Below are 178,607 nucleotides of genomic sequence, written 5' to 3'. Positions count from 1 at the left end.
CCGGCCTTCAGCACAGCGCCGCCCTCACCCGCCTGGTAACCGGAGCCCTCACGCCCTCGATCGGCGTGTCATCCCATCTGCCAGCACGTTCCCGTCACCAGGCCGACAGCTTGCTGCGGAAGTCAGGGAGGAGGGGCCTCAACTTTCGTATGGCTCCCGGCGAAGCGTCGGCCCCGCTCTCGGGCCGATGGTAGGTCCGCCTGCGTTCGTCGCCACCGGTTCGACCGCACGACTGGTCGTCCTGACCCACGATCGACCGTCTGACCAGGACATTCTCCCGGGCTGGCGCCCGGAGCGCTGACGCGCTTGCAGCGGCTGGGGCATTCACGGGTCTGTAACGGTTGCGATTTTGATCGCTGCCCTTGGCGATGAGAATGCTGCAGAGGTCCGGCGACGTCGCGACACAGTGGTGCGGGAGCCCGTAAATCTGTATGGCGCGGGGCTCTCGGGTGCCCCTTGATCGCTGCCGTGAGCGCGTGGGTCTGTGTCCTGGCAGAGGGCCCTCCGGACGACACCCCATCGGTGGCGATGCAGGGAAGGGTCGACATGGAGGTCGTCCACGAGCGGGTCGCCGGGCTGGACATCGGCAAGGCGACGCTGACCGTCTGCGTGCGCACGTCCGGCCCGCGGGGCCGGCGCAGTGAGACGCGCACGTTTCCCCACCACCCGCGCGCTGCTCCACACCGTCGCTGGCGCGGCCACGGTCCGGCGCCATTGCTGCCCACGCTGGCCGGAGGAGCGAGTCTCGGTCGTCCTCCCCGTCCGGGACGCCCCACCTGGACGGTCCTACCGGACGGTGACCGACGGCGTGGGCACGTCCAGCGATGCTCCCGGCTGGTTCCTCTGCCGAGACGAGCGTCAGTCCGCACAGTCGACCGCGACGGCGAGGGCTCGGAGATCTGCCGCATGCGCCCGTCGGCCAACCGTCCGAGCCGGTCGACGAGGACCGCGACAGAGACGCTCTCGACCGAGTCCATGTTGACCACGCAGCGGCGGGGTACCGGGCCCTCGCCGGACTCGAGGCCGACTTCGCTGACGAGGCCGCGGATCGTGGTGGTGCACGGTGCCACGAGTGCCCGCCGGTGCCGGGGGATCACTGCGTCGCGGGCGAGGACGACGACCGGGCGGCACCCGATCTCGGCCATCTCGCACCACCAGACCTCGCCGCGCGCGGGCAGCGCGGTCACGACCGTCCGGCGGCTTCACGGAACGACGCCAGGTCGCCCCACTCGTCCGGTTCGTCGAGCGGGTGTTCGTCGTACGCGGTGTAGCTCGCCTCGACTTGGGCTCGGCACCACGACGACGTCCGCACACCCGCGCCACGTGAGCTGCGTCGTGTCGAACCCCACCCGTCACCACGGTTGATCACAGATGTCGCAGCTCCTCCGCAGCTGTTCTGTCGCCGGCGGATCGATCAGGCTGCTCCGCTTGGGCGGACGGCGCCCATACCTGGCGGACCGCAGGTGGCCGGGCGGCCGGGCAACCAGCAGCTTCGCCATCAACGAAGCCGTTGACGCGACTCTCCGAACCCTGTCATCGTGACGCGGGACACGGCTCCCGACATTCCATTCTGGACGATCCACCCCGATGCCTTGGAGGCCTGCATGACCACGATCACCCAGCCCTCGCAGGAGGTCAGCGGTTCGGTCCAGGACCGGACCCGGCTCTACGTCGACGGGCAGTGGGTGGCCTCCGCGGGTGAGGGCACGATCGACGTGCTGAACCCCGCCACCGAGCAGGTGATCGCGCGGGTGGCGGAGGGCGACCCCGCGGACGTCGACCGGGCCGTCGCCGCGGCGCGCGCCGCCTTCCCCGCGTGGTCAGCGCTGCCGCCGGCCGAGCGCGCCGTCTACCTGCGGCGGATCGGCGAGGAGCTGGCCGCACACACCGACGAGCTCGCGGAGCTCATGTCGGCCGACGTCGGCACCCCGGTGGAGATCGCCAAGGCCGTGCAGGTCGGGCTGCCCACCTTCACGTTCGGAAACTTCGCCGACCTCGCCGAGTCCTACGACTGGGCCGGCCGCGAGGTGGGCAACTCGCTCGTCGTCCGCGAGCCCGTCGGCGTCGTCGCCGCCATCACGCCGTGGAACTTCCCGATGCACCAGGTCGCCCTGAAGGCGGCGGCTGCCCTGGCGGCCGGCTGCACCGTGGTGGTCAAGCCCTCCGAGGTGGCTCCCCTCGGGATCTACGCCCTCACCGAGATCGTCGACCGGGTCGGGCTCCCTCCGGGTGTCTTCAACCTGATCAGCGGCCCGGGCCCGGTGGTGGGAGAGGCGCTCGTCGCCCATCCCGGCGTCGATGCCGTCTCCTTCACCGGCTCGACCCGCGCGGGCCGGCGGATCGCCGAGGTCGCCGCGGCCGACGTGAAGCGGGTGAGCCTGGAGCTGGGCGGCAAGTCCCCGAACGTCGTCCTGGACGACGCCGACTTCGAGGCGGCCGTGGCCGACACGTTCGGCATGTGCTTCCTCAACTCGGGGCAGACGTGTGCCGCCCTGACCCGGCTGCTGGTGCCGGCGAAGCGCCTCGAGGAGGCCGAGCAGATCGCGAAGCGGGTCGCGGAGACCTGGACGGCCGGCGACCCGGCCGAAGCGACGACCCTGATCGGGCCGCTGGTCAGCGAGGCGCAGCGGGAGCGCGTCCGCTCCTACATCCGGACTGGGGTGGAGGAGGGGGCTCGCCTGGTGACCGGCGGCGAGGGCAGCGACCAGGCCACCGGGTACTACGTGCCACCCACGGTCTTCTCCGGCGTCACCGCGGACATGACCATCGCGCGCGAGGAGATCTTCGGGCCGGTGCTGTCGATCATGCCGTACGAGGACGAAGCCGACGCGGTGAGCATCGCCAACGGAACCGACTACGGACTGTCCGCGCGGGTCTGGTCGGGTGACCCCGACCGCGCGATGCGGGTGGCCCGTCAGCTCCGGGCCGGGCAGGTGACGATCAACGACGGTGCCTTCAATCCCGCCGCGCCCTTCGGTGGCTACAAGCAGTCCGGCCTCGGCCGCGAGGGGGGCGAGGACGGCCTGGCGGAATTCCTCGAGACCAAGGCCATCCAGCGCTGACCTGCGTCACGAAGCGCCTCACCGCCGGGCCGGCGCGTCCCCGGCGGTGAGGCTCGGCCTGTCCCACGCGCGGGCCGTCGTGGCCTTGCGGGCGGGGGTGGGTGGGGAGCCGTCTCGCAAGATGGGGGCACGTTCCAAGAGTCTGCCGAGGCCGAGCCCAGCGGGATCGGACGTCGCCGCGCGGCAGCGCAACGCGAAAACCGGGTGGCCGACCGCGAGCGCCGGCAGGAGGTCATCGCCGTCGCCGCCGACCTGTTCGAGGCGCGGGTTCCCGGGGACGAGCATCGGCCAGATCGCCGAGGCCCTCGACATTGACGAGGCGATGCTCCACTAGTGCATCGGCAGCAAGGAGGAGCTGTTCGACGAGGTCGTGACCGACGCGGTGCGCGCCGACGTCGACGTCGCCCTGGCGATCAGGGGCGGCGAGGGGGTGACTTCGGACGAGCTGCGCAGGCTGCTGATCTCCTCGATGGAGTCCCGTGCCGCGCGCTGTCCGTTCCTGTACGTCTACATCCAGGAGAGCCTGAGTCACATCGGGGGCACCCGCGCCGACTGGTCCCGCGAGATGCGGCAGCTGAACAAGGCCTACGAGGACGGCCTCGTCTCGATCATCCAGGCCGGCATCGGCGAGAGCACGATCCGGCCGGTCGGCGAGCCTGGGTGATGGCCCACGGGGTGATCGGGGTGTTCGGGTGGACCGGCGACCGGTTCGACCCGGCGACCTCGCCCGTGGACGCGGCCGCCAGCTGAACGTCCTGCGCCGACATCCCGCTGCGGGGGATGACCACCGATCTTGCGTAACAGGGGCCTCCCCGGAACGATCGTCAACGGCTATGTTGATGGCCAAAGGCCAGGCCGGAGGGGACCAACATGGCGAGCAACGTCGGAGTGATCGGCGGCGGGACGATGGGCATCGGGATCGCCTACGTCTTCGCCGTCGCCGGTGCCACGACCACCGTCGTGGAGCCGGACGACGCGAGGATGGCCACGCTCCGGGCGGAGGTCGAGCAGGCCGCGGCCGGTGGCGTCGCTCGGGGGAAGCTCGCGGCCGAGACGGCGGCGGCCCTGAGGGAGCGGATCGGGCACGTGACCTCTGCCGAGCAGCTCCCGGGAGGACTCGACCTGGTCGTCGAGACCGTGCCCGAGTCGCGCGAGCTGAAGCGCTCGGTGCTGGTCGCCGCCGAGTCCCGCGGGCCCGCGGTGCTGGCCAGCAACACCAGTGCACTGTCCATCGACGACCTGGCCTCGGCACTGGCGGCGCCGGAGCGCTTCCTGGGCCTGCACTTCTTCAACCCCGTCTGGTCGATCCCCGTGGTCGAGGTGGTGCGGGGTGCGGCCACCAGCGACGAGACCCTCGAGGCGGCGCTGAGCGCGGTCGCCGGCATCGGCAAGCAGACCGCCGTCGTGCGCGACGTGCCGGGCTTCGCCACCAGCCGGCTGGACGTCGTCGCCGCGCTGGAGGCGATCCGGATGGTGGAGTCGGGGGTCGGCGAGCCCGCCGAGATCGACCGGGCCATCCAGCTCGCGTACCGGCACCCCGTCGGGCCGCTGCGGCTGAGCGACATCGTCGGTCTCGACGTCCGGCTGCACATCGCCCGCAACCTCGAGCGGGCCCTCGGCCCGCAGTTCACGCCGCCGCAGCTGCTGATCGAGAAGGTCGAGGCAGGCGAGCTGGGCCGCAAGACAGGGCGCGGCTTCTACGACTGGGACCGGTCCGCCTGAACGCGTTGACGTGGAGCAGCTCACCGCCCTATCGTCAACTGCACTGTTGACGACCGGCCGGGACGGCCGCGGACGAGGGGGTTCGACGTGGGCGGGCAGCCGATCGGACTGGGCCGGACGTCGCTGATCTGCGACACCAGCGACGAGCACCGTGACCTCCGGGACAGCGTCGCCAAGCTCGTCGGGAGCTACGGCCGCTCCTACTTCCAGGACGTCGTCGCCAAGGGGGAGAAGGCCGACGCGCTGTGGGCGGACATGGGTGCGGCCGGCTTCCTCGGCGTGCACCTGCCCGAGGAGTACGGCGGCGGAGGCGGCGGCCTGGCCGACCTCGCCGTCGTCATCGAGGAGATGGCCGCGCAGGGCTGCCCGATGTTCATGATCGTCATCAGCCCAGCGATCTGCGGGTCCGTCCTCGCTGCCCACGGCACCGCCGAGCAGAAACAGAAGTACCTCCCCGGCATCGCCGACGGGACCTTCCGCATGGCCTTCGCCATCACCGAGCCCGACGCCGGCTCCAACACCCACAAGATCACCACGACGGCACACAGGGACGGCGACGGGTGGCGGCTGCGCGGGCAGAAGTACTGGACGTCCGGCGTGGACGAGTGCCAGGCGCTGCTCGTCGTCGCCCGGGACGCCGAGCCCGGCCCCGACGGCCGGCACACGCTCTCGCTGTTCATCGTGGGCACCGACGCCCCGGGGCTGACCTTCCAGCAGCTCGACTCGGCGCTGCAGTTGCCCGAGAAGCAGTTCACCACCTTCTTCGACGACGTCCCGGTCGAGCGCGCCGGCCTGGTCGGGGTGGAGGGCGAGGGCCTCAAGCAGGTCTTCGCCGGGCTCAACCCGGAGCGGGTCGCCGCCGCATGCATGGCCAACGGGCTCGGGCGCTACGCGCTGGCCCGGGGTGCCCAGTACGCCCGCGAGCGCACCGTGTGGAAGACGCCGATCGGCGCGCACCAGGGGGTGGCGCACCCCCTGGCCAAGGCCTACGTCGACGTGGAGCTCGCCCGCCTGATGACCATGCGCGCGGCCACGATGACCGACCAGGGGCTCGACGCCGCCGAGGCCGGCAACATCGCCAAGTTCGCCGCCGGTGACGCCTGCGTGCAGGCGCTGGACCAGGCCATCCAGGTGCACGGCGGCAACGGGCTGTCCAACGAGTTCGGGTTGGCCGACCTCTGGTTCATCGCCCGGATGTTCAAGACCGCACCGGTGAGCCGGGAGATGGTGCTCAACCACGTGGCCCAGCACAGCCTGGGCCTGCCCAAGAGCTACTGACCACCGACCGCAACAGGAGTGCCGTGTCCGCCGCCGTGCCCGCTCCCGCCTCCACCACCCTGGCGGGGCTGATCCGCGACCTGGCGGCCGGCCGGCCGCAGGCGCCCGCCGTGACCCTGGGCGAGGTCACGCTGAGCTTCACCGAGCTGGACGCGCGCAGCTCCACCGTCGCCCAGGCGCTGCTACGGGCCGGTGTCGGCCCCCAGGACCGGGTGGCGATCCTCGACAAGAACGCGCCCACCTTCTACGAGGTCGTGTTCGGCGCGGCCAAGCTCGGCGCCGTCGCCGTCGGGCTGAACTTCCGGCTGGCGGCCCCGGAGATCGCCGCGATCGTGGCCGACGCCCGGCCTCGCGTGGTGGTGGTCGCGCCGGAGTTCGGCGAGCTGCTGGGCGCCGCCCCGGACGGTGTGCGCGTCGTGGAGCTGGGCGAGGACTACGAGGCGTGGCTCGCGAGCGCCCCGGCCGAGGATCCGGGAGCGGGGACGAACCCGGACGACGTCGTCCTGCAGCTGTACAGCTCCGGCACCACGGGCCAGCCCAAGGGCGCCATGCTCACCTCGGCCAATCTGGTGTTCACCCCCCGCATGGGCCGGGAGTGCTACGGGATGGGCCCGGACACGGTGAACCTGGTGGCCTCACCGCTGTTCCACATCGGCGGGGTCGGTTACAGCCTGACCGCCATGGGGCAGGGCGGGCACACCGTCTTGGTCCGCGACGTCGACCCGGTCGCCCTGCTGGGGCTGATCGAGCGGCACCGCGTCACGCACACCTTCCTGGTGCCCGCGGTCGTGCAGCTGCTCGCCGAGAGCCCGGCGCTGTCGGGAACCGACCTGTCCAGCCTGCGCCGGATCGCCTACGGCGCGGCGCCGATGGGGGAGACCCAGCTGCTCAAGGCGATCGCGCTCTTCGGCTGCGACTTCATGGGCGTCTACGGCATGACCGAGACGGCGGGCAGCGTGACCGCGCTCGCGCCGGAGGACCACGACCCGGGCGGACCCCGGGCCACGCTGCTGCGGTCCGTGGGTCGGCCGCTCCCGTGGGTGGAGCTGCGGGTGGTGGACCCGGCCACCGGCGAGGACGCCGCCATCGGAGGGGTCGGCGAGATCTGGGTGCGCTCCGGCCAGAACACCGTCGGCTACTGGGGGCAGCCGGCCCTCACCGCCGAGACCCTGGTGCAGGGCGGCTGGCTGCGGACCGGCGACGCGGCGTACCTCGACGACGAGGGCTACGTGTACATGCACGACCGGATGAAGGACATGGTCGTCTCCGGAGGGGAGAACGTGTACCCGGCCGAGGTGGAGAACGTCCTCTACGCCCACCCCGAGGTGCTCGAGGCCGCGGTGATCGGCGTCCCGTCGGACCGCTGGGGTGAGACGGTCAAGGCCGTCGTCGTCCGCCGCCCCGGGTCGGCGCTGGACGAGGCGTCGCTGATCGCCTTCGCCCGGGACCGGCTCGCCCACTACAAGTGCCCGACCACGGTCGACTTCGCCGACGAGCTGCCGCGAAACGCCTCGGGGAAGGTGCTCAAGAAGGTGCTTCGCGAGCCGTTCTGGGCCGGCCTCGGCCGGAAGGTGCACTGATCGTGGACGACGCTCCGGACGGATCCGTCCACCCGCTCGTCCGGCTGGCCCAGCGGTTCACCATCGACTGGCTCGACCGTGCCGACAGCGCCGTGCCGCCGCAGATCATGACCCCCGACTACCAGGTGCACATCGGCGGGATCGACCTCGACGGGCTCGAGGCCTACGCCCCGGCGACGCTCGGGCAGCTCACCCAGTTCCCGGGCCTCCTGCTGACCGTGCACGACCTGGTGACCACCGGCGACCGGCTGGCCATCCACTTCAGCGAGCACGGCGCCTCGGCCCGGCACGAGCTGCGGACCGCCACCTGGAACGGCGTGGCCCTCTTCCGGTGGGACGGCGAGCGGCTGACTGAGAACTGGACCCAGGAGGACTACGCGGCCCGGCGACGGCAGCTCGCCGACGGGCGGCCCGACGTCGTGGGGTCGCCGATGGTCGCCCCCTGGACGGTGCGCCCGGCCGGGCCCGACCCGGCGGCCGAGGACGTCGTGCGCCGATGGCTGACCGGGGCAGCTCCCGGGGTGGACGGCGTCCGGTGGGACGACGGGCGGGACGGGCCGCTGATCGGGCCGGACTCGGCCGAGGTCGCCGAGATCTTCTCCGCCGGTGACCAGGTCGCCTTCGCGGCCACCCAGTCCGGTCGGCTGCGGGGCGACGCGTCCGACGCGGAGGGGATCCCGATCCCCGACGATCCGGTCCGGCTCGGCCTGGCCGGCCTGGTCTCCGTGGCCGGCGGCGCCGTCACCGGCGGCGTCGTCATCAGCGACCGGCTCGGGCTGATGCGTTCCCTGTCCCGCCGCTGAGCGACGCCCCGACGACCCTCTGGCGGGCGGAGGAGCCGGTGGCTCGTCCCGGGCGTCCGGCGTTCCCGGAGAGCCCGCCGTGACCTCCCCGGACGGTGTATCAACTACCCTGTTGACAAGAAAACGTGATGTGCGCCACGCTTGCTCCGTCGAACGAGGGAGCTGCCGGCGACCTGGCGGCGCCTCGAACCACCTGGTCAGAGGAGTTCGCGTGTCACGACTGCGTTTCGGGGCTTTCGTTCCGCCACACCACGTCCCCACGAACCAGAACATCACCTACTCGTTGCAGCGCGACACCGAGCTCGTGCAGCACCTCGACACCCTCGGCTTCGACGAGGCGTGGTTCGGCGAGCACCACTCCGGTGGCGTCGAACCCATCAACGACCCGATGATGTTCATCGCCCACGTCGCCCAGGTCACGCGGCGGATCAAGCTCGGCACCGGCGTGGTGTCGCTGCCCTACCACAACCCGCTGTGGGTCGCCGACCGCTTTGTCCTGCTCGACCACCTGACGCGTGGCCGGGCCACGCTGGGCGTCGGGCCCGGCGCCCTGGCCACCGACGCGAAGATGATCGGGCTCGACCCGGCCAACCTCCGCGAGTCGCTCGAGACCGACGTCGACGTGCTGATGCACCTGCTGAGGTCCGACGAGCCGATCTCCATCGAGACCGACCGCTACAAGCTCGTCGAGGGCCGTCTCCAGCTGGACAACTACACCTACCCGCACCCCGAGGTGGCCACCGCGGCGATCGTCTCGCCCTCCGGACCCCGCCTCGTGGGCAAGCACGGCCTCGGCATGATCTCCGTCGGTGCGACGCTCACCGCCGAGGGGTTCGACGCCCTCGGCTACCACTGGGACGTCGTCGAGGAGCAGGCCGCCAAGTACGGCCAGACGACGAACCGGGACAGCTGGCGCCTCGTCGGCCTCATGCACCTGGCCGACACCAAGGACCAAGCCATCGAGGACGTCAAGTACGGGCTCAGCGCCTTCTGCGACTACCTGCAGCACACCGCATCCACCCCCCAGATGCAGGTCACCGGCACCGACTTCATGGGCCACCTCGAGTGGGTGCTCGACAGCGGCGCCGGCGTCATCGGCACGTACCAGGACGCGATCGACAAGATCCAGGCGCTGTGGGACCAGTCCAACGGCGGCTTCGGCTGCTACCTGAACTTCGACCACAACTGGGCCGACTTCCGCGCGAAGAAGCACAACTACCACCTGTTCGCGAACCATGTGATGCCGTACTTCCAGGGCGGCAACAAGAAGGTGCAGAGCAGCGAGGCGGCCCTCCGCCAGGTCCGCGACCCGCTCGCCGCCGCGCAGTGGGACGCCATCCAGGCGTTCACCCAGAAGCACGCGGCCGAGAAGAACGTGCCGGCGGTCGGCGCCACGTCGAGGTAGTCCCGCGCCCGCCGCGGGAGGGTGAGTGCGCGCCCTCCCGCGGCGGTGCTCCCGCGGCGGTGCTCCCCCGGCGCGCACGAGTCCGTGCCGATCCAGCGACAGGCGGAGGTCCCAGCCGTGTCCACTGACGCCATCGACCCGCAGCGCTTCCGGCACGTCCTCGGTCACTTCCCAACGGGTGTGGTCGTCGCCACCGCGCTGCAGGAGGGCGGTACGCCGGCGGGGATGGCGGTCGGGTCGTTCACGTCGGTCTCGCTCGACCCGCCGCTCGTCGCCTTCCTCCCAGACAAGAGGTCGACGAGCTTCCCGAAGATCCGGCAGACGGGATCGTTCTGCATCAGCGTCCTGTCCGGTGACCAGGAGCAGGTGTGCCGCGCGTTCGCGGCCCGTGGCGGCGACAAGTTCGCCGACGTCTCGTGGCACTCCGCCGGCAGCGGCTCGCCGATCATCGACGGTGCCGTCGCCTGGATCGACTGCGAGATCCAGGAGGTCCTCGAGGCCGGCGACCACTACATCGTGCTCGGCCGCGTGCTCGACCTGGCCGTGGGCACGAACGCGGCGCCGCTGCTGTTCTTCCGCGGCGGCTACGGGCAGTTCACCGCCGCGTCGCTGTCCGCGCCGGCCCGTCCCGATCTGCTCGCCCACCTGCGGGTCATGGACTGCGCGCGGGCCGAGATGGAGCAGGTGGCCCAGGAGTCCGGCTGTGAGTGCCTCGCCGTCAACGTCGTGGGCGACGAGATAGTCACGATCGGCAGTGCGGGCCAGTCGTACGGCCAGGCGCCGGCCGACCGGATCGGCCAGCGCATGCCGTTCGTCCCGCCGCTGTGCGACCTGTTCGTGGCGTGGGCGGGGGAGGACGTCCGCGAGCAGTGGCTGCGCCGCCTGGGTCCCGACGTCCCGGCGGAGGACCTCGCCGCCTACCGGGACATGGTCAACCGCGTCCGCGCGCGCGGCTGGTCGATGGCGCTGGGCGGTCGGTCGCACATCGCCTTCGAGCTCGCGCTCGCCCAACTGTCCATGCCCAGACCGACCCCGGAGCAGCAGCGTGCCGTCCGGGAGGCGGCCAGGCAGGTCGGGCCGCACAGCCACGAGCCCGACGAGCTCGTGGACGACCAGCCCTACCGGGTGCGCAACATCAGCGCGCCGGTGTTCGACGTGAGCGGCGACGTCGTGCTGATGCTGACGCTGATCGGCCTGCCCCGCGTCTCGCGCCTGGAGGAGCTCGCGTCCTACCGCGACCGGCTCTGCGCCGCTGCTGATCGGATCACGCGGCGCCTGGGTGGACGCACGCCGGTCGCGGTGGAGGACCCGCTCCGCGGCAGGAGTGCCGCGTCGACGGGCTGACTCCGGCCTCCTCACGAACCGCCACCCGCCCCGGTCGCTCCGCCTCGACGACGTCCTGCTGCGGCGGGCGCAGGTGCCGGGCGATCGCCCCCGACGACGTCCTGCTGCGGCGGGCGCAGGTGCCGACGAATCGTCTCAACACAGGCGTTGACAAACGGGTCAGGCGTCGCCATGCTCGATTCCCGGGCCCGGCTACCGAGGACGGACAGCTCATGGCGTTCGCAACCATCCCGAGTGCTCTCGAGGCCATCCGCCGCGGCGAGATGGTGGTCGTGGTGGACGACGAGGACCGTGAGAACGAGGGCGACCTCATCATGGCGGCGGAGCTCGTCACCGCCGAGGACATGGTCTTCATCGTGCGCAAGGGTGCCGGCCTGGTCTGCACGGCGATCGAGGCCGGGCGCGCCGACGCCCTCGATCTGCCGCTCATGGTGGAGCGCAACACGGAGCGGGAGCGCACCGCCTTCACCGTCACGGTGGATGCGCGCTCCGGCACCACGACGGGCATCTCGGCCGACGACCGGGCGACGACCGCCCGAGTGCTCGCGGACCCGGAGACACGGCCCGCGGACCTGCTCCGCCCGGGGCACATGAACGTCCTGCGCGCACGGTCGGGCGGTGTCCTGCAGCGGGCCGGGCACACGGAGGCTGCTGTCGACCTCGCTCGGCTCGCCGGGCTCCACCCCGCCGGGGTGCTGTGCGAGATCCTGAGCGAGACCGGTACCGGGATGGCCCGTCGCCCCGAGCTGGAGGAGTTTGCCGCGCGCCACGGGCTGCTGATGATCAGCATCGCCGACCTCGTGCGTCACCGCCGGGCGTCGGAGTCGCTCGTCTCCCACCGCTCGCGCGGCAGGATCCCCACCCCTTGGGGCACGTTCACCTGCCACGCCTTCGAGAGCCGCGTCGACGGCCTCACGCACCTGGCCTTCGTCCACGGAACCCCGTCGGAAGCCGAGACCTCGCTCGTGCGGGTCCACAGCGAGTGCCTCACCGGTGACGTCTTCTCCTCCGAGCGGTGCGACTGCGGGAATCAACTGCACAGGTCCATGGAGATGGTCGCGGCCGAGGGTCACGGCGTGGTGGTCTACCTGCGCGGTCACGAAGGACGCGGGATCGGCATCTCGGCCAAGCTCGCGGCCTACGAGTTGCAGGACCACGGCATCGACACGCTGGACGCCAACCTGGCCCTCGGACTCCCCGTCGACAGTCGCGAGTACGGGGTGGGCGCCCAGATCCTCGCCGCGCTCGGCGTCTCGCGCATGCGGCTCATCACGAACAACCCGCAGAAGCAGCTGGGGCTCGAGGGGTACGGCCTCGTGGTCGACGCCATCGTGCCACTGCCCACCGTTCCGACGGTGGAGAACATCCGGTACCTGCGGACCAAGCGCGATCGCATGGGGCACGTGATGGCAGATCTCGACGCGGCTGCCGCCGCCGTGTCGACGGCGTCGGCACGCCGCTAGACGGTCGGGTCGCTCCCGCGTGACGCCGACACCACGGCGGCTCGTCCACGTCCTGCTCCGCGACAGAGAGGTGCTGCGCATGCGAACCCCGAACTTCCGGCTCGACGGCGGCACCGCCGTGGTCACCGGTGCCGCCGGTGGCATCGGCGCCCGCGTGGCCCTGGGTCTGGCCGCGTCCGGCGCGGACGTGGCGTGCATCGACCTCTCGGCCGAGTCGCTGCAGGAGACGGTCACCGCGATCCGCGAGGGCGGCGGGCGGGCGGTCGCGATTGCAGCCGACACGACCGACCACGACCAGATGTCCGACGCGGTCGCGACGGCGCAGGGCGAGCTCGGTCCTGTCCGGTATGCGGCGAACTGCGCGGGCATCAACAACGGGGCGCCGGCGGAGGAGATGCCTCTCGAGCAGTGGCGTCGGCTGATCGACGTCAACCTCACCGGCGTGTTCGTCTCCTGTCAGCTGGAGGGTCGCGCCATGCTCCAGGCCGGCGGCGGGTCGATCGTCAACATCGGCTCCATCTCCGCGCTGATCGCCAACCGCGGTCTGACGCAGGCGCACTACAACGCGTCGAAGGCGGGCGTCGTCCACCTCACCAGCTCCCTGGCGCTCGAGTGGGCCCGGCGTGGCATCCGGGTGAACACGGTGAGTCCCGGATACACGAAGACGCCCATGGCGACCCATCCGGACGTGTGGGAGCACGTCAAGGCCTACGCCGACGACATCCCGCTGGGCCGCTGGGCCGAGGCCGACGAGATGGTGGGTCCGGTGACGTTCCTGCTCAGCGAGGCGTCGTCGTACTGCACCGGGAGCAACCTGATGGTGGACGGCGGCGCGATCTGCTGGTGAACCCCCGCTCCCGCGTCCCCTCCCGGAGCACGAGTCCCTAGAATCGCGGGAATGACAGCCGGAGCTGCGGGTGGGCCGGAGGAGGCGGCGCCGAGCGGTATCGGGCGTCGCCGTGCGGCGGCGCAGGGCGAGAACCGGGCGGCTTATCGCGAGCGCCGGCAGGAGATCATCTCCGTGGCGGCGGACCTGTTCAAGGCCAACGGCTTCAGGGGCACGAGCATCGGCCAGATCGCAGAGGCGCTCGACACCGACCGGGCCACCCTCTACTACTACATCGGCAGCAAGGAAGAGCTGTTCGACGAGGTCGTGACGGACGCCGTGCGCGCCAACGTCGAGGTCGCCCGGTCCATCCGGAGCGGTGACGGGACGGCGCCGGAGAAGCTCCGACGGCTGCTGATGGCGCTGATGGAGTCCTACGCCGTCCACTATCCCTTCCTGTACGTGTACATCCAGGAGAACCTGAGCCACGTGGGCGGGACGCGTGCCGAGTGGTCCCGCGAGATGCGGCAGCTCAACAAGGCGTACGAAGAGGCGCTCGTCGCGATCATCCAGGCCGGGGTGGACGAGGGCACGATCCGTCCGGTCGCCGACGCCTGGGTCATCGCCTACGGCGTCCTCGGGATGTTCGGGTGGACCAATCGGTGGTTCAACCCGAACACCTCGCCGGTGGACGCGACCACCATCGGCTCGGCCTACGTCAACATCCTCCTGCGCGGAATGGTCACCGACGCCTCTTAGCTTGTTGTTTAACCCTTGACCTGCTTACCGCTGGTGGGTGCGGCCCTGGCGGCGGGCTTTCCGACGTCGTAACGGGGAGCGCGCTGCCGGTTGGGAACCCCCGGCGGGCGTCCGGGTCCGGGGTGGGTGGGTTTCGGTGCACCGGCCGGAGAAGGGGTCTTCGCGCGCAGGTAGCGAAATCCGCGGCGGACCCGAGCCGGGGTCAGCCGCTCGGCCGGCAGCGGTCTCTCCCAGGGCCGGCGCAGATCGGCCGCCAGCGGGCGGGCCAGCCGCAACTGGGTATGCGCGGCGACGACCAGCCAGGTCCAGCGGTCGGCCGCGGCCGGCGAGTGCAGCTTCGGGCGGGTCCAGCCCAGCACCTGCTTGGCGAAGCGGATGGTGTGTTCGGCGTCGAAGCGGCGCAGGTAGGCCTGCCAGCAACGGGTGACCTGATCGGCGTCGGCATCGACCGCCGAGGTCCACAGCCAGATCGGCTTGGCCGCTCGAGCCCCGGGCAGGTGGTCGACGGCCAGCCGGATCAGCGTGCCCTCCACGATCGGCAGCTGGCCGGGATGGGTGGCCCAGGCGCCGCGGTGGGTCAGCCGCGGATGCATCCGATCCCAGGAGCGGGCCTGTGCGCGCCCGTAGCGGGCCGTCTCGTGCGTCGACTCGGTCGTCGGCGCCGGCCAGCTGCCCGGATCGGCCAGCGTCATCACCGCTCCGTGCCGGCGGGGCCGGCCGGCCCGCCGCCCGCCGAAGGGAGGCGGCACCGGGCCACACAGCACCCGGTCGGCGCGGATCCGCCCGATCAGCTCGATCGGCAGGTCGGCCAGCACAAAGGCCAGCCGACACACGTCGTAGCCGGCATCGCACACCACCAGCATCGGCGGATCACCGGGCGACCAGTGCCCGGCCGCGCACAGCCGGCCGACCACCTGCCGCAGCTGGGCGGCGGTGACCGCGGTGGCGTCCTCGGCCGGGGACAGCCGGCGCGCGTCCAGTAACGCCGTCCAGCTGGTCGGCCCGCTCTCCAGCGCGGCGACCAGCTGATACGGCCAGCCCGGCACGAACTGGTCGCTCTGGCGGGTACGGCCATAGACGTGGCAGAACGACCGCTCCGGGGAGGTCTCGGCGTCCGGACGCAGCCACGGCGTGGCATCGACGGCCAGCACGATCCGCCCGCCGAACATCCGCGAGATCGGCAGGCAGGCCAGCACCGCCCGCAGCCGCTCGACGTCCACCGTGCCGGCGTTGACCGCGTCGTAGAGCGCGCCGTGCCCGCGGCGGTGCTCCGGCGCCAGACACAACCCGACCAGCGTGGATACCGGCCCCTCGGCGCACAACAGCGCGTCGGTCAGCTCGAAGAGCTCATCGCGCCGCCGGCCCAGGCATCGGTACAGCTCGGCGCGGAACCCCTGCAGCTGCTGCCCGGCCGCCATCACAGCCTGGTCAGCGCCGTCGACCCGGGCCACACTGTCCATCACGGCCACCGCCGTTCGCTTCGAAGCTCGCAACTCCGAAGGATCTAGCGGTGGTCGCCCTTTTGCCATAGCCGGAACCACAACCGTGCAACGCACCGGTCCAGAGGGGTTAAACGACAAGCTTAGGGCGTGTCTGACGGATCTCCAGCCTCGGTAGCACCGCCCAGGCGGCGCCCCACTGCGTTGGCGAAGCCGCTGGATGGAAGCCCGGTATCCAGCGGCTTCGCCGCCTTGCGGCGCATCCGCCTGGACGGCGCTCCCTTCAGCATTGATCCGTCAGACACTCCCCAGGGCCCGGTGCCCAGCGCGCTCCTGACGCCCGGACGGCCGCCGACCCGGGCATCGTCCCGGCGGCAGGGCTGTGCACGCCTGTGGCCCGCGGAGCCACGGCGGGGGCGCCGATGACACCTGGGCGGATCACGGGCAGGCAATGACTCGGCCAAGCGTCAACGGAGCAGTTGACCTCCGTGACTCGTGTCACCTAGGGTCCCTCAACAGCGCTGTTGACAGCGTGACGACCAAGGCGGCTGACCGGAGGAGTTCCCGTGACGGAGATGCGGTCCGGCGCCGTGCTCGTGACGGGTGGCGCTTCGGGCATCGGCGAGGGCGCTGCCCGTGTGCTCGCAGCACGGGGAGCCCAGGTCGTCGTCGCCGACCGCGATCTCGACGGGGCCTCGGCGGTGGTGTCGGACATCCGCGCGCACGGAGGAACGGCGCGGGCGCTGCACGTCGACGTCGCCGAGGCGGGGTCGGTGGAGGCCGTCTTCGAGGAGCTGCGCTCCCTCGGCGTCCAGGTCGACGGGCTGGTCAACAGCGCCGGAGTGGCCAGCCGGTACCCCTTCGCGGAGATGCCCGCGGGGGAGTGGGACCGGGTGCTGTCGATCAACCTGACCGGGACGATGCGCATGACCCAGCTCCTGGTCCAGGACCTCCTGTCCCGCGGCGCCGGAGGGGCCGTCGTGAACGTGGCCTCCGTGATGGCGCACTTCGCGGCGCCGAACCTCGCCTCCTACGTGTCGTCGAAGGGTGGGGTCGCGATGCTCACCCGCGCCACCGCCCTCGAGTTGGCGCCCCACCGCATCCGGGTGAACGCCGTGAGCCCCGGCTACGTGACCACCGCCCTGACGGCACGCGGTCTCCAGGTTCCGCGCTTCCGCGACGCGGTCCTCGCCCGCACCCCGATGGGTCGCCTCGGCAGGCCCGAGGACATCGGCCGGGTGATCGCCTTCCTGTTGTCCGACGACGCCGCGTACGTGACCGGCCAGGTCCTCGCGGTCGACGGCGGGATGACCGCGGGCGACGCCTCGCTCGCTTCGCCGTCGGCCGACGAACTGGCCGCCGTGCCCCTCTGAGTCCCGCAGCACGCCGATCCGACCCACCGCGAGCAGACGCGGTGCGACCCATCGAGGAGCAGGTCATGAGCAGGTCCACTCGGTTCGCGATCGGTATCGCGGTCACTGCCACGGTCGTGAGCGCGTGCGGCGGGGGATCCGGGGACGGCGGCGGAGGCGCCGCGGAGGCATCGTCCGATGAGCCCATCGTCATCGGCGCCTCGGTCTCCCAGACGGGGGCGTACGCGTCCAGTGGCACCAACGTCGCCAACGGCTACGAGCTGGCGGTGCAGCAGATCAACGAGAACGGCGGCGTCCTGGGGCGGCAGCTCGAGCTGCGCCTGGAGGACGACCAGAGCGACGCAGGCATCGTCGGCCGCCTTTACACTGAGTTCCTCGGCGCCGGTGACGTCGACGCGGTCCTCAGTCCGTACGGCAGCGCTCTGGGTGGCCCGGCCGCGCAGCTCGCCGAGCGTTACCAGACCCCCATGGTGCACAGCCAGACCTCCTCCCCGGCCGTGTTCGAAGGCACCGAGTGGAACGTGATGGCTGGCCTCGGGCCGGGCCGCGACGTGCTCGCCCAGGTGCCGCAGTTCGCCGTCGATGCCGGCTACGAGACGATCACCCTCGTCCACAACGACCTCGACGCGTTCAAGGGCATCTGCGACGGCGTCGAGGACGCGATCGCCGACGCCGGGGCGACCCTCGTCGACCGGATCGAGTACGCCGCCTCCACCAGAGACTTCTCCTCCACCGCCCTGAGGGTGGCCGAGGGCGCCCCGGAGGTCGTCGTGGAGTGCTCGGCGATCCAGGACTCGATCGGCGTGACCCGCGCGCTCGACCAGCAGGGCTTCCGGCCGGCCGTGATCGCCTCGCCCACCGCCGTCGACCCGGCGTTCCTCGACTCGCTCGGCCCCCTCGCCGAGAAGGTCGTCGGCTACACGCAGTTCTCCGAGGCCCTCGGTTACGAGGGCACCGAGGAGTTCGTGTCCGGCTACGACGCGGAGTACGGCACCCCGGTGAACGCCCAGGCGGCCGGCGCGTACGCGTCCGTCCAGGTGCTGGCCGCCGCCATGGAGGAGGCCGGGTCCACCGACAAGGCGGACGTGAACACCGCCCTGCACGAGGGGACGTTCGACACGGTCATCGGCACCTACGAGGTCGACGAGAACGGGGTCCAGACCGGATACTCGCCCGTCCTCTTCCAGTGGCTCGCCGGCGAGCAGGCGATCGTCTTCCCCGAGGACTCGCCGGGCGCCGTGGCACCCCAGCTGCCGTACTGACCCTCGAGAGGCGGGGAGCGGGCCGTGACCTATCTCCAGGTGGTGCTCAACGGCATCCTGCTGGGTGGCTTCTACCTGCTGATGGCACAGGGACTGAACCTGGTCTTCGGTGTGATGGGGATCGTCAACCTGGCGCACGGCGCGTTCATCGTGCTGGGCGGCCTGGGCGTGTGGAGCCTCCACGGTGCGGGGGTCAACCCGTTCCTGGGGCTCCTGGTCGTCACGGTCGCGGGCGCGGCGCTGGGCGCCGTGGTCCAGTGGGCGGTCATCGAGCGGATCCGCGGGACGGCGAAGCAGCACGAGCTGCTGACCCTGATGGCGACGTTCGGGCTGTCCTACATCCTCATCAACGTCGGGCAGCAGGTGTGGGGGTCGGACTTCCGCACGATCCCCTACCTGCAGTCCGCGGTGACCGTCGGCCCGTTCCGCTTCTCGCTCTCGCTGCTGGTGGGGGTCGCGCTCGCCGCGGCCATCACCCTGGGTCTCGCCGCCTGGCTGACCCGGACCCGGTCCGGCAAGAGCCTGCGTGCCCAGGCGCAGAACCCGCTGGGGGCCGGGGCCTGCGGGATCAACCCCCGCAGGCTCCGGCTCGTCGGGTTCAGCGTCGGGGCGGCGGTCGCCGCGGCCGCAGGCATGCTCCTCGTGCTGACCCAGCCGATCGCCCCGCAGGCGGCCACGAGTTTCACCATCGTGGCGTTCGTGGTCATCGCCCTGGGCGGCCTCGGCAACTACAAGGGCGCCGCCCTCGGTGCCGTGCTGGTCGGGGTCGTGCAGACGGTGGCCGGCTACCAGCTCGGCGCGGTCATCCAGGCCGCCGCGCCGTACCTGATGCTCATCCTGGTGATGCTCTTCCGGCCCGAGGGGCTCCTCTCGAGGAAGGTCTCCTGATGGCGCACGACCCGGTACCCGGGCCCGAGGCCGAGCCGGCCGGCGGTTCCCTCGTGGCGTCCCTCATGGGGCGTGGCCGCACGGCGCGGTCGGCGGGGTCCACCGGCGGGCGGCTCCCCTCGACCCGCAGTGACGTCGTCCAGGTGCTGGTACTGGTCGCAGTGGTCGGGGCCTTCCTGGCGTGGGGCCTGCTGGGCACCCCGGCCAGAAACCAGCTGGCCATCGACGTGGCCATGTTCGTGGCGCTGGCCTACGCCTGGAACATCATCAGCGGTTTCACCGGCTACGTCTCCTTCGGCCAGGTCGTCTTCTTCGGCATCGGTGGGTTCGTCACCGCCGAGCTGATCATCCACCTGCAGGTCCCGTGGTTCCTGGCCACCGTCCTTGGTGGCCTGGCCGGCGCACTGCTCGCCGTCCCGATCGGCTGGGTCATGCTGCGGCTGCAGGGGATCTACTTTGCGCTCGGCATGTTCGGGCTGGCCTTCGTGGTGTCCCTGCTGCTCTCGCAGTGGGAGTTCACCGGCGGCTCGACCGGGCTGGTGGTACCCGGGGTCATCGCGCAGCAGGAGGTGCTCCTCGGCGTCACCGGGGTCGCGGTGCTGGCGTTCCTGATGAACGCCTTCCTGGCCCGTTCGCCGTTCGGCCTGCGGGCGATGGCGGTGCGCGACGACGAGCAGGTCGCCGAGGCGATGGGCGTGCCGACCACCCGCACCAAGGTCCTCGCCTTCACGCTCAGCGCGGTGTTCCCGGCGCTGGTCGGCGGGATGGTCGCCTACAACCGTGCGTACATCGACACCTCGACGATGTTCAACCCGGCGATCGACCTGCAGGTGATCGTGCTGGTCCTAGCCGGGGGCATCGGCACCCTGTGGGGGCCGCTCATCGGCGCCGTCCTGCTCACGCTGGTCAGCCACGAGCTGGCCACCGCCCTGCCGGACCACCAGCTGGCCCTCTTCGGCGCGCTGGTCATCCTGGTGACGATCTTCCTCCCCGGGGGCCTGGTGTCGCTGGCCAACCGGTTCGGCTGGCTGCGCCGGGAGATCGTGCGCGGGCCGGCCGAGCTGCCGCCCGAGGACGAGCTCGAACGGGCGCTGGCCGCGGCCCACGCCCCCCGGGACGCGGACCGCCCGGCCGGCGAGGAGCTGCTCGTCGCCAGTGGCGTCGGGGTCACCTTCGGCGGCGTACAGGCCCTGCGCGACGTGGACTTCACGGTCCGCCGGGGTGAGACGGTGTTCATCATCGGCGCCAACGGCGCTGGCAAGACGACCCTGTTCAACGCGATCACCGGCATGGTCCGGACCTCGGCGGGCACGATCAGCTTCGACGGCCTCCCCGTGCAGGGGGTGCGCGCGCACGTGCTCGCGCGCCGCGGCCTGGCCCGCACCTTCCAGATCCCGCGGCCGTTCGGCTCCATGACGGTGTGGGAGAACGTCTACCTCGCAGCGCTCGGCGGGCGGCACCGCCGGCAGGCCCACGCCCAGGCGGCCTGGGTCGTCCAGGTGCTGGGCCTGCAGGACATCCGGTTCGCCGCGTCCGACACCCTCGCCGTGGGGCACCGCCGGATGGTCGAGCTGGCGCGGGCGCTCGCGCTGGGCCCGTCGCTCATCCTGCTCGACGAGGTGATGGCCGGGATGTCGGACGACGAGCTCGAGCGCGTCCGGGAGGCCATCCGGCGCATGCCGTCCTTCGGGGTCGACGCGGTCGCCGGGATCGAGCACGTCATCAAGGCGATCGTGGACCTGGCCGACGAGATCGTCGTCATGGACAGAGGAAGCAGGATCATCTCCGGCGAACCGAACGAGATCCTCCGGCACCCCGAGGTCATCCGGGCCTACCTCGGCTCCGGTCCGGGGCTGGGCGCCGGCACGACCGCCACCGCCACGGACGGCAACCCGTGACGCCGGGACGCCCAGGTCCGCGAGGCGACGACGGCAACGCGCCCGCCCTCGAGGTCACCGACCTGCACGCCGGCTACGGGGCGCTGCGGGTGCTGCACGGCGTCACGATGACCGTCCGGCGCAACGAGGTGGTCGGCGTCCTCGGGGCCAACGGTGCCGGCAAGACCACGCTGCTCCGGGCGATCGCGGGCGTCGTGCGTCCGCAGTCGGGTGCCGTCGTGCTCCACGGCCGGACCGTCACCGGACTGCCCGACCACGCGATGACCCGCGCCGGGGTGGGACACGTGCCCAGCGGCCGCGAGCTGTTCCCGCAGATGAGCGTCGAGGACAACCTCGCGATGGGGGCCATCGCGGTGGACGCCGTCCGGGCCGCGGAGCTGCGGACACGGGTCCTGGACCTGTTCCCCGCCCTCGGGCGGATGCTGGAGCGCCGCGCGGGGGCGCTGTCCGGGGGCGAGCAGCAGATGCTGGCCTTTGGGCGGGCGCTCATGACCGACCCGACGCTGCTGCTCCTCGACGAGCCGTCGACCGGGCTGGCCCCGGCCATCGTGGCCGCCCTGTTCGACGCCCTGCGGCAGCTCATCGCCGAGGGCGGCATGAGCGTGATCCTCGTGGAGCAGAACGCCGGCCTGGCCCTGCAGGTGGTTGAGCGCGCGTTCGTCCTCCGGCAGGGCCGCATCGTCCTGTCCGGGCCGGCGGCCGAGCTGGGCGACGACGCCGACCTCGTCGCCGCCTACCTCGGCGCCTGACGCGCCGCGGCAGGCGGAACGCCACAGGGGCGGGTGCGGATCACGGTCCGCACCCGCCCATTCGGCGTCGTGCCCGGCGGCTCGGGGCCGCCGGTGCGGCTCAGGGCCGGCGGTGCAGGCCGCGGTACCCGTCCTTGGCCACCTCGTCGCACTCGCGGCGGTAACGGCGCAGCCCGCCGGCGTACGGCATGAACACGCGGGGCTTGCCGGGGATCTCGGCGCCCAGGTAGTAGGACGCCGCCTCCATGTACAGCGTGTTCGCGGCGGTGTCGTTGACGCGCTGCACCCACTCGACCTCGGCGTCGGCGTCCGCCTCGATGGTGGGTACGCCCTCGGCCATCGAGCGGACCAGCAGGTCGGCCACGAAGGCGACGTGCTGCTCGATCGACACCATCACGTTGCCGAGGAGCGAGGGGCTGCCCGGTCCGGCGACGATGAACATGTTGGGGAACCCCGAGGTCATGAGCCCGAGGTAGGTGAGCGGGCCGGCGCTCCAGTGGTCGCGCAGGGTCCGGCCGTCCCGGCCCCGGATCTCCGGCCGGAGGAGGGCGCCGGTCATGGCGTCGAAGCCGGTGGCGAAGATGAGGACGTCCAGTTCGTACTCGGCCGTCATCGTGTGCAGGCTGGTCTCCGTGACCTTCGCCAGGGGCGACGCCGAGATGTCCACCAGCGTGACGTTGGGGCGGTTGAAGGTCTCGTAGAACCCCGTGTCCACGCACGGGCGCTTGGCGCCGTACGGGTAGCTGCGCGGGGTCAGCAGCTCCCGCACCTCCGGGTCCTCGACGCGCTCGGCGATCTTCGACCGGATGAAGTCGGCCGCGGTGTCGTTGGCCTCCCGGTTGGTCAGCAGGTCGGCGTAGGCCAGCAGGAAGCCGAACCCGGCCGACTCCCAGTACTCCTCGTAGTGCGCCTGGCGCTCCGCGTCGTCGACGTCGAGCGCCGATTGCCGGGTGACGGGCACCGACAGGCCCGTGGGGGAGTTGCGCAGCATCTCGCGGCGCTCCGGCAGCTGCGCGCGGATCGCCGCCCGGTCCGAGTCGGTCAGCACCTGGTGCTGCGCCGGCACGCTGAAGGTGGGCGTGCGCTGGAAGACGTAGAGGTGCTCGACCAGCGGGGCGATCGTCGGGATGACCTGGATGCCGGAGGAGCCCGTGCCGATGATGCCGACGCGCTTCTCCTGGAGGTCCACCGGCCCGGCCGGCCAGTCGGCCGTGTGCAGGACCTGCCCGCGGAAGCTCTCCAGGCCGTCGATCTCGGGGCGCTTGGTCGCTGACAGGCAGCCGGTCGCCATCACCAGGTAGCGGCCGCGGGCGGTCACACCGTTCCCGCACCGCACGTCCCAGTGCCCGGTCCCCTCGTCCCAGACGGCCTCGGTCACCCGGGACCCGAGGGAGATGTCGCGGCGCAGGTCGAACTTGTCGGCGACGTGGTGGACGTACCGCAGGATCTCCGGCTGCGTCGCGTAGCGCTCGCTCCAGTCCCACTCCTCGTCGAGCTCGCTGGAGAAGCTGTAGCAGTAGTCGGTGCTGTCGACGTCGCAGCGGGCACCCGGGTACCGGTTCCAGTACCAGACGCCGCCGACGTCGTCGCCGGCCTCGAGCACGCGGACCGACATGCCCCGTTCGTCGCGCAGCTCGCGCAGCATGGCAAGGCCGGCGAAGCCCGCGCCGACGACGACCACGTCGACGTCGAAGTCGGGCGCTGAGGCGGAGCTGGTGTCGATGGGGCGGGCGGGGACGGTCATGTCGCTCCTGTCGTCGCCGGGTCGTGCCGGATCGACGGTAGGTGTCTCACCTTCCTCTGTCAACGTTGGTGTTGACAAAATGGTGCGTTCGCCGTGGGTCGGCGTCCGCCAGGTGCACGGCACCGTCGCCCCGCCGTGCCGCCGACGCCGTCAACACTACTATTGACGCGGCTGTCGAGGCGCCCCTAGGGTCGCGTCACTGTTATCTGGATCACAGTCCTAGGAGGCCGTTGTGGTGGCTGATCCCTCGATCGAGAGCCGGGTCTGCCCGCATGCGGAGTGGCACGACCGGTTCGACATGACCGCTCCGGCCTTCGGCGACGACTTCGACGAGATCGCGGTCGACCTCGTCGAGCACTGCCCGGTGGCCCGGACGGTCGACGGCGAGTACGTGGTGAGCCGCTACGCCGACGTGAAGCGCGTGCTCCTGGAGTCGGATCTGTTCTCCAGCGGCACCGGCATCCGGGGCAAGAACTACTTCCCGAAGTCCGAGGAGATGTTGCGGCCGAACGAGATGGACCAGCCCGAGCACGCCTGGCTGCGCCATTCCTGGGACCGCTTCTTCACGAAGGAGGCCATCGCCGTCCACGAGTCGGAGATCCGCAGGATCATCGACGGCCTCATCGACACCTTCCTGGCCGACGGCGAGGTCGACCTCGTCGCCCAGTTCGCCGACCCGCTGTCCTGCCGGTCCTTCTGCCAGGCCGTGGCGAACATGCCGGTGGAGGACATGCCCTTCCTCCAGAGGGCCTTCCAAGCCGCGCTGACCGCCGGCTCCATGCAGGAGCGGACGGAGAACTGGATAGCCACGCACCAGTACGTCAGTCGGTTCCTCGAGCAGCGCAGGAGCGAGCCCCGGCGCGACGACATCGTGGACGCCATCCTGCACTTCGAGTACCCGGACGGGCGGCCGTTCTCGATGGGGGAACGGGCGTCGGCCCTCATGCAGGTGACCGCTGCCGGGCTGGTCACCACCGGGGCGGTCGTCACCGGCGCCGTCTACCACCTCGCCTCGCACCCCGAGGACCGGGACCGCCTGGTGTCCGACCGCTCCCTGATCCCGCGGGCGATCGAGGAGTTCCTGCGCATCTTCGTCCCGGCCCCCATGGTCGGCCGGCGACTGACCGGTGACACGGAGCTCGCCGGCGTGCGCATGACCAAGGGCGACTTCGTCTGGTACAACCTCGGCGGCGCCAACCGCGACCCGGCGGTCATCGACCGACCGGAGGTCGTCGACCTCTACCGCGAGTCGAACAGGCACCTGACGTTCGCGACCGGCCGGCACCGCTGCCTCGGGCCCGAGTTCGCCCGGATGAACATCCGTGTGGCGCTCGAGCAGTTCCTCGATCGGGTGCCCGACTTCCAGATCCAGCCGGGGTTCCAGCCGCACTTCGAGGCCGGGATGACGCGGCGGATGACGTCCCTTCCCCTCACCTTCGACGCACCCGGGTCGCGCTGACCCGCGCACGTCGATCGCGCGGCGCTCTGGGGCCGGTCCCGGAGCGGGCCGGCTCCGGCGTGCTGTGGTCGTCCGGGACAGGTGAGCGATCGCGGTGGCCGGGTCCTCGGTCGGTCGGAGGAGGTGGCGTGGACGAGACCGTGGCAGGGATGACGTGGCCCGGACAGCTCCATCCGGAGGCGCGGGCACTGCTGGCGCAGTTCGACGCAGCGGGCGTCCAGCCCTACGACCGGCTCAGCGTGCTGGAGGCGAGGGCGGTGGTGGCCGGCTCCACCCGCCTCCAGGGTCCGCGCATCGAGCTCCCCTCCGTCCGCGACCTGCTCGTCCCCGGCCGCTCCGGCCGGCTCCCGGTGCGGGTCTACCGCCCCGAGCCAGGGCAGGAGCTGCCCCTGGTCGTGTACTTCCACGGCGGGGGCTTCGTCACCGGCAGCGTCGCCGTGGCCGACCGGCCGTGCCGGCTCCTCGCCCGTTCCGCTCGGTGCGTCGTCGCGTCGGTGGAGTACCGGCTGGCGCCGGAGAGCCCGTTCCCCGCCCCGCTCGAGGACGCGCTGGACTCCGTGCGGTGGCTGGCCGGCCACGCCGCCGAGCTCGGTGCCGATCCGGGCCGGCTGGTGGTCGCCGGTGACAGCGCGGGCGGGAACCTGGCGGCCGCCGCCGTCCAGCAGCTCGTCGCCGGGGGCGGACCCCCGATCGCCCACCAGCTGCTGCTCTACCCGACGCTCGCCCCGACCCGGGGCAGTGCCTCGGCGTCGCTCGTCGAGAACGGCGAGGGGTACCTGCTGACGCGAGGGTCGCTGGACTGGTTCTGGGACCACTACCTGGCCGACCCCGCCGACGCGTCCGATCCGCGGGCGGCGCCGCTGCTGGCCACCGAGCTGGGGGGCCTGCCGGCCGCGACGATCGTCGTGCCGGAGTTCGATCCGCTCCGGGACGAGGGCGAGGCCTACGGCGACCGGCTGCGAGCGGCCGGGGTCGAGGTCGAGGTGGTCCGGGTCCACGGCGCCGTGCACGGCTTCTGGTGGATGGCCGGCGTCCTGGCGCAGGCCGGTGAGTTGACCGAGCGTCTCGGGGCCCGGCTGCGGGACCTGCTGGGCTGAGCGGGGCGGGGGTGCGCGCACCCCCGCCCCGCTCGCTCACAGCAGCTCGAGGATGGTGGCGTTGGCCTGGCCGCCGCCCTCGCACATCGACTGCAGCCCGTAGCGGATCTGCTCGTCGCGCATGTGGTGGACCATCGTCGTCATGATCCGGGCGCCGCTGCCGCCCAGGGGGTGTCCGAGGGCGATCGCGCCGCCGAGCGGGTTGACGGCCTTGTCGTCCGCGCCGATGTCGTGCAGCCAGGCGAGCGGCACGGAGGCGAACGCCTCGTTGATCTCGAAGACGCCGATCTCGTCCAGCCGGAGGCCGCTGCGGTCGAGCACCTTGCGGGTCGCCGGGATGGGCGCGGTGAGCATCTTGATCGGGTCGTCGCCGGCCAGCGCCACGCTGTGGACGCGGGCGATCGGCGTCAGGCCGAGCTCCCGCGCCTTCTCGCTCGTGGTCATGAGCAGCGCCGCCGAGCCGTCGGAGATCTGGCTGGCGTTGCCGGCGCTGATCACGCCGTCGGGCTTGAACGGCGTCTTCAGGCCGGCGAGGGCCTCGACCGTGCCGCCCCGGCGGACGCCCTCGTCGACCTGCACGACGGTGCCGTCGGGGGTGGTCACGGGCGCGATCTGGGCGGTGAAGCGACCCTCGTCCTGGGCGGTGGCGGCGCGCTCGTGCGAGCGCAGCGCGAACTCGTCCAGCTGCGTGCGGGACAGGCCCCACGCCTCGGCGATCAGCTCGGCGCCGATGCCCTGGTTCGGGAAGACGCCGTAGCGGTCCAGGAAGCGCTCGCCGAGCGGGCTCTGGTCGGCCAGCGAAAGGCCCATCGGCACCCGGCTCATCGACTCGACCCCGCCGGCCACGACGACGTCGTAGTGCCCGGCCACCAGGCCTGCGGCGGCGAAGTGCACCGCCTGCTGGGAGGAGCCGCACTGGCGGTCGACGGTGGTCCCGGGCACGCTCTCCGGCCAGCCCGCGGCCAGGACGGCGTTGCGGGCGATGTCGTAGGTCTGCTCGCCGACCTGCGACACGCACCCCCAGACGACGTCGTCCACGTGCACCGGGTCCAGGCCGGCGCGCGCGACCAGCGACTCGAGGACATGGGCGGACAGGTCGGTCGGGTGGATGCCCGACAGGCCGCCGTTGCGCTTGCCGACCGGCGTGCGCACCGCCTCCACGATGATTGCGTCGCGCATCTGGCGACTCCTCTCGGTTCGGGAGTCCGGCTGCCGCCGGGGGAGCTCCGTCAACACTGCAGTTGACAATGGCATGGTGCGCCGCGGGGCGGCTTCAGCGCAAGGGGCGGACCGGAGCGGCCGGCGCGATGACGGCCTCGATCGCCCCGAGCAGGTCCACCTCGAGCCGCACCCGGTCGCCCGGCCGGAGGTACGGGCGCGCGTCGGCGCCGTGGACGGCGGACAGCTCGAGGATGCACCCGGTGCCCACGGTGCCGGTGCCCAAGACGTCGCCGGCCCGGAGCTCGGTCCCGCGCGAGGCGTAGGCCAGCAGCTGGCCGACCGACCAGTACAGGTCCGAGAGCCGCCCACTGCTCCAGAGCTCGCCGTTGACGAGGGCGCGCATGCCGAGGTCGGGGGCGGTGGCCCCGCCGTGGCCGGCGAGCTCGTCGGGGGTGACCAGGTACGGGCCGAGGCTCGTGGCGCCGTCCTTGCCCTTGGCCGGGCCCAGCCCCAGGGCCATCTCGCGAGCCTGCAGGTCCCGGGCGCTCCAGTCGCAGAAGATCGTGTAGCCGGCGACGTGCTCCTCGGCCGTGGCGGGGTCGAGGTCCCGGCCGGGGGTGCCCACGACGATGCCGACCTCGAGCTCGTAGTCGAAGGCCGTCGAGCCGGGGGAGACGGGCACCTCGTCCGCCGGGCCGCACACCGCCGCGGGGTTCGTGAAGTAGAAGACCGGGAGCTCGTACCAGTCGGGGTGCATCTCCCGGCCGAGCGCGGCGCTCGCCGTGACCACGTGCTGCTCGAACGCCATGAAGTCCCGGATCGACGGGGGCTCGGGGATCGGAGCGCGCAGTAGCACGGTTCCCTCGGCCAGGACCTCGACCGGGGCCCGCAGCGCGCGCTCGGCGGCGTCGGCCAGCCGGTCGGGGGCCAGCAGATCGGCGAGCCGGCGGTCGGGCAGGCCGTGCAGAGCGCCGTCCACGACCAGCGCAACGTGGTCGGCGCCGTCGCGCGGTGAGAGGTAGGTGGCGAACCGCACGTCAGGCCCGGCAGGTCAGGGGCCGGCCGCCGTTGTAGGCGACCATGTCCGTGAGGGCCGCGTCGACGTCGATGCGGGCGCCGCGCGCCGCTCCGTCGAGCTCGGCGTAGGCGCGGTGCAGGTTGCCGACGAGGCGCTCGGCGTCGCTCCAGTCCGCGTAGGGACCGAGGTCGGTGCCGCGTGCGGCCTCCAGGGGCGGGACGCCGGCGGCGTGGGCGTCCCGTGCGACGCCGTCCAGCCAGCGCAGGTAGCCGAGCACGTCGTCGACCACGCCCGGTCCGGAGACGGGGCCGTGCCCGGGGACGATCGTCTCGGCGCCCAGTGGGGCGACCACCTGTTCCAGCACCTCGATCGCGCCGGCGAGCGACCCCATGACCAGGAACGGTGTACCGCCCGCGAAGAGCAGGTCGCCGGCGAAGAGCGTGCGGCGCTCGGGGATCCAGACGACCGAGTCGTTGGTGGTGTGCGCCGGCGTGCCGACGTGCCGGACCTCGCAGCGCAGGTCGTCCACCCAAAGCGTGACGCCGTCGGTGTACGTCAGGAACGGCGGTGCCAGCCGGACCTCCCCGAAGTCGAAAGGTGTCCAGAACTCCTGCGTGGCCATGACGCCGGACGCCAGGACGCCGGTCCGCGTGTCCTCGTGCCCGACGACGGTGGCGTCCTCGAACAACCAGTTGCCATGGGTGTGGTCGCCGTGGTGGTGCGTGTTGATCAGCGTCCGTACCGGCCGTGGCGTCACGTCGCGGATGGCGTCGAGATACGCGCGGGTGCGCCGCTCCGTCGCGCAACTGTCGACGCTGGTCGCGCCCTGACTGCCGACGAGGAGGCCGGTGTTGTTGATCCACCAGGTGCCGTCCGGCTGGACGTAGGCGTAGACGCCGTCGCTCACCTCCTGCAGGGACGCCGGGGGGAGGGCGGGGTCGAGGGTCGTCGCGCTCATCAGCCAGTCCTCACGTCGGTCCTGCGGTCCCGTCGACGTCCTGCCGACCGCCCCGTGCCGAGCCGCGGTGCCGAGCGCGGAGCTCACCCTTGAGGATCTTGCCGGAGGCGTTGCGCGGCAGCGTGCCGACGAAGTCGACCGAGGTGGGGCACTTGTAGTGCGCCAGGGTCTGCCGCGCGAACGCGATGAGCTCCTCGCCGGTGGCCGACGCCCCCTCCTCCAGGACGACCACTGCCCGCACGGTCTCGCCCCACGTCGCGTGCGGAACACCGATCACGGCAACCTCCGACACCGCGGGGTGGCGGGAGAGCACGCGGTCGACCTCTGCCGGGTACACGTTCTCGCCGCCTGAGATGATCATGTCCTTGTACCGGTCGTGGATGACGACGTAGCCGTCGCTGTCCTGGGACGCCGCGTCCCCGGTCCGCAGCCAGCTGTCGTCCGTCAGCACTGAGGCGGTCTCCCCGGGGCGCCTCCAGTACGCGGTCATGGTGGCCGACGAGCGGACCCACAGCTCGCCCACGTCCCCCGGAGGGGTCGGCCGGCCGGACGCCGGGTCGAACAGGGCCACCTCGGCCCACGGGACCGGCCGGCCGCACGACCGCAGCAGGCCGGCGCGGGGCCCGCCGGGGTCGTGGTCCTCCGGCGGGAGCGAGGTGACCGTCCCGCCCGCCTCGGTCAGCCCGTAGGCGTGCTGGAACTCGCAGCGGAGGGTCGCCATCGCGCGGAGGAGCACCGTTTCGCTGATGGGCGCCGCGCCGTAGACGACCCGGCGGAGGCCGGACAGGTCGATCTGCTCGACCTCCGGGACGGCCAGCAACGACTGGATGACCGTGGGGACGAAGAAGGCGTGGGTCACCCGGTGCCGCTCGATGGTCCGGAGCACCTCGACCGGCCGCGGCTGGGCCATGAGGACCGCGTGCCCGCCCTGGAGGAGCGGCCCCACCAGGTGGGCCAGCCCGCCGACGTGGAACAGCGGCATCGCGACCAGCATCGTGTCGCCGGCCCCGAAGTCGTACACCTCGCCGGCCAGTCGGCGCGCGTGGCCGACGGCCTCGTGGGTGAGCACCACGCCCTTCGGCCGCCCCGTGGTCCCGGACGTGTACAGAAGGGCGGCGACGTCGGACGGACGGCTCCCCGGCACGTCGCCCGGGGCGTCGGTCGCCGCCACCCAGGAACGGTAGGACGGGCCGAGCAGCACGACCGGGACGGCGCAGTCCTCGACCAGCGGCGTGAACTCGGCTGCGGTGCACACGAGGACCGGCTCGGCATCCTGGAGGATGTCGGCGATCTCGGGGCGGGACAGCCGCCAGTTCAGGGTGACGGCAACGGCTCCCGCGCGGGCGCAGGCCAGCAGCAGCTCGACGTACTCGAGCCCGGTCTGCGCGAGGACGGCGACCCGGTCACCCGGCCGAACCCCGGCCCCGACCAGCGCGAGGGCCGCCGCGCTGCCGGCCCGGTCGAGCTCGGCGAAGGTGACCGTGGTGCCGTCGTGGGTCACCGCCGGGGCATCGGGGCGCAGGACCGCCTGCGCCCCGATGCCCCCGCCGAGGGTGGTGACCGTCGTGCTCACGGTCGTCGCGCTCACCGTGGCCGCGCTCAGTAGCTCTTCGGCAGGCCCAGGCTGTGCTGGGCCACGTAGTTGAGGATCATCTCCCGGCTCACGGGAGCGGTCTTGTGCAGACGGGCGATGAACCAGAGGTCGGCGAGCCCGTACTCGTTGGAGAGCCCGTTCCCGCCGTGCACCTGGATGGCCCGGTCGAGTGCGACGAGGGAGGCGTCCGCCGCTGCGAACTTCGCCATGTTGGCGGCCTCGGCGGCGTCCTGGCCGGCGTCGTACAGCTCCGCGGCGCGGGCGGTCATCAGCCGGGCCATCTGCACCTGCACGTAGGCCTCGGCCAGCGGATGGGCCACCCCCTGGTGGGCACCGATCGGCGTCTTCCCGACGACGCGGTCCTGTGCGTACCGGGCAGCCTGGTCGAGGGCGAACCGGGCGATCCCGTTGTTGAGCGCGGCGGCGGCCACCCGCTCCGGGTTGAGGCCGACGAAGACCTGGCGCAGGCCCTCGCCGCTGCGTCCGACCAGCGACTCGGGGCCCAGCCGGACGTCCTCGAAGAACACGGTGAACTGCTTCTCCGGTACCTGGAGGGCAGCGTCGATCCGCTGCGTCACGATGCCCGGTGTCGACGTCGGGACGACGAACAGCGACAGCGGGTGGCGGCCGTCGCTCCCGGTGTCGGAGTTGCGGGCGACCACGAGCACGGCGTCGGCCTCGTCGATGGCCGACGTCCAGTACTTGGTCCCGCTGAGCGCCCAGCCGTCGCCGTCGGGGCGCGCGGTCGTCGAGACGTTGTGCGTGTTCGACCCGGCGTCGGGCTCGGTGATCGCGAACGACATCTTCCGGCTGCCGTCGGCGAGTGCCGGCAGCCACTCGTGCTTCATCTCCGCGGAACCGAACCGCTCGATCATGGGGGCGCAGATGGAGTTGATGACCAGCGAGAGCATCGGGCAGCCCTGTGCCGCGACCTCCTCGACGACGACGTTGAGATCACCCAACCCGCCGCCTCCGCCGCCGAACTCCTCGGGGATGTGGACGCCGAGGAAGCCCGCGTCGCCGAGCGCCGCCCAGAGCTCGGCCTGCTTCTCGTCGGTGCGGACCTTCCCCTGGAAGTAGGGCCGGCCGAAGTCGCTCACCAGCGCGGCGACGCTCTTCCGGAGGTCGCTGTGGTGATCGGCCCGGTCGACGAGCAGCGTGGCGTCCAGCGAGGTGCGGGCCATGGGACTCCTCGGTGCAGCGACGGGTGCTCCGGACCGTATCGACGACCTCGCAGTGGCGTCAACCAAGGTGTTGACTGCGCGGGGTGGCCCTCGGCTACGGTCCTCCCCACGACTTTCCGGACGGCCCGAGGAACCTGGAGGAACTGTGTCCACGCCCTCCGCGGACGGCTGCGTCCTCACCGCCGTCGACGGCCCGGTCCTGACGATCACCCTGAACCGGCCGCACGTGCGCAACGCGATCGACGCGGCGCTCTCCCGGGCGGCTGCCGCGGCGTTCCGGGACTTCGACGACGACCCGGGCCTGTCGATCGCCGTCCTGACCGGCGCCGGTGGCCACTTCTGCGCGGGGATGGATCTCAAGGCGTTCAGCCGCGGAGAGGCGGTCGGGGCCGAGGGCGGCGGCCTCCTCGGGCTGACGCGGCAGCCGACCCGCAAGCCGGTGATCGCGGCCGTCGAGGGATATGCGCTCGCCGGTGGGTTCGAGGTGGCACTGGCCTGCGACATGGTGGTGGCCGCTGAGGGTGCCCGCTTCGGGATCCCCGAGGTGAGCCGGGGTCTGATGGCGGGATCCGGCGGGCTGGTCGCCCTGGCCACGCACCTGCCGCGGGCGGTGGCCGCCGAGATCGCCTTCACCGGCCGGCAGCTGTCCGCTCAAGAGGCCGCGCGATGGGGGTTGGTCAACGCCGTGGTCGCCGACGGCGGCGCCGTGGCACGGGCCCGGGAACTGGCGGCGGAGATCGCCGCCAACTCGCCGAGCGCGGTGGCCGCCAGCAAGTCGGTGCTGCTCGCCGCACTGCCGATGCCGGGCGACGCGCTCTGGTCACACCAGGACGCCCTGCTGGAGCAGGTCCTCGCCTCGGCCGACGCGCGCGAGGGGGCGCTGGCCTTCGTGGAGAAGAGAGCACCCGTCTGGGCGCCGCTGACAGCGCCCTGACCACGCCCTCCGCCGGTGCAGCGGTGCCCGACCTGTCCGATACCTCACGCCCCGGCACGGGCACATGTGCCGCAGTCGCCCTTGGGGATGAGGTGTGATGCCCCGTGATCTCGGAGACGTCCAGGTGGGTGGGAGCTCGCGTGGGGGCGCCCTCGCCATCTCGTGACCACCATTGGACGCCGTTCGGGTCGGTTCGTCAGGGTTCGCCGTGGTTCCGCATGCCGGTTGACCGGGATGGATGCACTGTGGTGGACGTCCGTGAAACCGCGGCCGACGGCTGGGGGTCAAGCGGTCGCGGGTGCTGTTCTGCGCAGCAACTCTGCGACAGGTGGTCAACGGCCGGAGCGATACGCATCTCGGCGGTGGGCGACATCGACGACGGTCACCGTGTGGATGTCGTCGTCGATGCGGTAGATGACCCGGTAGGTGCCGCGGCGCGCGCTGTGCCGGTCCTCCAGTGGAGGACGGAGCTGCTTGCCGACCCGGTGCGGGTTGCCCAGCAGTGGGCCGGTGATGAACTCGTACGCGGCCGCGGCGACCGCCTCCGGCAGGTTGTCGGTGAGCTGGCGGCGGGCGGTCGGCGTGATCGCCAGGTCGTAGGGCGCTGCCTGCTCGGTCACGTACCGGAGCCGAGGCGGCGGCGCATGGCCGCGTCCAGCTCCTCGCGCGTCTCGACCTCGCCGCGGGCCAGCTCGGCATCCGAGGCGTGCAGCCGCCGCATCGTGTCGGCCTCGGCCAGGATCTCGATCGTCTCCTCCAGCGACTCGAGGTCCTCCGTGGCCACCAGGACGGCCGAGGGCTTGCCGTGCACCGTCACGTAGACCCGCTCGTGCTGGCGACTGACCCGGGCCACCAGGGCAGACAGGTGCGCCTTGGCGTCCGCCAGCGACAGCGTCGTCATGGTCACGAGTATGACCAGATCGCCTTGCATTGTCCAGGTGAGCCCATCACGAGCCCCCGAGGCGAGAGGCCGTCCGATCATCGGCGCGCAGGCGGCGCTCAATGAGCCTGTCCGAGAATTGGTTCAGGGCCAGTCCGGTCGGCGGTGGCCGTAGGTCTGCAGCCCGACCAGGACGGCGCTGGTGATGGCGTGAATCTTGACCAGCGGCGTGATCCGGGTGCGATCCATGATCCGCCAGGACTTCAGCAGCGCGTGCGGGCGTTCGTTCTCCGCCCGTGCTCGGGTGATCTCGCGGTCGCCGGGCTGGGGCGTCTTGTGGTTGCCGGCCCGACAGATCACGTGCAGATCGGCGCGGGCGGAGCGGAAGCCGGCGTCGGTGACGATCGCCACCTCGGAGGCCAGCACGGCGCCGATGAAGCTCGAATGGCGCGCCTGGTCGGCCTCGGGCACCGAGCCGGGCCAGCCGCCGTGCACGGCCAGCAGGTCACCGTGTTCGGTGGTCAACGTCTCGGTGTTGGTCGCGTGACAGCGATGCTTGGCGTCCCACATCGGCTTCTGCGCCGCCCAGCTGGCACCGGGCCGGGGGCAGCGGGTGGCGGTGCCATCGAGCAGCACCAGCTCTCCGTGTTCGGCCATCTCCGCACACCACTGCTGGAGGTCTTCCTCGCGCAGCAGAGTTCCGTCGGCCTGGCAGATGCCCAGCTCGGCGATCATGGCCACGATCGGGCCGAAGGCGTCGTGCAGGGTCGAGCGCGGCAGGTGGGCCGCCGCAGCGGCGGCGCGGAAACTGGTGCTTTGGCGCAGGTAGACCAGCGTGCCGGCGAGCAGATCGACGAACGACGCGCGTCGGCGTCCCCGCCGGCGCTGTGGGTGCTCACCGCGCCAGCGCGGACCCAACACCGCGATCAGGTACCACAACAGGTCGATCGACACGTTGAGCGTGCAAGATAGGTCCCGGAGCCCGGGGAGGAGCTCTGTAGGCATACACACGCACTGCCCGGGCTCCCCCCCAGCCGCACCCAGCCAAATTTTCGGACAGGCTCAATGGTCGGTCAGGCGGCTGCCGTGTGGTGCCACCATGGTGGCCCAACAATGGTGTTCATGGTCGTCCGCTGGAGTCCGCCGACGACGATGTCCCCTCCTGACCTGCGTAGATGAACTCTGGCGCACCGCCCCGGACCCCCCTCAGCCGCCCTGGCAGTGTGGGGGGTCCGGGGTTCGAGTCCCCTCAGCTCCACTGGGGCCGACCGCGTGCGAAACGCACGTGGTCGGCGCTACGGATGACCAGCACATAGTAGGGCCGGGCTCAGACGAGCCCGGCCCTACTGCGTGATGGAGCTGCCGTTCTCACTCCGTCGAAGGAGCCCCTGATGGTGCGGCGAGCGTCGACGAGTTCGTGCGGCAGGAGCGGATCCGCTTCGAACTCGGCCTGGAGCACTTGGCCTTGGCCGTCGCTGAGGACGACCTCGACCAGATGACGACGGCCATGCGCGCCGCGAGCAGCATGTGGGGCGGCCGCCGGTTCCCCCTGCTGATGGTCGAGAAGAGCGGAGACGCCACCGACGCCGCAGGCGGGCTGCAGCTCCTGGACGTCCTGGACGTCACGACCGTCATCGACTTCACCGGGAAGCTCACCGCGGCCGGCTCCGTTCGATCACACGAGGGTCGGCCAGTCCGTGTGGAAGCCGCCCGTCCGCTCGAGGACGCCCGGCAGTGGGCGCCGTCCGCCCTGGTCAGTCACACGCTGGCGGAACTCGACGGCCGGATGTTCATCGAGGCCGGCGCGGAGAACGCCTTCCAGGTCGCGGCCGTCGGCCGTCTGGCGACCCGCGAGGAACTCGACAGCTGGGCGAAGTTCGGTGCCGAGCTTCGCTCCGTCACGGACGCCAACTTCTTCGAGGCCCAGGTCGGGGCAGCAGCGTCATCGACGACACCGTGCATGGGCTGACCACCCTGTACGCGGAAGCGCCGTTCGCGAAGTCCCTGGTTCTGCTGTACGTGGTGGGCGCTGAGGCGACCTTCGAGGACCTGCTGTGGTTCTGGAACGCCCGGGCCATGCGCCCCGGAGAGGAGGGCGCCTCGCTGCTCCTCGGCTACGACCAGGTGCTGCCGAACCGAGACGCCCTGGTGGAGTTGGTCCGGCAGACCGCCCGCGGCACGCCGTCCTTGTCCGTGGTCAGCGCCTCGTTGCCGCGCGCGGACCTGGAGACTCTGCTCAAGTCGGTGATCGGCATCTCCCCTCACGAGGGCACGGAGTGGAAGGAAGGCCTGTTCCGCACGCAGGCGGTGGAGCCGACAGCCGTCATCAACGGCGACCCCCGGCAGTTCTGGAGCGGCGCAAGGCATGTTGGGGCCGCAACCGACCAGACGACGGCTCTCTACCGACCGCGGACCACGGTGACGTTCCTGGGACCGCTGTCCTTCGCGCCCGCGTTCACCGGCCAGCGGGTAGACCTGCGGTTGCGCTCGAAGCTCTTCGACGTCCCTCGACGACCCGCCGTCGCCGAGCTCTTCGATGCGAGGGCCACGTGGACGGGTGATGCCCTACGGCTGCGATCTTGGCTGCAACGCCGCTACGAGCTTCCCCTCGCCGTGCCCTCACCGGAGCAGGTGCTGAAGGCGGCCGTCGCCCTGCCCTACGAGCCCTCAGACAAGGCCCGGCAGCTGCGGGCCGTGCTCGCACGGGAAGCCGGCCAGCTGGAGCTCTACCGGGACCCGGTGGTCGTGTCGGTCATAGACGCCCTCACGCCCGACGACACCCGCAGGGTCAAGCGCGAACTGCAGAAGCTCGATGCGCCCGACCGCGAGTCCGTGCTCGCGATGCTCGCCACGCTCCGCCCGCCCCAGCCGCGGACCCTCCATGACCTGGCGTCCAACCTGCCGCCGCCGGCGTCGGCGGTGCCAGCATCGCGCGTTGCAGCGGCTCTGGCGGAACTGGTGGACCGGGGTCATGTCCAGAGGGGGTTGCGCGCGGACTGCACCCTCTGCGACGCCCACGACCTCCGGCAGCTCGACGACGCCGCGGCCCAGGTGACCTGCCGAGCGTGCGGCGCCCAGGCCGTGTACGACGTCGGATATCATGGGGAACCCCGGCTGTACTACCTGCTCGCCCCGGTGATGCGTCTGATCAGCAGGAATGGGGGTCTCCCCGTGCTCGCGGCCGCTGCCGTTCTTCAGTCGGAAGGGCTTCACCTCGTAGCCGGAGCGCAGTTCGTCGGTCCCGACGAGGAGTTCGAGGTGGACCTCCTGGGCTGGGGCGGCACGAAGGTCTACGCCGGCGAGGTGAAGAAGCAGCCTGCGGGCTTCACCGACGTCGAAAGCGACGTCCGCAACAGCGTCCGCTTCGGCGCAGACGTGCACGTCGCGGCGACGTTCGGCACCGTCGACGAAGCGCTGCGCGCCCGGCTCGAACAGGTGTGCGCGGCGGAGAACGTCGAGCTTCGAGTCCTCGACGCCGAGACGCTGTTGACCCCCTGATCCGCGCCAAACCGTTGCGTCCCCGGTGGGGGATCGGTAGAGCGGCGGCGGACGACCTGAACGAGGACCGGGCGTCGCGTAGGAAGATCATGCGGAGTCCCATCCCGTCGTCGAAGGACGCCAGTGCAGCTCCCGCTTCCGAGGATCGACTTCGATCGCATCCGTGAGCACGAGGGCAGTCAGCACCGGGCGTGGGAAGAACTCACGTATCTCCTCGTGCCGGACATCGAGCGCCTGCCCGTCCACGCTCAGCTGGAGAGGCGCGCTGCTCCCGACGGCGGCATCGAGTTCTCGTGTCCGGCGCCGACTGGCCGGGGTGACGGCCTCTGGGCGTGGCAGGCGAAGTACCTCGACGAGCTCGACGACTCCGCTCTCCAGCAGATGCGCCGGAGCTTCTTCGACGCCCTGGAGAACACCCCCACCCTCACCCGGTACGCCTACATCCTGCCGATCGACCGGAGTGCCGCGGTCATACCGGGCCGAATCAGCGCCCTGGAAAAGTGGAACCGCGCCGCGGAGCGGTGACGCAACGAGGCCGAGAACCGTGGCCGTACGATCGAGATCGTCTACCTCGGGCACAGCGACGTGCTGGCGGCGTTGCAGCTCGACCGACATGCGGGTGCCGTCCGCTACTTCTTCGACGAGACCCTGTTCACGGTCGACTTCTTCCGCCATCAGGTCGAGCGGGAGATCGCCAACCTGGGTGAGCGGTACGACCCCGAGGTCCACGTCGACGTGGACCTCGGCGACTACCTGGAGGCGGTGGCCCGAACGCCGGCGTTCGCCGCCCGAGTCGCCGAGGCCGTCGAGGAGGCCGCGACGGCGGCCCGCCGGCTGGTCGACGCAGGCGCTGCCCCAGACGAACGCGAGAATGGCGTCGACCGGGCAACAGCGACGGCCACCGCGCTCGCGCAGACGCTGCGGGCTGGCTCCCCGCGGCTGACCGAGCCTGACGACACCGTCGTGGCTGATCTGGTCGCCGCTCTCGACGACGTGTCACGCGCACTCGACGAGATCGACACGACCACCGAGACGGAGCTCAACGCTCTCCCGGTGACTCCTGCGCGGCCCCCTGCCGCCCGCAAGGGACGGGGGATCCGACCGACGGCCCGCGCCGACGACCCGGAGGCCGGCACCCGACGGCGCCTCTACGAACTCCGGGCACGCCTTGCCCGCGCTCAGGACGCCGTCGTCCACGCGCGGACTCTGCTGACCTCCGACGCGGCGCGGGCCGCGGCGGAGGCGGCGTTGCTCTTCACCGGTCCCGCGGGCTGCGGCAAGAGCCACTTGGTCGCCGACGGCGCCCGCCGACGCGTGGACCGCGGACATCCCACCCTGCTGTTGCTGGGTCAGCACCTGGTAGGCGGGAACGTCTGGCCCCAGCTGCTCGGCCAGCTCGACCTCGCCCTCAGCGGACGCGACCTGCTCGCCACGCTGAGTGTCGCCGCGCGGGTGCGTGGAGAGGGCCGCGCGCTGCTGATCGTCGACGCGATCAACGAGGGCGCCGGCGCGGACCTGTGGCGGGACCAGCTGGCTGGGTTCCTCGCCGACTGCGCCGCCTACCCGTGGGTGGCGGTCGTGCTCACGGTCCGCGACACCTACCGCCGCGAAGTCCTACCTCCCGCGGAGTTGCGGGTCACCGAGGTGATCCACCGGGGACTGGCCGGCCACGAGGAGGAGGCGCTGCACCGGTACGCCGCTCACTACGGACTGCGCCTGCCGGACTTCCCACCCATGCTGCCTGAGCTGACCAACCCGCTGTTCCTCCGGAGCCTGTGCCGGTCGGTCCGCGCCCGCGGGCACGACGCCATCCCGCGGGAGGCGGTCAGCCTCAGCTGGGTCTTCGACGGGTTGCTCACGGCGGCCAACGCGGCGGTGTCCCGGCCCCAGCGACTCGACCGGGAAGTCAGCGATCACATCGTGCAGCGCGCGGTCACCGCGCTCGCCGAGGCACTTCTCGACGCAGACGACGAGCACCTGCCCTACGAAACGGCTCGGGACCTCTGCCAGACCATCCACCCCGAGCCCCGGGCCAGCCGCTCGCTGCTCAACGCGATGGTCGCCGAGGGCCTCCTGCTGCGGGAGCGAGTCAGCCACGGGGCTCAGGCTGAGCCGTCCGATCGGATCCGCGTCACCTACCAGCGCATGGCCGACCACGTCCGAGCCGAAACGCTGCTCGCGCGGCATCCCGAAAACGTCGATCTGCGCTCCGCCGTTCTGGACCTCTGCGCGGACGGCGTCCCGTGGCGCCGCCGAGGGCTGTTGGAGGCCCTCGTGTTGCTCACCGGGGAGCGACGCGACGTCGAACTGGCGGTGTTGCTGGAGCTGGACCCATCCCACGATGCGGCAACGGATGACCAGCGACTGCTGTCCAACCTCCTTGCCGACGCCTTCTTCGCCACCCTCGTGTGGCGCGACCCGGCCACGCTCGACGACGCCGCGCTCGAGCTGCTGCAGGGATACCTCGACGCCCGCGCCATCGACGCCACCCAATGGCTGGCCCTGTTGCTGACGGTCGCGTGCGTCCCCGGCCATCCGCTCAACGTGCACCGGCTCGACCGGGCGCTGCGCGGCATGCGCCTGGCCGAGCGCGACTTGCTGTGGTCCCGCGACGTCCTGTTCATCGCTGACGAGGAGGGCAACCCCGTCTCCCGCACGATCGACTGGGCGTGGTCGTGCCCCTCGACGGTCGGCGCTGACGTCGTGGAGCTCACCGCGACCTTGCTCTTCTGGCTGCTGACCAGCCCCAACAGGCGCATCAGGGACACTGCAACGAAGGCCCTGCTGCACCTGACCAGCGATCACCCGATGGCGCTGACCCGGCTGATCCGCGGCCTCGACGGCGTAGACGCCCCGTACGTCGTCGAGCGGGTGATCGCCGTCGCCTGCGGCCACGCCGTGCGCCACGCCCACGACCGGCTCGACACCGAGGCGCGGGGCGGACTCCTCGAGCTCGGGCGTGCGGTCTTCGACATCGTCTTCGGCACGGCAGTGCCGACCCACCTGCTGACGCGGCACTACGCCCGGACCGCCGTCGAGGTCATCGACGCGACGCTGCGCGGCCACGGTGAAACCCTTGACCGGGACCTGACGGCGGCGCGGCCTCCGTACTCCAGCCCATGGCCGCTCGTCGCTCCGTTACACCGTGCACTGGCCACCGCGTACGAGCGCCGGCCCAGCCGGTACCTGACCGCGGTGAGCGAGTTCGGCATGGACTTCGAGGAGAAGACGATCCGCCACCTGGTGGACGACTTCGTCCTGCCGGGCCAGGGGCGGTTGCAGGCCGCGCGCCGCGCCGGGCTGACCCGTCGCCGCAACCGCACGTTCGAGCAGCTCAACCCCGGGCTGCGGCAGCACGCGGATCTGGCGCGCCGGGTCGACGCGTTGCTGGGCGAGGCCGACGCCAGGCGGCAGATCCGCGGCTGGCAGGAGCTCATCCCGCTGGCCCCCAAGGAGCTGCGACCCCAGCTGGAGGACCTGGAGCGCCTGGCGCGGCAGGCAGCCGGCGCCCGGGACAAGCCGGTGCGGCCCGATGCCGACCTCGTCGGCCGCTGGATCGCTCGCCGTGTGCTGGAGCTGGGCTGGAACCGGCAGGAGTTCGGCACGATCGACCGAAACCTCGCCGAGGTCGGCAGCAGGCGTGCCGCAGAGGTCGAGCGGTACGCCGAGAAGTACGCGTGGATCGCCTTCTTCGAGGTCGCCGGTCACCTCGCCGACCACTGCACGGTGCAGCAGTTCTGGTCTGACACCCCCGTTGCGTACGACGGCCCCTGGCAGCTCGGCTATGTCGAGGATCTGGACCCCACCAGCACGTTGCGGGGGGACCAGCCGCCGGACGACAGTGCGGCCGGTCGCCTGCGCGCGCAGCAACTCAGCACGGTCCGGCGCGCGGCCTGGTGGCTTGCCGGAGACCACCACGAACTCCACGTGGGGGGAGCGGACGAGGACTGGCTCCGCGACACCACCGACATGCCGGACCCCATGTCGCTGGCGTCGGTCACCGACGGCCATGGCGATGCCTGGACTGTCCTCGAGTTCGCGACCACCTGGCGGGTACCGATGCAGCCGGGGGCGCCGGGGTCCTCGTGGCAGCAGGACCGCAGGCAGTTGCCCGTCCACTTGAAGTCGATGTTGGTGCCTGCGTCCCAGGTAGACCTCGTGCTGGGCTGGGCGGCGCGGCAGCGCTGGGACACCGTCCGGGAACCGGAGTCGGTTCATCCGCACGCGCCCTTCCTGAAGGGCTACCCCGACATCGAGCGGTGGCCGCGCCTGCTGCAGCAGGTCTTCGACGAGTACCGGACCCCGGGCGGGTGGACGACGCTGGACGTCGGCGGGTCAACGGTCGAGGTCGCGCCAGCCACGGTGTCCTGCGCCAACCGGGCGGACAAGGACTTCTCCAACCGGGACTACGGAGCCGTGCTCTTGCCGGCGCCACAACTGTGCACGGCGCTGCGGGCCGGATGGTGCGCGGCGCCCGGTCCAGACGCGGATCGACTGCGCCTCGGCGCCTACGAGGCCGAGCACGCATGGTGCGCCGATGGGCAGGTCGTGACCTTCGCCTCCGATACGCCCAGCTGTCGAGGCACGGCGGGCATCTTCATCCGGCGGGGCGCGCTGCATGCCGCGCTGGCCGCGATGGACGCCGCGCTGGTGACAACCATCTACGCCGAGAAGATCTTCTTGCGCGGGCACGACCCAAGCCATGACCGCGGAGAACTGCACGCCGTCATTGCGCACACGGCGATGGGGCCACGGGTGTTCTCCGTTGCCCATGTGGCCCAGGTATGGCGCGGCAACGAACGGGTCGAGGAGCCGATCGGGTAGAACCGGCGCGGTCACCCAGGCCCGCATGCACATGAACGTGGGGGGAGGAGCTGTCGCTCCTCCCCCCACGTGGCGTCTAGGCCTTGGCCTGCAGCGCGCGGGCGGCTTCCTGCAACTGCGCCGCCAGCGCCGCCCGCAGGCTGTCCGCAGTGCTGCGGATCCCGGTCAGCGCGCGCTCGGCGGCACCGGTGTGCTTCGTGACCTCGTCGAATCGGGACAGAAGCTGGACCCCATGACCGATCGCGGTCTGGGCCCGACCCAGGTCAACGGCAGGATCACCGTCGCTCTGTGCCGTCGCCAGGAGGGTGAGCTCCCGGACGACGGCGAGCACCAGCCGGAGCAGCTCGGGGTCGTCGGCGGAGACGACCCAGGCGTTGGGGTCGACCCGGTGAATCGGCCCGGCCCCGGCACCTGGTCCGGCGTCGGGACGACCGCGAGGGCGGCCCGTGCGCGGCGAACCCGCATGGCCTCGGCCAGCTCCTCGCGGTGCTGCCGCGCCGTGAGCGCCCTCGCCCGCCGCTTCGCCTCGATGGCGATCGTCGGCTGGTTGCTGCCGGACGAGAGCACGCGGACCACGACGTCCCCGGTCTTCCTCGTGGTGCCGGCTCCCGGGTGAGCACCGACGTGCTCGACGCAGTCGCCGGTGGCCTTCGCCCACTCGTCGACGATGTCGGCGACGGCGTCCTCGAAGTCCTTCCCCGCAGCACTGGACTTGCTGCGCGCCGCGGCCTGGGCCTGATCGGCCTGTACCAGCGCGCGCACTGCGGCGAGTCCTTCGACCAGCTCCCGTCGGGTGTTCTCGACGGTCGCGGTGAGATCCCGGCGCAACGCCGCGATCGGCGAGCTGGGGTTCTCGGTGCTGACGACGCTGCGCACCTCGGCGGTGTGCGAGCGCACGACCCGTTCGAGCTGGGCCAGCGCCTCAGCCTGCGCCGTGGCGACGGACTGTCGGACGGCCTCGCGGACGTTCCCGGCGCCGCCGGCGAGTACGGCGGTCAGGCCCTGCTCGATCCGGGTGGGGAGCGCGGCCAGCACGTCCGTTGCGGCCTGCCGGGTGGCGGCTTCGGTGGCGTCGACCCGGGCGAGCAGGCCATCGAGCTGCGCGACGGTGGCCGTCGCGCGTGCCTGCACCGCCTCGTCGAAGCCCGCGAGGGCGCGCTCCATCACCGCGGTGGTGTCGCCGGTGCTGCGCTGCAGCCGGCCGGCGATCATCCCGATGACGACGGCGGTGGCGACGTCGTCGGCCAGCGCCGCGGGCCCGTGCTTGGCGAGCACATGGCGGGCGAGCGTGACCGTCTCCGGATGCGCGACCCGCAGGTGCTGGATCTCGAGCACGTCGCCGTTGACCGTGACGCCCCCGGAGCGGGACCGCTGAACGGGGACGGCGGTCATCGCGCCTCCTCCGTCAGCCGGACCGGCTGCCCGATCGAGATGGGCAGGCCGTCCGAGATCCGCCGGCAGACCACACAGTCCGACGACGGTGTGACGGCGTCACCGGAGTGCTCCGCCTCGACCAGGGCGACGTGCAGATCTCCCTGCAGCGCCTGCCAGGCCGCCGGGTGCCGAACCTCCAGAGCGTGCTCGATGCCGGCCAGTGCGTCGGCGAGCTCCAGCTCATCGGCGCCGCCGTGCGCCTGCGCGGCGATGTACCGGGCGCCGAGGGCTCGCCACACGGCGAGCAGTCGGCGCAGGTCGCGGTCGCGATGGGCGGCGTCTCCGGGGAGCCGCCGCGCCGGGACCGCGCGGATGGATTGGTATGACACGGGACCCTCCATGGGTCGCCGCGGCGCGGAGGACGACCCCCCGCTGTCCCGCGGGGGTGGCGCACGTCCACCGCGGCGTCACCGTGGGGGCGTGGTGGCCGGGCGCAAGCGCTGAGCAACATCGGAGTTCAGCCCTGCTGATGCCGCACCCACAGAAGGGCCACCACGCCGCCGATCCAGAACTGGTCACCAAGAGCCAGCAGCTGCTGCCACCCCGACTCGTCGATGTCCGTGGGGCCACCGGCATCCTGGATGGTGGCCAACGCATCGACCGCTTGAGACGTCAGCAGCCATGACGGCCGACTGCAGCTGACCTCGAACCGTGCGCATGCACACGCAGTCCCGGGGACGGTGAGCGAGCAGGCGTAGCAGGTACAGCACACGCCCAGCTCAGGGACGAACATCGGCTCGGCAGCGGGAAGACGGTCGACCACCGCGACGAGGCAGATCTCGTCGCACACCATGACCACCGCGCCGCCGGTTGCTGGCAGGAACAGCACAGGAGCCTCCAGGGCTCGGCCGGCTACCCGCCGGCGGGGGGCGGCACCGTGGGCAGCGCCGCGGACGGACACGTGCCGGCGGCCGGTGCCCGTGCATTCGTCGCCAGCATCGAGGCCCGACGTCGACGTCCGCGTCAGTCGCGGTCAGGCCAGCGGGGTCCTCGCTACTGCGAGCGCAGCGCCGAGGACCGGTCGGTCGGTTGCTCGCCGTGGGAACCCGACGGCCCCGGGTCCTCCCGGCTGCGATGGCAGCATCGGGGACCGCGGGCAGGGCACTCGCTGGTGCCTCACCGTCTGCGCCTTGGTCCTCGTTGCTCCGATGGCAGCGGCGAGGACGGCGGGTGACTTCTCCTGCGTGGAGTCCTGGTCCTCCTGGCTGCGGTAGTAGCGCGGAGGACCGGACGAGGTCGTTGCGCGTGGGGTCATGGTCGGATACCGGACCCCGCTGCTTCTGTGGCAGCGGCGAGGACCAGGCGGAACCGGGGGGGTGCTGGCCGTTGAGAAGACGGCCGTCCGTCCTCGCTGTGCCGCTCAGGCGGTGGGTGCCGCGGCGGCCTCGGTGGGCAGGTGTTCCTGCGAGGCAGCCCAGGAGGCGAGCAGCTTGAGGCCATCGGCACTCGGCGTGCCGGTGGCGGCGGTGTACACGTTCATCGTCAGCCCGGGTGCTGAGGGCAACTCCATCGACTCGAAGTCCAGGTCGAGCTGGCCGACGACGGGGTGGCGTAGCCGCTTCTGGCCGCTGCGGTGGAACTTGACGTCGTGCTGGGCCCACCGTCGGCGGAACAGCTCCGAGCGGGTGGACAGCTCGCCCACCAACTCGATGAGCGCCTTGTCCCCAGGGTTCTTGCCCGCTTCCAGCCGGAGCATGGCGGCGGCGTCGTTGGCGATCCGGTCGTAGTCGACGAAGAACTCCCGCGCCGCTTCCGAGTTGAGGTAGACGAAGCGGGTGGTGTTTGCCGGACGACGAGGGGCGGCCAGGACGGGGGAGTACAGGGCCCGCGCCAGCTGGTTCATCGCCACGATGTCGTGCCGGCCGTTGCGCACCCAGGCCGGGGCATCGGCCATCGCGTCCAGGACCTGTTGGACGGCCGGGCGGACCGCGGTCGGCGTGGCCCGCTTGCGCTGGGCGCTGTGTGCACCGCTCTCCCGGGCGAGGGCGAACAGGTGGTCACGCTCGGCCTCGTCTAGCCGCAGGGCCTCGGCCAGGGCGTTGAGCACGCTCTCCGAGGCGCCGGCGAGGCCGCCCCGCTCCATACGCACGTAGTAGTCGACCGACACGCCGGCGAGCATCGCCACTTCTTCGCGGCGCAGGCCCTTGACCCGGCGGTTGCCGCCGTAGGCCGGCAGGCCGGCCTGCTCGGGGGTGATCCGGGCGCGCCGGGTGCTCAGGAAATCGCGGATCTCCGCGTTCAGCTCGGCCTTGCTCACGACTCCACGGTAGGCAGCCGTCGGGGAAGCTGGGAGGCACTGCCAGTACCCGGAACGACCGTCACTCCCGCGCCCGCGCCAGACGCCGTGCACTGGGTGCGTGCCCCGCAACAGCAGGCCAGCGGCGATCCTGGCCATCATCCTGATCAGCTACTTCATGATCCTGCTGGACAACTCGGTCATCTTCACCGGGCTGCCCAGCATCCGTGCCGGCCTGGACCTGAGCCCGACCGGCCTGTCCTGGGTCCAGGACGCCTACGTGCTGGTGTTCGGGGGCCTGTTGCTGCTGGGTGCCCGGGCTGGGGACCTCATCGGCCGGCGGCGGCTGTTCGTCATCGGGTTGGCCGTCTTCGGCACCGCGTCGCTGCTGATCGGGCTGGCACCGACCGGCTGGTGGATGATCGCCGCCCGCGCGCTGCAGGGCGTCGGCGCCGCGATCGTCGCCCCGACGTCGCTGGCGCTGATCACCGCCTACTTCGAGGGCGAGGCGCGCACCCGCGCGGTCGCCTGGTATGCCGCCACCGCCGGCATCGGGGCCAGCCTGGGGCTGCTGGTCGGCGGCGCCCTCACCGACCTGATCTCCTGGCGGGCCGCATTCCTGGTCAACGTCCCGATCGCGGCCGCCATGATCGTCGGCGCCCGGGCGGTGCTGACTGAGACGCCGCGGCAGCGCGGACGCTTCGACCTCGTCGGCGCCCTGTGCGCGACGCTGGGCATGGGTGCGCTGGTGTTCGGGATCATCGAGTCCGGCGAGGCCGGCTGGGGCTCGGCCCGGGTGGTCGCCGCCCTCGTCGTCGGTGTCCTGCTGCTGGCCGCCCTCGTCCTCACCGAGTCCCGGGCCGCGCAGCCGGTGATGCCGCTGCGGCTGTTCGCCAGCCGCGAGCGCAGCGGCGCCTACGCCGCCCGCGCGCTGTACATGGGCGCGATGATCGGCTTCTTCTTCTTCACCACCCAGCTCATGCAGGACGCGCTCGGCTTCACACCGCTGCAGGCCGGTCTGGGCTTCCTGCCGATGTCGCTGGTCAACTTCGCCGTCGCGCTGGCCATCCCGCGGCTGCGCACCCGGATGCCCGACGCGCTCCTACTCGCCGCCGGCGTGCTGCTCACGCTGATCGGCATGGTCTGGCTGAGCCGGGCCGGCCTCGGGGGCGGCTACCTGATCTCGGTCGCGCTGCCGATGGTGGTGGTCGGGGTGGGGCAGGGCCTGGCCTTCGCGCCGCTGACCACCGCCGGGATCGCCGGTGTCGCGCCGCAGGACGCGGGTGCCGCCTCGGGCCTGCTCAACACCGCCCACCAGCTCGGGATGGCGCTCGGGCTGGCGGTGCTGTCCGCGGTGGCCGCCGGCGCGGGTGCCGGCCTCACCGGGCCGGCGGCCGTGGCCGAGCACGTCGGCGCCGCGCTGACCGCCAGCAGTGTGCTGCTGGCCGTGGCGCTGCTCGTGGTCCTCGTCGTCCTGGTGCCGACCGCCCGTAGCCACCGCCAGCAGCGCTCGACCGCCGCTGAGCAGCCGGCCGTCCGCGCGACCGCCTGATGGCGCGCCCGCCTCAGCACCACTGACTGCAGCGGTGATAGTCCTCGCCGCCGTCTACGTCGGCGACATCTGGTCGGCCGCTCCACGGCCGGGCTCATGACGGCACTGACCCTGTCGCACTCCGGCCCGGACGCCACCGCCCCGGAACGCCAGTGCCCCAACCCCGCAACGAGCGCCAGCTCCTCTCACCGAAGGAAGATCATGCCCACCACCGTCCGCGCCTACGGAGTCCTCGAGACCAACGGCACCATCCAGCCGGTCACCATCGAGCGTCGGGATGTCGGCGCCCATGACGTGCAGATCGCCATCAGGTACTGCGGCATCTGCCACTCCGACATGAACTTCGTCGCCAACCCGCTGCCCGGCTCGCCGCTCGTGCTCGGTCACGAGATCGTCGGCGAGGTCACCGCCATCGGCGACCAGGTCACCAAGCACGCCGTCGGCGACCGCGTCGGCATCGGCTGCATGGTCAACTCCTGCCGAGAATGCGCGAACTGCCTCCGCGGCGAGGAGCAGTACTGCCTCACGGGCCACACCCTCGTCTTCAGCAGCCCAGACCGAGACGGCACCATGACGCAGGGCGGCTACTCCGAGCAGATCGTCGCCAACGAGGACTTCGTCGTGAGGGTGCCCACCTCTCTCGATCCAGCCGCAGCGGCTCCGCTGCTGTGCGCCGGCGCCACCGTCTACGCACCCCTGAAGGACTGGAACGTCGGTGAGGGCAGCAAGGTCGCCGTCGTCGGTCTCGGCGGCCTCGGGCACCTCGCGGTCAAGTTCGCCAAGGCCAAGGGCGCCGAGGTGACCGTGCTCTCGCGCAGCGACCGAAAGCGCGCCGACGCCCTCGCGCTCGGCGCGGATGCGTACTACGCGACCGCCGAGAGCGGCACGTTCGCGACCCTCGCAAACACGTTCGACCTCATCATCAACACCGTGAGCGGCAGCATCGACGTCGACGCGCATCTGTCGCTCCTCGCGCTCGGCGGTGCGCTGGTCAACGCCGGCATCGACCCCAACCCGGTGACCTTCAACGCCTACAACGTCATCCGGAACCGGCGCAGCTACACCGGCACCCACTTCGGCAGCATCCGCGAGACCCAGGAGATGCTCGACTTCGCCGCCGAGCACAGCATCACCGCCGAGATCGAGATGATCGCCGGGAACCAGATCAACGAGGCCTACCAGCGGATTCTCGACGCTGACGTCCGCTACCGGTTCGTCCTCGACAACGCCACCCTGGCCGACTGAGCGTCACGACGAACTCGATCACGACGGAGCCCCGGCCGACCGACGGTCGCGGGGCTTCGGCGTTGCGGTGAGCCGCTGAGCCGGACCCACGCTCAACACCGCCCACCAGCTCGGGATGACGCTCGGGCTGGCCTTGCTGTCCGCGGTTGCCGCGGCGCAGGTGCCGACCCACCCTGCGGGCGGCCGCCTGACCGGTACGCACCGGCCGGGGGGCACTGCCAGTACCCCGAACGACAGGCACTGCCAGGCCCGCGTCAGCGGGCAGAGGCTGGAGTCATGAGCAGCACTTCGTTCACCCTGAACAACGGCGTGCAGATCCCGTCTGTCGGGTTCGGCGTCTTCCAGACCCCGCCGGACGAGACGGTCACCGCCGTGCAGACCGCGCTGGAGGTCGGCTACCGGCACATCGACACCGCCGCGGCCTACGGCAACGAGCGGCAGGTCGGTGAGGCGCTGCGCCGGTCCGACGTCGACCGGTCGGAGGTCTTCGTCGAGACCAAGATCTGGATCAGCGACTACGGCTACGACGAGACGCTGCACGCGTTCGACAAGAGCGCCGGGAAGCTGGGACTCGACCAGGTCGACCTGCTCATCCTGCACCAGCCGCTGCCGGGTGAGTTCGAGCTGACCATCGGCGCCTACAAGGCGCTGGAGAAGCTGGTGGCCGCCGGTGACGTTCGCGCGATCGGGGTCTCCAACTTCATGCCCGAGCACCTCACCCGGCTGCTGGCCGAGACGACCGTCGTTCCCGCCGTGAACCAGATCGAGGTGCACCCGTACTTCCGGCAGTCCCAGCTGCTCGACCTCGATGCCGAGCACGGGATCCTGTCCCAGGCGTGGTCGCCGATCGGCGGCATCACGTTCTACCGCGACGGCTCGCACGGCAGCACACTGCAGGACCCGACCATCGGCAAGATCGCGGCCGCGCACGGCAAGACGCCCGCCCAGGTCATGCTCCGCTGGCACATCCAGCAGGGCCGCCAGGTGATCCCCAAGTCGGTCACCCCGTCCCGGATCCGCGAGAACTTCGACGTCTTCGGCTTCGAGCTCACCGGCGAGCAGCAGGCCGCCATCGACGCCCTCGACACCGGGGTACGCGGCGGGCCGGAGCCGGCCGACATCACCCGCGCGAACTTCGGCCGCGAGATCCCCGAGGCCTGAGCGTGGACAACGGCAACACCGAGACCGCGACCGGCATCCGCGACGCCGTCCTCACCAACTACGCGGCGCAGCGCCAGGCGATGGTCGCCGGGGACGCCGACGCGCTCGGCGCGCTGCTGGCCGAGGACTTCACGCTGGTGCACATGACCGGCTACCGGCAGCCGAAGGCCGAGTGGCTCGCCGACGTCCGGTCCGGGCAGATGACCTACCACTCGGTGGAGGACGTCGACGTGTCCGTCGACGTGTCCGGGGAGGCCCCGGTGGTCACCGCGCGCACGCGCACGGCGGCCACCATCTGGGGCGCGACCGACACGTGGCCGCTCCAGCTGCGCATCTCCTTCGCCCATGACGGCTCCGCATGGGTCGCGGCCGGGACCGTCGCCTCCACCTGGCACTGACCGCCAGCGGCCGCACACCGTCGACAAGAACTGAGGCAGGCCATGAACGGCCTCGAGATCACCGTGACGCTCGGCGCCGCGGTCTTCGCCGGCACGGTGCTGGCACCCCGCCTGCGGATGGCGACCCCGCTGCTCCTGCTCCTGCTGGGGGTCGCGCTGGGGTTCGTCCCCGAACTGCGCCACATCGAGCTGCACCCGGAGATGGTGCTGCTGATCTTCCTGCCGGTGATGCTCTTCTGGGAGAGCCTGACCACGTCCCTGCGGTCGATCCGGCGTGACTTCCGCGGCATCATGATCATGAGCACGCTGCTGGTGGTCGCCACCGCCTTCGCCGTCGCCGGCATCGCGCACGCCCTCGGCATCCCGTGGGCGGCCGCACTGGTGCTCGGTGCCGCCGTCGCGCCCCCGGACGCCACCGCCGTCGCCGCGCTCGGGCGCACCCTGCCGCACCGCAACTTCATGCTGCTCAAGGCCGAGAGCCTGACCAACGACGGCACCGCACTGGTGGTCTACGCCATCGCCGTCGGGATCGCGGTCGGCGGCGACTACACCGCACTCGACGTCACCGGCCTCGTCGCCCGGTCCTACCTCGGCGGGGTCGCCGTCGGAGCTGCGGTAGCGGGCGCGGCGTACCTGCTGCTCCGGCCGCTGCGCGACGCCACGACGATCAACATCGGCCTGCTGCTCGTCCCGTTCGTCGCCTACCTGCTCGCCGAGCTGATCGGCGCCTCCGGCGTGCTCGCCGTCGTCGTCGCCGGCCTCGCCGTGGGGTACGCCTCGGCGCGGATTAGCACCGCGGCGTCCCGCCGGCAGACCGAGTCGGCCTGGCCGCTGGGCTCGCAGCTGCTCAACGGCGCGCTGTTCGTGCTCATCGGGCTCGAGGCGCAGGTCGTCATCCGGGACCTGGGCATCGCCGACGTCGGCCGGCTGCTCGGGGTCGTGGTGGCCGTCTGGGTCGGGCTGCTCGTCGTCCGGTTCGTCTTCCAGACCCTCAGCGTCGCGCTGATCCGGCTGCTGGACCGCCGGCCCTCCCAGCGGGCGCGGCGGATGAGCTACCGGGCCCGCGTGGTCAGCGCGGTCGCCGGGTTCCGCGGCGCCGTCTCGCTGGCCATCGCGCTCTCCGTGCCGCTGGCGCTGGAGAACGGGGCCCCCTTCCCGGGGCGGGACGACATCGTGTTCGTCACCACCGGGGTCATCGTCCTGACGCTGCTGGTCCAGGGCCCGCTGCTGCCGGTCGTGGTGCGGTGGGCGCGGCTGCCGGCGGATTCCGCCCTGGACGACGAACTGGAGCTGGCCGAGCGGGCGCTCACCACCACCACGGTCACCGCGATCCCCGAGTTGGCCGACGAGCACGGCATCAGCGACGAGGTCCGCGACCGGGTCGCCCGCGACTACGCCGAGCACCTGAGCATCGTCGAGGCCAACCACGCCGACCGTCGCCGCACGTCCGGACCGGAGCGGACCCACGCCACCGATGATGCGGCCGCCGGGCTCGTGCCCGTGCCCCACCCGGTGGCGCTCGCCGAGGCGTCGCCGCTGGCCCGCGACGAGGAGTACCGCCGGCTCCGCCTGGCCCTCCTGGACCGCAAGCGCGAAGTCCTGCTCCGGCTGCGCCGCGAGGGCGCCATCGACGACTCCGTGGCGCGCCGCGTGCAGACCCGGATCGACATCGAAGAACTCCGGCTCACCGGCGTCGACCCCGTCGACTGACGGCGCGCCGCCCCCCGACCCACCACCGAGCGGCTTCGGCCGCCACGAGGAGATCCCATGCCCAGCTCACCCACGTCCGTGCTCGTCGTCGGGGCCACCGGCGGCATCGGCCGCCGCGTCGTCGCCGCCGCGCAGCGGCACGGCCTCGACGTTCGCGCACTCGTCCGCGACCCGGCCGGCGCCGAGCGGCTCCTGCCCGGCGCCGACCTCGTTCCCGGCGACCTCGAGAAGCCCGACACCCTCCACGCGGCCGTCTCCGGCGTCGACGCCGTCGTGTTCACCCACGGCGGCCACGGCAGCCCCGACGCCGCCCGGCGCATCGACTACGGCGGCGTCGCCGCCGTCCTGCACGCCCTCGACGACCGGAAGCCCCGGCTCGCGCTGATGACCTCCATCGGCGTCAGCCGCCGCGGCGCCTACGGCGGCAGCACCGGCCAGCTGCTGGACTGGAAGCGGCGCTCCGAACGGCTCGTCCGCGCCAGCGGCGCCCCCTACACGATCGTCCGCCCCGGCTGGTTCGACGCCGTCAGCGCCGGCGACGACCGGCTCGTCCTCGAGCAGACCGACACCGGCAACGGCGGCATCGGCCGCGACCAGCTCGCCGAGGTCCTCGTCCGCAGCCTGCTCACCGACACCGCGGCCGGCCGGACCTTCGAGCTGTTCGCCGAGGCCGGCCCGGCACCGTCGGACTGGTCCGGCCTGTTCGGCGCCCTGACACCCGACCCCGCCGGCGCGCTGGACGCGGCCGGCGACCCCGCCACCCTGCCGCCGGTCGCCGAGGAACCGCCCGCGGTGCAGGACGACCTGGCACGCCTCGCCCACTGACCGGCCCCGGGGGGCACTGCCAGTACCCCGAACGACAGGCACTCCCACGCCACCGCGGCCCGGGGTTGCCTGGAACCAGACCCCGAACAGAAAGGCACGACCTCGTGCGAGCAACAGTCATGTACGGCGCCGGCGACGTGCGAGTGGAGCAGCTACCCGACCCGGTCGTCGAACAGCCCACCGACGCCCTGGTCCGGGTCGTCCGCACCTGCGTCTGCGGCAGCGACCTGCACCCCTACCACTCCATGCCGGCCGGCGAGCGGGGCCAGCAGATGGGGCATGAGTTCATCGGCGTGGTCGAGGAGGTCGGCTCCGAGGTGGCCACCATCCGCCGCGGCGACTTCGTCATCGCGCCCTTCGCCTACTTCGACAACACCTGCGTCTTCTGCCGCGAGGGCCTGACCACCTCCTGCAAGCACGGCGGCTTCTTCTCCACCGCGCAGGCCGAGGCCGTCCGCGTGCCGCTCGCCGACGGCACGCTGATCAAGGCCCCCGTCGGCGAAGACTCCGCGCTGCTGCCCTCGCTGCTCACGCTGTCCGACGTGCTGATCACCGGCCACCACGCCGCCGTGCGCGGCCAGGTCGGCCCCGGCTCGTCGGTGACCGTCATCGGCGACGGCGCCGTCGGCCTGCTCGCCGTGCTGGCCGCCAAGCGGCTGGGCGCCGAGCAGATCGTGCTCATGGGCCGCCACCAGGCACGCACCGACCTCGGCCGGGAGTTCGGCGCCACCGACGTCGTCGCCGCCCGCGGCGAGGAGGGCATCACCGCCGTCCGCGAGCTCACCGGCGGCCACGGCAGCTCCGCCGTCCTGGAGTGCGTCGGGCATCTGCCCGCCTACGAGCAGGCCCTCGGCGTCGTACGCGCCGGCGGCGTGATCAGCCGCGTCGGCGTGCCGCAGTACTCCGACGCGCCGGCCGGCTTCGACCTGTTCGGCCGCAACATCACCCTCACCGGCGGCCCCGGCGCGCAGCGGTCCTACGTCGAGGGGTTGCTGCCCGACGTGCTCGAGGGGCGCATCGAGCCCGGCCGGGTGTTCGACCGCACCGTCGGCCTGGACGACGTCCCCGCCGGCTACAAGGCGATGGACTCCCGCGAGGCGCTCAAGGTCGTGGTCCGTCCCTGACCTCTCGACGGCTGCCCGCCGGGACAACTTCCGGCGGGCAGCCGTCGACCGGGGCCGCTCGCCCACTCGCCGGGCACCCGACCCCGTCCCGATCGGCATCGACCACCGGGTGGCGATGGCCGCCGCCGGTTCTCATTAGAAGAAGGAGCCACGCATGCAGTTCCGCCCGCTCGGCCGCACCGGCGTGCAGGTCAGCCCGCTGTGTTTGGGGGCGATGATGTTCGGCCCCTGGGGCAACGACGACCGCGCCGACTCCATCCGCATCATCCACCGGGCGCTGGACGCCGGCATCAACTTCGTCGACACCGCCGACGTGTACTCCGCCGGCGTCTCCGAGGAGATCGTCGGCGAGGCCCTGCAGGGCCGGCGCGACGACGTCGTCCTGGCCACCAAGTTCTTCATGCCGATGGGCGAGGACCCCAACTCCCGCGGCGGCTCACGCCGCTGGATCATCCGCGAGGTCGAGAACTCCCTGCGGCGGCTGGGCACCGACTACATCGATCTGTACCAAGTGCACCGGCCCAGCCCGAGCACCGACGTGGAGGAGACCCTCGGCGCGCTGACCGACCTGGTCCGGGCCGGCAAGGTCCGCTACATCGGCTCGTCGTCGTACTCCGGCTCGCAGATCGTCGAGGCGCAGTGGGCCTCCCGCGAGCGGCACCTGGAGCGGTTCGTCACCGAGCAGCCGCCGTACTCGATCCTCGTGCGCGGCATCGAAGAGGACGTGCTGCCCACCACCCAGCGGCACGGCATGGGCACCCTCACCTACAGCCCGCTGGCCGGCGGCTGGCTGTCCGGCCGGTGGCGCAAGGACGCCGCCGGAACCCCCACCTCGGCCGCCCGGCCCAGCGCCCGGTTCGACATGAGCAGCGCCGCCAACCAGCGCAAGCTCGACATCGTCGAAGACCTCGCCCAGCTCGCCGAGCAGACCGGCATCAGCCTCATCGAGATGGCGATCGCGTTCGTCCTCAACCACCCCGGCGTCACCTCGGCGATCGTCGGGCCGCGGACGATGGAGCAGCTGGAGTCCTACCTCCCCGCCGCGGGCATCACCCTGTCGACTGAGGTGCTCGACCGCATTGACAAGCTCGTCGCCCCCGGGGTGACCGTCAACCCGGACGACAACAGCTACGGCGACCACACGCTCACGCCGGCGGCACGGCGCCGCTGAGGTCCCATCGACCGCGGTGGGCGACCTGCCGGGTTCGGGTGACCGCGTCGCGTGGCCGCGCCGGACTACCCTACGTCAGGACGGAGTGGCCCCAGCACGTCGTCCGTCGGCGCCGACGGGCGGCATGCCGGGGGTCTTGCAACCCGTACGGCCGGCACCAGGGCAAACCGGGGGACGTGTAGGCACGTCTACGTGGTGGAGCTCGTCTGGTGCGACTACGGTAGTGCTGTGCGGGTGCTCGTCGTGGCCGACGAGTTCTCTATCACCGACCTGTTGTCGATGGCCCTGCGCTACGAAGGCTGGGACGTGCGCACGGCCGCCGACGGCGCCGAGGCCGTCCGCGTGGCCCGCGACTTCCGGCCCGACGCGGTCATCCTCGACGTGATGCTGCCCGACGTGGACGGCTTCGAGGTGCTGCGGCGGCTCCGCGCGGACTCCCAGCTGCTGCCGGTCGTGTTCCTCACCGCCCGGGACGCGGTGTCCGACCGGATCACCGGGCTCACAGCCGGCGGCGACGACTACGTGACCAAGCCGTTCGGGATCGAGGAGCTCGTCGCGCGGCTGTGTGCCTAGCTGCGCCGCACCGGGCAGACCATGGCCGACGACGGCCCGCTGATCGTCGGGACCTGACGCTGGACGAGAACAGCCACGAGGTGACCTGCGGTGGCACGGAGATCCGGCTGACCGCGACCGAGTTCGAGCTGCTGCGCTACCTCATGCGCAACCCGCGCCGGGTGCTGTCCAAGGCGCAGATCCTCGACCGCATGTGGCAGCACGACTTCGGCGGCCAGGGCAACATCGTGGAGCTCTACATCTCCTACCTGCGCCGCAAGATCGACAAGGATCGTGCGCCCATGATCCACACCCTCCGCGGCGCCGGCTACGTCTTGAAGCCCGCTGCACCCTGACGTCCGACTGAAGGACGTGTCACCCGACTGGTGAGGGCTGAACATCCAGCGGTAACCCGCAACGCCGTATTCGACGGCGGCGTCGTCAACGCGTCCACCACCACCGCGGACGGCCTGAGCCCAACCCTCGTGTACACGGTCGAGGGCGAACAACTCGTCATCCTGCAGGCGCGATACCACTACTGAGCCGATCGACCGGGTGACAGGGACCCGCCCGAGTGCGTGGACGCCTTACGGCAGTTCGCAAGGCAGTTGGGGTCAGCGGCGATCAGTCATGGCTGGACCGCTACTTGGCAACTCACCTGCACATTTACACCGGTTCAGCACCCGCAAGGACGGCCCAAGCCACGCTGGGAACAAGGGGTTGCTTCTCTCGGGTCGCCTGTCTCCAAAGTCAGGTTCGGTAGACGTCGGCGCGGTGGGAGATGCGGACGACGCGGACGAGGACCTGGTCATCGTGGATGGAGTAGATGACCCGGTACTGGCCGCGTCTGGCTGACCAGAGGCCCTCGAGTTCGAGGCGCAGCGGCTTGCCCACGCGGTGGGGGTCGCGGGCGAGTGGTCCGAAGCAGAAGTCGACGACGGCCGCTGCGACCGCTTCGGGCAGGTCTCGTTCGATCGCGCGCTTGGCTGCCGTGGAGAGGACGACCGTGTAGGGCTGAGGTGATGTCACGCGCGGCGGGCGGCGAGGGCGGCGCGGACGTCGTCCTCGCCGAACGCCTCGCCGTCGTCCATGCGTGCTCGGGCGTCGCGGATCTCGGCGACGGCGGTAGGGTCGGAGAGGATCTCGAGGGTCTCCATGAGCGACTCGTAGTCCTCGACGGCGAGGATGACGGCCACGGGACTGCCGTTCTTGGTGACGACGACGCGCTCGTGCGTGCCGGCGACCTCGTCGATGACCTGGCTGAAGTGCGCCTTGACAGCGGCGAGGGACTGCGTTGTCATGACCATCATTCTGGTCACGTTGTTGGTCCCGGTCAATGCGCTGCCGTTGTCCTGTCGGCGCAGGCGGGCGCGAGGCAGGCGAAGATCGGGGGGAGTGGCGACCTCTTGTCCTCGCCACGTTCCGTGACGGCGGCTTCCCGCTGTCCGCCGCGGCGTCCGGGCAGGTGGTGGCCGGACTCTTGACCACCGTTTTGACCACCATTGCGCTCAGTTCGGGGTGGTTCGTCGGCGTTCGCGGCAGTTCCGTATGCCACTTGAGTTGCGCGGACGCACTCAGGCTGACGTCTTCGAACACACGGCCGACGGCTGGGGGTCGAGCGGTCGCGGGTGCTGTTCTGCGCAGCAACTCTGCGACAGGTGGTCAACGGCCGGAGCGATATGCATCTCGGCGGTGGGCGACATCGACGACGGTCACCGTGTGACTGTCGTCGTCGATGCGGTAGATGACCCGGTAGGTGCCGCGGCGCGCGCTGTGCCGGTCCTCCAGCGGGGGACGGAGCTGCTTGCCGACCCGCTGCGGGTTGCCCAGCAGTGGGCCGGTGATGAACTCGTACGCGGCCGCGGCGACCGCCTCCGGCAGGTTGTCGGCGAGCTGGCGGCGGGCGGTCGGCGTGATCGCCAGGACGTAGGGCGCCGGCTGCCCAGTCACCTGCCGGAGCCGAGGCGGCGGCGCATGGCCGCGTCCAGCTCCTCGCGCGTCTCGACCTCGCCGCGGGCCAGCTCGGCATCCGAGGTGTGCAGCCGCCGCATCGTGTCGGCCTCGGTCAGGATCTCGATCGTCTCCTCCAGCGACTCGAGGTCCTCCGTGGCCACCAGGACGGCCGAGGGCTTGCCGTGCACCGTCACGTAGACCCGCTCGTGCTGGCGACTGACCCGGGCCACCAGGGCAGACAGGTGCGCCTTGGCGTCCGCCAGCGACAGCGTCGTCATGGTCACGAGTATGACCAGACGGTCGTGTGTTGTCCAGAAGAGCCCATCACGGGCTCCCCGGGGCATGTGCGGCCCGTCCGGACGTCGACGATCCGGCGCGCTCAGTGGTCGGTCAGGCGGCTGCCGTGTGGTGCCACCGTGGTGGCCTCACGATCGCGTTCAGGGTCGTCCACGGAGGTCCGCAGACGACGGCGCGTCCTTCTGACCTGCGCAGATGAACTCCGGCGTACCGCCGCGGACCCCCCTCAGCCGCCCTGGCAGTGTGGGGGTCAGGGGTTCGAGTCCCCTCAGCTCCACCCCGATGACCAGGCCGTTCTCCTCCGGGAGGACGGCCTGAGTCGTCTCTGGTTGCAGTTGTGGTTGCAGTTTGCCCACCCTCACCCGGCAACAGCAGGGTGCCCATCCGGTCGGCGGCCTCGCGGGCCAGGGCCGGCATGACGTGGCTGTAGATGTCCATCGTGGTGCGCATCTGGCTGTGGCCGAGCAGCTCCATGACCATCCGCGGGTGCACGTTCTCGCCGAGCAGCAGGGTGGCCGCGGTGTGCCGGCCGTCGTGTCTCCTGCAGTGCGGATCGGTCACCGGGCTGGCGGGCACCGATGCCGGGGTGACATGCGGGTGACATCGGGGTGACGAGGGGTGACACCGCTGGAGCGCCCTTGCGCGCCACCTCACGCCATGCCGCAGGCCTGGGACGTCCTGCCGTGGTCCCGACGTTGACCGGATGGAGCGCTGGCACGATCGCGGGCCGGGACTCCACCGGGTGGTGGTCGCGGGTGCGTTTGTCCCTGTGAGGACGTCGGCCTAGCGTCATGATCATCCAGCTGTCCGTCAGGAGGTCGGCATGGCCCAGCCAGCAGACGAGCGCGTCTACAGCGTGACCGAGGCGCGGGGCCGGTTCAGCGTGCTGATCGCCGCCGCCGAGGCCGGCGTGACGGTGGTCATCACCCGGGACGGAGAGCCGGTGGTGGACATGTCCGCGCACCGCAAGCCACGCCGGAGGATCGACGTCGACTGGCTCAGGAGGCAGACCGCGAAGATCCCGTACAGCTCCGTGGACTCCGGTGACCTGGTTCGCCAGATGCGCGACGACGATCGGTACTGATGCTCTACCTGGACACCAGCCTGCTCGTCGCGCTCATCATGACGGAGGAGCGGACGGCTCGTGCGCACGACTGGCTCGCGGGAGTCGACGACGACCTCGTGACCTCGGAGCGGGCCAGGGTCGAGGTGGCGTCCGCGCTGTCGACCGAGCAGCGCCAGGCAGTTCTCGACGCTGCCGGGCGTACCGAGGCCGAGTACACCTTTGCGGTGATCGCCGACCAAGGGCTCGACGTCCTGCCGGTCGAGACTTCCGACTTCCGACGAGCCGCCGACTACGTCCGGCCACCCGAGCGCAACCTGCGGGGTGCCGATGCGCTGCACATCGCGGTCGCCGGCCGGCTCGGCGCCACCGTGCACTCGTGGATGACGCTCAGGTGGAGGCCGCCCGAGAGCTCGGCGCGGACGCCGTTGTGACGGTGCCGAGAGAGTAACCGTCGTCCGTGGGGATGATCCGAGGCGGAGACTGAGGCGCGCCCTCGAGCGCCGGCCGCGCTGTCCTGCAGGCGCGCACCTCGGCGGGGGCGCGCGGGAAGGCGTCCTTGACACCGGATGGGGCCTGGCTGACAGTGACGGGCGCCGCACCGGCCGATGGGAGAGGGCGCTGGTGAAGGCCGACGAGAGAGCCGAGATCCAGCGGCTCCACGCGGCGGGACGGCCCATCACGCGCATCGCGGCGGCCATGGGCATGTCCCGCAACACCGTCCGCCGCGTCGTGCTGTCGGCGCCAGCCACTGCCGACGCCGGCGAGGACGTGGGGGAGCGGGCTCCGGGTGCGCGGCGAGCGCTCGACGACCGTGCGCCCGTCCCCGCGCCGAGCGCTCGCACGGGCAACATCCCCTCGTTCGCCACCGAGTTCATCGGTCGGCGGTCCAAGATCACCGAGCTCCGGGCGCTGCTGGGAGCGCACCGGCTCGTGACGATCGCCGGTTTCGGTGGTGTCGGTAAGACTCGGCTCGCCGCACAGGTCGCGGTCGACGTCCGCCGGGCCTTCGCCGACGGCGTCCGCATGATCGAGCTCGCGTCCGTGCGCAACCCCGAGCTGCTGCCCCAGGTCGTCCTCGACGGTCTCGGGCTGTCGCACCTGGACCAGCCCACTCGCTCGGTCGTCGACTCGTTGGTGGAGCACCTCCGCGGGCGGCAGCTGCTCATCGTGCTGGACAACTGCGAGCACCTGCGCCAGGCCTGTGCCGGACCCGTCGACGCCGTCCTCCGCGGCACCGCGCAGGTGCGCTTCCTGACGACGAGCCGGGAGGTCCTCGACCTCCCCGGCGAACACGTCGAGGTGCTCGAACCACGGCCCACGGGGGATGCAGTCCGCCAGGGCCCTGCCGGTGAGCGAGTGCGACCGGCTGGATCTCCCGGCCATGCCCCGCCGCCACCAGGACGTGCACGCCCCCGACTACCGCGTGACGGTCGATCGACAGGGGACGGGCACGGGGATCTCCGCCGTCGACCGCTCGAGGACGGTCGCTGCACTCGCCGCGGCCGGCTCGACAGCCTCGGACTTCACGCGTCCGGGACACGTGGTCCCGGTCGCTGTGGACGACGGTGGTGTGTGGCAGCGTCCGACGTACCGGGGAGAGGCGCTGCAGGCCTGCGGAGACCAGGGCCTGCGTCGTGGTCGCCACCTGCAGGGATGAAAGGCTCTGGTCGCCCGGCGACGTCGTTCTCGGTTCCTCCGCCGTGTGACGGTCCACCAGGCCTGGCGAGCGCCTCGCGTCTGCCCTCTCAGGGTCGATCCGACGAGTCAGGACCCGCGGGACGTGGTCATGCCGAGGTGGGCGGTTCTCGTTCGGCCAGGTCGATGAGGCACTGGCGGAACCAGCGGTGTCCAGGATCTCTGTCGGTCCGGGTCGTCCAGGCCATGATCTCGGTGATCGGCTGGAGCCGTGGGATGGGCGGCTCGAGCAGCCGGATGCCGGCGGCCTCGCCGATCTTGTGGGCGAGCCGTTCGTGCACCAGCGTGATCAGTCGGGTGCCGCTCAGCAGGAACGGCGCCATCCCGAAGCCGGCCGTGATCTCGGTGTTGCGGGGGACGCCGAGGAAGTCCAGCTGCATCTCCGCCAGCGACCGCAGGTGCCCCGACGACGTGGCCAGGTAGGGCAGGGTGCTGAACTGCTCCAGCGTGATCTCCTCGCCCACCTCTGGATGGTCCTTGTCGACCGCCACCAGGTAGCGGTCGCGGAACAGCACCCGGTGGTGGAACTCGGCGTGCCCCTCGAAGGCCTCCCGCGGCATGACCAGCAGGTCTGCTCGGTGCCGGAGCAGTTGTTCGGCGAAGTCGTCGCCGGTGGGGAAGATCCGCAGCCGGATGCCGGGCGCCTCGGTCGACAGCCGGGCGATCAGGGGCTGGAGGAAGGTCATCGTGAGGTAGTCGTTGGCGATGACGGAGAACGTCCGCCGCTCGGTGGCTGGGTCGAACTCTCCCTGCAGCGCGAGCACGCTCTCGATGCCGGTGAGGAGCTGGCGGACGGGCTCGGCGAGGGACTCTGCCAGCGGCGTGGCGACCAGTCCGTGACCCTCCCTGGTCAGGAGGGGGTCGTCGAACAGCCGGCGGAGTCGACCGAGCGTCGAGGACATGGCCGACTGCCCCACCGAGAGGCGCTGCGCCGCCCGCGTGACGCTGCGCTCGGTCATCAGCAGATCGAAGGCGACGAGCAGGTTGAGGTCCACGCGCCGGAGGTCCACGGTGCCCACATCGATCGATTGTATCAATGTCGCGCATCGGTAGGAATTGTTTGTAGACAGTGACCGGCGCTACCTACCTTCGTCTCCGACGAGCTGTGGTCCCAGCCACAGCGGGCCGTCCTCGCCAGACGAAGAGGAGTCAACGTGACCAAGCCCCTGATCACCCACCTGCGCTCCGTGGCGATCGCGGCCCCGGACCTCGATCGCCAGCTCGCGTTCTACCGCGACCTGTGGGGTCTGGCCCACACCGAGTCGGACACCGGCGTCCGCTTCCTGGCCGCCGAGGGATCGCCCGAGCAGTACGTCGTCCGGTTGCGCAAGGACGACCAGAAGCGACTGGACCTGGTCGCGTTCGGCGCCGCGTCGACGGCTGACGTGGACGCCCTCGCGGCTGAGCTGGCCGGCAAGGGCGTCCAGATCATCTGCGAACCGCAGAAGATCGACACCCCCGGCGGCGGCTACGGCTTCCGCTTCTTCGACGGGGACGGCCGCGTGGTCGAGGTCTCCTCGGACGTCGCGACCCGGGAGTTCCGCACGATCGAGGAGCGGGAGTCCATCCCGGTTCGTCTCTCGCACTTCGTCGTCAACTCCGCCAACCCGGTGGCGACCGTCGACTGGTACGTCGAGTACCTCGGCTTCAAGCTCTCGGACACGCTGTGCCTCGGTGCTCGGGGCGACTTCATGTGGTTCCTGCGGTGCAACGACTGGCACCACTCGTTCGCCGTCTCCCGTGGCCCCCACGTCGCCGTCAACCACGTCTCCTTCGAGATGCGCGGGATCGACGAGTACCTGCGTGGCACCGGGCGCCTGCTCCGCGAGGGGGTCCAGAAGATCTGGGGCCCCGGGCGGCACAAGGCCGGCGACAACACCTTCTCCTACTTCATGGACAAGGTCGGCAACACCGTCGAGTACACGACCGAGCTGGAGACGGTCGACTGGGACTCCCACCACCCCTCGGTCTACGACGTGACCAAGCCCGACTTCATCGACCAGTGGGGCACCGCGAACCAGATGAACGAGTTCGTGGCCAAGCAGATGTTCAACGACCCCGACCGCGGCGTCTTCGTCGCCCCGCCGCTCTGACCCGCCCTGCCGACACTCCGACACCCCCGCCGACACGAGGGCCAACGATGACGATTCCCAGCGAACCGCGCTCCGCCTCCGCGTTCTCGACGCCGCTCGACGTGTTGCTCGACCGGGTCGAGAAGGACATGCAGGACGACCTCGTCCCCGCCGAGATCTTCCACAGCGAGGAGGTCTTCCGCGCCGAGATGGAGCGGATCTTCACGAACACGTGGGTCTTCGTCGCCCACGAGAGCGAGCTGCCCAAGGCGGGTGACTTCGTGCAGCGCAAGATCGGTCTCGACCCCGTCATCGTGTCCCGCGATGGCAAGGGCGGCATCAACGTGCTCTCGAACTACTGCCGGCACCGCGGCACCCAGGTCTGCCAGACCGATGCGGGCAACTCGCGCTTCTTCACCTGCCCGTACCACGGCTGGACCTACGCCAACGACGGCACGCTCGTCGGCACGCCGCTGATGCACCGCGCGTACGGCGAGCGGGTCGACCCGGACCTGTGGAGCCTGAAGCGGGCCGCCACGGTGGAGTCGCGCAACGGCTTCGTCTTCGCCTCGCTGTCCGAGGACGTCCCACCACTGGAGGAATGGCTGGGCGGTGCCGGTTGGATGCTCGACCTGATCACCAACCTGGCCCCCGGCGGCATGCGTGTGGCGGGCCCGCCGGAGCGGTACACCGTCAACGGCGACTGGAAGACCGCGGGCGAGAACTTCGCCGGCGACGTCTACCACCTGCCCACGCTGCACAAGAGCATCGAAGACGTCGAGCTCATCGAGGGCCTGCAGGGCACCTGCGAGATCGGGCGCACCTACGAGTTCGAGAACGGGCACACGTTCATCGGCCACGCCTGGACCGAGGCGATCGGGCCGTTCTTCACCCACTGGGGCTACGGGGCGATCCCGGGGTACGTGGAGAACTTCGACCTCAGCGGCCTGGACGAGACCCAGCGGTTCGTCGCCGAGCACGAGCCGCCGACGGTCGGCACCATCTTCCCCAACCTCAGCTTCATCCGGATCTTCTCGCCGCTGCCCGACGGGCCGCCCGGGGTGTTCACCAGCTTCCGCCAGTGGCAGCCGGTGGCTCCCGGCAAGCTCGAGCTCTGGAACTGGCAGTTCGTCTGGGACTTCCAGGACGAGGAGTCCGCACAGCGGGACTACGTCGGCGGCCAGTACTGCTTCGGCTCCGCCGGGGTCTACGAGCAGGACGACACCGTGGCCTGGGAGGGCGTCCAGCGCGCCGCCGCGAGTCCGTGGATGCGCAAAGAGGGCATGAAGTTCAACTACCAGCAGGGCCAGAACTCGCCGGTCGACCAGGCGCCCGACCCGGACTGGCAGGGCCCCGGCGTCCACCGCAAGACCGGATACGGCGAGCACGTGCAGTTCAACTTCCTGCGCCAGTGGCTGCGCACGATGAAGGGCCAGACCACTCCGCGCACGGCCGGCACCAGCACCACCGACGGGGGGATGGCATGACCGCCACCGCCGATCCCGGGACGACGAGTGCCGTGGACGCCTCGACGTACACCGTCGTCGTCCAGTTCCTCGCGCACGAGGCCCGCCTGCTGGACGAGGGGCGGGAAGGGGAGTGGCTCGAGCTCCTCGAGGACGACCTGCTCTACACGGTCCCGTCCCGGCAGTCGACCGAGCCGCGCAGCGACGAGGTCAACCGCGCTGCCTGGCGCATCCGGGACACCAAGGCCCACGTGCGGACCCGCATCGCCCGGCAGAACACCGGCCGCGCCTACTCAGAGGTCCCGCCGTCGCGCACTCTGCGCCTCGTCGGGAGCGTCGAGGTCGTCCCCACCTCGGAGACCGATGTCGTAGCAGCGCACAGCTCGCTGCTGCTCTACCGCCAGCGCGGGATCGACGTGCACTTCGACCTGATCCCGTGCCGCCGCAACGACCGCATCCGGCTGACCGCCGCCGGGCCGCGGCTGCTCGCCCGCGAGGTGATCCTCACCGAGACCAGCCTCAAGACCGCCAACCTGGGAGTGTTCCTGTGACCAGCGTGAAGGTCGACCCCGGCCGGTGCACCGCCTACGGCCTGTGCGTCGGCATCCACCCCGAGGTCTTCAACGTGCCGCCCGGCAGCCCGATCGCCGTCGTCACCCGCGAGGTCCTCACCCCGGACGACCTCGAGGACGTCCAGGAGGCGATCCGCGCCTGTCCCGCTCAGGCGCTCACCCTGGTCGAGGGCTGATCGGTGAGCCGATCCGACGACGGGATCGTCATCGTGGGGGCGTCGGCGGCAGGGCTGTCCGCCGCCGACGGTCTGCGCGAGGGGGGCTACACCGGACCCATCACCCTGATGGACGAGGAGGTCGAGCCGGGCTACGACCGGCCGATGCTGTCCAAGGGGCTGCTCGCCGCCAAGGACACCGAACCGGCGGCACTGCGCACCAGCGACCAGCTCGCGGCCAAGGGCATCGACCTGCTCGGGGGGCACGGCGCCGTGGGCCTGGACGTCGACCGCCGGCTCGTGGTGACCAGCTGGGGCGAGGCCATCCCGTGGGAGCACGTCGTTCTCGCCACCGGCGTCGCCGCCCGGCCGCTGGTGACGACCGATGGAACACCCCTGCCGACCCTGCGCACGCGGGCCGATCTCGCCACCGCGCGTTCGCTCGCCGCCGGCGGCCGGCCGGTGACCCTGGTCGGAGCCGGGTTCATCGGTCTGGAGGTGGCCGCGGCGCTGCGTTCGCGAGGCGTCGAGGTCCGCGTCCTCAGCGGGTGCGAGCTCCCGCTGGCGTCGCTGGTCGGCGACCAGGTCGCCGGGTGGCTCCACCAGCTGCACCTCGCCCACGGCGCGACCTTCGAGCTGGGCGTGCCCACCGCCTCGGTCACGGAGACGGCGGCCGGGTACGACATCCACCTGGCCGACGGGCGGGTGCGGCACGCCGCCACCGTGCTCGCCGGCATCGGCACCGATCCGTGCACCGACTGGCTCATCGGGTCCGGCGTCGCGCTCGACGGCGGCGCGGTCACCGATCCGGCGGGCCGGACGAACGTCCCCGGGGTGTGGGCGGCGGGCGACGTCGCGAGCACTCCCGACGCCCGGCTCGGCCGCCCGCGCCGCTTCGAGCACTGGACCCACGCCATCGAGCAGGGCCGCTCCGTCGGGCTGAACATCGCCCGGAGGGACGCCGTCCCGTACGACGCCGTGCCCTTTGTCTGGACCGAGCAGTACGGCTACACCGTCCACCTGCTCGGCGAGCGGCGTCCCGGCGACACCGACGTCGTCGTCGAGGGACACGTGACCGACGGCGACTTCGTGGTCGCACACGCCGACGCCGGCGAGCTGCACGGCGTGACCATCTGCGGCCGCGTCCGCGCGCTACGGGTCTTCAAGAAACTCTTGCGCTCCGGCGCCTCGCTCGACGACGCGCTCAGCGCGGCAACACCGGCCTGAGCTCCTCCACCGCACTCCACGCAGCAAGAGGACATCACCATGCAGATGCTCGACGACCACGTCACCCTCGTCCTCGGCGGAGGCTCCGGGCTCGGACTCGGGATCGCCCGCCACTTCCTCGGCGAGGGCGCCCGGGTCGCGATCCTCGAGATCTCCGAGAACAAGCTGGTCGACCTCAAGGCCGAGTTCGGCGACGACGTGCTGCTCATCCAGGGCGACGTCACCCGGATCGAGGACCTGCAGGCCGCGCGCGCGGCCGTCCTGGAGCGGTTCGGCCGCCTCGACGCGCTCATCGGCGCGCAGGGCATCTTCGACGGCAACATCCCGCTGCGCGACATCCCCGTCGAGCGGATCGAGGAGGTCTTCGACGAGGTCCTGCACGTCGACGTCCTCGGCTACATCCTCGCTGCGCGGGTCTTCGTGGCGGACCTCGCGGCGACCAGGGGCGCCATGGTCTTCACCTCGTCGACCGCGGCGTACGCGGCCGACGGCGGTGGCCTGTTCTACACCGCGGCCAAGGGCGCCGTCCGCAGCGTGATCAACCAGCTGGCCTTCGAGTTCGCGCCGGACGTCCGGGTCACCGGTGTGGCGCCGTCGGGCATCGCGGGCAGCCAGCTGCAGGGCCCGCGGGCCCTCGGCCTGGAGAACAACAAGCAGTCGGACATCCCCGCCGAGGACTTCACGAGGCAGTTCCTCTCGCTCACCCTCACCCCGACGCTGCCGACGCCGGAGGAGTACGCGCCGCTGTACGCCTACCTCGCGTCCCGGCACAACACCACGATGACCGGCCAGACGATCATCGCCGACCAGGGGCTGTTCAACCGTGCCGTGATCAGCAACGGCGTCACGGACCGGGTGGGCAAGTAGCCGATGTTCCGCTACTTCCCGGACAACTACGTCTGGAGCCTCTCGGTCAGCATCGCGCTGAACTGCGGGGGCCAGATCGGCGAGATCGACCAGATCTGCGCTCCGCTGACTGCCGCCGCTCGGGACGGCGACGACGCCGGTACCGAGAAGTTCTTCCAATCGTGGTGCGACTTCGCCGACGGCTTGGTCGCGCGAGCCGAGCAGGACCTCGCCGACGGCCACCCGCTGTCCGCCGGCGCCCGCTACGCCCGCGCCTCGGTGTACTACCTGGTCGCCGAGCGCATGCAGAGCCGGCACTACGCACCCCGGCAGGACGCCTACCGCAAGTCCGTCGAGACCTACCGGCTGGCGGTCGAGCACGGGCGCGAGCGGGCCGAGCTGGTCGAGGTGCCCTACGAGGGGACGTCGTACCCGGCGATCTTCCTGCCCGCCGACGGCGAACCCCCGGCGGGCGGCCACCCGGTGATGGTGTTCTGCAACGGCCTGGACTCGATGAAGGAGATGCTGGTCCGGCTGGGCCTGCCCCGCGAGCTCGCTCGTCGCGGCATCGCCACCCTCTGCGTCGACCAGCCCGGCACCGGCGCGTCGCTGCGGGAGCGGGGTGTGCCCGCGGTCCACGACAGCGAGCGCTGGGCGAGTGCCGCGGTCGACCACCTGCAGTCCCGGCCGGATGTGGACCCGCAGCGGATCGGCATGAGCGGGGTGTCGCTCGGCGGCTACTACGCTCCGCGCGCCGCAGCGTTCGAGAAGCGCTTCGCGCTGTGCGCGGTCTGGGGAGCCAACTACGACTGGGGGCAGCTGCAGCAGCGCCGGCTCCAGCGCGAGGGCGAGAACCCGGTGCCGCACTACTGGGACCACGTCCAGTGGGTGTTCGGCAAGGACAGCCTCGAGGAGTTCATGGCCTTCGCGCCCCGGATGACGCTCGAGGGTGTGGTCGAGCAGATCACCGTGCCGTTCCTCGTCACCCACGGCGAGGACGACCGCCAGATCCCGATGGAGTTCGCCGTTCCCCAGTACGAGAACGCGGTGAACAGCCCCGACCGGCACCTCAAGGTGTTCACCCGGGCCGAAGGCGGGTCCGCCCACGCGGGTGCGGACAACGAGGCCGTGCCCGCGAACTACATCGCCGACTGGGTCGCCGACCGGCTCTGACCGCTCGCCGCCCAGCCCTTCCCAGGAGATCGAGAGCAGCACATGACAACCCCCACCAGCGCCTCGACCGGCTGGGTGATCGGCACCGACGTCGGCGGCACGTTCACCGACCTCTGGCTCCGCTCCCCGGACGGCGACTCCTGGGTGTGCAAGTCCCCGACGACGGCCGACGTCGTGACCGGTGTCGTCAACGCCGTCCACCTGGCGGCCGCCACCGTCGGGCTGGGCGTCCAAGAGCTCTGCTCACAGGTCACCCGCTTCGGTCACGGCACCACCGTCGGCCTCAACGCCCTCCTCACCGGCCGCACGGCGAGGACCGGCCTGATCACGACTGCCGGGTTCGGCGACGTCCTCGAGATCGGCCGGCTGCGCCGGGGCACCGCGGGCCTGCAGGGCCTCGACCTGGGCGACTACCACCTCCGCGGCCAGGTCCCGCCGCTCGTGCCGCGCACCTCCGTCGTCGAGGTCGACGAGCGGATCGACTCCGACGGCGCCGTCCGAGTGCCGCTCGACGAGGCCTCGGTGCTCGCGGCGATCGCCCGGTTGATCGAGCTGGAGGTGGAGGCGGTGGCCGTCTGCCTGCTGTGGGCGACGGAGAACCCCGCGCACGAACTCGCCGTGGCGGAGCTGGTCGAGCAGGAGCTCCCCAGCGTCTTCCTGTCGCTCTCGCACGAGGTCGCGCCGTCGGTGGGGGAGTACGCGCGCGCCTCGACGACGGTCGCGAACGCGGCGCTCGGGCCGATCGCCGGCTCCTACCTGACCGATCTGGAGCGGGAGCTCGGTGAGCTGGGCATGACGGCTCCGATTCTGATGACCACCAGCGCCGGTGGGGTCGTACCCGCGCGGACGGTGACGCAGCGGCCGGTCTCCAACCTGCTGTCGGGCCCCGCCTCGTGCGTGGTCGCCGGCCAGAAGCTCGGAGCCGAGCTCGGCACGTCGCACGTGCTCACCATGGACGTCGGCGGCACGAGCTTCGACGTCGGCGTCGTCGTGGACGGGATCGCGCTGATGAGCGACCAGGTCACCTTCGGCGGCGCGGACATGCGGGTGCCCAGCATCGACATCGCCTCGATCGGCGCCGGCGGCGGCTCGATCGCCGCGGTCGAGGGCGGCGTCCTGTCGGTCGGCCCGCGCAGCGCCGGCGCCGAGCCCGGCCCGGTCTGCTACGGCAAGGGCGGCACCGAGCCGACGACCACCGACGCCGACCTGGTCCTCGGCGTGCTCGACCCGGCGCAGTTCGGCAGCGGCGGCATCGTCCTCGACCGGATCGCGGCCGCCGCCGCGATCGAGCAGAGGATCGGCCGGCCACTGGGACTCTCGGCCGTCGAGGCGGCACGCGCCATCCGGGTCGTCTTCGACAACGCCATGGCCGACCTGCTGCGTGCGGTGACCATCGAGCGCGGCCACGATCCCCGCGAGTTCAGCCTCGTCGCCGGGGGCGGCAGCGGCCCGTCGCACGCCTGGGCGCTGTGCCGGGAGACCGGGCTCGCCGGCTTTCTCGTACCGCCCACGGCGACGGCGGCCTCGGCCTTCGGTGCCGGCACGTCGGATCTCCGGACGACCGCGTCGCGCACCTCGTACCGCCGGATCCTGCGCGAGGCGGGGCCCGGCGACGAGGACGCACGGGTGCTCGTGGCGGCGCTGGCCGAGACCCGGGCGCGTGCCCTGGCAGCCATTCCGGACCCGGAGGGCAGCACCGTCACCGACGTGGCGTCGATCCGCTACTCCGGGCAGGCCCACCACCTCGACGTCGCGCTGCCCACGGACGTCGACACCGCCGCCGTCGCGCACCTGCTGGAGGACTTCGAGCGGGAGTACGAGCAGCTCTGGGGCAAGGGAGCCGGCTTCCAGGAGGCCGGGTTCGAGATCCTCTCCGTCCGCTCGGTGGCCGCGCTGCCCGCCACGGACGTCGCCGGCGGGGGCAGCGGCGAGCCGTTCGAGCGGGTCGGCACCCGCCCGGTCGTCTTCGACGACGCCGACAACCCGGACGCGACGGCGGTCTACCAGGTCCGCCGGCCGGCCGCGGGCCAGGAGATCTGCGGTCCCGCGCTGATCAACCTCCCGGGCTGCGTCGTGGTCGTCCCACCCGACTCGACCGCCACGACCGATGCCCTCGGCCTGATCCACGTGAAGGTGAACTGATGCGCTCCACGATCGACGCCGCCCCCGTCTCGCTCGACGGGGCCAGCATGGACCCGGTGGTCCGGCAGGTCGTCCGCTCCCGGCTGATCGCCATCACCGACCAGATGCGCCTTGCCCTGCAATCGGTGAGCGGGAGCCCCACGGTGACCGAGGCCAGCGACTTCTTCACCGGCATCTACCTGCCCGACGGCTCGTTCGTCACGATGGGGCACCAGGTCACCTTCGAGGCGCCACCGGTCGGCGCGCTCATCCGGCACCTGCTGTCCAACGGCACGAGGCTGAAGGACGGCGATCGCATCATCGGCAACGACCCCTTCGTCGGCGCCCTGCACCAGAACGACGTCCAGATGTGCGCGCCGCTGATCGTCGACGGCGAGCTGCTCGGCTGGGCCGGCGTCATGGCGCACGAGACCGACCTCGGTGGCATGGACTTCGCCTCGTGGTCGCCCAAGGCGACCGAGGTGTTCCAGGAGGGCCTGCGCATCCCCGCGGTCAAGCTGGTGGACGGCGGCGAGCTCCGGGAGGACGTCCTCGAGATGATCCTCACTGCCTCGCGGCTGCCCGCCCAGGTCGGCCTCGACATCCGCGCCTTCATCGCCACGCTCAACGTCGCGGCGGAACGGCTCACCGAGCTGTCCCAGCGGTACGGCAAGCCGACGGTCCTGTCGGTCATGCACGCGATGGTCGACGACGCCGAGGCGCTCGTGCGGGCGCGGCTGCGCGAGCTGCCCGACGGGGTGGTGCACACGCGCGACTTCCTGGAGCACGACGGCCACTCCGACGTCCTGTACGCCATCGACTGCGTGCTCACCAAGCGTGGCGACTCCCTGCACTTCGACTTCTCGGGCTCCTCGGGTCAGGCGCAGGGCTTCGTGAACTGCTCGCGGGCGGGCCTCGCCGGCGGTGTCGCGGGCGCAGTCATCCCCACGCTGGGCTTCGGCATCCCGTGGAACGAGGGCATGCTGCGGCCGGTCGAGATCGCCGCACCCGACGGACTCGTGTGCACGGCGGTGCCCCCGGCGCCCGTCGGCTCGGCCACCGTCGAGGCCGTGTGGACGGTGAGCAACGTCGTCTCCGCCGCGCTCAATCGGCTGCTGCTCGCGTCGCCGAGGTACGCGCACCGCGCGCAGGCGGTCAACAGCGGCACCATGGCGACGTTCAACCTCTCCGGCCGCGACCGCCACGGACAGGTCTTCGGGCTGCACCTCATGGACCCGCTCGCCGGCGGCTTCGGGGCCTTCGCCGACCACGACGGGCAGAACGCCGCCGGCCCGATCAACGCGCCGTGCCCCTCGATCGCCGACGTCGAGGTCAACGAGCAGAAGAACCCGCTCTTCTACGCCTACCGGCGGCTCGCGCCGGACACCGGCGGTGCCGGCCGTCGTCGTGGCGGCCTGGGCGCCGAGGTCGGCCTCACGGTGTCGGTGCCGCAGGCTGAGGCGCTGGTCATGACGCACGGCGCCGAGGTGCCGAACTCCGCCGGCATCGGCGGTGGCCTCCCAGGCGGGCTGATCTCCCAGCGGTTCACCGTCTCCGGTGGCTCCCCGACGGAGCTCGGTCCGAAGCCCGGCTCCTTCCCGATCACCCCCGACGACCTCTTCGAGGTGACGTGGCAGGGCGGTGGCGGTCTCGGGGACCCGCTCGACCGCGATCCCGGGGACGTGCTGGCCGACGTCCGCTACGGAGTGGTCAGCGCGGTGTCGGCGGTGGAGACGTACGGCGTCGTGCTCGACGAATCCGGGGACGAGGTCGACGCGGTCGCGACGGCTGCGGCCCGGCGGAGCATCCGCGCCGCCCGCCTCGGCGTCGACGCGGGGTCGGTCCCGGATCCGTCCCCGGTGACCGACGGCCCGGTGGACGGCAGAGTCCGGCTCGCCGACCGGCTGGTGGTCGCACCCGGTGGGTTCGGGCAGTGGGAGGTGCGTACGACCGACGGCGCCGTCCTGTCCCGTGGATCGACCCGGTGGCGCGACGGGGCACACCGCTTCGAGCTGTCCCTGCCCCCGGCGGCGGGGGACACCCTGCACCCCGACCTCACCGTGACCGGCTGGGCCTGCCCGGCGACGGGTGCGCTGCTCGCCGTCGACGTGCACCTGCGCGACGAGGAGCCCTTCTCCGACCTCGACCTCGACCTGAACTCGCTCGGAGGAGGTGCCCGATGACCCGGAAGGTCGTCCTCACCATCGCGCCGACCGGTGGCATGGCCACCAAGGCGCAGTCACCGCACCTGCCGGTGACCCCTCGTGAGATCGCCGACGACGTCGCCCGGTGCTGGGAGGCGGGCGCCAGCGTGGTGGCGGTGCACGCGCGACGCGCGGACGGCCTGGCCACGTGCGACCCGGCCGTCTACTCCGAGATCAACACCCTCATCCGCGAGCGGACCGACATCGTCCTCAACAACTCGACCGGTGGCGGCATCCACGGCGACCTACCGGTCCGGCTCGACGACGACCTGTGGGAACTCGACTGGAACGAGCGGATCAAGGGCATCGAGGGCGTCGGCTGCGAGATGGCCACCCTCGACTCGCACACCATCACGGCCAGCTTCGAGGGCCGTGAGCACCTGGTCACGACGACGCCGAGACGCTCGCGCTGGTTCGCCGAAGCCATGGCCGAGCGCGGCATCAAGCCCGAGTGGGAGGTGTTCGACCTCGGCCACATCCTGTCCGACTTCACGACCCTGACCGCGGAGGGCCTGGACACCGCCCCCTACTACTGCAACATCGTGCTGGGCGGGCACCGCGCCTTCCAGGGCGGCCTGCCCTACACCCCGAAGATCCTGCAGCTGCTCGTGGAGCACCTGCCCGAGGGCACCGTCTGGGGCGTCTCGGGCATCGGACCGACGCAGCTGCCGGCGACGACGCACGGTCTGCTCCTCGGCGGGCACGTGCGGGTCGGCCTGGAGGACAACCTCTACTACTCGCACGGCCGGCTCGCGACCAACCTGGAGCTGGTCGAGCGGGCCGTGCGGATCATCACCGAGCTGGGCCACGAGCTCGCCACCCCGAGCGAGGCGCGCGGGATGCTCGGCCTGCGGCAGCTCGACGCCGTGCCCGTATCCACCCCGCGAAGACGTTCCGCTTCGCTCCACGTTTCCGCGGGGACCCCGGGGTGAGCGCGTACCGGTCCCGAGGCGTGGTCCGGTTCTCCGAGACCGACGCTTCGGGGCGCTTCCACCACACGTCCGCCTTGCGCTGGGCGGAGGACACCGAGCACGAGCTGTACCGCGCCGCGGGGGTGCCGGCCGTCCGGTTCCCCCGGCGCGCGGTGAGCGCGACCTTCGAGCGTCCCTTCGCCCACGGCGACGACTACGTCGTCGAGCTTCAGGTGCAGAAGCTGGGGAGCAGCTCGGTCACCTACGCCTGGCGGATCCTGGCCGGCGACGACGTGGCCGTGACCGGCTCGCACACCGTCGTCCACCTCGACGAGTCGGGTCGGCCCGCGCCGGTGCCGGACCCCCTGCGGGTGACCCTGGACGCCCTGACGGCGGAGGCCCGCTGACGGCCGGAGACGAGCCCACCACCGGCCGCCCCGCGGGGTTCCGGGCCTCGGCTCGCCGGGGCCGGCACCGAGTCGCCGGAGCCCGACCCGCGCCCGGCGCACCTGCTCGGTCAGCTCGGCGGAGGTCAGCTCGACCGGCGGCCGGGACCGGAACACCTGCAGGCGGACACCTCCTGGACAGCCGCGGAGCACTGGTCGGAGCAGGACGGCGATCACCGCTGGCGGTTCAGCTGTCGGTGACCCGGTCCAGCCACTCGGACAGCAGCGCCCGCTCGGCGTCGGTGAGCGCCGGCAGCTCCGGGACGACGGTCCGGAAGGCGACGGCGGCCGCGGTGCTGCTGTCCTCGGCGAGCGCGGGCGCGTCGGTGAGGATCGCCTGCACCACCGCGTCGTACATCGCGTCGGCGAGGTCGAACTGCCGGTCCTCCGGCGGCATGGTGAGCAGGGTGAGCACGGCGCCGGTTCCGGCGGCGTGGACGAGTTCGACGGCGCGGCGCTCGGGAACCCGGAGCCGACCGGTCGCGGCGACGCGGTGCACGCGAGCGCGCAGGATCTCCAGGCCGGCGGCCGCGGCTGGTGAGCGAGTGCCGCGGCCGGGGTCGGCGAGCAGGCCGAACAGGGCCGGGTTGGCCAGACCGAAGCCCACGTGCGTGTCCCATCCCGCCCGCAGGTCCGCGACCGGGTCGCCGCTGTCCTCGATGAGTGCCTTGCCGGCGACGTAGGCGGCGAAGACGTGCTCGGCGACGGCGTCGAGCAATCCGTCCTTGTCCCCGAACAACCGGTAGATGGTCGGTGCCTGCACGCCGGCTGCCTGGGCGACGGCACGGGTGGTGACGGCGGTCGGACCCTGCTCACGCAGCAGCTGCGCCGCGACCTCCACGAGGGTCGCCCGCATCTCGTGTCTGCCGACGCCACCAAGCCTGGTGTCCAACATGCTCCAACGATAACGCCTCCTTGCTATCGCTGTACTTCCGCTGATAGCGCCTGAGTGCTTCCAGTGATTACAAGGAGTGCGGATCGTGCTCGTCATCACCGGCGCGTCCGGTACACCAGCCGCCAGGGCGCCGGCGCCGACTCGGACGGCCGGGGTCACGGACTCCGGTGGCGGTCGATGCCGGGGGCTGTGCCGGAGGGGTGAACACGTCGACGGGCGCCACGTGGCCGTGGTCGTGCACCATGGCGGTCAGCCAGTGCTCGGGCCAGGTGGCAGCCTCCGCGAGACGTCCGGTGCTACGGCCCGTGGACGTCGCCGGTGATGGCGATCGACGAGGGACCGAGGGTCTCAGGAACCACCCGACCCCGGCCGGTCAGCGACCCGTGCGGTCGCGGTAGCGGGCGGCGCGCTTGGCCCTGGCGGCCCGGCGGCGCTCGCTGTCCCGCAGGTCGCGCCGGTGAGCGGCGTGCTCGCGGTGGGCGGTGGCGGTGCCGGCGGGGTAGCCGGCCTTCACGACCCGGTTCTCGGTGGTCTCGGGCATGTAGGCGAGCGAGTAGATGAGCCCGAGGAAGATCCCGCCGCCGGCGACCGCCGCGCGCAGCCCGAACGGGGCGGGCAGCAGGACCATGACCAACGCGATCGGGATCGACATCTGGACGAGCATGCGGGCGACGTGGCGCAGGCCCCAGGTGCGGGTTGTGGTGTCGAACAGCACCCAGCCGCGGTGCCGTGCGGGCAGACCGCCACCCAGGGCGTACCACAGCCAGCGGTGCGGAGCCGGCCGGACGACCGGCTCGGTCGTGTCGTGCTCTGCGGGGTCTGCCATGACGCCGGAGTGCTCCTGCTCGACAACGGTCACGTCTCCATGGTGCCCCAGGATGCTGAGCGGACAAAGGGTTGGTGCACCAACTCTTGGCCCCCAACGGCGATCTCGGTCACACCGCCAGGCTCAGGCGACCGTGGCCTGCGGTCCGGCTCCCTCGCTCGAGGCGGGGTGCGCGAGGGCCTGCTGGGAGGCGGCGATCACCTGGGTGAGCACCTCGTGCAGGGTCACCAGCTGCTCGACCGGCATGCCCAGGCGCTCGACGATGCCGGCGGGGATCTTCTCCGCCTGCTCGCGCAGCGACGTGCCCTTGTCGGTCAGCGCCAGCGCCAGGTTGCGCTGGTCCTTCGGGTCCCGCTCCCGGCGCAGCAGCCCGGCCGCCTCCAGCCGCTTGAGCAGCGGCGAGAGCGTGCCAGGGTCCAGCTGCAGCAGGCCGGACAGCGCCTTGACCGACAGCGTCCCGTGCTGCCACAGCGCCAGCATCACCAGGTACTGCGGATGGGTCAGCCCCAGTGGCTCGAGCACCGGCCGGTAGATCGCGACCACGTTGCGGGCGGCCACCGACAGCGCGAAGCACACCTGCCGGTCCAGGGCCAGCACGTCCTCCGACCCGAGGGCGGCCTGGGGCGTCGTCTCGCCGGTCGTCACCGCCCCATCGTAGGGCTCATGGTGACCCAAGGGTTTGTCCACCAACCACTTCGGGCGAGGGACTGCGGTGATCTGAGGACCGTCGGCCTGGTGCTCCGGCGCGACGGGGAGGTCGCCGCCGCGAAGGCGTCGTTCACCACCTGCAGGGTCGTCATCGGCGACCTCGGCACCAAGGGCGGCGTGCTCACCGACGCCGACGGCCGGGCCCTGCGCGAGGACGGCTCGGGCGGCGGGTCACGACGGGGCGCGGTCGAGCCAGGCGACGACGAGGGCGTGCGGCACGGTCACCGCGGCCAACACCGGCAGGTCGGTGGCCACGAACGACGGCCACCCGTCCGCGGCCGACCACAGCAGTGCCAGGACCGCGAGGACGGCGGCCGTCGGCAGCGCGGCCTGCACGGCGAAGCGGCGCAGCGGCCGGCCCAGCCGCCCGGCGGCCAGGTCGCCGGCGCCGGCCGGGTCCTCGGCGACCACCCGGGCCACGTGCCGGACGGAGTGCCAGCAGCCGAAGTACACGCCGAAGGCCGCCAGCGGCGGGACGACGAGCCCGAGGCAGGCGAGCAGCACCAGTTCGGCCGCCTCCACCCACCGTCGTCCACCCACCAGCCGGGCCGCCAGCACCGCAGCGGCCGGCAGCACGACGCCGAGCACGGTCGCCGGCAGCCAGGCCGGCAGCCTGCCGGCGGAACCGGGGACGACGGCGGCCACGACGGCCGCGGTGTCGGCCGACCCGCGCACCAGCGGGACGAGGAGCACCACGGCGCCGACGACCGCGGCCGCGATGGGACGCCGGCCCACCGGGCGGCCTGCGCGCAGGTCGGCGAAGGCGGTCTCCCCGGTGCCGAAGTGCCAGGCGGAGACGGCGACGAAGGCCACCAGCGCCGGCCCCGGCCAGGCGCGGAACACCAGCCAGGCGACCGTCGCCAGAGCGGCGTAGCCGGCGGCGAAGACGGCCAGCCGCACCGGCCGCCAGCCCAGCCGGCGCCCCGGGACGAGGTGGTCGACCGCGCCGTGCGGCAGGCCCAGCAGCAGCCCGCCGACGAGCACTCCCCAGGCCGCGTCGCCCCACCCGCCGGGGACCGCGACCTCGGCCAGCAGCACGGCGACCGCGGCCGTGGTCGACACGACCGTCGCCGTCCGCGCCGGGGCGGCGAACGGCGTCGCCGACCGCCGTCCGGGGGAGGGAGCCGTGACTGCCGCCCTCCCCCGGACGGTCGCGGAGGGCACGGTCAGCCCCGTCGCTCCGCGCTGCCGGCGGCGCCGGCCTCGGTAGCACCGCCGCGCCAACCGCCGTCGACCGGCCCGCCGGCGTGCTGGGAGTGCTCCGTCGTCCGGTTGCCGGAGAAGACCGCCCTGGCGCCGTCACCGACCCGGGCGAGCTCGGGCAGGACCCCGTCGCTCCTCTTCTCGTTGCTCACCCACACCGCCTCCGGGTGCGTGTCGTCGCCCGCGGCGACGTCCTCGGCGGTGCGCAGCTTGGCGACCTTGTGGATCAGCGCGCCGAACCCGACCTTGGCCAGCACGTCGGCGGCGGAGTAGGCCAGCTGCATGCCGGCCAGCCAGGCCGGCGTGACGTCGACGAACACCGGGACCGCATAGACCAGCGGGTACACGCCGAAGGTGCCCAGCAGCACGATCGTGGCGTTGCGCAGGCTGACCGCCGCCTCCGGGCTCATCGTCGGCAGCGAGGCGCGGACCGCGCCGATCAGTGCGACGTAGAGGTAGACGTAGAACACGGTGCTGATCAGGCCCCAGACGACCAGCGCGGTGGTGTCGCGGCCCTGGGCCAGCACCTGTGAGCCCAGGTAGCCGGTGAAGATCATCAGGAACGCCGCGGCCATGGTGGTGAAGCGCAGGTTGCGCGCCCTCGCCCCGGCCAGGGAGCACACCGCCAGCAGTTCGGCGGTGAGCAGCGGAACGGTGATCGTCCAGTCGATGTAACGGGGGGCCAGGGTGAAGCGGGCCTCGCCGTTGGGCTGGTACACGCCGCCCACCAGGTCGAAGCCGGTGTCCCACTTGACGAACAGGACGAGGTAGGACAGCGCGGCCACCCCGGTGATGCACAGGCTGGCCAGGACCGCCGGCCGGTAGCGGACCCCGACCTCGCTCTTGCTGTTCCAGGTGTAGACGAACATCGCGAACAGGGCGAAGCCGGCGGCGACGACCGCGTAGAGGACCAGGTCGTAGAGCCCGAGCGACATGGTCTGCAGTTCGGGCGTGGGTGTGTCGAAGGGCGTCACTGGTCAACTCCGGGTCGGTGGGACCGGCGACGCGCTCTGCGGCGCGGCGCCGGGAGGAGGTCGCCGCACGGCGTCCGTCGGTCGAGGAGGCGCGGGCGCGGTGCCGGCGCCGCCCCGGGAGCGGCCGGGTCTGGGCCGGACACGGCGTACCCGATCCGATCGCACGCAACCGCCGATGTGGACCCGAGCGGTTCCGCAAGCCCTCCCGCCCGGGTCGTGCGGCCGCGGCGCGGATCGTGCGGTCCGGGAGTCGGTGCGGACGGCGCCGGTACGACGGGTGGCCTGCCAGGGGCACCCCGGCCGCCGGTACGGCTACGGCAGGCGGACGGGGACCACCGCAGCCGGGCGGAGCCGGACGGCGGTGCGGCCGGACCCGTGCGGATCGGGGTCCTCACCGCGGTCGAGCGCGTAGCAGGCGGCGATCTCCGCGGCATGGCCCGGGTCGGACGGGGCAGGCGCCGGAAGCCTCCTCCGTTCGGGGCAGGGGCCCGGGCCTCGCTCAAGGCGGGTCGGGGCGGCGCCGATCACCCGCCCAGGTGACACCGAGCCCGTCACCGCCCCGGACCCGTGAGGAGAGGTCGTGCCCGAGCAGTCCGTGCTCGTCGTGGAGGACACCGAGGAGATCAGGGAGCTGGTCTGCACGGTCCTGCGCAGGGCGGGGATGGACGTCCGCGCGGTCCCGTCCGGCGCCGAGGCGCTGGCCGAGGTCCGCTGCGCGGCGCCCGACGTCGTCGTCCTCGACCTGGGGCTGCCCGACGCCGACGGCACCGAGGTGTGCCGGCAGATCCGCGCCGAGAGCGAGTGCTACGTCCTCATGCTCACCGCGCGCGCCGAGGAGGTCGACCTGCTCATCGGCCTGGCCGTCGGCGCCGACGGGTACATGGCCAAGCCGTTCTCGCCGCGGGAGCTGGCGGCCCGCGTGCAGGCGATGCTGCGCCGCCCGTGCGTCCCGGCCCCCGCGCCGACGCCGGCCGAGGAGTCGGTGCTCCGGCTCGCCGACCTCGAGGTCGACGAGGACAGCCGCGAGGTCCGCGTGGACGGCGTCGTCGTCGACCTGACCCGCACCGAGTTCGACCTCCTCGCCGCGCTGGCCTCGCGCCCCGGCCGGGTGCTGCAGCGGGCGACGCTGCTGCGGGAGGTCTGGCAGACCGACTGGGAGGGCAGCGTCCGCCTGGTCGAGGCGCACATGTCCAACCTGCGCCGCAAGCTGCAGGCCGCCGGCCTGTCCTCGCCGGAGATCCGGACCGTGCGCGGCGTGGGCTACCGGCTGGTGGCCTGAACGCCGATGCTGGTGTGCGCCGTCATGCGGTACCCCGTCACCCAGGTCGAGGTGCTCAGGGCCCAGCCGTGCGGGCCGGTCAGCCGCCGGCGACGGCCCGCAGCTCGACCAGCCGGTCGTGGGCGAGGACCCCGCGCCGCGCGTCCCGCGCGATCGCCCGGCAGACCGCCGCGACCTCCGGGTGGCCCAGCTGGGCGCTGGTGCCGGCCAGCGTGGCCGAGGCCCGCGCGACGGCCGGGGCGTCGCCCGCTCGGGCGCCGTCGGCGATCGCCGTCAGCCGGCTGGGCAGGGCGCGGGCGTAGAGATCCTGCAGCCGGTCCACCAGGGCGGCGTCGACGTCGTCGTCCGGGCCGACCGTGGGCGACGGGGCCGTCCCGTCCGGGCCGCCTGCCCGGCGGCGGAGCAGGTCGACCAGCAGGCCGGCGTCGACCGGTTTGGGCAGGCAGGCCAGAGCCCCGACCTCCAGCGCGGCCTCCCGGTCCTGCCGGCCGGCCTCGCCGGTCACGACCAGCAGGTGTGCCCGGCAGCCGGCCAGCCGCAGCCGGCGCAGCAGCGCAGGTCCCTGCCCGGCCGGAGCAGGCAGGTCGGTGACCACCAGGTCCGGGTCGAGGCGGCGGGCCAGGGCCAGGGCCTGGCCGGTGTCGGCGGCCTCGCGGACCCCCCACCCGGCGACCCGCAGCAGCCCGGCGACGCGGGCGCGGTCGGCCGCCTCGGCGTCGACGACGAGAGCGGTCAGCACCGGACCGGTCCCGACGGCGGCGCGTCCTCCTCGGCGGTCGGGCGCCAGATGGTGAGCAGCAGCCAGACGGCCAGGAGCGCCGGGGCGCCGTGGACCAGGGCGGTGCGCAGCCACGGCGGGCGCAGCACGGCGATGAGGTGGCCGGCGTCCGGGATGACGGCACGCACCCGGTAGGCGGTGTCGCCCTGGAGGACGGCGGTCCACGGGTCGACGGAGTCGTTCACGTCGCCCGTGGTCTGCACGGCCACCGAGCCGTCGGAGCCGTGCTCGACCGAGATGACCCGGTGGGTGACGACGCGGTGGTCGTCGATGGGGATGTGGTAGCTGATCACCATGCCCTCGGTGACGTCGGAGACCGCCAGCGGTGTGGTGACGACGACGTCGCCGGGGTCGGTCTGCGGCGACGTGCTGGCCGTCAGCATGGTCATGTGCGGTGGCCGAGCAGGTGCGGGCCTGCGGTCGGGACGGCGAAGGCGACCGCGGCGAGGGCGACCAGGGCGTGCACGGACCAGCGGCCCAATGCCAGTGCCGGGCGCAGGGCGCGCCGGGCGGCGGTGCCGGCCGCGGGCAGCAGCCCGGTGGCCGCGGCCGGCTGGGCCAGGTCGATCGAGACGGTGCCGGTGGCGACCTGGGTCGTGACCGAGAGTGTCGAGTCGGTGGACCTGCCGGAGGTCCCCCGGCCGGCGACCGCGGCGGTGGCGCCGAGCACTCCGAGGGAACCGATAACGTTGCGGGCGGTGGTGGCGCGGGTCATGACGTCTCCCCCGGGTCCGGCCAGAGCACGGCTGTTCCGGCGACAGGGACGACTCTGGCGGCCCGACCGCAGGACACCGACGGCCCGACCGCAAGAGATCCGCAGAGAACGGCGGCCCCGTCCGGCCACCTCTCGGGTCCCGCCGCGAGCCTACAAGGGGTGGTTGTCAGCGGGGGAGGGTGAGGGTGAACGTGGTGCCACGGCCCTCGGCGCTGGTCAGCTCCAGGGTGCCGCCGTGCGCGGTGGTGATGGCCCGGGTGATGGCCAGGCCCAGCCCGACCCCCGGCACCGCGTGCCGCCGGGCGGTGGAGGCGCGGAAGAAGCGGGCGAACAGCTGCGCCTGCTCCCCCGTGGGGATGCCGACGCCGGTGTCGCTCACCGCCAGCCGGGCCACCGGGACGGCGCCGGCCCGCGGCTCGTCGAGGACCTCGCCGTCCGTCGTGCGCCACGCCGCGCGCAGGGTGAGCGTCACCCGGCCCCCGCGCGGGGTGAACTTCACCGCGTTGGACACCAGGTTGTCGCAGGCCTGCCCGAGTCGGACGGCGTCCCCGCGCACCACCAGCCCGTCCGTGGGGGCGGTCACCGAGACCTCGACCCCCGCCGCGGCGGCGCTCACCCGCGCGGTCGCCTCCGCGTCGCGGACCAGCGCGGCCAGGTCCACGTCCCCGGGCTGCAGACCGAACCGGCCGGCGTCCACCTGGGCGGTGAACAGCAGGTCGCCGACCAGCCGCAGCAGCCGCTGGGCGTTGCGCTCGACGGTCGCCAGGTACTGCCGCTGCTCGTCGGTCAGCGGCTGCCCGGGGTCGTCGAGGACCAGCTCCAGGTAGCCCAGGATCGAGGCCAGCGGCGTGCGCAGCTCGTGGCTGATCAGGCTGACGAACTGGTCCTTGAGCCGCTCGGTCTCCCGGACCTCGGTCACGTCCGTGCCGACGAAGTTCCAGCCGGCGTGCGCGCCGCGGTCGTCGGTGCGGGGGGTGACGGCCACGGAGACGGTCAGCCGTTCGCCACTGGCGGTCACGTAGGTCCAGTCCCGGACGTCGCTGCCCTGCGCGCCGGCCGGGCCGACCAGGGCCGCCAGCCCGCCGCCGGCCTCCGCGAGCTCCTCGGCCAGGTGGAACTCGGTGATCCGGCGCCGGCGGACCACCTCGGCGCGGGGCAGGCCCAGCATCCGTTCGGCGCCGGGGTTCCAGACGCGGACGACGCCGTCGACGTCGGTACCGATGATGGACTGCTCGGTGACCGCGTCGATGACGCTGGTCATGGTCTGCGCCCGGGCCGCCAGCTTGCGGGTGGCGACCTCGAGCTCCTCGTCGCGGTGCCGCATCCGCGCGGTGAGGGCCGCGTTCTCCGCCTGCAGCCGGTCCACCTCGGCCCGTAGCCTGGGGATGCCGGGGGCCTCGGCGGTGCTCACGCCCTCGCCCCGGCGGCCAGCTCGCGCGGCGGTGCACTCGACACGGCTCGGACCCCCTCGCTCGGCCGGCCGGTGCCCGCGGGCCCGCGCCGGTGACGTCGTCCTCCGGGACCTCGGCGTCCGACCCGGCCGGCTGCAGCCGCGACCGGACGTCCTCACCCGGACGGGGGACCGGGTCCGGACAGCACTGCGCCCCGCTGGGGAGACCCGGCGGGGCGCAGGCGGTACGGGGGCGGGAGGTCAGCTGCGGGTCTGGCTCTGCACCGACTGGCGGGACTGCTGAGCCTGGCCCTGGACGTCCTGCGCCGCGGACTGGCCCTCGTCCTTGACCGTCTGCGCGGCGTCCTGGGCGGTCGACTTGACCTCCTGGACGGCCTGCTGGGCGGCCGGCTGGAGCTCCTCGCGGATCTCCTGCGCGGCCTGCTTGGCCGGCGCCAGCAGCGTGTCCTTGTGCTCGCGCACGGTCGACTCGGCCTGCTGGGCCAGCTGCCGCTCCTTGTCCGACGCCGGCAGGAGGCTGGAGACCAGCCAGCCGACACCGAAGGCGATGAGCCCGGCGGCCAGCGGGTTGCCCTGCGTCTGCCGAACGATCGCTTCCGGGGCCTGCTGCACGGTCTCCACGGCCGAGTGCGCCGCGCCCTGGACGGACTCCGCGGCGCTCTGCGCCCGGTCCTGGACGGTGCCGGCGGCGTACTGCGCGCGGTCCTGGGCCGAGGAGCGGGTGTCCTGGGCCGAGCCCATCACCTTGTCCTTCACCCGGGTGAAGCGGTTCTTGGCCTCCTCGACCCGCCGGTCGACCACCCGGGCGGGGTTGACCTTCTCGTTGAGGGCGTCGACGTCGTAGCTCAGCTCGCGCTGGGTCTGCTCGATCTGCCGGCGGATGGCGTCCGGGTCGTTGCTCGTGGTCATGTTCCGTGCTCCGATGTCTGGGAGGGGCCGGTGGGGCCGTGGGTCAGTTGGGCTTCAGGGCGTCGGGTACCTGCTGGAGGGTGTCCACGGTGCGCTCGGGCTTGGGGTTCACCTGCTTGAGCGCCTTGCGACCCATGCTCAGCCCCACGGCGGCGGCGATGCCCCAGAGAACTGCGACGATGAGCGCGGCCAGGCCGGCGTCCATGAGGTTCTCCAGGAACCACCACAGGGCGTTGGACAGGAAGAGCAGCGTCAGGAACCCGGCCAGGCCGGCGTACACCAGCAGGCCGACACCCTTGCCGGCCTTGCTCGCCTCGGCCCGGACCTCGGCCTTGGCCAGCGCCACCTCCTGACGCATGAGGGTGGAGAGGTCCTTGGCGAGCTCACCGAAGAGCTGGCCGACCGAGGTGCCCTCGATGTCGGGGCGGCCGTCGGCGGTCATGGGCGTGCCCATGTCACCGCTGTGCGCGCCGTAGGACGGGTCCTGGGGAAAGCCGCCCTGCGCGGAACTGCCCTGGGCGGAGCTGCCACGAGCGGGGTCCTGATAGCCGGGGGACGACCCGGCCGGCGTGGCGCCGGAGTAGGGGGAGCTCATCGGTCAGATCCCCCTACCGGGCTGGCGGGTGGGGTCGTCCCAACCGGCCGGCGTGGTCGGCGGGACGGCGGTGCCGTAGGGCGGCGGCGGGACCGGGGAGGTGCCGGTGGTGGCGGTGCCGCTGTAGCCGGCGGTCTCGCCGTGGCCGGTGGTCGTGCCGGTGTAGCCCGAGTACGACGTCGACTGGTCGGCGTAGCCGGTCGAGGCGTGTCGAGCCGGGGTGCTCCGGTACTGGCCGGTCGCGTACTGGCCGCTCAAGCGGCCGGAGTCGCTGTGCGCGGCCTTGACCCCGCTGGTGAGCCGGCCGGCGACGACCCCGACGAGGGCGGCGCCCAGCAGGAAGGTGCCCGGCTTGCGGCGGGCGAAGGAGCGGACGTCGTCGAGCAGATCGCCCGGCTCGCGGTTCTGCAACCGGTCGGCGAACTGCTCGACCTTGTCGGTGGCCTGCTCGAGCAGGTCGCGGACCGGGCCGGGGGCCGGCGACTCGCCGTTGGCCATGCCCCGCAGCTGCGAGACGACGCCCTGCAGGCCCTCGGCGGCCTTCTGCTGCTGGGAGACGGCCTGCTCGCGCAGCTGGCTGCGGCCCTGCTGGACGAGGTCCTGCGCCTGGTTCTTGGTCTCCTGGACGACCTCCTTGGCCTGGTCGGCGGCGGTCGAGGCGACCTGACCACCGGCCTGGGCGGCGGTCTGGCCCACGTTGCGGGCTTCGCCCTTGGCGACGTCGGTGGTGGACGGCGAGTCGGAGGACCCGCTGGTCGTCGATCCCGCGGTCGCACCTGCGCCGCTGGAGCGTGGTGAGTGGGTCATCGTTTCTCCTCGGCAGATGTCGTGGTCGGGCCAGGCGCTACCCAGCTCGCGATCTTCCACACATGGTCGCCCGACGGCCGCCGGGCGACCGGTGTGGGTGCGGCCGGTGTGGGTGCGGCCGGTGTGCGTCGTCGCGTCGCCGGCGAGGAGAGCGAGGCGGTGGGCCGGTGTCCGGGCGTCGGGGCCGGCCGGGTCGGCCACCGGCTCTGGGTGGCGCCGTGTCGCGGCCGCCTGGGTACCCGCCGCGGAGGAGGTGAAACGGCCCGGTGCCGCAGCGGGCCCGGCGCGCACCGGGGATCCCGCCTCGGTCGACCAGGCCCCGCGTCGTCCGCGCACCCTCCGGCTGGCCACGGTGCTGCGGACGTCGCGCCCGACCCGGCGGCAGTACCGGCATGGGAAGCGATACGTGCGTCTTCGGGCCCATGACGCATGTATCGCTTCCCATGCCCCGGGAGGTTCGGGAGTCGGCCCCCTCCAGGGCACCGCCTCGAGCATGCGAGGGGTGGACCAAGGCCCCCTGCCCCCCACCGCTGCCAGGCTCGCTGCGGGACCCTGCAGGGGGGCCGGGGTCCTCTCTCAGCCGAGGTCGTCGGTGGCGAAGGTGTCGCACTGGTTCGGGTCGCCGGTCTGGTAGCCGGTGGTGAACCACTTCTGCCGCTGCGCCGACGTCCCGTGGGTGAAGCTGTTCTGGTCCACCGTGCCGCCGCCGAGGTTCTGCTGGATGAAGTCGTCGCCGATGCGGGCGGCGGCGTCCAACGCCCGGTCGATGTCGTCCTGGGTGATCTCGGCGATCAGCGGCTGGCCCGACTCGTCCGGCACGGTCTCGGCGTGGTCGGCCCACACCCCGGCGAAGCAGTCGGCCTGCAGCTCCAGCCGGACGGAGCCGCTGGCCGGGCCGGTCTCACCCGGAGTGACCTGCTGGTTGATGCCCAGCAGGTTCTGCACGTGGTGGCCGTACTCGTGGGCGAGCACGTAGGCGTCGACGAACAGACCGCCCTCGGCACCGAACTGGGTGCGCAGGTCGTCGAAGAAGGTCAGGTCGATGTAGACCAGCTGGTCGGCCGGGCAGTAGAAGGGGCCGGAGCCGCTGGTGGCGCCGCCGCACCGGGTCTGCACCTGACCGGAGAAGAAGACCGTGTCGGTGCGCTGGTAGCGGCTGCCGAGCGTCTGCGCCCAGAAGTCCTGGATGGAGTTGATGTCGGCGACCACGGCGCACTGCACGTCGCGGTTGGCGTCGGAGCCGGTCCGGCAGTCCTGCTCCAGCTCGGTGTTGTCCGCCGAGCCGCCCTGGCCGACGCCGCCGAAGCCGCCGACCGCCGAGGTGCCGGTCGTACCGCCGCCGCCGCCCAGCAGGTTGAACAGCAGCACCACGACCAGCCCGGCCAGCCCGAGGCCACCGCCGCCGACGGCCAGACCACGGCCGCCCAGTCCGCCGCCCCCGCTGCCGCGGATGTCCGAGACGTCCGACGTGTCGAGGTCTGTTCCCTCGCTGTACCTCATCGGTGGGCACCCTCCCGGTCTCGTGGCACACCGAAGCGGGTGCCATCCGAGAGCGGCGAGTGCCCCCGATCAGGGCGGGTCATGCGCGCTCGGCGGCCTCTCCGCCGACCGGCGTCCGGCTGGGCTGCTCGGCCGGCTGGTCACGCAGGAACAGGTACCAGTAGGACGTCGCGACGAAGACCACCGCGCCGACCAGGTTGCCCGCGCCGGCCAGCAGCCAGTTGCGCAGCACGTCGCCCCAGCCGAGGTCCGGGACGCCGGCCCAGATCGCCGCGGGCAGGAAGAACATGTTGGCCACGACGTGGTCGAAGCCCATCGCGACGAACGCCATGATCGGGAAGAAGATGGCCAGGATCTTGCCCGAGACGGTGGACGCCGCCAGCGACATCCACACCGCGAGGCAGACCAACCAGTTGCAGCCGACGCCGCGCAGGAAGACCTGCCACGAGGACTCGTGCAGCCCCTTGGCCTGGGCGATGGAGGCCAGCCGGTCGTGGGTGAGCGCCGCGGAGCCCGAGGCGCCGGGTGCGCCGATGACCCCGGTCTGCACAGCGAGGAAGTAGGCGACGAACAGCGCGCCGAGCAGGTTGCCCAGCAGCACGAGGGTGAGGTTCTTCGCGACGTCACCGGGGGAGAGCCGGCCCTGCATGGCGCCGAGCGGGACCAGCATCATGTTGCCGGTGGCCAGGTCGGAGCCGGCGACGATCACGAGGACCAGGCCCAGGGTGAAGGCCGCGCCCATGAACAGCGTGGGCAGCGTGCCCCAGGTGTCCGGGTCCAGGCCGGAGGAGACGGTGATGGCCACGAGCGCACCGAAGGCGATGTAGGCCCCGCCGAGGAAGGCGCTGACCAGCACGCGGTCCCAGGTGCGGTGGACCTTCTTCGCCCCGGTCTCACCGGCGACCTGGGCCATCTCGGGGGGTTGACGGTCGGGCATCGGCGCCTCCACGCGGGTGCGGACCTCGAGGTAGAACCGTACGGTCTGGGCTCGGATCCGGCACCCCGAGGACCGGCGACGGTCCCCGGCCGGCGTCGGCGATCTAGGGTCGGCCACGACCCACCGACCCCAGCCGGGAGAGCACATGGCGGTCTCCAACCGCGTCCGCAGCGCCTTGACGACCACGGTCCTGGCGACCGCGGCCACCGGCTTCCTCGCCGGGTGCGGGACGGGGGACGACGAGCAGGAGCAGGTCGCCTACTGCACCGACGAGGACGGCGAGATCGTCGACGACGACTACTGCGACGACGGCTACCGCGGACCCGGAGCCGGGCTGTTCTTCCTCTACCTCGGCGGCTTCCGCCCGGGCCTGCCGGTGGGCACCGTGCTGCCCGGGGGCGGCACCCGGATCAACCCGACCGACACCGCGGCCCGGCAGCGCGCCGGCCTGCCCACCACCGGCAAGGTCACCGGCGGCACCCGCGTCAGCGGGGGCATCGGGTCGGGTACCGGCGGCCGCGTCGGCACCGGCGCGGGCAGCTGATGGCTCCGGCTCGGCCACATCGGCGATGTGGTCGCCACAGGCGGGCGGATGCGCCCAGACCGCCGATCTGGGCGCAGGAGAGGGCGGGCGGGAGGGGCAGGAGGAGCGAGGGGTGAGGCGGGTCGAGGGTGGGGTGGTCCGCCCCGGCTGGGAGGCCGAGATCGAGGTGCAGGGCCTGGTCTACAACCGCACCGAGCTGCCCGGCGGACAGGTGCGCAGCTACTGGCGCGAGGGGCCGTTCTACGACTTCACCGCGGCCGAGGTCGAGCGGCTGGAGGGCTGGGTCGCCCAGCTGTTCCAGATGTGCGTGGCCGCCGGCGACCACGTCGTCGCGCACGACCTGTTCGACCGGATGAGGATCCCGCCGATCGCCCGGCCGGAGATCCGCCGCACCTGGGAGGTCGAGCCGCCCAGCGTCTACGGCCGCTTCGACCTGCGCTACGACGGCTCCGGGCCGCCCAAGCTGCTGGAGTTCAACGCCGACACCCCGACCGGGCTGGTCGAGTCCGCCGTCACCCAGTGGAACTGGCACCTGTTCACCGGCCAGGGCACCGATCAGTGGAACGCCCTGCACGAGAAGCTGGTCGCCGCCTGGCAGCGCAACCTGACCCGCTGGGAGCGGCGCACCGGCGTCCGTCCGCGGGTGCACCTGGCCTGGACGTCGGAGGAGCGCTCCGGCGAGGACCGGATGACCGTCGCCTACCTGATGGACACCGTGGTCCAGGCCGGCTACGAGGCGGTCGAGCTCGTCGTCGAGGACATCGCGCTCGACGACGGCGACGGCCAGTTCTACGACCCGGCCGGCCGCCACCTCGACGTCGTCTTCAAGCTCTACCCCTGGGAGTGGCTGGTCGAGGACGAGTTCGGCCCCGCCGTCCTCGCCGACGCCGCCCGTCCGGGCGGGACGACCTGGGTGGAGCCGGCCTACAAGATGCTGTGGAGCACCAAGGCGCTGCTGCCGGTGCTGTGGCAGCTCTTCGGCGGCGACCCGGTGCTCTCCGAGCTGCTGCTGCCGGCCTACTTCGCCGACGAGGTGCCCTCGTCGTGGCGGACCTTCGTGCGCAAGCCGCTGTGGGGCCGCGAGGGCGCCAACGTGCAGATCGTCCGGGACGGCCGGGTCGCGGTGGAGATGCCGGGGCGCTACGGCACCGAGGGGTTCGTCGTCCAGGAGTTCGCCCCGCTGCCGGACTTCCCCGGCGTCGACGGCCCGCACCACCCGGTGCTGGGCGCCTGGGTGGTCGACGGCGAGCCGGCCGGCCTGGGCATCCGGGAGAGCGACGGGCTGGTCACCGACAACCTCAGCTTCTTCGTGCCGCACACCATCGACCACCGGGCCCGGTGAGCCGCACCACCAGCGTCCGCGGGTCGGCACACCCGGCCCCGAGCCCGGCGGCTGCGGCGGCGTCCCCCGACTGCACCGGTGCCCACCGCCGCGGCAAGGGTGCCGCGCTCCGGAGCCTGGACGCGGCGCACCGGCCTCCGCGACGATGCCGGGCACGACCACCGACCGCCTGCTGCGTGCCGCGCTGTTCCTCAAGGGACTCGACGGCTCGGTCGAGCTGCTCGCGGGCGTCGCCCTGGCGGTCGCCGGCCCCCGGGCGGTCGGCGGGCTGACCCGCCGGGTGGTCGAGCACCACCTGCTGGGCAGCCCGCGGGGCGCCCTGGCCGAGCGGTTCGCCGCGAGCGGGGCCGCGCTGACCGGCGGCGACCGGACGCTCGTGGTCCTCTACCTGGTCCTGCACGGCCTGGTGAAGCTGGGACTGGTCGTCGCCCTGCTGCGGCAGCTCCGGGCCGCCTACCCGGTCGCGGTGGCCGTGCTCGCCATGCTCGTGGCCTTCGAGGTCGACGGGGCGGTGCGCCGGGGGTCCGCGCTGCTGTGGGTCGCGGCCGCGCTCGACCTCGCGATCATCGTGCTGGTGGTGCGCGAGTACCGGCGGCTGAGGGCCGGGCTCGGCAGCCGGCGACGGCCGGGTGTGCCCGACCCGTGACCCGGACGACCACACCGAGCCGACGGGAGCCGCCGACCCCACCCGGTGCCGGCCGGCCGGGCACGGCCGGCCCGCCGCTCAGGGCAGCGCGGCCGCCAGCTGCGGGATGGCCGCGGCGACCTCGTCGGGGAAGGCGGTGAACGGCTCGGCGTCCACCCGGCGCCGCGCGCCGGTCCCCGTCCAGCGCCAGGTGCCGACCACCTGACCGCCGCGGACGACGGTGCCCCGGAACACGCCGTTGCCGCCGGGGACGACCCGACCGGCGTGCTCGGCCGGCAGCGCGCACGTGCGGTCGGCGTAGCCGAGGACGAACTCGTCGAACCCCGGCAGCAGGAACAGCCCCGTGGCCTGCGCCCGGCACCCGGCCAGCCGGTCGGGCAGGTCGGGCGCCATCAGGTACTCGCGGCCGTCGACCTCGACCGCGGCCAGCCGCGGACGGGCGCCGGCCAGCCCCACCCGGACGTCGCCCATCGTCAGCCCCGCCCACCGCGCCAGGTCGGCCGCCGTCGCCGGGCCGTGGCCGGTCCAGTAGCGCAGCGCCAGCTCGACCAGCGCCTCCTCGCGGTCGAGCCGGCGGGACGGGGGCACCCACTCGTCGAGCAGCGCCCACAGCTGCTCGTCGGCGCGCATCGGGCCGAGCACGAGGGTGCCGGTCTGCGCCAGGTACCAGAGCAGGTGGTAGCCGCGCTGGCCGGTGGTCGCGACGCCGCCGTCGGCGATGGCGGCGAGCAGCTCCGCGCGGCCCAGCCGCCGCCCGCCGGTCATCGCGGCGACGACCAGCTCGCGGGCGCGCTCGGCCTCGGCCTCGGTCAGCCCGAGGACCGCCCGCCGCTTCGCCGCACCGGCCAGCACCCGCGGCCCGAGCAACTCCAGCAGCCAGCACAGGTCCTCGGCGGCGACCAGGTGCAGGGTGCCGCGCATCGGCCACGACCGGACGACGGCGCCCGCGTCGAGCGCGGCCGCCACGTCGGCCCGGGAGCGGCCCGCCGTCCGCAGCGCCACGGAGGTCAGCGCGCCCGGCAGGTCCTGCGCCTGCACGCAGGTCAGCCACCGGACCGCCGCCGCGGCGTCGGGCAGCGGGGGTCCGGCGACCCGCTGGGCGACCAGTCGCAGGAGGGCGAGGTCTCCGCTCGTCGTCATGGGCCGACTGTGGCAGGTCGGTACGACGTCCGGGGATCAGCGGACCAGGTGGACGTAGACGACGTGCTCGGCGTCGGGCTCGGTGGTCAGCGCCGTGAACCCCGCAGCGGCGGCGGCGCGCAGGCTGGCGTGTTGTCCGGCTCGATGCCGAGGACGAACTGCTCGACGTCCGCGGTCTCGGGGGCGTCGACCAGCGCCCGCAGCGCCGCACGCCCGTAGCCGCGCCCCCAGCAGTCCGGGTCGACGACGTAGGCCGCGCCCATGCTGCGTCGCGGATCGGTCGTCAGCACCCGCTCGTGCACCGGGTCCCACCCGGTCCACCCTGCTGCCGGGCGGGCCGGCGCGCACCCCGGTCCCCTCCGGCGTTGGCAGACTGCGCCCGTGCAGGCAGCGGACTGGGACGCGCGCTACGCCGAGCGGCAGCAGTGGTCGGCCGAGCCGAACACGCTGGTGGCCGAGCTGCTCACCGACCTGCCGCCGGGCCGGGCGGTCGACCTGGCGGCGGGGGAGGGGCGGCACGCGCTGTGGCTGGCCGGGCGCGGCTGGCAGGTGACCGCGGTCGACTTCTCGGTGACCGGGCTGGCCCGCGGCCGCAGCCGGCCGGGCGCCGAAGCGGTGACCTGGGTGACCGCCGACGTCCTCACCTGGGCGGCGCCGCCGGACTCGCTGGACCTGGTGCTGGTGGCCTACCTGCACCTGCCGGAGGCCGACACCACGGCCGTGCTGCGCCGCGCCGTCGGGTGGCTGCGTCCCGGCGGCCGGCTGCTCGTCCTCGGTCACGACGTGGACAACGTCGCGCACGGGGTCGGCGGCCCGCAGGACCCGGCGATCCTGTACGGCACCGTCCGCCTGGCTCCGGTCGCCGAGCTGCTCGACGTCGACCGGCTCGAGCAGGTGCGCCGCGCGACCCCGGCCGGCACCGCGCTGGACACCCTCCTGTGGGGACGGCGGAGGAGCCGATCCGTCGTCCCCCGGCGCTAGCGTGCGGCCCGTGATGGGGATGGGTGGTGCCGGCGGCCGCGGAGCGCAGCGGCGCCGCCGGCTGGTGGCCGCGGTGCTCGTGCTCGCCGTCCTGCTCGCGGCGGGCGCGACGGTGCTGTCGATCACCCTGGGCTGAGAGAGGACCCCCTTGCCCCCCACCGCTCGCGCCTGGCCCCGTCCAGGGCACCGCCCCGAGCTTGCGAGGGGCGGGGAGGACGGGGTCCTTCTACCTGCAAGGGGGCCATTGGAGCTCGGGGGCCGCTCCAGTACGTCACCTGAGGAGGGGTCGTGGACGACGAGATCGAGGCATGGTTCGCCGCGGCGGGTCCGCGCGAGGAGGAGCTGCGCCGGGCCGACGCGCTGGTCACGGCCGCGGCCCCCGGCATCGACCGGCAGCTGGTCGCCGCCGGCTCCGGCCGGGTGCTGGGCTACGGCCTGATGCCGTACCGGCCGAGGTCGGCGACGCAGGCCACGACGTGGCCGCTGATCGCGCTCGCCGCGCAGAAGCGGCACCTGTCGCTGTACGTCTGCGCGGTGGTCGACGGGCAGTACCTGCCCGAGGTCCGCGCCGACCGGCTGGGCCGGGTGTCCTGCGGCAAGAGCTGCATCCGGTTCACCTCGCTGGACCGGGTCGACCAGGCCGAGCTGACCGCGCTGGTGCGCGACGCCGTCGCGGCGACGCGCGCGGGTGACAACGCCTACTGCGCGGGCTGATCCCCGGAGGCCGGCGCCCAGCCCCCGTGCGGAGTGGACAGGTGCGTGGCGAACCAGTCCCGGGCCAGCTCGGCGGCGGCCTCCAGCGTGCCCGGCTCCTCGAACAGGTGCGTGGCCCCGGGGACGACGGCCAGCCGGTTCTCGCACCGCAGCCGGGCCTGCGCCTGCCGGTTGAGCTCCAGCACCTGCTCGTCGTGCCCGCCCACGACCAGCAGCGTGGGCGCCCGGACGTCGGCCAGCGCGGGTCCGGCGAGGTCGGGCCGCCCGCCGCGGGAGACGACCGCGCGCACGTCGTCCCCGCGGGCCGCGGTCGTCAGCGCCGCCGCCGCGCCGGTGCTGGCGCCGAAGCAGCCGAGCGGCAGGGCGCCGCAGCCGGGGTCGGAGCGCAGCCAGCGGGCGACCGCGGTCAGGCGCCCCGCCAGGAGCTCGACGTCGAAGACGTTGCCGCGGTCGGCCTCCTCCTGCGGGGTCAGCAGGTCGACCAGCACGGTGGCCAACCCGGCCCGCTGCAGCACCTGCGCCACGAACCGGTTGCGGGGGCTGTGCCGGCTGCTGCCGCTGCCGTGGGCGAACACGACGACGCCGACGGCGTGCTCGGGCACGGTCAGGTGCCCGGGCAGGCGCACCGGTGGGGCGTCGACGGCCACCTCCTCGTCCCGCGGGGCGCAGGTCCCCGCCGGGAGCGGCGCGGGGCGGCGCAGCAGCTCGAGGACCTCCTCGTCGTCGGTCGGCCGGAAGTCGGCGTAGGCCTGCCCGACCGCGGTGAACCGGTCCGGGGTCTCCAGGCACACCAGCTCGTCGACCTCCGGGGCGATCTCGCGGACCGCGGTGGGGGACCCGACCGGGGCGGCCAGCACCACCCGCGCCGCCCCGTGCGCCCGGACCACGGCGCAGGCCGCCCGCGCGGTGGCGCCGGTCGCGATCCCGTCGTCCACCACGACCGCCGTCCGCCCCTCGAGCGGGACCCGGGAGCGGTCCCCCCGGAAGTGCCGGGCCCGTCGCTCCAGCTCGGCCCGCTCCCGGCGCTCCGCCTCGGTGAACGTCGCCTCCTCGACCCGGCCGATCCGCAGCACGTCGTCGTTGACCACGGTCACGCCGTCCTCCCCGACCGCCCCCATGGCCAGCTCGGGACGCCGCGGCAGGCCCAGCTTGCGCACCAGGACGACGTCGAGGGGCGCCCCGAGCGCGCGGGCGACCTCCGCGGCGACGGGCACCCCGCCGCGGGGCAGGCCCAGCACGACGACGTCGCGGCCGGCCATCGGCGCCAGCCGGCGGCCCAGCTGCCGGCCGGCGTCCCTGCGGTCCTGGAACGGCACGCGCCCCACCTCCCCGCCGGCCATGCTCGGCGACCGGGGACGGTGGGGACAGGGGACCTTGGTCCCGGGCCGCCCGGAAATCCGGCAACGGGAGGTTGCCGCCGTGACCTAGGGCCCTGGTCCACGGAGCCGGCGCACGCCACGGTGGAGGGACCGACGCCCACCGGCGTCCTCCGCCCACGGCATCCCCGCACGGAGGGGCTCCCGCATGACGACCGACGACCCCGTCGTCGACCAGGCCGTCGCCCGTCTCGCCGACGAGTTCCGGGCCCGGCTGCGTCCCCAGGTGATCGGCACCGTGGTGCGCGGCTGCCGGCGCGACCTCAGCGGGGTGCCGGCCCCGGCGCTGCCCGAGCTGGTCGAGCGTCTCGCCCGGGAGCGGCTGCAGTCGGTCGGCTGAGCGGCCGGGTGTGCCGGGACGACCGCGCCGACCGGACGGCGCGGTCGCGCGGCCCGCCTACCGGAGGGCGTAGTAGACGCGCGCGTCGGCGTCGAAGCCCACCGTCGGCTCGACCGACAGCTGCCCGCCCTCGATGGCGGCCGGCGGCACGTCCATGCAGAACTGGAAGGTGTCCGTGCCACCCGGGTTGAGGGTGGGCGCGTCCACCGCGTCGTCCGGGAGCGTGGCCGTGCAGTCGGCGTCGCTGTACTGGCGGGCGTCCGAACCGTGGAACACCGCGGTCAGGTCCCAACCGGGGCTGCCCTCCTCGCTGCCCGTGTAGGTGGCGGTCAGCTGGGTGATCACGTACCGGCCGGTCGGCGGCTCGTTGAACGGGTTGGCGTCGGCCACGGTCGCGTTGCCGTCGAGCTGCACCGAGTCCACGGTGACCTGGTAGTCGCCGACCTGCGCCGGGGTCCCGAGGGGCACGACCTCCGCCGCCGGGGCGGACGCGGTCCCCGTCGTCGACCCGGCCGGCTCCGGGGCCCCGGTGGCCGACGGTGCGCTGCCGGTCTGCTCGTCGAGGCTGCGCTGCACCTCGTCGACGACCTTGGAGTAGAAGACCTGCGTCACGACGACGAGCACGAGGGCGAGCACCGAGGTGACGAGCCCGGTGATCGCCATGCCCTTGCCGCCGTGCGTGCCGCGGCGGGCGCGCAGCAGTGCCGGGATGCCGAGCCCGAGGCCGACCAGGGCCAGGACGGCGGCGAGGTTGTTGATGACCGGCACCCAGCTCAGCAACAGCGCGACGATGCCCAGCACCATCGACGCGATGGCGAGCCCGGAGCCCTTCCTGGGCGGCTCGTTCGGGGGGACCGGCGCGTAGGCCTGGTACGGCGCCTGCGGGGGATGGGACACGGGGAGGCTCCTTCGTGTGCTGACGGGGTCCGGGCCGGGACCGTACGGGCCTGTCGGCTCCGTCTCCGGACCCGCCGTCCGACCCGCCGGGGTGCTCCCCAGCCGCCCCACCAGCCCCAGCCCGCGGCCCACCTGCGGATCCCGGCCCGCTCCCGCCCGCCCGCCTGCCCGTCTGCCCCTGCCCGTCTGCCCGCGGTGATCATGGGGTTGTGGCAGCCGATCTCGGCGCGTCCCACCGTGTCGCCGGCAACGATCCCATGATCACCGCGGGAGATGTCAGGTCACCTTGACAGTCAGGGTGACCTGACAGATGCTGGGACATGGTCGACGTCGACACCCTGGACCGGGAGCACACCCTCTCCACCGCCGTCCGGCGGTACGAGGAGCTGCGCACGCGCGACTCGCTGGCCGCCCCCGACGACCCGGCGGGGCCCCGCCCGCTGACCCGCGCGGAGGCGCTGGAGCTGCTGGCGCTCGGCGAGGTGGTGGCCCGCAAGGCCGGGCAGGGGAGGCAGCTGACGATCCGGACGGCGCGCGCCGCCGGAGCCTCCTGGGCCGAGGTCGGGCAGGCCCTCGGGACCTCGCGCCAGTCGGCGTGGGAGGCGCACCGCCGCTGGATCGACGGGCAGGTCGCGCAGCACGGCACCGTCGGTGCCGTCGGGTTCGACGAGGCCGACGCCGCGGCGGCCCGCGCGCTGGCCGGACGGGCCGCCGACCGACCGCGAGCCGCCGCACCCGCCCGGACCGCCGCGTCGCCGCGCGGCGCCGGGCCGGTGGACGGCGGTGAGCGGAGGTGACGCCCAGGACGGCAGGTTCCCGAAGCCGACCGGGAGCCGGCGCAGCACCTCGCGGGTCACCGGAGCGGCCCACCGCCGGCGCAGCAGTCCCGGCAGCGCGTCGGTGAACGCCGGGTCGTCCGGGTGGCAGTGCACCCGGGAGGTCGGGTAGCCCCGCGGCGCACCGGTGGCCGGCGGGCGCTGCACCCGCCGGCCGGCCGGTCAGAGGTCGACGTCGGGCTCCCCGGTGCCGCCGATCCGGTCCAGTTCCTGCAGCTCGACCGGACCCAGCACCCGGGCGGCGGCCTGGAGGTTCTCCTCCAGGTGGGCCACCGACGACGTGCCCGGGATGACCAGCAGGTTCGGGCTGCGGGCCAGCAACCAGGCCAGCGCCACCTGCATCGGCGTCGTCTCCAGCCGGCGGGCCACCGTCTCCAGCGCCGCGGACTGCAGCGGGGTGAAGCCGCCGAGCGGGAAGTAGGGCACGTAGGGGACGCCCTCGCGGGCGAGCGCGTCGACCAGGGGGTCGTCGTCGCGGTGGACCAGGTTGTAGTGGTTCTGCACGCACACCACGCGGGCGATCGACCGCGCCTCGGCCAGCTGCTGCGTCGTCACGTTGCTCACCCCGAGGTGGCGGATCAGCCCCTCCTCCTGCATCGCCGCCAGCGCCTCGAACGGCTCGGCCAGCGACCCCTCCACCGGCTCGGAGAACCCGGGCATCCGCAGGTTGACCACGTCCACCACGTCCAGGCCGAGGGTGCGCAGGTTGTCCTCCACGGCGGAGCGCAGCTCGCCCGGGGAGAGCGCCTCGGGCCAGCCGCCGTCCGGCGTCCGCCGGGCCCCGACCTTGGTGACGATCACCAGGTCCTCGGGGTAGGGGTGCAGCGCCTCGCGGATGATCTCGTTGGTGACGTGCGGGCCGTAGTAGTCGCTGGTGTCGATGTGGTCGACGCCCAGCTCGACCGCCCGGCGCAGCACGGCGACGGCGGCGTCCCGGTCGGCCGGAGGGCCCATGATGCCCGGCCCGGCGAGCTGCATGGCGCCGTAACCCAGCCGGTTCACCGACCGGTCGCCGAGGGTGAACTGTCCGGACCGCTCCGCGGTGATCGTCATGACCGGCCCCTACCCCGGAGACCGCCGGGTCAGGCGGTGCACCCGCCCACCTCCGCGTCCGGCCGGGGGACCGGGCAGCTCCCGGCCGGACGCGCTCCCGGGTCAGGGCTGGAGCAGCACCTTGACCGCGCCGTCCTTCTTCTCCCGGAAGTCCGCGTACGCCTGGGGCGCCTGCTCCAGGGGCACGTGGTGCGTGGCGAAGTCGTCGACGCCCAGCGGGTCGCCCTCGGTCAGGATCGGCAGGATGTCGGGTACCCAGCGCCACACGTTGGCCTGGCCCATGCGCAGCTGGATCTGCTTGTCGAACATCCGCATGAGCGGCAGCGGGTCGGTGGCGCCGCCGTAGACCCCGGACAGCGAGATCGTGCCGCCGCGGCGGACCGCGTCGATCGCGGTGTTCAGTGCGGCCAGCCGGTCGACACCGGCCACCTGCATGACCCGCTCCATGATCACGTCGGGCACCAGCGCGCTGGCCTTCTGCGCGGCCCAGGCCACCGGGGAGCCGTGCGCCTCCATGCCGACGGCGTCGATGACCGCGTCGGCGCCGCGGCCGTCGGTCGCGTCCTGGATGGCGCGCACGACGTCGTCCTTCTTCGTCGTCCGGATGACGTGCGTGCCACGGGCGGCCGCCCGGGCGATTCGCTCCGGGACCATCTCGGAGGCGTACACGTTCTCGATGCCCAGGTGGTGGGCGATGCGGGTGCACATGTCACCGATCGGGCCGAGGCCGAGCACCAGCAGCGTGCCGCCGGGCGGGACGGCCGCGTACTGGACGGCCTGCCACGCGGTGGGCAGCACGTCGGAGAGGTAGACGAACCGGTCGTCGGGCAGGCCGTCGGGGACCTTGACGGGCAGCGTGTTGCCGAACGGCACCCGCAGGTACTCGGCCTGGCCGCCGGGCACCTGCCCGTAGAGCTTGGTGTAGCCGAACAGCGAGGCGCCGAAGCCCTGGTCGCGGTTCTGCGTGGTCTCGCACTGCGACTGCAGGCCCTGCGAGCACATCCAGCAGGTGCCGCAGGAGATGTTGAACGGGACGACGACCCGGTCGCCGGGCTCGACCGCGGTGACCTCCCGGCCGACCTCGCGGACGATGCCCATCGGCTCGTGCCCCATGACGTCGCCGACGCTCATGAACGGCGCCATGACCTCGATGAGGTGCAGGTCCGAGCCGCAGATGCCGCTCGACGTGACCTCGACGACCACGTCGGTCGGCTCCTGGATCGTCGGGTCGGGGACGGTGTCCACCCGGACGTCGGCTCGGCCGTGCCAGGTCACTGCGCGCATGGGGGTGTGCTCCTCGGTCAGGGTCGACGGGCTACGACGAGGGCCCCCTGCCCCGTCGCGAGCCGGATCGTGCGTGCCGCGGCCCCGAACCCGCGCGTCGCTGACCAGATGCTGTACCTGGTTGACGCTGCGTCGACACCGCCGGTGGCTCCCGGCCGTTCCGGGCCGGCACGTCGAGGCGCACGTCGGCGGGCCGGGCGGAGCGGCGGTCGACCCGGTCCCGTGGCTGCCGGAGCGCGGCGTCCGGGTCCGACCCGCCGGCCGCGTCCTCCGTCCAGGGCCCTGCCGCGGTGCGGGACACTCGACGGGTGGACGGCGCACCGGGGAGGAGGAGCTGATGGGCCACGGTCACGGGCACGCCCACGGGCACCCCGGCGGCACCGCCTCGGCCGCGCACCGCCGCCGGCTGGCCGTCGTCCTCACGCTGACCGTCACCGTGATGGCGGCCGAGATCGCCGGTGCGCTGGCCTCGGGGTCGCTGGCGCTGCTGGCCGACGCCGGGCACATGGCCACCGACGCCCTGGGCATCGCCCTGGCCCTGGGCGCGGTCACGCTGGCCCAGCGCCCCGCCCACGGCCGGCGGACCTTCGGCTGGCAGCGGGCGGAGATCCTCGCCGCCGTCGCCAACGGGCTGCTGCTGGTCGGCGTCGCCGGCTACGTGCTCGTGGAGGCGGTCCGCCGGATCGGCGACCCTCCGGAGATCGGCTCCGGCGTGATGCTCACCGTCGCCGCGGCCGGCCTGGCGGCCAACCTCGGCGGGTTGGCGCTCCTGCACCGCGGCCGCCGCGACTCGCTCGCCGTCCGCGGTGCCCACCTGGAGGTGCTCGGCGACGCACTGGGCTCGGTGGCGGTGCTCGTCGCCGCCCTGGTCATCGTCCTCACCGGCTGGACGCCGGCCGACACCGTCGCCTCCCTGGTCGTCGCCGCGCTGGTGGTGCCGCGGGCCTGGTCGCTGCTGCGCGAGGCCGTCGACGTCCTGCTCGAGGCCGCGCCGCGGGGGGTGGACCTGGACGAGGTGCGGGCGCACATCCTGGGAGTGGACGGCGTCCTCGGCGTCCACGACCTGCACGCGTGGACCATCACCTCCGGCCTGCCGGTGCTCTCGGCGCACGTCGTCGTCACCGACGAGGCGCTCGAGGCCGGCCACGGCGGCCGGGTCCTCGACGCGCTCTGCGCCTGCCTGGGTGACCACTTCGACGTCGAGCACTGCACCTTCCAGCTGGAGGCCGAGGCGCACGCCGGGCACGAGGCGCCGGTCCACGACTGAACAAGGACCCCGTCCTCCCCACCCCTCGGAGAAGGACCCCTCTGCCCCCCACTGCTCGCAGGCTCGCAGCGGGACCCTGCAGAGGGGCCGGCGGGACCCGGGACGGGGCCGCCGCTGCCCCCCACCACTCGCGAACTCGCGGCGGGACCCTGCAGCAGGGCCGCCCCGTCCGGTCACCTGGTGGGACAGTGGGGGAGCAGGGCGGACGGTAGGGCAGGAGGCGGCAGGTGGACCACGGTTCCCACTCGGGCATGTGGGTGCCCCCGCAGCCTCCGACCTGGGGGCGGATGTTCCTCCCGCACCTCGACGGCTGGTCGGTGCTCGCGGTGCTCAGCCTGCTCGGCGTCGTGGGGTACCTGGTCGCCGTCGTGGTGCTGCGCCGCACGGGCGTGGCCTGGCCCTGGTGGCGGACGGCGTCCTGGGCCGCCGGCTGCGTCGCGCTGTTCGCCGTCACCGGCACGTGGCTGAACGGCTACAGCATGGTGCTGTTCAGCGTGCACATGGCCCAGCACATGGTGCTGTCGATGGTGGCGCCGATCCTGCTGCTGCTCGGCGCGCCGGTCACCCTGGCGCTGCGGACGCTGCCCCGCGGTAGGGGGCTGGCCGGCGTCCCGCGGGCGCTGCTGCTCGACGTGCTGCACAGCCGGGTCGCCCGGTTCCTGGCGCACCCGGCCTTCACGCTGCCGCTGTTCCTCGCCAGCCTCTACGCCGTCTACTTCACCCCGCTGTTCGACGCGCTCATGGCCGACCCGTTCGGCCACGAGTTCATGCTCGCCCACTTCACCGTCACTGGGCTGCTGTTCTTCGGCCCCATCCTGGCCCAGGACCCCTGGCCCCGGACGGCGGGCCACGGCGGCCGGATGCTCGAGCTGATCATCCCGATGCCGCTGCACGCCTTCTTCGGCGTCGCGGTCATGATGGCCGGCTCGCTGGTCGTGGGGACCTTCGCGCACCCGCCGGCCGGCTGGGGCGTCGACCCGCTGGCCGACCAGGGCACGGCGGGCAGCATCGCCTGGTCCTTCGGCGAGCTGCCCACCGTCTTCGTGATGGCGATGGTGCTCTTCTCCTGGATGGCCTCGGAGGAGCGCAAGGCCCGCCGCCTCGACCGCGTCGCCGTCCGCACCGAGGACGCCGAGCTCGAGGCCTACAACGCCCGACTCCGGGCCATGGCCGCGCGGAGAACCGGCTCCTGACCCCGCTCACCCTCCGCGACCGCCTCACCCGTCGAGTCGATCATGGGGTTGTTGCCGGTGACACGGCCGGACACGCCGGCGGAACCGACGACAACCCCATGATCGACCGAGGGGGGAGGGCTCGCTCAGCCCACGTGGACCGGGCCGCCGTCGGCGGGCAGGTCCTCCTTGGTCGCCTTGACGAGCACCGCGGACGCCAGCGCGCCGAGCACCAGCAGCCCGGCCGCCCAGGTGAAGGCCGTGGTGTAGCCCTCGACCTGCGCCTGCGCCGCGACCGCCGGGTCCGTCGGGTTCCCGCCGGAGGCGGCGACGCCGGTGAAGAAGTCGGTGATCGCCCCGACCGACAGCGTCGCCAGCAGCGCGGTGCCGATCGAGGCGCCGACCTGCTGGGTGGCGTTGAGCACGGCGCTGGCCGCCCCGGCGTCGTGCGTACCCGCGCCGACCAGCGCCAGGTTCGACAGCGGCACGAAGGTGAAGCCCAGCCCCAGGCCCAGCAGCAGCTGGGCGGGGAAGGGCAGGGTCCAGAACGACGTGTCGACGGCGACGAGCGAGAGCAGGAACAACCCGCTCGCGGCCAGGAGCCCGCCGAGCACCATGAGCGGCCTGGGACCGAGCCGCGGTGCCAGGTTGCTGGCCGCACCGGCGGAGACGAGGATGCCCAGGGTCACCGGCAGCGAGGCGACCCCGGCCGTGACGGGTGTGTAGCCGAGCACCTGCTGGAAGTACAGCGACAGGAAGAAGAACGCCCCGACCAGTCCCGAGCCGACCAACGTGGAGGTCAGATAGGCCCCGCCGCGGTTGCGGTCCAGCACCAGCCGCATGGGCAGCAGCGGGTTGGCCGCGCGCAGCTCGACGACCACGAACGCCGCTACCAGCACCAGACCGATCCCGATGAACGTGAGCGCGCTCGGGTCGGTCCAGCCGTTGCCGCTGACACCGCGCTCGGCGTTCTCCTGCGAGGTCTGGGCCACCCGGGTGAACCCGTAGACGAGCGAGGCCAGGCCGAGGGTGACCAGCACCGCGCCGGGCACGTCGTACTCGGTGTCCCCGGGCGCGCGGCTCTCGGGCACGATCGGGATGGCGGCGAGGACGGCGACGACCGCCACCGGCACGTTGACCCAGAAGCACCAGCGCCAGTCGGCGTACTCGGTGAGCACGCCGCCGAGCAGCAGCCCGACGGCCGAGCCGCCGCCGGCGATCGCGCCGTAGACGGCGAACGCTCTGGCCCGCTCCTTCGTGTCGGTGAACAGCACCGTCAGCAGCGACAGCGAGGCGGGGGCGAGCAGCGCGCCGAAGGCGCCCTGGGCGGCGCGGGCGGCGAAGAGCACCTGTTCGTTGCCGGCCAGCCCGCCCACGGCCGAGGCCAGCGCGAAGCCGACCGCGCCCACCAGGTAGGTGCGTTTGCGGCCCCAGAAGTCGGCGATGCGGCCGCCGAGGAGCAGGAAACCGCCGAAGGTCAGGGTGTAGGCGGTGACGATCCACTGCTGGCTCGCCGCGGTGATGCCCAGGTCGGCAGAGACGGCCGGCAGGGCGATGTTGACGATGGTCGCGTCGAGGATGACCATCAGGATGGTCACGGCGATGACCGCGAGGGCCAGCCACCGCCTCGGGTACGGCTCCGCGCCGAGGTCGTCGGCGCCGGAGGCGTGCGTGGTCGCGGGTTCGGTCATGCGAGTCCTCGAGGTCGTGCAGGGGAACGCCCGGTTCATCGAGCAGGACGAACATCGAGCAGGACGAATCTAGCCGCCTGGGACGATGGTCCTGTGTCGGTATCCCTGGTCCTCACCTCGGACACGCACGTCCCGAAACGAGCACGTGACCTTCCTCATGTCCTGTGGGCCGCCGTCGACGCCGCCGACGTCGTCGTCCACGCCGGCGACTGGGTGGATGTCGCGCTGCTCGACCGCATCGAGGCGCGCGCCCGCCGGCTGGTCGCCGTCCACGGCAACAACGACCACGGGCCGCTGCGCGAGCGGTTGCCGGAGGTCGCCCGCGCCGAGATCGAGGGCATCCGGCTGGTCGTCGTCCACGAGACCGGGGACGCGAGGGGCCGCGAGGCCCGCTGCGCCGCCCGGTTTCCCGACACCGACCTGCTCATGTTCGGCCACAGCCACATCCCGTGGGACACCACGGCCGGCACCGGCCTGCGCCTGCTCAACCCCGGCTCGCCGACCGACCGGCGCCGCCAGCCGCACGGCACCTTCGTGACCGCGGTGGTCGACCGCGGCGCCCTCGGCGACGTGACCTTCCACCCCGTCCCCAGGTGAGCCCCCGCCGGCCCTGGCCGCCGCGGGCCGTGGAGCTGCTGGCCTGCCCGGTGTGCGGGCAGCCGCTGGCCACCCGGCCGGACGACGCCGGTCTGCGCTGCCCCGCCGGGCACGCCTACGACCGCGCCCGGCAGGGGCACGTCACGCTGCTGCCGCCCGGTCACGTGCCGCCGTCCGGCGACTCCGCGGCGATGGTCGCCGACCGGGTCGCCTTCCTCGCCGCCGGCCACTACCGGGGGGTCACGCGGCTCCTGGGGGACGCCGTCGCCGCGGGGGACGGCGGTCCGCCCGCCGCGCTGCTCGACCTCGGCGGGGGGACCGGGCAGCACCTGGCCGGCGTCCTCGACCGGCTGCCCGGCGCGGTCGGGGTGGTCCTGGACTCCTCCCGGTACGCCGCCCGCCGGGCGGCCTCAGCCCACCCCCGGGCGCTCGCGGTGGTGGCCGACGTCTGGGCCCGGCTGCCCGTGCGCGACGCTGCCGCCGACCGGGTGCTGGTCGTGTTCGCCCCCCGCAACGGCCCGGAGACCGCCCGGGTGCTGCGGCCAGGGGGCCGGCTGGTCGTCGTCACCCCCGCCACCGACCACCTCGCCGAGCTCGTCGGGCCGCTCGGGCTGCTGCGGGTGGATTCGGACAAGGCCCGCCGGCTCGCCGGGACGCTCGAGCCGCACTTGCGGCCGGCCGGCGCCCGCGGTCACCGCGAGCGGCTGGAACTCGACCGCGCGGCGGTCGCGACCCTGGTCGGCATGGGCCCGCACGCCCGGCACCTGACGCCAGCGGGTCTGGTGGCGGCCGTGGCCCAGCTGCCGGAGCTCTCGCCGGTGACCGTGTCGGTCGAGGTCACCACCTGGACCCGCCCGGCCTGACCGATTCCCGCCAGCGCGAGCCGCCCGGATCACGGTCCCATCACGACGGTGTCCGACGGCGGGGCGCTGAGCAGCGCGGACCGACGCGCCCCCCGGCGGACGGAGGACCTCCGCGCGGGCTGTCTAAGCTGCGGTCGTGACGATCGCACCGGCGCCGATCGTGAGCCGACCGAGCCCGGCTCGCGAGGTCGAGAAGGGTGCGCGGCTCTCGAACCTGCTGCGCACCACCGACCACAAGACCATCGGCCTCATGTACCTGGCCACCTCGTTCGCGTGGTTCGTGATCGGGGGGCTGATGGCCCTCCTCATGCGCGGTGAGCTGGCCCGGTCGGGGCTGCAGTTCCTCTCCCCCGAGCAGTACAACCAGCTGTTCACCATGCACGGCACGATCATGCTGCTGTTCTTCGCGACGCCGCTGTTCTTCGCGTTCGCGAACCTGGTCATGCCGCTGCAGATCGGCGCCCCCGACGTCGCCTTCCCGCGGCTGAACGCCTTCTCCTACTGGCTGTTCCTCTTCGGCAGCACGATCGCCGTGGCCGGGTTCCTCACCCCCGGCGGGGCCGCCGACTTCGGCTGGTTCGCCTACACCCCGCTGTCCGACGTCACCAACACCCCCGGCGCCGGCGCCGACATGTGGATCGCCGGGCTGGCGGTCAGCGGTCTGGGCACCATCCTCGGTGGCGTCAACTTCATCGCCACGATCGTCTGCCTGCGCGCGCCGGGCATGACCCTGTTCCGGATGCCGATCTTCTGCTGGAACACCCTGATCACCAGCGTGCTGATCCTGCTGGCGTTCCCGATCCTGACCGCGGCGCTGCTCGCGCTGCTGGCCGACCGGCAGCTCGGTGCCCTGGTCTACTCGCGGGCCAACGGCGGGGCGATGCTGTGGCAGCACCTGTTCTGGTACTTCGGCCACCCCGAGGTCTACATCATCGCGCTGCCCTTCTTCGGCATCGTCACCGAGATCATCCCGGTCTTCGCCCGCAAGCCGCTGTTCGGCTACAAGGGCATGGTCTTCGCCACCACCGCGATCGGGTTCTTGTCGCTGACGGTGTGGGCGCACCACATGTTCGCCACCGGCGCGGTGCTGCTGCCGTTCTTCTCCTTCCTGACCTATCTGATCGCCGTGCCGACCGGGATCAAGTTCTTCAACTGGATCGGCACCATGTGGCGGGGTCAGCTGACCTTCGAGACACCGATGCTGTTCTCGGTCGGCTTCATGGTCACCTTCCTGCTGGGGGGTCTGACCGGTGTGCTGCTGGCCAGCCCGCCGCTGGACTGGCACGTGTCCGACAGCTACTTCGTGGTGGCGCACTTCCACTACGTGGTGTTCGGCACCGTGGTGTTCGCCGCCTACGCCGGCATCTACTTCTGGTTCCCGAAGATGTGCGGCCGGATGATGGACGAGCGCCTCGGCAAGCTGCACTTCTGGCTGACGTTCATCGGCTTCCACGGCACGTTCCTCGTCCAGCACTGGCTGGGCAACGAGGGCATGCCGCGCCGGTACGCCAACTACCTGCCCAGCGACGGGTTCACCACGCTGAACACGGTCTCGACGATCTTCTCGTTCGTGCTCGGCGCGTCGACGATCCCGTTCTTCTACAACGTGGCGAAGTCGTGGCGACACGGCCGGCTGGCTCTGCGTGACGATCCCTGGGGCCACGGGAACTCGCTGGAGTGGGCGACGTCGTCCCCGCCGCCGCGGCACAACTTCGTCGAGATCCCCAAGATCCGCTCCGAGCGGCCGGCGTTCGAGGCGCACTACCCGCACCTGGTGGAGCGGCTGCACCGCGAGGCGCACGCCGGCAAGCGGCACCAGCCCTACGCCGCCGAGATCGGCCTCACCTCCGGCGGGCGCCAGGGTCCGGGAGACCCCGACCCCACCTGAGAGGGACCTCCCTGCTCCCACCGGAGAAGGACCCCGTCCTCCCCGCTCTTCGGAGAAGGACCCCCTGCTCCCCGCCACTCGGAGAAGGACCCCGTCCTCCCCATCCCTCGCACGCTCGGGGCGGGGCCCGGGACGGGGCCGGCGGGACCCTGGAGGAGACCGACGCGCCAGGCGAGAGCCGGGCCCTGGAGGCCGACCGCGACGCCCCCGCCGGCCCGGCCGGCGGAGCGTCGCCGTGCCCGGGGTGGGCTCCCAGGGCGCTGCCGGGAGCGCGGACAGGGGTGCGGCACGATGGCGGCCGTGCCGCTCGACCCCGCGCCCCACACACCCACGACCGCCCCGTCCGTGACCTCCCGGGCGCTGCTGACCGTCACCGGGGTCGACCGGCCGGGGGTCACCGCCCGGCTCTTCGCCGCCCTCGCCGAGGTCGGCGGCGACCTCGTCCCGGTCGAGGTCGTCGACGTCGAGCAGGTCGTCGTCCACGGCCAGCTGGTGCTCGGCGTGGTCGTGGGCACCCGGCCGGCGGAGGGCAGCCGGCCGGGGGAGGAGGCCCGGTTCCTGGCCGCCCTCGGGCGGTTGGCCGCCGAGGTCGGCCGGGCGAGCGGCGTGCAGGTCCAGGTCGAGTCGGTCTGTGACGCCGGTCGGGACGCCGCCCCCGCCGGCCGGTCGCACCACGTGATCGTCCTCGGTCGTCCCGTGCCGCCCGAGGCGGTGGCCGGGGCCGCGGCGGCGATCGCCGGGATCGGCGGCAACATCGACGCGATCCGCCGGCTGTCGGACTACCCGGTGACCAGCTTCGAGCTCACCGTCTCCGGCGCCGAGGCCACCGGCCTGCGCAGCGCGCTCGCCTCGGTGGCGGCCACCACGGGCGCCGACATCGCCGTCGAGCAGGTGGGGCTCACCCGCCGCAGCAAGCGGCTCATCGTGCTCGACGTCGACTCCACCCTGGTGCGCGGCGAGGTCATCGACGAGCTCGCCGCCCGCGCCGGCCGGGCCGCGGAGGTCGCCCGGATCACCGCCGCCGCCATGAACGGCGAGCTGGACTTCGCCGAGTCGCTGCGCGCCCGGGTGGCGGCGCTGGCCGGGCTGCCGGTGGAGGTGCTCGACGAGGTGCGCGAGCACCTGGTCCTCACTCCCGGCGCGCGCACGCTCATCCGCACGCTCAAGCGACTCGGGTTCCGCTGCGGCATCGTCAGCGGCGGGTTCACGCAGATCACCGACCCGCTGGCCGAGCAGCTCGGGCTGGACTTCGCCGCCGCCAACACCCTCGAGGTCGCCGATGGCCGGCTGACCGGCGGGCTGGTGGGGGAGATCGTCGACCGCGCCGGCAAGGCGCACGCCCTGGTCCGGTTCGCCGAGCAGCACGGCATCCCGCTGGAGCAGACCGTGGCGGTCGGCGACGGCGCCAACGACCTGGACATGCTGGGCCTCGCCGGGTTGGGCATCGCGTTCAACGCCAAGCCCTATGTGCGGGAACAGGCGCACACCGCGCTCAACCAGCCCTACCTCGACGCCGTGCTGCAGGTGCTCGGCTTCACCCGCGAGGAGGTCCTCGACGCGGTGCCCACGTCGTCCTCTCGATGACACCGCGGTCCTCTCGATGACACTGCGGTCCTCCCGATGACACCGCGGGCGCCTGCCCATCCCGTCGCCGTCCGACCGCTGCTCGTGTCCCGCTCCCGGAGGCCGGGGCATGGGAAGCCATACACCCGTTCTGGCGCCGCGGACGCACGTATCGCTTCCCATGCCCGGGCGGGGTCCACGTGCGGCGGTGCACCGTGCCCGGCAGCTCGACGCCGGCGGAGCGCAGCTGGTCGAGGGCGGCCTCGGCGACGCCGGCGGTGAGCGGCAGGAGCACCCCGGTGGCGAAGCCCTCGTGGACGGCGTCCAGCGCGGTCGCCGCACGCAGCGGCCGGTGGCGGTGTCGACCACGTCGACGGCCTCCACGCCGCGCTCGCGCAGCCACTGCGCCAGCGGCACCCCCTCGGAGTTGCCCTCGAAGCCGGAGTACGCGGCGGTGTGGTGACCCCCGTCGTCGTGACCCTCGGTGCTCGCTGATCGCCTCGGCCACGGCGGCCCCGACGGCGACGGCGAGGCTGCCGCCTGCACAGCAGTCGTTCTGCACGTCGACCACCAGCAGTGCCCGGGTCGCCGGTCCTCGTGTCGTGGCGTCTCGTCTCAAGCCGTCACGGTGTCGATGGCGCACTCCCCGCGGGACAGCGCGAACGCCTCCGCCGGCAGCGCGGAGCGGACCCGCTCGTGGTGCGCCCGCGCGGTCACCAGCGCCTCCCGCGGCGGAGCCGGCGCGCACGGCTCGCCGCCGCGGACCAGCGCGACGACCAGGGGCCGGTCGCCGTCCTGGGGCCTGATCGGCGCGCTGCTCACCACCTCCGCCGTCGCCGTCCCCAAGGCGTCGTGCCGGCGGACGGCGGACTTGCGGCCGCCCACCGAGTTCTTGCCCTCCGAGCGCTTGGCCACCGGGACGCCGTCCCGCTCGACCAGCTTGTAGACCATCCCGGCGGTCGGCGCACCCGACCCGGTGACCAGCGAGGTGCCCACCCCGTAGCCGTCGACCGGCGCGACCATCAGCCCGGAGATGGCGAACTCGTCGAGGTCGCTGGTCACGATGATCCGGGTGCGGGTGGCGCCCAGCTCGTCGAGCAGCTGCCGCGCGTGCGCAGCCAGGGTGGGCAGGTCGCCGGAGTCCAGCCGGATCGCCCCCAGCTCGGGGCCGGCGACCTCGACCGCCGTCCGGATGCCCTGGTCGACGTCGTAGGTGTCCACCAGGAGGGTGGTGCCCACGCCGAGCGCGGCGACCTGGGCGCGGAACGCCGCCGCCTCGTCGTCGTGCAGCAGGGTGAAGGCGTGCGCGCTGGTGCCGGTGGTCGGCACCCCGTAGCGGCGGCCGGCCGCCAGGTTCGAGGTGGCGGCGAAGCCGACCAGGTACGCGGCGCGGGCGGCGGCCACCGCGGCCTCCTCGTGCGTGCGCCGCGACCCCATCTCGATGCACGGCCGCCCGCAGGCCACGGCCACCATCCGCGCCGCCGCGGAGGCGATGGCGCTGTCGTGGTTGAGCACGGAGAGGACGAGCGTCTCCAGCAGCACGCCCTCGGCGAACGGCGCCCGGACGGTCAGCACGGGGGAGCCCGGGAAGAACAGCTCGCCCTCGGCGTAGCCGTCGACGTCCCCGGAGAAGGAGTACCCCGCCAGCCAGTCCAGCAGCCGGGGGTCGGTGAGCCCCTGCTCCTGGAGCGCGGCGAGCTCCTCGTCGCCGAAGCGGAAGGCGACCAGCTCCTCCAGCAGCCGCCCGGTGCCGGCGAGCACCCCGTAGCGCCGGCCGTGCGGCAGCCGGCGGGCGAACACCTCGAACACGCAGTCGCGCTCGGCGGTGCCGTCGGCGAGGGCCGCGGCGACCATGGTCACCTCGTACCGGTCGGTGAGCAGCGCGGGACCCGTCGGCAGTGCACCGGACGACATGTGACCGGACGACATGGCCCCGCAGCGTAGGCGCGACCCGGTGCACACCGCGTTCTATGGTGGGTCCGTGGCCGGACCGCTCGCGCCGACACGGACGCCGGAGGAGACCGTCGAAGAGCACGGCGACCTCGACCGGCCCTGGGTGACCATCGTCTGGAACGACCCGGTCAACCTCATGACCTACGTGACGTTGGTGCTGCGGGAGCTGTTCGGCTACGACGAGCCGACGGCGACGTCGCTGATGCTGCAGGTGCACCACGAGGGCAGGGCGATCGTCAGCAGCGGTCCGCGCGAGCGCATGGAGCACGACACCAGCCGGCTGCACGCCTACGGGCTGTGGGCCAGCTTCCAGCAGGACTCGTGAGACCCTTCCGCCGCCGGGGGGACGACGTCGTGGCGCGGCTGGAGCCGGCCGAGACCCGCGTCGTCGCCCTCCTGCTCGACCAGCTCGAGCAGCTGCTCACCGCGGACGCCGACGACGTGGCCGGCGACCCGGTGGTGGCCCGGCTGCTGCCCGCGGGCCACCGCTCCGACCCGGAGCTGGCCGCCGACTACCGCGGGATGACCGAGTCGGCGCTGCGTTCGGGCAAGACCGACGACCTGGCCACGGTGCGGGCCAGCCTGCCCTCGGACGGCGGGACGGTCCGCCTCGACCCCGACCAGGCGGCCGCGTGGCTGCGCACCAGCAACGACCTGCGCCTGGCGCTGGGCACCCGGCTCGACATCGCCGAGGACACCGAGCCGCCCGAGGACCTCTCCACCGAGGAGGGCCAGCAGCTGGCCGTCTACTACTGGCTCACCGGCCTGCAGGGGTCGCTCGTCGACGCACTCGTCGCCGGTCGCGCCGGCCGGAGGTGAGCACGACCAGCACCGCGAGCAGCAGGTCGAGCACGGAGAACACCGACACCAGGCCGGGCATCTCCAGGACCAGGGCCGGCAGCGCGAGCACCAGGACGCCGGCGAGCACGAGCGGTTCGAGGACCACGCAGCGGCACCGTACCGGGCGGCCGCCGACCGCCGTCCCGGCCCGGGCGGGAGCCCGCCTAGACTGGTGATGTGCTGCGCATCGACCGCGCGACCTACGACGCCATCGTGGCCCACGCCCGGGAGGACCACCCGGACGAGGCCTGTGGCGTCGTCGCCGGTCCCGAGGGCAGCGACCGGCCCGAGCGCTTCATCCCGATGCTCAACGCCGCGCGGTCGCCGACGTTCTACGAGTTCGACTCCGGCGACCTGCTGCGGCTGTACCGGGAGATGGACGACCGGGGCGAGGAGCCGGTGGTGGTCTACCACTCGCACACGGCCACCGAGGCCTCCCCGTCGCGGACCGACATCAGCTACGCGTCCGAGCCGGGAGCCCACTACGTGCTGGTCTCCACCCGCTCCCACGGCAACCGGACGGGCCTGGCCGGTGACGAGGTCGAGTTCCGCAGCTTCCGCATCGTCGACGGCGTCGTCACCGAGGAGGACGTCGAGGTCGTCGAGTCCTACCTGTTCGGCCACTCGCCGACCACCGTCGTCTACGACTGAAGGAGGACCCTCCTGCCCCCGGTCCCGTCCGGAGGCTCGCCCCGAGCTCGCGAGGGGTGAGGGGGACGGGATCCTTCTACTGCAGGAGGGCCGACCGGGCGGAATCCCGGATGGCGGACGGGCGTTGCCCGTCGAGAGGCACGTCCCGCTGCCACGCGCAGCGACCCCGACCCCTCCAGAGGAGAGCAGCACGCCATGGCCATCGAGGTCCGGATCCCGACCATCCTGCGCACCCACACCGGCGGCAGCAAGACCGTCGAGGGCGACGGGGACACCCTGGCCGCGCTCGTCGACGACCTCGACGCCAAGCACCCCGGTCTGAAGAACCGCCTGGTCACCGAGGACGGCAAGCTGCACCGCTTCGTCAACGTGTACGTCAACGACGAGGACGTCCGCTTCACCGGCGCCCTGGCCACCAAGGTCGAGGACGGCGACTCGGTGACGATCCTCCCGGCGGTGGCCGGCGGCTGCTGAGCGCCCGCCGCTCGCCAGCCGTCCCCGTCCGCACCCCGGAAGAGCTCCCATGGCCCGCTTCGCCTCCCTCGTCGACTCGCTCGGCAACACCCCGCTGGTGGGGCTGCCGAACCTGTCGCCGACCCCCGACGTCCGGCTGTGGGCCAAGCTCGAGGACCACAACCCCACCGGCTCGATCAAGGACCGGGCCGCCATCGCGATGATCGAGGCGGCGGAGAAGGAGGGGAAGCTCAGGCCGGGCGACACCATCCTGGAGCCGACCAGCGGCAACACCGGGATCTCGCTGGCCATGGTCGCCCGGCAGCGGGGGTACCGGCTGATCTGCGTGATGCCGGAGAACACCTCGGTGGAGCGGCGCCAGCTGCTGGAGATGTACGGCGCGCGGATCATCAGCTCCCCGGCCGCCGGCGGCTCCAACCAGGCCGTCGCCGTCGCCAAGGGGCTGGCCGCCGAGCACGACGACTGGGTGATGCTCTACCAGTACGGCAACCCGGCCAACGCCGAGGCGCACTACACCGGCACGGGCCCGGAGATCCTCGCCGACCTGCCGTCGATCACCCACTTCGTCGCCGGCCTGGGCACCACCGGCACGCTGATGGGCGTCTCCCGCTTCTTCCGGGAGCGCAAGCCCGAGGTGAGGGTGATCGCCGCCGAGCCGCGTTACGGCGAGCTGGTCTACGGGCTGCGCAACATCGACGAGGGCTTCGTCCCCGAGCTCTACGACCCGGAGCTGCTGGACTCCCGGTTCAGCGTCGGGCCGGACGACGCCGTCCGCCGGACCCGCCAGCTGGTGGAGCAGGAGGGCATCTTCGCCGGCATCTCCACCGGCGCGATCCTGCACGCGGCGCTGGGCGTCGCGGACAAGGAGGTGGCCGCCGGGCGCAAGGCCGACATCGTCTTCATCGTCTGCGACGGCGGCTGGAAGTACCTGTCCACCGGTGCCTACGCCGGCACGGTGGAGGAGGCGACCTCCGCGCTGGAGGGCCAGCTCTGGGCGTGATGAAGGACCCCGCTGACCCCCTTGAAGGACCCCCCTGCCACCTTTGAAGGTCCTCCCTGCCCCCCACCACGGCCCCCGTCCGGAGGCTCCCCCCTCGGAGAAGGACCCCGTCCTCCTCACCGCTCGCACGCTCGCGGCGAGCCTCTGGACGGGGCCTGCCCGGGAGGGGGCCGGGGACTGGGTCCTTCCATCTGCAGGGGGCCGGTCGAGGTGCGGCGTGGGCCCCTGCTACGGGGCCGTTAGCCTGGCCGGCGTGCGAGAGGCGGTGGCGTGAGGCTGACGGTGGTCGGCTGCTCTGGCAGCGGCCCGGGGCCGACGTCCCCGGCATCGTGCTACCTGGTCGAGCACGACGGGTTCCGCCTGCTGCTCGACCTGGGCAGCGGCGCCTTCGGCCCGTTGCAGGCGCTGGCCGACCCGGCCGCGATCGATGCGGTCTACCTGTCGCACCTGCACGCCGACCACTGCCTCGACGTCGCCCCGTTCGTGGTGTGGCACCGCTACTCGGGGCACTCCCGCGGGCGGCCGGTGCCCCTCTACGCCCCGGCGGGCGCCGACCGGCGGCTGGCCGCCGCCTACTACGGGGACAGCGCCCCGCTCGAGGACGTCTTCGACTTCGCCGTCCTCACCGGGGAGCCGTTCGTCCTGGGGCCGTTCGCAGTGCGGACCGCGCGCACCGCCCACCCGGTCGAGTGCCACGCGGTGCGGCTGACCGTCGGCGGTCGGTCGCTGGTCTACACCGGTGACACCGGCGCCTGCGACCGGGTCGTCGACCTGGCCCGCGGCGCCGACGTGCTGCTCGCCGAGGCCGCCCACCCCGACGTCCCGGACCTCCCACCCGACCTGCACCTGACCGGCCGCCAGGCCGGCGAGCACGCCGCGGCGGCCGGGGTGGGCCGGTTGCTGGTCACCCACGTGCCGCCCTGGGTCGACGCCGACGCCCAGCTCGCCTCGGCGCGGGCGGTCTTCGCGGCGGCCGAGCTGGTCCGCACCGGCGCGACCTACGACGTGTGACCCGGGGCGCGGGTCTGTGCGACAGGCTCGATCAGGTGACCTGGTCGTCCGGCGTCCTGGCTCACGGTCGACGCTGAGCCAGGACGCGCGGAGCTGAGCCAGGACGCGGGTTGCCGGGGTCGGCGCGGCCGGGCACGGTGGGCCGGTGGTCGACGACGAACGGGACGGCGTCCGGCTGACCAGCCTCGACTCGCCGCTGGGCGACGGGCTCGGAGTCACCAAGGGCGACCTGGTGGACCACCTCGACGCGTTCGCCGACCGGCTCGTCCCCCAGCTGGCCGGCCGCCCGCTGTCGGTCAAGCGGGTGCGGCCGGGCCAGCAGCCGTTCATGCAGCGCGACGTGCCCAAGGGTGCCCCCGGATGGGTGCGCACCGTGCCGGTGTGGTCGTTCGGCGCGCACCGCGAGGTGCACCAGGTCCTCTGCGACGACCGCCGGACGCTGCTGTGGCTGGGCAACCAGCGCGCGGTCGAGTTCCACGTCCCGTTCACCCGCGCCGGCGAGCAGGAGCCGACCGGCATCGTGCTCGACCTCGACCCGCCGGAGGGCGCGGGGTTCCCGGTCGTCGTGCGGGCGGCGGAGCTGGTCCGGCGCGCGCTGGCCGACGCCGGGCTGGCGGGTGCGGTGAAGACCAGCGGGGCCAAGGGGCTGCACGTCGTCGTCCCGGTGCACGGCGCCCGGGCGGAGGACGCCGCCGCCGCGACCCGCGCGCTGGCCGCCCGCGCCGCGCGGCTCGACCCGGAGCTGGCGACGACGGCCTACATCCGGGAGGACCGCCACGGCCGGGTCTTCCTCGACTCCACCCGCGCCGGTTCGTCGACGATCGTGGCCGCCTACAGCCCGCGCATCCGCCCGGGCCTGCCCGTGTCGGCGCCGGTCGCCTGGGCGGACCTGCCGTCCGTGCACCCGGGGGACGTCACCGTGACGACGGCGCGGCAGCGGCTGGGCGACGGCGACCCGTGGACGGCGCTGCTGCCCGACCCGCAGGACCTGCCCGCGGACCTGGTCGCCGAGGGCCACACCATCCCGGTCGCCCGGGTGCAGGCGATGCACGAGGGCCGCCGCCGCGCCCAGGCCCGGCGCGCGGAGGCAGGGGACTGACGCTCCGGCGCGCCCTCCACAGCCGTCGGCGCCGTCCACAGCCCGGCGCGGCCGTCCCGCCCGGCTGTCCCCCCGCCGGCGCAGGCTACCGGGCATGACGACCGATCCGCGGATCACCGCCTGGCTCGACCAGGAGGACGCCCACCTCACCGCCGTCATCCGCAAGTGCCGCTGGGCGGTGCAGTACGTGGGCGCTGGCGAGGAACCCGACGAGCCGTCCTTCGGGTACACGGTCGGCCTGTTCGGGCTGGGCCACCCGGAGCTGGTCGTGGTGGGCCTGGGCCCGGAGAGCGCGCACGGCCTGCTCGACGAGGCCGCCCGGATGGTGGCCGGCGGGCGCACGCTCGTGCCCGGTGAGTTCGTCACCTGGGAGGGCTGGGCGGAGCAGCTGTTCGTCGAGGTGTGCCCCAACCCCGGGGAGGTGCTGCTCTCGGCGAACCGCTTCTACCAGCGTCCCGCCGAGTACTCCGTCCCGGCCTACCAGCTGACCTGGCCGCACCCGGGCGGGACCTTCCCGTGGGACCCCGGCCACCCGTGCGGGCCCTGGTGCCAGCCGCGTCCGGGCACGTGGCGGCCCTGAGTGCGTCCGCCCGGAGCGAACGCTCTCGTCGCCCTCTCCCGCAGCGGACATGATGTGCCCGCGCGGGGGCAGGAGCGGCCGGGGCGGGCCCGGCGGGCGGGAGCGACCCATGACCGGGTGGACCGGGTCGGCGGCAGCGGCGCCGTCACGTACCAGACACCGGTGGGGACGGTTCGTGCCCACCGACGAGGGCCACACGGTCACCACCCTCGAGCTGCTGTTCGACCTGGTCTTCGTGTTCGCGATCACCCAGGTGACCGCCTTCATGGCCGACGACCTGGGCTGGCGCGGCGTGCTGCGCGGCCTGGTGATGATCGCCCTGCTGTGGTGGGCGTGGTGCAGCTACGCCTGGCTCGGCAACCAGGCGCGCGCCGACGAGGGGGTCGTGCGGGCGGGGGTGCTCGTGGCCATGGCCGCGATGTTCTTCGTCGCGCTGGCCATCCCCGAGGCGTGGAACGACCGCGGGGCGGGGCTGCACGCGCCGCTGGTGCTCGCGGTCGCGCTGGCCGTGGTGCGCCTGGGGCACCTGGGCGTGTACACGGTGGCGGCCGCCGGGGACAGCGGCCTGCGCCGGCAGTTGCGGCGGACCGCGGTGCCGGTGTTCACCGCCGCCGCGCTGCTGGTGGTCGGCGCGCTGCTGGGCGGCCCGGCGCAGACCGGGCTGTGGGCGCTGGCGCTGGTGGTCGACTACATCGGGGTCTACGCCGCCGGGGCAGGCGGCTGGCGGTTGCCGGCGCCGCGGCACTTCGCCGAACGGCACGGCCTGATCGTGCTCATCGCGCTGGGCGAGTCGATCATCGCCGTCGGCGTCGGGGTCACCGACCTGCCGCTCACCGTGCCCATCGCCGCGACCGCCCTGCTCGGGCTGACGGTGACCGTCGCCCTGTGGTGGACGTACTTCGACGTCGTCGCGCCGGTGGCCGAGCGGGTGCTGCGCGAGCAGCCTGCGGCGCAGCGACCCCGGTTGGCCCGCGACTCCTACACCTACCTGCACTTCCCGATGATCGCCGGGATCATCTACCTGGCCCTCGGCCTGAAGAAGGTGGCCCAGTACGTGGGCGACACCGGGTCGCACACGCTGACCGACCCGCTGTCGGCCACGCCGTTGTGGGCGTTGTTCGGCGGCGCGGCGGCCTACCTCCTCGGCCACCTGGCCTTCCGCGAACGCAACATCGGGTCGATCAACCGGCCGCGGGCGGTCGTGGTGCTGCTCCTGCTGTTGGCGCCGCTGGGTGCCCGGCACCTGCCGGCGCTGGCCGCGCTGGGCCTGCTCACCCTGCTGCTCGTCGGGCTGGTGGCCTACGAGGTGGTCCACTTCGCCGAGGCCCGCGCCGCCGTCCGGCGGGAGGCCGCCGAGCACCACTGACCGCAGGCCGGGGGCGCGCCGGCCCGCGGTCAGGCCAGGCCGAGGTCGCGGCGCAGCTTGGCGACGTGCCCGGTGGCCTTGACGTTGTAGGAGGCCCGCTCGATGCGGCCCTCGGCGTCGACCACGAAGGTCGACCGGATCACTCCGACGACCTCCTTGCCGTAGAGCTTCTTGGTCCCGTAGGCGCCGTAGGCCCGCAGCACCCGCTGGTCGACGTCGGAGACCAGGGTGATGCCCAGCCCCTCCTGCTCGCGGAAGCGGAGCAGATCCTCCGGCGGGTCGGGGGAGATGCCGATGATGTCCACCCCCGCCTCGGCCAGCTCACCGGCGGACGCGGTGAAGTCGACCGCCTGCGTGGTGCACCCGGGGGTGAGGGCGGCGGGGTAGCAGTAGACGATCACCCGGCGTCCCCGGTGGTCGGCCAGGGACACCGGGGTGCCGTCGGCGTCGGGCAGGGTGAACTCCGGCGCGGGGTCACCGGGGGCCAGGCGGGCGGGGGCCGTGTCGGTGCCGCTGTCGGTGTCGGTCATGCCCGCGATCCTGCCGTGCCCCGCCGACGCGTCTGTCACGGGGAGCGGGTCATCCGGCGAGGAAGGACAGCCGGACGTGCCGCTGCGGGTTGTCGGTGTTGGTGTCGACCAGGCAGATCCGCTGCCAGGTGCCCAGCTGCAGGCGGCCCTCGAGCACCGGGACGCTGGCGTGCGGGGGGACGAACGCCGGCAGCACGTGGTCCCGGCCGTGCCCGGCGCTGCCGTGCCGGTGCCGCCAGCGGTCGTCGCGGGGCAGCAGGACGTCGAGCTGGGCCAGCAGGTCGTCGTCGCTGCCGGCCCCCGTCTCGATGACCGCCACCCCCGCGGTCGCGTGCGGCACGAACACGTGCAGCAGCCCGTCGGCCTCGCCGCGCACGAACTCCGCGCACTCGTCGGTGAGGTCGACCACCGTGGGCACGCCTCCGGTCCGGACCGCTCGCAGCTCCGATCGCACACCGCTGATCCTGCCCGGCCCGGAGGCCGCCGACGCGCGCACTACTGTCGGCGTACGTGACGGCGACACCCCGGAAGACCCGCCCCGACGGCCGGGCGGCCGACCAGCTCCGCCCCGTGACGATCACCCGCAACTGGCTCGACCACGCCGAGGGCTCGGTGCTGGTGGAGTTCGGCCGCACCCGGGTGCTGTGCGCGGCGAGCGTCGCCGAGGGCGTGCCGCGCTGGCGGAAGGGCTCCGGGCTGGGCTGGGTCACCGCCGAGTACGCGATGCTGCCGCGGGCCACCCACACCCGCAGCGACCGCGAGTCGGTCAAGGGTCGCGTCGGCGGGCGCACCCACGAGATCAGCCGGCTGGTCGGGCGCTCGCTGCGGGCCTCGATCGACCTGGCGGCGCTGGGGGAGAACAGCATCGCGATCGACTGCGACGTCCTGCAGGCCGACGGCGGCACCCGGACGGCGGCCATCACCGGCGCCTACGTCGCCCTCGCCGACGCCGTCTCGTGGCTGGCTGCGCGCCGGAAGCTGGCCAGGCCCAAGGCGCTCGTGCAGTCGGTGACCGCGGTCAGCGTCGGCGTCGTCGACGGGGAGCCGCGGCTCGACCTCGCCTACGAGGAGGACGTGGCGGCCGGCACCGACATGAACGTCGTCTGCACCGGCGAGGGCAGCTTCGTCGAGGTCCAGGGCACCGCGGAGAACGGCGTCTTCGACCGCGCCACCCTCGACGCGCTGCTCGACCTGGCGGTCGCCGGGTGCGCCGAGCTCGCCGCGCTGCAGCAGGAGGCCCTGTCCACGCCGGCAGCGCGTCGATGAGCACCCGGCTGCTGCTGGCCACCCGCAACCCGGGCAAGCTCGCCGAGCTGCAGCGGCTGCTGCGGAGCGCCGTCCCCGGGGTGGAGGTCGTCGGCCTGCGCGACGTCGCCGAGTACCCCGAGGCCCCCGAGACCGGCGCGACGTTCGCGGAGAACGCCCTGCTCAAAGCCCGGGAGGCGGTGCGGCGCACCGGCCTGCCGGCGGTCGCCGACGACTCCGGCCTGACCGTGGACGCGCTGAACGGGATGCCGGGCGTGCTGTCCGCCCGCTGGTCGGGCCGGCACGGCGACGACCGTGCGAACACCGCGCTGCTGCTCGGGCAGCTGGCCGACGTCCCGGACGAGCGGCGCGGTGCGGCGTTCGTGTGCGCCGCCGCGGTGGTGACCCCGGACGGCGGCGAGCGGGTCGTCGAGCGCTCCTGGCGCGGCCGGGTCGTCAGCGAGGAACGTGGCGCCAACGGCTTCGGCTACGACCCGGTGTTCGTGCCCGAGGGGCTGGAGCTGACCTCGGCCGAGCTCTCGCCCGAGGAGAAGGACGCGCGCAGTCACCGCGGCCAGGCCTTCGCGGCGCTGGTCCCGCTGGTCGGCGAACTGCTCGGCCGGTCCTGAGGTCCCGGTCGGGGGGCGGCCGGCGGCCGGAACCCGAGCCAGTCGAGCAGCTCGCCGTCCCGGTGCGGGTCCCAGGCTCCGGGGTCCTCGGTGGTCAGGGCGCGGCGGGCGCGGGAGAGCAGGCCGGAGAGCCGGCCGGGAGCGCGGTGGCGGACGGGGCGCAGGAGGGTCACACCGGACGTCGTCGGCACGGGTCCGTCCGCGGTGCAGCCCCGGCCGCGCAGGACGACCCGATCGGAGGAGCGTCGCCCGCGCAGCGGTCCTGCCCGTCAGGGGGCCGAGTCGGTTCCCTGGGCCGGTGCAGAGGTGGCCGGCGAGCCCGCCGACGACCGGGTCGGCGCGGCGGAGGAGCGCGGAGCGGTCGACGACGGGGAGGAGTCCGTGTCGGTCGCCGTCGGCGTGGCCGACCTCGAGGGTGTGGCCGTCGCCGAACCGGAGTCGTCGCTGTCGGTCTGCGGCGCCTCCGACACCGAGTCGTCGCCGTCGGACCCCTCGGAGGGAGTGGCCGTCGCCGAGGCGTCGGTGGGGGTCGCCGGCGTGGTCGTGTCGGGCGAGGTCGGCGTCGAGTCCCGGGAGGACGACGCGTTGGTGAGCGCGCCGATCGTGGTCGTCGTCCCGGACGTGTCGGAGCCGCCGACGAGCGCGGACACCGGCTTCTGCCCCACCAGCTCCACCGTGGTCACGACCGCCATGGCGATGGCGAAGACGCCGATGGCGTAGGCGGCCACCCGCACCCAGCATGCCCGGCGGCGCACCGGGGGACGGCGCGGGTCGAGGTGCGCGGGCAGCACGCGCGTGGTCGGCGTCGCGGCCGCGCCCGGGGCGGGTGGACGCTGGACCGGGAGCGCGCGGGTGGCCGGCGCCGCAGCCGGGGCCGGCTGCTCCGCCGAGGCCCCCGGGCGCTGCGTGCGACCCCGGCGCAGTCGCTGGCCGGTCCGGTTCAGGGACTCGCTGTACAGGGCGGCGCTGACCGTGCTGATCACGCTGGCCAGGGCCGCGCCGATCAGGGTGCCGGCCACGCCGAAGAACGACATGGCCACGGCGGAGGACACCGCGGCCAGCGCGCCGGCGGTCACCTGGACGGCGCTGAGCTGGCTGCGCTGGGGCTTGTCGGCGGTGTCGTCGTCGGGGCGGGCAGTCGTCTCGGTGCGCGGGGAGGTCATGAGCTCCGACGGGTCGGGTGCGGATGACGTGCACGGGTGCGGGACGGCCCGGTCCGGCGGCGGTGCGGGACAGGCCTGCTCCCCGAGCCTACGGCGCCCCACCCCTCGTCGACGAGGCCGACCAGGATGGCCGGACCGCTGACCTGGGAGGACGCCGCCTGTGATTCCCCTGACACCAGCCGGACGGCGGTGCGGGAGGGGGGAGTCGAACCCCCACGCCCGAAGGCACCAGATCCTAAGTCTGGCGTGGCTGCCGTTACACCACTCCCGCGCGGGGTCCGAGTCTAGGGAGTCGCCCGTGCGGGTGCCGCCGTCCGGAGGGATCGGGCTGGACGGCGCACGGTCTGGCAGGCTGTCGCCGTGCCTCGCGACCCTCGCCAGATCCAGCTGGAGATCGACGCCGCCCGCGAGTCGCTCGCGGCGACCCTGGACCAGCTGGTCTACCGGAGCAACCCGCAGCGACTCAAGGCGCAGGGGCAGGCCGCCGTCGGGCGGCTGCTGCAGCGGGGTCAGGTCGCCGTCGCGCAGTTCCTGCAGACGCCGGCGGGCGTGGCCGCGGTCTCCGGGGTCGGCCTGCTGATGACCCTCGTCGTGGTGCAGCGGGTCCGGCACCGCAACGACTGACGTGCGCCCGCCACACCGCGACCCGGTGGGCCCGGGTCAGGAGTCGGTCTGCTGAAGGGCCCCCTCCTCCCCGCGCCTCGAGCACCTCGTGGTGCGAGTGGAAGGGTGCGGCCACCTCCTGGGACGCCGTCCTCGACGGACGGCGCATCCCGGCCGTGGCCTGGTCCTACGAGCAGCCCACCCCGCCAAGGGCGAGCCAGGGACCGGCGGCTGGTGAGTCAGCCCTGCGTCGGGCGGACGTTGCGCAGCAGCGGCAGGACGACGGTGTGGAACACCTCGTCGACGTAGGCGTCTCCGATCGGCTCGCCGGTGAGCAACCACCGCTGCACGACCAGCGCGCTGGTCGCCTCGGCCGTCACCGACTGGTCCATCCCGGGGCCGACCTCGCCGCGGGCCTCGGCGCGGGCCCACATCCGGGCGTACGCGGTGCGCCACACCCGCAGGACGCCGTTGCGGAAGGCCTCCACCAGCGCCGGCTGGTGCTGCATGGCGGGCAGCAGCGCGCGGATCGCCGCGCCCGCCGGGCTGCGGATGGTCGTCACGACCAGGTCCATGAGCGCCCGCACGTCGCCCTCGAGCGAGCCGGTGTCCGGCGGGACGGCGATCGCGCGGGTCAGGTCGGAGAGGGTGTCGACCACCAGGTCCTGCTTGGTGCGCCACCGCCGGTAGATCGTGGCCTTGCCGACGCCGGCCTCCGAGGCCACCGCGTCCATGGTCAGCGCGCTGTACCCGACCTCGGCCAGCAGGCGCAGGATGGCCGCGCGGATCACCTCGTCCCGGCTGGGGTCGCGCGGGCGGCCGCCACGGGTGGAGCGCGGCGGTTCGGAGGCGTGCACAGCGAACATGGTGCTGACCTTAGAGACTCAAGTTCATGGCGGACGACAGGTCGCCAACGTGTGCACTGGCGATCCGGTTCCGGTACCCGCCGCCCGACCGCGCGCCTGTCCGGCCCGGGCGCGCGGCTCGGTCATCCTGCTGGGGTGGCGAGCACCAACGGCCGAGCCCGGCGCCGGGAGTACTGGCACGTCCCCGCCCGCGCCACCCGCGTCCTCCTGGCGACCCCGGACGCTCACCTGCTGGCGGAGGTGGCCCGGACCGCGCGGGCACTCGACCTGCCGGTGTCCGCCGCGCAGGACCTGGTCGACGAGGACGGCGGTCGCGGCATCGAGCGGCTGTTCCGGCGGCTGGCCCGGGACCTGACGACGGCGGAGGCCGAGAGCGTGCGGGTGGCGACCGACCCGCCGGAGGAGCGGTCCGCGCTGACCGCCCGGCTGCTGACCGCGCCTCCGCTGGCGGTGGAGCTGGCCCGCCGCGGGGTGACCGCCGACATCGGGCTGCTCGCCGAGGCGGAGCTGTGGTCGGTCTACCAGCCGATCGTCGCGCTGCCCGACCGCTCGGTCGTCGCGTACGAGGCGTTGCTGCGCGGGCTGGTCGACGGGCGCGAGGTCGGCGGCGGCGACCTCTTCTTCGTCGCGGAGTCCGCCGGCTGGCTGCCCCGGCTGGACCGGATCGGCCGCGAGTCCGCGATCGCCGGAGCGGCGTCCTGGCTCGGCGGCGCCGACCTGTTCCTCAACTCCGACCCGGCCTCGGTCCACCGGCCCGAGGTCGACCTCGCCAGCACCGAGCAGGCGCGGTGCGACGCCGGCATCGACCCGGCCCGGCTGGTCGTCGAGGTCGGCGAGGTCTCCGCGGTGACCGACCGCGGGCACCTGCTCTCGGTGCTCGAGCACCACCGGGCGCGGGGGTGGCGGGTCGCGCTCGACGACGTGGCGGCCGGCTGGTCGAGCCGCGCGCTGCTGGCCGCCGTCCGCCCGGACGTCGTCAAGCTCGGCAAGGCCCTGGTGCAGGCGCTGCCCGACGCCGGCGCCCGCACGATGGTGCGCTCGGTCGTGGAGCTGTCGCACGGTCTCGGGGCGCTGGTGGTGGCCGAGGGCGTCGAGAGCGAGCGGGTCGCCGAGGAGGTCACCGCGCTGGGCGCCGACCTCGGGCAGGGCTGGCTCTTCGGCCGGCCGGTCAGCCCGCCTCCGGAGGACGAGCCGTGCTCCGCCCGGACCGCCGTGCTCCACGGGCGCTGACCTCCCGTCCATCCGCGCAGCCTGCGCCCGGCGCTGTCGGCCGGCGCGGGCACGACGACGTGTCCGTCCGGGGCCCGAGGGCCCTGACCGGGCGTGTCGTCCCGCGCCCGCCCGAGCTCAGTGCAGACCCCAGCCGTTGAGGACGGGGCGGGCGTGCTCGTGGCCCAGCAGCCCGAAGGAACCCGCCGGCAGCGCGAACAGCCGGCCGGCCGCCGGCTCCAGCCCCAGCCAGCGGGCGGTGAGGATCCGCAGCACGTGCCCGTGCGCGATGAGCATGACGTCGCCGTCGGCTAGGAGCGGCCGGGCCCGGTCCAGCACCCGGTCCACCCGCGTGCCGACGTCGTCCAGCGTCTCTCCGGGGCTCTCCCCGGGGATGGTGCCGTCGACCCAGATCGACCACGGCCGGCCCATCTCCTCGCTGATCGCCGCCGTCGTCCGGCCCTCGTAGCCGCCGTAGTCGAGCTCCACGAGGTCCTCGTCGGTGGCCGTGGGCACCAGTCCGGCCAGTTCGGCGGTCCGCCGGGCCCGCAGTCGCGGGCTGACCCACACCGCGGCGAAGGTGCGGTCCTTGAAGACCTCGGCCAGCCGGCGGGCCTGCTCCTCGCCCTCGGGCAGCAGGGGCAGATCGGTCACGCTGGTGTGCTGGCCGCTGAGGCTCCACTCGGTCTGGCCGTGCCGGAGCACCACGATCTCGCCCATCGGGCCCTCCTGACTGTCTCGAGGCTCACATGGTGGAAGAGCAACTCGGGTTGCGCGCGCCGGCGCCGGTGACGCCCCGCGGCGCTCGGCCCCGGGACGCGCCGACTCCAGGAGGCAGCATGACCTCGGTTGCGCCCACCGACACCTCCTCCATCGGCGGGGACCTGCGGGTCCACCGGCTCGGCTACGGCGCCATGCAGCTGCCCGGCCCCGGCGTGTGGGGCGAGCCGGCCGACCCCGAGGCGGCGCGCCACGTCGTCCGGGCCGCCGTCGAGCAGGGCGTGGACTCCATCGACACCGCCGACTCCTACGGCCCGTTCGTCAGCGAGCGGATCGTCGCCGAGGCGCTGCACCCGTACCCGGAGGGCCTGGTCATCGCGACCAAGGCCGGGTTGACCCGCCAGGGGCCGGGCTACTGATCCCCGGGACCAGGTCGGTCGACCACCTCACCGAGAACCTGGGTGCGGCCCGGCTCCGGCTGTCGGAGGAGGTCCGGGTCAGCGCCAGCGGCGCACCGCCCCGATCCGCAGCCGCCGCCCGGCCGGCCGGTCCTCGGCCCGGCGCGCTGCTGGCACGTGGTGGACGGCGACCGGGCGGCGCGCCGGCGGCGCCGACGTCCCCGGCGCCGCCGGCAGGGCGACGGCCGGCGCGGTGCGGACCGGGTCCTCGCCGCCGAGCGGGCCGTCCAGCTCGAGCCGGTCGGCCAGCCCGGCGGTGCGGATGAGGTGCCGGGTGGCCGCGGGCGCGCCGACGACCCGGCAGCGGCGGCCGGCGGGGGCGAGCGCAGCGGTGAAGACGGTCAGGGCGTGCAGCCCCGAGCAGTCGCAGAAGCGGGCGCCGGCGACGTCGACGACCACCGGGCCGGTGCCCAGACCGGCGGCCTCCCGGAGCGCCCCGGTCAGCCGGGCCACGGTGGTGGTGTCGGCATCGCCGGTGACCCGGACGACGACCTGGTCGGGGGCGGGGACGAGCGCGATGTGCAGGTGCGGCACGGCGACTCCGGCAGGTGTGCTGCGCACCGCCACGGTCTGGGGCGGTTGCCGCCGACCGTAGTTGCGATGATCGCCTTACACAACGCCGAGTGCTCATCCGACTGCACAGCGCTCTGGCGTGTCGCGGGCGACCCGCCGAGGCGGAGGACGGTGATCCGCGGCACCATGACCGGCGTGGACGCCGAGGACTTCCGTCAGGTCAAGGACGCCGTCCGGCAGCTCGTCCGGGAGGTCGTCGTCCCGCTCGAGGAGCGGATCGAGGACGAGGACCGCGTCCCCGACGAGCTGCGCGCGCAGATCGCCGAGATGGGCCTGTTCGGCTACGCGCTGCCCGAGGAGTACGGCGGGCTGGGCGTCACCATGGCCGAGGACGTCGAGCTGGCCTTCGAGTTCGGCTACACCACGCCGGCGTTCCGGTCGCTGTTCGGCACCAACAACGGCATCGCCGGCCAGGTGCTGGCGAAGTTCGGCAGCGAGGAGCAGAAGAAGGCGTACCTGCCGCGGCTGGCCTCCGGTGAGCTGATCGGCTCGTTCGCGCTCACCGAGGCCGAGGCCGGCTCCGACCCCGCCGGCCTGCGCACCACCGCCCGCCGGGACGGCGACGGCTGGGTGGTCAACGGGTCGAAGCGGTACACCACCAACGCGCCGATCGCCGACCTGTTCGTCGTCTTCGCCCGTAGCAACCCCGAGGAGAAGGGCGGCCGGGGCATCTCCAGCTTCGTCGTCGACGCGAGCACGCCCGGGGTCACCGTCGGGCCCAAGGACCGCAAGATGGGCCAGGCCGGGGCGTGGACGGCCGAGGTGTTCCTCGACGACGTGCACGTGCCGGCCGGGGCGCTGATCGGGGAGGAGGGGCGCGGGTACGCGAAGGCGCTGACCGTGCTCTCCCGCGGCCGGCTGCACATCGCCGCGCTCTGCGTCGGCATGGCGCAGCGGGTGCTCGACGAGTCGGTCGCCTACGCCGCCACCGCCAGGCAGGGCGGGGCGCCGATCGGCCGCTTCCAGCTGGTGCAGGCACACCTGGCCGACGTGCACGCCGAGCTGCTGGCCGGGCGGGCGATGGTCCGCGACGTGGCCGCCCGCTACGACTCCGGCGAGGACACCTCGATCGGCCCGTCGTCGGCCAAGCTGATCTGCACCGAGATGGTCGGCCGGGCCGTCGACCGCGCGGTGCAGGTGCACGGCGGCCTGGGCTACCTGCGCACCACCCCGGTGGAGCGCTTCTACCGCGACGCCCGGCTCTACCGGCTCTACGAGGGCACCAGCGAGGTGCAGCGGGTGATCATCGGCGGCGGGCTGCTGCGCGACGCGGGCATGCCGCGTGGCTGAGCCGACGCCGCAGGAGCGGGCCGCCCGCCGGGAGGTGGTCGGTGAGCTCGGCGCGGCGCTGCGCGACCTCGCCGACGCCGCCGTCCGCACCGAGGTGCCGGCCGAGGAGCTCTCCGCCGTCGCCGCCGCCGCCCGCGAGCTCACCGCGCGGCTGCGCGCCGAGAGCCGGGGGCTGCACGAGGTGGCCTCGGTCGACGACCCCGAGATCGGGGAGCGCTGGTACAGCCCCGTGTACGGCCCGGGCAGCCCGGTTGCCCCGCCGCTGGTGGCGAGCGCCACCTCCGACGGGCGGGCCACCGGCCGGGTGGCGGTGGGCAAGCCGCACGAGGGGCCGCCGGGGCTGGTGCACGGTGGTGTGGTCGCCACCCTGCTCGACCACGTGCTGGCCCGCGCCGTCCGGGCGGCCGGACACGGCGGGCTGACCGCGACGTTGACCGTGCGCTACCGCCGGCCGGTCCCGCTCGGCGTCCCGCTGCTGCTCTCGGCCGAGGTGGGCCGGCCGTCGGGCCGGCGCACCCCGGCCACCGCCCGGCTGGTCGCCGAGGACGACCCGGCCACCGTGCTCGCCGAGGCCGAGGCGCTGTTCGTCGCCCTGCGCGCCGAGCAGGCGCAGGAGGTCTTCGCGCCGACCGGCCGGGCGGTCGGCGCGTGGACGGCGAAGTGAAAGGTGATCCCGATCTGTGAGGGCCTAACATCACGCTGTGACAGCAGGGGGGCCCGACGAAGCCGACACCTGTCGGGATCACGTGCGGCCGGCCCTGGCACGGGCGGGGTGGGTCGACGAGCAGATCCACGAGCAGTACCCGGTGCAGGCCGAGCTGCCTGGTGGACGCCGGCCGCCGGAGGGGCAGCGCAAGCGGCGAGCCGACTACGTCCTGGAGCTCGAACCGGGGCTGCCGCTCATGGTCGTCGAGGCCAAGCGCCTCTGGGCGCTGCCCGGCGACGGCATCCAGCAGGCCGTGCGCTACGCCCGCAGGCTGGGCGCGCCGCTGGCGCTGTCCACCAACGGTCGTGGGTGGGTGCTCTACGACGCCGCGACCGGTGTGCAGCACGAGGTCGACGACGTGCCTACGCCGGAGGAGGCGTGGGACCTGCTGGTGTCCGCACGCGAGCTCGGTGAGCTGGCGCAGCAATACCTGCGGTCCCCGTTCAATCGGCAGCACCTGAACGCCGACGGCAGCGTCAAGGAGCTGCGCTACTACCAGCGACGGGCCATCCACGAGGTCCTGCTCGCCATCGTCCGTGGTGAACGGCGCGTCCTGTTGGTCATGGCGACCGGCTCGGGCAAGACGTTCACCGCCCTGCAGCTGGTGTGGAAGCTCTGGAGCCACCGACGCCGCGTGCAGGCGGCCCGGGACGAGCGCAACTACCGCGTCCTCTACCTGGCCGACCGCGACGTCCTGGTCACCGACCCGATGCGGAAGAACTTCCAGCGCGTCTTCGGCGATGCAGTGGTGCGGGTCAGCTCACGCAACACCCGGCACTCACCCGACGTCTACTTCGCCACTTACCAGGGGCTCACGACCGCGAGCCCCGACTCCGACGTGTCGGCGGACACCGCGGAGTCCAGGGAGCTGCTCACCAACTACCCGCCGGACTTCTTCGACCTGGTCATCGTCGACGAGTGCCACCGCGGCAGCGCCCGCGCGGACTCGGAGTGGCGCGGCATCCTCGAGCACTTCGACTCCGCCGTCCAGCTCGGTCTGACCGCGACCCCGGTCGACCGCAACGGCGCGCACACCTATGAGTACTTCGGCAACCCGGTCTACACGTACAGCCTGCGCGAGGGGATCGAGGACGGGTTCCTGGCGCCGTACACCATCAGGCGGGTGGTGTTCGACGTCGACGCCGAGGGGTTCGACGTCCCGGAGGGGCTCCGAGACATCCATGGCCGGGAGATCCCCGGCGGCACCTATGGCACCCGGGACTACGAGCGGCGGCTGCGGCTGCCCGACCGAACCTCGGCCATGGCGCGGCGGATCGTGGAGGTCCTCGGCGACTCCCGCGACCGCGCCGTCGTCTTCTGCGTCGACAAGGAGCACGCGCTGACGATGACCGAGGCGCTGCGGAACCTGCGACCCGACCGCACCCGCGAGGACCCCGAGTGGGCGGTGCGCATCATGTCGGTCGAGCGGGAGAAGGACCGGCTGCTCGAGCAGTTCACCGACCCGGAGCGGGACGTCCCCCAGATCGCGGTGACCTCCAGCCTGCTGTCGACCGGGGTGGACATCGAGGACCTGCGCTACGTGATCCTGGCCCGGCCGGTGGGGTCGATGCCGGAGTTCAAGCAGATCATCGGGCGCGGCACGCGCTTGTACCCGGACAAGGGCAAGACGGAGTTCGAGATCGTCGACTTCGTCGGCGCGACCGAGCTGTTCCGGGATCCGTCCTTCGACGGGCCGCCGCTGCGGTCGCCGTCCACCGAGTGCGTGAGCCCCAGCGGCGAAGTGCGGCCCGAGCCCGATGGCGGCGAGGAGCGCAGTGGGGACGACGGTCAGGGGCCGGCCCCGGTGATAGGCGTGGCCGAGCCCGAGCCGGAGTACGCCGCTGGTGGATCGTCCGAGACCGGCCGTGGCGACGGCAACGGTGGCGGCCCGCCCCGGGACACGTTCGAGCTGCGCGGAATCTCGGTCACCCTCACCAGCGAGGGTTTCTGGGTCCACGACGTCACGACGGGTGGGCCCAGGTTGGTCCGCTACGTCGACTGGGCGCGTCAGCGCGTCCTGGAAACGTTCGATGAGCCCGAGACCCTGCTCCGGGCCTGGTCCGATCCCCGGTCGCGCGCCGACGTCGTCTCCTTCCTGGGTGCCAACCGCATCGACCCCGTACGCCTGACCGACGAGCTGGAGCGGGCAGGCGATGGCCGGGTCGACACCATCGACCGACTGCTGCACCTGGCCTGGGGGCTGCCGGTGCTGACCTGTGCCGAGCGTGCTCGGCGGGCGCGCTCGCAGCACCGGGAGGAGCTCGATGCCCTGCCGGAGCGGGCCCGCGAGATCCTCGGCCTGCTGCTGGACCGGTACGCGGAGGCCGGTGTCGACGAGATCGCCGCCCCGTCGGTCGTGCAGGTGCCGCCGCTGTCGGCGGTGGGCTCGCCCGCGGAGATTGCCGGTCACTTCGGCGGTGCGCGGCAGTGGCACCGCGCCCGCGAGACGCTGCAGGCCTGGCTGTACAGCGCCTGAGGAATCTGTAGTTCAACGGCCGACGCACGCGAGAAACTAAAGTTCTCATTGAGTTTCGCTTGCTAGGTTGCTCCGGTGTCCGACCGCCTCGACCTGCGCCGCCGGCTGCACGAGCTGGCGTTCCGGCAGGCCGGCTACTTCTCCGCGGCCCAGGCCGTCGAGGTCGGGTACAGCTACCAGGCGCAGAAGTACCACGTCGACCGCGGCAACTGGGTGCGGATCGATCGGGCCCTGTTCCGCCTGGCCGAGTGGCCCTCGTCGGCCGACGACGCCTATGCCCGCTGGACCGTCTGGTCCGGAACCGGGGTGATCTCGTTCCAGTCCGCCGCTGACGTGCACGACCTCGGGGACTTCGACCTCGGGGAGGTCCACCTGACCGTGCCGGAGGCTCGCCCGTGGGCGCCGGGCGTGGTACTGCACGTGGCCGCGCTCGACGACGGCGACGTCGAGGACCGTGGTTCCTACCGGGTCACCACGCCGACGCGCACCCTGCTGGACCTGGCGACGACATCGGTGCCCCAGGAGCAGCTCTCGGGGGCCGTCCGGGATGCGCTCTCGTCGGGACGGGTGGGGCGGAGTGTTCTGTGTCGTCGGATGGACGACTTCGGTGCAACGGCCGCGCTGCGGTTGGAACGAGCGCTGGCCGCCGTTCCCGCGGAGACGCGGTGACCCCGACCAGCGCCGCGGCGATGCGCGCCGCGCTTGAGGCTCGCCTGATCAACCAGGCACGCGCGCAGGGTGCGGACGCCAGCCGGCTCCGACGGCGGCTGGTCTTCCAACGGGTCCTGCGGCGCCTGGCCGTTGACGATCGGTGGGTCCTCAAGGGTGGGTTCCTGCTCGAGGCGCGGCTGGCCGCTCGCGCTCGCACCACGCGTGACCTCGACCTGGTCAGTGTTTATGCCGGCGACCTGGACGAGCTGCGGCACGCGCTCGAGGTTGCTCTCGAGCATGACCCGGACGGCGACTTCCTCCGCTTCGCGGTCACCGGCACGGGGTCGCTCCGTCCGGACGACGCCGGTGTCGGTGGGTGGCGGTTGAGTGTCGACGTGCGGCTGGCGGGGCGGACCTTCGACCGCGTGCGGATCGACGTCGTGGGCCGGGTCGACGAGACGAGCGGAGGCATCGAGACGGTGGAACTGGTCTCTCCGGTCTCCGGCTTGGACTTCCGGCCGGCGGTGGTCCGGGCGGTCGACGTGGCGCAGCACGCAGCGGAGAAGTACCACGCTGTCTGCCGCACCTACGCCGGAGACCGGCCCAGCACGCGGGTGAAGGACCTGGTCGACCTCGTGCTGCTGGCCGAGGCCGGACTGCTGCCGGCCGCGCACCTCGGCGACCGGCTCCGCCCCGTCTTCGCCAGCCGGGACGGGCACGACCCGCCGCCGGAGCTACCCGACCCGCCGGCCGCGTGGCGGCACGACTACGCCTTCCTCGCGGACGACCTCGGCCTCGCCGCCGGGACCGTCGAGGAGGCGATGGCCGTCGCTTCCGACGTGTACCGGCGTGCGCTCGCCTGATCCGACCCACCTCTCCTCCCACAGAAGGCAGCGAATGCCCGCAGCGAAGCCCGTCGCCAACCTGTCCGCCGTCATCAAGCGGGCCCGGGACGTCATGCGCAAGGACGCCGGCCTCAACGGCGATGCCGACCGCATCCCGCAGATCGCCTGGTTGCTCTTCCTCAAGGCGCTCGACGACCTGGAGGAGTCACGGGAGGTGACCGACCCCGACTACCGACCGGCGCTGAGCTCGCCGTACCGCTGGCGTGACTGGGCGGCGGACTCCACGACCCGGCGCAGCGGCGACGCCCTGCTGACGTTCGTCAACGAGAACCTGCTGCCGCACCTCGCGGGGCTGTCCGGTGGGGGCGGTGCCGGGGACACCCGCGAGACGCTGGGCGCGATCTTCCGGGACACCCGCAACCGGATGCTCTCGGGTTACCTCCTCGCCGACCTGGTCGACGAGGTGAACAAGGTCAGCTTCCGGTCGTCCGACGACGTGCACACGATGGCGCACCTCTACGAGTCGATGCTGCGCGAGATGCGGGACGCCGCCGGGGACGCCGGCGAGTTCTACACACCGCGGCCGGTCATCCGGTTCATGGTCGGGCGGGTCGACCCGCGACCGGGCGAGGTGGTGATGGACCCGGCCGCCGGCACCGGCGGCTTCCTGGTGGAGGCCTGGGATCACCTGGTCGCAGCGGCCGATGCGTCGGAGACCCCGGCCCGGCAGCGGGAGCTGCTCCGCGGCACGCTGCGCGGGTTCGAGAAGAAGCCCATGCCGTATCTGCTGGGACAGATGAACCTGCTGCTGCACGAGGTCGATGCGCCCCGCATCACCCGCGGCAACGCGCTCACCTTCTCCGCCGCCGACCAGCGCCGCGACGGGGTGGACGTCGTTCTCACCAACCCGCCCTTCGGCGGCGAGGAGGAGGCCGGGGTCAAGGACTACTTTCCGTCCGACTACCGGACGGCGGAGACGTCGTGGCTCTTCCTGGTGTCGGTGATGGAGCGGATCTCCCGCTCGCCGCACGGGCGGGCGGCCGTGGTCGTGCCCAACGGGGTGCTCTTCGACGAGGGGATCGGGGCGCGGATCAAGGAGAAGCTGCTGCGCGAGTTCAACCTGCACACGATCGTGCGGCTGCCCAACGGCACGTTCTCGCCCTACACGCTGATCCCGACGAACATCCTGTTCTTCGAGCGCGGTGGGCCGACCAAGGAGATCTGGTTCTACGAGCACCCGCTGCCCGAGGGGCGGAAGAACTACACCAAGACCAAGCCGCTGCGCTACGAGGAGTTCGCCGACTGCGAGGCCTGGTGGGGTGGCGCTGAGCGAGGGGACCGGGTCGAGACGGCGCAGGCGTGGAAGGTCCCGGTCGAGGACGTCAAGAGCTACAACTTCGATCTGCACAACCCGCACCGTCCGGACGACCTGGCGCACCGGCCGCCGGCAGAGTTGATCGAAGAACTGATCGACACGGAGAAGCGTATCCTTGCGCTGTTGGATGCGCTTCGCGCCGAGACGGCGGATGCAGAATGACTGTCCGACGCGTCAGGGTGGGTGATGTCCTGCGATTGGAGCGGACGAAACTCACGCCCAATCTGACGGAGATGTATCGCCAGATCGGCATCTACTCGTGGGGGAAGGGGGTCATCGAGAACGAGCCCCTCTCCGGCGTCGAGTTGAGCAAGGTCACCTACTACCGCTTTCCAGCCCACGCCCTCCTGCTCAGCAACATACAGGCATGGGAAGCGGCGATCGCCGTATCGGATGAGCATCACGCAAGGGAGTTCATCGCCTCGCAGAGGTTTCTCCCGTACATGCCGAAGCGGGAGGGGGAAGTCTCCACCGGCTACTTGCTGCAATTCTTTCTGAGTGATCACGGGATGGCGCTCATCCGAAAGGCTTCTCCCGGCACGGTGACCCGGAATCGAACCCTCGGAATCAAAGCCTTTGAGAACCTGGTCATACCCCTGCCGCCTATAGGCCAGCAACGGGCCATCGCGGCTCGGCTCGATCGCATGGCGTCGCTGCCCGCATGCCTCTCCATGAGCGGCGGGCAACGTCGGCGTCGCACTGACGTGCTGCGGCAAGGCGTGGTCGATTCGGGAGCCTCAGGGGGGTGGCCCGTCGAGTTAGGGACATTGCTGTGCCTGGAGCGGCGGTCGGTTCAGGTGAACCCAGAAGCAGAATATCGAGAGATTGGCGTCCGCGCCTTCGGCAAGGGTCTCTTCCGCAAGCCGCCCGTGTCCGGAGCTGAACTCGGTGACAAGCGCGTCTTCTTCGTTCGAGAGGGGGATCTTGTTGTTAGCAACGTCTTCGCATGGGAGGGTGCGATTGCTGTTGCAAGCAAGGCAGAGGACGGGCGGATTGGCTCGCATCGCTTCATGACGTGGGTGCCAGTATCGGATGAAGTGGACATTCGGTACCTCTTCCGTTATCTCACCTCTGAGCATGGCGTCGCAAAGTTGCTGAAGGCGTCACCAGGATCTGCTGGCCGAAATAAGACGCTTGCGATCGAATCCTTCAAGCGGATCACGGTCCCGTTGCCTGCAATAGAAGTTCAGCGGGACGTTGCGGCTCGGCTGGACCGTTGGGACGACCTCGACGCATTGATCGCTCGGCAGCGGCAGGTCGCGGATGCGCTTCCCCAGGCGGCTCGCAACGAGGTGTTCTCGAAGCTCGTCTGATCGGCGGTCAGATCGCTCGCCAGCGGTCGCCGGCGACGATCAGGTGGTCGAGGAAGCGCAGCCCGCATGCCGCGGCGGCGGCTCGGACCTGCTTGGTGGCCTGCCGGTCAGCCGGGCTGGGCTCCAGGGAACCGCCCGGGTGGTTGTGCGCCAGCGCGAAGGCGCGGCCGCCGCGGACCAGCACGGCGCGCAGCACGTCATCGATGGGAACGGCCGCGTGCGCCGTCATCCCCTCGGCGACGGTGGCCACGTCGATCACCCGGAGGCGTCGGTCGAGCACGGCGATGAGGAGGCGCTCGCGGTGGCGGTCCTGCAGGTGCGGCACGACCGCTGCTGCGACCCCGGCCGATCCGCTGACCGCGGGAGCCGGCTCGGCCAGGACGGTCCGGCGGCGCAGCTCGGTGGCCGCCAGGATCCGGGCCGCCGTCGCCGGGCCGATGCCGGGGACCCGTTCGACGTCCTCGGCGGTGGCCGTGGCGAGAGCGGCCATCCCGCCGACGGCGGAGATCAACCGGTGGGCCAGCTCGACGGCGTTCCCGTCTGGGCGGCCCGATCCGATGAGCACCGCGACGATCTCCGCGTCGGTCAGGGCGTCCGGCCCCAGCCGCCGCAACCGTTCCCTGGGCCGTTGGTCCGCGGGGAGGTCGGTGATCCGTCGTCGGTCGTCGGGCACCGCTGGAGGCTACGGACCCTGCTGGCCGACCAGCGTCGGACGATCGGCTGCCTGTGGACGGAGGAGTGGCGGCAGAGGGCGGCGGGTTGCCGGGCTCGACCAGACGGTGATCTGCGGCCGACTCCGCGATCTGCGGGCGCCGGTCATCGGCTGTCCTCGGTGTGCGGGTCCCGAGGGCGCCCTCAGCTGGTCGGCCGCGTCTCCGCGGGAACGTAGTCAAGCCTGTCGCCTTGACCGCGTTCCCGCGGGAACGCGTGTCGAGGCGGCTTCGCATCTCCCGACTTCGGTCTCGACCGGCGCGGACGCGCGAAGAAGATCCCGGGCGACAGGCGTGGAGACGTGAGCGGTGGGTGCCGATACACGGGACGGCCACGGACCTGTGGCCGACCGCCGACTCTCGTTTGCCAGGCATCGCCGATGGAACCGCCAGCTCAGCCTTCGTACGGGCCTCCGCCTGGCCAGCCGCAACCCGGCCCCCAGGGTGCGGCGGCACGTTTCAACCCGCCGCCCAACTGGCCGCCACCGCCTCCGGGATGGACTCCTCCTCCGGGATGGCAACCCGATCCGTCATGGGGTCCGGCCCCGCAAGGGTGGCCGCTGTGGGTCACCGATGCACCGGCCTCCTTCGGCAGTCCCGCCCTCGCAGACGTTCCCGGCCAGCCGCAGAAGCCCTGTACAAGCAGTGGTGGGTCGTCGCAGTGGGCGCCGTCCTGGCCCTGCTCGTCGTCGCGGGGATCGCTGGGGGGAGCAACGACGAGACCTCCACGGCCGCGCCTGCTGCTACCGCTACCGGCAGTTCGCATAACGAAGCCGACGTCGGCCCGAGCGCCGGGCGATCGTCACCGTCGGTGACGCCGACGCGCTCACCCTCGCCGACGCCCTCACCCTCGCCGACGCCGGTGCCGGCGGCTCCCCAGGAGTACCCCGGCGCCGGGGCCTCCGTGGTGACCCTCACGGCCACCGGTCCCCGCATCCTCACGATCACCCACTCCGGTGGGTCCAACTTCGCGGTGTGGTCCGTGGACGCCCGAGGACAGGACATCGACCTCCTCGTGAACGAGATCGGGTCCTACACGGGGGTGCACCCACTCAACTTCCTCGAGGGCGAGGAAGCTGCCGCTCTCAAGATCGAGGCGGACGGGCGATGGAGTGTCACCTCCGCCCCGTTGACGTCCGCGCCGTCCTGGGATGGCGCTGCTCCCTACTCCACGGACGGCTCGGCGGTCGTCCTGGTCACGGGTGTCGCCCAGGGGCTGACATCTGTGACGCTGACCCACCAGGGGGAGTCGAACTTCGCCGTGTGGGCCTACGGCGATTCCCGTGACCTGCTCGTCAACGAGATCGGCTCCTACACCGGGGAGACGCTGCTGCCTCCGGGAACCGTGGTCCTCGAGGTCCAAGCTGATGGACCGTGGTCCATCGCCAAGTCCTGACCGCCCCTCCTCTGGACGCCACCGGCTTCCAGGAGCAGCGGGCTAGTCCGCCCGCGGACCCGGGGTGTTGGCCGGGTCGCCGGCGGGGTCGCGCTCGGGGCCGCCGGCCGGCTGCAGCAGCGGTCCGGGCGCGCCCTCGCCGCGGCCCAGCGCGGCGACGAACTGCCGCAGCACGTCGTCGCCGGCGTGGAACGGCGCCCAGTCCAGCAGCCGGCGGGCGCGGGCGGTGTCCAGCGCCGGTGCCTGCAGCCCGAGGTCCAGCCAGCCGGGCTCGGTCGGCACCAGGCGGGCGTGGAAGGCCGCAGACAGCGCCGTCCGCAGGGCGATGGCCGGCACCGGCACCCGCACGGTGCCGAGCGTCCGGGCTATGGCATCGGCGTCCAGGACCGGTGCGGCGGCCAGGTTGAACGGGCCGGGGGCGCGGCGGTCGAGCATCCGCTCCAGCGCGTCGGCGATGTCGTCGGCGTGGACGAACTGCACGTGCACCGAGGGCAGGGGGAGGGGCAGCAGCTTCGCGACCGACCCCGGCAGCAGGCGGGCGGCGCCGAACAGCAGCGGCCCGAGGAAGTAGCGGCCGATCTCGCTGCTGGCCTCCGGCTGCAGCACCAGCGTGGGGCGGACGACGGTCAGCGTCGTCCCCCGGTGGGCGCCGAACACCTCGCGCACCACCTGCTCGGCCTGCGACTTGTCCCGGCTGTACTGCGAGCTGGGGATGCCGGTGGTCGGCCAGTCCTCGGCGACCTGCCGGTCCCCGCCGCCGGCGGCGTAGGCGCCGAGGGAGGACATGTGCACGAAGTGGCGCACGCCCGCGGCCGCCGCGGCGCGGGCCAGCCGCCGGGTGCCGTCGACGTTCACCCGGTGCAGCCGCTCGGGCTGCCGGCCCGGTTGCAGCGCCCACGCCAGGTGGACGACGGCGTCCGCGCCGTCCAGGAAGCCGGTCAGCACCTCCTCGCTGCGGGTGTCGCCCAGGTCGCCCAGGTGCCAGCGGACGCCGGTGTACGGCGCCTGGCGGGGCGGCTCCCGCCGCACCAGCCCGCGCACCTCGGCGGTACCGCTGGTCGGTGCGGTGAGCCGGCGCAGCAGCGCCGTCCCGACGTTGCCGCTGGCGCCGGTGACGGCGACCTTCAGGCCCTGCAGGTGGTCGCGGGACAGTTCAGCCATGTCCCGCCGCTACCCGCGCGACGCCCGGTGTACCCGGACGCCGACCCGGGCCCTGCCGCTGACCCCGCGACGACACGCCGACGGCGGCGACCAGCGGCCGACGATCACGGGGTCCGGGCGCTCTCGGTCGCCTCCAGGGCCTGGCCGCGGTGCTCCGGCAGCGCCGAGGAGGCCAGGGCGGCGACCGCGAAGGCGGCGGCGAACGTGCCGAACACCAGGCCGTTGCCGCCGGCGTCGAGCAGCGGCGGCACGCACAGCGGTGCCGCGATCGAGGCCAGCCGCCCGAAGCCGGCCGCGGCACCGGCGCCGGTGGCCCGCAGCGCGGTGGGGTAGACCTCCGGTGTCACCGCGTACACCGCGCCCCACGCGCCCAGGTTGGTAAAGGACAGCACCATGCCGGTGACCAGGACGGCGGTGTCGCCGTCGGCGAGCGCGAACAGCCCGGCGCCGACCGCCGACCCCAGCAGGAAGACCACCAGCGTCGGCCGTCGGCCCCAGCGCTCGACGAGCACCGCCGCGGCCGCGTACCCGGGCAGCTGCGCCAGCGTGATCAGCAGGGTGTAGCCGAAGGAGCGGACCAGCGAGAAACCGGAGGCCAACAGCAGCGTGGGCAGCCAGATGAAGGCGCCGTAGTAGGCGAAGTTGATGCCGAACCAGACCGCCCACAGCGCCGCCGTCCGCCGCCGGGAACCCGGAGCCCACAGCGCGCCCGGCCCCGACGGGGCGGTCGGCGGCGGCGGAGCCGACGGCACCGGCGCTACCCCGGCCGCGGACTCGAAGCGGCGCACCGCCGCCTCCGCCTCGTCGGTGCGGCCGCGCAGCTCCAGGAAGCGCACCGACTCGGGCAGGCCCCGCCGCACGACCACCGCGTACACCGCCGGGACCGCACCCAGGGCCAGCGCCCACCGCCAGCCGTCGTTGCCGCGGGGGACGACGAGGTAGCCGATCAGCGCCGCCAGCAGCCAGCCGACCGCCCAGAACGCCTCGAGCGCCACGACCACGCGGCCGCGCACCCGGGCCGGCGCGTACTCGCTGACCAGCGTGGAGGCGACCGGCAGCTCGGCGCCCAGGCCCAGCCCGATGAGCAGGCGGAACGCCAGCAGCGCGGCCACCGACCAGGCCAGCGCGGCCGCCCCGGTCGCCACGCCGAAGAGCAGCAGAGTGAGCGCGAAGACCTGCCGGCGGCCGATCCGGTCGGCCAGCAGCCCGCCGAGCGTGGCGCCCAGCGCCATGCCGACGAAGCCGATCGACCCGATCCACGACAGCTCGGTCGGGGTGAGCGACCACTGCACGGCGAGCGCGGCCATGACGAAGGAGATGAGGCCGACGTCCATCGCGTCGAGGGCCCAGCCGAGCCCGGAACCGATCACCAGCCGGCCGTGCTCGCGGGTGAACGGCAGCCGGTCCAGCCGCTGCGCCCGGGTCGGCGAGGTCGTCGTCGCATCGGAGCTCATCGCGCGCCTCCCAGCCGGGTCGGTGCCGGTCCCGGGCCGTCGGGCGACGGCCGTGGTCGTCACATCCTCGACGAGCGGCTCCACGCCGGGGGCGGCCGCCACCGCGGTCGCCGGCCCGTCCGGGTCCCCCGGGTGCAGGGCACCGGTCACCGCGCCGTGCTCCGCGCGCAGGCCAGGGGTCCCCACCGGAATGGATGTCAACGCCATTCCGCTGAGGGCACAATTGTTACGCGTATGGCGGAATGCGCCATTCCGGCGCGCTCTTCGGGTTCCTCGCTGATTGGCTGGGAGGACACGTCCCGCCGATCCTGGAGGTCCCATGGAACTGTCGTCGGAGTCGATGCGGGCGGCCACCGCGCCGGCGAGCCTGGACGACTCGGTGTACGCGCGCCTCCTGCAGGAACGGATCGTCTTCCTGGGCAGCCCCGTGGACGACGACGTCGCCAACCAGCTCGCCGCGCGGATGCTGCTGCTCTCCGCCGAGGACCCGAAACGCGACGTCCACCTCTACATCAACTCGCCCGGTGGCTCGGTGAGCGCCGGCATGGCCGTCTACGACACGATGCAGTTCATCGACTGCGACGTCGCCACCTACGCCCTGGGGATGGCCGCCTCGATGGCCCAGTTCCTGCTCGCCGCGGGCACCCGGGGCAAGCGCTACGCCCTGCCGCACGCGCGGATCATGATGCACCAGCCCTCGGCCGGCGTCGGCGGCACGCAGTCCGACATCGCCATCCAGGCCGACCTGTTCCGCCGGCTCAAGCGCGAGCTCAACGAGCTGCAGGCCCGGCACTCGGGTCAGGACCGCGACCAGATCGAACGGGACTCCGACCGCGACCGCTGGTTCACCCCGCGGGAAGCGCTCGAGTACGGCTTCGTCGACCACGTCGTCGCCGACGCGACCGCGCTGCCGCACGGCGGCGCCCCGGCCCGCGCGGGCTGACGGTCCGAGCGGAGTGCCACGGCCGCAGACGATGCCCCGGGAGTGCGCCCGTGGCACTCCGCTCAGCCGCGGGCGCGGACGTGCGCGGTGACCAGCTCGGCGGTGCGTTCGGGGGCCAGCTCGGGGATCCAGTGGGTCACGCCCTCGAGCACCTCCAGCCGGTAGGGGGCGTCGACGAACCGGCGGGTCCCCTCGGTCGCGGTGCGGCCGAGGAAGGCGTCCCGGGTGCTCCACAGGTGCAGGGTCGGCACCCGCACCGTGCCGACCGGGTCGCGAGCGTCCAGCGGCAGCGCCCGGTACCAGGCCAGCGCCGCGGCGAGGGCACCCGGCTCGCGCATCCGCCGCACGTAGTGCTCGCACACCGCCCGCGGGAGGTCGCTGCGCAGGAGCACGCGACGCAACGGCTCGCCGTCACCGGCCAGCAGCAACCGCTCGGGCAGGACCGGCAGCTGGAACAGCGCCGTGTAGTACGACCGCAGCCCCTGGTCGCTGGTCAGCACCGCCCGGGCCATCGCCGCCGGGTGAGGCACCGACAGCGCGGTGAGGGTGCGCAGCCGCTCCGGGTGCCAGGCGCCCAGCGCCCAGGCCACGATGCCGCCCCAGTCGTGCCCGACGACGTGCGCGCTGCCGAGCTCCGCCTGGTCGAGCAGGGCCAGGACGTCGGCGGTCAGCTCCCGCAGCCGGTAGGCCGACCGGCCGCGCGGGCGGGCGCCGGGGGAGTAGCCGCGCTGGTCGGGCGCGAGGGTGCGCAGGCCCGCGGCGTGCAGGTCGGCCGCGACGGCGTCCCAGGCGGTGGCGTCCTGCGGGAAGCCGTGCAGCAGGACGACGGGCTCGCCGTCGGGCGGGCCGCCGTCCCGGACGTCGAAGACCAGGTCGTCGCGTCGGAAGCTGTCCACCCCGCGACGGTGCCCGCCGGAGGGTGCGCGCGCCAGTCGGTCAGCTGCCCGTGCGCAGTCCGGAGAAGGTGACCGCGACGACCGCGTCGGCGAGCGCCTGCGCCGACAGCCCGCCGTCCGGGCGGTACCACTCGGTCAGCGAGTTGACCGTGCCGAACAGCAGCCGGCCGGCGACGGCGGGGGCGACGTCCGGGCGCATGCCGCCCTCCTCCCCGGCCGCCCGGACCAGGTCGGTGACCAGCCGGTCGAACTCGCGCCGCCGCTGCAGCGCCGCCTGCTCGACGGCGGAGTTGCCGCGCACCCGCAACAGCAGGGTGACCGACGGCAGCTCCGCGGCCAGCACCCGCACCGACCCGCGGACGACGTGCTCGAGCCGGTCGATCGCCCGGCCGCGCGTCGCGCCGGGCTCGCGGGTGACGGCGAACAGCGCGTCCAGCGCCCGGTCGACGGCCAGCCGCAGCAGCTCCTCCTTGCTGCGGACGTGGTGGTAGATCGCCGACTTGGTGACCCCGAGCCGACCGGCGAGCTCGTCCATGCTGGTCGCCTCGAAGCCGCGCTCGTTGAACAGCTCGACGGCGACCGGCAGCAGCGACTCCAGCGAGTGCCCGGGCCGGCCGCGGCGGACGGCGGGAGCCGCCGTCACGCCTCCGTCCGCTTCCGCTGGTCGACGAGCCGCTTGAGCTTGCCCACCGACCGGGGCAGCGTCTCGGGGTCGACGACGGCGACGTCGACGGCCACGCCCACCGTCTGCTTGACCGTGGTCGCCACCTCGCGGGCCGCCTCCTCGCGGCGGGACGGCGGGCAGTCGGGTCGCGCCTCGACGTGGACGGTGAGGTGGTCCATCCGCCCCCGGGTGGACAGCACGAGGGTGAAGTGCGGGGCCAGCCCCGGCGTGCGCAGCACGACCTCCTCGATCTGGGTCGGGAAGAGGTTCACCCCGCGCAGGATGATCATGTCGTCGGTGCGTCCGGTGACCTTCTCCATCCGTCGCATGCCCGGTCGGGCGGTGCCCGGCAGCAGCCGGGTGAGGTCGCGGGTGCGGTACCGGACCACCGGCATCGCCTCCTTGGTCAGCGAGGTGAACACCAGCTCGCCGACCTCGCCCTCGGGCAGCACCTCGCCGGTCAGCGGGTCGATGACCTCGGGGTAGAAGTGGTCCTCCCAGACGTGCAGGCCGTCCTTGGTCTCGACGCACTCCTGGGCGACGCCGGGGCCCATGACCTCCGACAACCCGTAGATGTCGACCGCGTCCATGTCGAGGCGCTCCTCCATCTCGCGGCGCATCTGCTCGGTCCACGGCTCGGCGCCGAAGATCCCCACCTCCAGCGAGCAGGCGCGCGGGTCCAGGCCCTGCGCCTCGAACTCGTCGACGAGGGCGAGCATGTACGTCGGGGTCACCATGATCACCCGGGGTGCGAAGTCGGTGATCAGCTGCACCTGGCGTGGGGTCATGCCACCGGACACCGGGACGACGGTGCAGCCCAGCCGCTCCGCGCCGTAGTGCGCACCCAGCCCGCCGGTGAACAGCCCGTAGCCGTAGGCGTTGTGCAGCACGTCGCCGGGGCGTCCGCCGGCCGCGCGGATGGACCGCGCCATGACCGTGGCCCAGGTGTCCAGGTCGCGCTCGGTGTAGCCGACGACGACCGGCCGGCCGGTGGTGCCCGAGGAGGCGTGCACCCGGCGGACCTGCTCCCGGGGGACGGCGAACATCCCGAACGGGTAGTTGTCGCGCAGGTCGGCCTTGCTGGTGGTGGGGAACCGCGCGAGGTCGGCCAGCTCGCGGCAGTCGTCGGGGTGCACCCCGGCCGCGTCGAAGGCCCGCCGGTAGTGCGGCACGTTGTCGTAGGCGTGCCGCAGCGTCCACCGCATCCGCTCCAGCTGCAGCGCCCGCAGCTCGTCGACGTCCATCCGCTCTGCGGGGTCGAGCACCGCGGGATCGGGAGCGCGGCCGAGCCGCCGCTGCGTCGTCGGGCTGTCGGAGGTCGTCGTCATCGTCGGCCGTCCCTCGGAGCTCGGGGCCGGGTGCGGAACGGCCCGGCGCTTGTGGACCCGCGGTGTCCTGGGCCACACTATTCCTGACCGCACGGTCAGTAAATGGTTGAGGGAGACGCGATGACCGCGCCCACGCTGGAGCGCCCCGCCGCCGACGAGGCGGCGCTGCAGGAGCACTTCGACGCCACGATCGCCGCCGAGCACCGCATCGAGCCGCGCGACTGGATGCCCGAGGGCTACCGCAGGACGCTGATCCGGCAGATCGCCCAGCACGCGCACTCGGAGATCATCGGGATGCAGCCCGAGGGCGACTGGCTGCTGGCCGCCCCCAGCCTGCGGCGCAAGGCGATCCTGCTGGCCAAGGTGCAGGACGAGGCCGGCCACGGCATGTACCTCTACTCCGCGGCCGAGACGCTCGGCGCCGACCGGGCCGACCTCACCGACAAGCTGATCGAGCGCATGCAGAAGTACAGCTCGATCTTCAACTACCCGACGCTCACCTACGCCGACGTCGGGGTCATCGGCTGGCTGGTCGACGGCGCGGCGATCTGCAACCAGGTGCCGCTGTGCCGCTCCTCCTACGGCCCCTACGCGCGGGCGATGATCCGCATCTGCAAGGAGGAGTCGTTCCACCAACGGCAGGGCTACGAGCTGCTGATGACGATGATGGGCGGCAGCGACGAGCAGCGGGCGATGGTGCAGGACGCCGTCGACCGCTGGTGGTGGCCGTCGCTGATGATGTTCGGCCCACCGGACGCCGACAGCCCCAACTCGGCGCAGTCGATGGCGTGGGGCATCAAGCGGCACAGCAACGACGAGCTGCGCCAGCGGTTCGTCGACATGACCGTGCCGCAGGCGCAGTTCCTCGGCGTCACCCTCCCCGACCCGGACCTGGAGTTCGATGCCGCGACCGGGCACTGGCGGTCCGGCGCGATCGACTGGGAGGAGTTCAAGCGGGTGCTCGCCGGCGACGGGCCGATGAACGCCGTGCGGATCGCCCGGCGGCGGGCCGCCCGCGACGAGAACGCGTGGGTCACCGCGGCCGCGACCGCGTACGCGGAGAAGCACGGCGCATGAGCACCGACGTCACCGCCGAGGGCGGGCACGGCGCCGTCCCGACGGGACCGGAGGTACCGACCGAGCCCCGGCCGGCACGGGTCCGCCGCGACTGGCCGCTGTACGAGGTCTTCGTCCGCGGCAAGCGCGGCCTCAACCACGTGCACGTCGGCTCGTTGCACGCCGCGGACGACGAGATGGCCGTCGACGCCGCCCGCGACCTCTACACCCGCCGCAACGAGGGCGTGAGCATCTGGGTGGTCAAGGCCGCCGACATCACCGCCTCCAGCCCCGATGAAAAGGACCCGCTGTTCGCCCCGAGCGGCGACAAGGTCTACCGGCACCCGACGTTCTACGAGATCCCCGAGGACGTCCCCCACATGTGAGAAGGACCCCCTCCCCGAGCCCTTCGCAGGCTCAGGGCACGCCCGGAGAGGGCCGTGCCCTGGAGGGGGCCGACGCCAGGAGGCCGCAACGTCCCCCCGATCGAAGAGGCACCCATGCACGAGGAGACCGTCTACGAGGCGCTCGAGCACGCGCCCGGCGACGAGCGGCACTGGGCGTTCGGCACCGGGTTCGACGACCCGCTGGCCGGCGTCGACACCACCGTCCCCGACGGCGTCGACCCCACCGACCTCGGCACCTACTGCCTGATGCTCGGCGACGACGCGCTCGTGCTGGCCCAGCGGCTCACCCAGTGGATCACCGCCGCCCCGGAGCTGGAGGAGGAGGTGGCGGTCGCCAACGTGGCGCTGGACCTGCTCGGCCAGGCCCGGCTGCTGCTGGCCCGCGCCGGGTCGGTGGGCGTGCTCGGCCGGTCCCGGGAGCGGGCCACCGAGAGCATCCCCGACGAGGACGCGCTGGCCTACTTCCGCGACCCCGACGAGTTCCGCAACACCGCCCTGGTCGAGGCGCCGAACGGCGACTTCGCGCGGACGATCGCCCGGCTGTTCGTGGCCGCGGCCGTCCGGTTGGCGCTGTTCGCCCGCCTGCGCGCCTCCCGCGACCCGGTGCTGGCCGCGATCGCCGCCAAGGGCGTCAACGAGCTGGCCTACCACCGCGACCACGCCGCCCGCTGGCTGCTGCGCCTCGGCGACGGGACCGCCGAGTCGCACCGCCGCGCGCAGGACGGCGTCGACGCGGTCTGGCCGCTGCTGGCCGACCTGTTCACGGCGACCGAGGCGGAGACCCGGCTGGCGGCGGCCGGCGTCGCGGTCGATCCCGCCACGCTGCGTGACGAGGTGCGGACGGTGCTGCTCGAGGTGCTGGCCCGCGCCACGCTCACCGCCCCCCCCTGGCCGGACGACGCCCCGCTCCGGGGCCGGCTGGGGGAGCACGGCCCCGAGCTCGCTGCGCTGCTCACCGAGCTGCAGGGCCTGGCGCGAGAGCACCCGGCGGCGACATGGTGAGCGCGATGCCCACCACAGCCGACCCGCGGACCGTCGCGGACACCGTGACCGACCCCGAACTGCCGATGCTCACCCTCGCCGACCTCGGTGTGCTGCGCGACGTCCGGGTCGAGGAGGGCATCGTCGTCGTCGAGATCACGCCCACCTACACCGGCTGCCCGGCGATGGGGACCATGCGCGCCGACCTGGTACACGCGCTGCACGAGGCGGGCTACCCCGACGTCGACGTGCGCACCGTGCTGGCCCCGGCGTGGAGCACCGACTGGATCACCGCCGACGGCCGACGCAAGCTCGCCGAGGCCGGCATCGCCCCGCCCGGGCCGGCGCCGGTGCGCACCGACGGCCCGGTGCCGCTGCAGCTCGGGCCGACCCGGCGGACGGCGTCCTGCCCGCTGTGCGGGTCCGCCGACACCGAGGAGCTCAGCGAGTTCAGCGCGACGGCGTGCAAGGCGCTGCGCCGGTGCCGGTCGTGCCGGGAGCCGTTCGAGCACGTGAAGGAGATCTGAGTGGCCCGACAGCGGCCCCGGTTCCACCCGCTGCGCGTCGCGCGGGTCGAGCCGCTCACCGACGACGCGGTCGCGGTCACCTTCGCCGTCCCCGAGGAGCTGGCCGAGGACTACGCGTTCCGGCCCGGGCAGGCGCTCACCCTGCGCCGGGTGGACGGCGACCGCGACGAGCGCCGCTCGTACTCGATCTGCGCGCCGGTGGGAGCACCGCCGCGGGTCGGCGTCCGGGAGGTGCCCGGCGGCTTCTTCTCCTCCTGGCTGGTGCACCAGGTGCGCCCGGGCGACGCGATCGAGGTGCTGCCGCCGTCGGGCACCTTCACCGCCGACCTGTCGGTGCCCGGCGACCACGTCTTCGTCGTCGCCGGCTCCGGGATCACGCCGGCGCTGTCGCTGGCCGCCACCGTGCTGCGGGACGGCGAGTCGACGGTGACCGTCTTCTACGGCAACCGGCGCACCGACACGGTGATGTTCGCCGACGAGCTCGCCGACCTGAAGGACCGCCACGGTCCCCGGCTGCAGCTGGTGCACGTGCTCTCCCGCGAGTCCCGCGACGCCGAGCTGACCAGCGGCCGCCTCGACGCCGCCCGGCTGCGCACGCTCGTCGACGCGTTCGTCGACGCCGGACAGGTCGACCACTGGTGGCTGTGCGGCCCGCACGGGATGGTCACCGACGCCCGCGCCGTGCTGGCCGAGCTCGGCGTCCCGGCCGAGCGGGTGCACCAGGAGCTGTTCTACGTCGACGACGTCCCGCCGCAGCCGGTCCGGGGGGACGACGCGACCGTCGAGGGGCCGAGCAGCCAGGTGACCGTCGTGCTCGACGGGCGCGCCACGACCATGGCGCTGCCGCGGGACGTCCCGGTCCTCGACGCCGCGCAGCAGGTGCGCGGCGACCTGCCCTTCGCCTGCAAGGGGGGCGTCTGCGGCACCTGCCGGGCGCGGGTCACCGACGGCGAGGTGCGGATGCGGCGCAACTACGCGCTCGAGGCCGCCGAGGTCGCGGCCGGGTACGTGCTCACCTGCCAGTCGCTGCCCGTCTCCGACGCGGTGACCGTCGACTTCGACCAGTGACGCGGTCGGCCCACCGGCCGGCCCCGCCCTCGCGCCGTCCCCGCGCCGCCGCCCTCGCGGTGTGGTCGCCACCCTCGCCGCACACCGCGAGGGCGGCGACCACACGGTCGGGGTGGCGACCACGGTGGACCGCCGTCCTGGCTCACCGCCGCGCGTCCTGGCTCACCGCCGCGCGTCCTGGCTCACCGCCGACCGTGAGCCCGGACGCCGTGGGATCAGCTGACCTGATCGTGGCCGGGGTTCTCGGGCGGGGCGCGGGCCGATCCGGGACCATGGGGGAGTGACGGCCACCTCGGAGGAGCTCATCGTCCTGGTCGACGACGACGGGACGGCGATCGGCACGCTGCCCAAGCCGCTGGTGCACCACGGCGAGACGCCGCTGCACCGGGCCTTCTCCGCCTACCTGTTCGACGACGCCGGTCGGCTGCTGGTCACCCGCCGCGCCGCGGGCAAACAGACCTTCCCGGGCATGTGGACCAACACCGTCTGCGGACACCCCGGCCCGGGTGAGGACGACGCCACCGCCATCGCCCGCCGCGCCGAGTTCGAGCTGGGCCTGCGGGTCGGGGACCTGCGCGAGGCGCTGCCCGGTTACCGCTACCGCGCCGAGTTCCGCGGCGTCGTGGAGAACGAGGTCTGCCCGGTCTACCTGGGCCGCTTCGCCGGCACGCCGTCCCCCGACCCGGCCGAGGTCGGCGACTGGCGGCTGCTCGACTGGGCGGCGTTCCGGCGCCGCCAGGAGTCCGAGGACGGCGACACCTGGTCGCCCTGGTGCCGCGAGCAGGCCCGGCTGATCGAGGCCGCGGGTCTGGTCCCGGCCGCCTGAACCGGGGCCGGCGACCGCCTGGTGCGGCTGCGACCGCTCAGCTAGCCGCGACCAGCCCGGCTGACGGGGCCGGAGTGGGGACCGCAGCCGCCGGGGAGGCGCTGCCCTCGATGCCGGTGATGATCGCGTGGGCGACCTCGGCGGAGACCGGGCGGGCGAACAGGTGGCCCTGCGCCAGGTCGCACTGCAGGGCGGTCACGAACTCGTGCTGCTCCCGCGTCTCGATGCTCTCGGCCACGGTGAGCAGCCCCAGGGTGTCGGCCAGGTCGACGATCGCCCGGGTGATGACGTCGTCGTGGGCGTCCTGGCCGAGGCCGCAGATGAACTCGCGGGCCACCTTGAGCATGTCGATCGGGAACCGGCGCAGGTAGGCCAGCGAGGAGTAGCCGGTGCCGAAGTCGTCGACCGCGATCCGCACCCCGAGGGTCTTGAGCTCCCACAGCGTCGCCGCGGCGGCCTCCCGGTCGTGCATGAGGACCGTCTCGGTGATCTCCAGGACCAGCCGGTCCGGAGCCAGGTCGGTGGTCGGCGGCGCCAGGCACATGCCGGCGGCGAGCACCAGGTCGCTGAGCGAGAAGGTGTGCGAGTCACGCTGGTCGTGCACGTGCACGTGCACGACCAGCACCTCGCTGACCGCGAAGGCCAGCGCCCACACCGCCCACGGCAGCGCGAACGCGTCGGCCGGCCGGGGCAGCGAGGCGACGACGGCGACGAACAGCGCCGTCGCGGCCACGGCCACGGCCACCATCAGCACCCAGGTCCGCTGGGCCGGGCCCAGCCGGGACCAGGGGCCGCCGGCGGGCCGGCGGCCGTCCGGACCGGAGGTCGGCAGGTGGGGCCTGCTGGTGGACGCCCCCGGGAGCCACGTCACCACGGTGGGGGAGCGGGACGCACCACCCGTGTGAGTGACTTTCCGTTACGAGAAAGTTGCGCAGCGTCGCAGCCGCTCGGGGTGCCGGTGTCGCTCCCCGGGCCCGGCGGACCCGCCACCTAGCTTGCGCCGCATGGAGCGCCGACGGTTCCTGCTCTTCCTCGCGGCGGGCCTGGCGGGAGCGGCCGTGGGCCGTGGCACCGCGGGCCTCGTCGACCCGGAGCAGGCACCCCTCACCCCCGCCGCGGCCGCCGAGCCGGCGGCGCCCGCCGTCCTGGCGCCCGCGCCGCCCACCGGTGTGGTCGACGCGTTGCCCGGCGACGGCACCTCACTGGCGCTGACCATCGATGACGGGACCGACTCCGAGGTGGTCGCCGCCTTCTGCCGGTTCGCCCAGGACGCGGGTGTGCGGCTCACCTTCTTCCCGAACGGGTCCTACCGGTCCTGGGAGGAGAACGGCGAGCTGCTGCAGCCGCTGATCGACTCCGGGCAGGTGGCGATGGGCAACCACACCTGGTCCCACCCCGACGTCACCACGCTCGGCGACGACCAGGTCGCCGAGGAGATCGGCCGCAACCGGGACTGGCTGGCGCAGACCTTCGGCGTCCGCACCCCGTTCTTCCGGCCGCCGTTCGGGTCGCACGACGAGCGCACCGACCGCATCGCCGCCGACGCCGGGCACCCGACGATCGTGCTGTGGAACGGCACGTTCGGCGACTCCCGTCCCGTCTCCGGCGAGGAGCTGGTGGCCGCGGCCCAGCGGTGGTTCGCCGCGCAGTCGATCGTCGTCGGCCACGCCAACCAGCCGGCGGTGACCACGGTCTACGACCAGCTGCTGGCGCTGATCTCCGAGCGCGGACTGCGGACGGTCACGCTGGCCGACGTGTGGCCCGTGGGCCTGTCCCGGGTCCAGCGGGTCCCCGGCAGCGCGCGCACCGCCTGACCGGCCCGGTGATCGACTCGACCTGCGGCGGGCGCCGTCATCGGTCAGGCTGACCCCCGACACCGGTCGACGGACGGAGGAGCGGATGGCCGACAGCGGGACGTTGCAGGGGCGGGTCGCCCTGGTCACGGGCGGGGCGAGCGGACTGGGCCGGGCCACCTGCCTGGCACTGGCCGGGGCCGGCGCGCACGTGGCGATCGCCGACATCGACGAGGCCGGCTCGAAGCAGACCCGGGAGCTGGTCGCCGACGCCGGCGGGTCGGCCGACGTCGTCCCCCTCGACGTCACCGACGACGCCAGCCGCCGCCAGGTGGTGGCGCAGCTGTTCGACGCCCACGGCGACGCCTTCGACGTCCTGGTCAACGTCGCCGGCATCGACCGGCCCGGCTACGTCACCGACATCGACCTGGCCGACTACCAGCGGGTGCAGGCGGTCAACTGCGAGGGGCCGACCTTCCTGACCAGCGAGTTCGTCAAGCGGGTGCAGCACCTGCCCGAGGGCCGCACCGCCGACGTGGTGCACGTCGTGTCGCTTTCGGCGATCACCGCGGGCAGCGGCGCGATCGCCTACAACGGCTCCAAGGCCGGCTTCCTGAACGCGACCCGGTGCATCCAGCGGGAACTCAGGGAAAAGGCGGTCTCCGCTGGCGACGGCACCGAGCGGCCGTTCCCGTGCCGCGTGCAGGCCGTCGTCCCGGCGGCGATGGACACCCCGATGATGGAGCAGTGGGGCATCCCGGCCCACCTGATGATGCCGCCGTCGGCGGTCGCGGAGATGGTGCGCTACCTGGTGACGCTGCACCCGTCGGCCTTCGTGCCCGAGGTGCAGATCGTCCCGCGGCTCGAACCCAACTTCCCCCGGTGAGCCTCCTCCCGGTGAACAGGAGCCTGCGATGAGCGACCCCGATGTCCCCGACTCCGGCATGGCCAGCGGCTCCGACGCCGGGGAGCCCGGCGAGCACCTCGGCGCCGGCGACCTGAGCCCCGACGAGCTGCGCCTGCTCGAGGAGCTGGAGCGCGACGCGCCCGCCGTCGACGACGAGGAGGGTGACGCCGACGAGGCGGTGGTGCGCGCCGCCGAGGACGAGGCGCCGCTGCCCGGGGAGGGCGGCGACCAGGGCGACGGGCTGTCCGCCCGGTTCAGCGCCCCGGACGACGGGCGCTAGGAGCGCAGCCGGACGGCGACCAGCGCCACGTCGTCCTCCGCGCCCTCCGGGAGCAGCCGGACCAGCAGCTCGTCGCAGAGCTCGCCGATCGGCCGCTCCCGGAGGGCGGCGAGCTCGGCGGCCAGCCGGTCCACGCCGTCGTCGACGACCCGGTCGCGGCGCTCCACCAGGCCGTCGGTGTAGAGCAGCAGCGTCGAGCCCGGGTCGAGCACCACCTCGGACTCGCTGCGCGCGACCGCCGGGTCCACACCGAGCAGCAGCTCGGCCCGCGGCGGGGTGAGCACCTGCACGGCGGACGGCTGCGCCGGTCCGGGGCCGGCGACCAGCGGCGGCGGGTGCCCGGCGCTGGACCAGCGCAGCCGGGTGGTCCCGGTCGCGGGGTCGCGGGTCAGCCGGCCGACGAGGACGGTGGCCATGGCGCCGAGCCCGAGGCCGGCGATGGCGCCGTCCAGCCGGGTCAGGACGGCGGCCGGCCCGGCGGCGCTGTCGTAGGCGATGCCGCGCAGCAGCCCGCGCAGCTGCGCCATGTCCGCGGCGGCCGCGGTGTCGTGGCCGACGACGTCGCCGATGACCACCACCGTCGAGCCGTCCGGCTGCTCGAACACGTCGTACCAGTCGCCGCCCACCTGGGCCTCGCGGGTGGCCGGGACGTAGCGGACGGCGACGTCGAGGCAGGCCGACTCGGGGGGATCGGTGAGGTGGCTGCGCTGCAGGGTCTCCGCGGCGCGGACGATCCGGCGCGAGCGCGCGTACAGCGCCTCCAGCAGGTGGGTGCGCAGCTCGCCGACCTCGGCCAGCTCCTGCGCCGTCCACGGCTCGGACCGGTCCCGGACCGTCTCCCGCCAGCGCTCGAAGCTCTTGCGCGGGCTCAGCCGGACCCCGGCGCCCTCGCGCGCGGCGATCGCCTCGTTGTGCGGGTCGCCGCCCCAGTCGACCGTGCGCACCGCCTCGGCCCGGTGCCAGAGCACGAACTGCCCCTCGGGCAGCGGCACGACCAGCACCCCGCGGGCGGGGCCGACCGACGCCTGCAGGTCGGGGGCGTGCAGGCGCAGCGAGTCGGTGGCCACGACGTCCTCGCCCCGCGCGGCCGCCCACGCGGCGATCGCCTCGGCCGCGCCCTCGGGCAGCGCCACCCCCCTGCTGCCGACGTGCCCCTGCAGGCAGACCACGACGCCGTCGGCCGGCAGCAGGTCGAGCAGGCTGGGCGAGCCGAGCAGGGTGTCGGTCAGGGGGCGGTCCTCGTCGAGGGTCGCCGCGGTGAGCCAGGCGAGGGTGGAGCGCACCCGCAGCGCCCGGTGCACCTCCTCCTCCTCGGCGCGGTCGACCAGCCGCAGCGACAGCGTCGAGCCGAGGAACTCCGCGGCCGCCCGGGTGGCGTAGGGCGGAGCGTGCGGCCCCGAGTAGTGGTGGCAGGCGATGAGCCCCCACAGCTTCTCGTCGCGCAGCAGCGAGATCGACATCGAGGCGCGCACACCCATGTTCTGCAGGTACTCGACGTGGATCGGGGAGACGCTGCGCAGGGTGGAGTAGGTGAGGTCCAGCGGCTGCCCGGTCGCCGGGAGCAGGACCGGGACCAGCCGGGCCGGCCGGTAGTCGACGTCGGCGATCAGCCGGATCCAGTTCTTCTCGTACAGCGCCCGCGCCTGCGCCGGGATGTCGCTGGCCGGGTAGTGCAGGCCGAGGAAGGAGTTGAGCCCGGAGGCCTTCGCCTCGGCGACGACCTCGCCGTTGTAGTCGGCGTCGTAGCGGTAGACCATCACGCGGTCGAAGCCGGTCAGCTGGCGCACCGCCTGCGCGGTGGTGTCGTAGAGCTCCTGCAGCGAGGAGGCCCGGTTGAGCTCGCCGACCGTGCCGCGCACCGCCTGGTAGGTGTTCGGGAACGAGAAGGGCCGGGGGCCGCGGGCCGGCTCGAGCTCGACCACCAGCAGGGACGCCGGCGGGGCGCCGTCCTCGCCCGGGCCGAGGACGGCGCGGTGCAGCAGCGCGTCGACCGGCAGCGGGCCGCTCCCGACGTCGAGGGTGACCTCGACCGGGTTGCGCTCGCGCAGGTCGCCGAAGGCGCTCGCCGAGCGGGCCACCGCCTCGGCCGCGGCGACGCCGAGGACGTCGGGCAGCCGTCGGCCCAGCGCGGCCGCGGGGTCGACGCCGACCAGGTCGGCGAGGTTCTCCGACACCGTCGAGACGACGAGGTCGGGTTCGCTCACAGCGAGCAGCACCCCGCGCGGCTGGATGCTGCCCGGCACGTGGATCGGTTCGCGCTCGCAGTTGGACAGGTCGACCGGCGTCCCCGGCGGCAGCAGCTCCAGGTCGCGCTCGGGATCGGTCACCAGGCCTCCTCGCCGGCGCTCGTCGCCCCCGTGCCGACCGGGGCCGTGCTCCCCCGTGACCTCGCGCTCTCGGTCACGCCGGCGTCCCGGCCGCCACGGGCGCGCACCACGCGGCCAGCGCGGTGAAGGTGTCGCGGGCGGCGCCGACGACGCGGCCGGCGTCGCCGCCCGCGCTCACGTGGGCGCGGGTGGCCTGACGGAAGGTGTGCCACATCGCCCCGGTGTCGCGGCCGTACGGGGAGAAGGCGGTCAACCGCACGTCCGGGCCGGGAGTGGGCAGCGTGGCCAGGTGCCGGGAGATGAACGTGCCGCCGAGCGTGGACCCCTCCAGCACGTAGAGGCGCCCCAGGGCCTGGTCGGTGTCCTCGACGGCGGCCAGGTCCGGCCGGGCGCCTCCCGGGTCGGCGGTGTCGGCGGTGTCGGCGCCCAGGGCGCGCAGGTCGGCGGCGAACAGGTCGGCGCGCCGGCGGCGGTCCCAGGCGAGGCGGGCGGCGTCGGCCGGTTCGCGGGCAGCCCAGGCGTCCAAACCGGCCTCCGCGGCGGTCCAGAACGCGTGCAGCCGGGTGAGCACGTCGACCAGACGGTCGCGGTGCAGGTGCGGGTCCATCAGCCCGAGCGTCTGCTCCACCGTCTCGTGCTCGGCAGCCGTGGCCGACCGCAGCACCGCGAGGACGTCTGCGCCGCCCCCCGTGTCTCGAGGCAACGCCTCTCCTCCCGCAGCTCTCAGCTCCTCCGAGCGTAGGTCACCTGCCAGACCACGGCGCGCTCCGCGGGTCACCGACCGGGTCGATGCCCCGGCCGGTCCTCGGACGACGGGGCCGTAGTCCTCGTCGGGCGGTCGAGCAGCAGGTCGGCAGCGCGGACGAGGACCTCGGCCCGGGTGCGGTCTGCGTGGTCGGCGGCGAGGAAGTGCTCGCCGATCGCCACGCAGAAGGCGATCAGGCTGCGGGCCTCGACCTCGTCGGCGTCGGGGCAGAAGGTGCCGATCATGTCGCGGAGCAGCGCCATGCGCCGGTTGTCCACCCGGCGCAGGCGCTCGGCGACCGCCTCGTCGCGCCGGGCCCAGTCCCGGACCGCGAGGTCGATCGGCAGGAGGCGGTCGCCCGAGAAGGTGAGCACGCCCGCACGCTGGATCCTGGTCTTCGGATCGCCGCCCTCGCGCTCGACGCGGTCGATGACCTCGTCGGTGCTCTCCCGCTCCCAGGTGTCCAGCATCGCCTGCAGGAGTGCGTCCCGGTCGGCGAACGACCCGTAGAACCCACCTTTGGTGACGCCGAGCTCCTTGGCCAGCGCCTCGACGCGGACGGCATCCGGACCGCCGGCGGCCAGCGCCTGCAGGCCCTGCTCGATCCACCTCTCCCGCGGCGTGCGCGTCACACCCACGATGCGCCCACCTCCTGTACGCCGCCGTATACGAGCGATAGCCTAGATGCGTACGCCAGCGTATACGAGGAGGGAGACGGTGCGATGAGCATCGACATCAGCAGTGCCGGCTGGACGCACGAGATCCCCGAGTCCGTCCGCGCGCTCAGCTCGTTGCCCGGCATCGACTACGCCGACCGGTTCACCCTGGCCACGGACGTCGACGCGACACCGGAGCAGTGGGCCCGGGCCGTGTTCGGCGACGTCCCCAGCATCGCGGAGCTGCTGATCTGGCGCGGTCTGCTGGGTCTGCGCCTCAGCCGAGGGCGCTCGCCGGCCACCGTGGCCGGATGGCGGATCGGCGGACGTGGCGAGGACTGGATCCGGCTGGAGGCTGCCTCCTGGTTCCTGAGCGCGAACATGCTCGTGCAGACGGCCGACGGGCGGGTGTCGTGGACGACCTGCCTGCACTACGCCCGGCGCGTGGGCCGCGGCGTGTGGCCTCCGTTGTCCGCCGTCCACCGCCGACTGGTGCCCGGGGTGCTCCGCGCCGCCGCGGGGAGGATCCGGGCAGCCCGACGATGAGGGGCAGCCCGTCACGGCAGCCGGGCCTGGCGCGGCGACCTGGTCGACCGGCTCCTGCAGGTCGTCGCGCACCGGACGAGTGTGTGGACCGGGCGCCTCGGATCCCGTACGCCTGTCCCTGGTGACGGCGACCGCGGGTGCCTAGCGTCGGAACAGGTCGGGTACGTCCGCGGAGGTGCCCGGAGGTGGAGGTGGCCCGTGCTCTCTCAGAAGGCCCTGCTGCTCGGCGCCTCGCGGCGTCCGGAGCTGCGCCGGCTGGTGACCGGCACCCCGGTCACCCGGCGGGTGGTCGACCGGTTCGTCGCCGGTGAGTCCCTGGACGAGGTGCTCGCCGTCGTCCGCCGGCTCACCGGTGAGGGGATCGCGGTGACCCTCGACCACCTCGGCGAGGGCGTCACCGACCGGAGCGAGGCACAGCGTTCCCGCGATGCTTACCTGGCCCTGCTCGACGGCCTGGCACCGCTGGGGCTGGGTCGCGCGGCCGAGGTGTCGGTGAAGCTGTCCGCCTTCGGGCAGGCGCTGCCCGACGGCGGCTCCGACCTGGCCCTGGAGCTGGTGCGCCCGGTGGCCGAGGCGGCTGCGGCGATCGGGACGACGGTGACCCTCGACATGGAGGAGTCGCACACCGTCGATGCGACCCTCGCCGTGCTGGCCGAGCTGCGTCGCGACCACCCGGGCACCGGTGCGGTGCTGCAGGCGGCGCTGCACCGCACCGAGGACGACGCCCGGGCGCTCGCCGTCCCCGGCTCGCGGGTGCGGCTGGTCAAGGGCGCCTACGACGAGCCGCCCTCGGTGGCCCACCAGGGACGCCGGGACGTCGACGCCGCCTACGCCCGCTGCCTCGGCGTCCTGATGCGCGGACCCGGGTACCCGATGGTCGGGTCGCACGACCCGCACCTGGTCGGGCTGGCCCAACGACTGGCCGCCGAGTACGGCCGGTCCCCGGACTCGTGGGAGGTGCAGATGCTCTACGGCATCCGCACCGGCGAGCAGCGCCGGCTGGCCGCGGCCGGCTGCACCGTGCGCGCGTACGTCCCCTACGGCGTCGACTGGTACGGCTACTTCATGCGCCGCCTGGCCGAGCGGCCGGCCAACCTCCGCTTCTTCCTGCGCTCCCTCGTCACCACCTCCTGAACCGGAGCCCCCGATGGACGGCATCACCCGTGTCCCGCCCCCGCTCAACGAGCCGGTGCTCACCTACGCCCCCGGCTCCCCGGAGCGGGCGGCCCTGCAGCAGCGGCTGGCCGAGCTGGCCGCCGAGCCGCTCGAGCTGACGATGACCCTCGGCGACGAACAGCGGATGGGCGCCGGCGAGCGCTTCGACGTCGTCCAGCCGCACCGGCACGCCGCCGTCCTGGGCACCGCCGCGCACGCCACGCACGCCGACGCCGAGGAGGCGGTGGCCTGCGCGAAGGAGGCCGCGCCGGCCTGGCGGGAGCTGTCCTTCGACGACCGGGCCGCGGTGTTCCTCAAGGCCGCCGAGCTGTTGGCCGGGCCGCAGCGGCAGACGCTCAACGCCGCGACCATGCTCGGCCAGAGCAAGACCTCCTACCAGGCCGAGATCGACGCCGCCTGCGAGCTGGTCGACTTCTGGCGGTACAACGTGCACTTCGCCCGCGAGATCCTGGCCGAGCAGCCGGTCTCCTCGCCGGGGGTGTGGAACCGGGTCGACCACCGCCCGCTCGAGGGGTTCGTCTACGCGGTCACCCCGTTCAACTTCACCGCGATCGCCGGCAACCTGCCCACCGCGCCGGCGCTCCTGGGCAACACCGTCGTGTGGAAGCCCGCACCCACCCAGCAGTTCGCCGCGCACTTCCTCATGCGGCTGCTCGAGGCGGCCGGCCTGCCGCCCGGGGTGATCACCATGGTGACCGGGGACGGCGTCGCGGTCTCCGACGTCGTGCTGGCCGACCGCGACCTCGCCGGCATCCACTTCACCGGGTCGACGGCGGTCTTCCAGCAGCTGTGGCGGCGGGTGGGGGAGAACATCGCCTCCTACGCCGGCTACCCGCGCATCGTCGGGGAGACCGGCGGCAAGGACTTCGTCGTCGCCCACCTCTCGGCCGACGTCGACGTGCTGCGCACCGCGCTGATCCGCGGCGCCTTCGAGTACCAGGGCCAGAAGTGCTCGGCGGCCTCACGCGCCTACGTGCCGCGGTCGGTCTGGACCCGGCTGCGCGACGACCTGGTCGACCAGACCGAGGCCCTGCCGATGGGCGACGTCACCGACTTCTCGAACTTCATGGGCGCGGTGATCGACCGGCGCGCCTTCGCCAAGCTGACCGGCGTGCTGGACCGGGTGGACGACGACCCCGCCCTGTCCATCGTCGCCGGGGGGCAGGCCGACGACTCGGAGGGGTTCTTCGTGCGCCCGACGGTCATCGAGGGCACCGACCCCGGGCACGAGGTCTTCACCACCGAGTACTTCGGGCCGGTGCTGGCGGTGCACGTGTACGACGACGCCGACTACGACGCGGTGCTCACCCAGATGGAGTCGGCGGCGTCCTACGCGCTGACCGGCTCGGTGATCGCCCAGGACCGGGCGGCCATCGCGCACGCCGAGCGCTTCCTGCGCTTCGCTGCGGGCAACTTCTACGTCAACGACAAGCCGACCGGCGCCGTCGTCGGCCAGCAGCCCTTCGGTGGCGGGCGGGCCTCGGGCACCAACGACAAGGCCGGCGCGGCGCAGAACCTGCTGCGCTGGACGTCGACCCGCGCGATCAAGGAGACGTTCGTGCCGCCCACCGACCCCCCCTACCCGCACATGGGGTAGAGGACCCCCTGCCCCCTGCCCCCTGCCCCCGCCGTCCTCCCGCAGCCGTGATCATCGGCGTCCGGCTGCCCGGTGCGGCGCGTCGACCCGCCAGGTGGCGATGATCACGGCTGCTGCTGGGCCGGCCAGTGGACGAGGCCGTCGTCGCCGAGCACGGCGCCGGGCGAGGGGGTGTGCGGGGTGAGCCGGCCGTCGGGCATCAGGTGGGTCACCGGCACGCCCCGGCCGAGGACGGCGACGTCGGCGACCAGCCGCCGGTGACAGCGCCACCACACGTACTCGCTGCACATCACCGCCACGGTCGCCGTCGCCGTCTCGGCCAGCAGCTCGTCGAGGGCCGCCGCGAACTCCGGCGTCCGGGTGTGGGCGGCATAGGCGGCGAACTGGGCGACGGTCCACCAGCTGTCGGCCACCGGCTCGCCGGCGGGCAGCCGGCGGCGACCGCCGAGGCGGGCGTCCCACCGGTAGCCGATCCCGGCGGCGGGCAGCCACGCCTCGAGCGCCTCCCGCCGGACGTCGGGGTTGGCGCGGCTGCCCGGGAAGCGGCGGACGTCGACGACGAGGCCCACCCCGGCCGCGGTCAGCCGGGCGCCGAGGCGGGTGCGGTCGTCCGCCCCGTGGCCGACGGTGAGCAGCGCCACGCCTGCTCGCCCCGCCTGCGGGACGTCCGGCTACTGCTGGGTGATCAGCGCGTCCCGCAGCGCGCCGCGGCCGGAGATGCCGAGCTTGTCGTAGACCCGCCCGAGGTGGGTCTCGACCGTGCGCACCGACAGGACCAGCCGCCGGGCGATCTCCTGGTTCTTCACTCCCTGGGCGGCCAGCGTGGCGACCTCGCGTTCGCGCTCGGTGAGCTCGTAGGACACGATCCCGTCCAGCGCGGGGGTGCGGATCCCGCCGCCGGAGCGGGCGAGCGAGTTCGCGCACGCCGCCGAGGCCGAGGCCTGCCGGCGGTGGCCGGCGTCCCGGTGGGCCTCGGCGGCCTGGGCGGAGGCGTCGGCGGCCAGACCCTGCGCGCCCAGCTCGGCGAACTCGCTGGCCACCTCGTCGAGCCCCTCCCCGGAGCCGGAGGCGGCCGCTTCGGCCTGGGCGGCGAAGGCGCGCAGCAGCCGGTCGCCCAGCTCGTCGCTGAGCTCGTGCAGCCGGTCGATGATCTTCCCCGTCCGGCCGAGGCGGGCGGCCGTGTGCAGGGCCCTGGCCTCCACCGGTCGCTGCCCGAGTCGGGCGGCGAGGGAGGCCGCGGCGACGGCCTTGTTGCCGGCGTCGTCCGCGCGGTGTTCGGCGGCGGCCAGCCAGGACGCGGCGAGCAGGACCTCGGGGTCGAAGACCCGCACCGGGGAGGGCGCGCGGGCAGCTGTCAGCGCCGACTGGGCCCGGGTCGGGTCGCCGAGCAGGGCGTGTGCCTGTGCCTGCCGCGCCCGGCACAGCCGCAGCAATCCGACCGGGTCGCTGTGCACGAGCGTGGCCGCCGCCTCGGTCAGCCAGCCGACGGCCTCCACCGGCCGACCGGCCGCCAGCAGTCCGCAGCCGAGGCCGAGCGCGGCGACCCCGTCCAGCGCCGACGGGGCCCGGGCCATCGCCAGCTCGTGCAACTCGTCCATCTTGGCTTCGTGCTGCTTGAGCCGACCGGAGAGCTCGAGCGCCATGAGCTCGCCGAAGGCCAGCGCGGCGCACGCGGCGGAGGACTCGGTCGCGGTGTCGCTCGCGGCCAGCGCCGTCCACCCCGCGGTGGCACTGACCAGGGCCTCGGGGACGGAGCCGAGCAGGGCGAGCCCGGTGGTGCGGGCGACGCCGGCCCACACGAGGACCCGCGGGTCGTCGGAGCCCCCGGCGAGCCGCTCCAGCTCCAGGTCTGCGGAGCGCAGGGGGGCACCGGCCGACAGGCCCAGCACGACCCCCACCGCCCGGACGACGTCGCCGGGGTCCTCCGCGGTCAGCGCCAGGGCGTCGTCCACCCGGCCCAGGCCGTAGCAGAGGTTGAGCACCCGGGTGACCGCCAGGGCCTCCCGCGCCGGACCGGGGACGGGCAGCGCCGCGGCCTGCCCGGCCACCTGCTCGGCCTCGGGATGCCGTCCCTGCCAGCGCAGCGACTCGGCCAGGGCGGTGCACGCGGCGACGTCCGGCCCACGTGCCAGCGCCGAGCGGGCCAGCCGTTCGGCCAGGTCGTGGTCGAAGCGCCCGTTGGCCTGCGCCGCGGCACGGGTCAACACGCCGTGCCCTGGCCGAGGACCGTCGGCGTCGAGCAGCAGGGCGCTCACCCGCACCGGGTCCTCGCGCAGCCACCGCTGCACCGAGGAGGCGCTCGCCAGCCGGCGGCGGAACGCGTCGGCCGCGGCCCGGGGCAGCTCGGCTCGCAGCACCTGCGCGTGCAGCGGGTGGGCCACGATCGCGACGGGACGCGGGGACACCTGCTCCACGAGGACCAGCCCGCGTCGCTCGAGGGACGCGACGACCTCCGCCGAGGTGAGCGTGACGAGGTCGGCGAGCTCGAGCGGCACGCCGACGGCCAGCAGTTCCATCGCCTCCCGCTCGGCCGGGGAGAGCCCGCCCAGCTGCGCCCGCACCACCGACCGCAACCGCTGCGTCAGGGCCACCACGCCGTCCCAGCGCCAGAGCCCGCCGGCCTGGTCGAGGTGGCCGGTCGTGCGGGCGTCGGCCACGAGCTCACGCAGCAGGACGGCGCTGCCCCGGCTGGTGCGCCACAGGCTCTCGCAGGTCCGGCTGTCCACCAGGTCACCGAGCGCCGCCTCGAGCATCCGCTCGACGTGCTGGCGGGTCAGCGCGGCCAGGTCGATCCGGGCGGCGAGGCCGTCCTTCCACAGCGCGTCGACCGGATCCGGCGCGGGGACGGCGTCGGACACGGTCAGCACGACGCCGGCCGTCCGGGTGGAGACGAGCTTGTGCGCGAGCGCGGCGCACAGGTCGTTGAGCAGGTGGGCGTCGTCGACGACCACGACCGCGGGGCCGTCCTCCCGGTCGGCGCCCAGGGTCGACACCAGGGCCTGCCAGGCGGCGGCGAGGTCCGCGCCGGCACCGACGGTCGGTACGAGGTGGGCGAAGGTGCCGAGCGGGATCGCGGAGATCGCGCGGGTGCAGGTGATCCACTCCACGCGCCGGCCCCGGGCGGTCAGCTCGCGCTTCACCTCCTGGGCCAGTCGGGTCCTGCCGGCTCCGGGCTGACCCGACACGACCACCGACGCGGCCTCCGTGCCCCCGACGGTCGCCAGCACCGCCTCGAGCTCACCTTCGCGGTCGATGAACGGCCAGGCGCCGCAGCCCGGGACGGTGCCTCGCGCGGCCGGCTCGTCTGTCGGGGGAGTGGGGCCCGGGGTCCGCGGTCCTCGCCTCGGAGGACGCCCGGACTCCTGCGGCGGCCCTGCCGCGGATGCGCCGTGCACACCGACAGCATCGAGCCCCCACGGGGTCGGGACAAGTCCAACGGGTACGACCGGTTATCACGTGACGAACTCGTTACTTCACCGTGCGTGGTACGTGGTGCGGCGCCGCAGCTACGTGGTCCGACCCTCCCCGTCCGGGTTAAGCGCGGGTTAACTGACGTGTCGTGCAATTGGCGCTACGTGGGATTCGGCATTGTCAGTGATCGGCGCCACGTTCAGGATGAGATGGCCGACATCGACATGTGATCGGCGGGGAGCCGGCATTCGAGAAATGGGACACGGAAATGCACCGTGCCGCTTTTCGGGCGTCTCCCTGGATTTCCTCGCGCGTCCCCGAGTGTCTACAGGAGGAAACATGTTCGAGAACGAGACGGTCGAGCTGCTGCCGGCTCGGACCACCATGACGACGATGAATGGCGGCGGCGGTAACGGCGGCGGTGGTGGTGGCCGGCGGCGGAACACGGCCACCGCGATCGCCGCCATCGTCCAGTTCGCCAACACCGGGAACAACAGCGACGTCACCCAGGTGAACACCGGTGACGCCACCGCCGTTGCCGTTGCCGGCTCCTGACCGACGGGTTGATGGGTTGCTGACCTGACCCCTCAGCAGCCGTGATGTCCGGGGAGGGGCGGCCGGGTCCGGCCGCCCCTCCCGCACGTCGCCAGGCCGTCGAGCGCACGAGGAGGATCTCCCCCGATGGTCACCGCGGTCGACGGCGACGTCCTGGCGCCCTCGCTCGGGGATGACCACCGCAGATACCTGCTGGCCGCGGGAACCGAGCTGATCGGTGAGTACCAGGACTCCGGGCTCCACGAGCCCAAGTACCTCGTCCGCCGCGCCGACGACCAGGTCATGCAGCTCTCCCGCCTGCTGTACCGGGTGGCTGGCTCCCTGGACGGTCGTGCTACCGGCCAGATCGCCGCTGACCTGAGTGCTGAGCTGGGCCGAGAGCTGACCGGCGATGACGTGTCCTTCCTCGTCGAGGAGCGGCTCCGCCCGGTCGGGATCATCGCGGCCGGCGACGCGGACGCCGACGACCCCGAGGAAGCCGAACCCTCGGTCCGGTCCGACCCGTTGCTGGCGCTGCGCTACCGGGTCGGCGTCCTACCGGCCGTGGTCTCCTGGCGCGTCGCCGGCGTCTTCCGTCCGTTCTTCCTCCGGCCGGTGTGGGTCACGGCACTGGCCGGCTTCGTGGCCGTTCTCGTCGCGATCGCGGCTCGAGGCGACCTGTTGGGCCAGGCCCTGGCCGGCGTGGAGCAGCTCGTGCACGCCCCCGAGCTGCTGCTGCTCATCTACGTCCTCACGATCGCCGCGGGGACCTTCCACGAGTGCGGGCACGTCACCGCCTGCCGCTACGGTGGCGCCCGCCCAGGCGACATGGGCGTCGGCCTGTACATCGTCTGGCCGGCCTTCTACAGCACGGTCACCGACTCCTACCGGCTGAGCCGGATCGGGCGGCTGCGCACCGACCTGGGGGGCGTGTACTTCAACGCCGTCTTCATGATCGGGCTCGGGCTGCTGTACTTGTACACGGGTCAACCGTGGCTGCTGATCGCGCTGTTCGGCATGCTCGGTGAGACCCTGCGGCAGTTCATCCCCGCCATCCGGTTGGACGGCTACTACATCCTCGCCGACCTGGTGGGCGTGCCAGAACTGTTCGGCTACGTCTGGCCGGCGTTGAGCACCGTGCTGCCCGGGCGCCCGACCCACCCGAAGGTGCGCGAGCTGCGGCCCTGGGCACGCCGGGTGATCGTCGGCTGGGTGGCGTTGGTCGTCCCGACGCTGCTGGTCTACTTCATCGCCTTCCTCGTCCTCCTGCCGCACGTCCTCCCGGTGGTGTGGCGGGCCTTCCTCGGCTACCTGGGCACGCTCGACACCGCGCTGCGCACCGGCGACGTGGTGACGAGTGCGGTCGGTGTGTTCCAGCTCTTCCTGCTCGTGCTGCCCTGGGTGGGCGCCGTCCTCATGGCCGGCCTGATCGGTGGGCAGCTGCGGCAGCTGGCGGCAGTCCGCTGGGGTTGGCAGTGGGCCGCCCCGGCCGCGTGGACGACCGTCCGCCGGGTCGCGGCCCTGGGGATCGTCGGCGGGCTCGCCGGCGCGCTGGTGTGGCGGGTCGGGGCGGTGGCGGCGTCGGCGCCGCCCTCGACCGCCGAGGCCCGGATCACCGCCAGCGCCTTCGCGGTGCTGCACGGAGGGCGGGACGCCGCACCGCCCGTGGCCCCCGGGGAGCGCGCCGTGCGGGACCAGTTGGTCGGCTACGCGCGCGCGACCGGGGCGTTCGACCGGCACGAGAGCGTGCTGCTCGGCGGCCGGGAGCTGGCCGTGGTGTCGTGCGTCGTGCTGGTGGCCTGCTTCCTGCTGGTCGCGCGCGTCGTCCGCTGGCGGCTGTCCGCGGTGGCCCTGCCGCTCGCGGCGGCGACCGCGATGGGTCCTGCGGTGCTCGCGCTGGCGCGGACGAGCCCGGCCGGAGTCGCAGCGGCCTGGGCGGCGGGAGGCGCCACCCTCCTCGTGCTGGCCGGGGGCACCTCCCGTGGCCGCCATCGACGAGGGCCGTCGCGCGCGCGGCGCTGCTGCCTGGTCGGAGCGGGGGTGGGCGCGCTGCTCGTCGGGGTGTGGACGGCTCCGCTGGCGGCGGTCCCGCTGGCGCTCGGGACCGTGCTCGTCGTGGCGGTCGAGGGACGGCGTCCGCACCCCTTCCTGCTGTGGACGGCTCTGGTCGTGGCCGCGTTCGGCGCCACCCAGCTGGCCGCGCTCACCGCTCCCGCCCTGCTCGACGTCCCCACCCGGGCGCTCTCCGGTCCCGAGCGGGAGGTGGTCGCGCTGGTCGCCGGCCTGCTCGTCGTCGGCGCCCTGGCCGTACGGGGGCTGACGGAGGCGGCCGCCGCCGGGAGCTCGCTCGTGGCCCTCACCGTGCTGCCCACCCCGGGGGCCGACTCCGTCCTCCCGTTGGTGGTGGTCACGGCGGTCGTCCTCGGTGCGCTGGTGACCCACGCGGTCACGAGGGAGCCGGTGGGCTCCCGGCCACACCCGCTGGTGCGGGCCGCCCTCGCGGTGCCGGTGCTCGTCCTCGTGGTCGTCGGGGCGCTGTTCCTGCCGGCCCGGGCACCCGACCCCGCCCACCGGGAGCTGGCGGCCTGGGTCACCGACCCGGCCTCGCCGGCCCGGACCCTGACCGTTCCGGTGACCGTGTGGGCCGACCTGGTCCGCGACGGCGTTCCCACCGACCGGTTGCGCCTCGGCGAGGGGGAGGCGCAACCGGTCGGGAGGGGATGGACGGTCACCGCCGGCGTCCCGGCGCCGGGACCCGGGGCCCGGGTGGTCTTCGGCAGCGGGCCCGCCGCCCTGACGGTGCTCGGGCCGGAGTAGGCGAGCGCCGGCCTCAGCCGGTCAGGTGCGCGTAGACCACGACGTTGTCGGTGTAGCTGCGGCGTGCGCGGTCGAAGTCCCCGCCGCAGGTGATCAGCCGCAGCTGGGGGTCCGGGGTGGGGCCGTAGACCTCCGCCGTCGGGAAGGCGTCCTTCGGGTACTCCGCCACCCGGGTGACGGTGAAGCGCGCCGTCGTGCCGTCCTCCCGGGCCACCAGCACCCGGCCGCCGACGGGCACGTCGGCGAGCCGGTAGAACACCGCAGGGCCGCGGCGGGAGTCGACGTGCCCGGCCAGCACCGCGGGGCCGACCTCGCCCGGTGCCGGCCCCGCGGCGAACCACCCGGCGACGGAGAAGTCCTCGGGCGGCACCAGGGCGCCGGTGGCGTCCACCCCGAGCCGGGTGAGGGCGGTGGTCACCCCGATCGACGGGATGGACAGCTGCACCGGCGCGACCACCGGAGCGGTCCGGGCCGCCGGCAGGACGACCGGGTCGTCCCCCGGGCCGCCCGGCCGCCCGGAGAGGAGCACCGTGGCCGTGACCACGGCGGCTCCGGCCAGCAGCACGCCCAGCGCCGTCCGGACCGGGTACCGGCGCGTGCGGTGCCGGGCCATGCCGCGGCAGCGGCTCAGGACCGGGCGGTGTGACGGGGCGTCCGCCGCCGCCCCGGGACGGCGCGCAGCCCCAGGACCGCCACGGCCGCTGCCCCGAGCGCGGCCGCGAGCCACGTCGTCCGGCCCGACCCGCCGGCGGTGCCGCCAGCGCCGGTCTCGACGCCGCCGACGGGGACCGCGCCCATGCTGGCGGCGTCCAGCGTGGTCTGCACCGTCAGCCCGCTCCCGTCGTCGAGGACGAGGGCGGTGTACACCGACCCCGCGGCGAGGTCGACCGGCAGCTGCATCGGGGTGCCGCCGGCCGGGGTGACCGTGAGCGTGGTCGGCCCGCCGGGCACGTCGACGTAGTCGCTGGCGGTGGCGAAGGGCAGGCCCGAGGTGACCGGGGTGCCGTCGGCCAGGCTCGCGTCGAGCTCCGGTGCGTGGGCGGAGGCGTTGATCACGCGCACCCGGGCCTGTCCCGCCGGCGGCAGGGTGAGGTCGTCGTCGAGGACCTTCAGCCCGAGGTCGGCGAAGTAGCCCAGGCCGGCGACGGTGCGGGCGGTGCCGGGGGCGACGTCGACCGTGGCCGACAGGATCGGCGGGGAGTCCGGCGCGGCCCCCTGCGACCGCATGCTGATCGTGTACGTGCCGGGCGGCACGTCCTGGTAGTCGGACACCATGCCGTAGGCGACACCCGGGAAGGTCAGGTGCATGCTCGGGTCGGACACCGAGTCGACGTAGACGTCACCGGCCGGGGTGTCGGGGGACAGGTGCGCGAGGCGCAGCACGCCGTGGTCCCCGGGCGCTGCGCCCGCAGCCGGGGCGAGTGCGCACAGGGCGGCGCAGAGCAGGGCGACGGCGAGCGGGAGCCTTTTCACGGGCGGAGCCTCCTCGGGGTGCGGGTGGACGGGCGCCGGGCGCCCGGAGGAACGGGTCACGACGTCGCCTCGGTGACCAGCGCGTCGGGCGCCGAGACGTAGTGGTACCCGATCCGGACGCCGCCGTCGACGAGCTCGACGGTGTCCGGCGCGAGCGGTGGCCACTGGGCGCGCAGCCACGCCAGCAGCCGCTCGGTGTCCGGCGCTCCGGTCAGCAGGGGCGCGCCGGAGGGGCCGCGCAGGACGGCGGAGCGGACGAGCGTCCCGCTGCCCTCCTCCCCGGCGACCGCGGGCAGCGCGTCGAGGCGGACCTCGAACCGCGATCCGATGCCGGCCAGCACCGCGAGCAGCCGGGGGTCGACCTGGGCGGAGGCGAGCACGCCGGCCGGCTGGCTGCCCGCGACGGTCATCGGGTTGGCCGAGAGCGCCGCGGCCAGCGACCGGCGGCGGGTGAGCTCCTCGGTGGTGGGCCGGCCGGCGGAGCCGTCGGCGAGGACGAGCGGCGAGCGCCCGTCGGAGGCACCGAAGCGGGCCACCGGCGTGCTGCCGTCGGGCGGGGTGCCCTCGACGACGGTGAGCACGGGTGCCAGTGGCCCACCGGCGCCGGCCGTGCCCGGCAGCCGCACCTGGTCGGTGTCGGCGCCCGCGTGCACCAGCTCGGCCCACAGCCGGGGCGGGACGACGACCCGCGCGTCGGGGGAGAGCTGGGTGTCGACCCAGGTCAGCAGCGCGGCGTCGTCCCGCGTGCCGAGGTCGGGTGACGGGGTCCGCAGCAGGCCGGTGAGGGCGGTGGCGGCCACGGCGAGCAGCGCCAGCCCGGCCGCCGTCCACAGGACGAACCGGCTCGCCGACCGCCGGCGGCCGGCGCCCGTACCGCCGAGCAGCTGCTCCCCGAGGCCGGCCGCGAGCAGCGCGGCCGGCGGGAGGCAGACCAGCAGCATCGACGGCCGTCCGGTCAGGGCCGCGCAGGTGGCGGTCGCCATCAGCCCGACCGCGGGTGCCCGCAGCCGGCGCAGCCGCCATCCGCCGAGCCCGACCAGCCCGACGAGGCCGAGCAGCGTGCCGGTCCCGGCGAGGACCGCGGTGGTGCCCCTCCCGAGCGCGGTCGCGGCGGCGGCCTGGGGTGCCCACCGGTCGAGGGAGAGCGCACCCCAGACGAGGAGGCCGGCCAGCGCCGTCCCCAGGACCACCCGGACGCGGCCGGGGACCCGACGCAGCCCCGCGCTCCCGGCGGCCGCCGCGGCCGCCACGGAGACCACGAGGACCAGGACGTCGGGAGCCAGCAGCACCGCGAGCGCGGTGGCGAGCAGCGCCGTGACCAGCGCCGCGGGGACGGGCCGCCCGGGCGCCAGCAGGTACGCGGCAAGCAGCAGCCACGGCAGGGCCAGCAGCGCCGGGCCGCCGACGGCCGGCGCGGCCGGCAGGGCGGAGCGCCCCAGCAGGCCCGCTCCGAGCAGCAGCACGGCCGCGGCGCCGGCCGGGTTGCCCAGGCCCAGCCGCCGGGCGGTCCGCCACAGCAGGAGGCAGCCGAGCAGGACGGCGACCAGCGCCAGCTCGCGGTCGGCGGCGACCAGCGTCGCGTAGCGGTCCAGCGCGCGGGTCACCGTGTCGTAGACGGCCGCGTGCAGGGCGCCGACCCCGTCCGGGGACAGCGCAGGGACCGGCAGCCCGACGCCCGGCGTGAGGAGCAGGACGGCGTAGGCGGTCAGCGTCCCCTCGCCCGGTCGCGCCGGACCCAGCGCGACCCGGGCACCGACCAGACCGACGACGAGCAGCGCCAGCAGGGGCCAGAGGAGACCGGCGCGCACCCGCGGGGCCAGCGGCGTGCGGCCGGCACGGTGACGGGGCGGGGTCGCGCCGGACCGGCGGGGGCCGACGAGCGGGCGGGGCGGCACGCTCGCCACCTCCCGGACGGGGGTCCGCAGGGCCCGGGAGCCGCCGACCGCGGGCAGGCGCTTGTCGAGCACGGCACCACCTCCCCACGTGGCTGCCCCCGTCGGCACGGTGCAGCAGGCGACCCGGGGACGGCGTCCCGACCCCGACGCCCGAGTGTCACCCGCGCTCGCGGCGCTGTCACCCGGTCGCGTCGCCGTCCCCCCCGGCAGCGCGCCGACCGGCGGGCCGTCATGCTGGGCGGCCGGGCGCGGAGGCGGTCTGTGGTCGAGGGGAGCGGTGGTGGTCGAGGGGACGGAGCGGGCCCGGACGTCGCTGTGGCGGCTGCCGGCGATGCGGGCGCTGGTGGGCGCGACGACGCTGGGGTTCACCAGCTACTGCCTGACGCTGGCGTCGCTGCCGGCCCACGCGGCCGCGGGCGGTGCGGCGGTCGACACCGCCGGGGTGGTCACCGCGGTGTTCCTCCTCGTCACCGTCCTCGTGCAGGCGGTCGTGCCGGCGCTCACCGCGCGGTTCGGGCTGGGCCCGGTGCTCGCCGGCGGCCTGCTCGCCCTCGGGGCGCCCGCCCCGCTGTACGCCGTCGACGACGGGTTGGCCTGGCTCTCGGCGGTCTCGGCGGTGCGCGGCGCGGGGTTCGCGGTGCTGACCGTGCTCGGGGTCGTGCTCGCCGCGCAGGTCGCCCCGCCGGAGCGCCGCGGGGAGTCGATCGGGCTCTACGGGCTGGCGATCGCCGTCCCCAACCTGGTCGCCGTCCCGGCCGGGGCCGCGCTCGTGCTCGGCGGGCACGCCGGCTGGCTGGCCTGGCTGGCCGCCGCGCCGGTGCTCGCCCTGCCGTTGGTCCCCGGGCTGGCCCGGGTCACCCGGTGGGAGACCGGGGCGGGGACGTCGTCCCGCGCCGCCGTGCGGGCCGCGCTCGCCCCCTCGGCGGTGCTGCTGGTGGTCACCCTCGCCGGCGGCGGTCTGGTGACCTTCCTGCCCATCGAGCGGCCCGACGGCGCTCTGGCGACGGCGGCACTGCTCGTGTTCGGGGTGACCGGCGCGCTCAGCCGCTGGCGGGCCGGGCTGGTCGCCGACCGGATGGGCACCCGGCTGCTGCTGCCGGTGACCCTCGTCGTCGGCGCGGTCGGGCTGGCCGGCGTCGCCGGCGGGCTGCGGGTCGGCGGCGGCTGGGTGCTGGTCGGGGCGGCGGTGTTCGGGGTCGGCTTCGGCGCGGTGCAGAACCTCACCCTGCTGACCGCCCTCGCCCGCGCCGGCGGGGGCGGGGCGACCGCGGCCAGCGCCCTGTGGAACGCCGCGTTCGACACCGGTACCGCGGTCGGTGCGCTGGCGCCGGGCCCGGTCGCGGGCGGGGTGGGCCTGCCGTGGACCTACGTCCTGCTCGCCGGCGCGCTGCTGCTCACGCTGCCGCTGGCGCGGGCGGCCACCCGGCCGGCCGTCAACCGGCGAAGCGGTCGGCGATCGCCTGCTGGGAGCGGATGAGCACGATCTCCTCGGCGGCCTGCCGCAGCCACCCGCGCAGGCCCTCGGGGTCGTCGCGGTGCGCGTCGCGGAGGGCGCCCAGGTGCAGCTGCTGGGTGCTGGCCTGGGCGCGCTGCGCGGGCGGCAGCCGCCGGCCCTCGGCGCGGGCGACGGCGGTCAGGCCGGCGCCGACGAAGACCAGGTCGCGGATCTCGGGGATGCCGGCCAGCAGCCGGTCGGCGCCGGCGGGGTCGCCGTCGGTGAGCAGGCGGACGAGCTCGTCGGCGGTGCGCCGCCCGGCGGCCAGCGGATCGGTGTCGGTCACGCGATCACATTGTCGTCCTCCCGGACGACACCGCGACCACGGGCCGTCCCCGGCCGTCCCCGGCCCCTCCCGCCGGCCTCCCGCCGGCCTCCCGCCGTGATCATGGGGTTGTTGCTGGCGATGTCGGCGCGTTCCGCCGTGTCGCCGGCAACAACCCCATGATCAACTCAGGCAGGTGGGGTCGACTCAGGCGGGTGGGGTCACGTGTCAGGCAGGCGGGGTCAACTCAGGTAGGCGGGGGGTCACGCGTCGGGCAGGTGGGTCACGCGTCGCGGCGGGTGAAGGTCACCGCCGCGACCGCGAGAACGGCGGCGACCTCGGCGGCGAAGACGGCGAAGCCGACCCAGGGGCCGAGCAGCAGCGGGTTGAACGACTCCGGCGTCGCGATGCGGGACCCGGCGTTGCCCGGCATCAGCTTCGTCGTCCACTCGCCCCACGCGCCGGGCAGCACCATCACCAGGTTGCCGACGACGAACACCAGCCCGAGCACGATCGACAGCGCCGCGGCGGTGTGCCGGACCAGCAGCCCGACGGCGGCGGCGAACAGGCCCAGCCCGGCCATGTACAGGCCGCTGCCGAACAGGGCCCGCAGCACGCCGTCGTCGGTCAGGGCCAGGCCGACGCCGGCCCGGTCGAGGAACCAGTTGCCGCCGAGCCAGCCGGCCAGCGCGGTCAGCGTGCCGGCGACGAACAGCGTCGAGGCGAGGACCACGGCCTTGGCGGCGAGCACCGCACCGCGCCGCGGGGTGGCGGTCAGCGTCGCCCGGACCATCCCGGTGCCGTACTCGCCGGTGACCACGAGCGCCCCGAGGACGACGGCGGTGACCTGGGCGAACACGATCCCCCAGGTGACGAAGGCGCCGACCGGCTCGCCCAGGTCCTCGCGGGCGAGGGCGTCGGCGGAGAGGGCGCACACCAGGGTGGTCAGGCCCGCACCGAGGACGAGCATCGCCCCGAGCGACCACGGGGTCGAACGGACCGTCCAGAACTTGATCCACTCGGCCCGCAGGGTGGCGCCGAAGCCGGGCCGGGTCCGGGCGGGGGTGGCGACGGCGGTCATCGGGAGGCTCCCGCGTACTCGACGCTGTCGGCGGTCAGGGTCATGAAGGCGTCCTCGAGCGAGGAGCGCACCAGGGTCAGCTCGTGCAGCAGCAGGCCGGAGCGGCCGACCAGCTCGCCGACGGCGGCGGCGTCGCGGCCCTGCACGCGCAGCTCGCCGTCGTGCACGGCGACGTCCAGCCCCGCCCGGCGCAACAGGGTGGCCACCTGGTCGGGCTGCGGGCTGCGCACCCGCACGTGGGAGGCGGCGTGCGCGGCGGTGAACTCGGCGGTCGAGCAGTCGGCCAGCACCCGGCCGCGGCCGATCACCACCAGGTGGTCGGCGGTCAGCGCCATCTCGCTCATCAGGTGGCTGGAGACGAACACGGTGCGGCCCTCGGCGGCCAGCTGCCGGGCGAGGGTGCGCACCCAGCGGATGCCCTCGGGGTCCAGGCCGTTGACCGGCTCGTCGAGGACGACGACCGGCGGGTCGCCCAGCAGGGCCGCGGCGATGCCCAGCCGCTGGCCCATGCCCAGGGAGAACCGGCCCGCCCGCTGGCCGGCGACCGCGGTGAGGCCGACCAGCTCGAGCACCTCGTCGACCCGGCCGGCCGGGATGGCGTTGCTGGCCGCCAGCCAGCGCAGGTGGTCGCGCGCGGAGCGGCCCGGGTGCACCGAGCGGGCCTCCAGCAGCGCGCCGACCTCCCGCAGCGGCGCGGGGGAGTCGGCGTAGCGGCGGCCGCCCACGGTGACGCTGCCGGAGGTGGGCCGGTCCAGGCCCAGGACCATCCGCATCGTCGTGGACTTGCCCGCGCCGTTGGGTCCGAGGAAGCCGGTCACCCGGCCCGGCTGCACGGTGAAGCTGATGCCGTCGACGGCGGTCCGGTCGCCGTAGGTCTTGGTGAGCCGGTCCGCGGTGATCACGCGATCACCCGGGCCGGCGAGGTCGAGGAGGTCATGACGCCGAGGCTCTCGGCCGGCGGCCGCCGGGGACATCCGGGAGCGCCCGGAACCGACCCTGAACGGACCCCGAGGAGCTCAGGCCGTGCCCTCGTGCAGGCGCAGCCGGTCCAACTCGGCCCCGCTGAGGACAGCGGTGTCGCGCGGGTCGTGGCCGAACCGGACGGTGACCGCGCCCAGCCGCGCCTCGACGAGCGAGGTGGGCCGCTCCGCCGTCCCCTCCGACGGTCGGTACCACCAGCGCTCGGCCAGCAGCGGCAGGCCGAGGCGGCGCAGGAACTCCGCCGCCTCCTCCCGGCCGGGGAAGACCCGCAGCACGGAGCCGAAGAGCGCACGGGCGACCCACACGTCGGCGTCGTCGCGCCGTTGCGCGCTGACGTAGCCCACGAGTTCGCCGTCCTCCTCGCGGTGGACCGGCTCCAGCCGCCCGGTGCGGGTCATGGCTCGACGGTAGGGAGGCCCTCAACCGGTTTCTTGCGGGTTCCTTGCGGCTCCCTGGCGGGCCGGCTGTGGATCGGCCGGCAGAGTCGTCCCCGTCGCCGGCACACCGCCGGCGACCTGCACCACGGACAGCCGGCGTCTCCATCGCACGGGGGGACGGAGCCGCCGGCCGGTCCGAACCGGCGACGCCGTGGGGGACGGCGTCGCCGGGGCGGGCGACCGGGAGCACCGAGGGGGACGGTGCGACCGGCCGAGGGGGATCGGCGGGGCCGGTCGCGGGGTCACCGCGGCCGGCCCCGCCGCACCGTCGCCGGGCCGGCGGCAGCGTGGCCGGTAGCGCGGGGCGGCGCCCGAGGGGATGCTCTGGTCCCGCTCCGGGATCCGGGAGCGCGCGGAGCCGACGTCGGGAGGGCCGGGTGAACCTGGAGAAGGTCGTCTTCGGCTTCTTCGTCCTGCTCGCCGCCACCCTGAACTTCGGCTTCTTCATCGGCGACATCAGCGATCCGGCCCTGCACAACCACTACGAGCTGTTCGCCGCCGTCGTCGTCAGCTTCATCGCGACCGTGCTGAAGTTCGGCGACCGCACCCAGCTCGGGGCGGTGCACCTGTCCACGAGCCTGGTCGCCGACCTCCAGCTCATCGGCGCCTCGCTGTTGTACGGCTACGCCGAGTACGTCTCCTCCGCGGGGATGACCCCGGCGTGGACGGCGAGCGTCGTGTCGCTGTCCGGTGGTGCGCTGCTGGCCAACCTCGTCTCCGTCGTCCTGCTCGTCGTGGAGACGGTCTCGTTCCACCGCGGGTGATCGGAGGCAGGTCGTGACCATCCCCCTGCTCACCATGTGGCGCAGCCTCCTGGGGCGGGAGGACGACGAGCGGCGGGTGCGCCGGGCCACGCTGCGCGCCGCCGCCGCGTCGGCGGCCCAGGCCTCGGCGACGATCTTCCTGGTGCTGCGGCGGATGCGGACCCCGCTGATCGTGCTGATCGTCATCTTCGCCGTCACCGTGCTGGGGCTGACCCTGATCCCCGGCCAGGACACCGAGGGCCGGCCCTGGCGGATGGGCTTCTTCGACGCGTTCTACGTCATGAGCTACACGGCCTCGACGATCGGCTTCGGCGAGATCCCGTACCCGTTCACCTACAACCAGCGGATGTGGGTGACGATCTCGATCTACCTGACCGTGATCGGCTGGGCCTACGCCATCGGGTCGCTGCTGGCCCTGCTGCAGGACCGGGCGTTCCGCTCCGCGCTGGCGCTGCAGCACTTCTCCCGCAAGGTCGCCCGGCTGCGGGAGCCGTTCGTGCTCGTGGCCGGGCACGGGCGGGCGGGGGAGCTGCTCGGGCAGGCGCTGGATGCGCTGGGCCGCCGGTTCGTCGTCCTCGACCTCGACGGCGAGCGGATCGACGCCCTGGAGCTCGGCTCCTACCACGCCGACGTCCCCGGGCTGGCCGCCGACGCCCGCGACCCCGGTCACCTGGCCGTCGCCGGCCTGGACCACCCGTGCTGCGAGGCGGTGGTGGCGCTCACCGACGACGAGGAGGCCAACCTCGGCGTCGTCATGGCCGCCGCGCTGCTGCGCCCCGACCTGCCGGTCATCGCCCGCGCCACCTCGCGCGCCATGGCCGAGCGGATGCGGGCCTTCGGGTCGCCGGACGTGGTCGACCCCTTCGACCGCTTCGGCGACCACCTGCGCCTGGCCCTGCGGGCGCCGGCCTCCTACCAGCTGCTGACCTGGCTGGAGGCCGGGCCGGGGGCCGACCTCCCGCCCCGCGGCACGCCGCCCCACAGCGGCCGCTGGGTGGTCTGCGGCTACGGCCGGCTGGGCCGCGAGCTGACCCGCGACCTGCGCGCCGAGGGGATCCGGGTCACCGTCGTCGACACCGCTCCGCAGGACGCCGAGGCCGACGGCCTGCTGGTCCTGGACGGCTCCCACCCCGGCGCCCTCGCCGAGGCCGGCCTCGAGGACGCGACCGGCTTCGTCGCCGGCACCGACAACGACACCGCGAACCTGTCGCTGGTGGCTGCGGCGCGCCGGGCCAACCCGTCGCTGTTCGTCGCCGCCCGGCAGAACCGGCCGGCCAACGCGCCGCTGTTCGCGGCGATGGAGGCCGACGCGCTGCTGGTGCCGACCGAGGTGATCGCGCACGAGGTGTACGCGCAGCTGTCGACGCCGCTGCTGTGGCGGTTCCTGCGCGAGATGCCCGCTCGCGGCGACGCGTGGGCCGCCGCGCTGGTGGACCGGCTCACCGGGCTGTGCGGCCCGCAGCTGCAGGCGCTGTGGAAGGTCCGGCTGACCGCCACCGAGGCGCCGGCGCTCACCGGCTGGCTGGCGCCGGGCACGACCCGCCTCGGCGACCTGCTGCGCAACCCCGAGGACCGCGACGAACACCTGCACGCGATCGTGCTGCTGATCCTGCGGGGCGGCGAGGCCCTGCTCGCGCCGGACGGCGACGTCGTCCTCCGCCCCGACGACGAGCTGCTGCTCGCCGGCTGGTCCGCGGCTCGCCGCGCGCTGGGGACGACGCTGGTGGTGGACGCCGTCCGCGAGTACGTGCTCACCGGCCGGCGGATCCCGTCGAGCTGGATCTGGCGCAAGCTCACCCGCGCCCCCGTGTCGTCCGGGGAGCCGGCGCCGCGGCCGACCGCGCCGACGCCGTCCTGAGGAACACGCCGCTCGACGACCACCGTCTCACCGCGGTGCGGCCGGGCACGGGGTCCCGGCGTCCGGGAGTGGGTAGGGGCGCGGTGTGAGCGAGTCCGACCGGTTGGACGTGGTCGTCGAGACGCCGCGGGGCAGCCGCAACAAGTACGAGTTCGACGACGAGCGCGGCGTCGTGCGGCTCGACCGGCGCATCCTCGGTGCCGTCGCCTTCCCCGCCGATTACGGGTTCGTGCCGGAGACGCAAGGGGAGGACGGCGAGCCCCTCGACGCGCTGGTCCTGCTCGACGAGCCGACCTTCCCGGGCGTCTGGGTCGCCTCCCGAGTGATCGGGGTGGCCTGGATCGGGACGTCCACCGGGCGCGAGGCCAAGCTGCTCTGCGTCCCGCTCGGCGAACCCGCCTACGAGGACGTCACCGACCTCGCCGAACTCCCCGGCCACGTCGCCCGGGAGATCGGCCACTTCTTCGCCGTCTACAAGCAGCTCGACGACGGCACCACGACGACCGACGAGGGGCAGGACGGGCGGGAGGTGGCGGTCCGCGTGCTCGCCGAGGCCCGCGCCCGACACGGTCGGTCCTGAGGTCGCGGATCCCGACCGGCACGACGGAGGTCGCAGCTCGCAGCGCCGAGGTGCCCGGCCCGGGGGACGGCGGTCTAACCTGCCGTGTCCGTCGTCCGTGACCTGCAGGAGCCCTCGTCCGTGGACACGCCGCTGCACTCGTTGCTGCACGCCTCGCACCTGCTCACCGCTGATCGCCTCGCCGCCGTCGTCGCCGACTTCGCCCGACAGATGGGCGCCTCGGAGCTGGTCGTCTACCTGGCCGACTACGAGCAGGCCACGCTGCTGCCGTTGACCGGGGAGGGGGTCCCGGCCCGCCAGGAGCTGCCGATCGAGGGCACCATGGCCGGCCGTGCCTTCCGGCGGGTGGAGGTGGTGCCCAGCACCGGGGGCCCGCGCGGTCACCGGCTGTGGCTCCCACTGCTCGACGGGGTGGAGCGGCTCGGGGTGGTCGAGGCCGTCCTCCCCGGCCCGCCGGGAGCAGAGCTCGAGCGGGACCTGCAGGCGCTGGTGTCGCTCACCGCCGAGCTGGTCGTGGTCGAGAGCGCCTACAGCGACGTCTTCGCCCGCCTGCGCCGGCGCAAGACCCTCTCGCTGGCCGCGGAGATCCAGTGGGACCTGTTGCCGCCGCTGACCTTCGGCACGGAGCGGGTGGTCATCACCGGCGGCCTGGAACCGGCCTACGACATCGGTGGGGACACCTTCGACTACGCGGTCAACGGCAGCGCGGCCGACCTGATGGTGCTCGACTCCGTCGGCCACGGGCTCCCGGCCGCGGTGCTGGCCAGCGTCGCGGTGGGCGCCTACCGCCACGCCCGGCGCAACGTGCTCGACCTGCCGGAGATCGCCCGCGCGGTCAACGACGCCATCGCCGACCAGTTCCCCGGCAGCCGGTTCGCCACCGCCGTGATCGCCCGGCTCGACATCGACACCGGCCGGCTGCGGTGGATCAACGCGGGACATCCCGTGCCGCTCATCCTGCGCGGCTCGGCACTCGTGCGACCGCCGTCCTGCCCGCCCAGCCGCCCGCTGGGCCTGCAGGAGGGCAAGCCGGCCTGCTGCGAGACCCGCCTGGAGCCGGGCGACCGGCTGCTGCTCTACACCGACGGCATCACCGAGGCCCGCTCACCGCAGGGCGAGTTCTTCGGCGAGCAGCGCCTGGCCGACTTCGTCTCCGCCGCCACCGCGGCCGGCGACCCGGCTCCGGAGACGGTCCGGCGTCTCATGCGCCGCGTGGTCACCCACCAGGCCGACCAGCTCCAGGACGACGCCAGCATCGTCGTCCTCGAGTGGCTCACCGGCGAGGAGCACCAGCTGGTGCTGTGAGCGCGTCCCGGCGGGGTCGACGGGGACGCGCGGTGCCCCGACGAGGGCGACGGGGGTGCACCATCCCGACGACCGCACCGCCGCCGCAGGAGGAGTGCCGACGTGGGCGAGACCCCGACCGTTCCTCCGGTGGTGTGGGAGCCGACCCCGGCGGACGTCACGTCCAGCCGGGTCGGCGGCCCAGGCGGGCGCAGACTCGCCGGACTCGCTCGTCGTCCCCGAGCGCGCGCGTCTGCCGGGCTGCTCTTCGATCATGTCTTCCGCCGAGCGGCAGCCCGAGGTCCTGGACCTGGTGGTCGGCGCTGACGGCTCCGGCGTCGTCGACGCCGCGCAACTCGCTCGCTTGGGCGTCGAGCCCGGCACCCAGCTGAGCGTCGTGCCCGTCGGACCGGCCCGGGCCGCCGAGCGCCGTCGCTCTGTGCGGGGAGCCCTGGTCGGCTCGGGGCCTGCGCCGAGTACAGAAGACTTCGAGGCCGCCAGCGACGCCGCGGCCCGGGACTCGGCCGATCGCTACCGTGAGGGCGGCGCTTGGGGCCCAGCGACCCGGTGAGGGTCGTCGCGGATACTCACGCGCTGGTCTGGTACCTGCTCGACGACCCGGACCGCCGACTCTCCTCGGCTGCGCTCGCCGCGCTGGAGGAGGCGGAATCGACCGACGGCATCGCCGTCTCCGTCGCCTCGGTCGTCGACCTCTGGTACGTGATCCGCACGCGGGGGACGTTCACCGACGACCAGCTGGATCAGGTCCTCGGGCTGCTTCGCGATCCGGATTCCCCGCTCGAGGCCGAGCCGGTCACCCTGGACATCGCGGCGGCGTTCCGGCAGATCCCCGGGACGCGCTCGGCGATCCGTGGGACCGCTTCATCGCTGCCACGGCTGTGGCCCTCTGCACAGCGCCGCCGAGGAGCTGCTGGACACCGCCGACGAGCTCACCCGACTGGCCGCCCGGCGGACCGACGCTTGCCCCGTGCCGTGGGGCGTCTGCCCCGAGCACGGCGCGACGCTGCGGTCCACCGCGGGGCGCTGCTGGTGCACCGCCTCTGATTGCCTCCGCCGCTGGTTTCACGACCGACTCGGTGAGCCGTGTGCCGAACCGGTCACCCACCGCGTCATCGACGCCGACGGCGACCGGATCGACTTCTGCGACGGTCACGCCACCGACGCCCGCGCACGCATTCTCGGCGCCACGGTGATCCCGCTGTGCTGACCGACGTCTACCCGGAGCTCGGTGTGGCCGGATCCGGACAACGAGGTTGTGGTCGTGCTCAGTTGTGCGGTGGTCATGGGGGAACGCCGAGGGAGTGTGCGTGGGGAGGCAGGTCAGCCCGCTCACCACGTGGAGGCGGACCTCGGACCACCCTGTGAGACCTCGGGTGCCGGCCCTGCGGCGTGCGCTCGTTCAGGAGTCGTGCGGGGTCGCCTCGCCAAGACCGACACGGCCCTTCGTACCTGATAAGGTATCGTTGGGTCGTGGCAGTCAGGGGACCGAAGCGGACTCGGGATGCGCAGGCGTTCGCCGGGAACGTCCTCAAGCTCGCCCGGATCAAGACCGGCGTGAGCCAGGCCGAGCTGGCCCGCCGGGCCGGCGTGCCCGCGTCCACGATCTCGAAGATCGAGAACGGTCAGCGGCAGCCCAGCTTCCCGATGCTGGACCGGCTGCTCGCCGCCGTCGACCTGGAGCTGCGCACCCGGCTGGAGCCCTACGACGACCACGACGACGTCCTCGACGCCCGCCACGCCGCCGCCAGTCCCGAGCAGCGCGCTCGCATCGACGCCCAGCACGACGCCACGGTGGAGGCGTTCACCCATGCCCGGCCCGCCTAGCCTGGCCGACCGGGGCCCCCGGGCAGTCCTTCGACGCCGAGCCGGTGCTGGCCGTGCTCGAGCGGCACGACGTGGAGTTCGTCGTCGTCGGCGGCTACGCCGCCCGGCTGCACGGGGCGGCCCGACCCACCAGCGACGTCGACGTCACGCCGCGCACCACCCGAGACAACCTCGACCGGCTGGCGTCCGCGCTGCGCGAGTTGGGCGCGCGCATCCGCTCGGTCGCCAACCCGGACGGCTTCCGCTTCGACGTCTCCGGCGAGTCGCTGGCTGGTGTCCGGATGCTCAATCTGCAGACCGACCACGGTGACCTGGATCTGGCCATCCGGCCGGCGGCCTTCGAAAACGGCTACGACGACCTGATCGACCGGTCGACGATGCACACCGTCGGCCGGTTGCAGGTGCGGATCGCTGCACTCGATGACGTCATCAAGTCCAAGGAGACCGCCGCGCGCCTCAAGGACCTCCAAGCTCTTCCCGAGCTCTACCGGCTCGCCGGCAACCCGGCTCCGGGCAGCTTTCCGGCGCCGGCCCAGAAGGCCGCCGCCACGCCGAAGAGCAAGCCGACCGCCGCCGAGCGCATCGCCGCAGCCCGCGCCCAAGTGCAGCGCCGCCAGGACATTGACGGCGAACCGGGTGTCGAGCACGACTGATGGGCGCCTTCGACTTCGACGTCATCGCCCGCCGACGCGCACCAGGCAGCCGCCGAGTTCGCTACGCGTGCCCGACGGGCAGGGGCGGACGAGGAGACCATCGGCCTCCCGTTCAGCGCCCGTTGCCGTGCGCTCCTGACGCCGGTCGCGAGTCGGCCGGTGTGACAAGACCCGAAGATCTCGCCCCAGTCTGCAGGTCGGCATCAGCCGCAGCGTGTCCCGGTTGAGGCACCTGCGCGGGACCGGTCACCGGGCGGGTCCTACGGGACGGCGTCCGGGGGATACGTACCCCGTCCGGCGATGTTCCCGATTGAGGTTTGGCTTGTGGGTCGGGGCCGGCTGCCGGCGTGTGGGTCGCTCAGGCTCCGCTGTTGTAGATGGAGACAAGCAGCTCATCGCCCCGCCGGCCCAAGCATCCATACAGTTGGCCGCGGAAGGCCGGCAATCGGTCGGCCGCCTCCGCGGCCAGGCTCTTCTCAACCCCGCCGCCCAGCAGGGTCGAGGCAAAGTCCGGAATGAGCGGCTTGACCTGCCCAGACCAACGATGATCATGCCGCGGTGATGCTGGCGTGGGCGCTGCCGGCGCGCCAGCCGGCCCGGCGTTGGGCGCTGGCGAGGT

The 178,607-nt window shown here is 73.4% G+C and carries 177 protein-coding genes, 1 tRNA gene and 3 pseudogenes; 111 read left to right on the top strand and 70 right to left on the bottom strand.

What is annotated here, in order from left to right:
• Positions 1-122: 122 nt before the first annotated feature.
• Positions 123-1,145, bottom strand: coding sequence for a type II toxin-antitoxin system PemK/MazF family toxin (locus DQ238_RS23695; protein WP_233495858.1), 1,023 nt, complete (start codon positions 1,143-1,145; stop codon positions 123-125).
• 459 nt (positions 1,146-1,604) lie between these two features.
• Here DQ238_RS23695 and DQ238_RS09805 point away from each other — a divergent pair, with 459 nt between their 5' ends.
• From DQ238_RS09805 to DQ238_RS09750, 11 genes are all read left to right on the top strand, one after another.
• Positions 1,605-3,062 carry an aldehyde dehydrogenase family protein gene (locus DQ238_RS09805; RefSeq protein WP_113781091.1) on the top strand — a complete coding sequence of 486 codons (1,458 nt, stop codon included), beginning with the start codon at positions 1,605-1,607 and terminating at the stop codon, positions 3,060-3,062.
• 370 nt (positions 3,063-3,432) lie between these two features.
• Positions 3,433-3,726 carry a hypothetical protein gene (locus DQ238_RS09795; RefSeq protein ID WP_113781089.1) on the top strand — a complete coding sequence of 98 codons (294 nt, stop codon included), beginning with the start codon at positions 3,433-3,435 and terminating at the stop codon, positions 3,724-3,726.
• Between the two features lie 206 nt (positions 3,727-3,932).
• A complete protein-coding gene (locus DQ238_RS09790; protein WP_113781088.1) occupies positions 3,933-4,784 on the top strand; it encodes a 3-hydroxyacyl-CoA dehydrogenase family protein in 852 nt (283 codons plus the stop codon).
• A gap of 87 nt (positions 4,785-4,871) precedes the next feature.
• Positions 4,872-6,062, top strand: a complete 1,191-nt coding sequence (locus DQ238_RS09785; protein ID WP_233495854.1) for an acyl-CoA dehydrogenase family protein — start codon at positions 4,872-4,874, stop codon at positions 6,060-6,062.
• Positions 6,063-6,085: 23 nt separating this feature from the next.
• Positions 6,086-7,642: a long-chain-fatty-acid--CoA ligase gene (locus DQ238_RS09780; RefSeq protein WP_199506236.1), complete on the top strand. Its 1,557-nt coding sequence runs from the start codon at positions 6,086-6,088 to the stop codon at positions 7,640-7,642.
• A gap of 2 nt (positions 7,643-7,644) precedes the next feature.
• Positions 7,645-8,445, top strand: a complete 801-nt coding sequence (locus DQ238_RS09775; RefSeq protein WP_158550751.1) for an ester cyclase — start codon at positions 7,645-7,647, stop codon at positions 8,443-8,445.
• 211 nt (positions 8,446-8,656) lie between these two features.
• Complete coding sequence (locus DQ238_RS09770; RefSeq protein WP_113781086.1) at positions 8,657-9,850, top strand: LLM class flavin-dependent oxidoreductase; 1,194 nt, start codon at positions 8,657-8,659, stop codon at positions 9,848-9,850.
• Positions 9,851-9,967: 117 nt separating this feature from the next.
• Positions 9,968-11,194: a flavin reductase gene (locus tag DQ238_RS09765; protein WP_158550750.1), complete on the top strand. Its 1,227-nt coding sequence runs from the start codon at positions 9,968-9,970 to the stop codon at positions 11,192-11,194.
• 212 nt (positions 11,195-11,406) lie between these two features.
• Positions 11,407-12,657: a bifunctional 3,4-dihydroxy-2-butanone-4-phosphate synthase/GTP cyclohydrolase II gene (locus DQ238_RS09760; RefSeq protein ID WP_113781084.1), complete on the top strand. Its 1,251-nt coding sequence runs from the start codon at positions 11,407-11,409 to the stop codon at positions 12,655-12,657.
• A gap of 79 nt (positions 12,658-12,736) precedes the next feature.
• Positions 12,737-13,504, top strand: a complete 768-nt coding sequence (locus DQ238_RS09755; protein WP_113781083.1) for an SDR family oxidoreductase — start codon at positions 12,737-12,739, stop codon at positions 13,502-13,504.
• 51 nt (positions 13,505-13,555) lie between these two features.
• Entirely contained in the window at positions 13,556-14,242 is a 687-nt protein-coding gene (locus DQ238_RS09750) for a TetR/AcrR family transcriptional regulator (protein ID WP_113781082.1), read from the top strand.
• 8 nt (positions 14,243-14,250) lie between these two features.
• Here the strand turns inward: DQ238_RS09750 and DQ238_RS09745 are convergent, their stop codons facing one another.
• Positions 14,251-15,702 (bottom strand): NF041680 family putative transposase, encoded by a 1,452-nt coding sequence (locus tag DQ238_RS09745; RefSeq protein ID WP_233495853.1) that lies wholly within the window; start codon positions 15,700-15,702, stop codon positions 14,251-14,253.
• Positions 15,703-16,256: 554 nt separating this feature from the next.
• On the opposite strand from DQ238_RS09745, the gene DQ238_RS09740 reads away from it, so the two are divergent.
• The 5 genes from DQ238_RS09740 (at position 16,257) to DQ238_RS09720 (ending at position 21,851) form a co-directional block, all read left to right on the top strand.
• Positions 16,257-17,054: an SDR family NAD(P)-dependent oxidoreductase gene (locus tag DQ238_RS09740; RefSeq protein WP_233495857.1), complete on the top strand. Its 798-nt coding sequence runs from the start codon at positions 16,257-16,259 to the stop codon at positions 17,052-17,054.
• 65 nt (positions 17,055-17,119) lie between these two features.
• The gene (locus DQ238_RS09735; protein ID WP_113781080.1) at positions 17,120-18,316 is read left to right on the top strand and encodes an amino acid ABC transporter substrate-binding protein; all 1,197 of its coding nucleotides are present in this window, start codon (positions 17,120-17,122) and stop codon (positions 18,314-18,316) included.
• 24 nt (positions 18,317-18,340) lie between these two features.
• The gene (locus DQ238_RS09730; protein ID WP_113781079.1) at positions 18,341-19,204 is read left to right on the top strand and encodes a branched-chain amino acid ABC transporter permease; all 864 of its coding nucleotides are present in this window, start codon (positions 18,341-18,343) and stop codon (positions 19,202-19,204) included.
• On the top strand, positions 19,204-21,102 hold the full coding sequence (locus DQ238_RS09725) for an ATP-binding cassette domain-containing protein (protein WP_113781078.1): 1,899 nt from the start codon (positions 19,204-19,206) through the stop codon (positions 21,100-21,102). The genes DQ238_RS09730 and DQ238_RS09725 overlap by 1 nt, the downstream gene beginning before the upstream one ends.
• A complete protein-coding gene (locus tag DQ238_RS09720) occupies positions 21,099-21,851 on the top strand; it encodes an ABC transporter ATP-binding protein (RefSeq protein ID WP_199506234.1) in 753 nt (250 codons plus the stop codon). Before DQ238_RS09725 ends, DQ238_RS09720 begins: the two co-directional genes overlap by 4 nt.
• Before the next feature lie 100 nt (positions 21,852-21,951).
• On the opposite strand, the gene DQ238_RS09715 is transcribed toward DQ238_RS09720, so the two are convergent.
• Positions 21,952-23,595 carry an NAD(P)/FAD-dependent oxidoreductase gene (locus DQ238_RS09715; protein ID WP_113781077.1) on the bottom strand — a complete coding sequence of 548 codons (1,644 nt, stop codon included), beginning with the start codon at positions 23,593-23,595 and terminating at the stop codon, positions 21,952-21,954.
• Positions 23,596-23,830: 235 nt separating this feature from the next.
• On the opposite strand from DQ238_RS09715, the gene DQ238_RS09710 reads away from it, so the two are divergent.
• Both DQ238_RS09710 and DQ238_RS09705 read left to right on the top strand, forming a co-directional pair.
• Complete coding sequence (locus DQ238_RS09710; protein WP_147263040.1) at positions 23,831-25,054, top strand: cytochrome P450; 1,224 nt, start codon at positions 23,831-23,833, stop codon at positions 25,052-25,054.
• A 128-nt stretch (positions 25,055-25,182) separates the two neighbouring features.
• Positions 25,183-26,151, top strand: a complete 969-nt coding sequence (locus tag DQ238_RS09705; RefSeq protein WP_199506233.1) for an alpha/beta hydrolase — start codon at positions 25,183-25,185, stop codon at positions 26,149-26,151.
• Positions 26,152-26,187: 36 nt separating this feature from the next.
• On the opposite strand, the gene DQ238_RS09700 is transcribed toward DQ238_RS09705, so the two are convergent.
• The 5 genes from DQ238_RS09700 to DQ238_RS09680 form a co-directional block, all read right to left on the bottom strand.
• The gene (locus DQ238_RS09700) at positions 26,188-27,330 is read right to left on the bottom strand and encodes a thiolase family protein (RefSeq protein ID WP_113781075.1); all 1,143 of its coding nucleotides are present in this window, start codon (positions 27,328-27,330) and stop codon (positions 26,188-26,190) included.
• A 94-nt stretch (positions 27,331-27,424) separates the two neighbouring features.
• Positions 27,425-28,348 (bottom strand): fumarylacetoacetate hydrolase family protein, encoded by a 924-nt coding sequence (locus tag DQ238_RS09695; protein WP_199506232.1) that lies wholly within the window; start codon positions 28,346-28,348, stop codon positions 27,425-27,427.
• 1 nt (position 28,349) lies between these two features.
• Positions 28,350-29,288 carry an MBL fold metallo-hydrolase gene (locus DQ238_RS09690; protein ID WP_113781074.1) on the bottom strand — a complete coding sequence of 313 codons (939 nt, stop codon included), beginning with the start codon at positions 29,286-29,288 and terminating at the stop codon, positions 28,350-28,352.
• A 10-nt stretch (positions 29,289-29,298) separates the two neighbouring features.
• Positions 29,299-30,861 (bottom strand): AMP-binding protein, encoded by a 1,563-nt coding sequence (locus DQ238_RS09685; RefSeq protein ID WP_199506231.1) that lies wholly within the window; start codon positions 30,859-30,861, stop codon positions 29,299-29,301.
• Positions 30,862-30,887: 26 nt separating this feature from the next.
• Positions 30,888-32,066 carry an acyl-CoA dehydrogenase family protein gene (locus DQ238_RS09680; RefSeq protein WP_113781073.1) on the bottom strand — a complete coding sequence of 393 codons (1,179 nt, stop codon included), beginning with the start codon at positions 32,064-32,066 and terminating at the stop codon, positions 30,888-30,890.
• Between the two features lie 145 nt (positions 32,067-32,211).
• Here DQ238_RS09680 and DQ238_RS09675 point away from each other — a divergent pair, with 145 nt between their 5' ends.
• Positions 32,212-33,000: a crotonase/enoyl-CoA hydratase family protein gene (locus tag DQ238_RS09675; protein ID WP_233495852.1), complete on the top strand. Its 789-nt coding sequence runs from the start codon at positions 32,212-32,214 to the stop codon at positions 32,998-33,000.
• A 332-nt stretch (positions 33,001-33,332) separates the two neighbouring features.
• Here DQ238_RS09675 and DQ238_RS09670 read toward each other — a convergent pair whose 3' ends face one another.
• The 3 genes from DQ238_RS09670 to DQ238_RS09660 form a co-directional block, all read right to left on the bottom strand.
• The gene (locus tag DQ238_RS09670) at positions 33,333-33,620 is read right to left on the bottom strand and encodes a type II toxin-antitoxin system RelE/ParE family toxin (protein WP_113781071.1); all 288 of its coding nucleotides are present in this window, start codon (positions 33,618-33,620) and stop codon (positions 33,333-33,335) included.
• Entirely contained in the window at positions 33,617-33,901 is a 285-nt protein-coding gene (locus DQ238_RS09665; protein WP_113781113.1) for a type II toxin-antitoxin system Phd/YefM family antitoxin, read from the bottom strand. Before DQ238_RS09665 ends, DQ238_RS09670 begins: the two co-directional genes overlap by 4 nt.
• A 123-nt stretch (positions 33,902-34,024) precedes the next feature.
• Entirely contained in the window at positions 34,025-34,834 is an 810-nt protein-coding gene (locus DQ238_RS09660; RefSeq protein ID WP_158550749.1) for a transposase family protein, read from the bottom strand.
• Positions 34,835-35,297: 463 nt separating this feature from the next.
• On the opposite strand from DQ238_RS09660, the gene DQ238_RS09655 reads away from it, so the two are divergent.
• From DQ238_RS09655 to DQ238_RS09640, 4 genes are all read left to right on the top strand, one after another.
• Positions 35,298-35,849, top strand: coding sequence for a hypothetical protein (locus DQ238_RS09655; protein WP_113781069.1), 552 nt, complete (start codon positions 35,298-35,300; stop codon positions 35,847-35,849).
• Positions 35,837-37,378: a hypothetical protein gene (locus DQ238_RS09650; protein WP_113781068.1), complete on the top strand. Its 1,542-nt coding sequence runs from the start codon at positions 35,837-35,839 to the stop codon at positions 37,376-37,378. Before DQ238_RS09655 ends, DQ238_RS09650 begins: the two co-directional genes overlap by 13 nt.
• A gap of 123 nt (positions 37,379-37,501) precedes the next feature.
• Positions 37,502-37,903 carry a hypothetical protein gene (locus DQ238_RS09645; RefSeq protein ID WP_113781067.1) on the top strand — a complete coding sequence of 134 codons (402 nt, stop codon included), beginning with the start codon at positions 37,502-37,504 and terminating at the stop codon, positions 37,901-37,903.
• A 60-nt stretch (positions 37,904-37,963) separates the two neighbouring features.
• Positions 37,964-42,202 carry a hypothetical protein gene (locus DQ238_RS09640; protein ID WP_113781066.1) on the top strand — a complete coding sequence of 1,413 codons (4,239 nt, stop codon included), beginning with the start codon at positions 37,964-37,966 and terminating at the stop codon, positions 42,200-42,202.
• A gap of 165 nt (positions 42,203-42,367) precedes the next feature.
• Here DQ238_RS09640 and DQ238_RS09635 read toward each other — a convergent pair whose 3' ends face one another.
• The 4 genes from DQ238_RS09635 to DQ238_RS09620 all read right to left on the bottom strand — a co-directional run bounded on the left by DQ238_RS09635 (position 42,368) and on the right by DQ238_RS09620 (position 45,893).
• Positions 42,368-43,594 carry a hypothetical protein gene (locus DQ238_RS09635; protein WP_113781065.1) on the bottom strand — a complete coding sequence of 409 codons (1,227 nt, stop codon included), beginning with the start codon at positions 43,592-43,594 and terminating at the stop codon, positions 42,368-42,370.
• Positions 43,591-43,965 carry a hypothetical protein gene (locus DQ238_RS09630; protein ID WP_147263039.1) on the bottom strand — a complete coding sequence of 125 codons (375 nt, stop codon included), beginning with the start codon at positions 43,963-43,965 and terminating at the stop codon, positions 43,591-43,593. The genes DQ238_RS09635 and DQ238_RS09630 overlap by 4 nt, the downstream gene beginning before the upstream one ends.
• A gap of 128 nt (positions 43,966-44,093) precedes the next feature.
• Entirely contained in the window at positions 44,094-44,465 is a 372-nt protein-coding gene (locus tag DQ238_RS09625; RefSeq protein ID WP_113781063.1) for a hypothetical protein, read from the bottom strand.
• Between the two features lie 531 nt (positions 44,466-44,996).
• Entirely contained in the window at positions 44,997-45,893 is an 897-nt protein-coding gene (locus DQ238_RS09620) for a helix-turn-helix transcriptional regulator (RefSeq protein WP_199506230.1), read from the bottom strand.
• 100 nt (positions 45,894-45,993) lie between these two features.
• On the opposite strand from DQ238_RS09620, the gene DQ238_RS09615 reads away from it, so the two are divergent.
• The 11 genes from DQ238_RS09615 to DQ238_RS22755 all read left to right on the top strand — a co-directional run bounded on the left by DQ238_RS09615 (position 45,994) and on the right by DQ238_RS22755 (position 56,152).
• Positions 45,994-47,424 (top strand): MFS transporter, encoded by a 1,431-nt coding sequence (locus DQ238_RS09615; RefSeq protein WP_199506229.1) that lies wholly within the window; start codon positions 45,994-45,996, stop codon positions 47,422-47,424.
• Between the two features lie 201 nt (positions 47,425-47,625).
• Positions 47,626-48,669, top strand: a complete 1,044-nt coding sequence (locus DQ238_RS09610; protein WP_113781061.1) for an NAD(P)-dependent alcohol dehydrogenase — start codon at positions 47,626-47,628, stop codon at positions 48,667-48,669.
• A 276-nt stretch (positions 48,670-48,945) separates the two neighbouring features.
• Positions 48,946-49,830 (top strand): aldo/keto reductase, encoded by an 885-nt coding sequence (locus DQ238_RS09605; protein ID WP_113781060.1) that lies wholly within the window; start codon positions 48,946-48,948, stop codon positions 49,828-49,830.
• A 2-nt stretch (positions 49,831-49,832) separates the two neighbouring features.
• Complete coding sequence (locus DQ238_RS09600) at positions 49,833-50,228, top strand: nuclear transport factor 2 family protein (RefSeq protein WP_113781059.1); 396 nt, start codon at positions 49,833-49,835, stop codon at positions 50,226-50,228.
• 42 nt (positions 50,229-50,270) lie between these two features.
• A complete protein-coding gene (locus DQ238_RS09595; RefSeq protein WP_113781058.1) occupies positions 50,271-51,938 on the top strand; it encodes a Na+/H+ antiporter in 1,668 nt (555 codons plus the stop codon).
• Positions 51,939-51,995: 57 nt separating this feature from the next.
• Positions 51,996-52,763, top strand: coding sequence for an SDR family oxidoreductase (locus DQ238_RS09590; RefSeq protein ID WP_113781057.1), 768 nt, complete (start codon positions 51,996-51,998; stop codon positions 52,761-52,763).
• Positions 52,764-52,867: 104 nt separating this feature from the next.
• Entirely contained in the window at positions 52,868-53,887 is a 1,020-nt protein-coding gene (locus tag DQ238_RS09585; protein ID WP_113781056.1) for an alcohol dehydrogenase catalytic domain-containing protein, read from the top strand.
• Between the two features lie 154 nt (positions 53,888-54,041).
• Entirely contained in the window at positions 54,042-55,058 is a 1,017-nt protein-coding gene (locus DQ238_RS09580; protein ID WP_113781055.1) for an aldo/keto reductase, read from the top strand.
• A gap of 228 nt (positions 55,059-55,286) precedes the next feature.
• The gene (locus DQ238_RS24365) at positions 55,287-55,631 is read left to right on the top strand and encodes a response regulator (RefSeq protein WP_370447508.1); all 345 of its coding nucleotides are present in this window, start codon (positions 55,287-55,289) and stop codon (positions 55,629-55,631) included.
• Positions 55,632-55,711: 80 nt separating this feature from the next.
• Entirely contained in the window at positions 55,712-55,966 is a 255-nt protein-coding gene (locus DQ238_RS24360) for a winged helix-turn-helix domain-containing protein (protein WP_370447507.1), read from the top strand.
• A 30-nt stretch (positions 55,967-55,996) separates the two neighbouring features.
• Positions 55,997-56,152 carry a hypothetical protein gene (locus DQ238_RS22755; protein WP_158550748.1) on the top strand — a complete coding sequence of 52 codons (156 nt, stop codon included), beginning with the start codon at positions 55,997-55,999 and terminating at the stop codon, positions 56,150-56,152.
• A gap of 208 nt (positions 56,153-56,360) precedes the next feature.
• On the opposite strand, the gene DQ238_RS09570 is transcribed toward DQ238_RS22755, so the two are convergent.
• The 5 genes from DQ238_RS09570 to DQ238_RS09550 all read right to left on the bottom strand — a co-directional run bounded on the left by DQ238_RS09570 (position 56,361) and on the right by DQ238_RS09550 (position 58,421).
• Positions 56,361-56,639: a type II toxin-antitoxin system RelE/ParE family toxin gene (locus tag DQ238_RS09570; protein WP_113781054.1), complete on the bottom strand. Its 279-nt coding sequence runs from the start codon at positions 56,637-56,639 to the stop codon at positions 56,361-56,363.
• Positions 56,636-56,911 carry a type II toxin-antitoxin system Phd/YefM family antitoxin gene (locus DQ238_RS09565; RefSeq protein WP_113781111.1) on the bottom strand — a complete coding sequence of 92 codons (276 nt, stop codon included), beginning with the start codon at positions 56,909-56,911 and terminating at the stop codon, positions 56,636-56,638. Before DQ238_RS09565 ends, DQ238_RS09570 begins: the two co-directional genes overlap by 4 nt.
• A gap of 361 nt (positions 56,912-57,272) precedes the next feature.
• Entirely contained in the window at positions 57,273-57,560 is a 288-nt protein-coding gene (locus tag DQ238_RS09560; RefSeq protein ID WP_113781053.1) for a type II toxin-antitoxin system RelE/ParE family toxin, read from the bottom strand.
• Positions 57,557-57,841, bottom strand: a complete 285-nt coding sequence (locus DQ238_RS09555; RefSeq protein ID WP_113781110.1) for a type II toxin-antitoxin system Phd/YefM family antitoxin — start codon at positions 57,839-57,841, stop codon at positions 57,557-57,559. Before DQ238_RS09555 ends, DQ238_RS09560 begins: the two co-directional genes overlap by 4 nt.
• A 112-nt stretch (positions 57,842-57,953) precedes the next feature.
• On the bottom strand, positions 57,954-58,421 hold the full coding sequence (locus tag DQ238_RS09550; protein WP_255418035.1) for a tyrosine-type recombinase/integrase: 468 nt from the start codon (positions 58,419-58,421) through the stop codon (positions 57,954-57,956).
• Positions 58,422-58,683: 262 nt separating this feature from the next.
• Between DQ238_RS09550 and DQ238_RS09545 the strand changes: the two genes are divergently transcribed.
• The 4 genes and pseudogenes from DQ238_RS09545 (at position 58,684) to DQ238_RS24350 (ending at position 60,583) form a co-directional block, all read left to right on the top strand.
• Positions 58,684-58,944, top strand: coding sequence for a type II toxin-antitoxin system Phd/YefM family antitoxin (locus DQ238_RS09545; protein WP_113781051.1), 261 nt, complete (start codon positions 58,684-58,686; stop codon positions 58,942-58,944).
• Positions 58,944-59,357 (top strand): type II toxin-antitoxin system VapC family toxin, encoded by a 414-nt coding sequence (locus DQ238_RS09540; RefSeq protein ID WP_113781050.1) that lies wholly within the window; start codon positions 58,944-58,946, stop codon positions 59,355-59,357. Before DQ238_RS09545 ends, DQ238_RS09540 begins: the two co-directional genes overlap by 1 nt.
• Positions 59,358-59,547: 190 nt before the next feature.
• Positions 59,548-60,048 (top strand): annotated as a pseudogene (locus tag DQ238_RS24355) (helix-turn-helix domain-containing protein); the annotation flags it as partial.
• Positions 60,049-60,250: 202 nt separating this feature from the next.
• Positions 60,251-60,583, top strand: a complete 333-nt coding sequence (locus DQ238_RS24350) for a 3,4-dihydroxy-2-butanone-4-phosphate synthase (RefSeq protein WP_113781049.1) — start codon at positions 60,251-60,253, stop codon at positions 60,581-60,583.
• A 127-nt stretch (positions 60,584-60,710) separates the two neighbouring features.
• On the opposite strand, the gene DQ238_RS09525 is transcribed toward DQ238_RS24350, so the two are convergent.
• Entirely contained in the window at positions 60,711-61,631 is a 921-nt protein-coding gene (locus DQ238_RS09525) for a LysR family transcriptional regulator (RefSeq protein WP_147263038.1), read from the bottom strand.
• A gap of 144 nt (positions 61,632-61,775) precedes the next feature.
• On the opposite strand from DQ238_RS09525, the gene DQ238_RS09520 reads away from it, so the two are divergent.
• Genes DQ238_RS09520 through DQ238_RS09470 form a run of 11 tightly spaced genes read left to right on the top strand, consistent with a single transcriptional unit; the run spans position 61,776 to position 73,775 of the window.
• Positions 61,776-62,714 carry a VOC family protein gene (locus DQ238_RS09520; RefSeq protein ID WP_113781047.1) on the top strand — a complete coding sequence of 313 codons (939 nt, stop codon included), beginning with the start codon at positions 61,776-61,778 and terminating at the stop codon, positions 62,712-62,714.
• Positions 62,715-62,761: 47 nt separating this feature from the next.
• Positions 62,762-64,180 (top strand): Rieske 2Fe-2S domain-containing protein, encoded by a 1,419-nt coding sequence (locus DQ238_RS09515; RefSeq protein ID WP_113781046.1) that lies wholly within the window; start codon positions 62,762-62,764, stop codon positions 64,178-64,180.
• On the top strand, positions 64,177-64,710 hold the full coding sequence (locus DQ238_RS09510) for an aromatic-ring-hydroxylating dioxygenase subunit beta (RefSeq protein ID WP_113781045.1): 534 nt from the start codon (positions 64,177-64,179) through the stop codon (positions 64,708-64,710). The genes DQ238_RS09515 and DQ238_RS09510 overlap by 4 nt, the downstream gene beginning before the upstream one ends.
• Positions 64,707-64,907, top strand: coding sequence for a ferredoxin (locus DQ238_RS09505; protein ID WP_113781044.1), 201 nt, complete (start codon positions 64,707-64,709; stop codon positions 64,905-64,907). The genes DQ238_RS09510 and DQ238_RS09505 overlap by 4 nt, the downstream gene beginning before the upstream one ends.
• Positions 64,908-64,910: 3 nt before the next feature.
• Positions 64,911-66,113, top strand: coding sequence for an NAD(P)/FAD-dependent oxidoreductase (locus tag DQ238_RS09500; RefSeq protein ID WP_113781043.1), 1,203 nt, complete (start codon positions 64,911-64,913; stop codon positions 66,111-66,113).
• Between the two features lie 39 nt (positions 66,114-66,152).
• Entirely contained in the window at positions 66,153-66,980 is an 828-nt protein-coding gene (locus tag DQ238_RS09495; RefSeq protein ID WP_199506226.1) for an SDR family oxidoreductase, read from the top strand.
• Positions 66,981-66,983: 3 nt separating this feature from the next.
• Complete coding sequence (locus tag DQ238_RS09490) at positions 66,984-68,132, top strand: S9 family peptidase (protein WP_113781042.1); 1,149 nt, start codon at positions 66,984-66,986, stop codon at positions 68,130-68,132.
• A gap of 42 nt (positions 68,133-68,174) precedes the next feature.
• Complete coding sequence (locus tag DQ238_RS09485) at positions 68,175-70,274, top strand: hydantoinase/oxoprolinase family protein (RefSeq protein WP_113781041.1); 2,100 nt, start codon at positions 68,175-68,177, stop codon at positions 70,272-70,274.
• Positions 70,274-72,436 (top strand): hydantoinase B/oxoprolinase family protein, encoded by a 2,163-nt coding sequence (locus DQ238_RS09480; protein WP_113781040.1) that lies wholly within the window; start codon positions 70,274-70,276, stop codon positions 72,434-72,436. Before DQ238_RS09485 ends, DQ238_RS09480 begins: the two co-directional genes overlap by 1 nt.
• Entirely contained in the window at positions 72,433-73,389 is a 957-nt protein-coding gene (locus DQ238_RS09475) for a 3-keto-5-aminohexanoate cleavage protein (protein WP_113781039.1), read from the top strand. The genes DQ238_RS09480 and DQ238_RS09475 overlap by 4 nt, the downstream gene beginning before the upstream one ends.
• On the top strand, positions 73,386-73,775 hold the full coding sequence (locus DQ238_RS09470; protein WP_158550747.1) for a thioesterase family protein: 390 nt from the start codon (positions 73,386-73,388) through the stop codon (positions 73,773-73,775). Before DQ238_RS09475 ends, DQ238_RS09470 begins: the two co-directional genes overlap by 4 nt.
• Positions 73,776-74,001: 226 nt before the next feature.
• Here DQ238_RS09470 and DQ238_RS09465 read toward each other — a convergent pair whose 3' ends face one another.
• The 5 genes from DQ238_RS09465 to DQ238_RS09445 all read right to left on the bottom strand — a co-directional run bounded on the left by DQ238_RS09465 (position 74,002) and on the right by DQ238_RS09445 (position 78,420).
• Positions 74,002-74,709, bottom strand: a complete 708-nt coding sequence (locus tag DQ238_RS09465) for a TetR/AcrR family transcriptional regulator (RefSeq protein ID WP_113781038.1) — start codon at positions 74,707-74,709, stop codon at positions 74,002-74,004.
• Between the two features lie 373 nt (positions 74,710-75,082).
• Positions 75,083-75,568, bottom strand: a complete 486-nt coding sequence (locus DQ238_RS24220; protein WP_305037563.1) for a DUF5313 family protein — start codon at positions 75,566-75,568, stop codon at positions 75,083-75,085.
• 90 nt (positions 75,569-75,658) lie between these two features.
• Positions 75,659-76,180: a MarR family winged helix-turn-helix transcriptional regulator gene (locus DQ238_RS09455; RefSeq protein ID WP_113781037.1), complete on the bottom strand. Its 522-nt coding sequence runs from the start codon at positions 76,178-76,180 to the stop codon at positions 75,659-75,661.
• A 234-nt stretch (positions 76,181-76,414) separates the two neighbouring features.
• The gene (locus DQ238_RS09450; RefSeq protein WP_158550746.1) at positions 76,415-77,305 is read right to left on the bottom strand and encodes a Brp/Blh family beta-carotene 15,15'-dioxygenase; all 891 of its coding nucleotides are present in this window, start codon (positions 77,303-77,305) and stop codon (positions 76,415-76,417) included.
• Between the two features lie 104 nt (positions 77,306-77,409).
• Positions 77,410-78,420 carry a bacteriorhodopsin gene (locus DQ238_RS09445; protein WP_233495850.1) on the bottom strand — a complete coding sequence of 337 codons (1,011 nt, stop codon included), beginning with the start codon at positions 78,418-78,420 and terminating at the stop codon, positions 77,410-77,412.
• A gap of 580 nt (positions 78,421-79,000) precedes the next feature.
• Here DQ238_RS09445 and DQ238_RS09440 point away from each other — a divergent pair.
• Positions 79,001-79,699: a response regulator transcription factor gene (locus DQ238_RS09440; RefSeq protein ID WP_113781035.1), complete on the top strand. Its 699-nt coding sequence runs from the start codon at positions 79,001-79,003 to the stop codon at positions 79,697-79,699.
• A 79-nt stretch (positions 79,700-79,778) separates the two neighbouring features.
• Here the strand turns inward: DQ238_RS09440 and DQ238_RS09435 are convergent, their stop codons facing one another.
• From DQ238_RS09435 to DQ238_RS09395, 9 genes are all read right to left on the bottom strand, one after another.
• On the bottom strand, positions 79,779-80,438 hold the full coding sequence (locus DQ238_RS09435) for a response regulator transcription factor (protein WP_158550745.1): 660 nt from the start codon (positions 80,436-80,438) through the stop codon (positions 79,779-79,781).
• The gene (locus DQ238_RS22750; RefSeq protein WP_158550744.1) at positions 80,432-80,866 is read right to left on the bottom strand and encodes a S26 family signal peptidase; all 435 of its coding nucleotides are present in this window, start codon (positions 80,864-80,866) and stop codon (positions 80,432-80,434) included. The genes DQ238_RS09435 and DQ238_RS22750 overlap by 7 nt, the downstream gene beginning before the upstream one ends.
• Positions 80,863-81,192 (bottom strand): hypothetical protein, encoded by a 330-nt coding sequence (locus tag DQ238_RS09430; RefSeq protein WP_113781033.1) that lies wholly within the window; start codon positions 81,190-81,192, stop codon positions 80,863-80,865. The genes DQ238_RS22750 and DQ238_RS09430 overlap by 4 nt, the downstream gene beginning before the upstream one ends.
• Before the next feature lie 166 nt (positions 81,193-81,358).
• A complete protein-coding gene (locus DQ238_RS09425; RefSeq protein ID WP_113781032.1) occupies positions 81,359-82,603 on the bottom strand; it encodes a cell wall metabolism sensor histidine kinase WalK in 1,245 nt (414 codons plus the stop codon).
• A 240-nt stretch (positions 82,604-82,843) separates the two neighbouring features.
• A complete protein-coding gene (locus tag DQ238_RS09420; protein ID WP_113781031.1) occupies positions 82,844-83,512 on the bottom strand; it encodes a DUF3618 domain-containing protein in 669 nt (222 codons plus the stop codon).
• Between the two features lie 43 nt (positions 83,513-83,555).
• On the bottom strand, positions 83,556-84,107 hold the full coding sequence (locus DQ238_RS09415) for a phage holin family protein (protein ID WP_113781030.1): 552 nt from the start codon (positions 84,105-84,107) through the stop codon (positions 83,556-83,558).
• A 3-nt stretch (positions 84,108-84,110) separates the two neighbouring features.
• A complete protein-coding gene (locus DQ238_RS09410; protein WP_113781029.1) occupies positions 84,111-84,914 on the bottom strand; it encodes a hypothetical protein in 804 nt (267 codons plus the stop codon).
• A gap of 576 nt (positions 84,915-85,490) precedes the next feature.
• Entirely contained in the window at positions 85,491-86,414 is a 924-nt protein-coding gene (locus tag DQ238_RS09400; protein ID WP_113781027.1) for a neutral zinc metallopeptidase, read from the bottom strand.
• 79 nt (positions 86,415-86,493) lie between these two features.
• On the bottom strand, positions 86,494-87,351 hold the full coding sequence (locus DQ238_RS09395; RefSeq protein WP_113781105.1) for a formate/nitrite transporter family protein: 858 nt from the start codon (positions 87,349-87,351) through the stop codon (positions 86,494-86,496).
• 145 nt (positions 87,352-87,496) lie between these two features.
• On the opposite strand from DQ238_RS09395, the gene DQ238_RS09390 reads away from it, so the two are divergent.
• The 3 genes from DQ238_RS09390 to DQ238_RS09380 all read left to right on the top strand — a co-directional run bounded on the left by DQ238_RS09390 (position 87,497) and on the right by DQ238_RS09380 (position 89,883).
• Positions 87,497-87,895, top strand: a complete 399-nt coding sequence (locus DQ238_RS09390) for a hypothetical protein (RefSeq protein WP_113781026.1) — start codon at positions 87,497-87,499, stop codon at positions 87,893-87,895.
• Positions 87,896-88,007: 112 nt separating this feature from the next.
• On the top strand, positions 88,008-89,237 hold the full coding sequence (locus DQ238_RS09385) for a glutathionylspermidine synthase family protein (protein ID WP_233495849.1): 1,230 nt from the start codon (positions 88,008-88,010) through the stop codon (positions 89,235-89,237).
• A 145-nt stretch (positions 89,238-89,382) separates the two neighbouring features.
• Entirely contained in the window at positions 89,383-89,883 is a 501-nt protein-coding gene (locus DQ238_RS09380) for a DUF2127 domain-containing protein (protein ID WP_113781025.1), read from the top strand.
• Between the two features lie 78 nt (positions 89,884-89,961).
• On the opposite strand, the gene DQ238_RS09375 is transcribed toward DQ238_RS09380, so the two are convergent.
• The gene (locus DQ238_RS09375; RefSeq protein WP_113781024.1) at positions 89,962-91,023 is read right to left on the bottom strand and encodes a winged helix DNA-binding domain-containing protein; all 1,062 of its coding nucleotides are present in this window, start codon (positions 91,021-91,023) and stop codon (positions 89,962-89,964) included.
• A gap of 86 nt (positions 91,024-91,109) precedes the next feature.
• Positions 91,110-91,337, bottom strand: a pseudogene (locus DQ238_RS09370) (GNAT family N-acetyltransferase); the annotation flags it as partial.
• Positions 91,338-91,404: 67 nt separating this feature from the next.
• Here DQ238_RS09370 and DQ238_RS09365 point away from each other — a divergent pair.
• From DQ238_RS09365 to DQ238_RS09360, 3 genes are all read left to right on the top strand, one after another.
• Positions 91,405-92,004 (top strand): bifunctional 2-polyprenyl-6-hydroxyphenol methylase/3-demethylubiquinol 3-O-methyltransferase UbiG, encoded by a 600-nt coding sequence (locus DQ238_RS09365; RefSeq protein ID WP_113781022.1) that lies wholly within the window; start codon positions 91,405-91,407, stop codon positions 92,002-92,004.
• Positions 92,005-92,014: 10 nt separating this feature from the next.
• The gene (locus DQ238_RS24055) at positions 92,015-92,140 is read left to right on the top strand and encodes a hypothetical protein (RefSeq protein ID WP_255418033.1); all 126 of its coding nucleotides are present in this window, start codon (positions 92,015-92,017) and stop codon (positions 92,138-92,140) included.
• 152 nt (positions 92,141-92,292) lie between these two features.
• Entirely contained in the window at positions 92,293-92,718 is a 426-nt protein-coding gene (locus DQ238_RS09360; RefSeq protein ID WP_113781021.1) for a DUF1801 domain-containing protein, read from the top strand.
• On the opposite strand, the gene DQ238_RS09355 is transcribed toward DQ238_RS09360, so the two are convergent.
• Positions 92,703-94,034, bottom strand: coding sequence for a phosphoribosyltransferase family protein (locus tag DQ238_RS09355; protein ID WP_113781020.1), 1,332 nt, complete (start codon positions 94,032-94,034; stop codon positions 92,703-92,705). The two genes, DQ238_RS09360 and DQ238_RS09355, sit on opposite strands and share 16 nt — an antisense overlap.
• 208 nt (positions 94,035-94,242) lie before the next feature.
• Here DQ238_RS09355 and DQ238_RS09350 point away from each other — a divergent pair, with 208 nt between their 5' ends.
• Entirely contained in the window at positions 94,243-94,434 is a 192-nt protein-coding gene (locus tag DQ238_RS09350; RefSeq protein ID WP_113781019.1) for a hypothetical protein, read from the top strand.
• 57 nt (positions 94,435-94,491) lie between these two features.
• Here the strand turns inward: DQ238_RS09350 and DQ238_RS09345 are convergent, their stop codons facing one another.
• Entirely contained in the window at positions 94,492-95,331 is an 840-nt protein-coding gene (locus DQ238_RS09345) for a DUF4190 domain-containing protein (protein ID WP_113781018.1), read from the bottom strand.
• A gap of 320 nt (positions 95,332-95,651) precedes the next feature.
• Between DQ238_RS09345 and DQ238_RS09340 the strand changes: the two genes are divergently transcribed.
• The gene (locus tag DQ238_RS09340) at positions 95,652-96,128 is read left to right on the top strand and encodes a hypothetical protein (protein WP_199506225.1); all 477 of its coding nucleotides are present in this window, start codon (positions 95,652-95,654) and stop codon (positions 96,126-96,128) included.
• Between the two features lie 201 nt (positions 96,129-96,329).
• On the opposite strand, the gene DQ238_RS09335 is transcribed toward DQ238_RS09340, so the two are convergent.
• Both DQ238_RS09335 and DQ238_RS09330 read right to left on the bottom strand, forming a co-directional pair.
• Positions 96,330-97,220 carry an aldo/keto reductase family oxidoreductase gene (locus DQ238_RS09335; protein WP_113781017.1) on the bottom strand — a complete coding sequence of 297 codons (891 nt, stop codon included), beginning with the start codon at positions 97,218-97,220 and terminating at the stop codon, positions 96,330-96,332.
• A 102-nt stretch (positions 97,221-97,322) separates the two neighbouring features.
• Positions 97,323-98,504, bottom strand: a complete 1,182-nt coding sequence (locus tag DQ238_RS09330; protein WP_113781016.1) for an alcohol dehydrogenase catalytic domain-containing protein — start codon at positions 98,502-98,504, stop codon at positions 97,323-97,325.
• Positions 98,505-98,841: 337 nt separating this feature from the next.
• On the opposite strand from DQ238_RS09330, the gene DQ238_RS09325 reads away from it, so the two are divergent.
• Positions 98,842-99,771, top strand: coding sequence for a cation diffusion facilitator family transporter (locus tag DQ238_RS09325; RefSeq protein ID WP_113781015.1), 930 nt, complete (start codon positions 98,842-98,844; stop codon positions 99,769-99,771).
• A gap of 227 nt (positions 99,772-99,998) precedes the next feature.
• Positions 99,999-100,964 (top strand): cytochrome c oxidase assembly protein, encoded by a 966-nt coding sequence (locus tag DQ238_RS09320; protein WP_113781014.1) that lies wholly within the window; start codon positions 99,999-100,001, stop codon positions 100,962-100,964.
• 125 nt (positions 100,965-101,089) lie between these two features.
• Here the strand turns inward: DQ238_RS09320 and DQ238_RS09315 are convergent, their stop codons facing one another.
• Positions 101,090-102,634, bottom strand: a complete 1,545-nt coding sequence (locus DQ238_RS09315; RefSeq protein ID WP_113781013.1) for an MFS transporter — start codon at positions 102,632-102,634, stop codon at positions 101,090-101,092.
• A 93-nt stretch (positions 102,635-102,727) separates the two neighbouring features.
• Between DQ238_RS09315 and DQ238_RS09310 the strand changes: the two genes are divergently transcribed.
• The 5 genes from DQ238_RS09310 (at position 102,728) to DQ238_RS24215 (ending at position 108,008) form a co-directional block, all read left to right on the top strand.
• Positions 102,728-103,231, top strand: a complete 504-nt coding sequence (locus tag DQ238_RS09310) for a metallophosphoesterase (RefSeq protein ID WP_113781012.1) — start codon at positions 102,728-102,730, stop codon at positions 103,229-103,231.
• 29 nt (positions 103,232-103,260) lie between these two features.
• Complete coding sequence (locus DQ238_RS09305) at positions 103,261-104,094, top strand: putative RNA methyltransferase (RefSeq protein ID WP_370447510.1); 834 nt, start codon at positions 103,261-103,263, stop codon at positions 104,092-104,094.
• A 136-nt stretch (positions 104,095-104,230) separates the two neighbouring features.
• Complete coding sequence (ctaD, locus tag DQ238_RS09300; protein ID WP_113781011.1) at positions 104,231-105,982, top strand: cytochrome c oxidase subunit I; 1,752 nt, start codon at positions 104,231-104,233, stop codon at positions 105,980-105,982.
• Between the two features lie 345 nt (positions 105,983-106,327).
• Positions 106,328-107,566 carry a phosphoserine phosphatase SerB gene (gene serB, locus DQ238_RS09295; protein WP_233495847.1) on the top strand — a complete coding sequence of 413 codons (1,239 nt, stop codon included), beginning with the start codon at positions 106,328-106,330 and terminating at the stop codon, positions 107,564-107,566.
• Between the two features lie 187 nt (positions 107,567-107,753).
• The gene (locus tag DQ238_RS24215) at positions 107,754-108,008 is read left to right on the top strand and encodes a hypothetical protein (protein ID WP_305037562.1); all 255 of its coding nucleotides are present in this window, start codon (positions 107,754-107,756) and stop codon (positions 108,006-108,008) included.
• 152 nt (positions 108,009-108,160) lie between these two features.
• Here DQ238_RS24215 and DQ238_RS09285 read toward each other — a convergent pair whose 3' ends face one another.
• Positions 108,161-109,474, bottom strand: coding sequence for a nicotinate phosphoribosyltransferase (locus DQ238_RS09285; RefSeq protein ID WP_233495846.1), 1,314 nt, complete (start codon positions 109,472-109,474; stop codon positions 108,161-108,163).
• Between the two features lie 52 nt (positions 109,475-109,526).
• On the opposite strand from DQ238_RS09285, the gene clpS reads away from it, so the two are divergent.
• Complete coding sequence (clpS, locus tag DQ238_RS09280) at positions 109,527-109,823, top strand: ATP-dependent Clp protease adapter ClpS (RefSeq protein ID WP_113781102.1); 297 nt, start codon at positions 109,527-109,529, stop codon at positions 109,821-109,823.
• A complete protein-coding gene (locus DQ238_RS09275) occupies positions 109,820-110,317 on the top strand; it encodes a DUF2017 family protein (protein WP_113781008.1) in 498 nt (165 codons plus the stop codon). Before clpS ends, DQ238_RS09275 begins: the two co-directional genes overlap by 4 nt.
• Here DQ238_RS09275 and DQ238_RS09270 read toward each other — a convergent pair.
• Complete coding sequence (locus DQ238_RS09270) at positions 110,256-110,444, bottom strand: hypothetical protein (RefSeq protein WP_113781007.1); 189 nt, start codon at positions 110,442-110,444, stop codon at positions 110,256-110,258. The two genes, DQ238_RS09275 and DQ238_RS09270, sit on opposite strands and share 62 nt — an antisense overlap.
• 71 nt (positions 110,445-110,515) lie before the next feature.
• Between DQ238_RS09270 and DQ238_RS09265 the strand changes: the two genes are divergently transcribed.
• The 7 genes from DQ238_RS09265 (at position 110,516) to DQ238_RS09230 (ending at position 116,519) form a co-directional block, all read left to right on the top strand.
• On the top strand, positions 110,516-110,989 hold the full coding sequence (locus tag DQ238_RS09265; protein ID WP_113781006.1) for a Mov34/MPN/PAD-1 family protein: 474 nt from the start codon (positions 110,516-110,518) through the stop codon (positions 110,987-110,989).
• A gap of 195 nt (positions 110,990-111,184) precedes the next feature.
• Positions 111,185-111,463 carry a ubiquitin-like small modifier protein 1 gene (locus tag DQ238_RS09260; protein WP_113781005.1) on the top strand — a complete coding sequence of 93 codons (279 nt, stop codon included), beginning with the start codon at positions 111,185-111,187 and terminating at the stop codon, positions 111,461-111,463.
• Positions 111,464-111,512: 49 nt separating this feature from the next.
• Complete coding sequence (locus DQ238_RS09255; protein ID WP_113781004.1) at positions 111,513-112,463, top strand: PLP-dependent cysteine synthase family protein; 951 nt, start codon at positions 111,513-111,515, stop codon at positions 112,461-112,463.
• 270 nt (positions 112,464-112,733) lie between these two features.
• Positions 112,734-113,474, top strand: coding sequence for an MBL fold metallo-hydrolase (locus tag DQ238_RS09245; RefSeq protein WP_113781003.1), 741 nt, complete (start codon positions 112,734-112,736; stop codon positions 113,472-113,474).
• Between the two features lie 145 nt (positions 113,475-113,619).
• Positions 113,620-114,573, top strand: a complete 954-nt coding sequence (locus DQ238_RS09240; RefSeq protein WP_113781002.1) for a DNA polymerase domain-containing protein — start codon at positions 113,620-113,622, stop codon at positions 114,571-114,573.
• 94 nt (positions 114,574-114,667) lie between these two features.
• Positions 114,668-115,153, top strand: coding sequence for a DUF4262 domain-containing protein (locus DQ238_RS09235; RefSeq protein ID WP_113781001.1), 486 nt, complete (start codon positions 114,668-114,670; stop codon positions 115,151-115,153).
• 175 nt (positions 115,154-115,328) lie between these two features.
• On the top strand, positions 115,329-116,519 hold the full coding sequence (locus DQ238_RS09230; protein WP_199506224.1) for a low temperature requirement protein A: 1,191 nt from the start codon (positions 115,329-115,331) through the stop codon (positions 116,517-116,519).
• Positions 116,520-116,548: 29 nt separating this feature from the next.
• On the opposite strand, the gene bcp is transcribed toward DQ238_RS09230, so the two are convergent.
• Both bcp and DQ238_RS09220 read right to left on the bottom strand, forming a co-directional pair.
• Positions 116,549-117,049, bottom strand: a complete 501-nt coding sequence (gene bcp, locus DQ238_RS09225; RefSeq protein ID WP_113780999.1) for a thioredoxin-dependent thiol peroxidase — start codon at positions 117,047-117,049, stop codon at positions 116,549-116,551.
• A gap of 49 nt (positions 117,050-117,098) precedes the next feature.
• Positions 117,099-117,467, bottom strand: coding sequence for a YjbQ family protein (locus DQ238_RS09220; protein WP_233495845.1), 369 nt, complete (start codon positions 117,465-117,467; stop codon positions 117,099-117,101).
• Positions 117,468-117,559: 92 nt separating this feature from the next.
• Between DQ238_RS09220 and rph the strand changes: the two genes are divergently transcribed.
• Entirely contained in the window at positions 117,560-118,315 is a 756-nt protein-coding gene (gene rph, locus DQ238_RS09215) for a ribonuclease PH (protein ID WP_113780998.1), read from the top strand.
• A complete protein-coding gene (rdgB, locus tag DQ238_RS09210; protein ID WP_113780997.1) occupies positions 118,312-118,923 on the top strand; it encodes an RdgB/HAM1 family non-canonical purine NTP pyrophosphatase in 612 nt (203 codons plus the stop codon). The genes rph and rdgB overlap by 4 nt, the downstream gene beginning before the upstream one ends.
• Positions 118,924-119,192: 269 nt before the next feature.
• On the opposite strand, the gene DQ238_RS09200 is transcribed toward rdgB, so the two are convergent.
• Both DQ238_RS09200 and DQ238_RS09195 read right to left on the bottom strand, forming a co-directional pair.
• Positions 119,193-120,086 (bottom strand): hypothetical protein, encoded by an 894-nt coding sequence (locus DQ238_RS09200; RefSeq protein WP_113780995.1) that lies wholly within the window; start codon positions 120,084-120,086, stop codon positions 119,193-119,195.
• Positions 120,087-120,276: 190 nt separating this feature from the next.
• A tRNA-Leu gene (locus DQ238_RS09195) sits at positions 120,277-120,357 on the bottom strand.
• 89 nt (positions 120,358-120,446) lie between these two features.
• Between DQ238_RS09195 and DQ238_RS09190 the strand changes: the two genes are divergently transcribed.
• Complete coding sequence (locus DQ238_RS09190; protein WP_113780994.1) at positions 120,447-120,710, top strand: DUF3618 domain-containing protein; 264 nt, start codon at positions 120,447-120,449, stop codon at positions 120,708-120,710.
• A pseudogene (locus DQ238_RS09185) lies at positions 120,707-120,883 on the top strand (DUF427 domain-containing protein); the annotation flags it as partial. The gene DQ238_RS09190 and the pseudogene DQ238_RS09185, both read left to right, overlap by 4 nt.
• Before the next feature lie 45 nt (positions 120,884-120,928).
• On the opposite strand, the gene DQ238_RS09180 reads toward DQ238_RS09185, so the two are convergent.
• Complete coding sequence (locus tag DQ238_RS09180; RefSeq protein ID WP_113780993.1) at positions 120,929-121,555, bottom strand: TetR/AcrR family transcriptional regulator; 627 nt, start codon at positions 121,553-121,555, stop codon at positions 120,929-120,931.
• Positions 121,556-121,690: 135 nt separating this feature from the next.
• On the opposite strand from DQ238_RS09180, the gene DQ238_RS09175 reads away from it, so the two are divergent.
• The gene (locus tag DQ238_RS09175; RefSeq protein ID WP_113781100.1) at positions 121,691-122,785 is read left to right on the top strand and encodes an EAL domain-containing protein; all 1,095 of its coding nucleotides are present in this window, start codon (positions 121,691-121,693) and stop codon (positions 122,783-122,785) included.
• Between the two features lie 117 nt (positions 122,786-122,902).
• Here DQ238_RS09175 and DQ238_RS09170 read toward each other — a convergent pair whose 3' ends face one another.
• Positions 122,903-123,484, bottom strand: a complete 582-nt coding sequence (locus tag DQ238_RS09170) for a histidine phosphatase family protein (protein WP_113780992.1) — start codon at positions 123,482-123,484, stop codon at positions 122,903-122,905.
• Positions 123,485-123,603: 119 nt separating this feature from the next.
• On the opposite strand from DQ238_RS09170, the gene DQ238_RS09165 reads away from it, so the two are divergent.
• On the top strand, positions 123,604-123,903 hold the full coding sequence (locus DQ238_RS09165; protein ID WP_233495844.1) for an aldo/keto reductase: 300 nt from the start codon (positions 123,604-123,606) through the stop codon (positions 123,901-123,903).
• Positions 123,904-123,981: 78 nt separating this feature from the next.
• On the opposite strand, the gene DQ238_RS09160 is transcribed toward DQ238_RS09165, so the two are convergent.
• Positions 123,982-124,503, bottom strand: coding sequence for an STAS domain-containing protein (locus tag DQ238_RS09160; protein WP_158550743.1), 522 nt, complete (start codon positions 124,501-124,503; stop codon positions 123,982-123,984).
• A gap of 123 nt (positions 124,504-124,626) precedes the next feature.
• Between DQ238_RS09160 and DQ238_RS09155 the strand changes: the two genes are divergently transcribed.
• The 7 genes from DQ238_RS09155 to DQ238_RS09125 all read left to right on the top strand — a co-directional run bounded on the left by DQ238_RS09155 (position 124,627) and on the right by DQ238_RS09125 (position 133,171).
• Complete coding sequence (locus DQ238_RS09155; RefSeq protein ID WP_233495843.1) at positions 124,627-125,805, top strand: acyl-CoA dehydrogenase family protein; 1,179 nt, start codon at positions 124,627-124,629, stop codon at positions 125,803-125,805.
• Positions 125,798-126,469 carry a PaaI family thioesterase gene (locus DQ238_RS09150; RefSeq protein ID WP_113780990.1) on the top strand — a complete coding sequence of 224 codons (672 nt, stop codon included), beginning with the start codon at positions 125,798-125,800 and terminating at the stop codon, positions 126,467-126,469. Before DQ238_RS09155 ends, DQ238_RS09150 begins: the two co-directional genes overlap by 8 nt.
• A gap of 37 nt (positions 126,470-126,506) precedes the next feature.
• Positions 126,507-128,987, top strand: a complete 2,481-nt coding sequence (gene hsdR / locus DQ238_RS09145; protein ID WP_113780989.1) for an EcoAI/FtnUII family type I restriction enzme subunit R — start codon at positions 126,507-126,509, stop codon at positions 128,985-128,987.
• A gap of 75 nt (positions 128,988-129,062) precedes the next feature.
• Entirely contained in the window at positions 129,063-129,656 is a 594-nt protein-coding gene (locus DQ238_RS09140) for a type IV toxin-antitoxin system AbiEi family antitoxin domain-containing protein (protein WP_113780988.1), read from the top strand.
• Complete coding sequence (locus DQ238_RS09135; RefSeq protein ID WP_199506222.1) at positions 129,653-130,501, top strand: nucleotidyl transferase AbiEii/AbiGii toxin family protein; 849 nt, start codon at positions 129,653-129,655, stop codon at positions 130,499-130,501. The genes DQ238_RS09140 and DQ238_RS09135 overlap by 4 nt, the downstream gene beginning before the upstream one ends.
• 34 nt (positions 130,502-130,535) lie before the next feature.
• Positions 130,536-132,020, top strand: a complete 1,485-nt coding sequence (locus DQ238_RS09130; RefSeq protein WP_113780987.1) for a class I SAM-dependent DNA methyltransferase — start codon at positions 130,536-130,538, stop codon at positions 132,018-132,020.
• Positions 132,017-133,171: a restriction endonuclease subunit S gene (locus tag DQ238_RS09125; protein ID WP_113780986.1), complete on the top strand. Its 1,155-nt coding sequence runs from the start codon at positions 132,017-132,019 to the stop codon at positions 133,169-133,171. Before DQ238_RS09130 ends, DQ238_RS09125 begins: the two co-directional genes overlap by 4 nt.
• A 7-nt stretch (positions 133,172-133,178) precedes the next feature.
• On the opposite strand, the gene DQ238_RS09120 is transcribed toward DQ238_RS09125, so the two are convergent.
• Entirely contained in the window at positions 133,179-133,844 is a 666-nt protein-coding gene (locus tag DQ238_RS09120; RefSeq protein ID WP_113780985.1) for a RadC family protein, read from the bottom strand.
• Between the two features lie 698 nt (positions 133,845-134,542).
• On the opposite strand from DQ238_RS09120, the gene DQ238_RS09110 reads away from it, so the two are divergent.
• Positions 134,543-135,277 (top strand): hypothetical protein, encoded by a 735-nt coding sequence (locus DQ238_RS09110; protein WP_158550741.1) that lies wholly within the window; start codon positions 134,543-134,545, stop codon positions 135,275-135,277.
• Between the two features lie 42 nt (positions 135,278-135,319).
• Here the strand turns inward: DQ238_RS09110 and DQ238_RS09105 are convergent, their stop codons facing one another.
• Together DQ238_RS09105 and DQ238_RS09100 are read right to left on the bottom strand one after the other, a co-directional pair.
• Positions 135,320-136,438: an NAD-dependent epimerase/dehydratase family protein gene (locus DQ238_RS09105; protein WP_113780982.1), complete on the bottom strand. Its 1,119-nt coding sequence runs from the start codon at positions 136,436-136,438 to the stop codon at positions 135,320-135,322.
• 104 nt (positions 136,439-136,542) lie between these two features.
• Positions 136,543-137,892, bottom strand: coding sequence for an MFS transporter (locus DQ238_RS09100; RefSeq protein WP_113781097.1), 1,350 nt, complete (start codon positions 137,890-137,892; stop codon positions 136,543-136,545).
• Positions 137,893-138,211: 319 nt separating this feature from the next.
• On the opposite strand from DQ238_RS09100, the gene DQ238_RS09095 reads away from it, so the two are divergent.
• Entirely contained in the window at positions 138,212-138,835 is a 624-nt protein-coding gene (locus tag DQ238_RS09095) for an ATP-dependent Clp protease proteolytic subunit (RefSeq protein WP_233495841.1), read from the top strand.
• A gap of 62 nt (positions 138,836-138,897) precedes the next feature.
• Here DQ238_RS09095 and DQ238_RS09090 read toward each other — a convergent pair whose 3' ends face one another.
• Genes DQ238_RS09090 through paaK form a run of 3 tightly spaced genes read right to left on the bottom strand, consistent with a single transcriptional unit; the run spans position 138,898 to position 141,723 of the window.
• A complete protein-coding gene (locus tag DQ238_RS09090) occupies positions 138,898-139,731 on the bottom strand; it encodes an alpha/beta fold hydrolase (RefSeq protein ID WP_113780981.1) in 834 nt (277 codons plus the stop codon).
• A 40-nt stretch (positions 139,732-139,771) separates the two neighbouring features.
• On the bottom strand, positions 139,772-140,374 hold the full coding sequence (locus DQ238_RS09085; protein ID WP_113780980.1) for a TetR/AcrR family transcriptional regulator: 603 nt from the start codon (positions 140,372-140,374) through the stop codon (positions 139,772-139,774).
• On the bottom strand, positions 140,371-141,723 hold the full coding sequence (paaK, locus tag DQ238_RS09080) for a phenylacetate--CoA ligase PaaK (protein ID WP_113780979.1): 1,353 nt from the start codon (positions 141,721-141,723) through the stop codon (positions 140,371-140,373). The genes DQ238_RS09085 and paaK overlap by 4 nt, the downstream gene beginning before the upstream one ends.
• Before the next feature lie 120 nt (positions 141,724-141,843).
• On the opposite strand from paaK, the gene paaA reads away from it, so the two are divergent.
• The 6 genes from paaA to idi all read left to right on the top strand — a co-directional run bounded on the left by paaA (position 141,844) and on the right by idi (position 146,588).
• Complete coding sequence (paaA, locus tag DQ238_RS09075; RefSeq protein WP_113780978.1) at positions 141,844-142,800, top strand: 1,2-phenylacetyl-CoA epoxidase subunit PaaA; 957 nt, start codon at positions 141,844-141,846, stop codon at positions 142,798-142,800.
• A complete protein-coding gene (gene paaB, locus DQ238_RS09070; RefSeq protein ID WP_113780977.1) occupies positions 142,797-143,165 on the top strand; it encodes a 1,2-phenylacetyl-CoA epoxidase subunit PaaB in 369 nt (122 codons plus the stop codon). The genes paaA and paaB overlap by 4 nt, the downstream gene beginning before the upstream one ends.
• A 114-nt stretch (positions 143,166-143,279) precedes the next feature.
• Positions 143,280-144,188, top strand: a complete 909-nt coding sequence (paaC, locus tag DQ238_RS09065) for a 1,2-phenylacetyl-CoA epoxidase subunit PaaC (protein WP_113780976.1) — start codon at positions 143,280-143,282, stop codon at positions 144,186-144,188.
• A 5-nt stretch (positions 144,189-144,193) separates the two neighbouring features.
• Positions 144,194-144,694: a 1,2-phenylacetyl-CoA epoxidase subunit PaaD gene (paaD, locus tag DQ238_RS09060; protein ID WP_233495840.1), complete on the top strand. Its 501-nt coding sequence runs from the start codon at positions 144,194-144,196 to the stop codon at positions 144,692-144,694.
• Positions 144,695-145,762, top strand: coding sequence for a 1,2-phenylacetyl-CoA epoxidase subunit PaaE (paaE, locus tag DQ238_RS09055; RefSeq protein WP_113780974.1), 1,068 nt, complete (start codon positions 144,695-144,697; stop codon positions 145,760-145,762).
• Positions 145,763-146,042: 280 nt separating this feature from the next.
• Positions 146,043-146,588: an isopentenyl-diphosphate Delta-isomerase gene (idi, locus tag DQ238_RS09050; RefSeq protein ID WP_233495839.1), complete on the top strand. Its 546-nt coding sequence runs from the start codon at positions 146,043-146,045 to the stop codon at positions 146,586-146,588.
• Between the two features lie 37 nt (positions 146,589-146,625).
• Here idi and DQ238_RS09045 read toward each other — a convergent pair whose 3' ends face one another.
• Positions 146,626-147,462 carry an EAL domain-containing protein gene (locus DQ238_RS09045; RefSeq protein ID WP_147263037.1) on the bottom strand — a complete coding sequence of 279 codons (837 nt, stop codon included), beginning with the start codon at positions 147,460-147,462 and terminating at the stop codon, positions 146,626-146,628.
• Between the two features lie 130 nt (positions 147,463-147,592).
• On the opposite strand from DQ238_RS09045, the gene DQ238_RS09040 reads away from it, so the two are divergent.
• From DQ238_RS09040 to DQ238_RS09030, 3 genes are all read left to right on the top strand, one after another.
• Positions 147,593-148,402, top strand: coding sequence for a polysaccharide deacetylase family protein (locus DQ238_RS09040; RefSeq protein ID WP_113780971.1), 810 nt, complete (start codon positions 147,593-147,595; stop codon positions 148,400-148,402).
• Between the two features lie 85 nt (positions 148,403-148,487).
• Positions 148,488-149,267, top strand: coding sequence for an SDR family NAD(P)-dependent oxidoreductase (locus DQ238_RS09035; RefSeq protein WP_113780970.1), 780 nt, complete (start codon positions 148,488-148,490; stop codon positions 149,265-149,267).
• Between the two features lie 28 nt (positions 149,268-149,295).
• The gene (locus DQ238_RS09030; protein ID WP_113780969.1) at positions 149,296-149,568 is read left to right on the top strand and encodes a hypothetical protein; all 273 of its coding nucleotides are present in this window, start codon (positions 149,296-149,298) and stop codon (positions 149,566-149,568) included.
• Here the strand turns inward: DQ238_RS09030 and DQ238_RS09025 are convergent.
• The 3 genes from DQ238_RS09025 to DQ238_RS09015 form a co-directional block, all read right to left on the bottom strand.
• Positions 149,565-151,895 carry a SpoIIE family protein phosphatase gene (locus DQ238_RS09025; RefSeq protein WP_113780968.1) on the bottom strand — a complete coding sequence of 777 codons (2,331 nt, stop codon included), beginning with the start codon at positions 151,893-151,895 and terminating at the stop codon, positions 149,565-149,567. The two genes, DQ238_RS09030 and DQ238_RS09025, sit on opposite strands and share 4 nt — an antisense overlap.
• Before the next feature lie 73 nt (positions 151,896-151,968).
• Positions 151,969-152,598 (bottom strand): biliverdin-producing heme oxygenase, encoded by a 630-nt coding sequence (locus DQ238_RS09020; protein ID WP_233495838.1) that lies wholly within the window; start codon positions 152,596-152,598, stop codon positions 151,969-151,971.
• A gap of 71 nt (positions 152,599-152,669) precedes the next feature.
• Positions 152,670-153,278 (bottom strand): TetR/AcrR family transcriptional regulator, encoded by a 609-nt coding sequence (locus DQ238_RS09015; protein ID WP_113780967.1) that lies wholly within the window; start codon positions 153,276-153,278, stop codon positions 152,670-152,672.
• Between the two features lie 84 nt (positions 153,279-153,362).
• Between DQ238_RS09015 and DQ238_RS09010 the strand changes: the two genes are divergently transcribed.
• The 3 genes from DQ238_RS09010 to pruA all read left to right on the top strand — a co-directional run bounded on the left by DQ238_RS09010 (position 153,363) and on the right by pruA (position 156,615).
• Complete coding sequence (locus tag DQ238_RS09010; RefSeq protein ID WP_113780966.1) at positions 153,363-153,842, top strand: hypothetical protein; 480 nt, start codon at positions 153,363-153,365, stop codon at positions 153,840-153,842.
• A 198-nt stretch (positions 153,843-154,040) separates the two neighbouring features.
• On the top strand, positions 154,041-154,976 hold the full coding sequence (locus DQ238_RS09005) for a proline dehydrogenase family protein (RefSeq protein ID WP_113780965.1): 936 nt from the start codon (positions 154,041-154,043) through the stop codon (positions 154,974-154,976).
• Positions 154,977-154,989: 13 nt separating this feature from the next.
• Entirely contained in the window at positions 154,990-156,615 is a 1,626-nt protein-coding gene (pruA, locus tag DQ238_RS09000) for an L-glutamate gamma-semialdehyde dehydrogenase (RefSeq protein WP_113780964.1), read from the top strand.
• Between the two features lie 104 nt (positions 156,616-156,719).
• Here the strand turns inward: pruA and DQ238_RS08995 are convergent, their stop codons facing one another.
• Together DQ238_RS08995 and DQ238_RS08990 are read right to left on the bottom strand one after the other, a co-directional pair.
• Positions 156,720-157,256, bottom strand: coding sequence for a DUF488 family protein (locus DQ238_RS08995; protein ID WP_113780963.1), 537 nt, complete (start codon positions 157,254-157,256; stop codon positions 156,720-156,722).
• Between the two features lie 30 nt (positions 157,257-157,286).
• Positions 157,287-160,010, bottom strand: coding sequence for a LuxR family transcriptional regulator (locus DQ238_RS08990; RefSeq protein ID WP_113780962.1), 2,724 nt, complete (start codon positions 160,008-160,010; stop codon positions 157,287-157,289).
• 355 nt (positions 160,011-160,365) lie between these two features.
• Here DQ238_RS08990 and DQ238_RS08985 point away from each other — a divergent pair, with 355 nt between their 5' ends.
• Together DQ238_RS08985 and DQ238_RS08980 are read left to right on the top strand one after the other, a co-directional pair.
• A complete protein-coding gene (locus DQ238_RS08985; RefSeq protein ID WP_113780961.1) occupies positions 160,366-160,581 on the top strand; it encodes a hypothetical protein in 216 nt (71 codons plus the stop codon).
• Between the two features lie 126 nt (positions 160,582-160,707).
• Positions 160,708-163,377 carry a hypothetical protein gene (locus tag DQ238_RS08980; protein WP_113780960.1) on the top strand — a complete coding sequence of 890 codons (2,670 nt, stop codon included), beginning with the start codon at positions 160,708-160,710 and terminating at the stop codon, positions 163,375-163,377.
• A 13-nt stretch (positions 163,378-163,390) separates the two neighbouring features.
• On the opposite strand, the gene DQ238_RS08975 is transcribed toward DQ238_RS08980, so the two are convergent.
• The 3 genes from DQ238_RS08975 to DQ238_RS23680 are packed head-to-tail and all read right to left on the bottom strand — an operon-like array spanning position 163,391 to position 166,817.
• Positions 163,391-163,990 (bottom strand): class F sortase, encoded by a 600-nt coding sequence (locus DQ238_RS08975; protein WP_113780959.1) that lies wholly within the window; start codon positions 163,988-163,990, stop codon positions 163,391-163,393.
• A gap of 14 nt (positions 163,991-164,004) precedes the next feature.
• Entirely contained in the window at positions 164,005-164,850 is an 846-nt protein-coding gene (locus DQ238_RS23685) for a DUF4397 domain-containing protein (RefSeq protein WP_113780958.1), read from the bottom strand.
• A gap of 56 nt (positions 164,851-164,906) precedes the next feature.
• Positions 164,907-166,817 (bottom strand): hypothetical protein, encoded by a 1,911-nt coding sequence (locus tag DQ238_RS23680; RefSeq protein WP_113780957.1) that lies wholly within the window; start codon positions 166,815-166,817, stop codon positions 164,907-164,909.
• 208 nt (positions 166,818-167,025) lie between these two features.
• Between DQ238_RS23680 and DQ238_RS08960 the strand changes: the two genes are divergently transcribed.
• Positions 167,026-168,222, top strand: coding sequence for an MFS transporter (locus DQ238_RS08960; RefSeq protein WP_233495837.1), 1,197 nt, complete (start codon positions 167,026-167,028; stop codon positions 168,220-168,222).
• Here the strand turns inward: DQ238_RS08960 and DQ238_RS08955 are convergent.
• The 4 genes from DQ238_RS08955 to DQ238_RS08940 all read right to left on the bottom strand — a co-directional run bounded on the left by DQ238_RS08955 (position 168,179) and on the right by DQ238_RS08940 (position 170,965).
• Positions 168,179-168,526 (bottom strand): hypothetical protein, encoded by a 348-nt coding sequence (locus tag DQ238_RS08955; protein WP_113780956.1) that lies wholly within the window; start codon positions 168,524-168,526, stop codon positions 168,179-168,181. The genes DQ238_RS08960 and DQ238_RS08955 overlap by 44 nt on opposite strands.
• Positions 168,527-168,788: 262 nt before the next feature.
• The gene (locus tag DQ238_RS08950) at positions 168,789-169,586 is read right to left on the bottom strand and encodes an ABC transporter permease subunit (RefSeq protein ID WP_113780955.1); all 798 of its coding nucleotides are present in this window, start codon (positions 169,584-169,586) and stop codon (positions 168,789-168,791) included.
• Positions 169,583-170,488 (bottom strand): ABC transporter ATP-binding protein, encoded by a 906-nt coding sequence (locus DQ238_RS08945; protein ID WP_113780954.1) that lies wholly within the window; start codon positions 170,486-170,488, stop codon positions 169,583-169,585. The genes DQ238_RS08950 and DQ238_RS08945 overlap by 4 nt, the downstream gene beginning before the upstream one ends.
• 114 nt (positions 170,489-170,602) lie before the next feature.
• Positions 170,603-170,965 carry a hypothetical protein gene (locus DQ238_RS08940; protein ID WP_113780953.1) on the bottom strand — a complete coding sequence of 121 codons (363 nt, stop codon included), beginning with the start codon at positions 170,963-170,965 and terminating at the stop codon, positions 170,603-170,605.
• Positions 170,966-171,381: 416 nt separating this feature from the next.
• Here DQ238_RS08940 and DQ238_RS08935 point away from each other — a divergent pair, with 416 nt between their 5' ends.
• The 7 genes from DQ238_RS08935 to DQ238_RS08900 all read left to right on the top strand — a co-directional run bounded on the left by DQ238_RS08935 (position 171,382) and on the right by DQ238_RS08900 (position 177,988).
• Entirely contained in the window at positions 171,382-171,768 is a 387-nt protein-coding gene (locus DQ238_RS08935) for a DUF6394 family protein (RefSeq protein ID WP_113780952.1), read from the top strand.
• A 13-nt stretch (positions 171,769-171,781) separates the two neighbouring features.
• On the top strand, positions 171,782-173,626 hold the full coding sequence (locus DQ238_RS08930) for a TrkA family potassium uptake protein (RefSeq protein WP_233495836.1): 1,845 nt from the start codon (positions 171,782-171,784) through the stop codon (positions 173,624-173,626).
• Positions 173,627-173,711: 85 nt separating this feature from the next.
• Positions 173,712-174,206, top strand: coding sequence for an inorganic diphosphatase (locus tag DQ238_RS08925; protein WP_113780951.1), 495 nt, complete (start codon positions 173,712-173,714; stop codon positions 174,204-174,206).
• Between the two features lie 120 nt (positions 174,207-174,326).
• Entirely contained in the window at positions 174,327-175,511 is a 1,185-nt protein-coding gene (locus tag DQ238_RS08920; protein WP_233495835.1) for a PP2C family protein-serine/threonine phosphatase, read from the top strand.
• Between the two features lie 546 nt (positions 175,512-176,057).
• Positions 176,058-176,555, top strand: a complete 498-nt coding sequence (locus DQ238_RS22545) for a hypothetical protein (RefSeq protein ID WP_147263036.1) — start codon at positions 176,058-176,060, stop codon at positions 176,553-176,555.
• Positions 176,556-176,981: 426 nt separating this feature from the next.
• Entirely contained in the window at positions 176,982-177,335 is a 354-nt protein-coding gene (locus DQ238_RS08905) for a helix-turn-helix transcriptional regulator (protein ID WP_113780948.1), read from the top strand.
• 44 nt (positions 177,336-177,379) lie between these two features.
• Positions 177,380-177,988 (top strand): hypothetical protein, encoded by a 609-nt coding sequence (locus tag DQ238_RS08900; protein WP_113780947.1) that lies wholly within the window; start codon positions 177,380-177,382, stop codon positions 177,986-177,988.
• Positions 177,989-178,607 lie beyond the last annotated feature (619 nt).

The organism is Geodermatophilus sp. TF02-6, from assembly GCF_003319115.1.
Lineage (GTDB): Bacteria > Actinomycetota > Actinomycetes > Mycobacteriales > Geodermatophilaceae > Geodermatophilus.
Note: the sequence above shows the minus strand (reverse complement) of the source record. Positions and strands in the feature narration are given on the sequence as shown.

What these genes read in the sequence shown, in the direction of transcription:
- DQ238_RS23695 (WP_233495858.1), bottom strand. Translation starts at nt 1,145, where the DNA reads ATGGCCGAGATCGGGTGCCGCCCGGTCGTCGTCCTCGCCCGCGACGCA.
- DQ238_RS09805 (WP_113781091.1), top strand. Translation starts at nt 1,605, where the DNA reads ATGACCACGATCACCCAGCCCTCGCAGGAGGTCAGCGGTTCGGTCCAG.
- DQ238_RS09790 (WP_113781088.1), top strand. Translation starts at nt 3,933, where the DNA reads ATGGCGAGCAACGTCGGAGTGATCGGCGGCGGGACGATGGGCATCGGG.
- DQ238_RS09760 (WP_113781084.1), top strand. Translation starts at nt 11,407, where the DNA reads ATGGCGTTCGCAACCATCCCGAGTGCTCTCGAGGCCATCCGCCGCGGC.
- DQ238_RS09755 (WP_113781083.1), top strand. Translation starts at nt 12,737, where the DNA reads ATGCGAACCCCGAACTTCCGGCTCGACGGCGGCACCGCCGTGGTCACC.
- DQ238_RS09750 (WP_113781082.1), top strand. Translation starts at nt 13,556, where the DNA reads ATGACAGCCGGAGCTGCGGGTGGGCCGGAGGAGGCGGCGCCGAGCGGT.
- DQ238_RS09745 (WP_233495853.1), bottom strand. Translation starts at nt 15,702, where the DNA reads ATGGACAGTGTGGCCCGGGTCGACGGCGCTGACCAGGCTGTGATGGCG.
- DQ238_RS09740 (WP_233495857.1), top strand. Translation starts at nt 16,257, where the DNA reads ATGCGGTCCGGCGCCGTGCTCGTGACGGGTGGCGCTTCGGGCATCGGC.
- DQ238_RS09735 (WP_113781080.1), top strand. Translation starts at nt 17,120, where the DNA reads ATGAGCAGGTCCACTCGGTTCGCGATCGGTATCGCGGTCACTGCCACG.
- DQ238_RS09725 (WP_113781078.1), top strand. Translation starts at nt 19,204, where the DNA reads ATGGCGCACGACCCGGTACCCGGGCCCGAGGCCGAGCCGGCCGGCGGT.
- DQ238_RS09715 (WP_113781077.1), bottom strand. Translation starts at nt 23,595, where the DNA reads ATGACCGTCCCCGCCCGCCCCATCGACACCAGCTCCGCCTCAGCGCCC.
- DQ238_RS09700 (WP_113781075.1), bottom strand. Translation starts at nt 27,330, where the DNA reads ATGCGCGACGCAATCATCGTGGAGGCGGTGCGCACGCCGGTCGGCAAG.
- DQ238_RS09690 (WP_113781074.1), bottom strand. Translation starts at nt 29,288, where the DNA reads ATGAGCGCGACGACCCTCGACCCCGCCCTCCCCCCGGCGTCCCTGCAG.
- DQ238_RS09680 (WP_113781073.1), bottom strand. Translation starts at nt 32,066, where the DNA reads ATGGCCCGCACCTCGCTGGACGCCACGCTGCTCGTCGACCGGGCCGAT.
- DQ238_RS09665 (WP_113781113.1), bottom strand. Translation starts at nt 33,901, where the DNA reads ATGACGACGCTGTCGCTGGCGGACGCCAAGGCGCACCTGTCTGCCCTG.
- DQ238_RS09635 (WP_113781065.1), bottom strand. Translation starts at nt 43,594, where the DNA reads ATGACCGCCGTCCCCGTTCAGCGGTCCCGCTCCGGGGGCGTCACGGTC.
- DQ238_RS09610 (WP_113781061.1), top strand. Translation starts at nt 47,626, where the DNA reads ATGCCCACCACCGTCCGCGCCTACGGAGTCCTCGAGACCAACGGCACC.
- DQ238_RS09605 (WP_113781060.1), top strand. Translation starts at nt 48,946, where the DNA reads ATGAGCAGCACTTCGTTCACCCTGAACAACGGCGTGCAGATCCCGTCT.
- DQ238_RS09595 (WP_113781058.1), top strand. Translation starts at nt 50,271, where the DNA reads ATGAACGGCCTCGAGATCACCGTGACGCTCGGCGCCGCGGTCTTCGCC.
- DQ238_RS09590 (WP_113781057.1), top strand. Translation starts at nt 51,996, where the DNA reads ATGCCCAGCTCACCCACGTCCGTGCTCGTCGTCGGGGCCACCGGCGGC.
- DQ238_RS09580 (WP_113781055.1), top strand. Translation starts at nt 54,042, where the DNA reads ATGCAGTTCCGCCCGCTCGGCCGCACCGGCGTGCAGGTCAGCCCGCTG.
- DQ238_RS09565 (WP_113781111.1), bottom strand. Translation starts at nt 56,911, where the DNA reads ATGACAACGCAGTCCCTCGCCGCTGTCAAGGCGCACTTCAGCCAGGTC.
- DQ238_RS09555 (WP_113781110.1), bottom strand. Translation starts at nt 57,841, where the DNA reads ATGACGACGCTGTCGCTGGCGGACGCCAAGGCGCACCTGTCTGCCCTG.
- DQ238_RS09545 (WP_113781051.1), top strand. Translation starts at nt 58,684, where the DNA reads ATGGCCCAGCCAGCAGACGAGCGCGTCTACAGCGTGACCGAGGCGCGG.
- DQ238_RS09540 (WP_113781050.1), top strand. Translation starts at nt 58,944, where the DNA reads ATGCTCTACCTGGACACCAGCCTGCTCGTCGCGCTCATCATGACGGAG.
- DQ238_RS24350 (WP_113781049.1), top strand. Translation starts at nt 60,251, where the DNA reads ATGCAGTCCGCCAGGGCCCTGCCGGTGAGCGAGTGCGACCGGCTGGAT.
- DQ238_RS09515 (WP_113781046.1), top strand. Translation starts at nt 62,762, where the DNA reads ATGACGATTCCCAGCGAACCGCGCTCCGCCTCCGCGTTCTCGACGCCG.
- DQ238_RS09510 (WP_113781045.1), top strand. Translation starts at nt 64,177, where the DNA reads ATGACCGCCACCGCCGATCCCGGGACGACGAGTGCCGTGGACGCCTCG.
- DQ238_RS09495 (WP_199506226.1), top strand. Translation starts at nt 66,153, where the DNA reads ATGCAGATGCTCGACGACCACGTCACCCTCGTCCTCGGCGGAGGCTCC.
- DQ238_RS09490 (WP_113781042.1), top strand. Translation starts at nt 66,984, where the DNA reads ATGTTCCGCTACTTCCCGGACAACTACGTCTGGAGCCTCTCGGTCAGC.
- DQ238_RS09485 (WP_113781041.1), top strand. Translation starts at nt 68,175, where the DNA reads ATGACAACCCCCACCAGCGCCTCGACCGGCTGGGTGATCGGCACCGAC.
- DQ238_RS09480 (WP_113781040.1), top strand. Translation starts at nt 70,274, where the DNA reads ATGCGCTCCACGATCGACGCCGCCCCCGTCTCGCTCGACGGGGCCAGC.
- DQ238_RS09475 (WP_113781039.1), top strand. Translation starts at nt 72,433, where the DNA reads ATGACCCGGAAGGTCGTCCTCACCATCGCGCCGACCGGTGGCATGGCC.
- DQ238_RS09465 (WP_113781038.1), bottom strand. Translation starts at nt 74,709, where the DNA reads ATGTTGGACACCAGGCTTGGTGGCGTCGGCAGACACGAGATGCGGGCG.
- DQ238_RS22750 (WP_158550744.1), bottom strand. Translation starts at nt 80,866, where the DNA reads ATGACCATGCTGACGGCCAGCACGTCGCCGCAGACCGACCCCGGCGAC.
- DQ238_RS09430 (WP_113781033.1), bottom strand. Translation starts at nt 81,192, where the DNA reads ATGACCCGCGCCACCACCGCCCGCAACGTTATCGGTTCCCTCGGAGTG.
- DQ238_RS09420 (WP_113781031.1), bottom strand. Translation starts at nt 83,512, where the DNA reads ATGACCACGAGCAACGACCCGGACGCCATCCGCCGGCAGATCGAGCAG.
- DQ238_RS09415 (WP_113781030.1), bottom strand. Translation starts at nt 84,107, where the DNA reads ATGAGCTCCCCCTACTCCGGCGCCACGCCGGCCGGGTCGTCCCCCGGC.
- DQ238_RS09410 (WP_113781029.1), bottom strand. Translation starts at nt 84,914, where the DNA reads ATGACCCACTCACCACGCTCCAGCGGCGCAGGTGCGACCGCGGGATCG.
- DQ238_RS09400 (WP_113781027.1), bottom strand. Translation starts at nt 86,414, where the DNA reads ATGAGGTACAGCGAGGGAACAGACCTCGACACGTCGGACGTCTCGGAC.
- DQ238_RS09395 (WP_113781105.1), bottom strand. Translation starts at nt 87,351, where the DNA reads ATGCCCGACCGTCAACCCCCCGAGATGGCCCAGGTCGCCGGTGAGACC.
- DQ238_RS09390 (WP_113781026.1), top strand. Translation starts at nt 87,497, where the DNA reads ATGGCGGTCTCCAACCGCGTCCGCAGCGCCTTGACGACCACGGTCCTG.
- DQ238_RS09380 (WP_113781025.1), top strand. Translation starts at nt 89,383, where the DNA reads ATGCCGGGCACGACCACCGACCGCCTGCTGCGTGCCGCGCTGTTCCTC.
- DQ238_RS09375 (WP_113781024.1), bottom strand. Translation starts at nt 91,023, where the DNA reads ATGACGACGAGCGGAGACCTCGCCCTCCTGCGACTGGTCGCCCAGCGG.
- DQ238_RS09350 (WP_113781019.1), top strand. Translation starts at nt 94,243, where the DNA reads ATGACGACCGACGACCCCGTCGTCGACCAGGCCGTCGCCCGTCTCGCC.
- DQ238_RS09340 (WP_199506225.1), top strand. Translation starts at nt 95,652, where the DNA reads ATGGTCGACGTCGACACCCTGGACCGGGAGCACACCCTCTCCACCGCC.
- DQ238_RS09335 (WP_113781017.1), bottom strand. Translation starts at nt 97,220, where the DNA reads ATGACGATCACCGCGGAGCGGTCCGGACAGTTCACCCTCGGCGACCGG.
- DQ238_RS09330 (WP_113781016.1), bottom strand. Translation starts at nt 98,504, where the DNA reads ATGCGCGCAGTGACCTGGCACGGCCGAGCCGACGTCCGGGTGGACACC.
- DQ238_RS09325 (WP_113781015.1), top strand. Translation starts at nt 98,842, where the DNA reads ATGGGCCACGGTCACGGGCACGCCCACGGGCACCCCGGCGGCACCGCC.
- DQ238_RS09315 (WP_113781013.1), bottom strand. Translation starts at nt 102,634, where the DNA reads ATGACCGAACCCGCGACCACGCACGCCTCCGGCGCCGACGACCTCGGC.
- DQ238_RS09285 (WP_233495846.1), bottom strand. Translation starts at nt 109,474, where the DNA reads ATGTCGTCCGGTCACATGTCGTCCGGTGCACTGCCGACGGGTCCCGCG.
- DQ238_RS09260 (WP_113781005.1), top strand. Translation starts at nt 111,185, where the DNA reads ATGGCCATCGAGGTCCGGATCCCGACCATCCTGCGCACCCACACCGGC.
- DQ238_RS09255 (WP_113781004.1), top strand. Translation starts at nt 111,513, where the DNA reads ATGGCCCGCTTCGCCTCCCTCGTCGACTCGCTCGGCAACACCCCGCTG.
- DQ238_RS09235 (WP_113781001.1), top strand. Translation starts at nt 114,668, where the DNA reads ATGACGACCGATCCGCGGATCACCGCCTGGCTCGACCAGGAGGACGCC.
- bcp (WP_113780999.1), bottom strand. Translation starts at nt 117,049, where the DNA reads ATGACCGACACCGACAGCGGCACCGACACGGCCCCCGCCCGCCTGGCC.
- rdgB (WP_113780997.1), top strand. Translation starts at nt 118,312, where the DNA reads ATGAGCACCCGGCTGCTGCTGGCCACCCGCAACCCGGGCAAGCTCGCC.
- DQ238_RS09200 (WP_113780995.1), bottom strand. Translation starts at nt 120,086, where the DNA reads ATGACCTCCCCGCGCACCGAGACGACTGCCCGCCCCGACGACGACACC.
- DQ238_RS09180 (WP_113780993.1), bottom strand. Translation starts at nt 121,555, where the DNA reads ATGTTCGCTGTGCACGCCTCCGAACCGCCGCGCTCCACCCGTGGCGGC.
- DQ238_RS09170 (WP_113780992.1), bottom strand. Translation starts at nt 123,484, where the DNA reads ATGGGCGAGATCGTGGTGCTCCGGCACGGCCAGACCGAGTGGAGCCTC.
- DQ238_RS09165 (WP_233495844.1), top strand. Translation starts at nt 123,604, where the DNA reads ATGACCTCGGTTGCGCCCACCGACACCTCCTCCATCGGCGGGGACCTG.
- DQ238_RS09130 (WP_113780987.1), top strand. Translation starts at nt 130,536, where the DNA reads ATGCCCGCAGCGAAGCCCGTCGCCAACCTGTCCGCCGTCATCAAGCGG.
- DQ238_RS09125 (WP_113780986.1), top strand. Translation starts at nt 132,017, where the DNA reads ATGACTGTCCGACGCGTCAGGGTGGGTGATGTCCTGCGATTGGAGCGG.
- DQ238_RS09105 (WP_113780982.1), bottom strand. Translation starts at nt 136,438, where the DNA reads ATGGCTGAACTGTCCCGCGACCACCTGCAGGGCCTGAAGGTCGCCGTC.
- DQ238_RS09100 (WP_113781097.1), bottom strand. Translation starts at nt 137,892, where the DNA reads ATGAGCTCCGATGCGACGACGACCTCGCCGACCCGGGCGCAGCGGCTG.
- DQ238_RS09095 (WP_233495841.1), top strand. Translation starts at nt 138,212, where the DNA reads ATGGAACTGTCGTCGGAGTCGATGCGGGCGGCCACCGCGCCGGCGAGC.
- paaK (WP_113780979.1), bottom strand. Translation starts at nt 141,723, where the DNA reads ATGACGACGACCTCCGACAGCCCGACGACGCAGCGGCGGCTCGGCCGC.
- paaA (WP_113780978.1), top strand. Translation starts at nt 141,844, where the DNA reads ATGACCGCGCCCACGCTGGAGCGCCCCGCCGCCGACGAGGCGGCGCTG.
- paaB (WP_113780977.1), top strand. Translation starts at nt 142,797, where the DNA reads ATGAGCACCGACGTCACCGCCGAGGGCGGGCACGGCGCCGTCCCGACG.
- paaC (WP_113780976.1), top strand. Translation starts at nt 143,280, where the DNA reads ATGCACGAGGAGACCGTCTACGAGGCGCTCGAGCACGCGCCCGGCGAC.
- paaD (WP_233495840.1), top strand. Translation starts at nt 144,194, where the DNA reads ATGCCCACCACAGCCGACCCGCGGACCGTCGCGGACACCGTGACCGAC.
- DQ238_RS09040 (WP_113780971.1), top strand. Translation starts at nt 147,593, where the DNA reads ATGGAGCGCCGACGGTTCCTGCTCTTCCTCGCGGCGGGCCTGGCGGGA.
- DQ238_RS09035 (WP_113780970.1), top strand. Translation starts at nt 148,488, where the DNA reads ATGGCCGACAGCGGGACGTTGCAGGGGCGGGTCGCCCTGGTCACGGGC.
- DQ238_RS09030 (WP_113780969.1), top strand. Translation starts at nt 149,296, where the DNA reads ATGAGCGACCCCGATGTCCCCGACTCCGGCATGGCCAGCGGCTCCGAC.
- DQ238_RS09010 (WP_113780966.1), top strand. Translation starts at nt 153,363, where the DNA reads ATGAGCATCGACATCAGCAGTGCCGGCTGGACGCACGAGATCCCCGAG.
- pruA (WP_113780964.1), top strand. Translation starts at nt 154,990, where the DNA reads ATGGACGGCATCACCCGTGTCCCGCCCCCGCTCAACGAGCCGGTGCTC.
- DQ238_RS08985 (WP_113780961.1), top strand. Translation starts at nt 160,366, where the DNA reads ATGTTCGAGAACGAGACGGTCGAGCTGCTGCCGGCTCGGACCACCATG.
- DQ238_RS08980 (WP_113780960.1), top strand. Translation starts at nt 160,708, where the DNA reads ATGGTCACCGCGGTCGACGGCGACGTCCTGGCGCCCTCGCTCGGGGAT.
- DQ238_RS08975 (WP_113780959.1), bottom strand. Translation starts at nt 163,990, where the DNA reads ATGGCCCGGCACCGCACGCGCCGGTACCCGGTCCGGACGGCGCTGGGC.
- DQ238_RS08950 (WP_113780955.1), bottom strand. Translation starts at nt 169,586, where the DNA reads ATGACCGCCGTCGCCACCCCCGCCCGGACCCGGCCCGGCTTCGGCGCC.
- DQ238_RS08940 (WP_113780953.1), bottom strand. Translation starts at nt 170,965, where the DNA reads ATGACCCGCACCGGGCGGCTGGAGCCGGTCCACCGCGAGGAGGACGGC.